This window comes from uncultured Amnibacterium sp. (genome assembly GCF_964250715.1).
In the GTDB taxonomy this organism is placed as follows: domain Bacteria; phylum Actinomycetota; class Actinomycetes; order Actinomycetales; family Microbacteriaceae; genus Amnibacterium.
Map to the genome: position 1 here is coordinate 397,457 of NZ_CAXUGX010000001.1, position 225,327 is coordinate 622,783.

211 protein-coding genes and 2 pseudogenes (1 of these 213 running past the window's edge) are annotated in these 225,327 nt (G+C 71.4%); 151 read left to right on the forward strand and 62 right to left on the reverse strand.

All coding sequences use genetic code 11. The annotated features are described in order from the left end of the window. Positions 1–24 carry the final stretch of a hypothetical protein gene (locus ACFE7H_RS01830; protein ID WP_375399483.1) on the forward strand. Its footprint begins 345 nt before the window's first position, so 24 of the gene's 369 nt are visible here — the last part of the coding sequence; the start codon falls outside the window, past its left edge; the stop codon is at positions 22–24. A 40-nt stretch (positions 25–64) separates the two neighbouring features. On the opposite strand, the gene ACFE7H_RS01835 is transcribed toward ACFE7H_RS01830, so the two are convergent. Next, positions 65–394, reverse strand: coding sequence for an ATP-dependent DNA ligase (locus ACFE7H_RS01835; RefSeq protein WP_375399484.1), 330 nt, complete (start codon positions 392–394; stop codon positions 65–67). A 237-nt stretch (positions 395–631) separates the two neighbouring features. On the opposite strand from ACFE7H_RS01835, the gene ACFE7H_RS01840 reads away from it, so the two are divergent. Beyond that, positions 632–2,005 carry an NtaA/DmoA family FMN-dependent monooxygenase gene (locus tag ACFE7H_RS01840; protein WP_375399485.1) on the forward strand — a complete coding sequence of 458 codons (1,374 nt, stop codon included), beginning with the start codon at positions 632–634 and terminating at the stop codon, positions 2,003–2,005. Between the two features lie 143 nt (positions 2,006–2,148). Here ACFE7H_RS01840 and cofD read toward each other — a convergent pair whose 3' ends face one another. Continuing rightward, positions 2,149–3,180, reverse strand: a complete 1,032-nt coding sequence (gene cofD / locus ACFE7H_RS01845) for a 2-phospho-L-lactate transferase (protein WP_375399486.1) — start codon at positions 3,178–3,180, stop codon at positions 2,149–2,151. Positions 3,181–3,440: 260 nt separating this feature from the next. Between cofD and ACFE7H_RS01850 the strand changes: the two genes are divergently transcribed. The 12 genes and pseudogenes from ACFE7H_RS01850 (at position 3,441) to ACFE7H_RS01905 (ending at position 16,489) form a co-directional block, all read left to right on the forward strand. Further along, positions 3,441–4,376 (forward strand): zinc-binding dehydrogenase, encoded by a 936-nt coding sequence (locus tag ACFE7H_RS01850; RefSeq protein WP_375399487.1) that lies wholly within the window; start codon positions 3,441–3,443, stop codon positions 4,374–4,376. A 163-nt stretch (positions 4,377–4,539) separates the two neighbouring features. Then, a pseudogene (locus ACFE7H_RS01855) lies at positions 4,540–4,746 on the forward strand (LysR family transcriptional regulator); the annotation flags it as partial. Positions 4,747–4,984: 238 nt separating this feature from the next. Then, entirely contained in the window at positions 4,985–5,836 is an 852-nt protein-coding gene (locus ACFE7H_RS01860; RefSeq protein ID WP_375399488.1) for a sulfurtransferase, read from the forward strand. Positions 5,837–5,917: 81 nt separating this feature from the next. Continuing rightward, complete coding sequence (locus ACFE7H_RS01865; protein ID WP_375399489.1) at positions 5,918–7,744, forward strand: glycoside hydrolase family 15 protein; 1,827 nt, start codon at positions 5,918–5,920, stop codon at positions 7,742–7,744. A 91-nt stretch (positions 7,745–7,835) separates the two neighbouring features. Beyond that, complete coding sequence (locus ACFE7H_RS01870; RefSeq protein ID WP_375399490.1) at positions 7,836–8,684, forward strand: nitrilase-related carbon-nitrogen hydrolase; 849 nt, start codon at positions 7,836–7,838, stop codon at positions 8,682–8,684. 25 nt (positions 8,685–8,709) lie between these two features. Further along, the gene (hydA, locus tag ACFE7H_RS01875) at positions 8,710–10,173 is read left to right on the forward strand and encodes a dihydropyrimidinase (RefSeq protein WP_375399491.1); all 1,464 of its coding nucleotides are present in this window, start codon (positions 8,710–8,712) and stop codon (positions 10,171–10,173) included. A gap of 186 nt (positions 10,174–10,359) precedes the next feature. Continuing rightward, complete coding sequence (locus tag ACFE7H_RS01880; protein ID WP_375399492.1) at positions 10,360–11,403, forward strand: TIGR03842 family LLM class F420-dependent oxidoreductase; 1,044 nt, start codon at positions 10,360–10,362, stop codon at positions 11,401–11,403. After that, positions 11,400–12,284, forward strand: a complete 885-nt coding sequence (locus tag ACFE7H_RS01885) for an ABC transporter permease (protein WP_375399493.1) — start codon at positions 11,400–11,402, stop codon at positions 12,282–12,284. The genes ACFE7H_RS01880 and ACFE7H_RS01885 overlap by 4 nt, the downstream gene beginning before the upstream one ends. Next, positions 12,281–13,096, forward strand: coding sequence for an ABC transporter ATP-binding protein (locus ACFE7H_RS01890; protein ID WP_375399494.1), 816 nt, complete (start codon positions 12,281–12,283; stop codon positions 13,094–13,096). Before ACFE7H_RS01885 ends, ACFE7H_RS01890 begins: the two co-directional genes overlap by 4 nt. Next, a complete protein-coding gene (locus ACFE7H_RS01895; protein WP_375399495.1) occupies positions 13,093–13,857 on the forward strand; it encodes an ABC transporter permease in 765 nt (254 codons plus the stop codon). Before ACFE7H_RS01890 ends, ACFE7H_RS01895 begins: the two co-directional genes overlap by 4 nt. A 71-nt stretch (positions 13,858–13,928) precedes the next feature. Beyond that, on the forward strand, positions 13,929–15,092 hold the full coding sequence (locus ACFE7H_RS01900; RefSeq protein WP_375399496.1) for an ABC transporter substrate-binding protein: 1,164 nt from the start codon (positions 13,929–13,931) through the stop codon (positions 15,090–15,092). Positions 15,093–15,175: 83 nt separating this feature from the next. Continuing rightward, on the forward strand, positions 15,176–16,489 hold the full coding sequence (locus ACFE7H_RS01905; RefSeq protein ID WP_375399497.1) for an aspartate aminotransferase family protein: 1,314 nt from the start codon (positions 15,176–15,178) through the stop codon (positions 16,487–16,489). Positions 16,490–16,547: 58 nt separating this feature from the next. Here the strand turns inward: ACFE7H_RS01905 and ACFE7H_RS01910 are convergent, their stop codons facing one another. After that, positions 16,548–17,069 carry an AAA family ATPase gene (locus ACFE7H_RS01910; RefSeq protein WP_375399498.1) on the reverse strand — a complete coding sequence of 174 codons (522 nt, stop codon included), beginning with the start codon at positions 17,067–17,069 and terminating at the stop codon, positions 16,548–16,550. A 9-nt stretch (positions 17,070–17,078) separates the two neighbouring features. Between ACFE7H_RS01910 and ACFE7H_RS01915 the strand changes: the two genes are divergently transcribed. The 6 genes from ACFE7H_RS01915 to smc all read left to right on the forward strand — a co-directional run bounded on the left by ACFE7H_RS01915 (position 17,079) and on the right by smc (position 24,429). Next, positions 17,079–17,729, forward strand: a complete 651-nt coding sequence (locus ACFE7H_RS01915) for a DUF177 domain-containing protein (protein WP_375399499.1) — start codon at positions 17,079–17,081, stop codon at positions 17,727–17,729. A gap of 40 nt (positions 17,730–17,769) precedes the next feature. Continuing rightward, positions 17,770–17,973, forward strand: coding sequence for a 50S ribosomal protein L32 (gene rpmF, locus ACFE7H_RS01920; protein ID WP_375399500.1), 204 nt, complete (start codon positions 17,770–17,772; stop codon positions 17,971–17,973). Positions 17,974–17,995: 22 nt separating this feature from the next. Next, positions 17,996–18,709 (forward strand): ribonuclease III, encoded by a 714-nt coding sequence (gene rnc / locus ACFE7H_RS01925; protein WP_375399501.1) that lies wholly within the window; start codon positions 17,996–17,998, stop codon positions 18,707–18,709. A 12-nt stretch (positions 18,710–18,721) separates the two neighbouring features. Next, positions 18,722–19,657 (forward strand): bifunctional DNA-formamidopyrimidine glycosylase/DNA-(apurinic or apyrimidinic site) lyase, encoded by a 936-nt coding sequence (gene mutM, locus ACFE7H_RS01930; RefSeq protein ID WP_375399502.1) that lies wholly within the window; start codon positions 18,722–18,724, stop codon positions 19,655–19,657. 136 nt (positions 19,658–19,793) lie between these two features. Then, positions 19,794–20,873, forward strand: coding sequence for an acyl-CoA dehydrogenase family protein (locus ACFE7H_RS01935; RefSeq protein WP_375399503.1), 1,080 nt, complete (start codon positions 19,794–19,796; stop codon positions 20,871–20,873). Between the two features lie 106 nt (positions 20,874–20,979). After that, a complete protein-coding gene (smc, locus tag ACFE7H_RS01940; RefSeq protein ID WP_375399504.1) occupies positions 20,980–24,429 on the forward strand; it encodes a chromosome segregation protein SMC in 3,450 nt (1,149 codons plus the stop codon). A 237-nt stretch (positions 24,430–24,666) separates the two neighbouring features. Here smc and ACFE7H_RS01945 read toward each other — a convergent pair whose 3' ends face one another. Next, on the reverse strand, positions 24,667–25,548 hold the full coding sequence (locus ACFE7H_RS01945; protein ID WP_375399505.1) for an NAD(P)-dependent oxidoreductase: 882 nt from the start codon (positions 25,546–25,548) through the stop codon (positions 24,667–24,669). Between the two features lie 124 nt (positions 25,549–25,672). On the opposite strand from ACFE7H_RS01945, the gene ftsY reads away from it, so the two are divergent. After that, positions 25,673–26,551, forward strand: a complete 879-nt coding sequence (gene ftsY, locus ACFE7H_RS01950) for a signal recognition particle-docking protein FtsY (protein WP_375399506.1) — start codon at positions 25,673–25,675, stop codon at positions 26,549–26,551. 119 nt (positions 26,552–26,670) lie between these two features. Here ftsY and ACFE7H_RS01955 read toward each other — a convergent pair whose 3' ends face one another. The 4 genes from ACFE7H_RS01955 to ACFE7H_RS01970 form a co-directional block, all read right to left on the reverse strand. After that, positions 26,671–27,186, reverse strand: coding sequence for a gamma carbonic anhydrase family protein (locus ACFE7H_RS01955; protein ID WP_375399507.1), 516 nt, complete (start codon positions 27,184–27,186; stop codon positions 26,671–26,673). 2 nt (positions 27,187–27,188) lie between these two features. After that, the gene (gene lipA, locus ACFE7H_RS01960; protein WP_375399691.1) at positions 27,189–28,199 is read right to left on the reverse strand and encodes a lipoyl synthase; all 1,011 of its coding nucleotides are present in this window, start codon (positions 28,197–28,199) and stop codon (positions 27,189–27,191) included. Positions 28,200–28,225: 26 nt separating this feature from the next. Further along, a complete protein-coding gene (gene lipB / locus ACFE7H_RS01965; protein WP_375399508.1) occupies positions 28,226–28,879 on the reverse strand; it encodes a lipoyl(octanoyl) transferase LipB in 654 nt (217 codons plus the stop codon). Between the two features lie 208 nt (positions 28,880–29,087). Further along, entirely contained in the window at positions 29,088–30,005 is a 918-nt protein-coding gene (locus tag ACFE7H_RS01970) for an aldo/keto reductase (protein ID WP_375399509.1), read from the reverse strand. Positions 30,006–30,079: 74 nt separating this feature from the next. Between ACFE7H_RS01970 and ffh the strand changes: the two genes are divergently transcribed. From ffh to ACFE7H_RS02035, 13 genes are all read left to right on the forward strand, one after another. Next, complete coding sequence (ffh, locus tag ACFE7H_RS01975; RefSeq protein ID WP_375399510.1) at positions 30,080–31,633, forward strand: signal recognition particle protein; 1,554 nt, start codon at positions 30,080–30,082, stop codon at positions 31,631–31,633. 88 nt (positions 31,634–31,721) lie between these two features. Beyond that, on the forward strand, positions 31,722–32,525 hold the full coding sequence (locus tag ACFE7H_RS01980) for an L-threonylcarbamoyladenylate synthase (RefSeq protein WP_375399511.1): 804 nt from the start codon (positions 31,722–31,724) through the stop codon (positions 32,523–32,525). Next, complete coding sequence (locus ACFE7H_RS01985) at positions 32,522–33,832, forward strand: MraY family glycosyltransferase (protein ID WP_375399512.1); 1,311 nt, start codon at positions 32,522–32,524, stop codon at positions 33,830–33,832. Before ACFE7H_RS01980 ends, ACFE7H_RS01985 begins: the two co-directional genes overlap by 4 nt. Continuing rightward, positions 33,829–34,254 carry a hypothetical protein gene (locus ACFE7H_RS01990; protein WP_375399513.1) on the forward strand — a complete coding sequence of 142 codons (426 nt, stop codon included), beginning with the start codon at positions 33,829–33,831 and terminating at the stop codon, positions 34,252–34,254. The genes ACFE7H_RS01985 and ACFE7H_RS01990 overlap by 4 nt, the downstream gene beginning before the upstream one ends. Before the next feature lie 166 nt (positions 34,255–34,420). Continuing rightward, on the forward strand, positions 34,421–35,218 hold the full coding sequence (gene atpB / locus ACFE7H_RS01995) for a F0F1 ATP synthase subunit A (RefSeq protein WP_375399514.1): 798 nt from the start codon (positions 34,421–34,423) through the stop codon (positions 35,216–35,218). Positions 35,219–35,259: 41 nt separating this feature from the next. Further along, complete coding sequence (atpE, locus tag ACFE7H_RS02000; protein WP_375399515.1) at positions 35,260–35,484, forward strand: F0F1 ATP synthase subunit C; 225 nt, start codon at positions 35,260–35,262, stop codon at positions 35,482–35,484. A gap of 46 nt (positions 35,485–35,530) precedes the next feature. Further along, positions 35,531–36,070 (forward strand): F0F1 ATP synthase subunit B, encoded by a 540-nt coding sequence (locus tag ACFE7H_RS02005; RefSeq protein WP_375399516.1) that lies wholly within the window; start codon positions 35,531–35,533, stop codon positions 36,068–36,070. Beyond that, the gene (locus tag ACFE7H_RS02010; protein ID WP_375399517.1) at positions 36,070–36,855 is read left to right on the forward strand and encodes a F0F1 ATP synthase subunit delta; all 786 of its coding nucleotides are present in this window, start codon (positions 36,070–36,072) and stop codon (positions 36,853–36,855) included. The genes ACFE7H_RS02005 and ACFE7H_RS02010 overlap by 1 nt, the downstream gene beginning before the upstream one ends. A gap of 49 nt (positions 36,856–36,904) precedes the next feature. Next, a complete protein-coding gene (atpA, locus tag ACFE7H_RS02015; RefSeq protein WP_375399518.1) occupies positions 36,905–38,539 on the forward strand; it encodes a F0F1 ATP synthase subunit alpha in 1,635 nt (544 codons plus the stop codon). A gap of 3 nt (positions 38,540–38,542) precedes the next feature. Then, positions 38,543–39,436, forward strand: coding sequence for a F0F1 ATP synthase subunit gamma (locus tag ACFE7H_RS02020; protein ID WP_375399519.1), 894 nt, complete (start codon positions 38,543–38,545; stop codon positions 39,434–39,436). A gap of 97 nt (positions 39,437–39,533) precedes the next feature. Beyond that, on the forward strand, positions 39,534–40,997 hold the full coding sequence (gene atpD / locus ACFE7H_RS02025; RefSeq protein WP_375399520.1) for a F0F1 ATP synthase subunit beta: 1,464 nt from the start codon (positions 39,534–39,536) through the stop codon (positions 40,995–40,997). Position 40,998: 1 nt separating this feature from the next. Then, a complete protein-coding gene (locus ACFE7H_RS02030; protein ID WP_375399521.1) occupies positions 40,999–41,262 on the forward strand; it encodes a F0F1 ATP synthase subunit epsilon in 264 nt (87 codons plus the stop codon). Between the two features lie 163 nt (positions 41,263–41,425). Next, the gene (locus ACFE7H_RS02035) at positions 41,426–42,160 is read left to right on the forward strand and encodes a YaaA family protein (protein ID WP_375399692.1); all 735 of its coding nucleotides are present in this window, start codon (positions 41,426–41,428) and stop codon (positions 42,158–42,160) included. 99 nt (positions 42,161–42,259) lie between these two features. Here ACFE7H_RS02035 and ACFE7H_RS02040 read toward each other — a convergent pair whose 3' ends face one another. The 4 genes from ACFE7H_RS02040 to ACFE7H_RS02055 form a co-directional block, all read right to left on the reverse strand. Then, complete coding sequence (locus ACFE7H_RS02040; protein ID WP_375399693.1) at positions 42,260–42,895, reverse strand: DNA-3-methyladenine glycosylase I; 636 nt, start codon at positions 42,893–42,895, stop codon at positions 42,260–42,262. A 196-nt stretch (positions 42,896–43,091) separates the two neighbouring features. Beyond that, the gene (locus tag ACFE7H_RS02045) at positions 43,092–43,652 is read right to left on the reverse strand and encodes a TspO/MBR family protein (protein ID WP_375399522.1); all 561 of its coding nucleotides are present in this window, start codon (positions 43,650–43,652) and stop codon (positions 43,092–43,094) included. Positions 43,653–43,765: 113 nt separating this feature from the next. Beyond that, complete coding sequence (locus tag ACFE7H_RS02050; protein ID WP_375399523.1) at positions 43,766–45,184, reverse strand: aspartate aminotransferase family protein; 1,419 nt, start codon at positions 45,182–45,184, stop codon at positions 43,766–43,768. A 25-nt stretch (positions 45,185–45,209) separates the two neighbouring features. After that, on the reverse strand, positions 45,210–45,701 hold the full coding sequence (locus tag ACFE7H_RS02055; protein WP_375399524.1) for an Lrp/AsnC family transcriptional regulator: 492 nt from the start codon (positions 45,699–45,701) through the stop codon (positions 45,210–45,212). Between the two features lie 135 nt (positions 45,702–45,836). Between ACFE7H_RS02055 and ACFE7H_RS02060 the strand changes: the two genes are divergently transcribed. Next, complete coding sequence (locus ACFE7H_RS02060; RefSeq protein ID WP_375399525.1) at positions 45,837–47,297, forward strand: gamma-aminobutyraldehyde dehydrogenase; 1,461 nt, start codon at positions 45,837–45,839, stop codon at positions 47,295–47,297. A 132-nt stretch (positions 47,298–47,429) separates the two neighbouring features. On the opposite strand, the gene ACFE7H_RS02065 is transcribed toward ACFE7H_RS02060, so the two are convergent. Further along, the gene (locus ACFE7H_RS02065; RefSeq protein WP_375399694.1) at positions 47,430–49,127 is read right to left on the reverse strand and encodes an ABC1 kinase family protein; all 1,698 of its coding nucleotides are present in this window, start codon (positions 49,125–49,127) and stop codon (positions 47,430–47,432) included. Positions 49,128–49,207: 80 nt separating this feature from the next. Beyond that, positions 49,208–49,786 carry a PadR family transcriptional regulator gene (locus ACFE7H_RS02070; protein ID WP_375399526.1) on the reverse strand — a complete coding sequence of 193 codons (579 nt, stop codon included), beginning with the start codon at positions 49,784–49,786 and terminating at the stop codon, positions 49,208–49,210. Positions 49,787–50,006: 220 nt separating this feature from the next. On the opposite strand from ACFE7H_RS02070, the gene ACFE7H_RS02075 reads away from it, so the two are divergent. The 4 genes from ACFE7H_RS02075 to ACFE7H_RS02090 all read left to right on the forward strand — a co-directional run bounded on the left by ACFE7H_RS02075 (position 50,007) and on the right by ACFE7H_RS02090 (position 54,154). Then, entirely contained in the window at positions 50,007–50,795 is a 789-nt protein-coding gene (locus ACFE7H_RS02075; protein ID WP_375399527.1) for a PP2C family protein-serine/threonine phosphatase, read from the forward strand. A gap of 115 nt (positions 50,796–50,910) precedes the next feature. Next, a complete protein-coding gene (locus ACFE7H_RS02080) occupies positions 50,911–53,565 on the forward strand; it encodes an FtsK/SpoIIIE domain-containing protein (protein WP_375399528.1) in 2,655 nt (884 codons plus the stop codon). A gap of 74 nt (positions 53,566–53,639) precedes the next feature. After that, positions 53,640–53,843: a hypothetical protein gene (locus tag ACFE7H_RS02085; RefSeq protein WP_375399529.1), complete on the forward strand. Its 204-nt coding sequence runs from the start codon at positions 53,640–53,642 to the stop codon at positions 53,841–53,843. Then, positions 53,840–54,154, forward strand: a complete 315-nt coding sequence (locus ACFE7H_RS02090; RefSeq protein ID WP_375399530.1) for an SDR family oxidoreductase — start codon at positions 53,840–53,842, stop codon at positions 54,152–54,154. The genes ACFE7H_RS02085 and ACFE7H_RS02090 overlap by 4 nt, the downstream gene beginning before the upstream one ends. Before the next feature lie 33 nt (positions 54,155–54,187). Here ACFE7H_RS02090 and ACFE7H_RS02095 read toward each other — a convergent pair whose 3' ends face one another. The 4 genes from ACFE7H_RS02095 to ACFE7H_RS02110 form a co-directional block, all read right to left on the reverse strand. After that, on the reverse strand, positions 54,188–55,162 hold the full coding sequence (locus ACFE7H_RS02095; RefSeq protein WP_375399531.1) for an asparaginase: 975 nt from the start codon (positions 55,160–55,162) through the stop codon (positions 54,188–54,190). 30 nt (positions 55,163–55,192) lie between these two features. Beyond that, positions 55,193–56,635, reverse strand: a complete 1,443-nt coding sequence (gene gabT / locus ACFE7H_RS02100) for a 4-aminobutyrate--2-oxoglutarate transaminase (RefSeq protein ID WP_375399532.1) — start codon at positions 56,633–56,635, stop codon at positions 55,193–55,195. A 75-nt stretch (positions 56,636–56,710) separates the two neighbouring features. Further along, positions 56,711–58,063 (reverse strand): aminotransferase class III-fold pyridoxal phosphate-dependent enzyme, encoded by a 1,353-nt coding sequence (locus tag ACFE7H_RS02105; protein ID WP_375399533.1) that lies wholly within the window; start codon positions 58,061–58,063, stop codon positions 56,711–56,713. Positions 58,064–58,133: 70 nt separating this feature from the next. Next, complete coding sequence (locus tag ACFE7H_RS02110) at positions 58,134–58,454, reverse strand: hypothetical protein (RefSeq protein ID WP_375399534.1); 321 nt, start codon at positions 58,452–58,454, stop codon at positions 58,134–58,136. On the opposite strand from ACFE7H_RS02110, the gene ACFE7H_RS02115 reads away from it, so the two are divergent. The 4 genes from ACFE7H_RS02115 (at position 58,420) to ACFE7H_RS02130 (ending at position 62,371) form a co-directional block, all read left to right on the forward strand. Beyond that, positions 58,420–59,223 carry an FKBP-type peptidyl-prolyl cis-trans isomerase gene (locus ACFE7H_RS02115; protein ID WP_375399535.1) on the forward strand — a complete coding sequence of 268 codons (804 nt, stop codon included), beginning with the start codon at positions 58,420–58,422 and terminating at the stop codon, positions 59,221–59,223. The two genes, ACFE7H_RS02110 and ACFE7H_RS02115, sit on opposite strands and share 35 nt — an antisense overlap. Then, positions 59,213–59,698 (forward strand): OsmC family protein, encoded by a 486-nt coding sequence (locus tag ACFE7H_RS02120; protein WP_375399536.1) that lies wholly within the window; start codon positions 59,213–59,215, stop codon positions 59,696–59,698. The genes ACFE7H_RS02115 and ACFE7H_RS02120 overlap by 11 nt, the downstream gene beginning before the upstream one ends. A 9-nt stretch (positions 59,699–59,707) precedes the next feature. Then, positions 59,708–60,823, forward strand: a complete 1,116-nt coding sequence (locus ACFE7H_RS02125) for a 1-deoxy-D-xylulose-5-phosphate reductoisomerase (RefSeq protein WP_375399537.1) — start codon at positions 59,708–59,710, stop codon at positions 60,821–60,823. 108 nt (positions 60,824–60,931) lie between these two features. Further along, positions 60,932–62,371, forward strand: a complete 1,440-nt coding sequence (locus ACFE7H_RS02130; RefSeq protein ID WP_375399538.1) for an RIP metalloprotease — start codon at positions 60,932–60,934, stop codon at positions 62,369–62,371. Positions 62,372–62,392: 21 nt separating this feature from the next. Here ACFE7H_RS02130 and ACFE7H_RS02135 read toward each other — a convergent pair whose 3' ends face one another. Then, a complete protein-coding gene (locus ACFE7H_RS02135) occupies positions 62,393–63,340 on the reverse strand; it encodes a DMT family transporter (RefSeq protein WP_375399539.1) in 948 nt (315 codons plus the stop codon). A 100-nt stretch (positions 63,341–63,440) separates the two neighbouring features. Between ACFE7H_RS02135 and ACFE7H_RS02140 the strand changes: the two genes are divergently transcribed. From ACFE7H_RS02140 to ACFE7H_RS02150, 3 genes are all read left to right on the forward strand, one after another. Beyond that, the gene (locus tag ACFE7H_RS02140) at positions 63,441–64,010 is read left to right on the forward strand and encodes a CGNR zinc finger domain-containing protein (protein ID WP_375399540.1); all 570 of its coding nucleotides are present in this window, start codon (positions 63,441–63,443) and stop codon (positions 64,008–64,010) included. Between the two features lie 136 nt (positions 64,011–64,146). Next, the gene (ispG, locus tag ACFE7H_RS02145) at positions 64,147–65,298 is read left to right on the forward strand and encodes a flavodoxin-dependent (E)-4-hydroxy-3-methylbut-2-enyl-diphosphate synthase (RefSeq protein ID WP_375399541.1); all 1,152 of its coding nucleotides are present in this window, start codon (positions 64,147–64,149) and stop codon (positions 65,296–65,298) included. Positions 65,299–65,509: 211 nt separating this feature from the next. Continuing rightward, entirely contained in the window at positions 65,510–67,288 is a 1,779-nt protein-coding gene (locus ACFE7H_RS02150; protein WP_375399542.1) for a proline--tRNA ligase, read from the forward strand. A 39-nt stretch (positions 67,289–67,327) separates the two neighbouring features. Here ACFE7H_RS02150 and ACFE7H_RS02155 read toward each other — a convergent pair whose 3' ends face one another. From ACFE7H_RS02155 to ACFE7H_RS02165, 3 genes are all read right to left on the reverse strand, one after another. Continuing rightward, on the reverse strand, positions 67,328–67,636 hold the full coding sequence (locus ACFE7H_RS02155; protein WP_375399543.1) for a hypothetical protein: 309 nt from the start codon (positions 67,634–67,636) through the stop codon (positions 67,328–67,330). 68 nt (positions 67,637–67,704) lie between these two features. Then, the gene (locus tag ACFE7H_RS02160; protein ID WP_375399544.1) at positions 67,705–70,866 is read right to left on the reverse strand and encodes an AAA family ATPase; all 3,162 of its coding nucleotides are present in this window, start codon (positions 70,864–70,866) and stop codon (positions 67,705–67,707) included. After that, positions 70,863–72,008 carry an exonuclease SbcCD subunit D gene (locus tag ACFE7H_RS02165; RefSeq protein WP_375399545.1) on the reverse strand — a complete coding sequence of 382 codons (1,146 nt, stop codon included), beginning with the start codon at positions 72,006–72,008 and terminating at the stop codon, positions 70,863–70,865. The genes ACFE7H_RS02160 and ACFE7H_RS02165 overlap by 4 nt, the downstream gene beginning before the upstream one ends. A gap of 166 nt (positions 72,009–72,174) precedes the next feature. On the opposite strand from ACFE7H_RS02165, the gene nusA reads away from it, so the two are divergent. From nusA to ACFE7H_RS02195, 6 genes are all read left to right on the forward strand, one after another. Next, positions 72,175–73,173, forward strand: a complete 999-nt coding sequence (gene nusA / locus ACFE7H_RS02170) for a transcription termination factor NusA (protein ID WP_375399546.1) — start codon at positions 72,175–72,177, stop codon at positions 73,171–73,173. Between the two features lie 112 nt (positions 73,174–73,285). After that, positions 73,286–73,477, forward strand: a complete 192-nt coding sequence (locus ACFE7H_RS02175) for a hypothetical protein (RefSeq protein ID WP_375399547.1) — start codon at positions 73,286–73,288, stop codon at positions 73,475–73,477. Then, the gene (locus ACFE7H_RS02180) at positions 73,470–74,366 is read left to right on the forward strand and encodes a PfkB family carbohydrate kinase (protein ID WP_375399548.1); all 897 of its coding nucleotides are present in this window, start codon (positions 73,470–73,472) and stop codon (positions 74,364–74,366) included. Before ACFE7H_RS02175 ends, ACFE7H_RS02180 begins: the two co-directional genes overlap by 8 nt. A gap of 253 nt (positions 74,367–74,619) precedes the next feature. Next, positions 74,620–77,499 (forward strand): translation initiation factor IF-2, encoded by a 2,880-nt coding sequence (infB, locus tag ACFE7H_RS02185; RefSeq protein WP_375399549.1) that lies wholly within the window; start codon positions 74,620–74,622, stop codon positions 77,497–77,499. A gap of 103 nt (positions 77,500–77,602) precedes the next feature. Then, positions 77,603–78,055, forward strand: coding sequence for a 30S ribosome-binding factor RbfA (rbfA, locus tag ACFE7H_RS02190; protein WP_375399550.1), 453 nt, complete (start codon positions 77,603–77,605; stop codon positions 78,053–78,055). 197 nt (positions 78,056–78,252) lie between these two features. Further along, positions 78,253–78,528, forward strand: a complete 276-nt coding sequence (locus ACFE7H_RS02195; RefSeq protein WP_375399551.1) for a DUF6804 family protein — start codon at positions 78,253–78,255, stop codon at positions 78,526–78,528. 180 nt (positions 78,529–78,708) lie between these two features. Here ACFE7H_RS02195 and ACFE7H_RS02200 read toward each other — a convergent pair whose 3' ends face one another. Further along, the gene (locus tag ACFE7H_RS02200) at positions 78,709–79,572 is read right to left on the reverse strand and encodes an A/G-specific adenine glycosylase (protein ID WP_375399552.1); all 864 of its coding nucleotides are present in this window, start codon (positions 79,570–79,572) and stop codon (positions 78,709–78,711) included. Positions 79,573–79,615: 43 nt separating this feature from the next. Continuing rightward, positions 79,616–80,098 carry a GNAT family N-acetyltransferase gene (locus tag ACFE7H_RS02205; protein WP_375399553.1) on the reverse strand — a complete coding sequence of 161 codons (483 nt, stop codon included), beginning with the start codon at positions 80,096–80,098 and terminating at the stop codon, positions 79,616–79,618. A gap of 43 nt (positions 80,099–80,141) precedes the next feature. Between ACFE7H_RS02205 and ACFE7H_RS02210 the strand changes: the two genes are divergently transcribed. Beyond that, the gene (locus ACFE7H_RS02210) at positions 80,142–80,810 is read left to right on the forward strand and encodes a uridine kinase (protein ID WP_375399554.1); all 669 of its coding nucleotides are present in this window, start codon (positions 80,142–80,144) and stop codon (positions 80,808–80,810) included. A gap of 5 nt (positions 80,811–80,815) precedes the next feature. Here ACFE7H_RS02210 and ACFE7H_RS02215 read toward each other — a convergent pair whose 3' ends face one another. Then, complete coding sequence (locus ACFE7H_RS02215; protein ID WP_375399555.1) at positions 80,816–81,811, reverse strand: ketopantoate reductase family protein; 996 nt, start codon at positions 81,809–81,811, stop codon at positions 80,816–80,818. Positions 81,812–81,898: 87 nt separating this feature from the next. Here ACFE7H_RS02215 and truB point away from each other — a divergent pair, with 87 nt between their 5' ends. Genes truB through ACFE7H_RS02235 form a run of 4 tightly spaced genes read left to right on the forward strand, consistent with a single transcriptional unit; the run spans position 81,899 to position 84,636 of the window. Continuing rightward, entirely contained in the window at positions 81,899–82,786 is an 888-nt protein-coding gene (gene truB, locus ACFE7H_RS02220; RefSeq protein ID WP_375399556.1) for a tRNA pseudouridine(55) synthase TruB, read from the forward strand. Further along, positions 82,783–83,151 carry a hypothetical protein gene (locus ACFE7H_RS02225; protein WP_375399557.1) on the forward strand — a complete coding sequence of 123 codons (369 nt, stop codon included), beginning with the start codon at positions 82,783–82,785 and terminating at the stop codon, positions 83,149–83,151. Before truB ends, ACFE7H_RS02225 begins: the two co-directional genes overlap by 4 nt. A 37-nt stretch (positions 83,152–83,188) precedes the next feature. Continuing rightward, positions 83,189–83,626 (forward strand): hypothetical protein, encoded by a 438-nt coding sequence (locus tag ACFE7H_RS02230; RefSeq protein WP_375399558.1) that lies wholly within the window; start codon positions 83,189–83,191, stop codon positions 83,624–83,626. A gap of 35 nt (positions 83,627–83,661) precedes the next feature. Continuing rightward, the gene (locus tag ACFE7H_RS02235; RefSeq protein WP_375399695.1) at positions 83,662–84,636 is read left to right on the forward strand and encodes a bifunctional riboflavin kinase/FAD synthetase; all 975 of its coding nucleotides are present in this window, start codon (positions 83,662–83,664) and stop codon (positions 84,634–84,636) included. Positions 84,637–84,726: 90 nt separating this feature from the next. Here the strand turns inward: ACFE7H_RS02235 and deoC are convergent, their stop codons facing one another. Further along, positions 84,727–85,452: a deoxyribose-phosphate aldolase gene (gene deoC / locus ACFE7H_RS02240; protein WP_375399559.1), complete on the reverse strand. Its 726-nt coding sequence runs from the start codon at positions 85,450–85,452 to the stop codon at positions 84,727–84,729. Positions 85,453–85,545: 93 nt separating this feature from the next. Between deoC and ACFE7H_RS02245 the strand changes: the two genes are divergently transcribed. The 3 genes from ACFE7H_RS02245 to ACFE7H_RS02255 all read left to right on the forward strand — a co-directional run bounded on the left by ACFE7H_RS02245 (position 85,546) and on the right by ACFE7H_RS02255 (position 88,683). Next, the gene (locus ACFE7H_RS02245) at positions 85,546–86,130 is read left to right on the forward strand and encodes a GDSL-type esterase/lipase family protein (RefSeq protein ID WP_375399560.1); all 585 of its coding nucleotides are present in this window, start codon (positions 85,546–85,548) and stop codon (positions 86,128–86,130) included. A gap of 149 nt (positions 86,131–86,279) precedes the next feature. Next, a complete protein-coding gene (locus tag ACFE7H_RS02250) occupies positions 86,280–87,869 on the forward strand; it encodes a stealth family protein (RefSeq protein ID WP_375399561.1) in 1,590 nt (529 codons plus the stop codon). 58 nt (positions 87,870–87,927) lie between these two features. After that, positions 87,928–88,683 (forward strand): hypothetical protein, encoded by a 756-nt coding sequence (locus ACFE7H_RS02255; RefSeq protein ID WP_375399562.1) that lies wholly within the window; start codon positions 87,928–87,930, stop codon positions 88,681–88,683. Between the two features lie 23 nt (positions 88,684–88,706). On the opposite strand, the gene nagA is transcribed toward ACFE7H_RS02255, so the two are convergent. Further along, positions 88,707–89,837: an N-acetylglucosamine-6-phosphate deacetylase gene (nagA, locus tag ACFE7H_RS02260; RefSeq protein WP_375399563.1), complete on the reverse strand. Its 1,131-nt coding sequence runs from the start codon at positions 89,835–89,837 to the stop codon at positions 88,707–88,709. Positions 89,838–89,930: 93 nt separating this feature from the next. Between nagA and ACFE7H_RS02265 the strand changes: the two are divergent. The 10 genes and pseudogenes from ACFE7H_RS02265 to nagB all read left to right on the forward strand — a co-directional run. Further along, positions 89,931–90,140: pseudogene (locus ACFE7H_RS02265) on the forward strand (helix-turn-helix domain-containing protein); the annotation flags it as partial. Between the two features lie 18 nt (positions 90,141–90,158). Then, the gene (locus ACFE7H_RS02270; RefSeq protein ID WP_375399696.1) at positions 90,159–91,223 is read left to right on the forward strand and encodes an ROK family protein; all 1,065 of its coding nucleotides are present in this window, start codon (positions 90,159–90,161) and stop codon (positions 91,221–91,223) included. Between the two features lie 30 nt (positions 91,224–91,253). Further along, positions 91,254–92,531 (forward strand): ABC transporter substrate-binding protein, encoded by a 1,278-nt coding sequence (locus ACFE7H_RS02275; protein ID WP_375399564.1) that lies wholly within the window; start codon positions 91,254–91,256, stop codon positions 92,529–92,531. A 101-nt stretch (positions 92,532–92,632) separates the two neighbouring features. Next, positions 92,633–93,481 carry a carbohydrate ABC transporter permease gene (locus ACFE7H_RS02280; protein WP_375399565.1) on the forward strand — a complete coding sequence of 283 codons (849 nt, stop codon included), beginning with the start codon at positions 92,633–92,635 and terminating at the stop codon, positions 93,479–93,481. Continuing rightward, entirely contained in the window at positions 93,474–94,325 is an 852-nt protein-coding gene (locus ACFE7H_RS02285) for a carbohydrate ABC transporter permease (RefSeq protein WP_375399566.1), read from the forward strand. The genes ACFE7H_RS02280 and ACFE7H_RS02285 overlap by 8 nt, the downstream gene beginning before the upstream one ends. A 25-nt stretch (positions 94,326–94,350) precedes the next feature. Next, the gene (locus ACFE7H_RS02290) at positions 94,351–95,361 is read left to right on the forward strand and encodes a Gfo/Idh/MocA family protein (protein ID WP_375399567.1); all 1,011 of its coding nucleotides are present in this window, start codon (positions 94,351–94,353) and stop codon (positions 95,359–95,361) included. Between the two features lie 17 nt (positions 95,362–95,378). Further along, entirely contained in the window at positions 95,379–96,392 is a 1,014-nt protein-coding gene (locus ACFE7H_RS02295; protein ID WP_375399568.1) for a Gfo/Idh/MocA family protein, read from the forward strand. Next, positions 96,389–97,399 carry an ROK family protein gene (locus tag ACFE7H_RS02300; RefSeq protein ID WP_375399569.1) on the forward strand — a complete coding sequence of 337 codons (1,011 nt, stop codon included), beginning with the start codon at positions 96,389–96,391 and terminating at the stop codon, positions 97,397–97,399. Before ACFE7H_RS02295 ends, ACFE7H_RS02300 begins: the two co-directional genes overlap by 4 nt. Beyond that, the gene (locus ACFE7H_RS02305) at positions 97,396–99,639 is read left to right on the forward strand and encodes an alpha-N-acetylglucosaminidase TIM-barrel domain-containing protein (RefSeq protein ID WP_375399570.1); all 2,244 of its coding nucleotides are present in this window, start codon (positions 97,396–97,398) and stop codon (positions 99,637–99,639) included. The genes ACFE7H_RS02300 and ACFE7H_RS02305 overlap by 4 nt, the downstream gene beginning before the upstream one ends. Positions 99,640–99,650: 11 nt before the next feature. Next, entirely contained in the window at positions 99,651–100,427 is a 777-nt protein-coding gene (gene nagB / locus ACFE7H_RS02310) for a glucosamine-6-phosphate deaminase (protein ID WP_375399571.1), read from the forward strand. A 15-nt stretch (positions 100,428–100,442) separates the two neighbouring features. Here nagB and ACFE7H_RS02315 read toward each other — a convergent pair whose 3' ends face one another. The 3 genes from ACFE7H_RS02315 to ACFE7H_RS02325 form a co-directional block, all read right to left on the reverse strand. Then, positions 100,443–101,414 carry a phosphodiesterase gene (locus tag ACFE7H_RS02315; RefSeq protein WP_375399697.1) on the reverse strand — a complete coding sequence of 324 codons (972 nt, stop codon included), beginning with the start codon at positions 101,412–101,414 and terminating at the stop codon, positions 100,443–100,445. 207 nt (positions 101,415–101,621) lie between these two features. After that, positions 101,622–102,593: a carbohydrate kinase family protein gene (locus tag ACFE7H_RS02320; RefSeq protein WP_375399572.1), complete on the reverse strand. Its 972-nt coding sequence runs from the start codon at positions 102,591–102,593 to the stop codon at positions 101,622–101,624. A 7-nt stretch (positions 102,594–102,600) separates the two neighbouring features. Further along, positions 102,601–103,554, reverse strand: coding sequence for a pseudouridine-5'-phosphate glycosidase (locus ACFE7H_RS02325; RefSeq protein WP_375399573.1), 954 nt, complete (start codon positions 103,552–103,554; stop codon positions 102,601–102,603). Positions 103,555–103,811: 257 nt separating this feature from the next. Between ACFE7H_RS02325 and ACFE7H_RS02330 the strand changes: the two genes are divergently transcribed. The 3 genes from ACFE7H_RS02330 to ACFE7H_RS02340 all read left to right on the forward strand — a co-directional run bounded on the left by ACFE7H_RS02330 (position 103,812) and on the right by ACFE7H_RS02340 (position 109,240). Further along, complete coding sequence (locus tag ACFE7H_RS02330) at positions 103,812–105,161, forward strand: S1C family serine protease (RefSeq protein WP_375399574.1); 1,350 nt, start codon at positions 103,812–103,814, stop codon at positions 105,159–105,161. 242 nt (positions 105,162–105,403) lie between these two features. Further along, the gene (locus ACFE7H_RS02335; protein ID WP_375399575.1) at positions 105,404–106,858 is read left to right on the forward strand and encodes an FAD-dependent oxidoreductase; all 1,455 of its coding nucleotides are present in this window, start codon (positions 105,404–105,406) and stop codon (positions 106,856–106,858) included. Between the two features lie 294 nt (positions 106,859–107,152). Beyond that, positions 107,153–109,240, forward strand: a complete 2,088-nt coding sequence (locus ACFE7H_RS02340) for a DEAD/DEAH box helicase (protein ID WP_375399576.1) — start codon at positions 107,153–107,155, stop codon at positions 109,238–109,240. A gap of 121 nt (positions 109,241–109,361) precedes the next feature. Here the strand turns inward: ACFE7H_RS02340 and ACFE7H_RS02345 are convergent, their stop codons facing one another. Beyond that, positions 109,362–110,882, reverse strand: coding sequence for a S8 family serine peptidase (locus tag ACFE7H_RS02345; protein ID WP_375399577.1), 1,521 nt, complete (start codon positions 110,880–110,882; stop codon positions 109,362–109,364). 242 nt (positions 110,883–111,124) lie between these two features. On the opposite strand from ACFE7H_RS02345, the gene ACFE7H_RS02350 reads away from it, so the two are divergent. After that, a complete protein-coding gene (locus ACFE7H_RS02350) occupies positions 111,125–111,805 on the forward strand; it encodes a DUF6518 family protein (protein ID WP_375399578.1) in 681 nt (226 codons plus the stop codon). A 40-nt stretch (positions 111,806–111,845) separates the two neighbouring features. On the opposite strand, the gene ACFE7H_RS02355 is transcribed toward ACFE7H_RS02350, so the two are convergent. The 6 genes from ACFE7H_RS02355 to ACFE7H_RS02380 form a co-directional block, all read right to left on the reverse strand. Continuing rightward, positions 111,846–112,619: a C40 family peptidase gene (locus ACFE7H_RS02355; RefSeq protein WP_375399579.1), complete on the reverse strand. Its 774-nt coding sequence runs from the start codon at positions 112,617–112,619 to the stop codon at positions 111,846–111,848. Positions 112,620–112,923: 304 nt separating this feature from the next. Beyond that, on the reverse strand, positions 112,924–115,122 hold the full coding sequence (locus ACFE7H_RS02360; protein WP_375399580.1) for a S9 family peptidase: 2,199 nt from the start codon (positions 115,120–115,122) through the stop codon (positions 112,924–112,926). Beyond that, positions 115,119–116,648, reverse strand: a complete 1,530-nt coding sequence (locus ACFE7H_RS02365; RefSeq protein ID WP_375399581.1) for a phosphotransferase — start codon at positions 116,646–116,648, stop codon at positions 115,119–115,121. Before ACFE7H_RS02365 ends, ACFE7H_RS02360 begins: the two co-directional genes overlap by 4 nt. A gap of 194 nt (positions 116,649–116,842) precedes the next feature. Beyond that, positions 116,843–117,136 (reverse strand): hypothetical protein, encoded by a 294-nt coding sequence (locus tag ACFE7H_RS02370; protein ID WP_375399582.1) that lies wholly within the window; start codon positions 117,134–117,136, stop codon positions 116,843–116,845. Continuing rightward, a complete protein-coding gene (locus ACFE7H_RS02375) occupies positions 117,133–117,261 on the reverse strand; it encodes a hypothetical protein (protein ID WP_375399583.1) in 129 nt (42 codons plus the stop codon). Before ACFE7H_RS02375 ends, ACFE7H_RS02370 begins: the two co-directional genes overlap by 4 nt. A gap of 64 nt (positions 117,262–117,325) precedes the next feature. Continuing rightward, positions 117,326–119,923 carry an ATP-dependent DNA ligase gene (locus ACFE7H_RS02380; protein ID WP_375399584.1) on the reverse strand — a complete coding sequence of 866 codons (2,598 nt, stop codon included), beginning with the start codon at positions 119,921–119,923 and terminating at the stop codon, positions 117,326–117,328. Positions 119,924–120,318: 395 nt separating this feature from the next. Between ACFE7H_RS02380 and ACFE7H_RS02385 the strand changes: the two genes are divergently transcribed. Continuing rightward, a complete protein-coding gene (locus ACFE7H_RS02385) occupies positions 120,319–121,227 on the forward strand; it encodes a Ku protein (protein WP_375399585.1) in 909 nt (302 codons plus the stop codon). 62 nt (positions 121,228–121,289) lie between these two features. Next, positions 121,290–121,829, forward strand: a complete 540-nt coding sequence (locus ACFE7H_RS02390; RefSeq protein ID WP_375399586.1) for a hypothetical protein — start codon at positions 121,290–121,292, stop codon at positions 121,827–121,829. A gap of 137 nt (positions 121,830–121,966) precedes the next feature. Here ACFE7H_RS02390 and ACFE7H_RS02395 read toward each other — a convergent pair whose 3' ends face one another. After that, positions 121,967–122,482, reverse strand: coding sequence for a DUF6328 family protein (locus tag ACFE7H_RS02395; RefSeq protein WP_375399587.1), 516 nt, complete (start codon positions 122,480–122,482; stop codon positions 121,967–121,969). A 28-nt stretch (positions 122,483–122,510) separates the two neighbouring features. Here ACFE7H_RS02395 and ACFE7H_RS02400 point away from each other — a divergent pair, with 28 nt between their 5' ends. Next, on the forward strand, positions 122,511–123,893 hold the full coding sequence (locus ACFE7H_RS02400) for an FAD-binding oxidoreductase (RefSeq protein ID WP_375399588.1): 1,383 nt from the start codon (positions 122,511–122,513) through the stop codon (positions 123,891–123,893). A gap of 262 nt (positions 123,894–124,155) precedes the next feature. Here the strand turns inward: ACFE7H_RS02400 and ACFE7H_RS02405 are convergent, their stop codons facing one another. Next, positions 124,156–124,956: an SDR family NAD(P)-dependent oxidoreductase gene (locus tag ACFE7H_RS02405; protein WP_375399589.1), complete on the reverse strand. Its 801-nt coding sequence runs from the start codon at positions 124,954–124,956 to the stop codon at positions 124,156–124,158. Between the two features lie 92 nt (positions 124,957–125,048). Between ACFE7H_RS02405 and ACFE7H_RS02410 the strand changes: the two genes are divergently transcribed. After that, positions 125,049–126,203 carry a PrsW family intramembrane metalloprotease gene (locus ACFE7H_RS02410; protein WP_375399590.1) on the forward strand — a complete coding sequence of 385 codons (1,155 nt, stop codon included), beginning with the start codon at positions 125,049–125,051 and terminating at the stop codon, positions 126,201–126,203. Between the two features lie 88 nt (positions 126,204–126,291). Here ACFE7H_RS02410 and ACFE7H_RS02415 read toward each other — a convergent pair whose 3' ends face one another. Together ACFE7H_RS02415 and ACFE7H_RS02420 are read right to left on the reverse strand one after the other, a co-directional pair. Next, positions 126,292–127,047 carry a M50 family metallopeptidase gene (locus ACFE7H_RS02415; protein WP_375399591.1) on the reverse strand — a complete coding sequence of 252 codons (756 nt, stop codon included), beginning with the start codon at positions 127,045–127,047 and terminating at the stop codon, positions 126,292–126,294. Next, positions 127,044–128,381 (reverse strand): MFS transporter, encoded by a 1,338-nt coding sequence (locus tag ACFE7H_RS02420; RefSeq protein ID WP_375399592.1) that lies wholly within the window; start codon positions 128,379–128,381, stop codon positions 127,044–127,046. Before ACFE7H_RS02420 ends, ACFE7H_RS02415 begins: the two co-directional genes overlap by 4 nt. Positions 128,382–128,492: 111 nt before the next feature. Between ACFE7H_RS02420 and ACFE7H_RS02425 the strand changes: the two genes are divergently transcribed. The 5 genes from ACFE7H_RS02425 to ACFE7H_RS02445 all read left to right on the forward strand — a co-directional run bounded on the left by ACFE7H_RS02425 (position 128,493) and on the right by ACFE7H_RS02445 (position 135,003). Continuing rightward, a complete protein-coding gene (locus ACFE7H_RS02425) occupies positions 128,493–128,861 on the forward strand; it encodes an FKBP-type peptidyl-prolyl cis-trans isomerase (RefSeq protein WP_375399593.1) in 369 nt (122 codons plus the stop codon). A 243-nt stretch (positions 128,862–129,104) separates the two neighbouring features. Continuing rightward, the gene (locus ACFE7H_RS02430; RefSeq protein WP_375399698.1) at positions 129,105–129,668 is read left to right on the forward strand and encodes an adenine phosphoribosyltransferase; all 564 of its coding nucleotides are present in this window, start codon (positions 129,105–129,107) and stop codon (positions 129,666–129,668) included. A 183-nt stretch (positions 129,669–129,851) separates the two neighbouring features. After that, on the forward strand, positions 129,852–131,003 hold the full coding sequence (locus tag ACFE7H_RS02435; RefSeq protein WP_375399594.1) for a DUF4192 family protein: 1,152 nt from the start codon (positions 129,852–129,854) through the stop codon (positions 131,001–131,003). A 103-nt stretch (positions 131,004–131,106) separates the two neighbouring features. Then, the gene (locus tag ACFE7H_RS02440) at positions 131,107–133,296 is read left to right on the forward strand and encodes a HelD family protein (RefSeq protein WP_375399595.1); all 2,190 of its coding nucleotides are present in this window, start codon (positions 131,107–131,109) and stop codon (positions 133,294–133,296) included. 432 nt (positions 133,297–133,728) lie between these two features. Beyond that, on the forward strand, positions 133,729–135,003 hold the full coding sequence (locus tag ACFE7H_RS02445) for a hypothetical protein (RefSeq protein ID WP_375399596.1): 1,275 nt from the start codon (positions 133,729–133,731) through the stop codon (positions 135,001–135,003). 304 nt (positions 135,004–135,307) lie between these two features. On the opposite strand, the gene ACFE7H_RS02450 is transcribed toward ACFE7H_RS02445, so the two are convergent. After that, positions 135,308–136,489: a MarP family serine protease gene (locus tag ACFE7H_RS02450; protein WP_375399597.1), complete on the reverse strand. Its 1,182-nt coding sequence runs from the start codon at positions 136,487–136,489 to the stop codon at positions 135,308–135,310. A 198-nt stretch (positions 136,490–136,687) separates the two neighbouring features. On the opposite strand from ACFE7H_RS02450, the gene rpsO reads away from it, so the two are divergent. Then, positions 136,688–136,957: a 30S ribosomal protein S15 gene (gene rpsO, locus ACFE7H_RS02455; protein ID WP_375399598.1), complete on the forward strand. Its 270-nt coding sequence runs from the start codon at positions 136,688–136,690 to the stop codon at positions 136,955–136,957. 41 nt (positions 136,958–136,998) lie between these two features. Next, the gene (locus ACFE7H_RS02460; RefSeq protein WP_375399599.1) at positions 136,999–137,376 is read left to right on the forward strand and encodes a nuclear transport factor 2 family protein; all 378 of its coding nucleotides are present in this window, start codon (positions 136,999–137,001) and stop codon (positions 137,374–137,376) included. A 39-nt stretch (positions 137,377–137,415) separates the two neighbouring features. Here ACFE7H_RS02460 and ACFE7H_RS02465 read toward each other — a convergent pair whose 3' ends face one another. Next, positions 137,416–137,832: a transferase gene (locus ACFE7H_RS02465; RefSeq protein ID WP_375399600.1), complete on the reverse strand. Its 417-nt coding sequence runs from the start codon at positions 137,830–137,832 to the stop codon at positions 137,416–137,418. Between the two features lie 87 nt (positions 137,833–137,919). Between ACFE7H_RS02465 and ACFE7H_RS02470 the strand changes: the two genes are divergently transcribed. From ACFE7H_RS02470 to ACFE7H_RS02490, 5 genes are all read left to right on the forward strand, one after another. Continuing rightward, positions 137,920–139,053 (forward strand): anion permease, encoded by a 1,134-nt coding sequence (locus ACFE7H_RS02470; RefSeq protein ID WP_375399601.1) that lies wholly within the window; start codon positions 137,920–137,922, stop codon positions 139,051–139,053. Continuing rightward, positions 139,053–139,343 carry a hypothetical protein gene (locus tag ACFE7H_RS02475; RefSeq protein WP_375399602.1) on the forward strand — a complete coding sequence of 97 codons (291 nt, stop codon included), beginning with the start codon at positions 139,053–139,055 and terminating at the stop codon, positions 139,341–139,343. The genes ACFE7H_RS02470 and ACFE7H_RS02475 overlap by 1 nt, the downstream gene beginning before the upstream one ends. 53 nt (positions 139,344–139,396) lie before the next feature. Then, positions 139,397–139,813, forward strand: a complete 417-nt coding sequence (locus ACFE7H_RS02480; protein WP_375399603.1) for a hypothetical protein — start codon at positions 139,397–139,399, stop codon at positions 139,811–139,813. Positions 139,814–139,884: 71 nt separating this feature from the next. Next, a complete protein-coding gene (locus ACFE7H_RS02485; protein ID WP_375399604.1) occupies positions 139,885–140,862 on the forward strand; it encodes an aldo/keto reductase in 978 nt (325 codons plus the stop codon). Between the two features lie 22 nt (positions 140,863–140,884). Beyond that, positions 140,885–141,121 (forward strand): hypothetical protein, encoded by a 237-nt coding sequence (locus tag ACFE7H_RS02490; RefSeq protein ID WP_375399605.1) that lies wholly within the window; start codon positions 140,885–140,887, stop codon positions 141,119–141,121. A 135-nt stretch (positions 141,122–141,256) separates the two neighbouring features. Here ACFE7H_RS02490 and ACFE7H_RS02495 read toward each other — a convergent pair whose 3' ends face one another. Continuing rightward, the gene (locus tag ACFE7H_RS02495; RefSeq protein WP_375399606.1) at positions 141,257–142,045 is read right to left on the reverse strand and encodes a siderophore-interacting protein; all 789 of its coding nucleotides are present in this window, start codon (positions 142,043–142,045) and stop codon (positions 141,257–141,259) included. Positions 142,046–142,181: 136 nt separating this feature from the next. On the opposite strand from ACFE7H_RS02495, the gene ACFE7H_RS02500 reads away from it, so the two are divergent. The 14 genes from ACFE7H_RS02500 to ACFE7H_RS02565 all read left to right on the forward strand — a co-directional run bounded on the left by ACFE7H_RS02500 (position 142,182) and on the right by ACFE7H_RS02565 (position 157,773). Continuing rightward, the gene (locus ACFE7H_RS02500; RefSeq protein WP_375399607.1) at positions 142,182–143,246 is read left to right on the forward strand and encodes an LLM class flavin-dependent oxidoreductase; all 1,065 of its coding nucleotides are present in this window, start codon (positions 142,182–142,184) and stop codon (positions 143,244–143,246) included. A 119-nt stretch (positions 143,247–143,365) separates the two neighbouring features. Beyond that, positions 143,366–144,775 (forward strand): DUF222 domain-containing protein, encoded by a 1,410-nt coding sequence (locus tag ACFE7H_RS02505; RefSeq protein WP_375399608.1) that lies wholly within the window; start codon positions 143,366–143,368, stop codon positions 144,773–144,775. 56 nt (positions 144,776–144,831) lie between these two features. After that, positions 144,832–145,656 carry an amidohydrolase family protein gene (locus ACFE7H_RS02510; RefSeq protein WP_375399609.1) on the forward strand — a complete coding sequence of 275 codons (825 nt, stop codon included), beginning with the start codon at positions 144,832–144,834 and terminating at the stop codon, positions 145,654–145,656. Between the two features lie 92 nt (positions 145,657–145,748). After that, complete coding sequence (locus tag ACFE7H_RS02515) at positions 145,749–146,273, forward strand: MSMEG_0572/Sll0783 family nitrogen starvation response protein (RefSeq protein ID WP_375399610.1); 525 nt, start codon at positions 145,749–145,751, stop codon at positions 146,271–146,273. Between the two features lie 2 nt (positions 146,274–146,275). Then, positions 146,276–147,433, forward strand: a complete 1,158-nt coding sequence (locus ACFE7H_RS02520) for an MSMEG_0568 family radical SAM protein (RefSeq protein WP_375399611.1) — start codon at positions 146,276–146,278, stop codon at positions 147,431–147,433. Further along, entirely contained in the window at positions 147,403–148,860 is a 1,458-nt protein-coding gene (locus tag ACFE7H_RS02525; protein WP_375399612.1) for an MSMEG_0567/sll0787 family protein, read from the forward strand. Before ACFE7H_RS02520 ends, ACFE7H_RS02525 begins: the two co-directional genes overlap by 31 nt. A 34-nt stretch (positions 148,861–148,894) precedes the next feature. After that, entirely contained in the window at positions 148,895–149,779 is an 885-nt protein-coding gene (locus ACFE7H_RS02530; RefSeq protein WP_375399613.1) for a carbon-nitrogen hydrolase family protein, read from the forward strand. Then, a complete protein-coding gene (locus ACFE7H_RS02535; RefSeq protein ID WP_375399614.1) occupies positions 149,772–151,019 on the forward strand; it encodes an MSMEG_0569 family flavin-dependent oxidoreductase in 1,248 nt (415 codons plus the stop codon). The genes ACFE7H_RS02530 and ACFE7H_RS02535 overlap by 8 nt, the downstream gene beginning before the upstream one ends. Positions 151,020–151,024: 5 nt before the next feature. Beyond that, complete coding sequence (locus ACFE7H_RS02540; RefSeq protein WP_375399615.1) at positions 151,025–151,864, forward strand: carbon-nitrogen hydrolase family protein; 840 nt, start codon at positions 151,025–151,027, stop codon at positions 151,862–151,864. Further along, complete coding sequence (locus tag ACFE7H_RS02545; protein WP_375399616.1) at positions 151,864–152,982, forward strand: MSMEG_0565 family glycosyltransferase; 1,119 nt, start codon at positions 151,864–151,866, stop codon at positions 152,980–152,982. Before ACFE7H_RS02540 ends, ACFE7H_RS02545 begins: the two co-directional genes overlap by 1 nt. Further along, positions 152,979–154,430 carry an AMP-binding protein gene (locus tag ACFE7H_RS02550; protein WP_375399617.1) on the forward strand — a complete coding sequence of 484 codons (1,452 nt, stop codon included), beginning with the start codon at positions 152,979–152,981 and terminating at the stop codon, positions 154,428–154,430. Before ACFE7H_RS02545 ends, ACFE7H_RS02550 begins: the two co-directional genes overlap by 4 nt. Before the next feature lie 151 nt (positions 154,431–154,581). After that, complete coding sequence (locus ACFE7H_RS02555; protein WP_375399618.1) at positions 154,582–155,484, forward strand: hypothetical protein; 903 nt, start codon at positions 154,582–154,584, stop codon at positions 155,482–155,484. Between the two features lie 9 nt (positions 155,485–155,493). Beyond that, positions 155,494–156,294 (forward strand): ferritin-like domain-containing protein, encoded by an 801-nt coding sequence (locus tag ACFE7H_RS02560; protein ID WP_375399619.1) that lies wholly within the window; start codon positions 155,494–155,496, stop codon positions 156,292–156,294. A 216-nt stretch (positions 156,295–156,510) separates the two neighbouring features. Beyond that, positions 156,511–157,773, forward strand: a complete 1,263-nt coding sequence (locus ACFE7H_RS02565; RefSeq protein WP_375399620.1) for a GNAT family N-acetyltransferase — start codon at positions 156,511–156,513, stop codon at positions 157,771–157,773. A gap of 6 nt (positions 157,774–157,779) precedes the next feature. On the opposite strand, the gene ACFE7H_RS02570 is transcribed toward ACFE7H_RS02565, so the two are convergent. The 3 genes from ACFE7H_RS02570 to ACFE7H_RS02580 all read right to left on the reverse strand — a co-directional run bounded on the left by ACFE7H_RS02570 (position 157,780) and on the right by ACFE7H_RS02580 (position 161,440). Continuing rightward, the gene (locus ACFE7H_RS02570; protein WP_375399621.1) at positions 157,780–158,217 is read right to left on the reverse strand and encodes a DUF779 domain-containing protein; all 438 of its coding nucleotides are present in this window, start codon (positions 158,215–158,217) and stop codon (positions 157,780–157,782) included. A gap of 238 nt (positions 158,218–158,455) precedes the next feature. Further along, the gene (locus ACFE7H_RS02575) at positions 158,456–159,940 is read right to left on the reverse strand and encodes an aldehyde dehydrogenase family protein (protein WP_375399699.1); all 1,485 of its coding nucleotides are present in this window, start codon (positions 159,938–159,940) and stop codon (positions 158,456–158,458) included. A gap of 267 nt (positions 159,941–160,207) precedes the next feature. After that, a complete protein-coding gene (locus tag ACFE7H_RS02580) occupies positions 160,208–161,440 on the reverse strand; it encodes a GAF domain-containing protein (RefSeq protein WP_375399622.1) in 1,233 nt (410 codons plus the stop codon). 101 nt (positions 161,441–161,541) lie between these two features. On the opposite strand from ACFE7H_RS02580, the gene ACFE7H_RS02585 reads away from it, so the two are divergent. Next, entirely contained in the window at positions 161,542–161,796 is a 255-nt protein-coding gene (locus tag ACFE7H_RS02585) for a glutaredoxin family protein (RefSeq protein WP_375399623.1), read from the forward strand. 6 nt (positions 161,797–161,802) lie between these two features. Here ACFE7H_RS02585 and ACFE7H_RS02590 read toward each other — a convergent pair whose 3' ends face one another. Continuing rightward, on the reverse strand, positions 161,803–162,759 hold the full coding sequence (locus ACFE7H_RS02590) for a nucleoside hydrolase (protein WP_375399624.1): 957 nt from the start codon (positions 162,757–162,759) through the stop codon (positions 161,803–161,805). Between the two features lie 144 nt (positions 162,760–162,903). Here ACFE7H_RS02590 and ACFE7H_RS02595 point away from each other — a divergent pair, with 144 nt between their 5' ends. Continuing rightward, positions 162,904–163,539, forward strand: a complete 636-nt coding sequence (locus tag ACFE7H_RS02595; RefSeq protein ID WP_375399625.1) for a nucleoside deaminase — start codon at positions 162,904–162,906, stop codon at positions 163,537–163,539. A 71-nt stretch (positions 163,540–163,610) separates the two neighbouring features. On the opposite strand, the gene ACFE7H_RS02600 is transcribed toward ACFE7H_RS02595, so the two are convergent. Beyond that, positions 163,611–165,899, reverse strand: coding sequence for an SDR family oxidoreductase (locus tag ACFE7H_RS02600; protein ID WP_375399626.1), 2,289 nt, complete (start codon positions 165,897–165,899; stop codon positions 163,611–163,613). Between the two features lie 159 nt (positions 165,900–166,058). Between ACFE7H_RS02600 and ACFE7H_RS02605 the strand changes: the two genes are divergently transcribed. From ACFE7H_RS02605 to ACFE7H_RS02625, 5 genes are all read left to right on the forward strand, one after another. Further along, complete coding sequence (locus ACFE7H_RS02605) at positions 166,059–166,826, forward strand: SDR family NAD(P)-dependent oxidoreductase (protein ID WP_375399627.1); 768 nt, start codon at positions 166,059–166,061, stop codon at positions 166,824–166,826. A gap of 9 nt (positions 166,827–166,835) precedes the next feature. Further along, complete coding sequence (locus ACFE7H_RS02610; RefSeq protein ID WP_375399628.1) at positions 166,836–167,642, forward strand: lysophospholipid acyltransferase family protein; 807 nt, start codon at positions 166,836–166,838, stop codon at positions 167,640–167,642. Next, on the forward strand, positions 167,639–169,408 hold the full coding sequence (locus ACFE7H_RS02615) for an FAD-binding oxidoreductase (RefSeq protein WP_375399629.1): 1,770 nt from the start codon (positions 167,639–167,641) through the stop codon (positions 169,406–169,408). The genes ACFE7H_RS02610 and ACFE7H_RS02615 overlap by 4 nt, the downstream gene beginning before the upstream one ends. Before the next feature lie 130 nt (positions 169,409–169,538). Next, complete coding sequence (locus ACFE7H_RS02620; protein WP_375399630.1) at positions 169,539–169,775, forward strand: AbrB/MazE/SpoVT family DNA-binding domain-containing protein; 237 nt, start codon at positions 169,539–169,541, stop codon at positions 169,773–169,775. After that, on the forward strand, positions 169,772–170,182 hold the full coding sequence (locus ACFE7H_RS02625; protein ID WP_375399631.1) for a PIN domain-containing protein: 411 nt from the start codon (positions 169,772–169,774) through the stop codon (positions 170,180–170,182). Before ACFE7H_RS02620 ends, ACFE7H_RS02625 begins: the two co-directional genes overlap by 4 nt. Before the next feature lie 15 nt (positions 170,183–170,197). Here ACFE7H_RS02625 and ACFE7H_RS02630 read toward each other — a convergent pair whose 3' ends face one another. Next, positions 170,198–171,091: a L,D-transpeptidase gene (locus ACFE7H_RS02630; RefSeq protein ID WP_375399632.1), complete on the reverse strand. Its 894-nt coding sequence runs from the start codon at positions 171,089–171,091 to the stop codon at positions 170,198–170,200. Continuing rightward, entirely contained in the window at positions 171,088–173,256 is a 2,169-nt protein-coding gene (locus tag ACFE7H_RS02635) for a putative Ig domain-containing protein (protein ID WP_375399633.1), read from the reverse strand. Before ACFE7H_RS02635 ends, ACFE7H_RS02630 begins: the two co-directional genes overlap by 4 nt. Before the next feature lie 401 nt (positions 173,257–173,657). Here ACFE7H_RS02635 and ACFE7H_RS02640 point away from each other — a divergent pair, with 401 nt between their 5' ends. The 3 genes from ACFE7H_RS02640 to ACFE7H_RS02650 all read left to right on the forward strand — a co-directional run bounded on the left by ACFE7H_RS02640 (position 173,658) and on the right by ACFE7H_RS02650 (position 178,574). After that, positions 173,658–175,913 carry a polyribonucleotide nucleotidyltransferase gene (locus ACFE7H_RS02640; RefSeq protein WP_375399634.1) on the forward strand — a complete coding sequence of 752 codons (2,256 nt, stop codon included), beginning with the start codon at positions 173,658–173,660 and terminating at the stop codon, positions 175,911–175,913. A gap of 153 nt (positions 175,914–176,066) precedes the next feature. Then, positions 176,067–176,993 carry an aldo/keto reductase gene (locus ACFE7H_RS02645; protein WP_375399635.1) on the forward strand — a complete coding sequence of 309 codons (927 nt, stop codon included), beginning with the start codon at positions 176,067–176,069 and terminating at the stop codon, positions 176,991–176,993. A 492-nt stretch (positions 176,994–177,485) separates the two neighbouring features. Continuing rightward, positions 177,486–178,574: an aldo/keto reductase gene (locus ACFE7H_RS02650; RefSeq protein ID WP_375399636.1), complete on the forward strand. Its 1,089-nt coding sequence runs from the start codon at positions 177,486–177,488 to the stop codon at positions 178,572–178,574. A gap of 39 nt (positions 178,575–178,613) precedes the next feature. Here ACFE7H_RS02650 and ACFE7H_RS02655 read toward each other — a convergent pair whose 3' ends face one another. Then, complete coding sequence (locus ACFE7H_RS02655) at positions 178,614–179,246, reverse strand: TetR/AcrR family transcriptional regulator (RefSeq protein WP_375399637.1); 633 nt, start codon at positions 179,244–179,246, stop codon at positions 178,614–178,616. 199 nt (positions 179,247–179,445) lie between these two features. Here ACFE7H_RS02655 and ACFE7H_RS02660 point away from each other — a divergent pair, with 199 nt between their 5' ends. Beyond that, positions 179,446–180,048: a histidine phosphatase family protein gene (locus ACFE7H_RS02660; RefSeq protein ID WP_375399638.1), complete on the forward strand. Its 603-nt coding sequence runs from the start codon at positions 179,446–179,448 to the stop codon at positions 180,046–180,048. A 58-nt stretch (positions 180,049–180,106) separates the two neighbouring features. On the opposite strand, the gene ACFE7H_RS02665 is transcribed toward ACFE7H_RS02660, so the two are convergent. Then, complete coding sequence (locus ACFE7H_RS02665; RefSeq protein ID WP_375399639.1) at positions 180,107–180,574, reverse strand: GNAT family N-acetyltransferase; 468 nt, start codon at positions 180,572–180,574, stop codon at positions 180,107–180,109. A gap of 40 nt (positions 180,575–180,614) precedes the next feature. Here ACFE7H_RS02665 and dapB point away from each other — a divergent pair, with 40 nt between their 5' ends. Continuing rightward, complete coding sequence (dapB, locus tag ACFE7H_RS02670; protein ID WP_375399640.1) at positions 180,615–181,439, forward strand: 4-hydroxy-tetrahydrodipicolinate reductase; 825 nt, start codon at positions 180,615–180,617, stop codon at positions 181,437–181,439. Then, on the forward strand, positions 181,439–181,882 hold the full coding sequence (locus ACFE7H_RS02675) for a hypothetical protein (protein WP_375399641.1): 444 nt from the start codon (positions 181,439–181,441) through the stop codon (positions 181,880–181,882). The genes dapB and ACFE7H_RS02675 overlap by 1 nt, the downstream gene beginning before the upstream one ends. A gap of 161 nt (positions 181,883–182,043) precedes the next feature. Here ACFE7H_RS02675 and ACFE7H_RS02680 read toward each other — a convergent pair whose 3' ends face one another. Then, a complete protein-coding gene (locus ACFE7H_RS02680; protein ID WP_375399642.1) occupies positions 182,044–183,063 on the reverse strand; it encodes a TIGR01777 family oxidoreductase in 1,020 nt (339 codons plus the stop codon). A gap of 170 nt (positions 183,064–183,233) precedes the next feature. On the opposite strand from ACFE7H_RS02680, the gene thyX reads away from it, so the two are divergent. The 14 genes from thyX to dapF all read left to right on the forward strand — a co-directional run bounded on the left by thyX (position 183,234) and on the right by dapF (position 197,858). Beyond that, positions 183,234–183,938 (forward strand): FAD-dependent thymidylate synthase, encoded by a 705-nt coding sequence (gene thyX, locus ACFE7H_RS02685; protein ID WP_375399700.1) that lies wholly within the window; start codon positions 183,234–183,236, stop codon positions 183,936–183,938. 65 nt (positions 183,939–184,003) lie between these two features. Then, positions 184,004–184,975, forward strand: a complete 972-nt coding sequence (gene dapA / locus ACFE7H_RS02690; RefSeq protein WP_375399643.1) for a 4-hydroxy-tetrahydrodipicolinate synthase — start codon at positions 184,004–184,006, stop codon at positions 184,973–184,975. Further along, positions 184,975–186,651: a ribonuclease J gene (locus ACFE7H_RS02695; protein WP_375399644.1), complete on the forward strand. Its 1,677-nt coding sequence runs from the start codon at positions 184,975–184,977 to the stop codon at positions 186,649–186,651. The genes dapA and ACFE7H_RS02695 overlap by 1 nt, the downstream gene beginning before the upstream one ends. A gap of 53 nt (positions 186,652–186,704) precedes the next feature. Beyond that, a complete protein-coding gene (locus tag ACFE7H_RS02700; RefSeq protein ID WP_375399701.1) occupies positions 186,705–186,992 on the forward strand; it encodes a GNAT family N-acetyltransferase in 288 nt (95 codons plus the stop codon). A gap of 212 nt (positions 186,993–187,204) precedes the next feature. Then, on the forward strand, positions 187,205–190,120 hold the full coding sequence (locus ACFE7H_RS02705) for a DNA translocase FtsK (RefSeq protein ID WP_375399645.1): 2,916 nt from the start codon (positions 187,205–187,207) through the stop codon (positions 190,118–190,120). A 186-nt stretch (positions 190,121–190,306) separates the two neighbouring features. Beyond that, positions 190,307–190,909, forward strand: coding sequence for a CDP-diacylglycerol--glycerol-3-phosphate 3-phosphatidyltransferase (pgsA, locus tag ACFE7H_RS02710; protein WP_375399646.1), 603 nt, complete (start codon positions 190,307–190,309; stop codon positions 190,907–190,909). Beyond that, positions 190,906–191,433: a CinA family protein gene (locus ACFE7H_RS02715; protein WP_375399647.1), complete on the forward strand. Its 528-nt coding sequence runs from the start codon at positions 190,906–190,908 to the stop codon at positions 191,431–191,433. Before pgsA ends, ACFE7H_RS02715 begins: the two co-directional genes overlap by 4 nt. A 309-nt stretch (positions 191,434–191,742) precedes the next feature. Further along, entirely contained in the window at positions 191,743–192,072 is a 330-nt protein-coding gene (locus tag ACFE7H_RS02720; protein WP_375399648.1) for a helix-turn-helix domain-containing protein, read from the forward strand. Positions 192,073–192,118: 46 nt separating this feature from the next. After that, positions 192,119–192,346, forward strand: a complete 228-nt coding sequence (locus ACFE7H_RS02725; protein ID WP_375399649.1) for a DUF3046 domain-containing protein — start codon at positions 192,119–192,121, stop codon at positions 192,344–192,346. A 231-nt stretch (positions 192,347–192,577) separates the two neighbouring features. After that, complete coding sequence (recA, locus tag ACFE7H_RS02730) at positions 192,578–193,669, forward strand: recombinase RecA (RefSeq protein WP_375399650.1); 1,092 nt, start codon at positions 192,578–192,580, stop codon at positions 193,667–193,669. A gap of 11 nt (positions 193,670–193,680) precedes the next feature. After that, complete coding sequence (locus tag ACFE7H_RS02735; RefSeq protein WP_375399651.1) at positions 193,681–194,418, forward strand: regulatory protein RecX; 738 nt, start codon at positions 193,681–193,683, stop codon at positions 194,416–194,418. Between the two features lie 34 nt (positions 194,419–194,452). Next, on the forward strand, positions 194,453–195,964 hold the full coding sequence (miaB, locus tag ACFE7H_RS02740) for a tRNA (N6-isopentenyl adenosine(37)-C2)-methylthiotransferase MiaB (protein WP_375399652.1): 1,512 nt from the start codon (positions 194,453–194,455) through the stop codon (positions 195,962–195,964). Positions 195,965–195,985: 21 nt separating this feature from the next. Further along, positions 195,986–196,918: a tRNA (adenosine(37)-N6)-dimethylallyltransferase MiaA gene (gene miaA, locus ACFE7H_RS02745; RefSeq protein WP_375399653.1), complete on the forward strand. Its 933-nt coding sequence runs from the start codon at positions 195,986–195,988 to the stop codon at positions 196,916–196,918. Between the two features lie 10 nt (positions 196,919–196,928). Further along, positions 196,929–197,858 carry a diaminopimelate epimerase gene (dapF, locus tag ACFE7H_RS02750; RefSeq protein ID WP_375399654.1) on the forward strand — a complete coding sequence of 310 codons (930 nt, stop codon included), beginning with the start codon at positions 196,929–196,931 and terminating at the stop codon, positions 197,856–197,858. Here the strand turns inward: dapF and ACFE7H_RS02755 are convergent. Beyond that, complete coding sequence (locus ACFE7H_RS02755; RefSeq protein ID WP_375399655.1) at positions 197,839–198,441, reverse strand: class I SAM-dependent methyltransferase; 603 nt, start codon at positions 198,439–198,441, stop codon at positions 197,839–197,841. The genes dapF and ACFE7H_RS02755 overlap by 20 nt on opposite strands. Before the next feature lie 32 nt (positions 198,442–198,473). On the opposite strand from ACFE7H_RS02755, the gene hflX reads away from it, so the two are divergent. Further along, positions 198,474–199,898, forward strand: coding sequence for a GTPase HflX (gene hflX / locus ACFE7H_RS02760; RefSeq protein ID WP_375399656.1), 1,425 nt, complete (start codon positions 198,474–198,476; stop codon positions 199,896–199,898). Further along, complete coding sequence (locus ACFE7H_RS02765) at positions 199,895–200,839, forward strand: DNA-3-methyladenine glycosylase family protein (RefSeq protein WP_375399657.1); 945 nt, start codon at positions 199,895–199,897, stop codon at positions 200,837–200,839. The genes hflX and ACFE7H_RS02765 overlap by 4 nt, the downstream gene beginning before the upstream one ends. A gap of 36 nt (positions 200,840–200,875) precedes the next feature. Here ACFE7H_RS02765 and lexA read toward each other — a convergent pair whose 3' ends face one another. Continuing rightward, a complete protein-coding gene (lexA, locus tag ACFE7H_RS02770) occupies positions 200,876–201,640 on the reverse strand; it encodes a transcriptional repressor LexA (protein ID WP_375399658.1) in 765 nt (254 codons plus the stop codon). 197 nt (positions 201,641–201,837) lie between these two features. On the opposite strand from lexA, the gene ACFE7H_RS02775 reads away from it, so the two are divergent. The 6 genes from ACFE7H_RS02775 (at position 201,838) to ACFE7H_RS02800 (ending at position 206,364) form a co-directional block, all read left to right on the forward strand. Then, positions 201,838–202,356, forward strand: a complete 519-nt coding sequence (locus ACFE7H_RS02775; RefSeq protein ID WP_375399659.1) for a LysM peptidoglycan-binding domain-containing protein — start codon at positions 201,838–201,840, stop codon at positions 202,354–202,356. A 40-nt stretch (positions 202,357–202,396) separates the two neighbouring features. Continuing rightward, positions 202,397–203,509: a histidinol-phosphate transaminase gene (locus ACFE7H_RS02780; RefSeq protein ID WP_375399660.1), complete on the forward strand. Its 1,113-nt coding sequence runs from the start codon at positions 202,397–202,399 to the stop codon at positions 203,507–203,509. Then, on the forward strand, positions 203,506–204,111 hold the full coding sequence (gene hisB, locus ACFE7H_RS02785; protein WP_375399661.1) for an imidazoleglycerol-phosphate dehydratase HisB: 606 nt from the start codon (positions 203,506–203,508) through the stop codon (positions 204,109–204,111). Before ACFE7H_RS02780 ends, hisB begins: the two co-directional genes overlap by 4 nt. Beyond that, complete coding sequence (hisH, locus tag ACFE7H_RS02790; RefSeq protein ID WP_375399662.1) at positions 204,108–204,743, forward strand: imidazole glycerol phosphate synthase subunit HisH; 636 nt, start codon at positions 204,108–204,110, stop codon at positions 204,741–204,743. The genes hisB and hisH overlap by 4 nt, the downstream gene beginning before the upstream one ends. 50 nt (positions 204,744–204,793) lie before the next feature. After that, positions 204,794–205,546, forward strand: coding sequence for a bifunctional 1-(5-phosphoribosyl)-5-((5-phosphoribosylamino)methylideneamino)imidazole-4-carboxamide isomerase/phosphoribosylanthranilate isomerase PriA (priA, locus tag ACFE7H_RS02795; protein ID WP_375399663.1), 753 nt, complete (start codon positions 204,794–204,796; stop codon positions 205,544–205,546). 62 nt (positions 205,547–205,608) lie between these two features. Further along, positions 205,609–206,364: an SseB family protein gene (locus tag ACFE7H_RS02800; RefSeq protein ID WP_375399702.1), complete on the forward strand. Its 756-nt coding sequence runs from the start codon at positions 205,609–205,611 to the stop codon at positions 206,362–206,364. 18 nt (positions 206,365–206,382) lie between these two features. Here ACFE7H_RS02800 and ACFE7H_RS02805 read toward each other — a convergent pair whose 3' ends face one another. The 3 genes from ACFE7H_RS02805 to ACFE7H_RS02815 all read right to left on the reverse strand — a co-directional run bounded on the left by ACFE7H_RS02805 (position 206,383) and on the right by ACFE7H_RS02815 (position 209,549). Beyond that, entirely contained in the window at positions 206,383–206,910 is a 528-nt protein-coding gene (locus tag ACFE7H_RS02805; RefSeq protein ID WP_375399664.1) for a MarR family winged helix-turn-helix transcriptional regulator, read from the reverse strand. Positions 206,911–206,927: 17 nt separating this feature from the next. Continuing rightward, positions 206,928–208,781, reverse strand: coding sequence for an MFS transporter (locus ACFE7H_RS02810; RefSeq protein ID WP_375399665.1), 1,854 nt, complete (start codon positions 208,779–208,781; stop codon positions 206,928–206,930). A gap of 84 nt (positions 208,782–208,865) precedes the next feature. Beyond that, positions 208,866–209,549, reverse strand: a complete 684-nt coding sequence (locus ACFE7H_RS02815) for a pentapeptide repeat-containing protein (RefSeq protein ID WP_375399666.1) — start codon at positions 209,547–209,549, stop codon at positions 208,866–208,868. A 242-nt stretch (positions 209,550–209,791) separates the two neighbouring features. Here ACFE7H_RS02815 and ACFE7H_RS02820 point away from each other — a divergent pair, with 242 nt between their 5' ends. Further along, positions 209,792–210,835, forward strand: a complete 1,044-nt coding sequence (locus ACFE7H_RS02820) for an LLM class flavin-dependent oxidoreductase (RefSeq protein WP_375399703.1) — start codon at positions 209,792–209,794, stop codon at positions 210,833–210,835. 67 nt (positions 210,836–210,902) lie between these two features. On the opposite strand, the gene ACFE7H_RS02825 is transcribed toward ACFE7H_RS02820, so the two are convergent. Further along, positions 210,903–211,295: a DUF1844 domain-containing protein gene (locus ACFE7H_RS02825; RefSeq protein WP_375399667.1), complete on the reverse strand. Its 393-nt coding sequence runs from the start codon at positions 211,293–211,295 to the stop codon at positions 210,903–210,905. Positions 211,296–211,731: 436 nt separating this feature from the next. Between ACFE7H_RS02825 and infC the strand changes: the two genes are divergently transcribed. The 4 genes from infC to ACFE7H_RS02845 all read left to right on the forward strand — a co-directional run bounded on the left by infC (position 211,732) and on the right by ACFE7H_RS02845 (position 213,888). Next, positions 211,732–212,352 (forward strand): translation initiation factor IF-3, encoded by a 621-nt coding sequence (gene infC / locus ACFE7H_RS02830; protein ID WP_375399704.1) that lies wholly within the window; start codon positions 211,732–211,734, stop codon positions 212,350–212,352. Next, on the forward strand, positions 212,352–212,546 hold the full coding sequence (gene rpmI / locus ACFE7H_RS02835; RefSeq protein WP_375399668.1) for a 50S ribosomal protein L35: 195 nt from the start codon (positions 212,352–212,354) through the stop codon (positions 212,544–212,546). Before infC ends, rpmI begins: the two co-directional genes overlap by 1 nt. Before the next feature lie 67 nt (positions 212,547–212,613). Beyond that, the gene (rplT, locus tag ACFE7H_RS02840) at positions 212,614–213,000 is read left to right on the forward strand and encodes a 50S ribosomal protein L20 (RefSeq protein WP_375399669.1); all 387 of its coding nucleotides are present in this window, start codon (positions 212,614–212,616) and stop codon (positions 212,998–213,000) included. A gap of 93 nt (positions 213,001–213,093) precedes the next feature. After that, the gene (locus ACFE7H_RS02845; RefSeq protein ID WP_375399670.1) at positions 213,094–213,888 is read left to right on the forward strand and encodes a TrmH family RNA methyltransferase; all 795 of its coding nucleotides are present in this window, start codon (positions 213,094–213,096) and stop codon (positions 213,886–213,888) included. A 67-nt stretch (positions 213,889–213,955) separates the two neighbouring features. Here ACFE7H_RS02845 and ACFE7H_RS02850 read toward each other — a convergent pair whose 3' ends face one another. Both ACFE7H_RS02850 and ACFE7H_RS02855 read right to left on the reverse strand, forming a co-directional pair. Further along, complete coding sequence (locus tag ACFE7H_RS02850) at positions 213,956–215,950, reverse strand: protease pro-enzyme activation domain-containing protein (RefSeq protein ID WP_375399671.1); 1,995 nt, start codon at positions 215,948–215,950, stop codon at positions 213,956–213,958. A 180-nt stretch (positions 215,951–216,130) separates the two neighbouring features. After that, a complete protein-coding gene (locus ACFE7H_RS02855) occupies positions 216,131–216,562 on the reverse strand; it encodes an organic hydroperoxide resistance protein (RefSeq protein ID WP_375399672.1) in 432 nt (143 codons plus the stop codon). Between the two features lie 136 nt (positions 216,563–216,698). On the opposite strand from ACFE7H_RS02855, the gene ACFE7H_RS02860 reads away from it, so the two are divergent. The 7 genes from ACFE7H_RS02860 to ACFE7H_RS02890 are packed head-to-tail and all read left to right on the forward strand — an operon-like array spanning position 216,699 to position 225,230. After that, positions 216,699–217,169 (forward strand): hypothetical protein, encoded by a 471-nt coding sequence (locus ACFE7H_RS02860; RefSeq protein ID WP_375399673.1) that lies wholly within the window; start codon positions 216,699–216,701, stop codon positions 217,167–217,169. Positions 217,170–217,229: 60 nt separating this feature from the next. Then, positions 217,230–218,267 (forward strand): phenylalanine--tRNA ligase subunit alpha, encoded by a 1,038-nt coding sequence (gene pheS / locus ACFE7H_RS02865; RefSeq protein ID WP_375399674.1) that lies wholly within the window; start codon positions 217,230–217,232, stop codon positions 218,265–218,267. Between the two features lie 4 nt (positions 218,268–218,271). Then, complete coding sequence (pheT, locus tag ACFE7H_RS02870) at positions 218,272–220,824, forward strand: phenylalanine--tRNA ligase subunit beta (RefSeq protein WP_375399675.1); 2,553 nt, start codon at positions 218,272–218,274, stop codon at positions 220,822–220,824. 56 nt (positions 220,825–220,880) lie between these two features. Next, on the forward strand, positions 220,881–221,924 hold the full coding sequence (gene argC / locus ACFE7H_RS02875; RefSeq protein WP_375399676.1) for an N-acetyl-gamma-glutamyl-phosphate reductase: 1,044 nt from the start codon (positions 220,881–220,883) through the stop codon (positions 221,922–221,924). Continuing rightward, complete coding sequence (gene argJ, locus ACFE7H_RS02880; protein WP_375399677.1) at positions 221,921–223,072, forward strand: bifunctional glutamate N-acetyltransferase/amino-acid acetyltransferase ArgJ; 1,152 nt, start codon at positions 221,921–221,923, stop codon at positions 223,070–223,072. The genes argC and argJ overlap by 4 nt, the downstream gene beginning before the upstream one ends. 26 nt (positions 223,073–223,098) lie before the next feature. Next, positions 223,099–223,995, forward strand: coding sequence for an acetylglutamate kinase (argB, locus tag ACFE7H_RS02885; protein ID WP_375399705.1), 897 nt, complete (start codon positions 223,099–223,101; stop codon positions 223,993–223,995). After that, entirely contained in the window at positions 223,992–225,230 is a 1,239-nt protein-coding gene (locus tag ACFE7H_RS02890) for an acetylornithine transaminase (RefSeq protein WP_375399678.1), read from the forward strand. The genes argB and ACFE7H_RS02890 overlap by 4 nt, the downstream gene beginning before the upstream one ends. Positions 225,231–225,327 lie beyond the last annotated feature (97 nt).

Consider the following 225,327-nt stretch of genomic DNA (forward strand, 5'->3'; position numbering starts at 1 on the left):
AGCAGCGACGGCGCGGCGCGGTGACGACGGCGAGCGGCGCGGTGACCTCACCGCGCTCCTCCTGTCACGGCTTGCGGTGGGCTCCTTCGGCCCGCGCCGGCCGGCCGTGCTCGTCGACGACCACCAGGCCGCGTGAACTGTTCGCCGACTCGCCGAGCACGCCGAGCCACGTCGCATCGATCGCCGGCGTACGTGAGCCCGCGAACTTGAAGTAGAGCGGCGTGGTCGGGGTCAGCCAGATCGAGCTGCGCCCGTCGCCGATCGCGAGGGCGTCGAGCCATGACATGGCGAAGCTCTCCTGACGGCGGAACTTTTGCATGATAACGATCTGCAGGTGCGTCAGCAGGCGGTCGTCGAACTCGATCATCGCCCCGTCGTAAATGAACGTGCCCACTGATGGTGCTCCCGACTGACCATCCGGGAGAAGAAAGTGGGAGAGAGCAGCGTGCATCACGCTCGAACGAGGGACCCCGGTTGGGGCAACCGTACGCCTGATCCGGTTGCCTCGAGCGTTCTCTTCCGATCTGCGCCGAGAATGGGCCGTGGACCCGCCGAGAATCAGGCGCGGTCCCGGGGAATGAGCCGCGCCCGCTGAGACCGACACGTGCGTCCGACGAACGGAGGGAACCGAGTGCCGGAGCACGCCGTCCGTCCGCTGCGGTTCGCCGCGTTCGTGATGAACACCGTCTCGCACATCCAGCACGGCCTGTGGCGGCATCCGCAGGCGCGACAGCACGAGTACGGCGACGTGCGCCTGTGGATCGAGACGGCCCGCACGCTGGAGCGCGGCGGGTTCGACGCGATGTTCTTCGCCGACGTCGTCGGTACCTACGGCCCGCCTCGCGCCGACCTGGTCCCGCTCGCGCGGGAGGGCCTGCAGTTGCCGAGCAACGATCCGATGGTGCTGATTGCGGCGCTCGCCACCCACACCGAGCAGCTCGGCTTCGCCTTCACCTCCTCCGTCATCCAGGCTCACCCGTTCGACTTCGCGCGCAAGGTCTCCACCCTCGACGCACTCTCCGGCGGCCGGATCGGCTGGAACATCGTGACCAGCGCGCTGGAGTCGGCTGCCCGCAACTTCGGCTTCGACGCGCTGGAGGAGCACGACGAGCGCTACGAGCGCGCCGAGGAGTACCTGCAGGTCGTCACGAAGCTGTGGGAGGGATCGTGGGACGACGGCGCGATCGTCGCCGACAAGGCCGGCGGCGTCTATGCCGACGGCACCCGCATCCACCGCATCGACCACGAGGGCCCGCGGTACCGGGTCGCGGGCCCGCACCTGACCGCGCCGACGCCGCAGCGCACGCCGGTGCTCTTCCAGGCCGGCTCGTCGCCCGCCGGCCGAGCGTTCGCCGCCCGGAACGCGGAGGCGCAGTTCCTGTTCTCGGGCAACGCCGACGCGACCGAGGCGCTGATCGCCGACACCCGCCGACTGGTTGCGGCGACCGGGCGGTCGCCGACGGACGTGCTGTTCTTCCTCGGCACCGCCTTCGTGGTCGGGTCCACGGAGGCGGAGGCGAAGCGGCGGGAGGCGGAGCTGGACGAGTACCTCGCAGCCGACGCGTTCCTGCTGCACACGAACCTCGGCTCCGACCCGGTGACCGGCGATGCGCTCGATCCCGACCTGCCGCTGTCGCAGCTGTCCGGCAGCCACGGCTGGAGCCACCTGCGCTGGCTGCAGGAGGCGAGCGACGACCCCGACCCGACGATCGCCGACCTGGCCCGGCTGCAGGCCAAGCTGCGCGGCCGCATCGTGGGCACGCCCGACCAGATCGCCGACGCGCTGCTGGCGTGGCAGCGCCGCGGCGTCGACGGCATCAACGTCGTCAACTGGACGCTGCCGGGCTCCTACGAGTCCTTCGCGGACGAGCTGGCCCCCACCCTGCGGGAGCGAGGGCTGCTGGCTGTGCCGCAGGGACCGTCGACGCTGCGCCACCGGCTGACCGGCCGCGACCGCCTCCCGGACACCCACCCGGCCGCTCGCTGGCGCGGCGCCTTCGCCTGAGCCGCAGGCCGTCGCAGCGCACGTCTGCACCCCTTTCAGGGTTCACTTCTCGACGCTGCTGCGGCCGGACAGCGTCGCGAACTGAACCTCGGACCAACGAGGGCCCGCAGAGCGCCGTCGAGCGCCGTCCGAAGAGCAACTATCTAGGGAACCGTCTCCGGGCCCTTCTCCCGAGCGATCGCGGTCGCGATGCCCAGCGCTCCCGCGACGATGATTGCCGAGGCTCCGTCGTCGGTCATCCAGAGCGGGGTGACCAGGCTGCGGACGCCCGCCCCGTTCAGCGCCCCGGTCGCGTCGGTGTCCACCTCGTCCACGAGCCAGCCGTCGAGCAGGCCGCCGGAGCCGCGGGCGCCGTAGTGCAGGGCGATCGCGGCCGCGTCCGTCGCCACGCCGATCGCGGTCAGGCAGGCGTCGGCCATACCGCGCACCACCGCGCCGCCGATGACGGGGGAGACGCCGACGACTGGCGCGCGGGCGCTCCGCAGCGCCTCGCGGATGCCGGGTATCCCGAGGATCGTCCCGATCGAGACTACCGGATTGGAGGGGGCGAGCAGGATCACGTCGGCCGCCCCGGTCGCCTCCACCACGCCGGGCGCCGGCGTCGCCTGGGCCACCCCGTGCTGCACGAACCGCTTCGCCGTCAGCGCGGCTCGGGTTCGCACCCACCACTCCTCGAAGTGCAGTTCGCGCTCCTCGCCGTCCTCGTCGACCACGACATGGGTCTCGACCTCGGCGTCGGTCATCGGCAGCAGCCGCACGCCGAGGGGCCAGCGAGCGGTGAGCCGCTCGGTGACGGCGGACAGCGGCAGGCCGTCGCGCAGCATCGCGGAGCGGGCGATGTGAGTGCCGAGGTCCAGGTCGCCCAGCGTGAACCAGGGCCAGCCGACCCCGTACGCGGTCAGCTCGGCGCTGACCCGCTCGGTCTCGCCGGCGCGGCCCCAGCCCCGCACGTCGTCGTTCACGCCGGCGAGCGCGTACATGACGGAGTCCAGGTCGGGGGTGACCCGCAGGCCGGCCAGCCACAGGTCGTCGCCCGTGTTCACGACCACCGTGATCGACGCGGCGGTCCCTGCCGGGCCGTCCGGCCAGCGCTCGCGGCAGAGCGCCCGGACGCCGCGCACGAACTTGGCCCCGCCCACTCCGCCCGCGAGCACGACGATCCGTGGCGCGGTCACCGGTCGAGCCTAGGCAGTCGGGCCGGAGCGGATATGTGTTGAGGTAGCGTGCGGGCTGCTGCGGCTCACCCACTCCGCGGCCCCGCGGCCCCTGCCGCAGACCGCGAGCGCAGACCGCATCCGGCAGGCGTGGCACCAGGTGGAGCGCTGATCCACTGGACGACCGCCCGCGTCGGCCCCGCCCCTGCCTTGCAGTTCGGCCGCTTACGATCGGAGGCGGTTGGAGGCGACCCGGCCCGATCGTCACGAGGGAGTGGATCATGAAGGCATGGCAGTTCGAGGCTGACGGTAAGCCGATCGCACTCAACGAGATACCCGAGCCGCAGCCCGGCTCCGGCGAGGTCGTCGTCGACGTCAGGGCCGCCGGCTTGTGCCACAGCGACCTCCTCTACATGCAGCTCGGGCAGAACGTGATGTCCTTCGTCCCGATGACGCAGGGGCACGAGAACGCCGGCGTGATCAGTGCGCTCGGTGACGGAGTCACGGGATGGGCGGTCGGCGACGCGGTGGGCGTCTGCTCGTCCGGTGTGCGCCCGCCGTTGGGCATCTTCACGCCAGGCGGCTTCGCCGACAAGCTCGTCGCCGACGCGTCCGACCTGGCTCGGGTTCCCGAGGGGCTCGACCTGCGGCTGGCGGCTCTGGCGACGGATGCGGGCATGACCTCGTACCACGCGATGATCAAGGCGGGCGGCGCATCGGCGGGCATGAAGGTCGGAGTCATCGGCTACGGCGGACTCGGACAGATCGGCACCCGCGCCGCGGTCCTCGTCGGCGCCGAGGTGCACGTCGCCGAGACCAAGGAAGCCGTGTGGGACCTCGCGAGGGCCGCCGGCGCGACCGACGTGGTGCGGGACGCCGATGCGTGGGCCGGGCAGGACTTCGACCTGGTGGTCGACTACGCCGGTTTCGATACGACGCAGAAGGCTGTGAACGCCGTACGACGGGGTGGTACGGCCGTGCAGGTGGGCCTCGGCGCGCAGACGTTCACCATCGACACCGCCTCGATCCTCGGCAAGAGCATCGTCGGATCGCTCGGGGGCACCGTCCAGGACATCGAGGAGGTCTTCGCCTTGCTGCTGAAGAAGGAGATCGAGCCGACGTTCACCACCATCGCGTTCGATGAGATCGGAGCGGGGCTGGAACGGCTGAGGAACAACGAGGTCACCGGTCGCCTCGTGGCCCGCTTCGGCGACTGACCGAAGAACTCCCTCGTTCGCGCGGTGATCGTGGGCGGGCCCGCGGCACCTGCGGCTGCAGCTGCGGCGCGTCACACGGCGCAACGGGAATCGCCCTCGCCGCCACGAGTCGTGAGGCTTTCGGTAGACGCGGAGCACGCTCGACCCCAGGGCCCGCAGCCGTATGCGATCCGAGGGGAGGGCGGCCGTGAGCGAGATCCTGGGCATCGTCCCCCCGCGCACCTTCGTCGCGATCTCGGACTGCGGCGGCTTCGGGCGGGCGGCGGCCGCGCTGCACCTCAGCCAGCCGACCGTCAGCCAGCACGTGCGGCTGCTCGTGAAGCGGCTCGGACAGACCCTGGTGGAGAAGTCCGGGCGCCGCGCCCGCCTCACACAGGCCGGCGCTGCCGAGCGCCGGGCGCACACCGGCCGGACTCGTGGTGCAGCGCGGACTGCCGGACCTCGGCCACATCAGCGTGCGACTCGTCACCGCAGGGGACTCGACGCGGACATCGAACGGACCGCACTCGTCGCGCTCGAAGACGTCGTCACCGCCAAGCCCTACATCCTCGCCGTCCTCGCATACCACCCACCCGACTCGCCGTGTCGGCGCCGATCGAAGGTCCTTCATGCCCTCACCCCTCATCTCGCCCGACGAGCTCGCCGGCATCATCGGCCGCGACGACGTCCGCGTGCTCGACGTGCGCTGGCGGCTCGACCGGCCGGACGGCCGGCCCGAGTACCTGCTCGGCCACCTGCCCGGCGCGGTCTACGTCGACCTCGACACCGAGCTCGCCCAGCACGGCGCCCCGACCGACGGACGCCACCCGCTGCCACCGCTTGCCGCGCTGCAGGCCTCGGCCAGGCGGTGGGGCATCGACGACGGCGACACCGTCGTGGTCTACGACGACCTGAAGAACCTCTCCTCCTCCCGGGCATGGTGGGTGCTTCGCGCCGCCGGCATCGACGACGTCCGGGTGCTGGACGGGTCCCTGCGCGGCTGGACCGCGAGCGGTCGGACGCTCGAGACCGGCGACGTGGTCGCGGAGCCCGGCGGCGTGACCCTGCGCGGCGGGCGGCAGCCGACGCTCTCGATCGAGGAGGCTGCGGCGCTGCCGTCGGCCGGCGTGCTGCTCGACGCCCGCGCGGCCGAGCGGTACCGCGGCGAGGTGGAGCCGATCGACCCGCGGGCCGGCCACATCCCCGGCGCGATCAGTGCGCCGACGACCGAAAACGTGGACGCCGCGGGCCGCTTCCTCGAACCCGCAGTGCTCCGCGAGCGGTTCACGACCCTCGGCGTGGCGGACGACGACCCGATCGGCGTGTACTGCGGCTCGGGAGTGACCGCCGCGCACGCCGCCCTCGCCCTCACTGTCGCCGGCTTCACGCCAGCGCTCTACCCGGGCTCGTGGTCCCAGTGGTCGAACATCCCCGATCGGCCCATCGCTACCGGCCCGCGGCCGGATGGAGCGGCGGCATGACCGTGCACCACCACCATCTGGACTCGGGTGCGCACGAGCCCAGACGCTGCCTCGCGGTTGGCGGTGACAGGATCGGCGGCGATGACGATCCAGTTGACGGCCGAGGGTGCGCGGACCGACGGGTATGCCCCGCTGCGCGAGTACGCCGCGATCGGGGACGGCCGCACCGTCGCACTGATCGCGCGGGACGGCCGGATCGACTGGTTCCCGCTGCCGTCCCTCGACACCCCGCCGATGTTCGCGGCCATCATCGACGAGCGGCGCGGCGGCCGCATCGAGCTGTGCCCGACCGCGCCGTTCAGCAGCACGCGGCACTACGTGGACGGTACGAACGTGCTGATCACGCGGTTCACGACCGACGCCGGGGTGGTCGATGTCACCGACGCGCTGGTGACCGGCGTCGCGGGCCGGCTGCCGTGGACCGAGCTGGCCCGCCGCATCGAGGGCGTCGAAGGCACCGTCGAGATGCGCTGGTCGGTGCGCCCCGGCAACGCGTTGGACGACGAGACGGTGCAGCGGTTCGACACCGGCCACGGTCCGCTGATCCGCTCCGGCTCGGTCAACATCGTGCTGGTCGGCTTCGATCACGGTCGCACGGACCCCGTGCACCCCGGCAACGGTCCGGCGAACGCGCCGCCGGAGTTCCGCGGCGCCTTCACGACGAGCGCCGGTTCGCGGCACCTGATCTGCCTCTGCGGCACCGATGACGAGCCGGTGCGGCTGCCTGATCCGCACGTCGTGGACCAGGGCATCGACCGCACGATCGCCGGCTGGCAGCGCTGGTCGAACGAGTTCACCTGGGATGGTCCGTGGCCGGAGGTTGTCGCGCGCAGCGCGCTGGCGCTGAAGCTGCTGATCCACAGCCCGACCGGGGCGATCGCCGCGGCGGCCACCACCTCGCTGCCCGAGAGCCTGACCGCCGGCAAGAACTACGACTACCGCTTCGCCTGGATCCGTGACGCGGCCTACACGGTCGACGCGCTGATCCGCTTCGGGCTGCGCGAGGAGCCGCACGGCGCGGTGTCCTGGATGCTGAAGGCACTGAAGGCGGTCGACGGCGACATGGCCGTCTTCCTGACGCTCACCGGCGAACGCCAAGACGACCTGGTGCGATCGAGCGCGCCCGGCTGGCGGGGCATTGGGCCGGTCGTGGTCGGCAACAGCGCCAGCCGGCAACTGCAGCTCGGCACCTACGCCGACCTGCTCTCGATCGTCGCCGGCTACGCCTCCGGCGGCAACGTGGTGGACGGGACCACGAGCGACCTGCTGATCAAGCTGGCCAACGACACCTGCGTGCAATGGCCCAAGAAGGACGCCGGGATGTGGGAGCTGCCGGTGAAGCGGCACTACGTCTCCAGCAAGATGGGCTGCTGGCAGGCACTCGACGCGATCCTGCGGCTGCACGACATGGGCCTGGTGCTGCCGAAGCCCGGCGACCGGCGGCGCTGGGAGAAGAACCGCGACCTGATCCGCCGGTGGATCGACCGGCACGGCTGGTCGGAGCGCCGCGGCGCCTATCTGATGGCCAAGGGCAGCCGTGACCTGGACGTCTCGGTCCTGCTGCACACGGTCAGCGGGTTCGACCGCGGCGAGCGGATGTCGCGCACCATCGACGTGCTGCGGCGCGAGTTGGGCGCCGGCGACCTGATGTATCGCTACAGCGGCATGCAGTCCGAGGAGGGCACGTTCACCGCCTGCGCGTTCTGGACCGCCTCCGCCCTGGCCTGCGTGGGGCGGATGACCGAGGCGACCGAGCTGATGGACCGCCTGGTCGACCAGGTGAACGACGTGGGCCTGCTCACCGAGATGATCGACGCGGACTCGGGCGCGTTCCTCGGCAACATGCCGCAGGCACTCAGCCACCTCGCTTTGGTGAACGCCGCCAGCGTCATCCGAACACTCGGATGAGCGCGCTCAGCGGTGAGCACGTGCTCCGCTGAGTACCGTCCGAAACACACAGGAAACCCAGGGGAAACCTGGACGCGGCAGAGTGAACCCAATGAGCACTGTCGTCGCCGCCATCACGCAGACCACCTGGACCGGCGACACAGCCTCGATGCTCGACAAGCACGAGGGCTTCGCCCGGGACGCGAAAGCCCGGGGCGCCCAGGTGATCTGCTTTCAGGAGCTGTTCTACGGCCCGTACTTCGGCATCACCGAGGATCCGAAGTACTACGACTTCGCCGAATCAGCGGACGGGCCGATCGTGCAGCGGTTCGCCGCGCTGGCCAAGGAGTTGGGCCTCGTCATGGTGCTGCCCATCTACGAGGAGGCGCAGACCGGCGTCTACTACAACACCGCCGTCGTCGTCGACGCGGACGGCACCGTCCTCGGCAAGTACCGCAAGCACCACATCCCGAACCTCGACAAGTTCTGGGAGAAGTTCTACTTCCGCCCCGGCAACCTGGGCTACCCGGTGTTCCAGACGGCGGTCGGCCGAGTGGGCGTCTACATCTGCTACGACCGGCACTTCCCGGAGGGCTGGCGCGAGCTGGGCTTGAACGGCGCCGAGATCGTCTTCAACCCGAACGCCACCAAGCCGGGGCTCTCCAATCGGCTGTGGGAGATCGAGCAGGCCGCCGCCGCTGCCGCGAACGGCTACTTCGTGGCCGCGCCGAACCGGGTGGGCACCGAGGACAACGAGTACGGCGACCTGGCGGTCAGCTTCTACGGCTCCAGCCAGTTCCTCGACCCGCGCGGCAACTGGGTGGGCGACCTGGGAAGCGCGACCGACGAGGAGGTGCTGGTCCGCGAGCTGGACCTGGACCTGATCCGCCAGGTGCGCAACGACTGGCAGTTCTACCGCGACCGCCGGCCCGACTCCTACACCGCGATCACCGCACCCTGATCCACGGCGACCTGAGGCGAGCACCATGACGAAGACCCTGATCGTGAACGGCACGGTCGTGAACGCCACCGGCACGGCCGAGGCCGATGTGCTGATCGACGGCGAGACGATCGCCGCGGTCCTCGCACCCGGCTCGCAGCTGCTCGGGTTCGACCTGGCGGCCAACGTCGACACCGTGATCGACGCGGCGGGCAAGTACGTGATCCCCGGCGGCATCGACGCGCACACGCACATGCAGATGCCGTTCGGCGGCACCTTCGCCTCCGACACCTTCGAGACCGGCACCCGCGCCGCGGCGTGGGGCGGCACGACCTCGATCGTCGACTTCGTCGTGCAGTACGCGGGCGAGAACCCGCTCACGCAGTACGCGCTCTGGCACGAGAAGGCCGCCGGCAACTGCGCGATCGACTACGGCTTCCACCAGATCCTGTCCGACGTGCAGGACTCGTCGCTCACCGCGATGGACGAACTGGTCGAGGAGGGCGTGACCAGCTTCAAACTGTTCATGGCCTACAAGGGCGTGTTCCTGTCCGATGACGGTCAGATCCTGAAGGCCATGCAGCGGGCTGCGCAGAACGGCTCGACGATCATGATGCACGCCGAGAACGGCGGCATCATCGACGTGCTCGTGCAGCAGGAGCTGGCCCGGGGCAACACCTCGCCCTACTTCCACGGCATCACCCGGCCGTGGCAGGCGGAGGAGGAGGCCACGCACCGCGCGATCATGATCGCCGACATCACCGGCGCTCCCCTCTACGTGGTGCACGTCTCGGCCAAGCAGGCGGTGGAGCAGATCGCTGCCGCCCGCGACCGCGGAATGAACGTGTTCGGCGAGACGTGCCCCCAGTACCTCTACCTGTCGCTGGAGCAGCAGCTGGGCGCGACGAGTGCGCAGTGGGGCGACTTCGAGGGCGCCAAATGGGTCTGCTCCACGCCGTTGCGCTCCGCGCAGCAGGGCCATCAGCACCATATGTGGCAGGCGCTGCGGACCAACGACGTGCAGATGGTCTCCACCGACCACTGCCCGTTCTGCATGAAGGGACAGAAGGACATGGGTGTGGGCGATTTCAGCAAGATCCCGAACGGCATCGGGTCGGTGGAGCACCGGATGGACCTGCTCTACCAGGGCGTGGTCGACGGCAACATCTCGCTCGCCCGCTGGGTGGAGGTCACCTCCACGACCCCGGCGCGCATGTTCGGCATGTACGGCAGGAAGGGGGTCATCCAGCCCGGCGCCGACGGCGACGTCGTGATCTACGACCCCCAGGGCCACACTTCGATCGGCCTGCCGACCGATGCCGACGGCAACCCGACCGGCCGCAGTCACCACATGAACATGGACTACTCCGCGTGGGAGGGCTTCGAGATCGACGGGCACGTCGACACGGTGCTCTCCCGGGGCCGCGTGATCGTGGACGACGGCGAGTACCGCGGAGCGAAGGGCGACGGCCGCTTCATCAAGCGCGGCCTCTCGCAGTACCTCTTATGAGCGACTTCGTCGCGGAGCGATCCGGCTGCGACCGGCTTCGCCGGCCCCGCCCGGACGCGCTGCTGCGCCGCTCCCGCGGCTCCGCGGCAGGCGCTGGCGCGCCTGCAAGGGCGCGGCCGCATGAGCGGCCGGGGTGCTTCGCACCCATCCGGTCGACGTCGAATCACTTCGGAAGCGAGTAAGAAGATGGATTTCGGGGTAGTTCTGCAGACCAATCCGCCCGCATCGCGGACGGTGCACCTGGCGACGCTCGCCGAGCAGTTCGGCTTCAGCCACGTCTGGACCTTCGACTCCCACCTGCTGTGGCAGGAGCCGTACGTCATCCACTCAGCGATCCTGAACGCGACCAAGCGGGTGAAGGTCGGCCCCTTCGTCACGAATCCGGCGACCCGCGACTGGACCGTGACCGCCTCGGTGTTCGCGACGTTGAACGAGATGTACGGCAACCGCACCGTCTGCGGCATCGGCCGTGGCGATTCGTCGGTGCGGGTGACGAACGGCGAGCCGACCACGCTGAAGATCTTGCGCGAGTCGATCCAGGTCATCCGCGAGCTGGCGAACTCCCGCTCGGTGGAGTACAACGGTGCGACGCTGCGGTTCCCGTGGAGCGTCGGCAGCTCACTGGAGATGTGGGTGGCGGCGTACGGACCGCTCGCCCTGAAGCTGACCGGCGAGGTGGCGGACGGCTTCATCCTGCAGTTGGCCGACCCCGACATCACCGAGTGGATGATCGCGACCGTCCGCAGCGCCGCTGCGAATGTCGGCCGCAACCCCGACGACATCACCATCTGCGTCGCCGCGCCCGCCTATGTGACCGACGGGTCGGATGCCGGGCTGGCCCATGCGCGGGAGCAGTCGCGCTGGTTCGGCGGCATGGTCGGCAACCACGTCGCCGACATCGTCGCGAAATATGGAACGGGCTCGGCCGGCTCGAACCGCGCGGTGCCGCGGGCGCTGACCGACTACATCGCCGGCCGGGAGTCGTACGACTACAACGAGCACGGGCGCGCGGGCAACACGCATGCCGCGTTCGTTCCCGACGAGATCGTCGACCGCTTCTGCGTGCTCGGCTCACCCGCGGACCATGCCGACAAGCTGCAGCGCCTGCAGGCGCTGGGCGTCGACCAGTTCGCGATCTACCTGCAGCACGACAACAAGGAGGAGACCCTCCGCGCGTACGGCGAGACCATCATCCCCTTCCTCCGTGAGACGGTGACGGCCAAGTCGTGAACCGGTCGGGGGTGACCCGCTGGCGCCCCGTCGCGTTTGGCTTGGCGGGCGTCGTGCTGCTCGGCCTGCTGTGGGAGGCGTACAAGGCGATCGGTCCGGCGACCGGCGTGCTCGTCGGCGGCGTCCGCGTCCTGCCGCGCACCAACGACCTGGCGATGCCACATCTGGCGACGATCGCGTCACGGCTGCTGCAGCCGTCGCTCTCCGATCCGTCGTCGGCGCCCCTCTGGCTCGCCGTGGCGCGGGCGGCGGGATTCACGCTGGCGATCGCGGGCGTCAGCTGGGTAATCGGCGTGGTCGTCGGCCTGCTGCTGGCGATGCTGATGCAGCGGTTCCGCACCGCCGAGTCGGCGCTCTACCCCTGGGTGATCCTCAGCCAGACCGTGCCGCTGATCGCGCTCGCACCGCTGGTCAGCGGGCTGGGGGCGCAGGTGCGGTTCGGTCAGGTGGCGTGGCAGGACTGGATGTCGGTGGCCGTGATCGCCTCGTACCTGGCGTTCTTCCCGGTGGCGGTGGGGGCGCTCCGCGGACTCGCGTCGCCGGAGCGCGCGCACGTCGAACTGCTGCGAACCTATGCCGTCGGCTGGTGGGCCACGCTGATCCGGCTGCGCCTGCCCGCCAGCGTGCCCTACCTGCTGCCGGCTCTGCGGCTGGCAGCAGCGAACGCGGTCATCGGCACCGTGGTGGCGGAGGTCTCCATCGGCCTGCGCGGCGGTGTCGGCCGCATGATGCTGGAGTTCGCCACGGCCTCCAACGGCGATCCGGGCAAGCCGTGGGCGCCGATCCTCGCCGCGATCGTGATCGGTCTGCTCGCGGCGGGCCTCGTCGCCCTGCTCGGCCGGGCGCTGGCGAAGTACCGGCGCAGCGAGGTGCGCGCGTGAGCGCCGCCGTCACGGTGCAGGGGGTCGACAAGGTGTTCCCCGGCCGCTGCGCCGCGACCGGAACCGCGGCGCTGTCGGAGATCGACCTGACCGTGGATGCCGGCGAGTTCGTCTCACTGATCGGGCCGAGCGGCTGCGGCAAGAGCACGCTGCTGCGGCTGATCGCCGACCTCGACCAGCCCACGAGCGGCTCCGTGACCGTGGCGGGCAAGACAGCGCGCCAGGCGCGGATCGATCAGGAGTACGGCATCGCGTTCCAGCAGGCCGGCCTGCTGCCGTGGCGCACGGTCGCGCAGAACGTGGAGCTGCCCCTGCAGCTGCATCGCGCCGCGACCGCCGCGCGTCGCGCCCGGGTCGCGGAGCTGCTCGACCTGGTCGGCCTGAGCGAGTTCGCCGACCGGTACCCCGATCAGCTCTCCGGCGGCATGCAGCAGCGCGTCGCGATCGCCCGGTCGCTCGCGGAGCGGCCCGGCCTGCTGCTGATGGACGAGCCGTTCGGCGCCCTCGACGAGATGACGCGGGAGCGGATGCAGACCGAGCTCGTGCGCATCGCCGCCGAGACCGGGGCGGCGGTCGTCTTCGTGACGCACTCGATCCCCGAGGCGGTGTTCCTCTCCGACCGCGTGGTCGTGATGTCGCCGCGACCCGGCCGCATCCGTCGCATCGTGCCCGTCCGGCTGGGCGGGGAAGCACGGCGCAGCGACGATCTGCGCGAGGATGCTGCGTTCTTCGCCGCGGTCAGCGAGGTGCGGGAGGCGCTGCACGGCGTGCCGGTCGCAGCCGAGGCCGTTCGCGGAGTGGACGCCCGGTGAGAACCCTCCGCGCCACGGTGCTCGCGCCCGTGTTGTTCGGGATCGCGGTCCTCGTGCTGTGGCAGCTCGCGGTCGTCGTGTTCGACATCAAGCCGTTCGTGCTGCCGAGCCCCCTGCGCATCGGCGGGCTGTTCGTGCAGGATGCGGGCGTCGTCGCCGCCGGCATGCTCGTCACGGGGACCAACGCGCTCATCGGATTCGTCGTGGGTTCGATCGTGGGCGTGGTCGCCGCGGTCGTGTCCGCGCTGCTGCGGGTGCTCGACCAGCTGTCGCAGCCGATCGTCACGGCCGCCTCCGTCGTGCCGCTCGTGGCGCTCGGGCCGGTGCTCTACACGATGTACGGCGCGGGAGCCGAGACCGCCCGACAGCTGATCGCCGCGCTGGCGGTATTCGTGCCCGTGTACCTGAACACGCTGCGCGGCCTGCGGCAGGTGCGGCCTGTGCATCGCGACCTGATGCGGGCGTACAACGCGACCGGCTGGCAGGCGACGCGTGCGGTGACGCTCCCCGGCGCGCTGCCGTACCTGTTCACCGGACTGCGGATCGGCTCCTCGCTGGCCGTCATCTCGGCGCTGGTCGCGGAGTACTTCGGTGGCCCCGTCGACGGGCTCGCCACCGCGATCACCTCGGCCGCCGCCTACAGCAACTTCACCCTCGCCTACGCCTTCGTCCTCGGCGCGATCCTGCTCGGCCTGATCTTCTACGGCTGCACGCTCGCCGCCGAGAAGGCGGCCTCCCGGCACACGCCCGCACCCTCCTGACCCGCCCTGCGGATCCGCCGCCCCGTTCCACCGACACACGCACCACCCGTCCACCACGAGAGGCAGCACTCATGAAGCATCGCTCCACCCGGTCCATCGTCCTCGGGGTGGCGGCATCCGCCGCCGTCCTCGTGCTCACTGCCTGTAGCAGCGGCAGCACGCCCGCGCCCGGGAGCAGCGCATCCGGAGGCGGCGCATCCGCCGCCCCCGCCAAGGTCACCCTGCAGTTGCAGTGGGTGCCGCAGGCGCAGTTCGCCGGCTACTACGCCGCGCTCTCGCAGGGCTACTACAAGAAGGAGGGCCTGGATGTCACGATCAAGCCCGCCGGTACCGACACCGTGCCGATCCAGTCGGTCGCCAAGGGGCAGGCGGACTACGCCATCTCGTGGGTGCCCAAGGTGCTGGGCTCCATCGAGCAGGGCGTGAACGTGACCGACGTCGCGCAGATCTACGAGCGCTCCGGCACGACGCAGATCTCGATGAAGGACAAGGGCATCACCTCCGTCGCGGACCTGGCCGGCAAGAAGGTCGGCAGCTGGGGCTTCGGCAACCAGTGGGAGCTGTTCGCCGGCATGCAGAAGGCCGGCATCAACACGACCAGCGGCATCAAGCTGGTGCAGCAGGCGTTCGACATGAAGGGGTTCCTGGCCGGCGACATCGACGCGGCGCAGGCGATGACCTACAACGAGTACGCGCAGGTGCTGGAGTCGACGAACCCGAAGACCGGCAAGCTGTTCCAGCCGAGCGACTTGAACGTCATCAACTGGAACCAGGACGGCACCGCGATGCTGCAGGACGCGATCTGGGCGGATGCGACCAAGCTGCAGGACACGGCGTACCAGCAGCAGACGATCAAGTTCATCAAGGCCTCCATCGAGGGCTGGGTGTACGCCCGGGACAACCCCGAGAAGGCGGCGGCGATCGTCACCGCAGCCGGCTCGACCCTGGGCGCCAGCCACCAGCTGTGGCAGACCAATGAGGTGAACAAGCTCATCTGGCCGTCCACCGACGGCGTTGGCGTGATCCGCAAGTCGCAGTGGGACCAGACGGTGAAGATCGCCGAGGCGACGAAGGACAACACGGGCGCCACGATCATCACCAAGGCGCCGCCGGCGACCGCATACTCGAACACGTATGTGGACGAGGCGCTTAAGCAGCTGAAGGCCGAGGGCGTGGACGTGATGGGTGCGAGCTTCAAGCCCATAACGGTGACGCTGAAGGCGGGCGGCAAGTAGCACGGGCGGGCGGGGCGCGGGCCTATCGGTCCGTCGCCCCGCCCCTCCGCCTGCCTCGCCTCGAATTTGGAAGGATCGAGCCCATGACGATGCTGGATGCGGATCAGGCGAGCACGCTCGACCTCGACCGCCAGGTGTTCCATTCCTGGAGCGCGCAGGGGACGCCGACCGCCTTCGCCGTCGAGCGCGCCAGCGGCTGCGACGTCTGGGACGAGGACGGCACCCACTACCTGGATTTCTCCAGCCAGCTGGTCAACACGAACATCGGCCACACGCATCCCCGGGTCGTCGAGGCGATCCAGCGGCAGGCCGCCGTGCTGCCCACCGTGGCGCCCAGCACCGCCAACCGCACCCGCGGACTGGCGGCCGAGCGCGTCCTGGCCGTGGCGGGAGAGCCGTTCAGCAAGGTCTTCTTCACCAACGGCGGCGCGGACGCGAACGAGAACGCGATCCGCCTGGCCCGCCTGACCACCGGCCGCACCAAGGTGCTGTCGACATACCGCTCGTACCACGGCAACACCGGTGCGGCGATCGCGGCGACCGGCGACTGGCGACGCGTCCCGAACGAATACGCGTCTGGGCATGTGCACTTCTTCGGGCCGTTCGCCTACCGCAGCGAGTTCTGGTCCGACAGCGCCAAGCAGGAGTCGGAGCGGGCGCTGCAGCACCTGGAGCGCGTCGTGCAGGCGGAGGGGCCGGCCTCGATCGCGGCACTGCTGCTCGAGACCGTGCCCGGTACCGCGGGCGTGCTGGTGCCGCCGCCCGGCTACCTGGCGGGCGTGCGGGCGATCTGTGACCGGTGGGGCATCCTGCTGATCCTCGACGAGGTGATGAGCGGCTTCGGCCGCACCGGCGACTGGTTCGCCTTCCAGAACGAGCAGATCAACCCGACGGGCGTCGTGCCGGACCTCGTCACCTTCGCCAAGGGCGTCAACTCCGGCTACGTGCCCGCGGGCGGCGTGCTGATCCCGCCCGCGATCGCCGGCGAGTTCGACACCCGTGTCTTCCCCGGCGGCCTCACCTACTCCGGCCATCCCCTCGCCATGGCCGCGATCGTCGCGACGATCGACGCGATGCAGGACGAGGGCATCGTCGAGAACGCGGCGCACATCGGCCGCGACGTGCTCGGTCCCGCCCTGCACGCCCTCGCCGAGCGCCATCCCGTGATCGGCGAGGTGCGCGGCCTCGGCGTCTTCTGGGCCCTCGACCTGGTGACCGATCGCGCCACCCGCCAGCCGGTGCCGGTCGCCGACATCGTCGCGCTGAAATCACGCCTGCTCGCCTCCGGCCTGCTGCCCTTCTCCGCGGACAACCGCATCCACGTCGTGCCGCCCTGCATCGTCACCGAGCAGCAGGTGGCCCACGCGATCGACCTCTACGACGCCGCCCTGCCCTGACGTTCTCGCTCTGACCGCCGTTCCGGTCCGGCCACAGTCGGGTTCGGCTCGGCTGGCTCTACCAGCTGGCTGCTGAGCGCACGCGCTGCGCGAGCACGACGGGGGACTCGTCGGAGGCGTCCAGCACTACGTCGTCGAGGTCCGCCTGGTCGAGTATCGCCGCGAGTTCGAGCGTGCGGGCGAGGTGCCGGCGCCGCCCCTCCGGGTCGTCGGCGTGCCGGGCGGCCAGGCGTGCGGCGGCCACCTCCGGCCGAACGGTGAGCCGGCAGACGAGCAGACCGTCGGTACCGAGCGCCGCGCGGTATCGGGGCAACTCCACCGCGGACTCGATCACGCCCGCGAGGACGAGGCGAGTCGCGCCCGCGTGCCGGTAGTTGCGGGCCAGGTCGCGCAGGTTCTCCAGTTCGAGTTCATGCTGGAAGGGATCGCCGACGGGGGAGGGGCGCAGGCCCCGCGCGCCGTCGATGTCGACGATCGCATGCGTGCCGCTCGTGGAGGTGGTCAACAGTGCACTGACCGCCTCCGCGACCGTCGTCTTCCCGGCGCCGACCGTGCCGTTCAGGAACACCGCGTCGATCACCGCTTCAGCGTGGCAGAGCGGCAGGTGCTCGAGGTGTCGTCGTGGCGGAAGCACGCGCAGGAGAAGGTGCACAGCCGCGTAAAATCGTCCGCCGTGACGAAGAGCCACCCGTACATCGTGAACGTCCGCGATCTGGTGCACCGACCCGGTGAGCTGCGGGACCGGCGCATCGACCTGGACGCACCCGAGCATCTGGGCGAGGGCATGGTCGCGGTGCGGGAGCTCGAGCCCCTGCGCATCGACCTGCGCCTGGAGTCGCTGCACGAGGGCATCCTCGCCACGGGGGACATCGTGACGGAGGCGCATGGCGAGTGCGCGCGGTGCCTGAAGCCGGTCACGGTGCCGGTCGAAGTCGAGTTCGCCGAGCTTTTCGCGTATCCTGCCGACGAACCGTTCGACTACGAGTTGCACGGCGACCAGCTCGATCTCGAGCCGGTCGTGCGCGACGCGGTCGTCCTCTCGCTCCCGTTCCAGCCGGAATGCGCCGACGGATGCGACGAGGTCGAGTTGCGGCCCGGCATCACACTGGTCACCGACGAGGCGCCCGCCGAACCCGATGCGCGCTGGGCCGCCCTACAGAGCCTCCGGTTCGACGAGGCCGCACGAGTCGAGGCCGCACGAGTCGAGTCGGACGCGTCGGCCCCGGGCCGCACCGCCTAGAACCTGTAAGACGCAGCGAACCGTAGAAAGAGAGACCACCATGGCCGTTCCGAAGCGCAGGCAGTCGCGCGCCAACACGCACGCCCGCCGTTCGCAGTGGAAGGCGCAGTTGCCGACGCTCGTCAAGACGATCGAGGGCGGCAAGGTCGTCTACTCCCTGCCGCACCGTGCCAAGGTCGTCGAGGGATCCGACGGCACCCCCCTCTACCTGGAGTACAAGGGTCGCCGCGTCGCCGACGTCTGATCCGCAGGTCGGACGCGAGCCGGTGTCGGAGGACGGGGCGCCGCCCGCCGACCTCGACGCGCTGCTCTCCGCATTCGCGATCGACATCCGACGCGACCTGCTGGAACTCGCCCTGACGCATCGCTCGTACGCCTACGAGCACGAGGTCGCCGACAACGAGCGTCTCGAGTTCCTCGGCGACTCCGTGCTCGGCCGTGCAGCAACGGCCATGCTCTACGCGCGGTACCCGGACGAGGACGAGGGGTCGCTCGCCAAGCGGCGCTCGTCGCTGGTCTCCACGGTCGCCCTGGCGCAGATCGCCCGCGCCGCCGGGCTGGGCGCGTATGTGCGCCTGGGCCGCGGCGAGGAGCGCACCGGCGGACGCGACAAGTCCTCCATCCTCGCCGACACGGTGGAAGCCCTGATCGGCGCCGCCTTCCTCTCGGTCGGCAGCGAGCAGGCGGAGGCACTGGTGCTGCGGCTGATCGCGCCCCTCGCCGACGATCCCTCGCGGTTCGGCGCGGCCAGCGATCCGAAGACCGCCCTGCAGGAACTCGCTGCGCACCGTGGCGCACCCGCGCCGGTCTACACGATCGAGGCCAGCGGACCCGATCACGCCCGTACCTTCCGCGCCACGGTCGCCGTCGGCGACCTGGTCAGCGCCGAGGGCGAGGGCACCGCGAAGAAGCAGGCCGAGCTGGCCGCGGCACTGGCGGCGGTCCGGCAGCTGACGGCGCCCGCCGCCACCCGCGCCTGAGACCGGCCGCGCGTGCCCGAACTACCCGAGGTCGAGGTGGTCCGCGCCGGCCTGGAGCCGGTCGTCACCGGCGCCGCCATCACCGGCGTCGAGGTGATCGAGCCGCGCTCCCTGCGCCGACACGACGGGGACGTGGCCGACTTCGAGTCGCGGCTGATCGGCCGACGCATCCGCGCCGCGGTCCGGCGCGGCAAGTTCCTGTGGCTGCCGCTGGAGCCCCAGCACGGCCTGCCGCCGGTCGCGGTGCTGGCCCACCTGGGCATGAGCGGGCAGCTGCTGCTGCGGGATCAGGAGGCGCCCGCCGACCGGCTGCTCCGGGTACGGATGACGCTGGACAGCCCGGCACACGGTGCGCTCGCCGTCGCCTTCGTCGACCAGCGCATCTTCGGCTCGCTCGCGATCGATCCGCTGCTGCCGACGCGCGACGGCGCGCCCGGGGGTCGCGGCGACCCCGCACCGCTCGTACCGGCCCAGGTCGCGCACATCGCGCGTGATCCGCTGGACCCTGCCTTCGAGGACGAGCGGTTCCGGCGAGCACTCATCGCCAAGCGCACAGGCATCAAGCGGGCCCTGCTCGACCAGACCCTGATCAGCGGCATCGGCAACATCTACGCCGACGAGGCGCTCTGGGCGGCGCAACTGCATTACGACCGGCCGACCGCCCGCCTGACGAAGCCCGTGGTCGTCCGGCTGCTGGCGGAGCTGCGGCACGTGCTGGAGCGCGCCCTGGCCGACGGCGGCACCAGCTTCGACGCCCAGTACGTGAACGTGAACGGCGCCTCCGGCTACTTCTCCCAGCGCCTGAACGCCTACGGGCGGCAGGGCGAGCCGTGCCCCCGCTGCGGCACTCCGATCGTGCGCGAGTCCTTCATGAACCGCTCCAGCCACTTCTGCCCGGTCTGCCAGCGCCGCGCCCGCCGTGCCCGCTCGGCCGGCCCTGCCGCCTGACCCGCGTGAGACGCCGTCTGCCCTGATTCGAGTCATTCGCCCCTGCGCGCGCACGGGCAGGCGACGCGGATCTCGGCAGACGCGGGCGTACCGCGACGTGGAGCGCGGGCGGGCGCACGGCTGGCAGCATGGGGGTGTGGTGCAGGAGGTCGTGGTGCTGGAGGGCGTCGGGCAGAGGAGCGTGGGGCAGGATCGGGCGGGGGTGCCGCTGATCCTCGACCGGGCCCGCCGCTTCGCCGACGCGTACCTGTTCCCCGCGGCGTCGGCGATCGACGCGATGGAGACGGCGCCGGAGCAGCAATTGCGGGCGATGGCCGACCAGGGGTTCTTCGGCCTCGGGGCGGCCGGGGTGAGCGCCGCCGCGATGCGCGAGGTGGTCGCAGCCTTCGCCGGGGGCAGCTTGGGTGTCGCCTTCCTGTGGCTGCAGCACCAGGGCGCGCTGGCCGCCGTCGCCCGCAGCACCGAGCCGGGGATCGCCGCCCGGTTCACCGCCGCCCTCGCCGCTCGGACTCTGCGAGCCGGTGTCGCCGTGACCGGGCTGCGGGGCCGGGACCCCCTCACCGCGCGCACCGCAGCCGGCGGCTGGACGCTGACCGGCACGCAGCCGTGGCTGAGCGGATGGGGCGGCGTCGACGTGGTGCTCGTGAATGCGCTCGCCGCGGACGATCGGGTGCTGAGCCTGCTGGTCGACGTGCCGTCGGCCGGCGAACCGCTCCCGGACAGCATTACTGCCACGTCGTTCGACCTCGTGGCCGCGCGCGCCAGCACGACCTCGACCGTGCGGTTCACCGACCACCCCGTTCCCACCGACCGCCTCGTCGCGACCACGACCCTGGCCGAGCTGCAGAGCCGGGACGGGCTCGGCCTCGCGCAGAACGGCGCACTCGCGCTCGGCGTCGCCGCGCGAGCGATCGCCCTGGCCGGCGCGCCGGCCGGCAGCGGAGCAGTGCAGGCGGAGCACGCGGCCGAGTTCGCGTCCGCGACATCGGCCCTCGGAACCGCCGACCCCGCGCTGCTGCCGGCGGCCCGGGCGACCGCCTCCGCCCTCGCAGTGCGTGCCGCAGCGACGCTCGCGGTCCGTGCCGGGGCGAGCGCGGCCGTCCGCGGCGGCGACGCCGAGCGCCTCAGCCGTGAGGCGCTCTTCCTGCTCGTGTTCGGCAGCCGTCCCGCGATCCGCGACGAGCTGCTCGTCCAGTTGGGCGCGCCACCCGCCTGAGCGGAGTATCCGGGCCGCCGCCGTGTCGGGCACGGGCGCGTCGGGCCCGCGCGGGAGGATCGCGTCAGTCGGCACCGCCCCCGGGCCGGGGAGGGTCCGCGCCCACGTGCATCTCAAGCGCCTGACGATGAAGGGCTTCAAGTCCTTCGCTCAGGCGACCTCGTTCGTCTTCGAGCCGGGGATCACCGCGATCGTCGGGCCGAACGGCTCGGGCAAGTCGAACGTCGTCGACGCGCTCGCGTGGGTCATGGGCGAGCAGGGCGCAAAGTCGCTGCGCGGCGGCACGATGGCCGACGTCATCTTCGCCGGCACCGCCACCAAGAGTCCGCTGGGCCGCGCCGAAGTAGCCCTGACCATCGACAACGCCGACGGCGCGCTGCCCATCGAGTACGCCGAGGTGACCGTCAGTCGCACCCTGTTCCGGTCCGGCGCCAGCGAGTACGCCATCAACGGCGAATCGTGCCGGCTGCTCGACGTGCAGGAGCTGCTCTCCGACTCCGGGCTCGGCCGCGAGATGCACGTGATCGTCGGGCAGGGCCGGCTGGATGCGGTGCTGCGGGCGACCCCGGAGGAGCGGCGCGGCTTCGTGGAGGAGGCCGCCGGCATCCTGAAGCACCGCCGCCGCAAGGAGCGCACCGAGCGCAAGCTGGAGTCGATGCAGGCCAACCTGACCCGCCTGTCCGACCTGGCCGGCGAGGTGCGGCGGCAGCTGAAACCGCTCGGCGCGCAGGCCGAGGTCGCCCGCGAGGCGGTCGGCATCCAGGCCGAGGTCCGTCACGTCCGGGCGTCGCTGGCCGCCGGCGACCTGATCCGCCTGCGGCGTGAGACTCGCGTGTTCGAGCACGAGCGGGCCACCGTCACCGGTGAGCGGCACGCCGAGGACGACGCAGTGCGCGGTGCCGCCCGTCGTGCGGCGCAGCTGGAGGCAGCCGAATCCACCGGCCGGCTGGATGCCGCGCGGCGGGCGGTGGTGGAGTTGGAGGGCGTCCGCGAACGGGTCCGTGGGCTGGCGCAGCTCGCCGCCAGCCGCCTCGCGCTGCTGGGCGGGGAGGAGGCGCGGCCCGCGCCCGCGGACGATGCTGCCGCCCGCGATCGCGAGGCGGCGATCGCGCTCGTGGCCGACTTGCAGCGGTCGGTCGGGCAGGCGGAGGCCGAGTCCTCCGACGCGCAGCAGGCGCTCGATCAGGCCCGCTCCCGGCTCGATCAGGTCGACGCGGCGCGCGCGGCTGCGGCTGCTGCCGGCGCCGCCGAGGACCGACGGCTCGCCGACCTGGCGATACGGGTGCGCAGCGCCGACGCGCGCGCGCTGGCGGCGGATTCGGAGGCCGAGCGCCGAGCCTCGGCGGCCCGAAGCGCCGAGGAGCGTGCTCGCACGGCACGCGCCCGGTTGGTCGCCCTGCCGCCGCCCGGGACCTCGGACGCCGAGGGCATCGACCTCGTCCGGCTGGAGGCGGCGGTGACCGCGGCGCTGACTGAGGCGGATCGGGCCCGTGACGAGGCGCACACGCTGCAGCGGGAGCACGACGCGCTGGTCGCCCGCGCCGGGGCACTCGAGTTGGCCGTCCGCCGGCCGAACGCCACCGCCGCGCTGCAGGCCGCGGGTACCGGCACTCGGCTCGACGAGTCCCTGACCGTCCGGCCGGGCTGGGAGGCGGCGGTCGCGGTCGCGCTCGGCCCGCTCACCGACGCCGCGCTCGTTTCCGACCGTGCGGCCGCGGTGGCGGTGGTCGACGCCGGCAGCGACCGCGCGATCGACCTGGTGATCGATGCCGCGGTCGCCGGGTCCGTCCCGTCCGGGCCGCCGGCCGCGGGCGTCCTGCCGGCGACCGCGGTGCTCGACGCGCCGCCCGGGGTGCTGGCCGTTCTGGCGCATGTCGGCTTCGTCCCCGACCGCGCCGCCGCGCTTGCGGCGCTGGACGACGCCCTCGCCGTCGACGCCCGCGCGGTGATCGTCACCCGGGCGGGCGAGGCGTTCTCGGCGACCGTCGTGCGTGCCACCGGCCGCGAGCGCAGCCGCATCGAGCTGGTCGCGCAGTACGAGCAGGCGCGCTCGGGCGCCGAGCAGGCGGCCGCCGGAGTGGCCGCCGCCGCCGCCCGCTCCGCCGCCGCGACGGCCGACCTGCAGACGGCGCGGCAGGCGATGGAGGCGGCGCGTACGGCCGTCCGATCGGCCGAGCAGACGGCGCGGCGCGCCGAGCAGGAGCGGGCCGGCGTGACCGCGCGCGCCGAGGCCGCCGAGGCCGAAGTCGAGCGCCTGCGGCAGCAGGCCGACGTCGCCTGCGCGACTGCAGCACGCGAGCGGGCCGCAGCGGAGCAGGTGACCGCGTTGCTGCGGGCAGCCCGAGCAGAACCGCGGCCGATGGTGCCGCAGCAGCAGCGCGAGCCGGCCGCCGCAGCGCTCGATGCGGCGCGGGAGCAGACCGTCCGCATGCGACTCGAGCTGGAGACGCTGCGGGAGCGCATCCGCGGCGAGCGCCGCCGCATCGACGACCTCGACGCGCGCATCGCCGCCGCCCGCCTGGCGGCCGAGGCGGCGGCCCGGCGCGCAGCGACCCGTCGCCTCCATCACCAGGCCGCGACCGCCGTGCTGCAGGAGATCCCCGAGCTGCAGGCCTCGGTGGACCGCTCCGTCGATGAGGCGCACCGTCAGTTGGACGAGTTGGAGCGCCGCCGGCAGCAGGAGTCCGTGGCCCTCACGGAGGCGCGCCGCGATGAGGCGATGCATCGGGGCCGGCTCGCCGCGCTGACCGAGCGGGAGCGCACGCTCGACATGCGCATCCACGAGCACCAGGTCGCCCGCGGCGGTCTGCTCGAGCGCGCGAGCGTCGAGCTGGCCCTCGGCGAGGCCGAACTGCTGGCCGAGTGCGGCGCCACCACCGACTCGGGCGACTGGGCGATCGAGCGCCCGCGCATGGAGCAGCGGCTGCGCGCCGCCGAGCGCCGCCTCGCGCAACTCGGTCGCATCAACCCCCTCGCGCTGGAGGAGTTCGCCGCGCTGGAGCAGCGTCACGCGTTCCTCACCGATCAGCTCGCCGACGCGGAGCGCACGCGACAGGATCTGCGCCGCATCATCGGCGACCTCGACGGCCGTATGGAGACGATCTTCGCGACGGCGTTCCAGGACGTGCAGGACGCCTTCGAGCGCGTCTTCCCGGTGCTCTTCCCCGGCGGCACCGGTCGGCTGACCCTGGAGGACGCCGCCGACTCGATCGCCCCGGGCATCGAGGTCGCCGTCCGGCCGGCCGGCAAGAAGATCGAGCGGATGTCGCTGCTCTCCGGCGGCGAGCGCTCGCTGGCGGCGGTCGCCTTCCTGATCGCGATCTTCACCGCGCGGCCCAGCCCGTTCTACATCCTGGACGAGGTGGAGGCGGCGCTCGACGACGCCAACCTGGGCCGGCTGCTCGACGTGGTGGGGTCGCTCCGCTCGGCCTCGCAGCTGATCCTGATCACCCACCAGAAGCGCACGATGGAGATCGCGGACGCCCTCTACGGCATCTCCATGCGGCAGGACGGCGTCTCGGCCGTGATCGGCCAGCGCCTGGCCGTCGCCGGCTGAGGCAGCCGCACGTCCCGGCGCGGGTGGCCGGGACGTGCGTGGGCTGTCGCTGGTTCTCGATCCCGTGATGTCACCGGGTGAGCGGGCTACCAGCAGTCAGGTAGCGGACGTACCCCGACCGTATAGGTGGGGTACGGGCGGCTGACAGCCCGCATTCGGGGATCACTCGTCAGGGGCCCCCGGGGCGACACCGGGGGCATCAAGTACCCCGAGAGATGGGCGCAGGGGCCGCGCGAATCAGGCGGGCTGGAAACTCGCGGCGACGGAGGCGATGTCCTCGCCGCCGTGCCCGGCCTGGCTCGCGGTGTCGAACGAGGCGAGCAGCGCATCGATCAGCGTGGTCGGCACGCCGACGCCGGCCGCGGCGTCGTGGATCAGCCGCAGGTCCTTCAGCAGGCCGTCCAGGGCGAACTGCGGCTCGAACGAGCCGGCGATGATCGCCTTCCCCTTCGCCTGCAGGTAGGGGGAGTCGGCGGCACCGCCCGAGATCGTCTGCAGGATCCGCTCCGGCGGCAGGCCGAGGGCCCGGGTCAGTTCGATCGCCTGCGCGGCGCCCGCGGTCAGTGTCGCGATCCACGAGTTGGCGACCAGCTTCAGGGCGCTCGCGCTGCCCGGTTCGGTCCCGAGGTCGACGGTCTTCGCGCCGATCGCGTCGAGCACCGGCGCGGCGGTGTGCTTCGCCGCCTCCGCACCCGAGACGAGCACGGTCAGCGAGCCGGCCTCCGCGGGCTGCTTCGTGCCGACGACCGGAGCGTCGACCAGCGTGATCCGGTGCTCGTGGGCGAACGCCGCGACGCGCGCCGTGCCGTCGGGTCCGATGGTGCTGGTCTGCAGCACGACCGCGTCGGCCGGCAGCGCATCGGCGACGTCCTGCAGCACCGCGAGCACCGCATCGACGTCGAACAGCATCAGCACCACGACGGCCGCCTCGCGCACGGCGTCGGCGGCGCTGTCGGCGACGGTCGCGCCGTCGTCCGCGAGCGGCTGCGCCTTGGCCGCCGACCGGTTCCAGACCGTCAGCGGCAGGCCGGCGCGCAGGATCGAATGCGCCATCCCGACCCCCATGGTGCCGGTGCCGAGCAGTGCGACGCGGACGGGTTCGGGATCGCTGTCGGCCATCGGGCTGTCCTTCCGTCGGCGGGGTCTGCGCCCAGCAGGCTAGGTCCGCGCGGCTGGGCGGCTGCTTACGGTTCCGTGGTCTTCGAAGCGGGGACCGTCCGCGCCGGCCGGTACCCTGAGGCCCGTGGCGGAACGGGCATCCTGGTCTCTCGGCGCGCGCCTGCGCGGGCTGTTCCAGGCGGCGCGCGAGATCGACGAGACCACCTGGGACGACCTGGAGGCGGCCCTGATCGGCGCCGACTTCGGGCCGGACGTCACCGAGACGGTCATCGACGATCTGCGCGCCAAGGTCGACCGCTACCGCACGACCGACCCGAAGGATCTGCAGCGCATGCTGCGGGAGTCCATCGAGGAGCGCCTGGCCGACTTCGATCCCACTCTGAAGCTGACCGAGCGGCCGGCCGTCGTGCTGATGGTGGGCGTGAACGGCGTCGGCAAGACGACGACCATCGGCAAGTTCGCCAAGTTCCTGCGCAACTACGACCGCACCGTCGTCGTCGGTGCCGCGGACACCTTCCGTGCCGCGGCGGTCGAGCAGGTCGCGACCTGGGCCGAGCGCGCCGGCGCCGACGTGGTTCGGCCGCAGCACCCGGGCCAGGACCCCGCCTCCGTCGCCTACCAGACGGTGGAGCAGGCCAAGCGGCTCGGCACCGAGATCGTGCTCATCGACACGGCCGGCCGCCTGCACACCAGGGGCGGCCTGATGGACGAGCTGGGCAAGATCAAGCGGGTCGTCGAGAAGCAGGCGCCGATCTCGGAGGTGCTGCTGGTACTCGACGCGACCACCGGCCAGAACGGCCTCGCGCAGGCGCAGGCGTTCATCGAGCACGCCGGAGTCACGGGGCTCGTCATCACCAAGCTCGACGGCTCCGCTCGCGGCGGCTTCGTGCTGCGGGTGCAGGACGAGACGGGCATCCCCATCAAGCTGATCGGCCAGGGCGAGCGCATCGGCGACCTGACGGGCTTCACCCCCCACGTCTTCGCCCAGGGCCTGGTGGCCTGAGCGCTGAAGCTGACCTCGCGCGTGCGTTCGGGACTCGCACATCGCGGCGCCGACAGGTGCGAGTCCCGATCCGGTGTGTGAGGGCGGTCGCCTACCGCGCCGGCTAGTACCCGCCGAGGTCAGTACTCGCCGAGGTAGGCGGCGGCCAGTTCGCGGTAGGCGACCGCGTTGCGGCGGATGCGCGTGAGGTCGCTCTCGCCGATCTCGCGCCGCACCTTCGCCGGCACGCCCGCCACGAGCGATCGGGGCGGGATCACCGTGCCCTCCAGCACCACCGCCCCGGCCGCGATGAGCGAGCCGGTGCCGATCGTGCTGCTCGAGAGCACCGTCGAGCCCATGCTGACCAGGCACTCGTCCTCCACCGTGCAGGCGTGCACCGTCGCGTTGTGTCCGACGCTCACGTCCGCCCCGATCAGGGCGGGCAAACCGGTATCGGTATGGACGACGACGTTGTCCTGCAGGTTGCTGCCGGCGCCCAGCACGATGCGGTCCATGTCGGCCCGCAGCACGGCTCCGAACATGATCACCGCGTTCTCGTGCACCGTCACGTCGCCGATCAGCACGGCCGTCTCGGCAAGGTAGGCGCTCGGATGCACCTGCGGCAGCCGGCCCTGGAAGGGCAGCAGTCGCGCCACGGCTAGACCGCCTGGGCGAAGCCGAGCGCGGAGTCGGCCAGGTGCTGCAGGGCCGGCGGTACCGTGCGGCCCTTCGCGGCCATCGACTGCGCCCAGAGGCGGCCGGCGCGGTACGACGAGCGCACCAGCGGGCCGGCCAGCACGCCGAGGAACCCGATCTCCTCCGCCGCGGTCTTCAGGTCCACGAACTCCGTGGGCGTCACCCAGCGGGCGACCGGCAGGTGCCGGGGCGTGGGCCGTAGGTACTGGGTCAGCGTGATGATCTCGCAGCCGGCGTCGTGCAGGTGTCCGAGCGCCTCCAGGATCTCGTTCGGCTCCTCGCCCATGCCGAGGATCAGGTTCGACTTGGTCACGAGTCCTGCGTCGCGGGCCTGCGTCAGCACGTTCAGCGAGCGGTCGTAGGCGAATGCGGGCCGGATGCGCTTGAAGAGCCGGGGGACCGTCTCCACGTTGTGGGCGAACACCTCGGGGCGGGAGGAGAACACCTCGCCCAGCAGGTCGGGGTTGCCGGAGAAGTCCGTCGCCAGGATCTCGACGCCGGTGCCCGGGTTCTGCCGGTGGATCTCGCGCACCGTCTCGGCGTGCAGCCAGGCGCCCTCGTCGGGCAGGTCGTCGCGGGCCACTCCGGTGACGGTCGCGTACCGCAACTGCATCGCGGCGACCGACTCCGCGACCCGGCGCGGTTCGTCGCGGTCGTAGTCGGCGGGCTTGCCGGTGTCGATCTGGCAGAAGTCGCAGCGGCGGGTGCACTGCGCCCCGCCGATCAGGAAGGTGGCCTCGCGGTCCTCCCAGCACTCGTAGATGTTGGGGCAGCCCGCCTCCTGGCACACCGTGTGCAGGCCCTCGCTCTTCACGAGCGACTGCAGCTCGGTGTACTCGGGACCCATGCTCGCCCGGGTGCGGATCCACTCCGGCTTGCGTTCGATGGGCACCGCCGAGTTGCGCTGCTCCAGGCGCAGCAGCTTGCGGCCCTGGACGTCGTGGGCCCGTTCCGCCTGCTGCTCCGGGGTCAGGCCGATCGAGGGCAGCGCGACGGCGCTCACGCCCGTACTCCCGCCGTCTGCGCGGTCCGAACGATCGCGTCGAAGCGGGCGGCGACGACATCCGCGGCCTGCTCGACCGTCGCGCGCCGGCCGGCGACCGCGGTCATGGTGGTCACGCCCGCGTCGCGGATGCCGCAGGCGACGATGTCGGCGTACGGCGCCAGATCGTTGTCGCAGTTCAACGCGAACCCGTGCATGGTCACACCCTCCTTGACGCGCAGTCCGATCGCGCCGATCTTCTCCCACGTCGCACCACTGCGCACCCACACTCCGGAGCGGCCCGCAACGCGCTCGCCGGCAACCCCGAAGGTCGCCGCGACCTCGATCATCAGCGCCTCCAGATCGCGAACGAACGCCAGCACGTCGTGGGGCTCGACAAGTCGCACGATCGGATAGCCCGTCAGCTGGCCAGGACCGTGCCAGGTGATCTTGCCGCCGCGGTCGGTATCGATCACGGGCGCACCGGTCGTCGGTCGCTCCGCCGGCAGCGTGCGCTTGCCGGCCGTGAACACCGGGTCGTGCTCGCAGAGCACCAGGGTGTCGCGCCGGACGCCGGTCACCACCTCGCGGTGGATGCGGCGTTGCAACTCCCAGCCGGCCAGGTAGTCCAGGGTGTTCGGCGCCAGGTGGTCCCGCAGCACGTCCGTCATCGCGCCGCCAGCCTATGCGCGCGCTCCGCCCGGCCCGTGCGTGGCGGCAGCAGTTCCACCCCGACTACGGAGTTCCACCCAACTACGGAGAATCCGGGCGACACGCCGAGTTCGAGTCCGGATCCTCCGTACTTGTGCGGGTCGCTCCGTAGTTGGAGTGGAGGAGGGACGGCAGTTGGAGTGGAGGAGGGTGGCGCCGCACGCGGAGTCAGCTGCGGGCGCCGAGCAGGTCGTCCAGGCGCTCCCGCTCGTCGGCTGCAAGATCGATGCCGACCGCCTCGTGCATCGCGTCCCATTCCGCCGCCGCGCGCGGCGCGACGATCGGCGCGGTCACCGCCGGATGCCCGGCCAGCCAGGCGAGCGCCAGGCCCTCGACCGAGACGTCGCGTTCCCGCGCCAGGTCGCGCAGCACCAGCAGCCGAGGCAGCGCCGGATCCGCATCGTCGCCGCGCGGCTCCCCGGCGGCGGCCGCCTCCTCGGCTGCGACCTCCGCCTCGACGTGCCGCCCCGTCAGCCGGCCGCCGGCGAACGGCGCGTGTGCCAGCACCCCCAGCCCTTCGCCGGTCGCCAGGGGCAGCAGGTCGCGCTCGTCCCGCAGCTCCAGCGCGTTCATCCGGTTCCGCACGAATCGCGGACCGGGCAGGCCGGCGCGCTCGGCGGCCACGAGCAGCGCCTCCAGCTGCCGCACGTCGACGCCCGCGGCTCCCCAGCCGAGCAGTGCGCCCCGCTCCACCGCGTCGGCGAGCGGAGTCAGCGACGCCTCCAGCGGCGTCTCGTCGTCGGCGCCGCGCAGCCAGGCCAGGTCGACTCGACCGAGACGGCGGATCGCAGCGGCCAGATCGTGCTCCAGCCGCTGCGGCGACAGATCGGATTCGCGAGCCGGTCCGGCCGCAGCGCCCACACCGGCGATCACGAGCGCGCCCTCCGGCTGGCGTTCGGCCAGCCACGTCGCTGCGGCGGTGTCGGCCTCGGCGGTCGCGTCGCGCACGTCGAGCGCGCGCACGCCCGCTTCCCATGCCTCGTTCAGCAGGTCCACGCCGGTCGCCACCGTCACTGGCGCGATCGCCGCCCCCGCGACGAAGCGGGTCACGGACAGTCCTGACGCGCCCAACTGCACCTGTTCCACGCCGCCACGCTACGCACACGACGGGGCTCGTGCCGCCGCGACGCCACTGTCCCGCCGGTAGAATCCTTGCCGTTATGGCGACCTTCGGCACGCTCTCCGACCGGCTCACCCAGGCGCTCGCGAACCTGCGCGGCAAGGGACGGCTCTCCGCCGCGGACGTCGACGGCACCGTGCGCGAGATCCGGCGCGCCCTGCTCGACGCCGACGTGAACCTGGAGGTGGTCAAGCGCTTCACCGGCACCGTGCGCGAGCGCGCCCTGGACGCCGACGTGAACAAGGCGCTGAATCCCGCCCAGCAGGTCGTGCAGATCGTCAACGAGGAACTGGTCGGCATCCTCGGCGGCCAGCAGCGCCGGCTCGAGTTCGCCAAGCAGCCGCCGACCGTCATCATGCTCGCCGGCCTGCAGGGCGCCGGCAAGACGACGCTCGCCGGCAAGCTGGCCCTCTGGCTCGAGAACGACGGCCACACCCCGCTGCTCGTCGCGTGCGACCTGCAGCGCCCGAACGCGGTGCAGCAGCTGCAGATCGTCGGCGAGCAGGCCGGCGCCGCCGTCTTCGCCCCCGAGCCGGGGAACGGAGTGGGCAACCCGGTGAGGGTCGCCAAGGACGCCATCAAGTACGCCCGCGACAAGCAGCACGACGTCGTGATCGTCGACACCGCCGGCCGTCTCGGCGTCGACACCGACCTGATGAAGCAGGCCGCCGACATCCGCAGGGCCGTCGATCCCGACGAGGTGCTCTTCGTCCTCGACGCGATGATCGGCCAGGATGCCGTCGCCACGGCCAAGGCGTTCCAGGAGGGCGTCGACTTCACGGGCGTCGTGCTCACCAAGCTGGACGGCGACGCCCGCGGTGGTGCGGCCCTCTCGGTGGCCGGCATGACCGGGCGTCCCATCATCTTCGCGTCCACCGGCGAGAAGCTGTCCGACTTCGAGCCCTTCCACCCGGATCGCATGGCCAGCCGGATCCTCGACCTCGGCGACATCCTGACCCTGATCGAGCAGGCCCAGCAGGCCTTCGACGAGGACGAGGCGGTCGAACTCGCGCAGAAGTTGGCGACCGCCACCTTCACGCTCGAGGACTTCCTGAAGCAGATGCAGCAGCTGCGCAACATGGGGTCGCTGAAGAAGATGATCGGCATGCTGCCCGGCGCCCGAGGCATGCGCGAGCAGCTGGAGAACTTCGACGAGCGCGAGATCGTGCGCACCGAGGCGATCATCCAGTCGATGACCAAGGGCGAGCGGCAGAACCCAAAGCTGTTGAACGGTTCCCGGCGCCTGCGCATCGCCCGCGGCTCCGGCATGACGGTCACGGACGTGAACCAGCTCGTCAGCCGGTTCGAGCAGGCCGCCAAGATGATGAAGACCGTCGCCCGCGGCGGCGTGCCCCAGGTGCCCGGAATGGGCCCGATCCCCGGCGGAGGGGGACGCGCGCGGCCGCAGCAGAAGAAGAAGGCCGGCTCCCGATCGGGCAACCCCGCCAAGCGCGCCGCCGAGAATGCGGCGCTGGCCGAGGGCCGCGCAGCCGGCCCGCAGACCGCCGGCGGCGCCGGCTTCGGGCTGACCGGGGGGCGCGGCGCCCCCAGCCAGGACGACCTGGCGGCCATGCAGAAGCTGCTCGGCCGCTGATCGCGCCGCACATCCGCCCGTCGACCGCGCAAGCCGACCCGGAGCGGTGGGTCCGGTCCGTGGACGGCGACCAGCCATGATGGACGACATGGCAACGGTGGTGGACTGCGCCGACCCGGTCGCCCTGCTACCGGGCATGCGCGCCGCGCGCACCGCGCTCGCGCATGGCGAGCTGGTGGTCGTCCCCACCGACACGGTCTACGGGATCGCCGCCGACGCGTTCGATGCGGGTGCCGTGCAGCGGCTGCTCGACGCGAAGGGCCGCGGCCGTCAAGCGCCGCCTCCGGTGCTCGTGCCCACCAGGGCGACCCTGGATGCGCTGGCCGAGGTCGTCCCGCCCTCGATCACCGTGCTCGCCGACGCCTTCTGGCCTGGCCCGCTGACCATCGTGCTGCCGGCCCGAAGCTCGCTCGCCTGGGACCTCGGCGAGACCGGCGGCACCGTCGCCCTGCGCATGCCCAACCAGCGGATCGTGCTGGAGCTGCTGGCCGAGACGGGACCGCTGGCGGTCTCGTCCGCGAATCTGACCGGGCAGCCTGCCGCCACGAACGTCGAGGAGGCACACGCCCAGCTGGGCGAGTCGGTGAAGGTGTATCTGGACGGCGGAGCCACGCCCGGGCCGGAACCGTCGACCATCGTCGACGCCACGGCGCTCGCGGACGGCACCGGGCCCCTGCGCATCCTGCGGGTGGGCGTGATCAGCGAGGCGCAGTTGCGCGACGCGTCGCCGGAGGCGTTCCAAGCGCTGGTCGTCGAGCCCGCCGTCGAGGACGTCGCCGACGAGCCCGAGCCGTCGACCGAGGAGCCCGTTACCGACGAGCCTCCCGCCGCCCGGCCCGCGCCCGCACCCACCGACTCCGCGCCCCCCGAATCCGCGGAGCCGCGCCCGTGATCGTCACCCTGCTGATAGCGGCCGTCGCAGCCGCCGTCACGTTCGTCCTCTCCGTCGTGCTGCGCCGCGTCGGGGTGCGCTACCGGCTGTACCCGGCGGCCATCCGCAGTCGGGACGTGCACACGACGCCCACGCCGCGGCTCGGCGGGATCGCGATGTTCGCCGGGATACTCGCGGCGATCGGCGTCGCCAGCCTGCTCCCGTACTTCTCGCGCGTCTTCGCCGCGAACGGCGGCAGGCAGATCCTGGCGGTGCTGCTGGCGGCCCTGCTGATCGTGGTGATCGGCGTGCTCGACGACTTTTTCGATCTGGACTGGTCCACCAAGCTGATCGGCCAGGTGCTCGCCGCGGGCCTGCTCGCCTGGCTCGGCGGCCTGCAGATCGTGTCGCTGCCGATCGGGGGCGGCGCCGGATCCACGATCGCCGTCGGGTCCACCTGGACGTCGCTCGCGATCACGCTCATCGCCACCGTCGCGGTGATGAACGCGATGAACTTCATCGACGGCCTGGACGGCCTGGTCGCCGGGATCGCCGTCATCGCGAACGGCGCGTTCTTCCTGTACAGCTACCTGCTGATCCGCGAGGTGTCGCCGACCAATTACTTCAACCTGGCGTCGCTGCTGTCGGCGATCGTCTTCGGCGCGTGCCTCGGCTTCCTGCCGCTCAACTGGCATCCCGCCAAGCTGTTCATGGGCGACGCCGGAGCGCTGCTGGTCGGCCTGCTGATGGCCGTGTCCGCGATCAGCGTCACCGGGCAGATCGATCCGGCCGAGTTCGAGCACGCCCATGGACAGGCTCAGCTCGCGCCGGCGTTCCTGCCGATCCTGCTGCCGTTCGCCGTGTTCATCGTGCCCATGCTCGACTTCAGCCTGGCGGTCATCCGGCGGCTGGCGGCCGGCAAGAGCCCGTTCAGCGCAGACCGCAAGCACCTGCACCACCGACTGCTCGACATGGGTCATACCCGCTTCCACGCCGTGCTGATCTTCTATGCGTGGAGCGCGACCATCTCGGTCGGCTCGCTGCTGTTCTTCGTCGCCAAGCCCTACTGGTGGGCGTGGGTGTTCATCGGCGCGGGACTGATCGTCTGCACGATCGCGACCCTGGCACCGCTCAGCCACCGCAAGCGGGGCGAATACCACTCCCAGTCCCGGCCGGTCACCAACACGACCGTCGAGATCGCCGTGCTCGATCCGCTCGACCGGGCCGGCAGGCACGCGGCGACGGGAGAGACGCCCACGGTTCCGACGATGGGCGAGTCGAGCCCGGCCCCCGCGGCCTTCGTGCCACGTCGGGAGCGCACCCCGTGAGCGACGGCTTCGACACGGCGAACAGCGTGTTGCGGCGGGCGCTCATCGGCGGGGGCATTGTGACGCTCGCCATCGGGATCGTTGCGGGCGGCATCGGGCTCGCCGTCGCCGGCGTGGGCGGGCTCGTGTCCGGGCTCGTCGGCGCGGTCTTCGCGCTGGTCTTCCTCGGCGTCACCGCGGTCGGCCTGCTGTTCACCGGGCCGCTGCTCGGGGGCTCCAACCCCGTCGCCGGCATGGTCGTGCTGCTCGGCGGATTCGTGATCAAGGTGGCCCTCTTCATCGCCGCGGTGCTGCTGCTGCGCGACCAGCCGTGGGTGCAGCCGACGGTGCTCTTCCTCTCCCTGGTCGTCGCCGTGCTCGCCTTCCTGATCCTCGACGCCGTCGTCGTCGCGCGGGCCCGCATCCCGGTCGGCGCGCGGTAGTCGCCCGGAGTGCGCCCAGTCGAGCGATAACCGATAGCCGTGGGACGGGTCCGGCGTCAAGCGCTGAAACGGCGTGCGCACCGGCTTGCTAGGGTGGGGACGACATCTGCCCGCCACCGTGCACCGCAGCACCTTCGGTTCGGAGACCGCCCTGAATTCCGCCCTCATGCCCTCGATATTCGCCGAATCCGGCGGATTCGAGCCGCCGAAGATCGACGACTTCTTCCCGGCGGCGTTGCTCTTCAAGGGCACTCCGTTCGAGTTGAACCGGATCATGCTGATCCGCCTGCTGGTCGTCGTGCTGCTGGTGCTGTGGCTCTGGCTCGGTACCCGGCGAATGAAGGTGATCCCGGGCCGCGGTCAGGTGCTGACGGAATTCCTGCTCGGCTTCGTCCGCAAGAACATCGCGATCGATACGCTCGGCGAGCGCGACGGCAAGCGATTCATGCCGGTGATCATGACGATGTTCTTCCTGGTGCTCGGCATGAACATCACGAGCATCATCCCGGGCCTGCAGATGGCCGGAACCGCGGTGATCGGCTTGCCGATCGTGCTCGCCCTCATCGCCTGGGTGCTGTTCATCTACGCCGGATTCCGCAAGTTGGGCTGGACCTACCTGAAGAACGCGCTGTTCCTGCCCGGCGTGCCGTGGTTCCTGTACTTTCTGCTCACGCCGCTCGAGATCCTCTCCACCTTCATCGTCCGGCCGATCACGCTGACGCTGCGGCTGCTCATGAACATGGTGTCCGGGCACCTGCTGCTCACCCTGGTCTTCTCCGCCACGCAGTTCTTCCTGTTCACGCTGCTCGCCAGCGGCAACCTGTTCGGGCTGATCGGCGTCGGTACGGTTGCATTCGGCATCGTGTACCTGGCGTTCGAGATCTTCATCGCGGCACTGCAGGCATACGTGTTCGCGTTCCTCACGGCGATCTACATCCAGCTCGCCGTCGCGGAAGAGCACTGACCGGCTGACGCCGGCCCATACCCCTCCTGAAAGGAACCACCATGCACATCGTCGGCTATCTCGCCGCTCTCGGCTTCGGCCTGGCCGCCATCGGCTCCGGTATCGGGGTGGGGGTGATCGTCGGCAAGACGATCGAGTCCGTCGCACGGCAGCCCGAACTGCAGGGCCGCCTCACCTCGCTGATGTTCCTCGGTATCGCACTGACCGAGGCGCTCTGCTTCATCGCCATCGCCATCGGCTTCATCCCGTTCCCCTCGCCGAGCTGATCAGTCACCCCGATCAGTTCCCGAGCCGATTCGAGAAGGAGTCGAAGTGCACAGCGCATCTCTGGCAGCGGGCGCGAGCCTGCTGGTCCCCGCGCCCGCCGACCTGTTGTGGGGCACGGTGTCGTTCGTCGTCATCCTGGTGCTCTTCATCCGGCTGGTGCTGCCTCGCCTGAACGCGTTGCTCGATGCGCGGAGCGCCGCCATCGAGGGGCGCATCGACGAGGCGAGCGCCACGCAGCGCGCCGCCGAAGAGGCCCTGGAGCGGTACAACGCCCAGCTCGCGGAGGCACGTGCGGAGGCGGGTCGCATCCGCGACCAGGCTCGTGAGGACGGCAAGCGCATTCTCGCCGAGCTCCGAGAGCAGGCGCAGGCCGAGGCCGCCCGCATCACCGCACAGGCCCAGGCGCAGATCCAGTCCGAACGCGACTCCGCACTGCAGTCCCTGCGGACGGAGGTCGGCTCACTCGCGCTCGATCTCGCCTCCGGGGTGATCGGGGAGCACCTGAACGACGACGCGAACGCTGCCGCGCTGGTGGATCGGTTCCTCGCCGACCTCGAAGCGGCGCCCGAGTCGACCGGCCGCTGATGGGTGCCTCCACCACGGCGTCGATCGCGCAGGCGCGGCGTGCGCTCGACGCTGTCGCGAAGCCCGACCGGGCGCTCGGCGACGAGCTGCTCTCCGGGGCCACCGCCATCGCCGGCTCGCACCAGCTGATGCAGACCGTGACCGACGTCGGCATCGACGCCGATGTGCGCGCCGGGCTGGTGCGGCGCGTGTTCAGCGCCACGTTCGGCAAAGGCGCCCTTGGCCTGCTCGCGGGGATGGCGGGGGCGCGCTGGTCGACCGGCGAGGATCTGGTCGGCGCCATCGAGGAGATCGCCTTCCGGGCCTACGCCCGCACCGCCAGCGGCACGGCGATCGAGTCCGAGCTGTTCGCCGTGCAGCGCGCGATCGCCAGCGACTCACGCCTGGAACTGGCCCTCAGTAACACCGCGTCACCGCTGTCCGCTCGCCTCGGCGCCGTGGACCGCCTCGTCGTCAACGCGACCCCCGAGACGCAGGGGATCGTGCGCCATGTCGTCAGCTTTCCGCGCGGCCGCCGCATCGTCGAAGGCCTCGAGCGGGCCGAGCGCATCGTCGCCGACGCCAAGGGCGGTCTGGTCGCGACCGTGCAGGTCGCGCGTCCGCTCGGTATCAAGCAGCTGCAGCGCCTGGAGAGCGGGCTGCAGAGCCGGTACGGGCGTACCGTGGTACTCGACCAGGTCGTCGATCCGACCGTGGTCGGGGGCGTGCGTATCGCCATCGGCAACGACGTGATCGACGGCACCGTCCGCTCCCGACTGGACGGGCTCCGGGTGCAGCTCGCCTAGCTGCGCCACCGACGACCTCCCCGCTGTACATGCCTCAGAAGGAATGAAGATGACCGACCTCTCGATCAGCCCCGACGACATCCGCGCAGCGCTGCAGGAGTTCGCCGACGCCTACGACCCGGGCGCCGCCTCGACCACCGAGGTCGGTACCGTCATCGACGGCGCAGACGGCATCGCGCACGTCGAGGGACTGCCGAACGTGATGGCGAACGAGTTGGTCCGGTTCGCCGACGGCACGCTCGGCCTGGCGCAGAACCTCGACGAGAACGAGATCGGCGTCATCGTGCTCGGCGAGTTCTCCGGCATCGAAGAGGGCGCGGAGGTCACCCGTACCGGCGAGGTGCTCTCGGTGCCGGTCGGCGACGCCTACCTCGGCCGGGTCGTGGACCCGCTCGGCCAGCCGATCGACGGCCGCGGGCCGGTCGAGACCACCGAGCGCCGCGCGCTCGAGGTGCAGGCGCCCGGGGTCATGTTCCGCAAGAGCGTGCACGAGCCCCTGCAGACCGGGATCAAGGCGATCGACGCCATGATCCCCATCGGGCGCGGCCAGCGTCAGCTGATCATCGGCGACCGGCAGACCGGCAAGACGGCGATCGCCATCGACGCGATCATCAACCAGAAGGCCAACTGGGACTCCGGCGACCCGGTCAAGCAGGTGCGCTGCATCTATGTGGCGATCGGGCAGAAGGGTTCCACCATCGCCGCGGTTCGCGGATCGCTCGAAGACGCCGGCGCGATGGAGTACACGACCATCGTCGCGGCGCCCGCCTCCGACCCGGCCGGCTTCAAGTACCTCGCCCCGTACACCGGCAGCGCCATCGGCCAGCACTGGATGTACGACGGCAAGCACGTGCTGATCATCTTCGACGACCTGTCCAAGCAGGCCGAGGCCTACCGCGCAGTCTCGCTGCTGCTGCGCCGGCCGCCGGGGCGCGAGGCCTACCCGGGCGACGTCTTCTACCTGCACTCCCGGCTGCTGGAGCGCTGCGCCAAGCTGTCCGACGACCTCGGCGCCGGGTCGATGACCGGGCTGCCGATCATCGAGACCAAGGCGAACGACGTCTCCGCCTACATCCCGACCAACGTGATCTCCATCACCGACGGGCAGATCTTCCTGCAGTCCGACCTGTTCAACGCCAACCAGCGGCCCGCGGTCGACGTCGGCATCTCGGTGTCGCGCGTCGGCGGCGACGCCCAGGTGAAGAGCATCAAGAAGGTGTCCGGCACCCTGAAGCTCGACCTGGCGCAGTACCGGTCCCTGCAGGCGTTCTCGATGTTCGCCTCCGACCTCGACGCCACCAGCCGGCGCCAACTGGCGCGCGGCGCGCGGCTCACCGAGCTGTTGCGCCAGCCGCAGTACTCGCCGTACCCGGTCGAGGACCAGGTGGTGTCCATCTGGGCCGGGACGAACGGCAAGCTCGACGAGGTGCCGGTGGTCGACGTGCTGCGGTTCGAGAGCGAGCTGCTCGACTACCTGAAGCACAACGGCGACATCCTCACCACCCTGCGCGAGACGAACGTGCTGGACGACGACACGATCGCGGCGCTCGACGCCGCGGTCGAGCAGTTCAAGCAGCAGTTCCAGACCGGCGAGGGCAAGCCGCTCGACTCCGTCGGCAAGGAGTCGAGCGAGGCCGCCGACCGTGAGGACGTGCAGCAGGCCCAGATCCAGAGACGGCGGTAGGCGATGCCCGCTCAGGTCCGTGAATACCGCGCACGCATCCGGTCGGCACAGACGACCAAGAAGATCACCCGCGCGATGGAGTTGATCTCCGCCTCGCGGATCGCCAAGGCGCAGCAGAAGGTCGCCGCGAGCCTGCCGTACTCCCGGGCGATCACCCGCGCGGTGTCGGCGGTCGCCACCTACACGGACATCGACCACATCCTGACCACCGAGCGCGAGAACCCGACCAGGGCCGCCGTGATCGTGCTCACCTCCGACCGGGGACTGGCCGGCGCCTTCAACACGAACGCGCTGAAGAAGAGCGAGGAGCTGGCCGAGCTGCTGCGCAGCGAGGGCAAGGAGGTCGTCTACTTCCTGGTGGGACGCAAGTCGGTCGGCTACTTCCGGTTCCGGCGGCGCGACTTCGTGCGGGACTGGGTCGGCGGGACCGACGCGCCCGACCCGGAGACCGCGCACGAGATCGCGGACGCCGTCGTCGAACAGTTCGTGCGGCCCACCGATGAGGGCGGCGTGGACGAGATCCATCTCGTCTACAACCGCTTCGTCTCGATGCTCGTGCAGGCCCCCGAGATGCTGCGCTTGCTGCCGCTCGAGATCGTCGAGGGTGTCGAGCCGCCGGCCGACAGCGAGGTCCCGGCGCTCTACGAGTTCGAGCCCGAGGGCACCGCGGTGCTCGACGCGCTCCTCCCGACCTACATCGAGTCGCGCATCTACTCGGCGATGCTCGAGTCGGCGGCCAGCAAGCATGCCGCCACCCAGCGCGCGATGAAGTCTGCCAGCGACAACGCCGACACCCTCATCCGCGACTACACGCGGCTCGCGAACAACGCGCGCCAGCAGGAGATCACCCAGCAGATCTCCGAGATCGTCGGCGGCGCCGACGCGCTCGCCAGCTGAGGGCCGCTCCGCCGGACCGTTCAGCGCACGATCAACCAAGCAGTATCCGATCAGCCCAGCAGTACCGATCAGCCCGAGCAGTGGAGAAGCGCACACGATGAGCTCAGCAACAGCAGTCCGAGTCCAGCAGGAGAACACCGAGGCTCCGACGGGCCGCGTCGCGCGGGTGACCGGTCCGGTCGTCGACATCGAGTTCCCGCACGAGTCGATCCCCGAGGTCTACAACGCGCTGAAGACCACGATCCGCATCGGCGACGACGAGAGCGAATTGACGCTGGAGGTCGCCCAGCACCTGGGCGACGACCTGGTGCGCGCGATCGCCCTGAAGCCGACCGACGGACTGGTCCGCGGTCAGCAGGTGCGCGACACCGGCGCGCCCATCTCGGTCCCCGTCGGCGATGTCACCAAGGGGCACGTCTTCAACGTGATCGGCGAGGTGCTCAACCAGAAGCCCGACGAGGTCATCGAGATCACCGAGCGCTGGCCGATCCACCGCAAGCCGCCGGCGTTCGACCAGTTGGAGAGCCGCACGCAGCTCTTCGAGACCGGCATCAAGGTCATCGACCTGCTGACCCCCTACGTGCAGGGCGGCAAGATCGGGCTGTTCGGTGGTGCCGGCGTCGGCAAGACCGTGTTGATCCAGGAGATGATCTACCGCGTCGCGGCCAACCACGGCGGTGTCTCCGTGTTCGCCGGGGTGGGCGAGCGCACCCGTGAGGGCAACGACCTGATCGGCGAGATGGAGGAGGCGGGCGTCTTCGACAAGACGGCGCTCGTGTTCGGTCAGATGGACGAGCCGCCGGGCACGCGCCTCCGGGTCGCCCTGTCGGCGCTGACGATGGCGGAGTACTTCCGCGACGTGCAGAACCAGGACGTGCTGCTCTTCATCGACAACATCTTCCGATTCACCCAGGCCGGCTCCGAGGTGTCCACCCTGCTCGGGCGCATGCCGTCGGCGGTCGGCTACCAGCCGAACCTCGCCGACGAGATGGGCACGCTGCAGGAGCGCATCACCTCCACGCGCGGCCACTCGATCACCTCACTGCAGGCCATCTACGTGCCCGCCGACGACTACACCGACCCGGCGCCCGCGACGACGTTCGCGCACCTGGACGCGACGACGGAGCTGTCCCGCGAGATCGCCTCCCGCGGCCTGTACCCGGCGGTCGATCCGCTGACCTCGACCAGCCGCATCCTCGACCCCCGCTACCTGGGCGAGGACCACTACCGGGTCGCGACGAACGTCAAGTCGATCCTGCAGAAGAACAAGGAACTGCAGGAGATCATCGCCATCCTCGGTGTAGACGAGCTGTCCGAAGAGGACAAGATCACCGTCAACCGGGCCCGGCGCATCCAGCAGTTCCTCTCCCAGAACACGTACATGGCGACGAAGTTCACGAGCGTCCCCGGGTCGACCGTGCCGCTGAAGGACACCATCGAGTCCTTCGACGCGATCACCAAGGGCGACTTCGACGACGTCGCCGAGCAGGCGTTCTTCAACGTCGGCAGCATCTCGGACGTGGAAGAGAAGTGGTCGACGATTCAGAAGGAGAACGGCTGACATGGCGACGCTGCAGGTCGTCGTCGTCTCCGCCGAGGAGCAGGTGTGGGCCGGCGAGGCGCAGATGGTCGTCGCTCGCACCGCCGTCGGCGAGATCGGCCTGCTGGCCGGCCACCAGCCGCTGCTCGCGATCCTCGCCGCCGGCGAGGTACGGGTGACCGCGGTCGACGGCGGGCGCATCGTCGCCAACGCGGAGGACGGCTTCATCTCCATGGAGAACGACACGGTGACGATCGCGGCCCGCTCCGCGCACCTCGTCCACTGACGCCGCGTCCACTGACGCCTCGTCCACTGACGCCGCGTCCCCATCCGGCTCGAGACCCAGCACTGCAGCAGGACCAGGTCCCGACAGCAGGCTGCTGGTCGACCCACGACCTGCTGTCGGGACCCTGTCCTGCTGACGTGCTGACCGGGAAGCGACCGTGCTGATGCTGCTGCCGCCGTCGGAGACGAAGGCCGAGGGCGGCGAGGGGCGATTCGCGGCACGAGCGCTGTCGTATCCGGCCCTGATCCGGCCGCGCGCGATCGTGCTCGACGTCCTGGTCGAACTCGCCCGCGATCCCGCGGCGGCTGCGGCGGTCCTGCATCTGGGGCCGAAGGGTGCGCCGCTCGCCGAACGGAATCGGTCCCTCCGACGCGCGCCGGTGCGGCCGTCCATCGAGCGCTACACCGGAGTGGTCTACGACGGCCTGGACATCGCCACGCTGAGCCCGGCCGGGCGGGCCTGGGTCGACGACCACGTCGCGATCGGATCCGCCCTGTTCGGTCTCGTCCGATCGGCGGATCCGATCCCCGCGTACCGGCTCTCCGCGAGCGTCACGCTGCCCGGCCTGCCGCTGCGCGCGCACTGGGCGCCGGCCGTCTCCCGGGTGCTGCAGCGCACGGGGGAGTGGGTCCTCGACGCCCGCTCCGCGGCATACGCGGCACTCGGCCCCGCGCCGGCGGGCTCCGCGACCCTCGCCGTCGAGTCCGAGGGCGCCGACGGCCGGCGGACCGCACTGAACCACTGGAACAAGCTGCACAAGGGCCGGCTGGTCCGGGCCCTTGCGGAGTCGGCGGCGCAGGTCTCCTCGCGCGACGACCTGCTCGCCTGGGCCGCGTCGACGGGCGTGCGCCTGGAGCCGCGAGGAGCGACGGACGTGACGCTGGTCATCCCGGCCTGACCCTGGTCACTCCCGGACTCCACGATTCCACGACTCCGTCGCCCGTCGACCCGTACACCCGCCGACTGCTGGCGGCGATCCCCGTCGCGGACGGGCTGGTCACCTGCCCGCGGAGTGACGGAAGCAGCCGGTCAGGTGGTCGTCGATCAGGCCGCCGGACTGCATCAGCGCGTACATGGTGACCGGGCCGACGAAGCGCAGACCCACGTCCTTCAACGCCGCGGCCAGGTCGGCCGATACCGCGGTCTGCGCCGGCACCTCGGCCGGCTCGTGCGCGGGGACGTGTTCCTCGCGGGCGGCTGCGGCGAACGACCACACCAGCCGGTCGAGCGCGCCGTCGCCCTCCCGGTCGAGCAGTGCCGCCAGCGCCCGCGCGTTCGCCAGCATGGTGATGATCTTCAGCCGATTGCGGATGATGCCCGGATCCGCGACCAGGCGCTCCACGTCCTCGTCCCCGTAGCCGGCGAGCACGCGCGGGTCGAATCCCGCGAACGCGGAGCGGAACCCCTCGCGCTTGCGCAGCACGACGAGCCACGACAGACCGGACTGGAAGCCCTCCAGGCTCAACTTCTCGAACAGCGCGGCATCGCCGTGCAGCGGCACGCCCCACTCGGCGTCGTGGTACGCGGTGAGCTGCGAATCGTGACGCACCCAGCCGCAGCGGGCCAGACCGTCGTCGCCGTGCACGAGCGGGGGAGGCGGTGGGGGAGCGGATGGGGATTCGGGAGGAGTCATCAGGACTGCCAGGGGCGGCGGCTTGGGCAACATGCCCGGCACGGTAGGGCCGGGCGGGACCCGAGGGTGGGCCCGATCCGCCGAGCGGGTGCGAGTGCGGCGCGAACGCCCCCTGTGGAGGAGCGGGTGGGGGTGGAGGAGCGGGTAGGGGTGGAGGGGGTGGAGGGGGTGGAGGAGTGGATGGAGGAGGGGACGATCAGAGGATCGTGTAGAGCGCCGCGTCGCCCCAGTTGAGGGTGGAGGCGAAGAGAATCCACCCGAGGTAGGGCACGAGCAGCAGCGCGGCGGGCCTGGACAGCGGCCAGAAGCCGGCGATGGTCGCCGTGACGGCCAGGTCGAGCAGCAGGATGATCGCGAGGCCTATCCACAGGGCGCTCAGCCCCAAAAAGGCGAAGCCCCCGAAGAAGACCGGCGCCCACAGGGAGTTCAGCACCAGCTGCAGCACATAGGCGGCCAGGGCCGGTCCGACGATCCGGGAGCGGCGCTGCCGCCACACCAGCCAGCCGGACACGCCGATCATCGCGTACAGCACCGTCCAGACCACGCCGAACGTCCAGTTGGGCGGCGTCCACGGCACATGCGGGGAGTGGGCGTACCAGCCGTCGACGCTGGTGATCGTCGTGATCGTGCCGAGTGCTGCGACCGCGAAGGCGATCCCGACGAACACGACGAGCATCCCGAACTCGCGCCACGGGTCCGCCGCCGATCCACGGCCCGCTCGCCGACGCCGCGATGGTGCGGTGAGCGTTGTGGTCAAGGAGCCTCCGGTCGGCGGATCTGAAGACGACCTGACTGTATCGAGTTCAGAGCGGCTTCGCGGTTGCTTCTGGCTGGGATGCCGAGCGGTTCCGGTGTCGGTCGCGGCCACGCTCAGAGCCGGGCCCAGGCTTCGGTCAGGACGCTGCGCAGAATCCCCTCGATCTCGTCGAACTCGGGCTCGCCGATCGTCAGCGGAGGCGCCAGTTGGATCACGGGGTCGCCCCGGTCGTCCGCGCGGCAGTACAGCCCCGCCTCGAACAGTGCGCCGGAGAGGAACCCGCGCAGCAGCCGCTCCGACTCGGCGTCGGTGAACGTCTCCTTCGTCGCCTTGTCCTTGACCAGCTCGATGCCGAAGAAGTAGCCGTCACCACGCACGTCGCCGACGATCGGCAGGTCCGTCAACCGCTCGAGCGCCGCGCGGAACAGCGGCGACTTGGTGCGCACGCGCTCGTTCAGGCCCTCCTCCGTAAAGATGTCGAGGTTCTCCAGCGCGACCGCCGCGGAGACGGGGTGCCCGGCGAAGGTGTAGCCGTGCGGGAAGTAGTCGGTGCCGTGGCGGAACGGCTCGTAGATGCGATCCGAGATCACCGTCGCGCCGATGGGGGAGTAGCCCGACGTCATCGCCTTGGCGCAGGTGATCATGTCGGGCACGTACCCGTACGTGTCGCAGGCGAACGTGTTGCCGACCCGGCCGAACGCGCAGATCACCTCGTCCGAGACCAGCAGCACGTCGTGGCGGTCGCAGATCTCGCGCACCCGCTGGAAGTAGCCGGGGGGCGGAGGGAAGCAGCCGCCGGAGTTCTGCACCGGCTCCAGGAACACCGCGGCGACCGTGTCGGGCCCCTCGAACAGGATCTGCTCCTCGATGCGGTCCGCCGCCCAACGGCCGAACGCTTCCAGGTCGTCGGCGGGTCCGCCCGCCTCCGCCGCCCGGTAGAAGTTCGTGTTCGGCACCCGGAAGCCGCCGGGCGTGACCGGCTCGAACATCTGCTTCATGCCGGGGATGCCCGTGATCGCCAGCGCCCCCTGCGGAGTGCCGTGATAGGCGACCGCGCGCGAGATCACCTTCGTCTTCATGGGCTTGCCGGTCATCTTGAAGAAGTGCTTGGCCAGCTTGAAGGCGGTCTCGACCGCCTCGCCACCGCCGGTGGAGAAGAACACGCGGTTCAGGTCGCCGGGAGCGGCGAGTGCCAGCCGCTCGGCCAGTTCGATCGCGCTCGGGTGGGCGTACGACCAGATCGGGAAGAAGGCCAGCTCCTCCGCCTGCTTGGCCGCCGCCTGCGCCAGACGGCGCCGCCCATGGCCCGCGTTGACCACGAAGAGCCCCGACAGTCCGTCGAAGTAGCGCTTGCCGTGGGAGTCCCAGATGTGATGGCCTTCACCCTTGACGATGATCGGCACCCCGTCGCGTTCCAGCACCGACTGGCGGGTGAAGTGCATCCACAGGTGGTCCGCCGCCTTCTTCGTCAGCGCCGCGGTGCGGTCGTCGGCCGGACCGGAGTCGGGGACGAGCTGCTCGGTGAGGGTCATGGTCTCTCCCTAACGGGCGCGCACGTCAGCGCACGCCCCAGTTGTACTGCTGCTTGCGGAGCTTCAGGTAGACGAACGTCTCCGTGGAGGCGACGCCCGGGATCCCGCGGATACGGGTGTTCAGCAGGTCGAGCAGGTCGTCGTCGTTCTCGCAGATCACCTCGGCCAGCACGTCGAACGTGCCGGCCGTCAGTACGACGTAGTCGACCTCGTCCAGCCCGGCGAGCACGTCAGCGACCTCGCGGGTGTCACCGGCGACCCGGATGCCGAGCATCGCCTGCCGGGTGAAGCCGAGTTGCATCGGGTCGGTCACCGCGACGATCTGCATCACGCCCGACTCGGTGAGCTTCTGCACCCGCTGCCGCACCGCCGCCTCGCTGAGACCGACGGTCTTGCCGATGTCCGCATAGGAGCGTCGGCCGTCGGCCTGCAACTCGGTCACGATCGCCTTCGACACGGCGTCGAGTTGCAGCGGCCGCGTGCGGGACTCGGTACCCGGTGCTGACCGATCGACCATGTCGACAGTCTCCCAGGTGGCGAGGGCCTGCGGCAACCGATCTCGCGGTGAACACCGCCTGTTCGCTTCGGATTCAGTCGTCGGTCGCCCTGTCGAGTCGGTCGCCTGTCCGGGCTGTGGACTACCCTGACGGCCATGACGACGACTGCACCGATGGAGTCGCGGCCCGGCGCCGTGCATCTCGGCAACTTCATCGACGGCGAGCAGGTCGAGCCGGCCGCGTCGACGCTCGACCTGATCTCGCCGGTCGACGAGCAGGTCTACGGCACCTCGGCCGACTCCTCGCCCGAGGAGGTGGACGCCGCCTTCCGCGCGGCCGCGACCGCGTTCACGACGTGGGGCGAGACCACCCCGTCCGAACGGCAGCTGGCGCTCTTCCGCATCGCCGATGCGATGGAGGCGCGGGCGGACGAGTTCGCCGCGCTGGAGTCGCTGGACACCGGTAAGCCGCTCGGCAGCCTCGTCGCCGACGAGATCCTGGTCTCGGTCGATCAGATCCGGTTCTTCGCCGGGGCGGCCCGCGTACTCGATGGCCGCGCCGCCGGCGAGTACCTGGCGGAGCACACCTCCTTCATCCGGCGGGAGCCGATCGGAGTCATCGGGCAGGTGACGCCCTGGAACTATCCGTTGAACATGGCGACCTGGAAGTTCGCGCCGGCACTCGCCGCGGGGAACACGGTCGTGCTGAAGCCGAGCGAGACCACACCGTCGTCCACGCTGCTGCTGGCCGAGGTCGCCGCCGAGTTCCTGCCGCCGGGCGTGCTGAACGTGATCACCGGCGGCCGCGAGACCGGCGCCCGCATGGTGGAGCATCCGATCCCGGCGATGATCTCCATCACCGGGTCGGTGCGTGCGGGCATGGCGGTGGCGAACGCGGCGTCCAGCGACCTGAAGCGGGTGCACCTGGAGCTCGGCGGCAAGGCGCCGGTGATCGTCTACGACGACGCGGACATCGAACTGGCGGTGGCCGGCATCGTCACGGCCGGCTACTTCAACGCCGGTCAGGACTGCACGGCCGCCACTCGGCTGCTGGTGCAGGACGGCATCCACGACGAGTTCGTCGCGGCGCTCGCCGAGTACGCCAAGGCGAACGCGCTCACCGGCCGGCCGGACGAGGACGTGCTGTTCGGTCCGGTGAACAACAGCGACCAGTTCGCGCGCATCGGCGGGTTCCTCGATCGGCTGCCGGACCACGCGACGGTCGAGACCGGCGGACACCGACACGGCGACTCCGGCTACTTCTACGACGCCACCATCGTGTCCGGTCTGCGGCAGGACGACGAGGCGGTGCAGACCGAGATCTTCGGCCCGGTGCAGACGGTGCAGCGCTTCTCGGACGAGGAGCAGGCCCTGTCGTGGGCCAACGATGTGCAGTACGGGCTCTCGTCGTCGGTCTGGACCAAGGACCACGGCCGGGCCATGCGCGCCGCGAAGCGACTGGACTTCGGCTGCGTCTGGATCAACACCCACATCCCGCTGGTCGCCGAGATGCCGCACGGCGGGTTCAAGCACTCCGGGTACGGCAAGGACCTCTCGATGTACGGCTTCGAGGACTACACCCGCATCAAGCATGTGATGTCGTACATCGGCGGCTGAGTCCCAGCGCCGAAGGGATGGGCAGCGGAGGGATGGGCACAGTCACCGACGTGGGTCTGCTCAGATCCGGGACACCTGTCCGCGCCAGCGCCTGGACGGGTGTCGCCTTCCGGACAGAACGAAGCGGGCGGATCAGCGTCGGCGGCGGCCGCCGATCATGCCGGCGAGCACCGCGTGCAGCAGGGGCAGTGCGGAGGCGGCCATCAGCAGGCCGCCCGTCGGCGGATCCGTGGGGCGCAGGAGCACTCCGCCGATGAGCAGGCCGAAGAAGAGGACCGCCGAGACCATCCGACCGACGGCGCGTTCCAGCTGACCGATCTGCCGATCGAGTCGCGGCGTCTCGACCGCGATTTCGCCGTTCTCGAGCCGCCCGGCGAGATCGTCGAGTCGGCGTGGCAGACGCGCGGCGATCGCGACGGTCGACGCCGCCTCGCGGGCGAAGGAACCGATCACGCCGCCCCGCTCGTCGCGGAGCAACCCCTCCGCGTACGGCTCCACCGCGTTCCAGATGTTGAACTCCGGATCGAGCGTGCTGCAGAGGCCGGAGATCAACGAGACCGCGCGGATGACGAGCAGGAAGTTCTCCGGCAGCTGGAACGGCAGCACCCGGATGGTCTCGCCGAACTCGTCGGCGAACGCCCGCAGCTCACGCGGGTCGACCTCCTGCAGGGCGGTGAAGGCGACCCCGCCGAACCGCGCGAACAGCGCCGACATCGTGCGCTCCAGCTCGCGGGTGTCGGCCGACGGGAGCAGCACGCCCAGCTCGCGCATGCTCGCGACGAGCCGGCGACCGTCCCGGGAGGCCACCGCGATCAGGAACCGCTGCAGATTGCGACGGAGGCTGTCGGGGATCTCGCCCATCATGCCGAAGTCCACGAAGGTCAGCACCCAGGGTCGGCCGTCGTCGGAACCGATGGTGGTGTCCCGGAGGCCGTCCGGGGCGCCTTGGGCCAGGTCGTTCGACACCGGCGTGACGAAGATGTTGCCCGGATGCGCGTCGCCGTGGAAGAAGCCGTCGACGAACAGCTGATCGAACATGACGTTCGCGAACTCCGCCGCGACCTCGGACGGGTCGATTCCGGCCTCGCGCAGCGCAGCGAGGTCGTTGATCTTGATCGCGCTCACGTCCTGCAGGGTCAGCACCCGCCGGGTGGTGCGTTCCCACGCGATGCCGGGGACGCGCACCCGGGCGTCGTCCTCGAACTGCCGGGCGAACCGCTCCGCGCTACCCGCCTCGTGCAGGTAGTCGACCTCTTCCAGGCTGGTCCGGGCGAACTCCTCCGCGAGCGCCGGCAGGTCGACGCGGCGAGACACGAGCTTCACCCGGTTCAACCGGCGGGCCACCTGCCGCAGAGCCGCGAGGTCGATGTCGACGATCCGATCGATCCCGGGACGTTGGATCTTCACGACGAGGTCGGTGAAGCCGGTGTCGTTCGCCGCCTGCGGTGCCAGGCGTGCGCGATGCGCCTGGCCCAGCGACGCCGCGGCCAGGGGTGTCGCGTCGAAGCTCGCGTACGCCCGCTCCAGCGGCATGCCCAGCTCGCGCTCGGCGAGCGCGCGGATCTCGGCGAAGTCCTCCGGGCGCACCGAGTCCTGCAGTCCCTCCAACTCCCGGGTGACCTCGGGCGGCAGCACGTCGAGCCGCGAGGACAGGAACTGGCCCACCTTGATCATCAGGCCGCCGAGTTCGGTCGCGAGGCCGTAGAAGTTGCGGGACATGCGCTGCCACCGGCGCGTGCGCCCGCGGGCGCCGAGGGCGGTCAGGCCGAGCCGCGGGAGCAGGAGCTCGAACCACCAGTTCTCGACCATGTACCGCGTCGCGAACCGCATGATTCGGCGGTACCGGGCCCGTCCACGCCGGTCGACGGTCACCGAACGGGCTCGCTGCAGCTGCCGCTGCGCCACGGCGGTCAGTGTCGGGCCAGGATCGAGTGGATGTTTCGGCGGGCCTCGTCGAGCACGGCGGCCGTGTCGGCGACCTGCTGCGCGGTGCCGCTCTGCGCCACGAGCGCCACCGCCTGCGCGAGCTGTGCGCCGGAGCGGGCGATCGCTCCGCGGCGCTCGGGCATGCGGCCCGCGACCTCGGACGGGGCGCGATTCTGCGCTGCCTGGGCCGCGACGCGACCGGACGCTGTGAGGGTGTAGATCTTCTTGCCGTCCTCCTCGGCTGCGGTGGCGAGTCCTTCGTCGGCGAGCAGCTGCAGCGTCGGGTAGACCGCGCCGGCGCTCGGCCGGACCCCATCCGCGACCTGTGCGCCGCGGCCGCGTTCCTCGAGCGTGCGGACGATCTGGTAGCCGTTCATCGGCTGCTCGGCCAGGACCGTCAGCACCGCCGCACGAACGTCGCCCCGCTCGGGGCGGGCGCCGCCGGGCTGCTCGGCGGGATTGCGCAGCAGATCGATCGCCTGCCGGACACGGGACAGGCCCTGTGCGACGCCGGGCAGCGGCCGGGGTGCGACGGGACTACTGCTTGTGGACGACCTGGTCATGACCCGCTCTCGTGATTCGCTGCGCGCGACGCGCGAGGACGTCTCGACGATACCTCGCACGTATTACCGACCTGCGTGTGTCCCGTGTCTGGACATGGAGGGAGCGGGCAGGGTGGGATCGGGCAGGGAGGCAGTCTCTCCCGGCCGTCCCAGCACCCGGCGGGTACGCTCCTGATCGAGACGCGCCGGTGCCCGCCCGCGCGGAAGGGCCCCGGGACACGTGACGGAGATCGGTCGCAGCGTGCCGCGCCGGCGGGTGGAGTTGCCGGGCGCCGGAGCGGTCGTGCTCGCGTGGGGCACGGCGACCGACATCGGGCGACGTCGAGCGGTGAACGAGGACAGCTTCATCGCGGAGCCGCCCGTGTTCGCCGTCGCGGACGGCATGGGCGGCCACTCCGCCGGCGACCGCGCCAGCAAGGCGGTCGTCGAGCGTCTGGCGAGCGCGCTGACCGATCCGACGGTGACGACCGGGCAGATCGGAATCGCCCTCGCGCAGGCATCGCGGGACATCGGGACGATCGCGGAGGTGAGCGCGCTCGGCGCCGGCACGACCGTGACCGGTGTGGCGCTCGCCCGGAACGGATCGTCGGCGTGCTTCGCGGCGTTCAACGTGGGGGACTCCCGGCTCTACCGGTTCGAGGACGACCGGCTCACCCAGGTCTCCGTGGACCACTCGGTGGTGCAGGAGCTGGTCGACGCGGGCGCACTGCAGCCCGACGAGGCCGCCCACCACCCGGACAGCAATGTGATCACCCGCGCGATCGGCTTCAACGAGCCGCCGGATCCGGACTTCTGGCTGCTGCCGATCTATCCCGGGATGCGGCTGCTCGCCTGCTCGGACGGACTGACCAAAGAGGTCTCCGACCGGGCGATCGAGGACGTGCTGGCCGCCGGCGCCCCCGCCCGCACCACCGCCCTCGCGCTGGTGGAGGCGGCCCTGTCCGGCGGCGGGCGCGACAACGTGACCGTGGTCGTCGTGGACGTCATCGAGGTGGAGCCCGCCTCCTGACCCGCGGGTGTCAGTTCACCTGTCGCCTCCTCCACAGGCCAGGAGCGACGCGCAGTTTTCGGTGCGGAGGCGGCCGGACCGTCCGCGCGGGATCTCGCCTCTGCACACTGCCGCCGTGACCGATCCGCTCACCCTGCCGGTGCGACCCGCAGCGGCCGACCCGCCCCCGTTTCCCCTGCTCGCCGCGGTCGCTCCGTTGCTCGTCGCCGGAGCGCTGTTCGCGGCGACCCGGGCGCCGGAGGTGCTGCTGTTCGCCGTGTTCAGTCCGGTCCTCGCGGTCGCCGGAGTCGTCGACGGCCGGCTGGGTGCACGCCGTCGACTGCGCCGCGAGCAGCAGCGACACCGCGTCGCCCTCGAGGCGCTGCAGCGGGAGCTCGCCGTGCGGATCGCCACCCGCGCCACCGCGGTCCGGCGCCGGCAGCCCTCCTCCGCCGTACTCGCGGTCGAGCCGGCCACCTGGCGGGCGCGGCCTCCGACCGGCTCCGTGGTGATCGGGACGGGGGATGAGCCGATTGAGCCGCTGCTGCGAGGAACCGCGGCCGACGCGATCGAAGCGGCGCTGATCACTGAATCCGCACTGCTGCCCGACGTGCCGGTGACGGTGCCTGCGGACACCACGCTCGCGGTCGTGGGACCGCCGCAGCTGACCGCGCCCGCCGCTCGGGCGATCTCGGTGCAGCGTGCGCGAGGAGGGGGACGGCTCGAGCTGCCGGCCGTCGCCGCGGGTCCCGACGGTCAGGACGCGGACGTGGTCCTGGCGCTCGAGTCCTGCACCACGGCTCGAATCGTCCACGCGGTGGGGCCGCACGCACACCTGAGCGGACGCGTGCTGACCCCGTGCTTCGTCACCGCCGTCGCGCACGAGCAGGTGCGGGCGGCGCTCAGCGGCGCCGCACCCACCACCCTGGCCGACGTGATGACGGTCGGCGAGGGCGGACCGGGCCTCGCCGCACGGTTCGTCGTGGACGGTACCGACCCGGTCGAGGTGGACCTGGTGCGGGACGGTCCCCACGCCGTGGTCGGGGGCACCACCGGCAGCGGCAAGAGCGGGCTGCTGACGGCGTGGGTGCTGGCGCTCGCAACGTCGCATCCAGCATCGCGCCTGCAGTTGCTGCTGGTCGACTGCAAGGGCGGCGCCGCCTTCGACGCAGTGCGCGATCTGCCGCAGGTCGCCGGCGTCGTCACCGACCTCGATCCGGCCGGCGCCCTGCGCGCGATCGCGGGACTCACCGCCGAACTGGTGCGTCGGGAGCGGGCCCTGCGCGCCGCCGCCGTCCCCGATGTCGCGGCAACCGACCTACCCCGCCTCGTGATCGTCGTCGACGAGTTCCGCACTTTGCTGGAGCGGGCGCCCCAGCTGGCCGACGTCTTCGTCGACATCGGTGCGCGCGGCCGGTCCCTCGGCGTGCACCTGCTCCTCTGCACGCAGCGGCCGACCGGGCTCGGCTCGGAGCTGCTGGCGAACTGCGGGCTTCGGATCGCGCTGCGCATGCAGGACGGAGCCGACAGCGTCGCGCTCATCGGGACCCCTGCTGCGGCGTCGCTCCCGCGCAATCCGGGAGCGGCGCTGATCGCAATCCCGGGGGAGCGGCCCCGCCGAGTGCAGGTGGCGGATGTGAGCGACGGGGCGGTCGCGGTGGCCGTGGCACGCGTGCGTGAACGGGCACCGGCCGGCCCGCTGCCGCCCCGACCGTGGCTGGACCCGCTGCCGGCGGTGCTGCCGCTCGAGCAGCTGCTGGCCGACCACGCCGCGGAATCCGGATCGCCGACCGGATCGAGTGGTGACATCGTGCTCGGCCGGCTGGATCTACCCGCCGAGCAGCGCCAGCCGGTGCTCACCTGGAACCCGGTGGTGCATCCGCGACTGCTGGTGCTGGGCGAGTCCGGTTCGGGCCGCAGCACCGTCCTCGCCGTGATCGCCGCGCAGTCCGGTGCCGTGCTGCTGTCCCGCGATCCGGCCAGCGCATGGGACCAGGTGCACGACGACCACGTGCCGCTGCTGATCGACGGGCTTGAGCGACTGCTCGACGTGCTCGGCCCCACAACGGCCGCCGCGCTGCTGGACCGGCTCATCGTGCGACTGCGTCGACCGGACGCCGAGCCGACCGTACTCGCGCTGCACGGTCCCTCGGCCTGGGCAGGAGCACCGTTGCGCCCGCTGCTCGGGCTGGTCGACCGAACGCTGCTGCTGCGGCTCGGTGGGGACGATCACCTCGCGATCACCGGCGACCGGCGCACGGCCGGCGAGACGCTGCCGCCCGGGGGCGGCTGGTGGTCGGGCGCCCGAGTGCAGGTCGCCCTGCCCACGACCTCGCCGGCCGAGACGCGGGCCGTCGTCGCCGCGCCGCTCGAGGCCTGCGATGTGCTGGTGGTCTCGGCTGCACCGCGACGTCGCGCCGAGCAGTTGCGGCTCGCCGGGTTCCGGGTGATCGGCGCCGGGGAGCTGGATCCGCTCGCAGCGCCGATCGGAGCGCCTCGCGGCACTCCTGCCGACCCGGACGACCGCCCCTCCGCGATTGTGGGCGGGGTCGATGATTGGCAGGCCCGGTGGTCGGCGCTCACCCGACTGCGCGCCACTGGCACGCTGCTGACCGACGGGCTCAGCCCCGCCGAGTTCCGGGTCGTCACCGGTCGAGCGCAGGTCCCACCGCCGGTCTCGCACCCCGCCGACGTCCTGCTCGTCCCGCAGGAGGGCCCGGTCGTGCGCCGGCGCCTGCAGGGCTGCGGCCACGACCGGCCGATCGACGATGCACGCGGCGGATTACTGTGACCTCGAATCGATGAACAGAAAGAGCTTGCGATGAGGACCGGGCCGACTCCTCCGACTGTGAACGCCGACCCGCGATGAGGGTGGCGATGATCGGCGGCACGGGACTGGCCGACTGGGCAGTCGTCCGATCGCTCGGTCGGCATGGTCACGAGGCCGTGGCCGTCTCGCGCAGCTCGGGCGTCGACGTGCTGACCGGCGACGGCCTGGCAGCGGCGCTCGCTGACGTCGATACGGTGATCGACCTCGGAACAGGGCCGCCGCCGAGACGGCCGCGATGATCGGGTTCCTCGTCACCTCGTCCGCGAACATCCTTGCCGCGGAGCAGCAGGCGGGCGTGGGTCACCACGTGCTGCTGTCGATCATCGGCGTCGACCGCACCCGCGACTACCCGCACTTCACGGGCAGGTTGGCGCAGGAGACCACGGTCGAACACGGCGGCATCCCCGGCACGATCGTTCGCGCGACGGAGTGCTTCGAGTTCGCGGAAAGCACCGTGCAGTGGGGAACCGAGGGCGACTTCTCGGACGTGCCGCCGCTGCTCATGCAACCGGTCGCGGTCGACGACGTCGCCCACAGGGCGGGGTCGTAGCGCGGGGGTCGGAGGGCGCCGTCCGAGCTCGGGTCAGATCAGCGGATGGAGCGCACCGACGGTTCGGCCACCGCCCAACACTCGGAAGTGAGCGGAGTCGAGGAGTGACGCCGCCGAGTCGGGGTCGACAGCACCGGCGCGGGCCAGCAGGGTCGCAGCGATGACGGCGCCGGGGCGTCGTCCGCCGTCCAGCGCCTTCACCGCCACGGCGGTCCCGTCCTGCGCGACCGCCGTGAATACGCCCTCCGCGCCCGGCTTGGCTGCGACACCCAGCGCGGCGATCATCGCGCTCGTGGCCGTACCGGGGCCTTCGACCAGCTCGGGGTGGGCGCGCATGGCCACGAGCAGATCGGGCTCCTGGGTGGCGAGTGCCTGCAGACCGCGGGCCAGGGCGACGAGCGGCAGCGCCCAGACGGGCCCGCCGCAGCCGTCGACGCCCTGATGCTGCGGCCGGACGCCGCAATACTCCGTCAGCACCGCGGTGGCAGCGGCATGGATCGGGTGGTCGGGCGCCAGGTAGCTGCCGGTGGGCCAGCCGCTCGCGACACTGCCGGCCAGCATGCCGGCGTGGTTACCGGAGCAGTTCATCGTGATCGGGCCCGCCGATCCGCCGCGCGCGGCCAGGTCCCGAGCCGCCCGCGCGTCACTCGGCCACGCCGCCGGAGTCTGCAGGGCCGACTCACCCAGTCGCGCGGCGGCGAGCACGCCGAGCACGGCGGCGACGTGCTCGGGCCGGCCGGTGTGACTCGCGCTCACGATGGCCAGATCCGCAGGGGTCAGACGGGCGCCCGCACGCAGGGCCGCGACGGTCTGGAACGGCTTCAGGGCCGAGCGCGGATAGATCGGCGCATCGGCGTTCCCATACGCCGTCACGGTGCCGTCGCGATCGACCACCACGGCGAACCCGGTGTGCACCGACTCGGTGAACCCGCTGCGGGTGACGGCGACGAGCGGGATCGCTCCTGCGGCGGGCGTCCCCATCGAGAATGCGGCCCCCGCCGGGATCACGGTCCTACCGACAGCACAGCGGCTGCCGGGTCACGCCAGCGACTGCAGCGCCTCGCGCAGGACGCCGAGCGCATCGTGCACCTGCTCGTCCGTGATGGCGAGGCTGGGCAGGAACCGCAGCACGTTGCCATAGGTGCCGGCCGTCAGGATCAGCACGCCGTGCTGCGCCGCGAACGCGGAGATCGCGGTGACCGCGCTCGGGTCCGGCGTCTTGACCGTGCCGGCCGTGCCCGACCGCACGAGCTCGATCGCGATCATCGCGCCGATGCCGCGTACCTCGCCGATCACGTCGAAGTCTCGTTGCAGCGCCAGCAGGCCGTCGCGCAGCAGCTCGCCGATCTGCGTGCCGCGGGCCAGCAGTCCCTGCTGCTCGATCTGCTCGATCACCGCGACGGCCGCCGCCGCCGCCACGGGATTGCCGCCGAACGTGCCGCCGAGGCCGCCGGGCTGAGCCGCGTCCATGATCGGCGCGCGGCCGGTGACGCCTGCGAGCGGCAGGCCGCCGGCGATCCCCTTGGCGAAGAACACGAGGTCGGGCTCGAAGCCGAAGTGCGAGCTGGCGAACCAGGCGCCGGTGCGCGCCATGCCGCTCTGGATCTCGTCCGCCGCGATCACCACGCCGTTCGCGTTCGCCCAGCGCTGCAGCGCCGGCAGATACCCGGGCGCCGGTACCTGGAAGCCGCCCTCGCCCTGGATGGGCTCCACCACCAGGATCGCCAGATCCTCGGCGCCGACATGCTTCTCCAGGTATGCGATGGTGCGCGCGGCGGCGTCCTCGCCCGACAGGCCGTCGCGGAACGGGTAGGAGGAGGGCGCGTGGTAGACGTCGCCGGCGAACGGCCCGAATCCGGTGGCGTAGGGCATCGCCTTGAAGTTCATCGCCATCGTCAGGTTGGTGCGGCCGTGATAGCCGTGTTCGAGCACGGCGACGGCGCGCCGGCGGGTGAAGCGCCGGGCGATCTTGACCCCGTTCTCCACCGCCTCGGCCCCGGAGTTGACCAGCACCGTCTTCTTGGGGAAGTCGCCCGGGGTGCGCTCCGCGACCAGCTCGGCGACCCGCACGTACGACTCGTACGGCGTGATCGTGAACAGGGTGTGCAGGAAGTCGCCCAGCTGAGCCCGGGCCGCATCCACGACCGCGTCGTTCGTGTGGCCGATCGTGGTCACGCCGATTCCGGCGCCCAGGTCGAGGAACCGGTTGCCGTCCACGTCTTCCACGACGGCGCCGTGCGCGCGGGCGATGTACACCGGCAGCATCGAACTGACGCCGACGGGAACGGCCGCGAGGCGCCGCTCGTGGATGGCGAGCGACTTGGGACCCGGGACCGCGGTGACGATGCGGCGCTCCGGCCCGATCGACTCCGCTGACGAGGTGCTCGCTGACGGGGTGCTCGCGGAGGCGGTGGCAGCAGAGGCGGTGCTCGCGGAGGGGCTCTCGTCCGTCACGGTCGGGTTCGGGAGCGTGTCCGTCATGGACCGGGAGTCTACGGTCGCGACCGGCGGGCGCCCGGCGGCGACCGGGCGCGCTCGTGCCGACGGGTCGTCGCGTCAGAGCCGCTCCAGCGCCTCCTCCAGCACGCCCATCGCGTCGTCGAGCAGCGCCTCGCTGATGACGACCGAGGGCAGCAGTCGCAGCACGCTGTCCCAGGTGCCGGCGTCCAGCGCGATCACGCCGTTGCTCACCGCGTGCCGCAGCACGGCGGTGAGTGCCGCGGGATCGGGCTTCTTCGTGCCCGGCTGCACCAGCTCGACGCCGAACATCGCCCCCTTGCCGCGCACCTCGCCGACGACGCCGAAGCGGTCCGGCCAGTCGCCGATGCGGGCGGTGATCGCCGCCTCGACCCGGCGCGCCTCGCCCAGCAGGTCCTCGCGCTCGATCACGTCGAATACGGCGAGCGCCGCGGCCGCCGACACCGGGTTGCCACCGAACGTGCCGCCGACTCCGCCGGGTTGCACGGCGTCCATCACGTCGGCGCGACCGGTGACCGCGGCCAGTGGCATGCCGCCGGCGATGCCCTTCGCGCTCGTGACGATGTCGGGGACCACGCCGTGGTGCTCGATGGCGTACCAGGCGCCGGTGCGGGCGAGCCCGGACTGGATCTCGTCCGCGACGAACAGGATGCCGTTGTCCCGGCAGTAGTCCGCGATCGCCGCGAAGTAGCCGGGCGCGGGGATGATGATGCCGCCGTCGCCCTGGATCGGCTCGGCGAAGAAGGCGGCGACGTCGCTCGCGCCGATGTGCGTCTCGATCACGTCGATCGTGCGCTCCGCCGCCTCCGGCCCGCTCAGGCCGTCGCGGAACGGGTAGCTGATCGGCACGGAGTGGATGTCGCCGGGGAACGGTCCCATCCCGGCGCGCTCCGGCCACGGCCGGTAGGTCATCGCCATCGTCAGGTTGGTGCGGCCGTGGAAGGCGTGGTCGAGCACCACGATCGCGTTCCGTCCCGTGAACCGGCGGGCGACCTTGACGGCGTTCTCCACCGCCTCCGCCCCGGAGTTGACGAGGATCGAGTGCTTCTCGTGGGCGCCCGGCGTCACCTGTGCCAGCTTCTCGGCGACCGCGACGTAGTGCTCGTAGGGCGTCACCGTGAACAGGGTGTGGGTCAGCTTGGCGACCTGGCGTGCGACGGCCTCGGCGACAGCCGGATGCGCATGGCCGACGGTGGTGACGCCGATCCCGCAGCCCAGATCGATCAGGCTGTTGCCGTCGACATCGACCAGGATGGCGCCCGACCCGTGGTCCATGTAGATGTTCGCGAGGGTGCCGGCTCCCCGCGAGACGCTCGCCACGCGACGCTCCTGCAGGGCGATCGAGTTCGGCCCGGGCAGCGGCGTGACCAGACGGCGCTCCTGCGGCACGCTGAACGAGCGCCGGGCGATGGATGTGTCCGATGCGGTCATCGGTCCACGCTAGGCACCCCGGCTGGGTGCGGCGCCGCCGCCGCGCGGTCGGTCGACGTCTCCGCAGCCCTCAGGATGGACCGATGCGTTTCTTCATGCGTGCCAGCCGGACAGCGCCGGGCCGGTCAGTGTTCGCTCGGGGACTGCCGGTGGCCGCCGTGCTGACCGCAGCGGCGCTGCTGGCGGGATGCTCGTCGCCGGCGGCCGCTCCGTCCACGGCACCGTCGAGCGGCGCGGCATCGAGTGCGCCCTCGGCCGCTGTGCCGTCTGCCGCGGCGCCGTCGACCGCCTGCGCATCCGCCGGCAGCGTCTCCCAGGCCGTGAAAGCGAGCGGGGCGTTCGGGAAGGAGCCGAAGGTGACGCTCCCGACCGTCACCACCGTGCCGGCCACGCAGCGTTCCGTGCTGAAGGCGGGCTCGGGGCCGCGCATCGGCCAGGGCGACTCGGTGCGCGTGGCGCTCGCCGTCTACGACCTGAAGAGCCGCAAGAAGGTCACCTCCACCGGGTACGGCGGCACGAACCCGCAGGTGCTGACCGTCGATGCCACCCAGTACCTGCCGGCGCTTGTGCAGTCGATCAACTGCGGCCAGGCCGGCTCTCGGGTCGCCGTCGCCGCGCCCGCCGCCGACGCGTTCGGTGCGTCGGGCAACGCGCAGCTGGGCATCGGCGCGGGCGACGCAGTGCTGTTCGTCGTCGACATCGACGCCGTGCTGGCGACCGCCAAGGACAAGGCGACCGGCACGCCGAAGAAGCTGCCCGCCGGGTTCCCGACCGTGACCCTGGCCGCCACCGGCCAACCGACCATCCGCATCCCCGCCGCCACGCAGCCGACGACGCTGAAGATCGCCGAGAGCAAGTCCGGCTCCGGCGACACCGTCAAGGCGGGCGACAACGTCACGGCCCAGTACCAGGGCGTCATCTGGCGTACCGGAGCCGTGTTCGACCAGTCCTGGGGCAGGGCGCCCGCCAACTTCACGACCGACGGCGTCGTGAAGGGCTTCGGCACCGCGCTGATCGGCCGCAAGGTGGGCTCGCAGGTGGTGGCGATCATCCCGCCCGCGCAGGGCTATGGCACGGCCGGCAACGCGCAGGCGGGGATCAAGGGCACCGACGACCTCGTGTTCGTGATCGACATCCTCGCCACCACCCATGCCGGCTGATCGCGCGCATCCCGAGCACGCCTACGCCGTCGCGGTGCAGTGGACGGGCGATCGCGGAACCGGTACCAGCGCCTACCGCTCCTACGATCGCACGACCGTGGTGCGTGCCCCGGGCAAGCCCGACGTGCCCGGCAGCGCGGACCGGGCCTTCCACGGCGAGCCCGACCGCTGGAACCCCGAGGAGCTGCTGATCGCGGCGCTCAGCCAGTGCCACCTGCTGTCCTACCTGCACGTGGCGGTCCGGCACGGCGTGGTCGTGACCGGCTACACCGACGACGCCACCGGCGTGCTCACGACCGACCCGGACGGCGGCGGCCGGATGACCCGGGTCGACCTCTATCCGCGGGTCGCGCTCGCCGACGAGCGTCAGCGGGCGCTCGCCGACACCCTGCACGACGAGGCGCACCGCCTGTGCTTCATCGCGAACTCGGTCTCGGTCCCGGTGCGCCACCACCCCGTGCCGGCCCACACCTAGGCTCGGCGAGTGCCCGAAGAGCCGAGGTCCGACCGGCGTCGCCGGGTGGTGCTGCTCGGGTCGACCGGGTCGATCGGCACGCAGACGCTCGACGTGGTCGCCGCTAATCCCGACCGATTCCAGATGGTCGGGCTCGCCGCCGGCCGGAACGCCGCACTGCTGCAGGAGCAGGCCGAGCGCTTCGGAGTGACCCGCACGGCGCTCGGCGCGGCGGATGCGGAGGCGCTGGCCGGCGATGTCGAAGCCGACGTGGTCGTGAACGGGATCACCGGGGCGGCGGGACTCGGACCGACGCTCGCCGCGCTCGGCACCGGTGCCTCCCTCGCCCTGGCGAACAAGGAGTCGCTCATCATCGGCGGGCGCCTGGTGAAGGACGCCGCGGCTCCCGGGCAGATCGTGCCGGTCGACAGCGAGCACTCCGCCATCGCCCAGTCCCTCGCCTCGGGCACGCACAGCGAGGTGCGGCGGCTGGTGCTCACCGCGTCCGGGGGCGCGTTCCGAGGCCGCTCGCGCGAGGAGTTGCGCGACGTCACCCCGGCCGAGGCGCTGCAGCATCCGACCTGGGACATGGGCCTCGTCATCACGACCAACACCGCGACCCTCGTGAACAAGGGGCTCGAGGTGATCGAGGCGAACCTGCTGTTCGACGTGCCGTTCAGCGCCATCGACGTGGTCGTGCACCCGCAATCGATCATCCACTCGATGGTGGAGTTCGTCGACGGGGCCACGATCGCGCAGGCGTCGCCACCCGACATGCGGCTGCCGATCTCCCTCGGACTCGACTGGCCGCACCGGGTGCCCGAAGTCGGGGTGCCGCTCGACTGGACCACGGCGCAGACCTGGACCTTCGAGCCGCTGGACGAGGCCGCGTTCCCGGCGGTGGCGCTCGCCAAGCGGGTGGGGGAGGCGGCGGGCACCTGGCCGGCGGTCTTCAACGCCGCGAACGAGCAGGCGGTGACGGCATTCCACGCGGGGCGGATCGGCTTCCTCGACATCGTCGCGGTCATCGAGTCGGTGCTCGACGGGTATGCGCCGGACGGCGGTGTGCTCGACCGGGCTGCGGTGCTCGCCGCCGACCGCCTGGGCCGGCAGCGTGCCGACGCCGTCATCGCGGCGCACCGGTAGCGGTTCCCCTCCCGCGCGACACGTGTTCATCGGCGATCCATCGGAGGCTCCCCGGCGACCCCATGGCTGGGGGCCGGCCCGATGCGGGTGCGCGGCTACCCTGGCCCGGTGACCGTGCTGCTCTACCTCGTCGGCATCCTCGTGGTGGCCGCCGGTGTGGTGCTGTCCATCGGGCTGCACGAGGTGGGGCACCTGGTACCCGCCAAGCTGTTCGGCGTCCGCGTGACGCAGTACATGATCGGCTTCGGCCGCACGATCTTCTCCCGTCGCCGTGGCGAGACCGAGTACGGCCTGAAGATGATCCCGCTCGGCGGCTACATCTCGATGGTGGGGATGTTTCCACCGGCGAAGCGGGCGGAAACCAATGGGCACAGCTCCGCCCCGGGCACGCCTCGGCGTGACCGGCTCTTCGCGCCGACGGTGGGCGAGAGCGTGGAAGGCGCGCTCCACCCGTCCGCGGCGGCCGACCCTTCCCGCGCGCGAACGGCGACGACCGGATTCTTCAACACACTGGTGCAGGACGCACGGGACTCCAGCCAGGACCAGATCCAGCCCGGCGAGGATCACCGCGCGTTCTACCGGCTCGCGGTGTGGAAGCGCGTCGTGATCATGCTCGGCGGCCCGACGGTGAACCTGATCCTCGGCATCCTGCTCACCGGCATCGTGCTGATGGGTTTCGGGATCGCCCAGCCGACCACCACCGTCGCCTCGATCGCGCAGTGCGTGCTGCCCCAGACCGCGACGCGCCAGACCTGCGCGGCCACCGACCCGGCGTCGCCCGCGGCCGCCGCGGGGCTGCTGCCCGCCGACCGGGTGACCGCGGTGAACGGCCGGGCCGTCAGCAGCTGGACCGAGGTCACCGCCGTCATCCGCCGGTCCGCCGGGGTGCCGATCACTCTCTCCGTGGTCCGCGACGGCAGCGCACGCACCCTCGCCGTCACCCCGCAGCCCAACACGGTCGCGGTGCTCGACGCGAACGGGCTGCCGGTGAAGAACGGTGACGGCGTCGTGCAGACCACCACCGTCGGATTCATCGGAGTCGTGGCGCGCGAGGCGATCGTCAAGCAGCCCGTGACCGCGGTCCTGCCGGCGGTCTGGAACAACGTGACCGCGGTCGGCGCGGTCATCATCAACTTGCCGCAGCGGCTGGTCGGCGTCGCCCAGGCGGCGTTCGGCACCGGGCAGCGCGACCCGAACGGCCCGATCAGCGTCGTCGGCGTCGGCCGATTCGCCGGCCAGATCGCGAGCGACACCGACCTGACCCTGACATCCAAGATCGCCAGTCTGATCGGCATCCTCGGCAGCCTGAACATCGCCCTGTTCGTGTTCAACCTGGTGCCGCTGCTGCCGCTCGACGGCGGCCATGTGATCGGAGCGCTGTGGGAGGGGCTGCGGCGCTCGGTCGCCCGCATCTTCCGCCGCCGCGACCCGGGCCCCGTCGACACCGCCAAGCTGATGCCGCTTACCTTCGCCGTCTCGATCCTGCTGGGCGGGATGAGCCTGCTGCTGATCTACGCGGACATCATCCGTCCGGTCAGCCTCTTCTGATCGCGCCGGTCTGACCGCGGCTCAGCGCCGCGATGCCGCATCGACCGCGTGAGGGACGGAGGGATCCGGCAGCGGTCCATCCGCCGGGCGCTCTCGGTCGGACCGCACCGAGATGACGAGCACGACGCCCGCGACGAGCGCCAGGCCGCCGACGATCTGCAGCGGGCCGGGAACCTGGCCGAGCACGAGCACGGCTGCGACGGTGGCGAAGAGCACCTCGGTCAGCGCCAGGAAGGACATGGCCCGCGCCCCGATCCGGCTCGCTGCGGCGACCGCCACCGAGTAGCCGGCCACGCCCGCGATCAGCGCCACCACGGCGAGCGGAACGAGCGCCGAGACGGTGGAGCCCGCCAGGTCGACGCTCCACGAGCCGATCACGATCGGCACGAGTCCGACCGCGCCGAGCAGCCCGGACACGACGGTCGCGATCGCGAACCCGAGGCCGGTCAACGCGATGGGCGGCAGTGGCAGGGTCGCCGAGAGCTGGAAGTAGGAGGCGCACCCGACCGTCGCGATGAGTGCGGCGCAGAGGCCGATCGGATCGACGGCGATTCCGGCGCCGACGTCGAGCACGAGCGCGAGGCCGACCACCGCGGCGACCGTGCCGCCCACGACCCGGAGCGGGGGGAAGCGGCGAAGCCAGATGCTGGTGGCGGTCACGAGCAGCACGGGCGCCAGGTACTCGATCATCAGCGCCGTGCTGACCGGGATGTGGCCGACGGCGAGGAAGTAGGCGGACTGCGTCACCGCGATCCCGACGGCACCGAACAGGAGCAGTCCCAGCCAGTGGCGGCGGACGAGGTGCCAGCGGCCCCGGAGCGCGCGCCACGTGGGTACGGCGAGGATCAGCGCGCTGACCGCGGTGCGGATGAGGCTGCCCGCGCCGGGGCTCCACCCGGCGTCGAGCAGGGGCTTCACGAAGGTGCCGGAGGTGCCGAAGAAGAGGGCGGACAGCACGGCAGCGCTCATCCAGCGGAGACGCATCATGCCCGCCTCCCGGCCGTTCCTGTCAGGAGTGAAACGGTCTACACTCCTGACACTAGGCCGCCCCGGATTCAGGAGTCAAATGATGTTCGGTCATGACACCGAGTCGGTGCTGCGCGCCGCCGCCGCGCTCGTCAATACGGAGCCGCAGGCGTCGCACTCGGGTGCTGACGAGCTCACGCGGGTCGACGATGTCGCGGCCTTCTTCGACGGCTGGGCGTACACGGGTCTGCTGGAGCGGTCAGCCGAGGAGCTGGAGCGGCTCCGCGACCTGCGCAGCGAACTGCGCGCCTTCTTCCTGGAGTCTCGGGACGAGGCGGCGGCGCACGTCAACCGCGTGCTCGCCGAGGCGACGGCGACGCCGCGGCTGGTGCGCCACGACGGCATCGACTGGCATCTGCACGCCGTCCCCGGCAATGCTCCCTTCGACGTCCGCATCCGGGTCGAGACGGCAATGACGGTGTCGGACCTGATCCGCAGCGACGAGCTGGGTCGGCTCACGGTGTGTGCCGCGGACGACTGCTCCGCGGTGCTGGTCGACCTGTCCCGCAACCGGTCGAAGCGCTTCTGCGACGTCGGCAACTGCGGCAACCGGGCGAACGTGACGGCGTATCGCGCCCGACGGGCGGCCGTCGCGGACCCCGTCACCGTCTGACCAGGCCCGCGACTCCTGTCTTCGGCGCGCGCAGGGGCAGAAGTCGCGGATCTGGGCAGACGGGCGAGCGCCCCCCCCGACGCCGACGATTCATCCCGCAGGCACGTACCCTGGGATGTCGGAAGGACGTACCGCTGTGCCAGCTGTGAACATCGGAATGCCGAAGGTCGTGCCGACCCTCGCGCCCCGCCGCAAGTCCCGCCAGATCAAGGTCGGCAAGGTGCTGGTCGGTGGCGATGCTCCCGTCAGCGTGCAGTCGATGTGCACCACGCCGACGCCGAACATCAACGCGACGCTGCAGCAGATCGCCGAGCTGACCGCATCCGGCTGCGACATCGTCCGCGTCGCCGTGCCCAGCCGCGACGACGCCGAGGCCCTGCCGATCATCGCCAAGAAGAGCCAGATCCCGGTCATCGCCGATATCCACTTCCAGCCGAACTACGTGTTCGCCGCGATCGACGCCGGCTGCGCGGCGGTGCGGGTGAACCCCGGCAACATCCGCAAGTTCGACGACCAGGTCGGCAAGATCGCCGCCGCGGCCAAAGCTGCCGAGGTGTCCATCCGCATCGGCGTGAATGCCGGCTCGTTGGAGCCGAGCATCATGCAGAAGTACGGCAAGGCGACTCCGGAGGCGCTCGTGGAGAGCGCCGTGTGGGAGGCCAGCCTGTTCGAGGAGCACGACTTCCACGACTTCAAGATCTCGGTCAAGCACAACGACCCGGTGATCATGGTGCAGGCGTACCGGCTGCTGGCCGAGCGCGGCGACTGGCCCCTGCACCTCGGGGTGACGGAAGCGGGCCCGGCGTTCCAAGGCACTATCAAGAGCGCGACGGCCTTCGGCATCCTGCTCGCGGAGGGCATCGGGGACACGATCCGCGTCTCCCTCTCCGCCCCGCCGGTGGAAGAGGTGAAGGTCGGGCTGCAGATCCTGCAGTCGCTGAACCTGCGCGAGCGCAAGCTGGAGATCGTGTCCTGCCCGTCCTGCGGTCGCGCGCAGGTGGACGTCTACTCGTTGGCCGACAGCGTGACGGAGGGCCTGCAGGGCATGAGCGTGCCGCTGCGCGTCGCCGTGATGGGCTGCGTCGTCAACGGTCCCGGTGAGGCCCGCGAGGCCGATCTGGGAGTCGCCTCCGGCAACGGCAAGGGCCAGATCTTCGTGAAGGGCCAGGTCATCAAGACCGTGCCGGAGTCCGAGATCGTCGCCACCCTGATCGAGGAGGCCAACCGCCTGGCCGACGAGATGGGCCCGGCCGCCGCGACCGGCGCGCCCCTGGTCACCACCTCCTGACCCGCCGGCGCCCCACCCGCTGACCCCTTCCCCTCCTCCCGCTCCAGAGCGCGATAGCAGGACAGGGTCCCGTCAACAGGTCGCAGGTCGACCAGGAACCTGCTGACGGGACGGGGTCCTGCTGTCGGGACGGGGTGGGAGTGGGGGCGGGGCCGGTCGGAGGGGCAGGGCGGGAGGAGCGGCGGGCGGAGCGTCGATAGGCTCGATCGTCATGGTCGCCCGCTTGTCCCGCCTGTTCGTTCGCACCTTGCGGGAGGATCCGGCGGAGGCCGAGGTGGCCAGCCACCGGCTGCTCGTCCGCGGGGGGTATATCCGGCGACAGGCGCCCGGCGTCTTCGCATGGCTGCCGCTCGGGCTGAAGGTCAAGGCGCGCATCGAGGCGATCGTCCGCGACGAGATGGAGGCCGCCGGCGCGCAGGAGGTGCATTTTCCGGCTCTGCTGCCGGCCGAGCCCTACCGAGAGACCGGCCGCTACGAGGAGTACGGCGACGGCATCTTCACCCTGCAGGACCGCAAGGGCGCCGACTACCTGCTCGCGCCCACCCACGAGGAGGTCTTCACCCTGCTGGTGAAGGACCTGTACTCCTCGTACAAAGATCTGCCGCTGACCCTCTTCCAGATCCAGGACAAGTACCGGGACGAGGCGCGCCCGCGGGCCGGGCTGCTGCGCGGGCGCGAGTTCACGATGAAGGACGCCTACTCCTTCGACGTGGACGACGCCGGGCTCGACGCCAGCTACGACGCGCAGCGAGCCGCCTACGAGCGCATCTTCACCCGGCTCGGCCTGGAGTACGCCGTCGTGTTCGCGCACGCCGGCGCGATGGGCGGGTCGCGCAGCGAGGAGTTCCTGCACCCCACGCCCGTCGGCGAGGACACCTTCGTGCGCAGCGCCGGCGGCTACGCGGCCAACGTGGAGGCGTTCCGCACGCTGGAACCCGAGCCGCGGCCCACCGACGGCCTGCCGCCGGCCACCGTGTTCGACTCCCCGGACACGCCCACGATCGCCACCCTGGTCGACCTGGTGCAGCAGCGGCATCCGCGCGACGACGGCCGCGCCTGGACTGCGGGCGACACCCTGAAGAACGTCGTCCTCGCCCTCGGTCACGTGGACGGCACCCGCGAGATCGTCGTCGTCGGGCTGCCGGGGGACCGCGACGCCGACTTGAAGCGGGCCGAGGCCGTCTTCTACCCCGCCGAGGTCGAGACCGCGACGGAGGCCGACTTCGCTGCGCATCCCGCGCTGGTCAAGGGCTACATCGGGCCGTGGACCGCCGCCGGTCCCGTGCTCGGCGCGCATGCCCCCTCCGGCATCCGCTATCTGGTCGACCCGCGCGTCGTGACCGGCACCTCGTGGGTCACCGGAGCGAACGAGCCGGAGCGGCACGTGCTCGGCCTGGTGGCCGGGCGCGACTTCGTGCCGGACGGCGTCGCCGACATCGCGACTGTTCGGGAGGGGGACCCGGCGCCGGACGGCAGTGGGCCGGTCACGCTCGACCGGGGTACCGAGATCGGTCATGTCTTCGCGCTCGGCCGCAAGTTCGCCCACGCGCTCGGCCTGCAGGTGCTCGACCCGAACGGCAAGCTCGTGACGGTCACGATGGGCTCCTACGGGATCGGCGTCACCCGGGTGCTGGCCCTGATCGCCGAGGCGGGCGCCGACGACCGCGGGCTGGTCTGGCCGCGCGCGGTCGCCCCGTTCGACGTGCACCTGGTCGCCACCGGCAAGGACGATGCCGTGTACACCGCCGCGGAGCAGTTGGCGGTCGAGCTGGAAGCGGCCGGCCTGTCGGTGCTGGTCGACGACCGACCCAGGGTCTCGCCGGGCGTGAAGTTCGGCGACGCGGAACTGCTCGGCGTGCCCACGATCGTGATCATCGGGCGAGGGCTCGTCGACGGCACCGTCGAGCTGTGGGACCGCGCCACCGGCGAACGGACGCAGCTGCCCGTCGCCCGGGCGGGCGAGCGCGTCCTGGCGGCGGTCCGATCCTGATCGCGCAGCCGGCGTCGGGCCTCCGCGCCGCGTCAGCCGTCAGCCGACCGGTTGCACCAGCGTGATCGCCATGGAGTCGACCCGCTTCGGGATGCCGTCGAAGGCGGCCGCCCGCTCCGGCGAGGCGGTGTAGCGCTCGTCCACCGCACGGAATTCGTCCGCGTCGCCGGCAACCGAGACAGCCCAGACGAACTCGTCCGACTCGGGCAGGGCGTACGCGAATTCGACGGTGAAGCCGTGTGCGACGCGGGCAGGCACCAGCTGCTCGGTGAACCAAGTGGTGAAGTCCGGCAGCTGCCCCGGCACGATCTGGTAGCGGCGGAGTTGCACGGTGCGATCAGAGCTCATGCTGCGATCCTGCCAGCCAGCTACGCCCTCGAGGGCACCGCCCGGCGGACCGTTCATGAGGGGCCGACTTACGACGCCGCGCGCTCGAGCCGGTCGTCGTCGAGGTGGTCCTGTCCGTGCCGATCCTGGTCGCCCGGGCTGTGCTCGCCGCGGCTGTGCTCGTCCCGGCCCTGCGCCTCGGGGCTGTGCTCCTTCGGGCTCTGCTCATTCGGGCCCTGCGCATCCGGGCTCTGCTCACGAAGGCCCTGCTCGCCACGGAGGTGGATGACGCTGGAGCCGTCGGCGGTGCGTTCCACGTGCAGTCCCGCCGGGACGTCCTCCTGCATCGTGCCGACGTGACTGATCAGACCGACGAGACGCCCACCCGCCCGCAGTTCGTCGAGCGTGCTGAGGGCGACGTGCAGGGTCTCGTCGTCGAGGGAGCCGAAGCCCTCGTCCACGAAGAGCGTGTCGAGCCGCACGCCGCCGGCCTGCTCGCTGACGACCGCCGCCAGGCCGAGCGCCAGGGCGAGCGCCGCGAGAAACGTCTCGCCGCCGGAGAGGGACGCGGTCGGCCGGGACCGACCGGTGTGCTCGTCCACCACGACGAGGCCGAGGCCCGCCCGGGTGTTGCGCCAGCCGGCGCCGTCGTCGTGCGCCAGCGCGTAGTGGCCGCCGGTCATGGTGCGCAGGCGGGTGTTCGCGGCGGCGATGATCTGCTCCAACTGGGCGGCGAGCACATAGCTCTCCAGCCGCATGCGGCGGCTGTTCGGCTCCTCGCCCCGCACTGTCCGGGCGAGCGACCGGACGACGTCAGCCGCGCGACGCTCCGTCTCGAGCGCCTCGCTCGCGTCGTGCACCGCCGGCACGAGCGCAGCCGCATCGCGAGCGGCCCGCTCCGCCGCGTCGGCCGTGCGGGCGGCGACATCCCGTTCGCCGAGCGCAGCCAGGCGACGGCCGCGCGCCGAATCGACCTGGGCCGGCACCTCGGCGGCGGCGGCCACCTCGGGCTCGGCCAGCACGGCCGCCGCCACGACGACGGCCTGCTGCCAATCCGCGAGCTGGGTCAGGGCTGCCTCGCGCCACTGCTCGGACCGCTCGGCATGTCGCGCGGCGTCGGCGTCGGCGAAGCCCTGCAGCCCCAGGACCTGCTGCAGCCGCCGCTGCTCACGATCACGATCGACGGTCGCCTCGGCCATGCCGCGCCGCGCGGCCACGAGCGCGGCGACGCGGGCGCGCTCCTCGCGGAGCGTCGCAACGCGCTGCGCGACGCTCGGCGCACCTGAGCCGCCTCCCTCGACTTCTTCACTTTCGACACCGCCGAGACCACGGGCACCGCGTGCCCGCATCACCCGTGCGGTGTCCGTGTCCAGGGTGGTGCGCGCCGCGGTGAGCGCCTGTGCCGTCCGCTCGAGCGCGAGGCGCGCGGTGTCCTGCTGGGTCCGCAGTCCGGCCAGTTCGTCGTCGAGCGACAGCAGCTGGGCCTGCAACCGGTCGACTTCCCGGTGGGCGTCGTCGGCGGCGCTGAACCGGTCGCGAATCTCCTCCAGGGCGACAGCCGCATCGGCGGCACTCAGTCCGCCGGCCGCCGCGATCGCCTCGGCCGAAGCGGCGCTCGCTGCTCGGGACGCCTCCCCGGCCGCGACCAGGCGTCGACGCGCCGTATCGTCCCGGGCGCGGGCCCGCTCCAACTCGTCCTCGTTCACCGGTGCCGCGCCGGTGGCCGGCGCCGGATGCTCGACGGAGCCGCACACCGGACAGGGGGTCTCGGGCAGCAGCGAGGCGGCGAGGATCGCGGCCGCACCGTCCATCCGTCGCCGCAGCAGGTCCGCGAGCTCGGCGGTCGCGGCGGCCGACGCGGCGGCGGCCCGCCGCTCGTCGTCGAGCCGGAACCGGAGCGCGACCTGCACCTGCTCGGCGTCGCCGGCTGCGTCCGCCACGGCGGTCGCCCGCTCGATCTGGGTCGCCAGCTCGGGGAGGCGTGACGCGGTCGCCGCGAGCCGCGCGAGCCGCTCGATCAGGGACTGCCGCTCCGCCGGTATCTGTCGGCCACGGTCGTCCAGCCGGTGCGCCGTCTGCTGCTCGGCATCATGCGCCTGCTGCGCCTGCCGGACCGCCGCCGTCGTGGCAGGCAGCGACCGTTCGACCGCCAGCACCTCGTCGAGTCCGCCCAGCAGCAGATCGAGCGCAGACACCCGCGCGGCGGCGTCGGGGATGTCGGCGCCGCCGGCCGCCGCCTCCGCGTCGAGCAGCACGGTCACGGCGGCGGCGTGGTCGTGCGCGGCGCGGTCGCGGTCCAGCAGCGCCGGGCGCACGCGAGCCGCCCGCTCGGCGTCGTCGGCTTCGACCGCGAGGGCCGCGCGGAGCTCGCGCTGCTGCTGCGCCAGCTGGAGCACGGATCGCGCCTGCTCCCGACGGCGCTGCAGGCCGGCCAGCACCTCGGCGTCGCGTAGGGCCGCATCCGCCGCGCGGAACCGAGCGTCGGCGGCGGCGAGCGCACCGGCCGCGGTCGCCTGCGCCAGCGCCGCGGCCGTCGCCACCTGCTCCGCCCAGGCGGGCCCGGCGTCCGACGGCATCTCGGCGCCCGCGACCCGACAGAGCTCGGCGAGCAGGGCGTCGAGCTCTGCGGTGCGCTCTTGCACCGCGGCTGCCGCGGCGCGGTCCCGCTCGTGCAGCAGCTCCTGTACCTGTTCGAACCGCTCGGTGCCGAACAGGGCGCGCAGCACGGTCTGCCGATCCTCGGAGCGCGCCCGCAGGAACTCCTGGAACCGGTTCTGCGCCAGCAGCACCACCTGCAGGAACTGCTGCTCCGTCAACTGCAGGATCGGCGCCAGGGCCTGCGCGACATCGACCGGACGAGCGGCGAGCCCAACCCACGAGTCGTTCTGCCACCGCTCGAGCACCGCCTCGTGCGGCTGCCGGGTGAGACCGCCGCCGCGCCGTCTGCTCGGCCGTTCGTACTCCGGCCGCCGAGTGACCCGGTACCGCTCGCCGCGCACCTGCAGTTGCAGCACCACCTCGCTCGGCTCGTCCGGAGCGGAGTAGTCGCTGCGCAGGCGGGTGTCGCCGGGCCCGGAGCGCGGAATGCCGCCGTAGAGGGCGAAGCAGACCGCGTCGAGGATGCTGGACTTGCCCGCCCCGGTGCGCCCGGTGATGAGGAAGATGCCGTCCTCGGCGAGCCGGTCGAAGTCGACCACCTGCCGAGCGCGGAACGGCCCGAAGCCCGCGATCTCGAGCCGGTGCAGCCTCATGCGGCGCTCTCGCGGGCAGCGACGGTGGCCAGCACATCGCCGAGCAGCGCGCTCTCCTCGGCATCCGGCCGCGCTCCCCGCACGTGCTGCAGAAAGTCGCCCACGACGTCGACGTCGCTGCGGCCGCGCATGCGCTCGGTGTACGTGCGGTGCTCGCCCGCGACGGCCGGCGGCCGGTGCTCCAGCTGCACGGCGAACGGGAAGCGCGCCTGCAGTCGTGCCATCGCGTCCTGCTGCCGCACGGCGTCGGTGAGCACGGCCGCGATCCAGTGCTGCTCCCGATCGGCGAGCGCCGGATCGGTGAGCAGCACCTGCAGCTCGCCCTGCAACTGCGTCAGCGGACGTGGCACCGGCAGGTCGCGCCACTCGACTCCGGCGAGCCCCGCGGCGTCGAGCTGCACGAGCCAGGCTCCCCTCGGTCCGCGCCGCTCGCCGAACGAGTAGTGCAGCGGCGCGCCGGAGTAGCGCACCCGCTCTGTCAGCCGGGCGCGTCCGTGGATGTGCCCGAGCGCCACATAGTCCGGCCCGTCGAAGACGCCCGCCGGAACCAGGTCGACGCCGCCGGCGGAGATGTCACGCTCCACGTCCGTCGCGCGGACGCCGGCCGCGAAGCAGTGCGAGAGGACGACCGAGCGGTTGCCGCGGGCGGCGGCGGTCGACCGCACGCGGTCCATCGCGTGCGTCAGGACCTGGTGGTGCGTCTTCAGCACCGCGTCGGGGTAGGCGGCGCGGACGAGCACCGGCTCCAGGTAGGGGATGCCGTACACGTCGACCACCCCGTGTGCGTCGCGCAGAACCACGGGGTCGTCGAGCCGCTCGTGGCGCGTGCGCACATGCACGCCGCCCGCGGCCGCGAACCGCGCCTGATGGCCGAGCCGGGCGACGGAGTCGTGGTTGCCGCTGGTCATCACGACGACCGCGCCGGCCTCGCGCAGGGCGCCCACCGCCTGCTCGAACAGCAGGAACGCCTCCGCGGACGGAGCGGCGGAGTCGAACACGTCGCCCGCGACGAGCACCGCGTCGACGTGTTCGCGCGCGGTGAGCTCGGCGAGGCCTGCGAGCACGCCGCGCAGGTGCGGCAGCGTGGAGTGACCGTGGAAGGTGCGTCCGATGTGCCAGTCGGAGGTGTGCAGCAGGCGCATGCGGCCGACGGTAGCCGGGCCCTCCGACATCGTGCGCTCGCCGGTCCGCTGGTAGCGTTACGGCGCCGGATCGGCGGGTCGTGAGCCCGCCCGCGGAAGCCCAGCCATCGAGCAGCCCAGCGATCGAGCAGCCCAGCCATATAAGCGAATAGAAGAGGAGGCCGCGGTGGAGATCGACCTCACCGTCCTCCGCCTCATGGAGCGGGAGCGCGAGATCCCCTTCGAGGAGCTCGTCGCCATCATCGAGTCGGCGGTGCTCACGGCGTACCTGAAGCACACCGGCGCGAGCGAGCATCCCAGCCCGGACGAGCCCATGCCCCGGGTGCACATCGACCGCAAGTCCGGCGCGGTCGCGGTGCTGCTGCCCGAGCTGGACGACGACGGCCGGCAGATCGGCGAGACGACGGACGAGCCGAGCGACTTCGGCCGCATCGCCGCGTTCGCCGCCAAGCAGGTGATCAACCAGCGGCTGCGCGACATCGGCGACGAGAAGGTGCTGGGCGAGTTCAAGGGCCGTGAGGGCGACATCGTCGCCGGGGTGATCCAGCAGGGTCCGAATCCGCGCATGGTCCACGTGGACCTGGGCGCGGTGGAGGCGATCCTGCCGCCGGAGGAGCAGGTCGCCGGTGAGACGTATCCGCACGGCGAGCGCATCCGGGTCTACGTGACCAGCGTCTCCAAGGGCCTGAAGGGCCCCTCGATCACGGTCTCGCGCACGCATCCGTCGCTGGTGCGGCGCCTGTTCGCGCTGGAGGTGCCCGAGATCGCGTCGGGCCTCGTCGAGATCACCGCGATGGCGCGGGAGGCGGGTCATCGCTCCAAGGTGGCGGTGCGCGCGACGCAGCCCGGCATCAACGCCAAGGGCGCCGCGATCGGCGAGCTCGGCCAGCGCGTCCGTGCCGTCAGCGCCGAATTGAACGGCGAGAAGATCGACATCGTGGACCACTCCGACGACCTGGCGCGCTTCGTCGCCAACGCCCTGTCGCCGGCGCGGGTGTCGAGCGCGTTCGTGATCGACCGGGGCACCAAGGCGGTCCGGGCCCTGGTGCCGGACTATCAGCTCTCCCTCGCCATTGGCAAGGAGGGGCAGAACGCCCGCCTGGCTGCCAAGCTGACCGGCGCGAAGATCGACATACAGCCAGACTCAATTCTGGAACAGGATTGAGTCCCATGGGCGCAGCCGATCCTGGAACAGGATTGAGTCCCATGGGCGCAGCCGATATTGGAACAGGATTGAGTCCCATGGGAGCAGCCGATATTGGAACAGGACTGATTTGGTGAGTGCGGAGCGCGAAGGATTCGTCGACGAGTCCGATCTGGTCGGTGGTTTCAGCGGTGGCGACACCCTGACCGTCGGCCCTGGAGACCATTTCCTCGACTCCGATGAACTCGCGCATCCGATGATGCGATCGGCGTGCGGGTACGTGTCGTGGCTCGACGTTCCGGTCGACGACGGCGACGATGCCTGAATCGCGTGACGGGCGGGTCGTCGTTGTGGGCGATGCCCTGATCGACGAGCTGCAGACCGAGAGCGGGTCGGTCGACTACGTCGGCGGCGCCGCGCTGAACGTCGCGGTCGGTCTGGCGGTACTCGGCGTGCCGTCGACGCTGATCGCGATGGTCGGCGACGACGCCGACGGGGCGGCCATCCGCGCGTTCCTGCGTGAGCGCGGCGTGCACCTGGTCGCCACGGCGGCGCCGAACGGGTCGTCGCGCGCGGTCAGCGACCGGACCGACGGCGAGCCCCGCTACGTGTTCAATCACGCCGCGGTGCATCGCGCGATCGACTTCGACGCCGCGGCACGCGCCGCGCTCGATGCCGCCCCGCTCGTGGTCGTCAGCTGCTATCCGTTCGACCGCGACGATCAGACCGACGCGCTGCTGGCCGCTGTCGACGACCCCGGACACCGGTTGGTCGTCGATCCGAACCCGCGGCCCGACCTGCTGAGCGACCGCGACGCCTTCGTGCGCAACCTCGACCGCGTTGCCGCTGCCGCCCGACTGCTCAAGCTGGGCGACGAGGATGCCGAACTGCTGTTCGGCACCGACCTGCAGACCGCCGCGCACCGGCTGCTGGACGACGGAGCCACATTCGTGCTCGCCACCGCCGGGCGGCGCGGTGCGAGCCTGCTCACCTCCGACGGGCGGGTCGACGCGCCGATCGCCGACCTGCCGGGACCGATCGTGGACACCATGGGCGCCGGCGACGCCACCCTGGCCGCGGTGACGGACTCGCTGCTGCGCTCCGATGTGCAGGGCGCCGACGACGCGCTCTACTGGAGCGGCGCGCTGCAGAACGCGATGATCATCGCCGCCGCGACCTGCCGCGCGGAGGGTGCGACGCTGCGGCTGCCCTGACGGGGCGGAATGGTGCGGCGGGCGGTCCGGTCGCCCTCCGGTGAGTGGTCCGGCGCCCCGCATCGATCGCCGCGTGTCACCCGGAGGGGCGGGTATGCTGGGGGCGCCGGCCTTCGTCGGCATCGCTGTGCCCGGATCCCGGGCGCATCCCACTCGAAGTGGAACAGGCACATGGACAAGCGATGAGCGGCTCCGAATGAGAACCGTCCGACCATAACGGCCTGCCTGTCTGGCGGGTCCAGACAGGAGAACTGTGGCAAAACCACGCGTCCACGAAATCGCGTCGGATCTCGGCATCGACACCAAGCTCGCCCTCGCGAAGCTCAAGGAGATGGGCGAGTTCGTCAAGGGACCGTCTTCGAGCGTCGAGCCGCCCGTCGTCCGCAAGCTGCGCGCCAAGCTGGCTGCCGACGGCATCGCCGCCGGTGGAAGCACGAGCAACGCGGGAACGGGTGGCGGAGCGACCGCTACGGCGACCGCGGCTCCCAGCCGGCCGTCTTCCGCGCCGCGGCCCGGGTCGGTACCGCGCCAGGTGCCGAGCCCGGCTGCCGCGGCCCCGCAGCAGGCGGCGCCCGCCCGTCCGGCCGAGGTGCGAGCCGAAGCGCCCGCGCCGGCCCCGGCCGTGCAGCAGCCGGTCAGCCGCGCAGAGGCGCCGTCGCGACCCGCGCCGACGACCGAATCCGCGGCTCCGGCCGCGCCGCGCTCCGCTGTCGCAGCGCCGGCCGAGACAGCCGCGCCCGCGTCGGGTGCCGCCGCCGCGCCGGCATCCGGCTCCTCCATCCCGCGGCCGCAGGGCCGCCCGGGAGCGCCGCGTCCCGGCAACAACCCCTTCGCCTCCTCGCAGGGCATGGGCCGTCCCGGTACCCCGCGTCCCGGCAACAATCCCTTCGCCGCGAACCAGGGCATGCGCCCCGGCGGCAGCGGCGGCGGCGCGACGGGGGGTATCCCGCGTCCCGGAGCTCCTCGTCCGGGTGGTCCGGGCGCTGCTCGGCCGGGTGCGCCGCGTCCGGGCGGCCCGGGTCAGGGCCTTCGGCCGACCGGCTTCGGCCAGCGTCCCGGCGGCTTCCAGCGTCCCGGCGGTGCCGGTGGCGGAACCGGAGCGGGTGCACGCCCGGGCGGCGCGCCCGGCGGTTTCCAGCGTCCCGGGGGCGGCTTCGGCGGCCCGCGTCCGGGCGGTGGTGGCGGTCGCGGCCGGGGTCCCGGTGGCGGCACCGCCGGCGCCTTCGGCAAGGGCGGCGGTCGCTCCAAGCAGCGCAAGTCGAAGCGCACGAAGCGCGCCGAGTTCGAGATGCGCAGTGCCCCGACGCTCGGTGGCGTCAGCGTCCCGCGCGGCGACGGCACCACGACCGTCCGGCTGCGCCGCGGCGCATCGATCACGGACTTCGCCGACAAGATCGACGCCAGCCCCGGCAACCTCGTGACCGTGCTGTTCCACCTCGGTGAGATGGCGACCGCCACGGAGAGCCTGGACGAGGCGACCTTCCAGGTGCTGGGCGAGGAGCTCGGCTACCGCATCGAGATGGTCTCGCCCGAGGACGAGGACCGCGAGCTGCTGGAGGGCTTCGACATCGACCTGGACGAGGTCGACGACGAGGAGGATCTGGTCATCCGGCCGCCGGTCGTCACCGTCATGGGTCACGTCGACCACGGCAAGACGAAGCTGCTCGACGCCATCCGCCACGCGAACGTGGTGGCGGGCGAGGCGGGCGGCATCACCCAGCACATCGGCGCGTACCAGGTGTGGACGGAGCACGAGGGCATCGAGCGGGCCATCACCTTCATCGACACCCCGGGCCACGAGGCGTTCACCGCCATGCGCGCCCGCGGTGCGCAGGTGACCGACCTCGCCATCCTGGTGGTCGCCGCCGACGACGGCGTGATGCCGCAGACGGTGGAGGCGCTGAACCACGCCCAGGCGGCGGGCGTGCCGATCGTCGTCGCGGTGAACAAGGTCGACAAGCCGGATGCGAACCCGGCCAAGATCCGGCAGCAGCTGACCGAGTTCGGCCTGGTCGCCGAGGAGTACGGCGGCGACGTGATCTTCGTCGACGTCTCCGCCCGCGACAACACGGGCATCGACCAGCTGCTCGACTCCGTGCTGCTGACCGCCGACGCGGGGCTCGACCTGCGCGCCAACCCCGACCGGGATGCCCGCGGCGTCGCGATCGAGGCGCGGCTCGACAAGGGTCGCGGCGCTGTGGCGACCGTGCTCATCCAGTCCGGCACGCTGCGGGTCGGCGACGCCATCGTGGCGGGCACCGCCTACGGCCGCGTGCGGGCGATGACGGACGAGAACGGCGACGCGGTGGCCGAGGCCTACCCGGCCCGTCCGGTGCAGGTGCAGGGTCTGTCGACCGTGCCCCGGGCCGGCGACACGTTCCTCGTCACCGAGCAGGACCGCAAGGCCCGGCAGATCGCCGAGCAGCGCGAGGCCGTCGAGCGTAACGCCCAGCTGGCCAAGGCCCGCAAGCGCATCTCGCTCGAGGACTTCATGGGCCAGATCGAGGCCGGCAAGGTCGACTCGCTCAACCTCATCATCAAGGGCGACGTGTCCGGTGCCGTCGAGGCGCTGGAGGAGTCGCTGCTGAAGATCGAGGTGGACGACAGCGTGCAGCTGCGCATCATCCACCGCGGCGTCGGTGCGGTCACCGAGTCGGACGTCAACCTGGCGACCGTGGACAACGCGATCATCGTGGGGTTCAACGTGCGGCCCGACTCCAAGGCCCGCGAGCGCGCCGCCCGCGAGGGCGTCGACATCCGGTTCTACTCCGTCATCTACTCCGCACTGGAGGAGATCGAGCAGTCGCTGCGCGGCATGCTCAAGCCGGAGTTCGAGGAGGTGCAGTCGGGCCTCGCCGAGATCCGCGAGATCTTCCGCTCGTCGAAGGTCGGCAACATCGCCGGGGTCATCGTGCGCAGCGGGACGATCACCCGCAACGCCAAGGCACGGGTCATCCGCAACGGAGTCGTGGTGGGCGACAAGCTCGCCATCGAGTCGCTGCGCCGGTTCAAGGACGACGTCACCGAGGTCCGCACGGACTTCGAGTGCGGTATCGGACTCGGCCGGTTCAACGACATCCAGATCGGCGACGAGATCGAGACGATCGAGACGATCGAGAAGGTCCGCGCCTGACCGGTCCGCGTCGCGCCGTCTCCGGCATCCGGGGGCGGCGCGACGCCTGCCTGGGCGGTGGACCGGACTGGCTGGGGACTGGAAGACAGAGGGAGAGTGTCGGATGGTCGACCACGGACGAGCGCTGAAGCTGGCGGACCAGGTCAAGGAGATCGTCGCCAAGCGCATCGACAAGGGGCTGCGCGACGACCGCCTCGGCTTCGTCACGATCACCGACGTGCGGATGACGAGCGACCTGCAGCACGCGTCGATCTTCTTCACCGTGTATGGCTCGGAGCAGGAGCGCGCCGACAGCGCACTCGCCCTGGAGGCCGCTACCGGCCTGCTGCGCCGCGAGGTGGGCCGCAACATCACCGCCCGCCTGACGCCGACGTTGGAGTTCATCCCCGACGCGATCCCCGAGAACGCGGCCCATATCGCCGAGTTGCTGGCGGCGGCGGAGGAGCGGGACGCCGCCGCGAAGGCCCTGGCGGCGTCGGCGCAGTACGCCGGCGACCCCGACCCGTACGTCAAGCCGCGTGAGGCGGACGACGGAGCGCAGCCGGCGTCGGCGTGAGCAACCGGCGCGAGCGGCGATCGAGCCCGCCTGTCGGCGGGCCCGGTCGAGCTGCCGGCTCACCTTCTGGTCGGCAGCCCGGTTCACCTCCCGGACGGCCGGCCGGCTCGTCTTCTGGCCGGCCCGGCCGTGACGCAGCCCGGTACGGCACGGCGGTTCGCCGCAACGCGCTCGCGCCCGGACTGCTCGGCGCGATCGTGCTGGTCGCCGGCCTGGCGCTGCTGGGTGCGCCCGGGTTCGTGCTGATCCGGTACGCCGCCGCGATCCTGGCCGCGATCATCGCCGTCTTCGCGTTCCAGGCACGCCAGTGGTGGTGGTTGCCCGTGCTGGCGGCGATCGTGGTGCTCTGGAATCCGGTCGTCCCATTCGACTTCGCAGGCCGGTGGTGGCAGATCGCCCAACTGGCCGGAGCCGCCGCGTTCGCCCTGGCCGCCGTGCTGATCCGCCAGCCCGATCCGGACGCCCAGGGCTGACCGTCTCCGAACCACCTCCCAACTACGGAACCCCTGCGCAACTACGGAAGTGCTGCGCAACGACGGAGCCACCTGCGCAACGACGGAGAATCCGCACTCGAACACGGCGTGTCACGGAGTTCATCCGTACTTGGGATGGATCTCCGTACTTGGGATGCGGACTCCCGTACTTGGGGTGGCTCAGGCGCCCGGAAGGCGCCAGCCGTCCGCGCCGAGTTCCGCGAGCCCGTCGGACGTGAGTCCGGTCAGGATGCGCCCGCGGAGCGCCTCGTCCGGCACGGTCCGCGCCAGCTCATCGTCCGTGACCGGCACGTCGCTCGCCCGCAACTCCGCCATGACCCGCCCGCGCCACTGGCGGTCGGAGCCGGCGAAGGCCGCCTGGCGTCGGGCGGAGGCAGGACCCGGCGGACGCCCCGCCGCCCGCCACCGGCAGGAGCGTTCCAGCGGGCACGCCTCACAGCGGGGCGCGGCTGCGACGCACACCACTGCACCGATCTCCATCAGCGCGGCGTTGAACATCGCCGCCTCGTCCCGGCCCGCCGGCAGCAGGGCCGCCATCGCGGGCAGGTCGCGCCGGGCGTTCGGCGCCCCCGGCTGCGCCGTGCCGAGCTCGGCGCGGGCGATCACCCGCCGTACGTTCGTGTCCACCACCGGATGCCGGTGCCCGTAGGCGAAGACCGCGATCGCCCGGGCCGTATAGTCGCCGATGCCGGGCAGGGCGAGCAGCTCGTCCACGTCCTCCGGCACACGGTTGCCGTGCTGCTCCGCGATCGCCGTGGCGCAGCGGTGCAGCGCGAGCGCCCGGCGCGGGTAGCCCAGCCTGCCCCACGCGCGCAGCACCTCCGCGGGCGGCACCGCGGCCAGGTCGGCGGGCGTCGGCCAGCGCTGCAGCCAGTCGAGCAGGATCGGCACGACCCGCGTCACCTGGGTCTGCTGCAGCATGAACTCCGACACGAGGGTGCCCCAGGCGCTGAATCCCGCCCGACGCCACGGCAGGTCGCGCGCGTTCGCCCGATACCACTGCAGCACCGCCGGCGAGTCCATGCCGCTCAGCGTATGGAGTGCCGAAGCGAACGCTGCGATCCGGTCACAGCGGGCGCTCGATCGGCGAAGCCAGCAGCTTCTCGAACCGCACACGGCGGTACGGGCCGTCCTGGCGCCGCCCCGTCTCGGAGTAGCCGCGAGACGGGTACCACGCCAGGTTCTCCGTCATCAGCTCGTTCGTGTACAGCCGCACCGACGGCAGGCCGAGCGCGACGGCCTCCCGTTCGGCGTAGGCGAGCAGCAGCGCACCGATACCGCGGCCCTGCTGCACCGGATGCACGGCGACGTTCTCGACGAGCAGGTGGTCGGGGTGCGGCCACATGACGAGCACGCCGACGATCGCGTCGCCGCGGTCACCGTCGATGGCGACCATGCAGGCCATCGCTGAGATGATCGCCTCGTCGTCGGCGAGCAGGGGCGCCGGGGCGACGGCCAGGCGGCGGCGGTAGGGCTCGTAGGCGGCGTGCACGATGTCGCGGACGGCGGGCACCTCGACCGCCCGCGCCGGTCGGACCCGGATCGTCATCGCTCTGACGCTACCCGCGGAGCGAACGGCTACCGTGACGGCCGTGGCACGGTGGGCCCCCGCGCGGGCGGATGTTCTGGACGAGTACGCGCACGAGGTACTCGGGCTGTTCCCGGCCGGTCGAATTCTGGTCGGTATCGACGGGCTGGACGGCGCCGGCACGACCCCGTTCGCTCGCGACCTGGCGGGCGCCATCGATCGGTCCGGTGTGTCATCCGCGGCGGTGTCGATGGACGGCTTCCATCACGCCCGGGCTGTGCGCCACGCCGGCGCCGCGGACGCCCGCACCTGGTACGACCGCGCCTATGACTACGACGCGTTCCGGCAGCGGGTGATCGTGCCCTTCCGCCGCGGCGAGGCCGTCGTTCTGGACCACAGATCGCGGACGGACGACGCGCTGCTCGCAGACCCGCCGACCTGGGTTCCGGGGGACCGGGCGGTACTCGTCGTCGAGGGCGTCTTCCTGCACCGCAGCGCGCTCGTCGGCCTCTGGCACACCAGCGCGTGGCTGGATGTGCCGCCGGAGACGGCGTTCGCGCCATGCGAGCAGCGCGACGGCTCCGATCCGGGCGACGACGGCGTGCTGCGCCGCGTCTTCTTCGGCGCGGAGGAGCTGTACCTGCGGGAGGCCGACCCGCGGCGCCGGGCGAATGCCCTGTTCGACCTCTCCGACCCCGAGCATCCGCGCCGGATCTTCGCCGACAGCTGCTGAGCGCGCTACCGCAGCAGCAGCGCCGCCGCGTCGTCGGGGGAGAGGAAGCGGCCGGTGTCGGCGACCTCGTGCACCAGGTCGACGATGCGGTGGTTCACCGGCGTCGGCACGCCCAGGCGATCACCCTCCCTCGCCACCGCCCCCGACAGGTGGTCGATCTCGGTCGGCACGCCCCGCCGGATGCTCTGCAGGGTGCTGCCGAGGTTGAGCACCGGGCCCATCCCGGCCACCAGGCGGGCTGCCACGATACGGCCGCTCAGTTCCGGCGGCAGCACCGTCAGCATCCGCAGGACGCTCGGAGTCACTCCGGGCAGCCCCGAGAAGTGCACGCCGGCCGCCCGCCCCACGCGCACGGTCTCGCGCATCGCGCTCGCGATCGCGGTACGCAGCCGCGGCGACGCCAGCGCCTGTTGGCCCGCGAGCCCGGTCAGGGCCGGAGCGGCGTTCAACTGGTTCACCACCAGCTTCGACCACTGCGCACCCACCAGGTCGGGGGCGGTGGTGATCGGAACCGCGCGGCGCAGCACCCCCGCGGCGGCCCGCAGCTCGGTCTCTCCGGCGGTGTCCGCGGCGAGCACCGTCGTCTTCGCCGCGGTGACGGTGACGACGCCCGGTTCCAGGAAGGCGGCGGCGATCATCGACAGGCCGCCGATCAGGGGCGAGTCCGGCAGGATCGACCGGAGCGCCTGCGGGCCGGCCAGCCCGTTCTGCACGACGACCACCGGCACTCCGGCCAGGAGCGTCACGTGGGCGGCCGCGGCTGCGGCGGCGTCCTGCGCCTTGACCGTCAGCACCGCCAGGTCCGGGGGCTCGGGCAGCACCTGGGCCGCGCCGATGCGGGCGACGTGATCGCCCCACGCGCCGGTGAGGGTCAGGCCCCGCTCGCGGATCGCGTCCAGCTGAGCGCCCCGCGCGGTGACGACCACCTGCTCGCCTGCCCGGTCGAGCAGTGCGGCGAGCGTGCCCCCGATCGCCCCCGCGCCGATGACCCCGATGCGCATGCCCCGATCGTAGGAGGGACCGGATGAGAGCATGGGCCTCAGATAATCACGGGCCTCCGAACATCACGGGCCTGAGAACATGGGTCCGTGGATGATGTGCGGCCGGGTGTGCTGCTGGTGGACAAGCCCCCGGGTCCCACTTCGCACGACCTGGTGCAGCGCGTCCGCCGGCTGGCGGGAACGCGCCGGGTGGGGCACGCCGGCACCCTGGATCCCCAGGCGAGCGGCCTGCTGCTGCTGGGGATCGGCGCCGCGACCCGGCTGCTCACCTACCTGGTCGGGCTGGACAAGACCTACCTGACGACCGTGCGCCTCGGCCGGTCGACGACCACCGACGACGCCTGGGGTGACCCGCTCGGCGACGAGGCCGACGTGACCGACGCCGTGCTGGAGCGGCTGCCGCAGGCGCTGAAAGCACTGACCGGTGAGATCGACCAGGTGCCCTCCAGCGTCAGCGCGGTGCACGTCGACGGGCGGCGGGCCCACGAGCTGGTGCGGGCGGGGGAGCGGGTGCAGCTGCCGTCGCGCCGGGTGCGGGTGGCGATCGAGGTCACGGCGCGGCGCGGCGGGGACCTGGACCTGACGGTCGACTGCTCCTCCGGCACCTACGTACGAGCCATCGCCCGCGACCTGGGTGCCGCGCTCGGCGTGGGCGGGCACATCACCGCGCTCCGCCGCACCCGGATCGGGCCCTTCCGAGTCGAGGACGCCCCGCCGCTGACCGCGCCGCTGGCCCTCGCCTCCCCGGCGACGATCGCGACCATCCTGTTCCCGGCGATCGTGCTGCAGCCCGAGCAGGCCACGGAGCTGCGGCAGGGCAAGCGTCCGGTCCTTGCCGGTCTGGACGATGCCGACCGCCTCGCCGCATTGGACACCGCCGGCGACCTGATCGGCCTCGCGCGCGCCCAGGGCGGCGTGCTCACGACGCTCGTGAACCTGCCCGTCCCGGCCTCCGACCCGTTGGCAGTGCCGTGATCGCGGGGTACACCGGCGCCCTGGTCGCGGTCGCCCTGGCCGCCGGGGTGCTGGCGGCCGTTCTGGGCCTGGCCGGGCGGCGACCCTCCGACGCCTCGCTCGCCGGAGCGGCGATCACGGAGTTGCTGCTCATCGCCCAGCTGGTGATCGCGATCATCGCTCCGGCCGCCGGCAATCGGCCATCCGGCAGCATCGTGGAGTTCTACGCCTACCTGATCAGCGCCCTGATCATCCCGCCGGCGGCGATCGCCTGGGCGCTCGTGGAGCGCACCCGCTGGGCCACGGTCGTGGTCGGTGTCGCGTGCCTGGCCATCGCCGTGATGGCGGTGCGGATGCAGATCATCTGGACCGTGCAGCACGCGTGAGGGCGGCAGGCGTGAGCGCGGGATAATCGACTCCGAGATGAGTGATCCCCGCCCGGCGCGCCCGAAGACCTCCGGCCCGGGGCGGACCCTGGTGGTCTTCTACGGCATCCTGACGATCGCGGCCCTGGCCCGGTCGGTCTTCGAGATCGTCGTGCACTTCGACGTCGCGCCGCTCGCATACCTGCTCTCGCTGTTCGCGGGCATCGTCTACCTGGTCGCCACCATCGGCCTCGTCACCCCCGGGCGCGCGGCGTTCCGCCTGGCCACCACCGCGATCTCGATCGAGCTGCTCGGCGTGCTCGTGGTCGGCACCCTCTCGGTCACCGACTTCTCGCTGTTCCCGTTCTCCGGCGACCGCAGCACGGTCTGGGCCTACTACGGCCTGGAGTACCTGCTCATCCCACTCGTGCTGCCGGTGCTCGGCCTGCTGTTCCTGCGCAGCCAGCGCAGTACCTTCGCCCGGTCCGCCGCGTGACGGATGAGCGGAGCGCGGTCCGCCGCGTGATGGGTATGCAGGTCTTCCGCGGCGTCGGCGAGGTGCCGCCCGGATTCGGCCCGTCGGCGGTGACGGTGGGCAAGTTCGACGGCCTGCACACGGGTCATCGGGCGATCGTCGCCGACCTGCTGGCCGCGGCCGACGCGGCCGGCGACCTGACCCCGACCGTGGTCACCTTCGATCGCAATCCCCTGGCCGTGCTCGCCCCCGAGCGGTGCCCGCCCGCCCTGGTCGGGCTGGACCAGCAGCTGGAGTTGTTCGCCGGCGCGGGCGTCGCGGCGACACTGGTGCTCCACTTCGATCAGGCGCTCGCCTCGATCGAGCCGGAGGACTTCGTGCGCGACATCCTGGCCGGGCCGCTCGGCACTCGACTGCTGCTCGTCGGCGACGACTTCCGCTACGGTCGGCGCGGCCGGGGCGACGTCGCCCTGCTGCGCGCGATGTCGGCCGAGTGCGGCTTCGAGGTGCGCACGCACGAGCGCGTGGTGAACGGCGACCGCCGCATCTCCTCCACCTGGATCCGCGAGCTGTTGGACGCCGGCGCGATCGAGGAGGCGGCGCAGCTGCTCGGTCGGGCACCGTCGGTCCGCGGCCTGGTCGTGCACGGCGCCCACCGCGGGCGCGAGCTCGGCTACCCCACCGCCAACCTGGCGCAGGAGTCGGACGGGCTGATCCCTGCTGACGGTGTCTACGCGGGCCGGCTGGTCGACCACACGCCCACCGGTCGAATCCCCTACCCGGCGGCGATCTCGGTGGGCAGCAACCCCACCTTCACCGGCGTCCCGCCCCGGCAGGTGGAGGCGTACGTGCTCGACACCACCCTGGACCTGTACGGGCACACGATCGACATCGAGTTCACCCACCGTATCCGCGGCCAGGTGGCCTACACGGGCGTCGACCCCCTGATCGCGCAGATGGGCCTCGACGTGCAGCGCGTCCGCGCGCTGGCGGCGCAGCAGGAGGCCCCGCCCGCGCCGCGCGCACGGTAGCTCGCGCCCGCTCCGCTCGCACAGCTTCTCGGGACTCACACACCGTGGCGCCCGGCTGTCAGTTCCGAACGGGCGCGTGAGGCGCGGCGGTCAGTAGGAGGAGGCGTCCACCGTGCCGGCGACGGCGCCCGTGGCGACCAGGCGTTCCACGTCGGTGAGGATCGTCTGCGTCGCGGAGGTGCCGAACCGGTCGACGCCCGCCGCGCGCATCGCGAGCAGCGTGTCGAGACCGCGCACGCCGCCGGACGCCTTGATACGCATCCCCGGCCCGACCGCGTCACGCATCAGGGCCAGGTCGTGCAGCGTTGCGCCGCCGCCGGCGAACCCGGTGGAGGTCTTCACGAACGCCGCGCCGGCCCGCTCCGCTGCTCGCGCACCCGCGACGATCTGCTCGTCGGTCAGGAACACCGTCTCCAGGATCACCTTGACGAGGGTGTCGCCGGCTGCCGCGACGACCGCCGCGATGTCGGCCTCGACCAGGTCGGTCCGTCCGCTGCGCAGCGCCCCGATCCGCAGCACCATGTCCAGTTCGGCCGCCCCGTCGTCGATCGCCTGACGGCTCTCCGCCACCTTCGCCGCCGTGCTGGTGGTGCCGTGGGGGAACCCGATCACCGTCCCCGTCAACACGCCGGTGCGCGCGAGCGTCGCGACCGACTCCGCGATGTCCGAAGGCCGCACGCAGACGCTGAACACTCGCCAACGCGCCGCGATCGCCAGCTCCGCCGCCAGCGTCTCGGCCGTCGTCTCGGGCTTCAGGATCGCGTGGTCGATCAGGGCGGCGATCGTCTCGACCGTCGGCGCAGCGGAGGTGCTCATCGCCCCGAGCTTAGGTCGGCCGATCCCGGATGAGTCGCCGCACTGACGGTCGGCCGTTTGGCAGTCTGCGCCGCCGCCCGTACCGTGGGGTCAATGACCGACGCCGCGACCACAGACGCGACCACCGCCGCGACCACAGACCAGGGCGAACCCCGGGAACTGGCGGGCGTGCTCTTCCTCGGCGACAGCCTCACCGAGCACGGCAGCTGGGCGGAGGCGTTCCCCGACCTGCAGGTCGTGAACTCCGGCCGCAGCGGCGACACCACCACCGACGTGCTCGAGCGGCTGGACGAGGTCGTGCAGGCGGCCCCCGCGGCGGTCGTGCTGATGGCCGGTACCAACGATCTGCACCGTCGGGCGACGGTGGAGCAGGTGGTGCGAGGACTGGAGAACATCCTGGCAACGCTGCACCGCGAGCTGCCGGCCACCCGGCTGATCGTGCAGTCCGTGCTGCCCCGCGAGCCCGAGCGGGCCGAGTTCGTGCACCAGACCAACATCCACCTCAGGCAGTTCGCGCCGACCGTCAAAGCCGAGTACCTCGACCTGTGGCCCGAATTCGCCGACGACGATGGCGCACTGAAGACCGAGTACACCGACGACCGCCTGCACCTGAACGCCGCCGGCTACTCCGCGTGGGCGGATCAGCTGCGCCCGCTGCTGCTCGATCCCACCGAGTAAGCGACCCTGCCGACCGGGCCGTCGCACCCGTAGAATCCGCACAGAGGGCCGCGCCGTGCCTCCCTCCGCTCGCCCCCAGTCTCAAGCCCGCCGACGAACACGTCCGGAGCAGATCCGCAGCTGGCCCCCACCGCGAAGGAGTTCGACCCGTGCCGAACGATCGTCTCCGCCTGATCCCGCTGCCGACTCCAGCCGCCCGCATCCGCAATCGTGACGACGTGGTGACCACCGGCGGCCTGCTGGCCCTGCGCGCCGACTCCGCCACCCCGCTCACCGCGATGCGGGAGGACCTCGATCTGGTCGCGGACGCCCTGGCCGACGCGGGTATCGACGTGCTGCTCGTCCGCGGCGAGGACGACCGTCCCGTGCTCGCGGTCGACGAGGAGCGCCGCCTGGACGTGCAGCAGGCACTGGTCGCCGCGGCCGTAGCCGAACCCCTCTATGCGGTCCCGGTCCGCCGCAACCACAGCCGCCGGGGCGAGCCGCTGCTGCTCGCCGACGGCGACCTCAGCGAGCGCCGTGACACCCGGCTGCTGCACCTGTTCCGCCCCCGCGTCGACGCGGCCGGGCGTCTGGACGGCGGGGAGGCGACCGCGGTGCAGCTGGAGTTCTGGCAGCGCAGCGGCGCCGAGATCCGCGTCCCCGTGCCGAACGCGCTCACCCGTCGCCGCTTCGTCGCCGACGAGATGCGCCTGACCCACGTGGAGCGCTACGGCCGCGAGTGGTCGACCATCGAGGACATGTTCGCGGACCACGTCTCGGACATCGACTTCCCCATCGACATGGTCTTCTCGTGGGTCGACGGCACGGACAAGGAGTGGCAGCGCGCGCGGGCACGCCGCATGGCCAGCTACGTGGTGGGCGAGGGCGACGAGGCGGAGGCCCGGTTCCGGCAGATCGACGAGCTGCGATATGCGCTGCGCTCGGTGAACACCTACCTGCCGTGGGTGCGCACCATCTACATCGCGACCGACTCGCCTGCGCCCGCGTGGCTGGCGGACCACCCTCGGGTGCGCATCGTGCCGAGCGAGCAGTTCTTCGCCGACCCCTCCGTGCTGCCCACCCACAATTCCATGGCGGTGGAGAGCCAGCTGCATCACATCGCCGGACTCTCGGAGCATTTCATCTACTCCAACGACGACATGTTCGTCGGCCGCCCCCTGATGCCGGACACGTTCTTCTCGCCGGGCGGGATCAGCAAATTCATCGAGGCCGGCACCCGCATCGGGCTGGGGGAGAACCATCAGCGCCGCAGCGGATTCGAGAATGCGGCCCGGGTGAACCGAGCGCTCCTGCGCCGGCGTTTCGGCCGCGTGATCACCCGCCACCTGGAGCACGCGCCCACGCCGCTGCGCCGCAGCATCATGGCCACCATGGAGCGCGAATTCGCCGACGACTTCGCCGCGACCGCCGCCAGCACGTTCCGTGCCGCCACGAACATCTCCGTGACCAACTCGCTCTACCACTACTACGGCCTGCTCACCGGGCGTGCCGTGCAGAACACGAGTGCCACCGTGCTGTACGTCGACACGACCACCCGCAAGGGCCTCGGCCTGATGAAGGGGCTGCTCAGCCGTCCCGTGTGGGACTTCTTCTGCCTGAACGACGGCAGCTTTCCGGAGGTCGGCCCGGAGGAGCGCGCGCACAAGGTGCGCTCGTTCCTGGAGCGCTACTTCCCGGTCGCCGCCCCCTGGGAGAGGCCGGACGAGCACCACCTGCACGCCGCTTCCGCCGGCTGACCAGGGCCTCATGGCCGGTCGAGTGATGCGCTGGGCGATCGGGGCGACGTGCGGTGCGGTGGCATTCCCGCTCGCTGGGGCCGCTCCCGTCAGCGGCGCACCGCTGGCGAGCGGGGCAACCCCAGCGCTCGCCGCGACGAACACGCTCGCAGAGGGAACGCATGAGCCACACATTCGGGCGCCTCACCCGGCGGCCGGTCACAGCGCATCAACCCGCGACGCGAAGCCCCGCCCGAGTTCGGATCCCGATGGTGCTCTTGAGCAATGGGAGCAGCAGATCGGGAAGAACTATGTTCACGACGAGCAAAAGCTCGATGCGATCGATACGTGGAACAACGATCAGCCCTCATTCGAGAGCAGTGGCTACCTCGGCGCCATTGAAGACGCCAGCACCTTCAGCATCACCCTCCTCTGGCACGGATCAGATGCAGTACTCGCTTCCGCCCAGGCGTATGCCAAGGGTACGGGCGCCCGTGTCACAGTCGAGCAGCGGCCATACTCGCAATCCGAGTTGGCTGCCGCAGGCGCGACACTGTGGGCGTCACGGCCCGCTCTAGCGGCAGAGGGCTTCGAGTTGACCGAGATCGTGCAGGTGTCAGGCGACGTGAAGTTGCCGGTCGTTCACGGGGTGCTGAATTCATCCGCTACTGCTCCAACGGTTCTCGATTCCATCGAGAAGCTCACGGGCGTCCGATACATCCTCGGCGACGCCCGCTCCGGAGCACTCACCACCGGTCGAGGTGACGACGCTCGCCCATTCCCGGAGGGTCCCTTGCGGCCAGCGCGAACGTCCCCGTGGCCGGAGTCCAGGTGAAGGATCTCACCCGCGCCATGGGCTCACGGGGTCGATAGCGACCCGGCGGCCCACGCGCGCTCGAGTCGAAGATCGTCTCCGAGGAGGACGGCGTCGGCGGGGCCGCCGGGGGAGAGACGGCCGAGGTCGGTGCGGCCCAGCATCGCGGCGGGGGTGCGTGTGGCTGCGCGCACTGCCTCGGCCAGCGGCACGCCGGCGTCGACTGCACCCTTCACTGCCCGGTCCATCGTGAGCGTCGAACCGGCAAGGGTGCTGTCTGCAAGTCGTGCTGCTCCGTCGCGCACAACCACCGCGCGTTCGCCGAGCCGGTAGTCACCGTCTGCTCCCCCGGCCGCTGCCATGGCGTCCGTGATGAGTGCGACGCGGCCGGGCGCGAGCCTGAACAATCCTGCGACGAGGATCGGATGCACGTGCAGCCCGTCGGCGATCAGCTCGAGGGTCACTCCCGTGTCCATGATCGCGACACCCACGGGTCCGGGCGCTCGGTGGAGCAGGGGCGGCATGGCGTTGTAGGTGTGAGTGAGGATCGACGCTCCTGCACCGAACGCTGCACGGGCCGTTTCCGCGTCGGCCGTCGTATGGCCGACCGCGACCCGCACCCCGCCGGCGACGAACCGTCGGATGGCGTCGATGGCGCCCGGAAGCTCGGGTGCGACCGTGACTTGGACGACCGTGCCCTCCCCGGCCTCGAGCAGCGCGTCGACGGCCCCTGCAGTCGGGAGGGCCAACGCGCCAGGGTCATGTGCTCCGCGCGCTGCCGGCGAGAGGAAGGGTCCTTCGAGGTGGACGCCGAGCAGTCCGGAATCGGCACGGACGAGCGGCGCGAGCATGCTCAGCGATTCGACGAGTCGAGGCAGGGGAGCGCTGACCAGGGAGGCAACCGATCGAGTGGTCCCGTGCTCACGATGTGCGCGGACCGTCGCCGCGACTCCGCCGGCGTCCACGCTGCCGCCGCCACCCCCGTGGACATGGGCGTCGATGAAGCCCGGCACGAGCAGGCCGCCCCGTCCATCGAGCAGGGTGCCCGAGGAGTGAGGGGGAGCCCCGACGCCCCGCGAGACGATGACGCCGTTGTCGAACACGATCCACGCGTTCTTCTCGGTCGTCACGTCGACGATCTGCACGTTGGTCAGCGTCAGCGATCCGGCCGTCACCGCTGCGGCCCCGTCGGGAGAAGTTCCATCGGTGTCGACTCCACCTCTCGGCTGTCCCGTCCGGCGCGATTATTGCAGTCAGGTTACATATTCATGTGTCGATCAACCTATCTGTTGCGCGGTTCTGGTCGGGATGCTTCACTGCAACCGTCCCCATTACGAAGGCTGGTTTCGTTGAAAAGAGTCGACGTGGCATGTGCTGTCGCGCTCCGCGATGCAGGTCCGCAGACGATCGCGCAGATCGCCCGTCGGACCGGTTTGTCGCGTCCCACGGTCGATGGCAGCCTCGGCGCACTGACAGCGCGAGGTCTCGTCGCGATTGTGGAGGACGGCGTCGGCGGCGGGAGGGACGCGGGCCGACCCGCCAAGCTGTTCGGTTTCCTGGGGCGGTCGGGACTGGTGGCGGGCGTCGATGTCGGCGGCCACCTCATCCGCGTGGCCGTGTCCGACCTCGCAGGAACCGTGGTCGCCTCGGAGGAGATGCCGCTCGACCCGGCCCGCGGTGGCTCGACCGCATTCGACACCATCTGCGGGCTCCTCGACGCCCTCCTGGAGAGCCTCGAGGACAGCGGCCCTCTGCTCAGCATTGCAGTGGGCGTGACCGGCCTCGTCGGGCCGGATGGCCGCGTTGCCATGTCATACGCTCTGCCGGCCTGGAATGCGGCAGACGTCGCCGGGCGCCTCACCACCAAGTACTCCTGCGGAGTCGTGCTCGAGAACGACGCCCGGCTCGCCTCCATCGCAGAGCACTATCTCGGCGCCTCGGTGCTGGCGGACGACGTCGTGTACATCCAGGTCGGCCACCGCATCTCGGTCTCGCTCCTCATCGAAGGCAAGGTCCACCGAGGTCGGCACCACGCCTCCGGAGAGGCGGGCTACCTGCTGTTCGACGGGGTGGCCACGGACGCCGCCAGCAACATCCGTTGGCGCTCCGCCGAGACGGCCGAGGAGGTCGTCGCCCGATCCCTCCGCGGCGACGCCAAAGCCACCGACGAATTGACGGCGTTCCTGAACGCGCTCGCGCCCGGTATCGCCGCGCTCGCCCTGGTCACCGACCCCGACCTGGTCGTGCTCGGGGGCGGGCTCTCCATGGCCGGGGAGGTCGTGCTCGGTGTGCTGCGAGAAGCGGTCAGGAGCCACATCCGGATTCCCGCCGTTCCGACGCTCGTCCGCTCCGACCTCGGGGCCGACGCCGTCGTCATCGGGGCGGTACTCCGGGCCCACGAGCTGTCCGCGATGTCGGTGTACGGCGCCGAGGGCATCGTCCCTGCCCCCGCCGGCCTCAAGTCGATGCGGCGCGCAGATCGCGCCCGAGCGGCGTTCGAGCCCGCTGCGCCTCAGAAGGCCGGCGACTCAACGATCTCCTCCCCCTCCTCGCACCACTGACCCCCACTACCGACCGATGAAGGAAGACAGATGAGAACTCCGAAGCTCTTCGCGGGAGTCGCTGCAGCGGCGGCTCTCGTTCTCGCCCTCGCCGGCTGTTCGGCGAGCAGTACCGGGACGAAGGCGGCCGACCCGTCCGAGGTGTCCGGCAAGATCACCTACGCCTTCTGGGATCCGAACCAGAAGGCGGCCATGGACAAGATCGTCGCGGCCTTCGAGAAGAAGTACCCCAAGGTGACGGTCACCGACTCCGTGGTGCCGTACGCCCAGTACTGGACGACTTTGCAGACGGAGGCGTCGTCCAACACGCTGCCGGACGTGTTCTGGATGAACATGCCGTACTTCCAGCTGTACGCGGCCAACGGCCAGCTCGCGCCGATCGACGACCTCGTCAAGGGGAAGCAGATCGACGTCTCCGCCTACCCGGCGAACCTGACGAAGTTCTACACCTACGGCGGAAAGCGGTACGCGGTGCCGAAGGACGTGGATACGAACGCGATGTGGGTGAACAAGGCACTGTTCAAGCAGGCCGGGGTCTCGATCCCCGTCGCAGGTTGGACCTACGACGACTACCGCGCGCTGGCCAAGCAGATCCGGCAGAAGCTCGGATCGAAGGGTATCTATGGCACTTCGTTCTACCTGTTCGGGCAGACGACCTACTACAGCTCCGTGTTCGCATACGGAGGCCAGGTGATCGATGGCACGAAGTCCGGGTGGGACACTCCGGCGAGTGAGAAGGGCCTGCAGATCTGGCGGGACCTCGTCAGCGACGGGTCGTCTCCCACCATCCAGCAGCTGTCCGAGACGACCGCCGACCAGTGGTTCGTCAACGGCAAGGCCGCCATGTACCCGAGCATCGCCGGCGCGAGTGTGGCAGAGATGGCCGGCGCGAAGAGCGCTGCGGACTTCGTCGCCATCCCGCTTCCGCAGGGTACGAAGCAGGCGACGGTCGGACACGCTCTCTCGAACGTGGTGAGCGCCAAGTCGAAGAACCTCGCCGCGGCGCAGGCGTTCCAGGCATTCACCGCATCGAAGCAGGCGCAGGTCATCCAGGCCGGCAGCGGCGTCGCGATCTCCGCCTACACCGGCACCGCGGACGGGTTCGTGAAGAGCCATCCCGGCCTCGGTCTGCAGACCTTCGTCGACGCGATCAAATACTCCGTGCCGTACCCGGCATCGAAGAACACCGACGCCTGGGCCGCGAAGGAGCCCGCTCTCGCCGCCCAGGCGTTCTCGGGGCAGCTGAGCGTCGACGCGGCCGAGAAGCAGCTCGCGACGGTGATGAACACCGCCTTGGCGAAGGAATGAGCACGTCCACCATCGACCGTCCGGCCACGACACCCGTGGCCGGACGGCGGACGGCGGTTTCCCGGCGGCGTCGGAGCACCACCAGGTCCGGCTGGTGGCCAGTGCTCTTCGTCGGGCCGTTCTTCCTCGGAATCGTCGTCTTCTACCTGTTCCCGATCCTGCAGACGGCGTACTTCAGCTTCACCACCTGGGGGCCGTTCGGCGGATCCACCTTCTCGGGTCTGACCAACTGGATCGCACTCGTTCGGGATCCGCAGATCCCCTCAGCCCTGCTGAACACGGTGGTCTACATCGCGATCGTCCTGCTCGGAGTCCCCATCTCCGTGGTGCTGGCCAGCCTGCTCAACCGGCCCGGACTGCGCTTCACGACGGTCTACCGGACGATGTTCTTCTTGCCGTATCTGGCGATGCCGGTCGCGGTCGCGCTGGTCTGGAGACTGATGTTCAACGGTGACTTCGGCATCATCAACACCGTCCTGCATCTGTTCGGCGGGCTGTCGCCGCGATGGCTGTCCACACCCGGCCTCGCGATCGTTGCCGTTTCGATCGTGGGGCTGTGGATGGCGGTCGGCTTCGACATCATCATCCTGTCCGCCGGACTGCGCGGGATTCCACCCGAATTGTACGAGGCGGCCGCGTTGGACGGCGCATCACGGTTCGTGCAGTTCAGGAGCATCACGGTTCCCCTCCTCACGCCGTCGATCTTCTTCGTCACCGTGATCAACGTGATCGCAGGATTTCAACTCTTCGATCTGCTCTACGCGATCATCGGGCAGATGAATCCGGTCATCAACTCCACGCAGTCGCTCGTCTACCTCTTCTACAACGAGTCCTTCGTCTCGAACAACCGGGGCTACGGGGCGGCGATCGCGCTCGTGATCCTGGTCCTCGTCGCACTCGTGACGGCGCTCCAATTCCGACTGCAGCGCCGATGGGTCAACTATGTCTGAAGCGATCGCGAGTCGTGCTCGCAGCAGGCGCACCGGCCCGCCGAGCATCGACGCCCACGCGGTACTCGTCATCGGCAGCTTGGTGATGCTCTTCCCATTCGCCTGGCAGCTCATCGCCTCGTTCTCCACGCAGGGCGACGTCACCGCCATCCCGCCCCACCTGCTGCCGTCCGAGCCGCATCCGGAGACCTATCCCGCCGTATTCGCCCAGTTGCCGTTCGTGTCGCAGGCGGCCGTGTCCGTCACGATCACCGTGCTGCGGGTACTCGGACAGGTGATCTTCGGGTCGATGGCCGGCTACGCGTTCGCGCGGATGCCCTTCCCGGGCCGGAACATCATCTTCGGCTTCGTGCTCGCGATACTGATGGTCCCGCCTCAGGTGTTTCTGATCTCGCAATACCAGATCATCCAGGCCCTCGGATGGTTGAACAGCATACCCGGTATCGTCGCGCCCGGGTTGTTCAGCGCATTCGCTGCCTTCCTGATGCGGCAGTTCTTCCTCGGCCTGCCCGAGGATCTGGAAGAGGCCGCCCGACTCGACGGGGCGAACGCGTTCCAGGTCTTCTGGCGGGTCATGCTTCCGCTCGCTGTTCCCGGCCTGTCGGCGCTTGTCGTCATCGGCGTACTGGCTTCATGGAATGACCTGCTCTGGCCGCTCGTGGTCGCCACGCAGCCCGGCAGCCAGCCACTCTCGGTGGGGTTGGCGACCCTGCAGGGGCAGTTCACGACCAACTATCCGGTACTCATGGCCGCCGCCCTTCTCGCCGCCGCGCCCATCCTCGTCATCTTCCTCATCATGCAGCGCAGGGTGATCGACGGCCTTGCTTTCTCTGGAATCAAGTGATTCCAGACTCTCGGATCAGGTGAATATGAATCAGCTCAGGGTCGGTCTCGTCGGAGCGGGCGTCATCAGCACGGTCCACGCAGCCGCGTGGAGGGACCTCGACGCGGAGGTGCTCGTCTTCTCCGAGACCGGAGCCGTCTCGTTGGCGGAGCGCTTCGGCTTCCGTACGGTGCCGTCGCTGCAGGAGCTGTTCGACTCGGTCGAGATCGTCGACGTCTGCACACCGACGCCGACGCACGAGGAGATCGCGCGGCGTGCGCTCCAGTCGGGTGCCGATGTGGTGTGCGAGAAACCGCTCGCGCGAACCGCAGCCGCCGCCGCGCGGCTGATCGACGACGCACGGCGACTCGGGAGGAAGATCTACCCGGGTCACGTCGTGCGCTACTTCCCCGAGTACGTCGCGCTTCGCGACGCCGTCGCCGCCGGCCGTCTCGGTGAACTCGCCGTTCTGCGATTCACTCGCGGCGGCCCGGCGCCCGCCGGTTCGTGGTTCTTCGACGAAACAGACTCCGGCGGCCTGCTGCTCGACCAGATGATCCACGACCTCGACCAGGCCCGGTGGATCGCCGGTCCGGTGGTGCAGGTGTTCGCCAGCCAGAACCCCACGACGCTCGACAGTCGCGTGAGGGCTCCCGTCGTCTGCCATGCGGTGCTCACGCACGCGTCGGGCGCACTCTCCTTCATTCAGGGCGTCTGGGGGGCACCCGGCATGCGGTTCACCACGTCGTTCGACGTCGCCGGCTCGGCGGGCCGGCTCCAGTACGACTCGGCGACGACAGCGGAGATTCAGGCCAACCTGTCGACCGATGCATCCGGCAACTCATCCCTTCCCGGACTCGTCGGCGAGAGCCCCTACACGGCCGAGATCCGCGAGTTCGTCTCGGCGTTCGCAGGAGGCGCGGATCCGCGTGTCACGGGGAACGACGCCGTGATTGCGATCGGACTCGCTGAAGCGGCGCTGGAATCGGTGCGACTCGGTGCACCCGTGCCGTTCGACGAAACCACGCTGAGCGAGCTCTCGGTGGTGAACGCCTGATGAGTGAGGAGAAGCGGATGCGCGTCGCAGTCATGTCGTTCGCGCACGTGCACGCGGCCTCCTACATCGGACACCTGCTGGGCGCCTGCGATATCGAGGTGCTGACCTGCGACCCGGGCGGGATCGCAGCAGAGGGCGAGCTGCCCCGCGGGGTCGAGTTCGCGAAGCAGCTGGGCGCCGCGTACGTCGACTCGTACGAGGAGTTGTTCGCCTGGCGACCTCATGCGGTCGTCATCTGCACCGAGAACAGCCGGCACGTCGATGCGGTCCGGCTCGCCGTGCGCGCCGGCGCCCATGTGCTCTGCGAGAAGCCGCTCGCCACGAGTACCGCCGACGCGGAGGAGATCGTACGGCTGTGCGACGACGCCGGCGTCCTGCTCATGACCGCGTTCCCGATCCGCTTCACCCAGGCGTTCGCCGAGCTCACGGCGCGAATCGCCGCCGGCGAGGTCGGAGACGTACTGGGCGTGCTCGGTACCAACAACGGCAAGATCCCGACCGGCGATCGCCGCTGGTTCACCCAGTCCATCTGGTCCGGCGGCGGTGCACTCGTCGACCATGTGGTGCACTGCGCGGACCTGCTCGACGTCCTGCTGGGCGAGGCGCCGGTGAGCGTGCGCGCGGTCAGCAACGGCGTGCTCCACGGCGACCTCGACCTCGAAGTCGAGACGGGCGGTCTCGTCACCCTGCGCTACCCGTCCGGAGTGTTCGCGACGATCGACTGCTCGTGGAGCCAGCCGCTGAACGCAGCGGTCTGGGGTGACGTCGAGCTGCAGGTCACCGGCACGCGAGGATCGTTGAGCATGCGAGCCATGAGTCGGTACGTCGGTGGCACGCTCGCGGACGGCCCCGCGTGGGTACCGTTCGGGCTGGACTTCGACGGCGCGATGATCGATCACTTCCTGCATTCGGTCCGCACCGGCTCTCGGCCGGCACCGGACGGCGCCGTCGGCCTGCGGACGACGCAGATCGTGGAAGCCGCGCGCCTGTCCGCGGGCACCGGTGCCGTCGTCGAACTGCGGCAGGGATGACCCACACGGCGCCCCCGCAGGATCGAGGACTGGTCGCGATCGACATCGGCGGCACCACCATCAAGGGCATCGCGATCACCGCCGACAGCACGGTCGTGCGGCAATCGGTCATCGCGACGGGCGGCGGCGGCACCGCCGCTCTCGACGCGCTCACCGGCCTCGTCGACACCCTCGCTGATTCCCTGACGGAAGCGGGCGTGGCCCTCGGTGGGATCGGGCTCGTGAGTCCCGGCATCGTCGATCGCGCGTCGGGCGTCATCGGTCGCGCAGTGAACCTCGGATGGGAAGACGTCCCCCTTGCCGGGATGCTCCGGAACCACTTCCGAGTACCGGTCGCGGTGGAACACGACGCCCGGGCAGGCGCACTCGCCGAGCAGCATCTGAACCCCCGCACCCGTGATGCGGACTTCGCATTCATCCCGATCGGCACCGGTATCGCCGCTGCGTTGGTCGCCAACGGCGTTGTCGTCCGCGGGGCATCGGGCGCGGCGAGCGAGTTCGGACACGTCGTCGCCGTACGTGGCGGGGAACGCTGCACCTGCGGGCAGCTGGGCTGCGTGGAGGCCTACGCGTCCGCGGCCGCGATCGTTCGGCGGTACCGCCGAACCGGTCACGAGGCCTCGTCGGCGGAGGAGATTGTCCGGCGCCTCGACGACGACGATGTCGCGGCCCGGATCTGGGACGAAGCCGTGTCGACGCTCGCGATCGGGCTCGCGTCGCTCGTGACCATGTTCGACCCGGCGGTCATCGTTCTCGGCGGTGGCCTCGCACTCGCCGGGAACGTCCTGCAGGATCCGCTGGCCGAATACCTCGGACACGAGCTCGGCTGGCGAGCGGCGCCGCCGATCTTCCTGTCCGAGTTCGGTGCCCACTCCGCACTGCTCGGGGCTGTGCTCGTCGCGGAAGGCGATGGCAGCGTCTGGCCGACGCTCGCACCGGTTCGGATCGTCGACCAGCTCGACCGCACACGTCCCTCCGTCGAAATCCCCTTGGAGACCGCACGATGACCTCGATCGATACCGCCGTCGCCGGAGTGCACCGCCTGAGCGGCCTTCCGGTCGAGCAGATCCGCGTCGAGCTCGTCGAATCCGACAAGGGCACGGATTCATTCGCGGTGACCGTCGACGCCGGGGTCCTCGCGATCAGCGCGACGACACCGGCGACCGCGCTGGCCGGGTACGCACAATTCGCTCGACGCACGGGGATCGGCAGCGTCTCCCGCTCAGGGGTGCGGCTCGCCTCGGCGCTGCCCGCCGACGGCTCGCTCGCGAGCGAGACGAGGTTTCCGTGGCGGGTCGCTTACAACATCACCGTCGCCGGCTACACGACCCCGTTCTTCGACTGGTCCGCCTGGGAGCGCGAACTCGACCTGCTCGCAGCCAGCGGAATCAACGCAGCGCACCTCACGCTCGGCCAAGAGGTCGTGTGGTTGCAGGCCTTCCAGAACTTCGGTTACCGAGAGGACGAGCTGCTCGCCTGGATCGTTCCGCCGTCGCACCAGGCGTGGCAGTGGCTGAACAACATCCAGTACTTCGGGCGCGGCACGACGGTCGGCCTGATCGATCGCCGCGTCGATCTCGCCCGCCGCGTCCTCGATCGCATGGCGGAGCTCCAGATCCGGCCGATCCTCCCGGGTTTCAGCGGGACCGTGCCTGCCGGTTTCGCCGACCGCAATCTCAATGCGACAGTCGTTCCGCAGGGCCGTTGGTTCATGGATGTCGCGGGCCCGGTCCGACCCGACTGGCTCAGCTCGGCGAGCAGCCTGTACGCCGACGTCGCCGCCAGGTTCTACCGAGCGCAGTACGACGCTTTCGGAGTCACCGGCACCTGGGCCGTCGACCTTCTGCACGAGGGCGGCACGTTGGGCGACGTTCCCTTGGCCGACGCGGCCCGCGGCGTCGAAACGGCGATGCGTGCCGCCGCTGACTCGTACACGTGGGTGATCCAAGCGTGGGGGGGAAACCCGCGACAGGACCTGCTCGACGCACTGGACCCGGCACGCCTGCTCGTGCTGGATCTGACGGGAGAGGACTGGACGCGTCCCGGCGTCTACGGCGACGCCCCATGGGTCTGCGGGATCCTGCCGAACTACGGCGGCCGCCTCAGCCTCTACGGCGACCTCGAGGCGATCGCCCGCACACCCGCGTCGCTCGCTGCAGCGCCCTCGAACCGACTCGCCGGCCTGACCGACACGGCAGAGGGAGTAGCGAACAACCCTGTGGTCTGGGACCTGTTCCACGACCTCACCTGGACGACCCGACCGATCGATCTAGACGACTGGCTTCCGAAGTGGGTGATCGCGCGCTACGGCGCACACGACGAGGACGCGATCGCCGCCTGGCAGGTCCTGCGACAGACCGCCTACGGACCGTGGCGCACCGCAGAATCGGCCCCGCCGCCGCCCGAATCGACACTCGCCCTCGCCGGCGAGGAAGTCGATGCGGGTTCTCGTGACCGAGCGCCGTCGTCAGCGCTGCTCCCGATGACGACGATCGGGGCTGAGGACGCCGACGAGCAACTCGGTGCGTTCAGCTTCTACGCCGGCACCGACTCGGTCATCGCCGCGATTCCCAGTCTCGACGCGAACCAGGCCAGCCTCGTCGGTCCCCGGACGTTGCCCTACCCTCCCGGCGCCCTCCTGCCCGCCATGCAGTTCCTCCGGAGCGCTGCCGGCCGACTCCCGTCGTCGCCGTCGTTGACCTACGACCTCGTCGACATCTCGAGGCAAGCCACCGCGGACGCCGCTCGCACCATGCTCGGCACCGTCCGCGCCGCCCACGCGAACCACGACATCGGCGCGTTCGACGACGCGGTCGGCGCCTTTCTCGACCTCATCGGCCACCAGGACACGATCCTGGCCGCGCATCCGGACTTCCGTCTCGACACCTGGCTCGACGCGGCGAGGGCCTGGGGTGTCTCCTCGGACGAGCGTGACGAGCTGGTCGAGTGGGCGGCGCGGCTCCTCACCTCCTGGGGCACCCGCGACGACTTCGTCCTCACCGAGTATGCGAACCGAGACTGGAACGGCGTCGTCGGCACCTATTACGGGCAACGGTGGTCGCTCTGGTTCACCGAACTGCGCAAGGTGCTCCTCGGCGAACCGACGACGCCGGTCGACTGGTACGCCGTCGCCGAGCAGTGGATCCACTCGGTCACGCACGAACGCGACTCCGACGAGGGCGCCGCGCCACCCCTGTTGCACTCCGTCGACCGAGCGCTCGTGCTCCTCCAGAAGATCCACGGCTGATCGTGCAGGTCATGATCGTGCCCGACCGGGAATCGGTCGGGCAGGCAGCCGCCGCGCGGATCCGGCGGGTGATCCGTGGCGACCCGGCGGCCTCCCTCGGACTCGCAACCGGCTCTTCTCCCCTCACCGCCTACGCAGCACTCGCGTCGCTCGTGGAGACCGGTGATCTCGACCTCACCGAGGCGACGGCGTTCGCGCTCGACGAGTACGTCGGCTTACTCCCGCACTCCGAGCACAGCTATGCGGCGACCTTGCTTCGCGAGGTGATTCGCCCGCTGCGGATGGATCCGGAACGCATCCACGTACCCGATGGGTCGGCGACGGATCTGCAGGCTGCGTGCGCGAGGTTCGAGGAAGCGATCCGGCGCGCAGGAGGAATCGACCTGCAGATCCTCGGTATCGGCGCCAATGGTCACATCGGCTTCAACGAACCGACCTCCTCGCTGTCCTCGCGGACCCGCATCAAGACGCTCGCACCGCGGACCCGCGCCGACAATGCCCGATTCTTCGACGGCGACCTCGGCCGCGTACCCACGCACTGCCTCACGCAAGGACTGGGCACCATCCGAGAGGCCACAGAGATCGTGCTGGTGGCGCACGGGGCCGAGAAGGCGGCCGCCGTCGCAGCCGCTGTCGAGGGGCCGTTGACGGCGATGGTTCCAGCGTCCGCGCTGCAACTGCACGCGCAGACGACCGTCATCCTCGACCGCGCCGCCGCGTCACGGTTGTCACTCGTGGAGTACTACGACCACACCCTCGCCAATCTCCCCGACTGGCAGCGCGTGTGACCACCGTGCGGAGTGTCAGTCGGGGAGTCGGGGCAGGGTGATCGGCGAGGTCATGGCCTGCAGTTCGGTATCGACTGCGTCCGGGCGGGTGGGCTCGGCTGCGGAGCCGGCGGCGGGGACCACGACGCCGTGCTCGGCAAGGATCTCTTCGCTCTCCTCTGCGGACGTCCAGGACAGGGCCGGCGCGCCGGTGACCGGGACCACCGAGTTCAGCACCACGTCGCCCCACACGTGCACGAGGTTGTACGACTGGGCGGCGTCCTGCGGTCGGGTGGATCGGGGAGCGGCGGTCAGGTCCTGCGTGTAGCAGGTGGCGGAGGCGACCGAGACGGGGATGCCGGCGAAGGTGCCGGCGGTGGAGAAGTGCAGGTGCCCGGCCAGAATCTGCCGCACGTCGCTGCCCTCCAGCACCTCCGCCAGTCCGGCCTGCTCGCGCAATTCGACCAGGGTCGCCAGGTCTTGGATCGTCGGCAGCGGCGGGTGGTGCATCGCGAGCAGGGTGCCGTGCGGGGCGTCGACCGCCAACTCCTCCGCCAGCCAGTCCAGCTGGTCGCCGGTGACGTGGCCCCAGTGCTCGCCGGGCACGGTGGTGTCGAGGGTGATCACGCGCAGGCCGTTCACGTCGTCCACGCGGTCGACGGGACGGGCGTTGCCGACCTGGCCGAGCAGCTCCTGGCGGAACACCTCGCGCCGGTCGTGGTTGCCCATGCACCAGATCACCTGGGCACCCATTCGGTCGGCGACTGGTTCGACGATCGCGCGCAGCGTTCGGTAGGCGGCGGCGTCGCCGTGGTCGGCCAGGTCGCCGGTGAAGATCAGGGCCTCGGGCCGGGTGCCGGTCGCGTCCAGCTCGGCCAGGATGCGGCGGACGGTGATGGAGGGGTCGACCCGCCCGTAGAGACGTCCGTAGCGCGGCAGCAGATGCGTGTCGCTCAGGTGCAACACGAAGTGGTCCGGGCGGCCATACTCGGCCCGACGGGTCGGCATGGGCTCGTCGGCCGTGCGGGCGGGCACGGGGTTCCGTTCGGGCGCGCCGGAGGGATGCTGAGCGCTGTCGCTCGTCATGGAATGCCTCTCGCTTCGCCCGGATCGAAGGATCACTCGGCCGCTACGCCCCACCATGCAGGTGTTCGTCGACGTGGCGGTTGCGGTTCGGTGAACGGCAATCTTCCGTTTCGGCGTCGACGGGTCGGCTCAGGCGGGCCGCGCGCCGATGATTCCGATCGCTCGACGGGCGAGCGCGTTGCCCGCGTCGACGGCATCGACCGGGTCCGATCCGGCCAGCCAGGCGGCCAGGAACCCGGCGTCGAAGGCGTCTCCGGCACCGGTCGGATCCACGACGGGCCCGGGGGACACCGTCCGCCGGTGCAGAGCGCCGTTCGCGGCGACCACCGCACCTCGGTCGCCGAGCTTGACCGCGACCACGTCGTGATCGCGAGCCAGCCGGGTCGCCGCCAGCTCGGGCCCGCCGTCATCGTCTTCGTCATCGTCATCGTCATCGTCTTCGTCATCGTCATCGTCGCCGCCGTCCCCTCCGCCGTCTCCGCTCCCGCCACCGAGCAGGGCCGCCTCGTCGGCGCTCGGCAGCAGCACCTCGATCCCGGCGACGGTGCGCAGCAGACGTTCGACGCCGTGGGTCGCGAGGAACGAGCGCGAGGAGGGATCCAGGGAGCGCGTCAGGCCGAGGCCGTGCGCCCGGGTCGACAGGGCCGACCAGGCGGCGTCGTCGCCGGCGGACCGCGCATCGAACAGGCTGTAGCCGGTCAGGTGCAGGTGCGTCGCCCCCGCGAGCAGGTCGTCGGTGATCTGCCCGGGGTGGGTGGCGGCGTTCGCTCCGCGGCTCGTCAGCATGCTGCGGTGCTGGCCCTGCACCAGGACGACGATCGTCCCGGTGGGCAGGTCCGATCCGGTGAGCCGCGCGTCGACTCCGGCGGCGGCGAACACCGCGGCGTGCCGGGCGACGTCCAGGTGGTGGACGGTGCCCACGAACGTCGTCGGCACGCCCGCCGCCGCCAGCCAGCACGCCGTGTTCGCGGCAGAGCCGCCGGGCCGCGGATCGATCCGGCTCGGAGTATCGGTGTCGGCCTGCAGGGCGCCGTCGGGCCGCACCACGATGTCGTCGATGACGTCGCCGACCACGAGCACCTTGGGCCGGCGCGCCGCCACGGCGGTCTCAGCCTGCGGCGCCGGACGCGGCGAGCGCGACGGCGATGTCGGCGGCCACCCGGACGTTGTTCCTGGCCAGCGCCAGGTTCACCTCCAGTGAGACGCCGCCGGAGGCCTGCACGATGAAGGAGAGCAGGAACGGAGTCACCTGCTTGCCACGCACGCCGGCTTCATCAGCGGCGGCGAGGGCCTGGGCCAGCACGCGGTCGTGCTCCACGGGATCCCACTGCTCGGCGATCGGCACCGGATTGGCGACGACCAGACCGGGCCGCGGCAGACCGGGGACGGCCGCGGCGGCCTGCGCCCGCAAGATGTCGGCGACCTCCTGCGGCGAGTCCACCCGCCAATCCAGCCGGAACGGCGACTCCGCCAGCCAGAAGCTGGGGAACACGTCGGTGCGATAGCCGACGACGGGCACGCTGAGCGTCTCGAGCCGTTCCAGGGTGCCGGCGATGTCGAGCACGCTCTTGACGCCGGCGGATACGACGGCGACGGGCGCCGCGGCCAGGGTGGAGAGGTCCGCCGACTCGTCGAAGGTACCGGAGGCGCCGCGGTGCACGCCGCCGAGGCCGCCCGTGGCGAAGACGCGGATGCCGGCGCGGGCGGCCAGGTACGCGGTGGCGGCGACCGTCGTCGCTCCGCTCGCGCGGCGGGCGGCCAGGACCGCCAGGTCGCGGACGCTCGCCTTGACCAGGTCCTCCTCGGCGATCCGGCGCACCTCGCCACCGGTCAGGCCGATGCGGGGCACCCCGTCCAGCACGGCGATCGTCGCCGGCGTGACGCTACGGTCGCGCAGCAGCCCCTCGAAGTCGCGGGCTGCCTGCAGGTTGCGCGGGCGCGGAAGCCCGTGCGAGATGATCGTCGACTCCAGGGCGACGACGGGCCGGCCGTCGGCCAGCGCGGCGGCGACCTCGTCGGAGGCGATCAGACCCGGCGGGAGCGGCACGGCGGCGGTCGACACCGCTCCAGCGTACGGGGGCGCTCTCCGCGCACATCGACCGGACCACCTCCGATCCTCCCTCCGGACTCCCTTGCGGAGAGCTCATAGGAAGCGCATCGACAGCACTTGTGGCGCACCCTGCTTCGGGGCGTGCACTCAGTGCCATGAACGAGCAGTCGCCTCTCTCCGCTTCCTCCTCCTCCGCTTCTTCCTCTTCCTCTTCCTCCTCCCCGTCGTCGTCTCCCTCCGACGCGCACATTCCTGCTGACGAACGCCCGGTGGTCGGAGCCCCGGACGCCGCGCACATCGACGGCAGCCACTTCGCCGCCGACGGGGCTGCCGGTACCGAGGGTGCCGCTAGCGAGGCTGCCGGTACCGATGCCGGTCGCGTCCGTCGCCCATGGTCGCGTGGTCGCCGTGCGGTGGCCCTCGGCAGCGCGGCGGCGCTGATCCTGGGCGTCGGCACCGGGATCGGTGCCCTGTCCGGCGCCGCCCTCAGCCGCACGGATACCGCCACCGGCGCCTTCGGTCAGGGCACTGCAGGCGGCACGACCGGCGGGCAGACCTTCTCCGGCGGCGGCACCTCGGGCGGCCAGGGCTTCTCGGGGAGCCAGGGCTTCTCCGGCGGACAAGGCTTTTCGGGCGGGCAGGGCTTCTCCGGCGGACAGGGCTCCTCCAGCGGCGACGGCTCCTCCGGAGCCTCGGCCTCGACCGGCACCACGGCGACCGCCGCCCAGCAGCGGGGCGTCGTCACGATCGTGTCGCAGCTGCAGTACGAGCGGGCGTCCTCCGCGGGCACGGGAATCGTGCTGAGCGCCGACGGCGAGATCCTCACCAACAACCACGTCGTCGCCGGCGCCACGAGCATCGCCGTGACCGTCGAATCGACCGGCCGCACCTACACCGCGAAGGTCGTCGGCACCGACGCGACGCACGACATCGCCGTGCTGCAACTGCAGGGCGCCTCGGGGCTGACGACCGCGTCGATCTCCTCGGACACCGCCTCCGTCGGGGACGACGTGACGGCCGTGGGCAACGCGGAGGGCGGCGGCACACTGATCGCCGCGAAGGGCCAGGTGACCGCGCTGAAGCAGGCGATCACCACCGCCGGCGAGGGCAGTGCGGATTCGGAGTCGCTGACCGGGCTGATCGAGACCGACGCCGACGTCGTCTCCGGCGACTCGGGCGGACCGCTGCTGGACACGGACGGCCAGGTGGTCGGCATCGACACGGCAGCCAGCTCGGGCACCCGCGACGTGACCGGGTACGCCATCGCCATCACGAAGGCGCTGTCGATCGCGGGGGACATCGAAGCGGGTAAGGCCTCCGACACCATCACGATCGGCACGCCCGGGTTCCTCGGGGTCGAGGTCGCCTCGGACGGGTCGAGCGCCGGGACCGGCGCGACCGTCGGCGGCGTCATCGACGGCACGCCGGCGGACACCGCGGGCCTGGAGGCGGGCGACGTGGTGACCGCCGTGGACGGCACCTCCCTGCCCGACGCCTCGTCGCTGTCGGCGGCACTCCGCACGCTGAAACCGGGTACGAGCGTGAGCATCACGTACACCGACACCGCGGGTGCATCGCACACGGCGACCGTCACCCTGGCCACCGGCCCCGCCGCCTGACTCCGGCGCCGAACCATCACCCGCGCCCGCCGCGCTCCGGCCCTCTGCCACGCCCTCGACACGTCGATCGCCAGAGCACGACAACAGGTCAGGGTCCGGTCAGCAGGCTGCTGGTCAACCACGAACCTGCTGTCGGGACCTGGTCCTGCTGAAGTGCTCGGGGGTGCGGCGGAGGGTGCGGGCCGCGATTGCGGGTACCGCCTGCGCGAGAAGGCTCAGCTTGCGCCGCTAGCGTGCGGAAGGTGGCGGGCGCGGGGGAGCAGCGGGACCTGATCGTCGTCGGCGCCGGCATCGTCGGGCTGTCGACGGCACTCATGGCGGCCGAAGCCGGCCAGTCCGTCACCGTGCTGACTGCGGAGCCGGTCGGCGGAGGTACCAGCGGCCGGTCCGCGGGCATCGTCAGCCAGTTGCACGGCACCGCCTACAGCCGGATGCGCTCGGAGACGGCCGCCAAGAACGCCGCGGCCTACCGTCACGCGAACGCGGACGGCTTCGCCTGGCTGCGGGACACGGCGCAGCGGCTCGGCGTCCCGGTCGAGTATCGGGACGCGCTGCTGGTCGCCGAGACCGCGAGCGGCGCACGCCGCGTCGACGACGAGCACCTCGCGGCCGCCCGCGCCGGCCTGCCGGTGGAGAAGTTGCGCGGTCTCGACCTGCCGTTCCCCACCCACGGCGCACTGCGCCTCCGCGATCAGCTGCTGCTGGACCCCAAGCGGCTGCTCGTCGCCCTGGCGGCGGCCGTCCGGGACGCCGGAAGCGAGGTGCTGGAAGGCGAGCGCGTCACCGACATCCGGGTCGGCGTGCGCGGCGGCTCGCTCGTGGAGACCGGGAGCGGCACTCGCGAGGCCGAGAAGGTGGTGCTGGCGACCGGTACGCCGATCCTCGATCGCGGGCTCTACCTGCTGAAGACGCAGGCCATCCGCACGCTGTCGATGTGCGGCACCGGGGTCGACGACGCGCTTCCCCTGATCACTGCCCTCGGTGCGCAGGGCAGCCACACCGTCGCCGTCACCGCGTCCGGCGCCGTCGTGACCGGCGGCGCCCACCCGACCGGCGTCGGCGGACCGGAGTCGGCGCGCGCGGACGCGCTGGAGCGCTGGTCGACCGCCCACCTGGAGGGGTTCGCGCGGGCTGCGACCTGGTCGGGGCAGGACTACCGGCCGTTCAATCCGATCGCGTTCGTCGGCCGCCTGCCCCGCGCGTTCGGCCGGGTGCTGTTCGCGACCGGCTTCGACGGGTGGGGTCTGACCCACGGCGCCGCCGCCGGGCTCCGCATCGCCGCCGAACTGACCGGCAGCACCAAGCCCGGATGGGCGGCGACCATCGGCCGGCGCGTCACGCGTCCAGCCAGCCAGCGCATCGGCATCAGCACCGACGCGGCCGCGGCGCGCCGCCTGCTCGGCGGCGTGGTCCGTGCCGTGCCCGCGGATCGCCGCCTGCTGCGCGACGGTGCCGGCATCGTGCACCGCACCTCCGACGGCCTGGTCGCCACCAGCCGCGTCGGCGGTGTGGTGCGCAGCGTGTCCGGCGTCTGCAACCGGCTGGGCGGCACGCTCTCGTGGAACGACCTGGAGCACAGCTGGGACTGCCCGGTGTGCGGCAGCCGGTTCGCGCCGGACGGAGGGGTGCTGGAGGGGGGCGCACGCGGCGGGCTGACGCCGGCGCATGACCCCGCGGACTGGGGCACCGCGTCCTAACGGACGGACCCGCCGGTGGGCGATACACTCATCCCGCCGCACCAATCCCAGGCGCGAACCCCTTGACGACTGCTTGCACCGCCCGCAGCCGGCCGCCGCTCGCATGACACGCGAGCCGCATCCGGATGCACTGGACGGTCGCGGCCAGTCCTGATCGGTCCGCGAGCAGTTCCGGTGCGGCGGACGCCGCATCCTCTGCAGTCGGTGCGGGTCCCCGTTCATGTGCGTCGAGCCGGTCATGGCCGGGCCAGCCCGCCGACCGCGAGGCGCACCGGATCCTATGGAGAACATCGGTTGTCCCGTACCTTCGCTCCGTCCCGCTCGCGCGCCCGCAAGGGCGGCACGATCGACAACACCGGGCTGATCCCCGTGCTCGCCCGTGCTGTGCGCGAGGTGGAGACCGCCGCCGGGCGAGGCCACGTCAGCCCGGCCGGCCGCACCAAGTTCCAGGTGATCGCCCTGCTGGTGCGCGAGGAGCGGGCGCGCGCGAAGACCGACGAGGACATGTCCGAGGCGGACCGCGCCGAGACGCTGAAACGCCTCGACGGGGTCGCCACGATCCTCGCGAAGACCGCGGCGCGCGACACGTCGCTGATCGCGCTGCTTGAGACGAGCGTGCCCACCTCCGATGCCGCCCGCTCGCTGCGCCGCCGCATGCTGGAGGAGGCCGGATACGAGGTGGGGCAGGAGCAGGCTCCCGCCCCGGTCGCCACCGATCCGCTCGCCGGCCGCCAGGTGATGCCCGTCTCCGTGCGCGCTCGGCAGTTGGCCAATCCGTTCCTCGCCCCGGATCTGCGGCCCGCACCGTCGCTCACGTCGCGCCGGCTCGCCAACTGGGAACTGCTCGGCCCGCTGTTCCGCAGCTTCGAGCAGGGCGGTTCCGTCACCTCCATGCCGCTGCCGGAGGCGCCGGCCCGCCCCCGCTGGGCGCCCGCCGGTCAGACGCTGATGCATCACCAGGCGCAGCTGATCGAATCCGTCGTCCGCGGCCACCGCACGTTCCTGCTGGCCGACGAGCCGGGCCTCGGCAAGACCGCCCAGAGCCTGATCGCCGCGTCCGTGGCAGACGCCTACCCGCTGCTCGCCGTCGTGCCGAACGTCGTCAAGATGAACTGGGCGCGCGAGGTGGAGCAGTGGACGCCGCACCGCCGCGCCACGGTCATCCACGGCGACGGCGCCGACCTCGACGCGTTCGCCGACATCGTGATCGTCAACTACGAGGTGCTCGACAGGCACTCCGGCTGGCTGCGCACCCTGGGGTTCCGCGGCATGGTCGTGGACGAGGCGCACTTCATCAAGAACCTCACCTCGCAGCGCTCCAAGCTGGTGCTGCAGCTGGCCGCGTCGCTCCGCGAGCGCACGACGGATCCGCTGCTGCTGGCGTTGACCGGTACTCCGGTGATCAACAGCACCGAGGACTTCAAGGCGATCTGGCAGTTCCTCGGCTGGATCGACGACAGCCGGCCGCGGCCCGCGCTGATGAACGAGCTGGAGGAGATCGGGCTCACCCCCGCCGATCCCGGCTTCGGGCGCGCGGCCCGCGAAGCGGTCATCGACTTAGGGATCGTGCGGCGCCGCAAGATCGATGTCGCCGCCGACCTGCCCGCCAAGCGGGTCGTCGACCTGCCGGTCGAGCTGGACGATGACCTGGGCCGCTCCATCAAGCAGGCCGAACGCGAACTCGCCCAGCGCCTCGTTTCGCGCTATCGCGCCCTGGTCGCGGCCCGCAAGCCGGTGTCCGACATCGACCGGCCGGCCCTGATCCGCATGGTGGCGGAGCAGGAGCTGGAGGAGTCGCGCGCCGCCAAGACCGGCGAGAACATCTTCACCATGGTGCGCAAGATCGGGCAGGCCAAGGCGGCGCTCGCGGCCGACTACGCCACCCAGCTGGCCCGCTCCGTGGGCAAGGTGGTGCTGTTCGCCAAGCACATCGACGTGATGGACCAGGCGGAGGCGATCTTCGCCCGTCGAGATATCCGCAGCATCTCCATCCGCGGCGACCAGACCGCGATCGCCCGGCAGCGCGAGGTGGACGCGTTCATGACTGACCCGAACGTCAAGGCCGCCGTCTGCTCGCTGACCGCCGCGGGCGTGGGACTGAATCTGCAGGTCGCCTCCAACGTGGTGCTCGCGGAGCTGTCGTGGACCGCCGCGGAACAGCAGCAGGCGATCGACCGCACCCACCGAATCGGGCAGGGCGAGCCGGTGACCGCGTGGCGCATCATCGCGGCGCACACCATCGACGCGAAGATCGCGGAGCTGGTCGACGCCAAGGCGTCGCTCGCGGCGCGGGCGCTGGACGGCGACGACAGCGAGGTGGCCGCCGAGGGTTCCGTGCAGCTCGACGCGCTGATCCACCTGCTGACCGAGGCGCTGCGCTGACCCGCTGAGCGCCTCCGTCTCTCCGTCGTGCGCCGAGTGATTCAGGAGATCGCGAGCAACGCAGGCCGGATCGGCCCCCTTCGTCCTTCGTTTCTCGATTCGTCCTGAATTCCTGAAGGACTCAGGCAGCGGCGGAGGAGCGGAGCGCGGCGAGCAGCGCCTCGCCGTTCGGGGTGCCGAGCCCGGTGCAGGCGTCCCAGCCGGCGCCGGCGCTGAAGTCGCCGTTGTCGCCCTCGCGGATGTCACGAAATGTCTGCGGTGCGGCGTAGAGCGCGGGCTGCAGCAGCCCGAGCGGGGTGCCGAGGGCCTGCACCAGGCGGGCGACGAGCGCCGCCCAGAGCGGAGCGACCGCGCTCGTGCCGCCGTACACGGCGCGCGTGCCGTCCACCAGCACCTGATACCCGGTGACGGGGTCGGCGTTCGCGGCCACATCGGGCACCCCGCGGCCGCCGCCGCTCGCCGGTGCGGCCGGCACACCCGCGGCGGCCTGCCACGACGGCAGCGGGAAGGTGCGGCTGACCCCGCCGCCGGTCGCTCCTGCGCCTGCACCGTCGTTCCAGACCGTCTCGGCGGTGACCGTGCCGCCGCCCGCCCGCAGGCTGGTGCCGCCGCAGGCCAGGGCGTGGGGGCTGGAGGCGGGGAAGTCCACGTGGGCGCCGCCGTCGCTCTGTCCGTCACCGCTGCCGTTGTCGCCGGCAGCGGCCGTGACCGTAGCGCCGAGTGCGGTCGCATCCTGCAGCGCTTCGTCGAACGCGCGGCGGGCCTGCGCGGTCCACTGGTCCTCGCTCTGGCCCCAGCTGATGCTGATCGCCGCCGGAGTCGGGGTGGCGTGGGCGGCCTGCGCTATCGCGTCCAGAAAGCCGGCGTCGGTGTTCGGTGCGAAGTAGACGACGATCGTCGCCCTCGGCGCCAGCCCCCCGACGACCTCGATGTCGAGCAGCACCTCGCCGTCGGCGCCCTGCGGATCGACGCCGGGTGCGTTCTGCGCCCCATCCACGCCGATCGCGGTCACGTCCACCGGCCCGACGCCGAGGCCGGAGAAATAGGTGTGCAGGTCATCCGGGCCGAATCCGCCGCCCAGTTCGATGACGGCGATCGTCTGCCCGGCGCCGTCGGTGTCGGCGGGGAACTCGTAGAGTGCGCCCAGTTCCACGGGGGTGAATCCGTGCGAAGCGGCCCGCGGCGCCGCGACCCGGAACTGGGCCCGCGCCTGCGGCCGGTCGTCCAGGCCGAGCACCGCGGTCACCACGCCGTCGAGCGCCGCCGGGATGCTGAGCCCGCCGGTGCGGTGCCGGTGCAGGACCTCGCCGTCCGGTCCGGCGCTGCGGGCGAGGCCGAGGCGCGTGCCGAACACGGTCTCGGCGGTCTGCACGGAGGCGCGGATGCGCAGGCGGCGTGACGCGGCGTGCGTCTCGATCACCTCGACCCCCAGCCCGGTCAAGGTGCGCACCACCAGGTCCAGGTCCGCCGGGTCCGCACCAGCGGGGGCAGCGGCGCTCGCGGGCACGCCGGCCCGCCGCAGGACCACTGTTGCCTCAACCGGTCCCTCGGCGGGCTCGTTGGCCGCAACCGCCCGCGGCGCGGGTCCGCGGTCGCTTCCGGGCAGTGGGACGAGGCGCGGACCACGGTCGGAGTCGCTCATCGCTCCTGTCTAGTGCACGCGCTGCACGTGCACCGTCGTACTGTGACCCGTCGCAGTGCGACCCGTCTGGCCTGCACCGCCCGCGCACACCCCTCCGGCGCTTTCACAACGATCCGCGCACGGTGCACACCGGCCCGGGTCGGCCAGCCCGCAGCGGCAGCAACCCCTGTGTACCGTGACCGGTGCGGCGGACGACGCCTGCGAAACCAGCACGGTAGAAGCGGAAGCGGGGTGGGGCGCCGGTGACCGCTCAGCCCATCCCGCGATCGCGTGCCGCCATCGACCGGCGGTACGCCCAGCCCGCGGCGGCCGCCGTGCTGCTGTGTGCGGCGATCGGGCTCGGGTGGGGAGTGCTCGCGCGGGTGCTGACCGACTCGCCGACGGCGGCCCTGCACGACCTGGTCGTCTATGCGGCGGTCTGGATCGCCGGCATCGCGACGATCGGCAGGACGGCGCGGTCCCCGCAGCTCGCCGCTTGGTCGGGCGCCGCGGCCTACGGGGCGGCGGTGATCGGCTACTACGGCTGGTCGACGCTGGTGCTCGGCCGGCCCGCGGATCTGCCGGCGCTCGGCTGGGCTGCGGTGGCCGTGACGGTCTGCCCGGCGCTCGCCGCGCTGACCTCCTGGTCCCTGTCGGCTCGGGGCGTGCTGGGCGGGATCGTGCTGGCGGTGCTGGCCGGCGCGATCCTGGTCGACGGGACCACCCAGCAGCTGCTGCTGCGCGCGACCGGTCAGCTGCCCGCGACCATCGCACTGCACCCCGTGCAGGCGGTGCTCGACTTCGCCCTCGTGCTGCTCACGGTGCTCGTCCTGCCGAGGTCGGGGCGGACCCGGTTCGCCGCGGTCGTGGCGGCGGTGCCGTGCATCGCGTTCCTGCCGGGCACCCTGGCCGTGCTGGCTTACAGCACCGGACTGCTCGACTGAGCTGGTCGAAGGGCCGTGTTGAACAGAACCGCCGGTCGACTCAGCGCAGACCGAACCGCACGAAGTGGACCGCGTTGCTCCAGATGGCGCGCTCCTGGATGTTGCGGCCCGCGGAAGGCGCGTCCAGGATGCGGCCGTTCCCGGCGTAGAACCCGATGTGGGACATGTCGTTGAAGACCACCAGGTCGCCCGGCTGGGCGTCGGCTTCCGAGATGCGCACCCCTGCCGCGTCCTCCATGTGCACCGAGTGCGCGACGCTGATGCCGTACCGGGCATAGACGAACATGACGAAGCCAGAGCAGTCCATGCCGCTCGGGTCCGCTCCGCCGAAGACGTACGGCACGCCCAGGTACGACTCCGCGGTCGCGAAGACGGCCTTCAGGCTGAAGGGCAGGTGGTCGGGGTCGGCGGCGTAGTCGGCGGCCGTCTTGCCCGAGTACCGAGCGAATTTGGCAGCGAACGCGCGCCGCTTCTGGACCGGGGTCGGCACGGTGGACGTCAGCTTGTCCCTGGGTGCCACGGCCTGCTGCGCGCCACCATCCACGGCCAGTGCCTGGGTGGGGCCCGCCGTCACGACGACCGCTGCGGCGCCTTGGGCGCCCACCGAGCCGGAGTCGAGCGACGCGCTGCCGCCGGTCGCGACGGGGTCGAAGGCGTACGAGGGCAGCGCCACCGTGGCGACGATGCCGACGGTCAGCCCGGAGACCAGGACCGACAACGTCAGCCGAGCCCAGACCGGCCGGCGACCGGAGCGATCGGATCCGGAGCGACCGGGCCGCGGGGGCACCCGGGCGGCTTCGGCTCGGCGTGCCATACGGCGGGTCGGTAGGACCTCGGTCGTCTGACGTCGTACGGCATCGGTCACGTAGGCCCACCTCCACGCGTGCGCACTCGGATGGACCGGGCCGCCGCTCGTGTGTGAACGTCAAGATTCCGCTGGGGATGCGGTGCGGGCGGGTACCCGCGCCTGACGAACGTCGCCGCCAGGGTCGGCGCGACCTGCGAAACAGTAGCCACCGGATGACGGTTCTGTCACATCGCGTAGCCGCCCGAGCGTGTCGCGCTGACGGATCCGGTCCCGAGGGCTACTGTTCCGCGCGCACGGCCGGACCCCTCGATCAGGCCGTGATCCCCAGCACGTCGAGGATCCAGGCCAGCTCGAACGCTCGCTCCTGCCACGCCGCGTACCGGCCGCTGACGCCGCCGTGGCCCGCGCTCATCTCGGTCTTCAGCAGCACATCGGCGTGCACCTCGCGCAGCTTCGCCGTCCACTTGGCGGGCTCGACGTACAGCACGCGGGTGTCGTTCAGGCTCGTGGTGGCGAGGATGCGCGGGTACGGGTGATCGGCGACGTTCTCCACCGGCGAGTACGCCTTCATGTAGGCGTACACCTGCGGGTCGTGCAGCGGATCGCCCCACTCGTCCCACTCGATCACGGTCAGCGGCAGGGAGGGATCGAGGATCGAGGTGAGCGGATCCACGAACGGCACCCCGGCGTGGATGCCGGCGAACAGCTCCGGCGCGATGTTGGCGACGGCTCCCATCAGCAGGCCGCCGGCGCTCGCCCCCTCGGCGACGAGCTGCGCCGGCGTCGTGAAGCCGGCGTCGATCAGGTGCCGCGCGGCGGCGACGAAGTCGGTGAAGGTGTTGGTCTTCGCCAGCAGCTTGCCCTGGTCGTACCAGTGCCGGCCCATCTCGCCGCCGCCCCGCACGTGCGCGATCGCGAAGACGACGCCGCGGTCCAGCAGCGACAGCCGGGCGATCGAGAACGAGGGGTCCATGCTCGCCTCATACGAGCCGTACCCGTACAGCAGCAGCGGCGCCGGCCGGCGCGGCGCCCCGTCCGGCGCGTCGGTGCCCTGCACGTCGGCGCGGAGCACGTCGGCGCGGCCGACCAGCGAGATCGGCACCTTCGTGCCGTCGTCGGCCACGGCCCACTCGCGGCGCGACACGTAGTGCGTGGGATCGAAGTCGCCGAGCACCGGCTGCTGCTTCAGCCGCCGGCGCTGCCCGGTCGCGACCGTGTAGTCGTACACGGTGGATGGCGTGACCATGGAGGTGTAGCCGAGTCGCAGCGTCGGTTGGTGCCACTCCGGGTTACCGCCGAGACCCGCGGAGAAGATCGGCTCGTCGAACGCGATCTCCTCGATGGAGTCTCCCGTGCCCCCGGAGCCGGTGGTGCGGTGCGGGTCGTAGAGCCCGACCCGCGCCAGACCCTCGCGGCGGTAGGAGACCGCCACGAACTGCGCGAACGCATCCACGTCCTCCAGGCGGGTGGCGTCGCTGTGCGGGATCAGCACGCGCCGCGCGGACTCGTCGCCGGCCGCGTCCACCGGCACCGAGACGAGCTCGAAGTTTGCCGCACGGTCGTTGTGCAGGATCAGCAGGCGGTCCTCGCCGTCCAGCACCGCGTGCTCGACGGAGTACTCCACGCCCTCGTGGCGCGGCCAGACGACCTCGAAGGCCGCATCCGGCTTCGTCGTGTCGAGCAGCCACGACTCGCTGGTCACCTTGGAGCCGAGCCCGATCTCCAGGAACCGGCGACTGCGGGTCATGCCGATGCCCACCCAGAACCGGTCGTCGGGCTCGGTGAAGACCTGCTCGTCGGCCTGACCTGTAGGCCGGCCGAGCGGATGGCGCCACACGGTGTCGGGTCGCCAGGCGTCGTCGCAGGTCGTGTAGTAGATCGACTGGGCGTCCGGCGAGAACTGGGCGCCGGGCATCGTGCCCTCGATCACATCCGGTAACACCTCGCCGGTGTCGATGCGCTTCGCCTTCAGCGTGTACCGCTCGTCGCCGACCGTGTCGACGGCCCAGAGCAGCGTGCCGCCGTCCAGGGACACGTCGAAGCTGCCCAGCGAGTAGAACTCGGTGCCGGCCGCCTCCTCGTTGTCGTCGAGCAGCACCTGCTCGCCGGGCACGTCGTCGGCGAGCTGCGGTGGCGTCCAGTCGTCGGGGGAGGCGATCGGCGCTCGGCAGTGGCGGGCGTACTGCAGGCCCTCCTGCGAGCGGGAGTAGTACCACCAGTCACCCTCGCGGGTGGGCACGGAGAGGTCGGTCTCTTTCGTGCGCGACTTGATCTCGCCGAACAGCGTGGTGCGCAGCGTCGTCAGGTGCGCCAGGCGGGAGTCGGTCCAGGCGTTCTCGGCGGTCAGGTACGCGCGCACCTGCGGGTCGTCCTTGTCGCGGAACCACTCGTAGTCGTCCACGACGGTGTCGCCGTGGTGGGTGCGCGGCTGCGGGTGCTTCGCCGCGACCGGCGGGACGGTGGGGGCGGAGCCGGGATAGGCGCCGTCGGCGGGCTGGATGGTGGTCATGCTGCCTCCAGCAGTCGGTGGACGGCGTGCAGGGGGATGGGGAGCCAGTCGGGGCGGTTGCGCACCTCGTACACGCACTCGTAGAGGGCCTTGTCGAGTTCGAGCGCCGCGAGCAGTGGGGCGACGACGGTCAGGTCGACGCCGGACTCGGCGGCGTATCCGGCCAGGAACGCGTCGCGCGCGGCGTCCGCCCAGGTGCGGGCGTGATCCGCGTCGCCGCCCTCCTGCGCGATCGAGCCGGCCACGTAGTCGAACGACCGCAGGACCCCGGCCACGTCGCGCAGCGCAAGATCGGGCTCGGTGCGCTCCGCCATGGGACGAAGCGGCTCGCCCTCGAAGTCGAGCAGGATCCAGCCGCGCTCCGGCGCGAGCAGCACCTGGCCCAGGTGCAGGTCGCCGTGCACCCGCTGCAGGCTGGGCAGCGGCCCGGTCGTGGCCGCGGCCAGCGCGGCGTCGATGGCTGCGGCGCGCTCACGGACCTGCGGCACCAGCGCCTCCGCCTGCTCGGCGCGGGCAGTCATGCTGCGCCGCAGTGCGGCTCGTGCGCCGTCGTCGGCGTCGCGGATGGGCAGGGCGCGGGCGAGCACGCCGTGCACTTCGGCGGTGGCGGCGCCGAGCGCCCGGGCCTCGTGGGTGAAGTCGGTCCCGGTCCGCGCCGCCCGCAGGGCGACCCGCCAGGCGTCCTCGGTGCCGGCCAGGAACTCCTGGACCACGGCCAGATGGCCGCGCTCGGAGGCGCCGTCCGACCCCCGCCAGGTACCCGCGATCGCGGCGTGAGTCGTCGGGACCCGGTGCGACCCGGCACCGGCGATGACCGACTGCAGGACGACGTCGGGGTTCTCCCCGTGCTGCAGCGTGCGGAACACCTTGACGATCGCGGGCGGCAGCGGGTGGCCGTGCTCGTCGGCCAGCTCGAGGATGATGGAGGTGTTCGACTGCTCGCCGGCGAGCAGCCGCGCGCTCACCACCACCGGCGGCGCCGAGCGCCACCCGAGCGGCACGCCCATCGCGCTGAAACCGTCGCCCCCGGCCTGCCCGGTCAGCGCGAACGCCATGAGCGCGGCACCGAACGCGGCGTCCCGCGGCGCGTCCACGAGCACGCGATCGTCCGTCTGGCCGGCGTCGTCGACCTGCCCCGTGCCGCCGACCTGCCCCGTGCCGCCGACCTGCCCTGTACCGCCGACCTGCCCTGTACCGCCGGCCTGCCCTGTACCTCCGACCGGCCCGATGCGTCCCTCGCTCGGGATCCCCGGATCGCCGGACGCGCGGGTGACCAGGGGAACCTGGTAGAGCGTGCCGCTGCCGGTATCGAACACGAAGTGCACGGCGATGTCCGCGGCGGGATCGGGCGAGGGCAGGCCCACGCGGCCCAGTTCCCGCAGCCGGACGTCGCCACCCTTGCCGAACCACCGCTGGCGGGGCATCCACTCGACCAGGGCGGCGGGCAGCCGCCCCTCGTCCCTCGCAGCCGATTCGAACGCGGTCGAGGTGGACGGAGACGTGGACGCGGCCCCGGTTTCTGCCATGGCCCGACAGTATCGAGCGCTCCTGTCCATTCGGTCCGCCGCCGAGCCGCCGCCTCCGCGCCGCCGCACGCACGAGCGCGATAGCAGGACAGGGTCCCTACCGCAGGTCCCCTGTCGACGGTGGACCTGCTGTCGGCACGTTGTCCTGCTGACGTGCTCCGACCGCGGGCGGAGGGGCGGGGCTGGGCGGAGAGTCAGGGGCGGGAGTCGTCCTCGTCGTCCAGCGGGTCCAGGGCGTCGTCGCGGGCCTCGGCGGCCTGCAGCAGCGCCGTCGACCAGCGCTCGGCGTTCCGCTCGCGCACCCCGCCGGCGGTCTCGGCCACGCGATCCCGCACCTCCGTCGCCCGCTCCGCGACGGACGTCTGCACCGACCGCGCCTGCACTGCGACCCGCCTGCGCACCTCCCGGTCGGCCGCGGCGATCCCCGCCGCGACCCCGGCGACCAGCCCCGCGGCGATGCCGGCGACCGCCCATCCGCGTGCGCTCACTCGCCGCCGGCCTCGCTCTCCTCGCCCGCGTTGAAGTCCGCGTCCTCCGGGATCGAGAAGTCGTGCTCCACGGCGTCTTCCGTCGGTGTGCCCTCGGGGTGGTGGTGCCGATCCGCTGTCGTCATGCCGCCACGGTAGACCGCCGCACCGGCCCGAAGGCGCATCGGCGAGCGGGCCGGGCGGGCCGAGTCAGGATTCCCGGCGCACTTCGGCGGCGTCCTTGTCGGGGCGCCAGCCGCGCCAGCTGGCCTGCCGCAGGCGGCCCGTGTCGGTCCACTCGGCGAACCGCACCTCGCCGACCAGGGACGGGCTGACCCAGGAGGCGTCGCGCGAGTCGGCGGACGGCACATCGAGGAAGGGGCTCGTCGTGCGAGCGAGCGGCCGCAGGCGGGAGGCGACCTCGTCCAGTTCGCGGTCCGAGAACCCCGTGCCGACCCGCCCGATGTAGGTCAAGCCGTCGGTGCCCGGCAGTCCGAGCAGCAGCGACCCGACCCCATCCGCGCGCCGGCCGCTGCCCGGCCGCCACCCGCCGATCACCACCTCCTGCGCCCGCTCGTGCTTCAGCTTCTGCCAGTCCGAACTGCGCCGACCGGCTGCGTACGGCGCCTCGCAGCGCTTGGCCACCACGCCCTCCAGACCCAGGTCGCGGCTGACCCGCATCGCCGCCTCGAGCGCGCCGGCCAGGGCGTCGCCCGTGCCTTCACCGACGGCAGGGGGCACGTCGATCGGGCCGGTGGGCCGCACCAGGCGCGCCAGCACCGCCCGCCGCTCCTCGTACGGCGCGTCCACGAGCGATCCGCCCTCCGCCTCCAGCACGTCGAACAGCAGCAGGCGTACTGCCTGCCGGCGGCGGGCCGCCGCGACGTCCTCGGGCCGGGTCAGGCCCATGCGCTGCTGCAGCCGCGAGAAGCTGGGGCGGCCGCGCTCGTCGGGCGCCACGATCTCGCCGTCCAGCACCGTGCGACCCGGGCCGACCGCCGCCGCCAGGGCGTCCAGCTCCGGATAGGTCGCGGTCAGATCGTTGTCGTTGCGGCTGGTCAGACGCACAGCGCCGTCCTCGACGACGACGATCGCGCGGATCCCGTCCCACTTCATCTCCATCGACCAGCGCCCTGCTGGATCGGGGCCGGAGGCGGGTGCTGCGGAGGCGAGCATCGGGCGCGGCGTGTGCACGGCTGCGTCCTTCGGCTCTTCGACCGCGTGCTCGGGCCGGTGCCGATGGGAGCCGTGACCGCCCGCGTCATCTCCGTCGCGGAGCAGGGCCATCCGATGGATCAGCCACTGCTCGCCGCTCTTCGAATCCCCGCTCGGCGAACCTCCGCCCGTCGAAACTCCAACAGTCGAGCCCGCGCCCGTTGTATCCGCACCCGACTTCGCCCGCCCTCGCCCGGTGCGGATCAGGGCGACCCGGATCGGCTCGCCGGCGAGGCCGCCGCCCTGCCGGCCCTGCAGGGTCGCGATGACCTCGTCGTCGCGCCACTTCTCCGCGGAGTAGGTGCCCGCATCCCAGATGCTGACGGCCCCGCCGCCGTACTCGCCCGCGGGGATCTCGCCCTCGAACGAGCCGTAGTCCAGCGGGTGGTCCTCGGTGTGGACCGCCAGGTGGTTCTTGCCGCCGAGCTGCGGCACACCCTTCGGCAGTGCCCAGGACACGAGCACCCCGTCGCGCTCCAGCCGGAAGTCCCAGTGCAGCCGCCGAGCGTGGTGCTCCTGGATGACGAAGCTGTCGCCCGTGGGCCGCGACCGCGTCTCTCCCGGTTCGACTCCCGGCTCCGGCGTGCGGTCCGCGCTGCGCATGCCGCGATATGCGGCCAGCCGCTGCTCGGCACCCGCCGCGGAATCGGCACCCTCGGCACCCTCGGCGCCCTCGGCGGCGGCGTGCAGCGGCGCGAGCAGGTCGCCTTTTGCATCAAGCCGGTCGAGCACCTCGTGCGGCTCCAGCTGCCGCAGATCGGGCGCTGCCAACTCTCGCCAGGTGCGCGGCCCGGCCGCCGCGGGCCGCACGGTCCCGCGCAGCGAATACGGCACGATCGTGGTCTTCGAGCCGTTGTTCTGGCTCCAGTCCACCAAGACCTTGCCGGCCCGCAGCGACTTCTTCATGTCGCTGACGATCAGGTCGGGGTGGTCGGCTTCCAGTGCGCGGGCCAGCTCGTGGGCGACCGCGCTGATCTCGTCGGCGGTGCGGTTGCCGTCGAGCGGCGAGTACAGGTGGATGCCCTTGGAGCCGCTGGTGACCGGCAGGGCGTCGAGCCCCATCCCGGTCAGGATCGTGCGCGCCGCCCGCGCGACCTCGGCGCACTCGGCCAAGCCGACGCCCTCGCCCGGGTCGAGGTCCAGCACCAGGCGGTCCGGGTTCGCCCGGGTGCCGTCGGAGTGGAAGCGCCACTGCGGCGCGTGCAGCTCCAGCGTCGACATCTGGCCCAGCCACATCAGGGTGGGCAGGTCGTTGACGAGCGGATACAGGGTCGTCCGGCTGGAGTGCTCGATCTCGCGCCGGGCGATCCATGCGGGCGCACCCTGCTCCATATTCTTCGCGAAGAACATCGTGCCGGGGTCGCGCGCCGTGCCGACTCCGTCCACCCAGCGCTTGCGCGTCGCAGCCCGATCCGCGATCAGGGGGATGAGCGCGTCCGCGACCCGGGAGTAGTAATCGAGCACGTCGGCCTTGGTCCAGCCGGTCTCGGGATAGAGCACCTTGTCCAGGTGGGTGACGGCCAGTCGTCGACCGCCGACCAGCACGGTCTGCCGGGACCGCGTGGGGTCCTGGCCGCCCGCAGCGTCGCTCATTCCTCCAGAATGCCCTGGGAGTCTGCTGAATCGCTGAGCGCGGACACGCGAATTCCCTGGCCGCGCCGCAGATTGGCTCGGCCCAGGAGGGGCTGCCGTCCGGCGCGGGTCGGCGCAGCTCGGTGGCGTTGCCGAGGATCGCGACGCGGCCTCGAACGCCTCGATCGTCGGCTGCATGCGGACGCGGTCGCAGTGGTCATCGATCGCGGCGATCGCCTGCTCCACCTCGGACGTGCTGCGCCCGACCATCCGGTCGACCTGCCATACCGGCGGCGGCATCCGCCCGGTATCGGCGGCAGCGACACACCCTGCTGCGAAGCACAGTGCCTGATGAACGGCTGGTGAAACGTGGATTGGGGGCTGACAGGGTCCCGTGGGTGCGCCACGCTTCTCTGATGCGGAGCATCTGGCGTGGCGCCATCACCTTCGGCCTGGTCAACGTGCCCGTGAAGCTCTATGCGGCCACCGAGGACCACGACGTGCCCCTCCACCAGGTGCACGACCAGGACGGCGGCCGCATCCGGTACCAGCGTCGCTGCGAGGTCTGCGGCGCGATCGTGGAGTACGACCACATCGACAAGGCGTACGACGACGGGGAGCGCACGGTCGTGCTGACCGGCGAGGACCTGAAGTCGCTGCCGGTCGAGAAGAGCCGCGAGATCGACGTGGTCGAGTTCGTGCCGAGCAACCAGGTCGACGCCGTCCGTCTGGACAAGAGCTACTTCCTGGAGCCCGACTCCAAGAGCCCGCGCAGCTACCTGCTGCTGCGCACGGTGCTGCAGCAGACCGAGCGCACCGCGATCGTGCAGTACACGCTGCGGCAGAAGACCCGGCTGGGCGCGCTTCGCGTGCACGGCGATGTGCTGCTGCTGCAGTCCCTGCTGTGGGACGACGAGGTGCGGCAGCCCGACTTCCCGGCACTGCAGAGCGACCTGACCATCCAGGATCGCGAACTGAAGATGGCGAAGTCGCTCGTGAAGGAGTTCGAGAGCGACTTCACTCCGGCCCAGTACACCGACGACTACCAGGCACAGCTGCACCGCCTGATCGAGGCGAAGCTGGAGCAGGGCGAGGCGCTCTACACGCAGGCGACCTTCGGCGAGGAGGGCGAGCCGGAGTCGAAGGGCGAGGGCGAGGTCATCGACCTGATGGAGGCGCTCCGGCGCAGCGTGGAGTCCAATCGCACCGCGAAGGGCCGATCGGGCGGGAAGCGGGTCGACGCCACGCATGCCGAGGACGACGAGGACGAGGACGAGACGCCGAAGAAGGCGCCGAAGCGCACCCGCGAGAAGCAGGGCGCCTGACGGGCTCGCCGCGCTGGCGCCGATGGACAGGCAGCCGGTGATCGCCCGATGGTGAGTTGTCGGTGGTGAGTGGTCGGCTGGTCGGAAGCGAGCAGCAGTCGTATCAGGTGCGGTTCGACTGGGGCGTCGCCGGCGCGCACGCCGTGGCGGCCGATGCCGACGTGCTGGTGTGGATCGATGCGCTCGACCCGGCGCCGGCCCCGCTGACGCTGCTGCCCGGGCGGCCCGCCGTGGTCGAGGCCGCGTTGCCCGACGCCGTCGCGATTGCGGCGTGGATCCTGGCGCTGCAGGAGCAGCGCCAGCGCCGCACCGTGGTCGCGCTGATCGCGGCCGGTGCAGCCCGCGGTGACGGGCTGCGCTTCGCGGTGGAGGACCTGCTGACGGCCGGCGCCGTCGTGGACGCCCTGGAGTCGCGGGGGATCGACGCGTTCTCGCCGGAGGCCGCGGCCGCCGACGCCGCCTACCGCACCCTGAAGGGCGCGGTCGGGCACCTCTTCCGGTCCGCGGCCGGCGGCGCCTCGGTGCCGGACTCGGCGCTCCGGATCGACCCGGTCCGCACCCCGGCCGACGTGGTGGTGCGCCGCCCCTCACGCGCCCCATGACGACCCGGCCGACGCCCTCCGGCGTCGAGGAATTCAGGAAGATTCAAGGAATGAAGGATGGACCGGGCGGATCCGGCCTGCATGACTCGGGATCGCCTGAATTCTGCGCGGCAGTCCTTGTCCGGAGTCCCCGCGGCTCAGACCGGGGTTCCCCGCCTCGACTCACCGGCGACCGTGCGCGCCGGCAGTACTAGCCACAGCCCCACCAGCCCGAGCACGGCGAGCGCAGCACCTGCGACGCCGGCCGCCGGGCCGATCGCGACGTCGAGCACCAGTAGCACCACGCCCACCGTGGTGACCGCGGTCACGCCGAGCGACACCCGCACCAGGCGGTGACTGATGCGGACCAGGTCGGCCATGGCTCGGCGCCGGAACAGCGCACGGTGCAGGGCGACCGGCGCCAGGGCGATGATCGTGCTGGCGGCCGCGAGTACGACGAGCACGCCGTACAGCGTTTTCGGGAACGCGTCGAGCTGCGGGAAGCGCTGCTGGAACGCCACCGTCAGCAGGAAGCCGGTCAGGATCTGCGTGCCCGTCTGCAGGATGCGCAACTCCTGCAGCAGCCCGTTCCAGTTGCGGTCGAGCCGCTCGGTCTCGGTCTCGTCGCGGCCGTCGCCCGGCACCGCGTCGTGCTCGCCGTCCCGGACCGCCATACCTGCGCACTGTACTTAAGCTGAGCCGATGCGCATCGTCGAGGACCTGCGCGCCGAGCTCGGCGACCGGATCGTCACCGAGCCGCAGGTGCTGCAGGCGATGCGCACCGACCGCAGCGGCTGGGTCGGACCGGGGACGCCCGCCGTTCTCGTCCGGGCGGCGAGCGTCGCGGACGTGCAGGCGGTCATGCGTCTCGCCTCCGTCCACCGCGTCCCGGTCGTGCCGCGTGGCGCGGGGACGGGCCTCGCCGGAGGAGCGATCGGTACCGAGGGCGCGATCGTCCTGGACCTGTCGGGAATGCGCCGCGTGCTCGAGGTCGACGTGCAGAACGAGGTCGCCGTGGTCGAGCCGGGCATCGTCACCGACGACCTGGCCGCGGTGCTCGCGGAGCACGAGCTGTGGTGGCCGCCCGATCCGGCCAGCCGGGCGATCTCGACGGTCGGCGGCAACATCGCCACCAATGCCGGCGGCCTGCTCTGCGCCAAGTACGGCGTGACACGGGAGTCGGTGCTCGGCCTGCGCGTGGTGCTCGCCGACGGCACGCTGATCGGCGTCGGACGCCGCACCGTCAAGGGCGTCGCCGGCTACGACCTGACGGCGCTGATGGTGGGCTCGGAGGGCACGCTCGGCGTGGTGGTCGAGGCGACGCTGAAGCTGCGCCGCATCAGCCGCGACCCGGTCGTCACGATCGGCGCGACGTTCCCGGACGTGATCGCCGCCGCGGCCGCTGCGGCCGCGATCACCGCATCCGGACTGCGGCCTGCGGCGCTGGAGCTGATGGACGCCGCCACCTGCACCGCGATCGACGACCTGCTGCAGCCCTCCGCGGAGTACCCCGTGCTCGCCGGCCGGGGCGCATTCCTGCTGGTGCGCACCGACTCCGCCGCAGCCGCGGACGAGGCGGCCCTCGCCGCCCGCCTGATCCGGCATGCGGGCGGCGAGCCGGAGGTGAGTACCGACGCGCTCACGGGGGAGCGGCTGATGCAGGTGCGGCGCAGCGCCCATCCGGCCTACGCGCGCCTCGGCGAGGTGCTGATCGAGGATGTGGCCGTGCCCCGCTCGGCACTGCCGGCGATGTTCGCGGCCACGGAACGGATCGGGGCGTCGCACGGCATCCCCATCCCCACGATCGCGCACGCCGGCGACGGCAACCTGCATCCGAATCTGGTCGTGCCGCCGCACCTCGCCGGTGAGCCCGGCCACATCCCGGACGTGGTGTGGTCGGCGGCCGACGAGCTCTTCCACGAGGCCATCGCCCTCGGTGGCACGCTGACCGGCGAGCACGGGGTCGGGATCCTGAAGCGTCGCTGGCTGGCCGACGAACTGGGCGGCGACGTCTTCGCCCTCTCGGAGCGCCTGAAGGCGGCCTTCGACCCCCTGAACATCCTGAACCCGGGCAAGGTGCTCTGAGCCCATTGTCCCGCCGCCGCTACGGCGGCGGGAGTCGTGGGCAGTCCGCTGTGTTTACTGGTGCGCCGCCGCTACTGCGGCGCACGTCGTTTGCAGTCCGCTGCGGCGGCTAAGCCGCCTTCGCTACCGACCCAGCGCGGGGCGGCACTACACGAAACGAACTCCCGCCGCCGATGCTGGTTCGGGAGCGGAGGGCCGCCACGTCGGCCCGCAGCGGACTGCCCACGACTCCGGCCGCAGCAGCGGCGGCCGGACAATGAACTCAGATGCTGGCGACCGCTCCGGCGTCCACTCGGTAGTTGGCGCCGTTGACGAATGATGCACGGTCGCTGACCAGGTAGGCGATGACGCTGGCGACCTCGTCGGGTTCGCCGCGACGCTTGATGGCCATGTAGGGCCGCTTGTCGGAGAGGAAGGTCTCGACGGCCTGGTCGAACGACAGGTCCTCCTGCGCGGAGCGCTTCACCATCATCGCGTCGGTCATCGGCGTGTGGATGAATGCGGGGGACACGCAGTTGGTCAGCAGGCCCTCCTTGGCGTAGGTGCGCGAGAGGCCCTTCATGAGCGCGAGCACGCCCGCCTTGGCGGAGCAGTAGGGGATCTCGTCGTCGTAGGGCTGCACGCCGTCCTCGCTGGCGAGCAGCACGATGCGGCCCCAGCCGCCGTTCCGCAGATGCGGCAGGAACGTACTGACCACCCGGACGGGACCCATCAGGTCGACCTCCAGGGTGTGGGTCCAGCCCTCGTCGTCGATCTCGTGGAAGAACCCCTGCGCTCCGGTGATGCCCGCCGACTGCACCAGGATGTCGATCTCGCCGACCGACTGCTCCACATTGCTGCGGAGCGCCGCCAGCGATTCGAGCGATGTGACGTCGGCCGCGAAGGCGAACAGCCGCCCCTCCGGCGCCTGCAGTCGCGCGGCGGATTCCTCGAGCGTGCCCTGGTCCAGGTCGCTCAGCACGACCGTGGCGCCCTCGTCCAGCAGCAGCCGCGCCGTGTGCCAGCCGATGCCGGAGTCGCCGCCCGTGATGAGTGCCCGCTTGCCCGTGATGCCGAGGTCCATACGGGCACTCTACGAAGGCGTTCTCGTGCACTCAGAACCCGTCCGGTTCTTTCCCAGCGGTCGATCGGGTTCGGACCCGTTGCATTGGAGGGGTGACCCGCATCGATCCCGCGCCCACCCTGCAGGCACCGATCTGGAGCGAGCCGCAGCGGCCCGGACACGTCGGCACGGTGCTCGCGGCGATCGTCGGCATCGCGATCGGTGTGCTGGCGGTGTTCGCGGTCGGGTTGTATCTGCTGGCAGGCCTGGGGCCCGCCGCGGTCGTGATCGCGGGGATCCTGGCGCTCATCCCGTTCCTGATCGTGCTGCTGGTCATCCGCTGGATCGACCGGTGGGAGCCGGAGCCGCGTCCCGCCCTGGTGTTCGCCGTGCTGTGGGGGGCGGGGGTCGCCGTCGCGGTCGCGCTGCTGTTCGACCTGGGCGTCAGCCTGACGCTCGCCGCCGTGGGGGGGAAGGCGAACTCGCTGCTGCAGGCGGTCGTGCAGGCGCCGCTCGTGGAGGAGGGCGCCAAGGGCTTCGGCGTGTTGCTGCTGTTCTGGTTCAACCGCCGCTCGTTCGACGGCCCGGTCGACGGCGTCGTGTACGCGGCCAGCGTCGCGGCGGGCTTCGCCTTCAGCGAGAACATCCTGTACTTCGGGCGCACCCTGGTCAGCGACGGGATCAGCCCGCAGCTCGCGGTCATCTTCGTCGCCCGGGGCGTCTTCTCGCCCTTCGCCCACGCCCTGTTCACCTCCTGCACCGGGTATCTGCTGGGCCGGGCGGCGGAGGCGGGTCGCAGTCGATTCGCGGCGATCGGCTTCTATCTGCTCGGCCTGATCCCGGCGGCGATCCTGCACGCCCTCTGGAACGGCGGCTTGGCCCTGTCGCGGGACGTGATCGGCTACTACTTCACGGTGGAGGTACCGCTGTTCCTGCTCGCCCTGGCGTTCGTGCTGGTCCTGCGTCGGCGGGAGCGCCGCATCACCCGCGAGCGGCTGACCGAGTACGCCCAGGCGGGCTGGTTCACCGGCGATGAGGTCGCGCTCTTGTCCACCTGGACCGGCCGTCGGCATGCCCTTCAGTGGGCGGACCGGCAACCCGACCGGGCGCGCAAGCGGGTCGCGATGCGGCGGTTCGTCCGCGACGCCACCCGGCTGGGCCACGCGCGGCAGCGATTGCTGCGGCAGCGCACCGGTGTCGGTCGCACCCCGGACGAGCAGGCGCTGCTGCAGGCGATCGCCGGCGACCGTCGCCTGCTCGTCAGCTGAGCAGCGAGGTCCGAGCACGCCTGTTCGGAACTCGCACTCCGCGGCGCCGGCGAGTGCCAGTCCCGAAGGAGTGTGGAAGCGGATCCGCTCAGGGCAGTGGAACCAGGCCGAGCAGCAACCCCGCCCCGGCGAGGGCCGCGAGCGCGAGCAGCACGAACACCCCGACCCAGATCAGGGCCGGCAGGTGGGTGAGGGCGGCCAGCTGGTCGGCGTCGGAGGTGCGCGAGCGGTCGCGAGCGCGGGACGCCGGCAGTTCCGCTGCAGCGCGCAGCCCGCCGAGCAGCAGCAGCGCGGCCAGCGCCGTGGCCGCGACCGATCGCCAGCCGGCGTCGAGCAGCCAGGTCGCCGCACCGACCGCCACGCCGGCGACGAGCACGCTCCACAGGCCGAACCAGTTGCGGATCTGCAGCAGCACGAGCACGAGCAGCGCGACCGCACCGCACAGCGCGGCGGCCGCGTGGCCCGCACCGACCGCCCACGCCATCAGCACTCCGGCGACGGACGGCGCCGGGTAGCCCGCCAGCACCGTCGCGATCATTCCCATCCCGCGCCGCCGCCCGACGCTGACGGTCACTCCGGAGGTGTCGGAGTGCAGCCGGATGCCCGCCAGCCGTCGACCGGTCAGCGTCGCGGCCGCGCCGTGGCCCGCCTCGTGCACGATGGTGATCCCGTGACGCAGCAGCCGCCAGACCCGTGGCACCGCGACCGCGAGCACCACGGCACCCGCGGTCAGCAGCAGATGCAGCCGGTCCGGCGGCGCCGAGACGGCGATGATCCGGTCCACGACCTCTGCCAGCAGGTTCCGCCAGAACGGGACTCCAGCCGCAGCTGCAGCCGCGGTCACGGCGTCGGCGCGGCGCCGTCGTAGTGGCGGAAGCCGCGGGACCGTGACACGAGCACGGTGACGAGCGCGATCACCAGCAGGCCCCCGAGCAGCGGTGGCAGCCAGAGCGCGCTCCCGGTCGCCAGCAGTCCCACGTACAGGCCGCCGATGCGCGGTCCGCCGGTCACGACCACGGTGAACACGCCCTGCAGCCGGCCCCGGACGCCGTCGGGCGCGGCGGCCTGCAGCATCGTGGACCGGAAGATGGCGCTCACGTTGTCCGCGGCGCCCGCGCCCGCCAGCAGCACCGCCGCCGCTGCGACGGCCACGACGTCGGCCCGCAAACCGGACACCGCGGGCAGCCAGCCGCCCGCTTCGCCGAGCGCGGTGACGGCCAGCACCCCTCCGAACGCCGCGATGCAAGCGCCGTACGCCTGGATGCTGCGCTCGATGGCGACGCCGTGGCGCCGCACGCCTCCCAGCCGGCCGGAGACCACGCTGCTGCCGAGCGCGCCGAGTGCGAAGGCGGTCGTCAGCACGCCGACCGTGACGGCACCGCCGCCGAGCAGCATCACTCCGACGGCGGGCAGCAGCACCTGCGGCTGGCCGAATGTCATCGCCACGATGTCCACCAGAAAGCTCATCCGGATGTTCGGGGCGGTCCGAAGAAAGTCGATGCCGCTTTTCAGGGACTTGAGGCCCGGCCGCTGCACGTCGTGTTCGGGCGGCATCGCCGGCAGCGCGATCAGGCTGACCAGTCCCGCGAGCGACAGCACCGCGTCGATCGTGTAGCACCACGGGAACCCGACACCCGCGACCAGCACGCCCCCGACAGCGGGTCCGACGGTCACCGCGAGCCCGGTCGCGATGCCCGACAGCGCCGCCGCCGCGGGCAGCAGCGCGATCGGCAGCAGTCGCGGCTGGATCGCCGACTGCGTCGCCATCAGCACCGTCGCCCCGACCGCCGACAGCACGGTCAGGGCGTACAGCGACAGCACCGTCTGGGTGCCGGTCCAGGAGAGCACGGCCAGCAGCACCGACGCCAGCTCGGCCAGCAGCGCCGACACGAACGCCACCCGCCGACGGTCGAACGCGTCCGCGATCATGCCCCCGTACAGGCCCGCGAGCACGATCGGCAGCAGCACGATCACCCCGACCAGCGACACCGCGAACGTCGACCGGGTCAGGCCGTAGACGTCGAGCGCCACCGCGAAGATCGTCAACTGCGACCCGATGCCGGCTAGGGCGCGACCCGCGAACAGCCGCGCGAAGGCGGGGGAGTGCCGAAGCGGAGCCACGTCGACCAGGTGTCCCCGCCGGGTCGCCGGAGGCGAGGGAGTGGGATCGGCCGACATGCTGCCGTAATTCTCCGCGATCCGGCCTCAGCCTTGCTCCGTCCCGCCCGCCCGAGGTCCCGTCCGCCCTGTGCAGCTTCCTGTCCGGACGCCGGTGCTTGACTGACTGTCATGACCGACCTCAGCAGCAAGCCCGAGCTCGACGCCCCCGACGGCCCCGCCCCAGACGACCTCGTGATCGAGGACATCGTCGTCGGCGACGGTGCAGAAGCGGTCGACGGCGGCACCGTCACCGTGCACTACCTCGGCGTCGACTACGACTCCGGCGACGAGTTCGACTCCTCCTGGAGCCGCGGCCAGTCGATCTCGTTCCCGCTCGGCAACCTGATCCAGGGCTGGAAGCTGGGCATCCCCGGCATGAAGGTGGGCGGGCGCCGCAAGTTGATCGTGCCCCCGCACCTCGCCTACGGGGCGGCCGGCGCCGGGCACCGCCTCTCCGGACACACCCTGATCTTCGTGATCGACCTGCTGAAGGCTTGATCCGGCGAGCGCTCGGCGCCCCAGCACGACACGCCGCCCGAATCGTTCTCCCAGGAACAGGTTCTTGCGGAACGGCACCGGACGGGAGCACTCTGAATCCGTTGATTCATCGCCCGGGCGAGTTGCAGGCAGCGCCGCACCACCGGGCGATGAGTCTGTCCGGGCCCGGATCGTTCTCGGCCCGCGGCCCCAGCTAGTCTCCGCCGTGTGGACAGCGGTGGCAGTGACATCGGTAGCAGGGACATCGGTAGCAGGGGAAGGGGCAGGCGGGACAGCGGCACCGAGACCGCAGCGCAACTCGTCGACCGGCTCACCGCGGTGGTACCCGACTTCCCCCACGCCGGGGTGCTGTTCCGCGACTTGACGCCCACCCTCGCCGACGCCACGGCGCTCCGCGCCATCACCGACGAGTTGGTGGCGACCTTCGCGGGATCCTTCGACGTGGTCGCGGGGATCGAGGCCCGCGGGTTCCTGCTGGCCGCGGCCGCCGCCTACGCCGCCGGCACCGGGGTGCTCGCGGTCCGCAAGGGCGGCAAGCTGCCGCCGCAGACGCTCACCGAGCACTACGACCTGGAGTACGGCAGCGCGGCGCTCGAGGTGCGGCCCGAGGAGTTCCCCGTCGGCGCCCGGGTGCTGGTGCTCGACGACGTGCTCGCGACCGGCGGCACCGTCGCCGCCACCTGCACGCTGCTGGAGCGCGCCGGCGGCTCCGTGGCCGGCGTCGGAGTCGTCATGGAGCTGGCGGGACTCGGCGGCCGGAAACGCCTCGCGGGGCGATCCGTCCACGCGATCCGGCTGATCGACTGACCTGCTGCCCCGACTGCCCACATCGGCGTCACCTGCGCCGGCGCGCGCAGCAGCAGACGACGCGAATCCGCGCAGACCGAGTGGGGCGCATCCGCTCCTCCACAGCTGCGTCGAGCGGCCGCTCGTGCCCGTCCGGCAACCCCGGCCGCCCGCGCGGGCAGCCGGGGCGGCACGCTCGCCGCCATGACCACACCCACCGTCGTGAAGGCGGACAGCGCCGCCGACTTCCTGCGTCTCGTACCCCGTCTCGTCGGCATGCGTCCCGCGCGCAGCCTGGTACTGGCTGCGTTCAGCGGCTCCCGCACCGGCAGCGCCCTCCGGGTCGACCTCCCGGCAGCAGGCGCGGATCTGTCCGCGTTCGCGGACCTCTACATCGGTCTCATCTGCCGCATCGACCAGGTCGACGGCATCGCGGCCGTCGCCTACACCGACGCCACCCATCGCGAGGCGATCCGCGGTCCGGAAGCGGCACTGCTGCATCAGGTCGCGACCTGCGCCGACCGTGCCGGCCTCACGGTGAAGAGCGTGTTCATGGTCGCCGCCGACGGCTGGAGTTCGGCAGGGCACGGGAGCGGCCGGGCTGCGCAGCCGCTGGCAACGATCCAGGACGATCCGGTCGGCGACGGCCTTCTCGACAGCGGCCTGCTCGGCCGCGATCTGCTCGACATCGACGCAGCCGTACGGCTGTCCGAGCGGCCGCCCGCGATGCAGCACCGGTTCGAGCGCGCGGTCGCCGCCCGCCTGGCGAACGGCGCCGACGACCTGCTGCAGCTGGACCCGAGCGACCGCATCGAGGGCGCCCTGACGGCGACGGGGTCGGGCTTCGGCCTCCCCGACGATGCGACCGTGCTGCTGGCCGCAGCCCTCCGCATTCCCGCGCTCCGCGACATCGTGCTGCTGCAGATCGGCTGGGGCGCCGAGTTCGGCAGCCACGCCTGGCGCCGCGGCGGCGAAGACCGGCCCGTGACGATCGACGAGCCGACGGCCATGGCCTTCACCGGTGGGGACATGGCACGGCCGGATCCCGCCCGCATCGAGCGGGCGATCGTGCGGCTGAAGGACGTCGCGGCCCTCACACCACAGGATCGCCGTGCGCCGGTGCTCACCTCGATCGCGTGGCTGCACTGGGCGCTCGGCCGCGGGACCCTCGCCGGCCGGTTCGTCGACCTGGCCCAGTCGGCGGACCCGGGATATTCGTTGACGAGACTGATCGCCGCGCTGCTCGCGAATAGCGTGCTGCCCGAGTGGGCCTACCGCGACACGCCCTTCTCGGCACAGGCGTCCCGGTGGCGCACGACCAGGGCGAGGCCGCCGACCCGGCGGGGCCGTCGATGAATGAGCCCGATGGGTGGGCCCGTAGAATGGCTCGCCCATTCCGTGGCCGTCCGCATCCGTGCAGGACCGTCGCACGCGCGGATTCGGCTGGAAGGAAGCGCGAGTGGCCGAGACCGGCGAGAGCGAGCTCACGCGCGAGCAGCACTACGTCGCTCGGCTCTACGCCCGGCTGGACGCCCTGCGCCGCGAGAGCGGCGACCAGCTGGAGCGCATCCGCGCCGGCGGTGCGACCGGCACGCATCAGGCCCGGTCGGAGCGCGACGCGATGGCGGCGCTGTTCGAGGAGCGACTGCGGCAGCTGCGAGACGTCGACGATCGGCTCGCCTTCGGCCGGCTGACGACCGAGGGCGGCGATCAGCGCTACATCGGCCGCATCGGGCTGCGCGACGACGACCAGCACCCCCTGTTGCTCGACTGGCGGGCGCCGCAGTCCAGCGCGTTCTACCAGGCGACGCCGGCGACGCCCCTCGGTGTGCGCATCCGCCGCCACCTGACCACCCGCGGTCGCGCCGTCACCGCCGTCGAGGACGAGGTGTTCGACCCCGGCAACGTGCCCGAGAACGTCACGCTCACGGGCGAGTCGGCGCTGCTGGCCGCCCTCTCCGCGCAGCGCACCGGGCGGATGCACGACATCGTCGGCACGATCCAGGCCGAGCAGGACCGCATCATCCGCTCGGAGCTGCGCGGCGTCCTCGTGGTGCAGGGCGGACCGGGCACGGGCAAGACCGCGGTCGCACTGCACCGGGCCGCCTACCTGCTGTACGCGCACAAGGAGCGGCTGGCGCGCAGCGGCGTGCTGATCGTGGGCCCGTCGCGCAGCTTCCTGCAGTACATCGAGCAGGTGCTCCCCTCCCTGGGCGAATCCGGCGTGGTGCTGCGCACCGTCGGCCAGCTCTATCCGGGAGCCGAGGCCACCGCCGTCGAGCATCCCGAGGCGGCCGCCCTGAAGGGGCGCCCGCAGATGGTGGAGGTGCTGCGGCGAGCCGTGCACGCCCGTCAGGTCGCGCCGGAGCAGGCGACGAGCGTGCGCATCGGCAACGAGGTACTGACGGTGCCACCGGAGCTGCTGCAGCGCGCGCTGCGCCGGGCGCAGCAGAGCCGTCGCCCACACAATGTCGCCCGCGTGACCTTCGTCCGCGAGGCCCTCGGCGCCTTGACCGCCGCGCTCGCCGACCAGGTGAGCTCCCGCGGCGGCACCATCGACGACGACGACCGGCGCATGCTGCGGGAGGATCTGCGCACTGCGCAGGACGTGAAGGTGCTGCTGAACTCCGCGTGGCTCCCGCTGACGCCGCAGAAGCTGCTCGGCGATCTCTACAGCCGCCCCGCCTACCTGGCGGCCGTCACTCCGGGGTGGAGCGAGACGGACCGAGCGCTGCTCGGCCGCGAACGCACGGCGCCGTTCACGGTGTCGGACGTGCCGCTGCTGGACGAGGCGGCCGAACTGCTGGGCGAGGCCGACGTCGCCGCCGACGCGCACCGCCAGGCGCGCGAGGCGCAGCGCGAACGCGACCTCGAGAACGCCCGCCAGGCGATCACGAACATGGGTGTCGAGGGGCAGGTCAGCGCCGAGTCCATCGCCGACTCCTTCGCGGACGAGGCCGCCACCCTGACCACCGCCGAGCGGGCGGCGAGCGACCGAACCTGGACGTACGGGCACATCGTCGTCGATGAGGCGCAGGAGCTGACGCCGATGCAGTGGCGCCTGCTGCGCCGGCGCGGACCGCTGCGATCCTTCACCGTGGTCGGCGATCTCGCCCAGACCGCCATGGTGCGGCCGCCCGAGTCCTGGCAGCAGGCGCTCGGCGCGCTCACCGAGGACTTCCGGCTGGAGCGGCTCAGCGTCAACTACCGCACGCCCCGCCAGATCGCACAGCTCGCCGAGGCGACCGCCCGCCGCCTGGCCCTGCCCATCACGCCGTCACGGTCGGTCCGCGAGGCCGGCTGGCCCATCGACGTCCGCACGACCGACGACCTGCCCGGCGGGGTGCGGTCGGTGGTGCTCGGCGACCGCTCGATCGATGCGACGGGCACCATCGCCGTGATCGCGCCGCAGGCCCGGCTGGCGGCGATCCGGGCGGCCCTCGACGGCATCGGCGAGCGGATCGGCGCCGGCGAGACCGGGCTGAGCGCCCGCGTGACGGTCCTGACGGCGCGCACGGCGAAGGGGCTCGAGTTCGACGCCGCCGTCGTGGTCGACCAGCAGGCGATCGCGGAAACCGACGGGGCGGGCTCCCTCTACGTCGCCCTCACGCGACCCACGCAGCGGCTGTACATCGTCGACCCCGCTTAGTTCGACGCGAGCGCACCGCCTGCGTAATCAGCGGAGGAGATTCTGCAGGCCTAGACCGGCCCTGCGATACTGTCTACGGCCACGCCAGGTGGCGCCGGAAGGCGAGCGGCACTGGCACAAGATCGCCTCTGTCTGCGCGATCGTGCTGGATTGACAACTCTCGGTCCGCGGCTCTACCATCCAATGCACCCTGTAGGGCACATGGTTCGCGGATCACAGTTGCTTCGCCATCTTGAGTCGAGGGTTGCACGTGGGTTTGATCTAAATCCGCTGCCGCGTCGCTAGTACCTTCCGCTTCAAAGACGATGGGGAGAATCAGTCTTGACTCGTCCGAAAACTCGCGGAGCAGGTCTCAAGATACTGCTCATGGCCTTGTCTTGCGCTGTCGCATCTGTACTAGCGACCCAACCCGCGAACGCGGATTCACCTCGAGTGCAGGTCGCCATCCCTCCGGCGCGCGAGATACAGCTCCGCGAGCAGTCTGGACTGCGATACGACACCGCTTGGATCGAGCAGGTCGACGCAGCCTCAACTTCAACCTCGACTGAGCTTGGCATTCCGCTCACCCCTAGTGAGTCAGCGGTAATCAAGGGAAGAGATCGGTTGAACTCGGTTCTCGGTGCGATTGAATCGCTCGGTGGTAAGTCGACACTGTTCGGCGGCGTTGCTATCGACCTGTCCAAACCGAGCGGTATATCGATCGCCCTGACTTCCGATCCCTTAGAATCAGCCGCCGCGAGCACGCTTCTTGACAGCCTCAAGATACTCGTGCCGCAAGGGACCGAGGTTGCGGTCACAGTTCAGGACACGCCTCTCGCTCAACTCAGGAGCACCTATGAAGCCCTCAGTAGGGACTGGGCGGATAAGAAGCTTGAGGGTCTACACGTCACGACCATCGGCCAGTTTCCTACCCACATCATGATCACAACTTCTGGCGACTCTCCAGCTACCGTCCAGGAAGAACTTCGCGCGCGTTATAACGCTCCCTTCATATCAGTCACTCAAGGGAGTGGCCCTGAGTTTCAGGCGAGTCGCAACCAGGCGTCGGGTCCACTTTATGGTGGAATCGCGATCAGTACTGATGAGAACCAGAACCTCTGTACATCGGGCTTCTCGCGTGCCAGGGGCGGCGCGAGTGGAACTTCCTACTATGAAATCACAGCCGGTCATTGCAACCCGCCTGGATATCACTGGCACGAGGGCGATTACAGCACGAATGGAGACCATTTCGGAACCGGAACGAACAACAACGGAGCATATGGAGGTGGGACGTCGAAATGCGACTGTCAGTCCATTGGACCAGTTCCGGCGAGTGCGGCAACAAAGAACTTTCTTTCCAGCAACAACGTCGTGTCGTCACAAATGACCGGCCTCCCCTCGAACACAGATGACAGTGCGGGCTATGGAATCAACCGCAAGGTTTGCGTTTCGGGCGCGGTTTACGGGCAAACCCACGGCGGTGATTTGACTTGCGGCTATATTGGCGCGCAGAACTACTCCGACCAGCCTGTTACTACGACGGTGACGAACCTGATCCTCACCAACGCATTCGGCACGGTAAATGGCGATAGTGGGGGCACAGTGATCGCGGGATCTGATTTCATGGGAATCCACCAGGGCACCGTCAACGTTCAGGGAACAGCTTACGAGTTGTTCTCGCGCTCGGTCTACATGGCGTCTGTGACTGGTGCGACGCCAACGTTCTGAGACGACGTCTATCTGCGTCCAGAACAACACAACGCAGGTCGGTCTTTTCGGGGCGCGTATGGCGGTTCATGACATCGTGTCCCTCCGGGTATGCGATAGGCTCCGCGAAATCGTTTCGAGTGGAATAGGCTAGTTCTTTTGCGTGATTGTAGGCTGGACTCGAGTTAGCAATCGTGAGCGGGGATTGAGTGTCGGCCCGACTTCGTATGCAAGACCTCAGGATTCTAGTGGCGCGACTGCCTATTCCTGTCCCGGGGGTTTCGGCCTGTACGGGGAGTACCGGTGCGCTGAGCGCTCGGAGAACTCAGTCCCTGCGGCAGGCGCCGGTCGAGACCGCTCGCTGCAGCGTCGGTGCGTCCTCGACCACCGGGCGGAAGTCCTGCGGTGCCATCGCGTAGCCGACGCCGTCGGTCGTTGCACTCCTGGCGAACACGATGCCCGCCACCGTCCCGGCCGGGGTCAGCAGCGGACCGCCGCTGTTGCCCTGCTCCACGTCGGCGGCAAGGGTGACCACCTGGCGGATCGTCGTCCCGCTGCCGACGATGTCCCGCACGGGCGTCGGCGCGCTCGAGACGACGCCGGCCGAGCCGGTGTGGAACGGCCCGCCGAACGGGTAGCCGTCGACCACTCCGGAGTCGCCCGGTGCGGGATCGGACGCGACGGTCAGCGCCGGCGCGTCGAGCGACGGCACCGCGACGACGGCCAGGTCGTGCCGTCCGTCGAACCAGACGACCGTTCCCAGGTGCACGTCACCGTCGCGGTCGAGCACGACCGGCCTCGAGACTCCGGTCAGCACGTGGGCGTTCGTCAGCACGCGGTGCGCGGCGATCACGAAACCGCTGCCGGACTGATCCTGACCGCAGGCGTATGCGGTGCCGGTCACCTTCACCACCGACGAGGCGGCCGTCCGAAGCGACGCCGTCCCGGTCTGCACGGACGGCGGGCTCGGCGATGTGGTCGGACCGCCGAGCGTCTGGTTCAGCACCGGCAGGCCGCCCGGCAGCATGGTCGTGCGCAGCTGTGCCAGGGCGGTGGCAACCTGTGGCGGGGTCACCGCCTCGATCGTGCCGAGCACCCGGGAGGAGGCGATGGGCTGCGCCAGGAACGGCACGCCCAGGGCAGCGATGCCCGTGGCGACGACCGAGACGACGAATGCCGCGACGACCAGGTTGATCGCTCCGCCGAGGATCCGGTCGGCCAGCCCGAGCGGTCCGCGCTGCACGCGGCGCCCGATCGCGGCACCGATTGCCGCGCCGATGCCGTGCCCCAGCAGGATCAGCACGCAGGAGACCACGATCGTCGCGATCACGCGGACGGTCGCATCCTTGGACAGGGCACCGATCGGCGGCCCCAGGAGTGCTGCGGCGACGGCGCCGAGGGCGATCCCGACGAGTGCACCCAGGCTGCGGATCAGCCCCAGCCGGTACCCGTAGACCAGGTAGGCCAGCAGCAGCACGATCAGCGCGACGTCGAGCAGGCCGGACACGTCGTCCCCTCCGTCCGCGGCTCGAGACGAACGCGCGGGTCAACTCTCTCGCAGCGGCACCTGATCGGCGGCAGGATCGCGCGAAATGGGGGCAGGCCGGTGCGGTAACGTTGTCGACCGCCGTGAAACGGCCGCGGGCCCAGAGCGCACGACGCACCAGGCGACGTGCACCGCGCAGCGAGTGAGAGGACGACCCACATGGCATTGGATGCCGACGTCAAGAAAGCCATCATCGACGAGTACGCCACTCACCCGGGCGACACCGGCTCGCCGGAGGTGCAGGTCGCGATGCTCACGACCCGCATCAAGGATCTGACGGAGCACCTCAAGCTGCACAAGCACGACCACCACTCGCGTCGTGGGCTGCTGCTGCTCGTGGGCCAGCGCCGCCGTCTGCTCGGCTATCTGCAGGACATCGACATCGCCCGCTACCGCTCACTCATCGAGCGGCTCGGCCTGCGTCGATAACCGCTCGGCCGAGGGCCGATCGTCGGCGGAAGGATCGTGCCGTGAGTTCCAGGGACGCCGTCGACGACTGGATCCATCGCTACCTCGTCGCCTGGGACTCCAACGATCCCGACGACGTGCGCGCCATCTTCACGCCCGATGCCGCGTATCGGTTCCATCCCTGGGACGAGCCGCTGCGCGGCGTCGACGCGATCATCGCCCAGTGGACGGGCGAGGCGCGGGACGAGGCGGGCGACCACGCCTTCACCTGGTCGGTGATCGCGGTCGACGGTCCCACAGCGGTGGTGCAGGGCCGCACCCGATACGACGACGGCGACGTCTACGACAATCTGTGGGTCATCGAACTGACCGACGACGGCCTCGCCCGGGCGTTCACCGAGTGGTACATGGAGCCCCCCAAGGACCAGCCTCAGGGCTGATCGCGCCGGATCATCGACGCCGGTGTCACTCCCGCGGCTTCATGCCGCTGAGGTGACCTCGCCGGTCGCGGGGACCACGGCGCCCTGGGGCACCTGGCGGTCGGGGGAGACGCGGGCGCGGCTCTCGATACGAGCGCCCGGCCCGATCTTGCAGTGGCTGCCCACATGCGCTCCGGCACCGATCACGGCCTGGGGCCCCACGTGCACCGCGGCACCGAGGTGCGCGCCGGGGCCGACGACCGCCTCGCGGTCCACCCAGCTGCCGGTCGCGATCGTCGCGGCGCGGCCCACCTGGGCGCCGGGCTCGACGTAGACGCTGGGCGCCAGGAACGCCGTCGGGTCGACGGTCGCGGTCGTGGCCACCAAGCCGCGCCCGTTCGGGTGTCGGCGATACCGGGTGACGTTGCCGAACTCGTCCTCGATCTCTTCTGCGATCCGCGGGGTCCTTCGCTGCATGTACGGCACAACCGACGAGATCCTCCGGATGTTCCCGCCTAACTGTGCGTTTCCCCCCCGTTCACCACTGCTACCTACCGTCCTCGCATGGACGTGCTGGTGACCGTGCTGCTCGTGATCGTCTTCGCTCTGGTCTTCGATTTCACCAACGGCTTCCACGACACGGCCAACGCCATGGCGACCTCGGTCGCCACCGGGGCGTTGAAGCCGCGCACCGCCGTGCTCATCTCCGGCGTCCTGAACCTGGTCGGCGCATTCCTCAACACGGCGGTCGCCAGCACGGTGTCGCAGGGCATCGTCCGTGAGGGTGAGAACGGAGTCGAGATCACCCCCGCGCTCATCTTCGCGGGCCTGGTCGGCGCGATCCTCTGGAACCTGATCACCTGGTACCTCGGCCTGCCGTCCAGCTCGACGCACGCGCTGTTCGGCGGCCTGATCGGTGCCGCGATCATCGGTGCCGGGTTCGGTGCCATCGACTTCGGCACCGTGCTGACCAAGATCGTCATTCCGGCGCTGCTCGCCCCGTTCACCGCGGGCCTCGTCGCACTGGTCGCCACGTACCTCGTCTACCGGATCAGCCGCGGGGGCCTGAAGAACTCCGCCCGCGGGTTCCGCACCGCGCAGACCGTCTCGGCCTCGCTCGTCTCGCTGGCCCACGGCACCTCCGACGCCCAGAAGACGATGGGCGTCATCACGCTGACCCTGATCGCGGCGAAGTACCAGGATTCGGGTACCGGGCCGCAGTTCTGGGTGATCCTGGCGTGCGGGCTCGCCATCGCCCTCGGCACCTACCTCGGCGGCTGGCGCATCATGCGCACTGTCGGCAAGCGCATCACCGACGTCGAGCCGCCCCAGGGCTTCGCGGCCGAGACGGCCGGCGCGGCGACCATCCTCGCCTCCTCCAGCCTGGGCTTCGCGCTGTCGACGACCCAGGTGGTCACCGGCTCGGTCATCGGCTCCGGCGTCGGCAAGCGGCTCTCCTCGGTGCACTGGGGCACGGCCGGGCGGATGGCGCTGGCCTGGATCGTCACCCTGCCGTCGGCCGCGGTCATCGGTGCGGTGGCGGCGCTCGTCGCGGCCAGCAGCACGCTCGGCCTGATCGCGATCGCGGTGCTGGCGGTGGTCGGCATCGGCACGATCTACCTGCTGTCGCGTCGCAACCCCGTCACCGCGAAGAACGTGAACGAAGCCCCGGAGCGCGAGAAGGTCGGAACAGTCTGATGTCGGTGATCGTCTTTGCCGCAGCCGCGGCGCCGATCGAGATCAAGTGGAATCTCTTCGTCCTGGTCGCGGTATCGGCCCTGGTCGTGACCGTGCTGATCGCGGTCTCGTACGCCGTCGGCCTTCGGCTGCTGGAAGCGGCACACGGCGGCGCGGACGCGCACATCGCGGCCCCCCGGCCGGCGGCCATGGCCGGCGCGGTGGTCTGCTTCGCGATCGGCATCGCGGCCGTGCTGTTCGGCCTGGTTCTCGTCATCCCTCCGCTCCACTCGGCCATCTTCCCCAGCTGAGCCGCTTCCGGTGAGAGCGGCCGCCGACTTCGGCGGTCGGCCAGAATGGTCCGGTGAGGTTCAGGCGCCGAGTGCTCGACCCCCGCTGGGGTCCCCGTGACCAGGGCTCGGGTTCGCTCGACGACTACAAGTTCGACCTGCTGCCCGGCAGCAGCCGGGTCACCATCCGCCTCGCCGGCAGCGACGACCATCAGGATCTGATCGCCGGCATCGAGGCCGCCGAGATCCAGACCGCCATCGCCCGGCGGACCGCGGAGGAGGAGCGCACCGACGCGCCGATCGCCGTACGCCTGTTCGCCGACGGCCGCGTGATCGGTCCGGTGGGCGAGGTGCCCCGCGGGCTGGAGGGGCCTGTCAGCGAGGCGATCACCCGGCTCGAACTCGCGGGCCGCACGCCGCGCATTCCGGCCGCCGTCGTCAGTACGCGGGACGGCCTGCGGGTCGACCTGCTGATCGGCCGAACCCGCTGATCGCATGGCCCGTCGAGGGTACGGCGCGCTGACCGCACCGGTCGCCCAGCCGACGGCGTCATCATGGCGACATGGACACGATTCGACTCGGCGCCTCCGGCCTCGACGTCAGCCGCGTGATTCTCGGCTGCATGAGCTTCGGCGAACCCGGCCGCGGCGGCCACGCCTGGTCGCTGCCACTCGATCAGGCGCGGCCGATCATCCGGCAGGCGCTCGAGGCCGGTATCACGACCTTCGATACCGCCAACGTCTACTCCGACGGCAGCAGCGAAGAGATCACGGGCACCGTGCTGAACGAATCGGCCAAGCGCGACGAGGTCGTGATCGCCACCAAGGTGCACGGCCGGATGGGTCCCGGCACGAACGGCGCCGGCCTCAGCCGCGGCGCGATCATGACGCAGATCGACGCGAGCCTTCGCCGGCTCGGCACCGACTATGTGGACCTCTACCAGATCCACCGCTTCGACCCCACGGTGCCGATCGCCGAAACGATGGCGGCGCTGCACGACGTGGTGAAGGCGGGCAAGGCGCGCTACATCGGCGCGTCCTCGATGTGGGCGTGGCAGTTCGCCGAGATGCAGCACACCGCCGACATCGAGGGGCTCACTCGCTTCGTATCGATGCAGGATCAGTACTCGCTGCTGATGCGCGAGGAGGAGCGCGAGATGCTGCCGTACTGCCTCGACTCCGGCGTGGGCGTCATCCCGTGGTCGCCGCTGGCGCGCGGCAAGCTGACGCGCGACTGGGACGCCACGACGAACCGGACCGAGAGCGACGAGTTCGCCCGGTCGCTCTTCGTGGCGACCGCCGACACGGACCGCCGCATCGTCGAGGCGGTCGCGCAGGTCGCCGCGGGCAGCGGGGTTCCGCGGGCGCAGATCGCGCTGGCCTGGGTGCTGGCCCAGGAGGCGGTGACTGCGCCGATCGTCGGGGTCACCACGCCGCAGCAGCTGGACGACGCGATCGCCGCGGAGCAGCTGGAGCTGGACGACGACGAACTGGCGCTGCTCGCCGAGCACTACGTCCCGCACGCGCCGACCGGGTTCTGATGATCAGACGGCGAGCGTGCGGATGGCGAGCGTGACGCCGAGCAGCCGGCTGCTGTTCTGGCTGCGCATCTCGTTCGTCGGCGACGCCGCCCTGGCCGCGATCGGCGGGGTGCTCATCGCGCAGGGCGAGCGGGTCGGCTACGCCGTGCTGGTCTTCGTCGCGCTGCGGGCGGCCCTCGGCGTGGTGGCGCTGCTGATCGCGGCGCGCGCGATCGCGGACACGGGCCCCCACGACGACCGGCCCTCCGTCATCCGCTGACCTGCCACGCCCGCTTGCCGTGCCGCACCCGCCGAGGAATTCAGGAGAAATCGAGTTCCGAAGCCGGATCCGGCCGGTTGGCGCTTGCATTTCTCGAAATCGCCTGAGTTCCTCAGGCGGTCAAGCAGCGCGGCACTAGTCCGGATCGGCGGGGTCGAGCGGCGCGTGGTGGTCGAGGCCCGCTGTGCCGCGCTTCCAGTAACCGTGCAGGGACAGGTTGCCTGCGGGCAGTCCCGCCTCGCCCTTCAGCCAGCGGCGCACCGGGATCAGGTCGCCGGCCTCGCCGGCGGCCCAGACGAAGGTGTCGGCGGTGATGTCCTGCGCACGGACGACCTCGAGCAGGTCGAAGCGGCCGGTCAGGGCCACCTGCGGAGTCGCCGCCAGCGCCTCCGCCTCATCCAGGTGGTCGAGCAGGGTGGCGTCGTCGCCGAAGAGCACCGCGTGCACCGGAGTCACGCCCGCATAGGCACGGACCCAGCGGCGCAGCGCCGGCATCCCCGACGCGTCCGCGAGCAGGATCACGTTCCGGAAGCCGGCCGGCGCCAACCGCGAGCCCCGCGGCCCGCCCACCTGCAGCGTCGCGCCGGGCTGCGCCGCGGTCGCCCACGCCGTCGCCGAACCAGCCGTGCCGTGCACGACGAAGTCCAGATCCAGCTCCGGCCCCGACGAGCGGCCCAGCGGCCGGAACTCGCTCGGCGTGTAGTCCCGGCCGACCGGGCCGTCGGCGCTGTCGAAGACCACCTTCACGTGATCCTCGGGGCCGAAGCTCGTGAACCCGGCCAGGTCGTCGCCGACGAGCGTGAAGCGCACCAGCGAGTCGGTCAGCCGCGTGCGCGACTGCACTGTCAGTGAGCGGCGCCGTACCTCGTGCCGGACCGTGTCCCGCGTGCGCGGTTCGCCGGTGGAGATGGGGAAGGTGCTCATCCGCTCATTCTGGACCGCACGCCTTCTGCCCAGGTCTGCGTCATCTGCCCATGCGCGCGCATGAGCACGTGACTCGGATCGGGGTAGACGCGGGCCGGGGTGGAAGTCGAGCGCGGCCGGCAGCGTTACATCCTGCATGTCCGATCTCGCGCTGTCCGTGCTCGACCTCGTCCCCGTGCGTCGGGGCCAGCACTCCGCCGATGCCATCGCCGCGACGGTCGCGCTCGCCGAGCACGCCGACGAGCTCGGGTACCGCCGCTACTGGCTGGCCGAGCACCACAACATGCCCTCGGTCGCCTCGACCAACCCGCCCGTGCTGCTCGGCGTGCTCGCCGGCCGTACCCGCCGCATCCGCCTCGGCTCCGGCGGCGTCATGCTGCCGAATCATGCCCCGTTCGTCGTCGCGGAGCAGTTCGCGGTGCTGGAGGCGGCGGCCCCCGGTCGCATCGACCTGGGCCTCGGCCGCGCGCCCGGCAGCGACCCCGTCATCTCGGCGCTGCTGCGCTCCAGCGGGCACACGAGCGAGGTTGACGCCTTCCCCAACCACATCCGCGACATCGAGGCGCTGCTCGATGCCGACGGCGCGGCGCTGCGCCTCGGCACGGGCGAGCAGTACGTCGTGCGGGCGACCCCCGCCGCTGCCGGCCGGCCGGAGGTCTGGCTGCTCGGCTCCAGCGACTACTCAGCGCAACTGGCCGCCGAGTTGAGCCTGCCCTACGTCTTCGCCCACCACTTCTCCGGTGAGGGCACCGAGCGGATGCTCGACCTCTACCGCTCCCGCTTCGTCCCGAGCGTGTCGCAGGCGGTGCCGCGCACCTTCCTGACCGCGAACGTCGTCACCGCCGACACGGATGCGGAGGCGCGAGCGCTCGCGCTGCCGCAGCTGCAGCACATGGCGCGACTGCGCACCGGCACGCCGCTGACGGCCTTGGACACCGTGGAGCAGGCCGCCGCGGCGACGCTGACGCAGCCGCAGCAGGACCTGGTCGACACGATGCTGGGGCGCTGGTTCGTGGGTGCCGCCGACGACGTCGCGGAGCGACTTGCCGCCTTCGCCGCCCGCTTCGAGGTGGACGAGGTGATGGTCACCGTCGGCGCCGGCGCGCACGAGGGCGACCCGATCGACCGCACGCCGGCCCGCGAGCGCACCCTCGACCTGCTCGCCGCGCACCTGCCCCAACGAATGCTCGTCGCCGCCTGAGCCGCGGACGGCCTGTCTGTCGGCACGCGAAGCCCGTCGCAGGTAGTACCTGTTGAGGAGTCGATCTCGGGTCGGATCCACTGTCGGTGGGTGGTGACAGTGTTCGGGGTGTGGAAGCGGTGGCGGTGTCGACGCGGGAGGCCCTCGCGGTCGTGCTCGCCGCGCCCCGCGTGCGTCGCACCTTCGCCGATGATGAGCTGCTGGCTGAGGCGGAGGCGTGGGAGGCGATCGGTCGGGTGGCCGATGCGCGGCGTCTCGCCGTGGCGGCCGAGATCGACCAGCGCTCCCTGCCCGGTACGGGCCTGGACGGGCTGGCACAGCGGGCAGGTGACCGGACCGGGGTGGAGCACCTCGCCCGTCGCCTGCGGATCGACCCGCGGGAGGCGACGCGTCGGGTGAAGCTCGGGAAGGTCCTCGCGCCGGGGTTGACCCTCACCGGTGAGGAGTTGCCTGCCCGGTTCCCGGCACTCGCCGAGGCCGTCCAGCGGGGCGAGATCGGGATCGACTCCGCCCGCGAGGCGACCGAGGTACTGACGCGCACCTCCCGGCGGGCGAAAGCGACCGACATCGGTCGGGCCGATCGGGTCCTCGCGGAGCGGGCGGCGGTGCTCCCACCAGAGGAGTTGCGGAAGACCGTGCAGCGGGTGGAGGCGTGGATCGACCCCGACGGGCCGGTGCCCACCGAGGTGGAGCAGCGGCGGGCGCGGGCGTTCCGGCAGGGGCGCCTGCGGGAGGACGGGACGACCCGGTGGACGCTGGACACCATCGGTGAGGACACCGCCCTGATCCGCTCCGCGCTGACCGCGCATCGCCGACAGTCCACCTGGCAGCACGGAACCACCGAGGCGGCAGATGACGGGGTGACCGGCACCCCGGATGAGCCGTGCTGGCATGAGGCCGCCGAGGAGCCGCGCACGAAGCCGCAGTTCGACCACGACATCGTGATCGGCATCCTCCGTGCCGGCATCCGCGCCGAACAGGACGGCAGCGGCGACTCCGGTAGCACACCCCACGAGGTCGTCGTGCATGCCACCGTGTCCGACCTGACCCGGCACGCCGGGTCCGGGTGGGCGGAGGAAGTCCTCGGACGGTTCTCCATCCCCACCATCGAACGGCTCACCTGCAGCGGCACCACACGACTGCTGGTCACCGACGACCACGGCGAGGCACTCACCCTCGGCCGGCGGACTCGACTGTTCACTCCGGCACAGAAACGCGCGATCGCCGCACGCGACGGTGGATGCGCGTGGCCGGGGTGCACGGCACCGGTGTCGTGGACCGACGCCCACCACGTCGAATGGTGGCATCGGGATACCGGACCGACCGACATCACCAACGGGGTACTGCTGTGCTCCTTCCACCACCACCTCGCCCATACGACCACCCGGTGGAAGATCCGGATGCACCAGGGCTTCCCCCACCTCGTGCCATCCCACTGGACCGGACCACCCGAACCACGACAACAGATGGGACGACGACGCACAGCACCCTCAACCGATCCACCCGTGCCCGATACGCCGGGCCGGTAACTGGAACGTATTCCTCCGGAAACCATGCCGAAACGGTGCGCGCGGAGGGTTGAGGCATGGCCTCCGGGGTGCACGACGCACACCGGCACATCGGCGTCCTGCCGCCCTACCCGTTCTACGGCGGTCCGCCCGTGCAGGCCGATCGCACCGCGCGAGCGACCGTCCGCGAGTTGATCGCCGACCTCGACGCCGAGGGGACCGAACGCACGCTGGTGCTGCCGAACTACGGCGTCCCCATCCCCGAGGTGGCGTTCGGACTGAACGAACTCGCCCTCGAGGCCGCCGACGCGGATGACCGCATCCGCTGCGGACTCTGGATCTCACCCAAACCCTCCGACGCCGACGCCAACACCGCCGCCCTCGCGCTCGCCGGCGAACGTGGCGTCAAGGCGCTGAAGACCAGTTTCCTGCTCGGCGGCAGCGCGACCGATCCGGACTGCCTCGTGCAACTCACGCGCCTGTTCCAGACCGCGAAGCGACACGACCTGACCGTGCACATCCACACCTCGCCCGGCGGGGCCAGCGACATCGACCAGATCGGCACGCTGGTGGAACGCTTCGGCGACGACGTGCGCATCCACCTGGTGCACCTGGGCGGCGGGATGAGCGGGCACATGAAGCTGCTCGGTGGCCGGTTCTTCGACTGGATCGCCGCCGGCAAGCGGGTCTACTCCGACACCAGCTGGGCGATCGGCTTCGCCGCGACGTGGCTGGTCGCCGAGATCGAGCAGCGCGGTCTGGGGGAGGACCGCATCCTCTTCGCCAGCGACACCCCGTGGGGCGACCACGCCGGCGAGCTCGCCCGCATGAGCGCGGCTGTCGGCGACGGGGTGCTGCGCCGGCTGTTCCTGCGCCAGAACTTCGAAGCGCTCTACGGCTGAGCGCACGCTCACGACCCCACAGTCCGTAACCGACAGCCCCACCCGCACACCAGACCGCCAGTACCACCGACGCAATCAAGGAGTACCCGACCATGCCCCTGTTCGACGACGACGTCCTCGCCAAGATCGAGACCTCGAAGAACGAGATCGCTCACCCCTCGCTGCCGAAGGGCAGCTCCATCTACGGGTCGACCAAGATCTTCCCGGACATCCAGGCCGAGCCCGGGCAGTCGTACCTGACGCTCGTGCACGGCATCGCGCACGAGTCGAGCGTCAGCTTCGTCGCCTGCCTGCAGGCGCTGCGGGCGCTCCGCAAGGGCTTCGACTCCGTTCTCTACTTCTACGGCCCCGGCGCGATGAACGCGATCTCGACCCGCGGCTTCCCGACCGCCGGCGACTCCGCGTTCCCGGGCGAGCAGAACATCAACAACACCATCGCGACCTTCCTCGAGGAGGGCGGCACCGTGTTCGTGTGCCGCTTCGGCCTGTCGCTGCACGGCCTGCGCGAGGAGGACCTGATCGAGGGCACGATCCCCTGCCACCCGCTCGACGTGCAGGACGCGCTGATCTACTTCGCGAACAAGGGCGCGATCATCAACTCCACCTACATGGTCTGACCGTGACGATCTCCCTGGGGCTCCCCGCCGTGCGGAGCGACGAGCCGCTCGGCGGGGCGCACGTGATCAGCGCGCCGCCGGGCGCCATGGACCCGGTCGCGCGCCGCGTCGACGTGGCACTGCGGGGTCTGCGGGTCGCCGCGCCCGTGCACCGGGAGGCCGGAGCCGGGCCGAGCGACGACGGGCATGTGCTGTTCGACGGGGTGGCTGCGGCCATCCCCGTGAACAGCACGAGTCCGTACCTCGTCACCGGCGGCCGGCTGGTGATGGAGACGGCCGAGGCGGGTCCGATCGACGTCGGCATCGACGTCGCGCCGGTCGCCCGGCCGCGCTTCTACGACCTGACCACCGCCGACGGGATCGCCTATGAGCAGATCGCCCGCCTGCACGGGTCCAAGGTGCTGGCCACCACCGTCGTGCAGACGTGCATCCGATACGGGGAGTCGGACCGCTGCCGGTTCTGCGCGATCGAGGCCTCACTGGACGCGGGTGCGACCATCGCGGTCAAGACGCCGGCGATGCTGGCCGAGGTCGCCCGCGCGGCCCGCGACCTGGACGGTGTGGAGCAGGCGGTCATGACCACCGGCACCTCCAACGGCTGGGACCGCGGCGCGAAGCACCTGGCCCGCTGCGTGCAGGCGGTCAAGGACGCGGTGCCGGAGCTGGAGATCCAGGTGCAGATCGAGCCGCCCCGGCACCTGCGGGCCATCCAGGACCTCTACGACGCGGGGGCTCGCTCCATCGGCATCCACGTGGAGTCGATGGACGACGCCGTGCGGGCGCATTGGATGCCGGGCAAGAGCACGGTCTCCCTCGACGAATACCGCGCCGCCTGGCGCGAGGCCGTGCGGGTCTTCGGCCGTAACCAGGTGTCCACCTACCTGCTGGTCGGCCTGGGGGAGCAGCCGGATGCCATGGTCGGCTGGGCGCAGGAGCTGATCGAGCTCGGCGTCTACCCGTTCGTGGTGCCGTTCCGGCCACTGCGAGGCACCCTTGCCACCGACGTCGACCACGTGCCCGCCCCCTCGCGGTCGCTGCTCGAGTCCGTGTCGCGGCAGGTCGCCGCGCTGCTGATCGCGGCCGGGATGCTCGGCTCGGAGCAGAAGGCCGGGTGCGCGGCGTGCGGCGCGTGCGGCGTGCTGAAGTCGGCGGGCGCCTGACCGTGCCGCTCGACGTACCGATCCTCGCCGGCGTGCGGCCGGCGCCGCAGCACGCCGGAACGCACGCCCGTCCCGTCGAGGTGGCGGACACGCAGGCGCTGGCGGTCTATCGGCGCCTGCGAAGCGAGTCCTTCGTCGCCGAGCAGGGGCTGTTCGAGGCGTCCGACGCCGACGACCTGGACGACGACCCGCGCACGATCGTCCTGGTCGCGCGCGATGCCGACGGCGTGGTGCAGGGCGGTGTGCGGCTCGCGCCGGTCGGGGCGCGCGACATCGGCTGGTGGACCGGGAGCCGGCTGGTCGTCGCCCCCGGCGTTCGCGGGGGCGCCGGCATCGGCTCCGCGCTCATCACGGAGGCGTGCCGCACCGCCGTCGCGCGCGGCGTGCTGCGGTTCGACGCCGCCGTGCAGCAGCGGTACCGGCCGATGTTCGTCCGGCTGGGCTGGGAGCAGTGGGGCACCGACGTGATCGGCGGCGTGCCGCACGTGTCGATGCGGTTTCCGATCGACCGCATCCGCTCTCTCGTCAGCGCGACGAAGGCGGCGCTCGCCGAGGTGCTGGACCCCTTCGGCGCCTCGTGGGGCGACGCGCCCGCCGGGTCGCTCGGCGGTCAGGGCTACGTGGGCGACGACGGCGCCCCCGTGCCCGGCACCGACGTGATCGCCGCGTGCGACGCGATCCTGCCCGCCATGATCGAGCGCGATCCGGAGTGGGCGGGCTGGTGCGGCGTGCTCGTGAACCTGAACGACCTGGCGGCGATGGGGGCGGCGCCCGCAGGACTGATGAACGCCGTCGCCGGCCGTGACGCGTCGTTCGTGCGGCGCGTCATGGGCGGCCTGCGCAGCGGCGCCGACGCCTGGGGCGTCCCGCTGCTCGGCGGCCACACGCAGATCGGTGTGGCGCCCGCCCTGGCCGTGACCGCCCTCGGCCGCACCGACCGCCCCGTCCGCGGCGGCGGTGGCGGCTACGGCGACGCCCTGACTCTGACCGTCGACACGGCGGGCGGCTGGCGGCGGGGCGCAGGGCACACCCAGTGGGACTCCTCCTCGGCACGCACCGGTGCGGAGCTGCGTGCGCTCGGCCGCCTGGTCACCGACGCGGCGCCGAAGGCGGCGAAGGACGTCAGCATGGCGGGCATCGTCGGCACGGCCGGCATGCTCGCGGAGGCATGCGGCCGCGGTGCGATCGTCGACGTCGACCGCGTCCCCACGCCCGACGACGCCGCGATGGGCGACTGGCTCACCTGCTTCCCCGGTTTCGGCATGCTCACCGCCGACCGGCCGGGCGCCTCCCGAATGGGGTCGCCCCTGACCGTCACCGCGGGTATCGGCACCCTGACCGCGGGCAGCGGCGTGCAGCTGCGCTGGCCCGACGGCGAGACCACCACGGCACTGCCCGACGCCGCGACCGGCCTCGGGCCCGCCTGAACCGCGCACATCTGAACCAGAAGGGAGTGCCGGCATGACTGTCACACTCGCGGCGGCCGCCGCATCGTTCGGCCGCGACCTCGACGACAACTACCGCACCATCGAAGCGCTGGTCGCCGAGGCCACCGCGCAGGGCGCCGACCTGCTCGCCCTGCCCGAAGCGGCCATCGGCGGCTACCTCTCCAGCCTGGGCGGTCCGGAGGACACGAGCCGGCCGGAGTCGCTGCCTCCGGCGATCCGTGTGGACGGGCCGGAGCTCGCCCGCGTGCGGTCGCTGGCCGGCGATCTGGTCGTCGTGCTCGGCATCTGCGAGGCGGCCGGCCCGGTCGACGACCCGGTCCGCTACAACACCGTCGTCGCGCTGACCCGCGACCGCATCCTGGGCGTGCATCGCAAGGTGCATCAGCCGCTCGGCGAGAACATGAGCTACGCGGCGGGGGAGACCTTCGCCGCCTTCGACTCGCCCGTCGGCCGGCTCGGTCTGATGATCTGCTATGACAAGGCGTTCCCGGAGGGTGCCCGCACGCTGGCGCTCGACGGCGCCGAGGTCATCGTCTGCGTCAGCGCGTGGCCCGCCGCCCGCACGGCGGGGGCGACCGACCTGGCCGAGGACCGCTGGACCCGACGGTTCCGACTGTTCGACCAGGCGCGGGCGCTCGAGAACCAGGTCATCTGGGTCGCCTCCAACCAGGCCGGCACCTTCCACTCGCTGCGTTTCGTCTCGAGCGCCGCGGTGATCGGGCCCGGCGGCGACGTGCTCGCCGACACCGGCGTGCAGGCCGGGCTCGCGGTCGCGACCGTGGACGTCCAGCAGGCGCTCGCGACCGCGCGGCGGGCGATGTTCCACCTGCGGGACCGCCGGCCCGACGCCTACGACCTCTCCGCGGTCGTGGCCCAGGAGGAGTTGACCGATGCGTGAGGTGGACGTCGTCGTGGTCGGCGGGGGTCAGGCCGGCATGGCCGTCAGCTGGCACCTGAAGCGGGAGGACATCGACCACGTGGTGCTCGAGCGGGCGACACCTGGCCACGAGTGGCTCGACGGTCGCTGGGACGCTTTCACCCTGGTCACTCCGAATTTCCAGTGCCGGCTGCCGGGCTTCGCCTACGACGGCGACCAGCCCGACGGGTTCATGACCAAGGACGAGACGCACGCATTCCTGCAGCGGTATGCAGCGAGCTTCGAGCCGCCGATCGAGCAGGGGGTGGAGGTCACCGGCCTCACCCGCACGGCGGAGGGATTCCGGGTGCGCTCCTCCGCCGGCGAACTCGACGCCCGGGCCGTCGTCATCGCCACCGGCGGCTACCACCGGCCGATCGTGCCCGCGTTCGCCGCTCAGCTTCCCGCCGACGTGCACCAGCTGCACTCGTCGCAGTACAAGAACGCGGAGGCGCTGCCCCCGGGCGGGGTGCTGGTGGTCGGCAGCGGGCAGTCCGGCGCGCAGATCGCCGAGGACCTGCACCTGGCCGGCCGGCCGGTGCACCTGGCCCTCGGTCGTGCCCCGCGCAGCGCCCGCTTCTACCGTGGCCGCGACTGCATCGCGTGGCTGGAGCAGATGGGCGTTTACGACATCGGCGTGGAGCAGCACGCGTCGGGCCTCACCAAGCGGGAGTCGACGAACCACTACATGACCGGCCGCGCGGGCGGCCACGACATCGACCTGCGGCTGTTCGCGAGTCAGGGCATGCAGCTGTCCGGGCGGCTGGTCGGGGCCGACGGTGCACACCTGCGGTTCGACGCGACCATGGAGCGCGACCTGGACCATGCCGATTCAGTGATGGAGTCGATCAAGAACGACATCGACGCCTACATCGAGCGAGCGGGCATCGCCGCGCCGACCGAGGACCGCTACCGGCCGGTCTGGCGGCCCGCGACCGAGCCGACCGAACTCGACCTGCACGCCGCCGGCATCACGAACATCGTCTGGGCGATCGGCTACCGCGCCGACTACTCCTGGGTCGAGGTGGGGGTCTTCGACGGGCGCGGGCACCCGACCCACCAGCGTGGCGTCACAGGGGTGCCGGGCCTCTACTTCCTCGGCCTTCCGTGGCTGTACACGTGGGGGAGCGGGCGGTTCGCCGGTATCGCGCGCGACGCCGAGTACCTCGGCGAGCGGATCGCCGAGCAGGTGGGCGCCCGGGCACCCGCCCACGCTGCCTGACCGCGATGGCGGTGGTCGGCCTGGGCGCGGTCGCCGCGCACTTCGGACGGGAGGTGGATCGGGCGCTGCCCAAGATCGAGGGGATCGTGACGGACGCCCGGGCGGCGGGCGTGCAACTGCTGGTGCTGCCGGATGCGACCCTCGGCGGCTACCTCTCCGACCTGGCCGAGCCGGCGACGGACGACGTGCCGGTGCCGATCGCGCTGGACGGTCCCGAGCTCGCCCGAGTGATGCATGCCGCCGGCGACATGGTGGTCTGCGTGGGACTCGCCGAGCCCGTGCCCGGCGCACCCGACCTGCGCTGGAACACCGCCGTCTGCTGCTCCGGAACCGGGGTGTGGGGCGTGCACCGCAAGGTGCACCGGCCCCTGCACGAATCGCGTGTGTACGCCGCGGGCGATCGGTTCGCGGCCTTCGACACCCCCGTCGGCCGGATCGGCATGCTGATCGACTACGACAAGACGTTCCCCGAGGCCGCCCGGGCGCTCGCCGACGACGGCGCGACGACGCTCGCCTGCCTGTCGGCATGGCCCGCCTCGACCACCGACCGCGCCGCCAAGCTGCCGCAGGACCGGCAGTCCCGGCTCTTCGACCTGTACGACGGCGCCCGTGCCGCGGAGAACCAGGTCGTGGTCGTGTCCTCGAACCAGACCGGCGTGACCGGTCGGCTGCGCTTTCTGGGGCAGGCGAAGGTCGTCGGTCCCGGCGGCGAGATCCTGGCGCGCACCGGGTCGAAGGGCGGACTGGCTGTCGCCCGCATCGACATCGCCGTCGAGGTGGCCCGGGCGCGGCGTCGGCTGCACCATCTCGCGGAGCGCGCGCCGCAGGCGTACGGGGCCCGCTGATGCGCATCGCGCTCCTGACGTACTCCACCAAGCCGCGCGGCGGCGTGGTGCACACCCTGGCCCTCGCGGAGGCGCTGGCCGCCCGCGGCCAGCAGGTGACCGTCTGGACGCTCGGCCGGGGCGGCGACTCCGCCTTCTTCCGCACGGTCGATCCCGCGGTGCGGGTCGAGGTGGTCCCGTTCGCACCCGACCCCGCCGAGGCGGTCGGCGCGCGCATCATGCGGTCGATCCGGACGCTGTCGGCGGCGTTCGATCCGGCGGACGCCGATGTGGTCCATGCCGAGGACTGCATCACCGCGAACGCGGTGCCGGGCTGCATCCGCACCGTGCACCACCTGGACACCTTCACGACTCCGGAACTCGTGCGCTGCCACGACCGCGCGATCGCCGACCCGATCGCCCTGGTGACGGTGTCTCGCGCGGTGGCAGCCGAGGTGCAGGCGGGCTGGGGCCGCACGGCCACGGTCATCCCGAACGGTGTCGACTCGGCCCGGTTCGGCGCGGCCGCCGGCATCGGCGCGGCAGCCGACCGGGCGCAGTGGCGCGACCGGTTCGGCGACTACCTGCTCGCTGTCGGCGGGATCGAGCCGCGCAAGGGGACCATCGACGCCCTGGAGGGCGCGGCGATCGCGCACGACCGGCATCCGGAGCTGCGGCTCGTGATCGCCGGCGGCGAGACCCTGTTCGATTACGCCGACTACCGGCGGCGCTTCGATGCCCGCCGCCAGGCGCTCGGGGTCCCCGTCGACGTGCTCGGCCCCGTCGACCACGCCGTGCTCCCGTCCCTCGTCGCGGCGGCCCGGGTGGTGCCGTTCCTCTCCACGAAGGAGGGCTTCGGGCTGTCGGCCATGGAGGCGCTGGCGGCGGGGGTCCCGGTCGTCGCACGGGACCTGCCGGTGATCCGGGAGGTGTTCGGGCGGGCGGTCGCGCGCGTCCCGGACGACGCGCGGGCGCCCCGCGCCTTCGCCGGAGTCGTGGACCGCGTGCTGACGGGCGACGTGGTCGATCCGGAGCTCGGTCGGACGCTCGCGGCCGGCTACGACTGGGCCGCCGCCGCCGACGAGCACCTGGCGCTGTACGCGCGCGTGCTGGAGCAGACCCACCCGGCTCGACCGTGAGCGACGGCGCTCCCACGGTCAGCCTCGCGCCGACGATCGGTGAGGCGCTGGACCTGCTCGCGGAGCGGGACCCGGCGGCGCCGGCGGTCGACGACGGCGCGGTCCGCCTGACCCGGGGCGAGCTGCGGGACGCATCCCGGCGGCTCGCGCGCCTGCTGATCGGCCGCGGGGTGCGGCAGGGCGACCTGGTGTGCCTGCGGGGCGCGAACACCGCCGCCTTCGTCGTCGCCGCGTGCGCGATCTGGCGGGCGGGCGGTACGCCCCAGCCGCTCTCGCCGCGGCTGCCGCTCGACGAGCAGCACGCGGTGGTCGCGCTGGCCGACCCGCGCCTCGTGCTCGGCGCCGACCCGGCCGAGTTTCCGGGAAGGACCGTGCTGCCGATCGACCCGGCTGCCGAGAGCTACAGCGACGGTCCGCTGCCGCCGCTGGCCGCCCCGAGCTGGAAGGCGCCCACCTCCTCCGGCAGCACGGGGCGGCCGAAGCTGGTGCTCGCCTCCGCGCCCGCCCGGGTGGACCCCGATCGGCAGGTCGCCCCGTTCCTGCCGCTCGCCGCCCGTCAGCTGGTGGTCGGGCCGCTGACGCACTCCGCGCCGTTCACCTATGCGATGCGCGGCCTGACGACCGGGCACGCGCTCGTGCTGCTGCCGCGGTTCGAGGCGCAGGCGGTGCTGGACGCGATCGGGGCGCACCGCATCACCTGGGTGCTGCTGGTTCCGACGATGCTGCACCGGATCCTTCGGCTGCCGCCCGAGCAGATCGCGGAGGCGGACCTGTCCTCCCTGCAGCACGTCGTCCATATCGGCGCCCCGATCGATCCCGCACTGAAACGTCGCTGGCTCGACCTGCTCGGAGCCGAGCGGTTGACCGAGGTGTACGCCGGCAGCGAATCGAACGGGCTGACCGTGATCCGCGGCGACGAGTGGCTGCAGCATCCGGGCAGCGTCGGGCGGCCGGCGAGCGGAACGGAGGTGCGGGTCGTCCGGCCGGACGGCTCGCTCGCGGACGTGGGCGAGATCGGCCGCGTCCAGTTGCGGCGCACCGCGGGCGCCGCCTACCGCTACCTCGGTGCGCCGACGCCGGCGGCGGGCGAGTGGGACTCCCTCGGCGACGACGGCAGCCTGGACGCCGAGGGCTACCTGTACCTGACGGACCGGGGCGGCGACCGCATCACTCGGGCCGGCACCAGCCTCTATCCGGTCGAGGTGGAGCGGGTGCTGGAGGCCCACCCCGCCGTCCGCTCGGCCGTGGCGGTCGGCGTGCCGGACGACGACCTGGGTACCCGCATCCATGCCGTCGCGGACATCGACGACGCCGAGATCGATTCCGACCGGCTGCTGGCCTGGGCACACGCGCGCCTGCACCCGGAGAAGCGCCCGGACACGCTGCAACTGGTCCGCGAGCCCCTGCGCGACGACGCCGGCAAGGTGCGGCGCAGTGCCTGGCGGTAGGTGCACTCCCACTGGGGTGGCGCGCGCCCGCGGCCCCGCGGAGCCCGAGCGATAGTCTCGCCCTGTGTCCGACAACCGAATGTCCGACCGTGCCTCCGCTGGCCGCGAGTCCGATATCCGCGAGTCCGATGACCGCGTGCCCTCTGTTCGCGTGGCCGACACTGTGGCCGACAACGAGACCGACAGCAGCATCGCCGATCGGCCCTTCGATGTGAAGCACTACACCGCGACCGCGCAGGGTTCCCTCGCCGGCGACCTGCACGTCGATACGTACGGGCCGCTCGATCCCGCGCTCGTCGAGGCGCTGGCCTACCTGCGCCGGCGGGAGTCGGAGTCGGCCGGCTGGCTGAGCCGAGTGCTCGTCACTGCCACCCACAAGGAGGCCCGGGTCACTGCCTTCCTCTCGAGTTGGGCCTACGAGCGGCACTGGATCGCGCAGGCGCTCGCGCAGATGTCCGGGCGGCAGTACTCCGGCGCGCCGGCGCTCACGCGGCTCCGCACCATCGGGGACCGCGGAGCACCGCTCATCGAGTCGGTCGTCGGCAACGTGCACGGGCGGGCGATCATCGCGGTCCACATGGCGGAGCGACTGATCGACACGTGGCTGATCGACCGGATGCTGCAGCGCGTGTCGACGATCGGCGGCGACCCCGCGCTCGCCGAGGACATTCGCGTGCTGCGTGCTGTGCTCGGGCGGCAGCAGGACTATCTGGCCGAGAGTGCGCGGCACTATCTGTCGGAGGGGCCGCGGTCGCGGCGTCTCGCGCGGGTTCGGCTGGCCGCCGTGGCCTGGCCGCTCGGTGCCGATCGCGAGCCTGCCCGGGCCATTGCCGACGTCATCGCCACCCTGTTCGCCGGCGATCCCGGCTGGGCCGTGGCGCTCGATGCACGGGTCGACGCGCTGCCCGGCCTGGCCGGCCTGAATCTGATGACCCGCACTGCCGCCAAACCGGGGCGACCGCCGCTCCGAAGAGTTCAGAGGCCGGCCGCCGCACTCGGCCGAGGCGTTGCAGGCCTGATCACTCTGGGAAAGGGGACGTCAGCACACCGCTGACCCGACCGCATGGCATTCGATATCGACCAGTTCGCGAAGACGTCCGAGCGAGTCGCCTGGGGCGACCTCGATCTCGAGTCGTTCCGCACCGACCCCCTGCCCGCCGACACGCTGGCAGTGGTCAAGTACATGTGCGAAGTGGAATATCACACGGTCTGCTACCTGCGGGACATGCTCGTCACTCCGTCCCACAATGACGGCGAGGTGTCCACGTTCATGACGATGTGGAATCGCGAGGAGTACTGGCACGGTGAGGCGCTCGCCGCGGTGCTCGGCGCGCACGGCATCTCCGTGGAGTTCGATCAGCTGAAGGCCAACCGCATGCGGCTCGGTTGGAAGGACCGCCTCGATCCGGTCAAGCAGTCGGTGCTGGGCAACATCGTGGGCAAGGACTTCGTCGCCGTCCACATGACCTGGGGCATGTGCAACGAGCGCTCCGCCGCGTCGGGGTACCGGCGGCTGGCCGCGATGGAGCCCCATCCCGCGCTCGCGCCGCTGCTGAAGCGCATCGCGGCCCAGGAGACGCGGCACATCGCGTTCTACACGACGCAGGCGACGAAGCGGCTGGAGGAGAGCCCCAAGGCGCGCAAGCTGACCCGCTTCCTGCTGAGCAAGTTCTGGGGCCCGGTCGGTTCCGGAGCGATGCCGGAGCACGAGGTGGCGCATGTGATGCGCTACATCTTCAGCGGCGAGGACGGCCTGCACGAGGTGCGCAAGATGGACGACCAGATCGCCAACCTGCCGGGCCTCGACGGCCTGCGCCTGCTGGAGACCCAGTTCCGTCGCCGCGGCATCTACGACGACCTGTAGGTCGTCGTAGATAATAAGCACAGCCGACGACTTGTCGGCGTAGGCAATAAGCACAGCCGACGACTTGTGGTTGTAGCCAGAGCACGATGGCAGGACAATGTCCCATGAGCAGGCTGCTGGTCGACCGAGGACCTGCTGTCGGGACGTGGTCCTGCTGAAGCGACTGGCCCGGGCGGCACCCATGGGGCTGTTGCGCCGGTCTCGGTAGGGTCACGGGTGGCTGAGACCCGTCGCCTCATCGGCCGTGTGGCGGTGCTGTCGGATGTGCACGGCGTGCTGCCGGCATTGGAAGCAGTGCTCGCCGAGCCGGATGTGCGGTCCGCGGATCGCATCGTGGTCACGGGCGACCTGGCGGCCGGTCCGCAGCCGAGCGAGGTGCTGGACGCGCTGACGGCCCTGGGCGAGCGCGTCGTACTCGTACGGGGGAATGCGGACCGCGAGCTGGTGCAGGTCGCGCGGGGCGGTACGACGGATGTGCCCGATCCGATCTCGGAGTGGGCGGCGGCGCAGTTGGGGCCTCGGCACGTTGCACTGCTGGCCGGCCTTCCCCACCCCGTCACGCTCGACATCGTCGGCTTCGGACCCGTCCTCTTCTGTCATGGAAGCCCGCGTGCGGACGACGAAGTCGTGCTGGTCGATACTCGGCCAGCACAGTGGGCCGATGTGCTGGCCGACGTGCCGGAGCAGGTGCGGACGGTCGTCGGCGGACATACCCATATGCCGTTCGTACGACTGGTCGACCGTCGACTTGTCGTCGTCTCGGGCAGCGTCGGTATGCCCTATGGGCGCAGTGGTGCGCACTGGGCACTGCTCGCGGACGGCGCCGTCACGCTGCGCCGCACCGCATTCGACCTCGACGCCGCAATCGAGCAGGTCGCGGCTGCTTCGGGGTATCCCGATGTCCGCGCGTGGGCCGAGTACTTCCTTCGCGCGACCGCGAGCGACGTTGAGGTGGTGCAGGAGTTCGGCTCGCGCGACGGAAGGAATGAGCACCCCGGCGACCTCATCACCGCACGCCTCGTGCTCCACCCGATCACGCCCCCAGAGGCGGAGCGCATCGTCGCCCGGTCGCCCCGACCCGACGATCACTGGCATCCCGAGTATCCGTTCGCGGACGAGCTCGAGCCGCTCGGTTCCCTGGCCGCCGAGCAGGAATCTGATGCGATCTTCACGCTGTTCCAGGTGCGGGACCGGGCCAGCGGGCTCGCAGTCGGCGGGATCGGCTTCTTCGGGCCGCCCGACGCCGAGGGCGTGGTCGAGGTGGGGTACGGATTCGTCGCCGCCGCGCGGGGCCGCGGTTTCGCGGTGGAGGCGCTGGTCGAGCTTGTCCGTCACGGGTTCGCCCATGGGGCAAGGGTCGTACGGGCGGATACCGACATCGCGAACGGGGCGTCGCAGCGGGTGCTGCTACGGGCGGGCTTCGCCGAGATGAGGCGGGAGCGCGGCCTCGCGTTCTTCGAGGTGCGCGCTCCCGCCTGAACCGACTCAGACGGACGCGGTGGCGGGCAGCGGATTCAGCCCTGCTCCGACCTGCACCCGCGGCGCCAAACCGAACTCGGCGCATTCCGCGTCGGTCAGCATGCGGGAGCGGATCAGGAACCGCTTGCCTTCGGGCGCCTCCAGGGAGAACCCGCTGCCCCGCCCGGAGACGATGTCGATGGTCAGGTGCGTGTACTTCCAGTACTCGAACTGCGACTTCGACATGAAGACCGGCACGGGTTCGATGCCGTCGACCTGCAGGTCGCCCAAGTGCTCGTCGGATGCGCCGGTGCGGAACATCCCGACGGGGAAGCACATGGGACTCGACCCGTCGCAGCATCCGCCGGACTGGTGGAACATCAGCGCCCCGTTGTCCGCCGCCAACTCCCGCAGCATGTCCGCCGCAGCATCCGTCACATCCACGCGTTGCTCGCTCATGGTCATTCCCTCTCTCCTCGCCCGCCCCACACCGCCTCCGCGCGATACGTGCGCCTTCACGCGGTACGCACACCCACCGCCGAGTCATACCTACCGCACGACGGACATGGCTGGTCACCATCTGATCCGGGACCGCAAGCGACCCTCCGCTCGCCGACCTCAAGGCCGGGAGCGAAGGGCCGTTCCGGCCCGCAGCGGACTGCCCACGACGTCTTTGATGCGCTCGCGCATCAAAGACCATTGGCTAAAAGAAGCCCATCGGCCCGTCGGCGTAGGACACGAGCAGGTTCTTGGTCTGCTGGTAGTGGTCGAGCATCACCTTGTGGTTCTCGCGGCCGATCCCGGACTGCTTGTAGCCGCCGAACGCGGCGTGCGCCGGGTACTGGTGGTAGGTATTCGACCAGACGCGGCCCGCTTCGATGGCCCGTCCGGCGCGGTAGAGCTGCGCGCCGTTGCGGCTCCAGACGCCGGCGCCGAGCCCGTACAGGGTGTCGTTGGCGATGGAGATGGCGTCGTCGAACCCGTCGAAGCTGGTCAGTGCGAGTACGGGCCCGAAGATCTCCTCCTGGAAGATCCGCATCGAGTTCTGGCCCTCGAAGATCGTGGGCTGCACGTAGTAGCCCTCGGCCAGGTCGCCGCCGAGGTCGGCCCGTTCGCCGCCGATCAGCAGTCTGGCGCCCTCCTGCTTGCCGATGTCCATGTACGACAGGATCTTCTCCAGCTGGTCGTTGGACGCCTGTGCGCCGATCATCGTGGAGACGTCGAGCGGGTTGCCCTGCTTGATCTTCTTCACGCGCTCGATGCCGTCGCCGACGAACCCGTCGTAGATCGATTTGGCGACGAGCGCCCGGGACGGGCAGGTGCACACTTCGCCCTGGTTCAGCGCGAAGAACGAGAAGCCCTCCTGCGCCTTCTCGTAGAAGGAGTCCTTCTGATCGGCGACGTCCTCGAAGAAGACGTTGGGGCTCTTGCCGCCGAGCTCCAGCGTGACCGGGATCAGGTTCTCGCTGGCGTACTGCATGATCAGCCGGCCCGTGGTGGTCTCGCCGGTGAAGGCGACCTTGCGGATGCGCGGGTGCGACGCGAGCGGAGCGCCGGCCTCGATGCCGAACCCGTTGACGATGTTCAGCACCCCCGCGGGAATCAGGTCGCGGATCAGGTCCATCAGCACGTGGATGGAGGCGGGGGTCTGCTCGGCCGGCTTCAGCACGACGCAGTTGCCGGCGGCGAGGGCCGGGGCGAGCTTCCAGGTGGCCATCAGGATCGGGAAGTTCCACGGGATGATCTGGGCGACCACGCCGAGCGGCTCGTGGAAGTGGTAGGCGATCGTGTCGTGGTCGATCTCGGACACGCCACCTTCCTGCGCGCGGATGGCGCCCGCGAAGTAGCGGAAGTGGTCGATCGCGAGCGGCAGGTCGGCGGCCAGGGTCTCGCGCACCGGCTTGCCGTTCTCCCACGTCTCGGCCACCGCGAGCAGTTCCAGGTTCGCCTCCATGCGGTCGGCGATGCGGGTCAGCATCAGCGCGCGTTCGGCGGGGGAGGTCTTGGACCAGGCCGGGAACGCCTTCCAGCCGGCCTCGACGGCGCGGTCCACATCGGCCTTCGTGCCGCGGGCCATCTCGCAGAAGGGCCTGCCGGTGACCGGCGTGATGTTCTCGAAGTACTTGCCCGAGGCCGGAGCGACGTACTCGCCGCCGATGAAGTGGTCGTAGCGGCCGCGATAGCTCATCACGGCGCCCTCGGTACCCGGGTTCGCGTAGACCTGTGGCGCGCTGCCCTGGTCGGCCGTTCCCTGGTCGGCACTGATCGGCGGGGTCTCGACCGATGCCTCGGTCCCTGCGTCGGCGAATAGGGTCATGGCCGTCCTCCTGGTTCGACTTCGTCGTCGGCGCACCGGTGGGGCGCGCTCGTGCCGGACGGTACGCCGCCGCGGGTTGCATCCGGTTGCATGCGCCTGCACGGTCCCGCAGCCGAGAATCCGCCCCGGCGAGCGAGGTCAGCCGAGCGACTCCAGGTGCGCCACGACGCCCGCCCGCCGCGGTGAGCGCGCCGGCAGCAGGTGCAGCAGCGTCTCCCACACGGGTCGGTCCGCGGCGCCGGCGTCGGTCTGCGCGTACTGCAGCAGCACGTCGGCGGAGGCGGATTCCAGCATCGACTCGCGCAGGCGCCCCGCCACCTCCGCGCGGATCGCCTCGATCCCCGGAGCAGCGGAGGCGGGCAGCACCGGCCCCGGATAGGCGGCCAGGGCCGCGGCGTGCGCACCGCGGTCCAGCAGGCCGAGCACGATCCGCGCGTCCAGATCGACGGGCGCGGGCAGGCGGTACGGGCGGGCGAGCGGCGTGAGGGCCGGGACGGTCGACTCCAGCAGGTGGCGCAGACGCACCATCTCGGCCCGCACGGTGCCGACGGCGCCGGCCCGGCCGAACACCAGCTCGGCCAGGTGGTCGGCGGCCAGACCGGCGCGATGCCAGGCGAGCAGCGTCAGCAGCTCGGCGTGCCGCGCGGTCAGCGGCACCGTCGTCGAGCCGGTCGTCAGGCTGCCGGTGTCGGTGCCCAGCACGCCGAGGTGCGGCGCGCGGGCGGCCCGGGCGACCGGTTGCCGGCGGCGGCGGCGCGTCAACCGCTGCACGAGCAGCTCGCGCTCCACGGCCGCGGCGGTCGCCTCCAGCAGCGGCAGCACGTGCGGGGCGACCACCTCGTCGCCGCCGGTGACGTCGAGCACGCCGAGCACCTGGTGCGTCCGCAGGTCGTGGAGCGGCACCGCGGTGCAGCTCCAGCGCTGCACCGGCGTCGCGAAGTGCTCCCGCCCGGTCACCTGGATGCCGTGGTCGAGCGTCAGGGCCGTGCCCGGCGCGGAGGTGCCGACGTCCTGCTCGCCCCAACCGGCGCCCTCCATGAAGCGCATGTCCTCCGCGCGGCGCTTCAGGGCGGCGTCGCCCTCCACCCAGAGCAGGCGGCCGGCCGCGTCGCCCACCGCGACGACCACCCCGCTGCCCTCATCCGCGTCCCGCACCAGTAGTCTGCGGATCACCGGCAGGGCCAGTGCGAGCGGATGCCCCAGGCGGTATTCCTCCAGCGCATCGCCGGCCAGCTCCAGCGACGCCTCGGCGTGATCGGGGTCCAGGCGCCGGCGTCGGGCCCGCTCCCACGATTCCAGGATCGGTCGCCGGGGCGCGCCCTGGCCGGGCACGGCGAGCCAAGGATTCACGGGCGCTCCCGGAAACGTCATCGATACCGAGCGTCGTCAGGCTACGCGGCGCCCGGCCGACGGGCCAGAGCCTGTTCGAGCGCGAGCGCGGTAGCGCACGCTCCCGCGCGTAGCCTGGCTGGATGACCGACGCCACTTCCGCCCGCATCACCTTCTACGGCGCGGGCTGGTGCGGCGACTGTCGCCGCTCCAAGGCGTTGCTCGACGGCGAGGGCGTCGACTACGACTACGTCGACGTGGAGGCGTCCGAGCAGGCCGCGGATGCGGCGGTCGCGGTCAGCGGGCGCACGAACATCCCGGTGATCGTCTTCCCGGACGGCTCGCATGTGGTCGAGCCGTCGGACGCCGAACTGCGGGCCAAGCTGCAGCTCGCCTGACCGGGTTCAGTGCCGCTGCAGCACCGTGTCGAAGAACAGCTGCAGCACCTCGTCGGTCCGCACGCCGAGCGCAACCTCCGCCCTGGGCCAGTCACGCGGACCGTCGTCCAGGCTCCCGGAGCCGCGTCCGCGCCGGTCGACGACGGTCTGACCGCGGCCGATGCCGGGCGCGAGGGCGACCTGCAGCGGCCGCCGCTCGAACGTGAACAACTCGGGACGTACCGCCGCGCACACGGCGCCGGCGTCGCCGATGCCCTGCACCACAGTGGTGGTACCGCGCTCCGGGTCGACGATCTCGTGGCCGAGCAGGCTGCCGAGGGCACGAGATACTCGGTCGCCGGAGCGGTGCAGCTCGGCGATCGTCTCGCGCGAAGCGAGTACTTCGTTGAACACGTCCAGTCCGTACATCACCAGCGGAATGCCGCTGTTGATGACGATGTGGGCGGCTTCGGGATCGTGCCAGACGTTGAACTCGGCCACCGCGCTGGCGTTCCCGACGGACGCGGACCCGCCCATGAAGACGATCCTCGCGATCCTGTCGACGACCTCGGGATGGACCCTGAGCAGCAGCGCCACGTTCGTCAGCGGCGCCAGCGCGACGATCGTGACCGGCGTCTCGGCGTCGAGCAGCGTGCGCCGCAGCAGTTCGACGCTGCGCACCTCCGCGATGCTGCGACGGCTGGGCGGCAGTTCGAGACCCCCGAGACCGGACGGACCGTGGACCGCGGCAGCGTCTCGCACCGGCTCGACGAGGGGTCGTGTCGCACCGGCCGCGACCGGGATCGGGGGCGCGTCGATCAGGTCGAGGATCTTCAGGGTGTTGACGACCACCTGATCCAGGTTCACATTCCCGGCGACGCATGAGATCGCGCGCACGTCGATGTCGGGATGGCGGACCGCGAACATGATGGCCATCGCATCGTCGAGCCCCGTGTCGACATCCAGGATCACCGGCTGGTTCATGTGCCGCCCCTCTCCGTTCGCCCGCCCGATGCGCACCGAGGCGTCGGACCGAAACGTCACTCGCCCGAAACGGCTGCGAAACACGCGCAGCCGACGCTCGACACTGCCACACGGCGGGTCCGAGCGGCTCGGAAGGACTTCACCATGCGCCTCGACAGTGCCGGCTTCACCCTGACCCTTCCCGACTGGATCGGCGACGAGCTCGCCGGCGTCCCGGACCGTCTGCCCGACCCGGTCGACCGCATGCGCCTGGTCCACCGCCTCGCCGACCGCAACTGGCGCGAGGGCGACGGCGGGCCGTTCGCCGCGCTCGTGGCCGAGACCGCGACGGGCCGCATCGTCTCCGTCGGCGTGAACGTCGTGCTCGCCTCCGGGATCTCGTCAGGGCACGCGGAGGTGATGGCGCTCGGGACCGCGCAAAAAGCGGTCGGCGGGTGGGACCTCGGCGGGGTCGGGCTGCCCGATCACGAGCTGGTCGTCAACTGGCGTCCGTGCGTGCAGTGTTACGGCGCCACCATGTGGTCCGGGGTGCGCACCATGATCGTCGCCGGGTCCGGTCCGGAGATCGAGACCATCACCACCTTCGACGAGGGGCCGATGCGCGACGACTGGTCCGCGCAGTTCGAGTCGCGGGGCATCCACGTGGTCGACGGCGTGCTGCGCGACGAAGCGCTCGCGGTGTTCACCGCCTACCGCGCGGCCGTCGACTCGGCGGCGGCCCTGGTCTACAACGCTCGCGCCGCGTCCTCCGCGCCGAACAATTCAGGCGATCCCGAGTAACGAAGGCGATCCGGGCCGGTTTGCGCCTGCATTTCTCGAATTCTCCTGAATTCCTCGGCGTTCAGGAGGGGTCAGGAGGCGGGAATCCGCGGGCCGACGCCCTCGACGGCGGCTCGGGCGACGCCGCGCTCGCGCCACGCGGCGATCGCCCAGCGGCGCCGCTGCGCCTCCTTGGCCAGCCGGGCATCCGGATTGACCGCCGTCGGCCGGCCCAGCAGGCCGAGCCACGGCAGGTCGGCATGACTGTCGCCGTAGCCGTAGGAGGCGGCCAGGTCGAAGCCGTTGCGTGCCGCGTACTGCGTCAGCCACGCGGCACGCGCCTCGTCGACGAGCGGCGGCCGCGCCAGGTACCCGGTCAGCACGCCGTCGGCCTCGTGCATGGCGCTGGCCACGACCTCGTCGAACAGGCCGGCGATGGGTTCGGTCAGCGTGCCGATCGATCCCGTCACGAGCACCGTGCGGTGCCCTGCCGCGCGATGCGCCTGGATGCGGGCGACCGCCTCCGGCCGCGTCGCGCCCAGCAGGCGATCGGCGTATCCGCCGCGGACGATGCGCTGCAGCCGATCCGCGGGCAGTCCTGCGTACCGCCGCAGGAATGCACGCACGAACTCGCCGCGATCGCGCCGCTCGGCCGCCAGGTACCGGGGGAGCGCCGCCGTGATCGCGGCGACCTCGCCGAGCACGGTCCAGCCGCCGAAGCCGGCGCCGCGCACCCACAGGTACTGCTCCACCACGTTGGAGTCGACGACCGTGCCCTCCAGGTCGAACACGGCCAGCACGTCCGACCGCTCCGGCAGCGGTGCCTGGGGGGCGGGCGGCGCTGCCTCGGTGCCGCCGCGCGAGAACACGCGCATCAGCGAGGTGACCGCCGGAAAGTGCACCCGCTGCAGGTAGTCCTCCCAGCCGATGCGGGTGACGTCGAACCCCTCCGACTCCTGTCGCTGCAGCGGCAGGGCCGCGTGCAGCGAGCGGGCGACGGTGTCGTCGAAGATCAACTCCGTGCCCACGTAGGCGCGGTAGAGCTCCGAGAGGCTGCGCATCACGGCCAGATCGCCGCGGCGACGATCGAGCCGTCGCTGCCACTCCCGCGAGCGGGACGTGGAGGGAAGTCGATCCAGCACCCGGTCGCCCAGGTCGGCCCGCACCTCGGCGCCCTTCAGCGCCCGCTCCACCCGGCGGTCGCCCGGGAACTGCCACGTCGGCACCCGGACGGCGCCCCGGCCGGTGTCCGGGATGGGGTTCGCGGTGAAGTAGTCGCGCACGTTCTGATACATGCGGTGGAACGGCAGCGGGTTGGTGGCTCCGGAGGCGACGTGTACGTACCGGGGCTCGGCCGGCGCCGGGGGCGCGGCCGCCGCCGCAAGGATCGCGTTGACCACGTAATCGACCGGCACGACATCGAGCACCGAGTCGGGTACGCCCGGGAAGTCCGGCAGCTGACCGCGCCCGAAGGCGATGATCAGCGGATCGGCGACCTTGAACCCGTCGATCCAGCCCGGGAACGGATGCGCGAGGGCGCTCTCGATCACGGACGGCCGCACGATCGACAGGCGATGGCCGGCGCCCGCCCACAGGTCCTCCGCCGCCCGCTCGGCGAACGCCTTGGTCAGGGTGTAGACGTCGGTCCACCCGAGGCTCTCGGCGCGGCTGCGTCCGGCCTGCACGAGCCGCCGCTTGACCCACTCGACGCGGGCCTCCTCTGTCGCGCGCGCCACGGCCTGGGGGCCCTCCTTGCCGACCCGGGTGCGTGCGTCCGCCATCAGGGTGCGCAGCACGGCGGGCTCGCGGCTGCGCAGCTCCACGCGCTCTCGGGCCCGGGCGGCCGCCAGCGCCTCCGCCCGCCAGTCGACCTCGTGCGCCAGGCGCGCCTCGGGCAGCACGCCCTTGCGGATGCCGCCGACGTAGCAGGTGGACACGTGGACGACGTGCGGATCGGCGCCCGCGGCCAGCAGCGCCTCGTACACCGAGGTCGCGCCGCCCACGTTCGTGGCGAACGCCTCGTCGATCGGCGGATCGAACGAGACGGTGGAGGCGCTGTGGATGACCACGTCGATGTCCGCCGGCAGCGGCGGCACCGCACCGAGCGCCCCCTCCACGGCGTGCACCCGTGCGGCGTAGATTCGCGCCGCCTCGTCCGCGCCCACGCGATCGCGCCACGGCTTGAAGACCGGCTTGCGCAGCAGTTTCGCCAGGCGGTCCGCGCCGGACTGCGTCCCCCTCGCCCTGACGAGCACCGAGACCGTGGTGTCCGGATGAGAGACCAGCAGGCGCTCCAGCACGGCCTGACCGACGAACCCGGTGCCGCCGGTGAGCAGGACGTGCCCGGTCAGCCGACCGTCTGTGAACGGGCCGCCGACCATCTCGTCTGCCGGCGAGCGTGCAGGTGGTTCAGGCGAACGCACAGATTCAGGCGGGCGCTGCGATTCGGGCGGGCGCTGCTCGGGCGGAAGGGGCGGTTCCGGCGCGGCTGGCTGATCGGGCACGGCGGCGGGCGTCATCGTCCTCGTATCGTAGGCGGCATGGCCGTCGCCCTCATCACCGGCGGGACCTCGGGGATCGGCGCGGCCTTCGCGCGTGCGCTGGCGGCCCGCGGCTTCGACCTGGTACTCGTCGCTCGCGACGAGCAGCGGCTGGCGGCGGAGGCGGCCCGGTACCGGGCGGGCGGGCGCCGCGTCGAGACGCTGTCGGCCGACCTGTCCGTGCGCGCCGATGTGGCCCGGGTGGCGGCGCGGCTCGCGGACTCCGCCGATCCCGTCGTGCTGCTGGTCAACAACGCGGGCTTCTCGGTCGGTGCCCGGCTGCTCGACGCCGACACCGCCCCGCACGACCGCGCGATGGAGGTGATGATCCGGGCGGTGCTGGTGCTCTCCGGTGCCGCCGCCCGCGCGATGCGCACCCGCGGGCGCGGCGACATCATCAACGTCTCATCCACCGCCGGCTTCATCACGATGGGCGCCTACTCGGCGATCAAGGCGTGGGTGACGACCTACACCGAGTCGTTGGCGGTCGAGCTGCACGGCTCGGCCGTGCGGGTGCTGGCCCTCTGCCCGGGCTGGGTCCACACCGAGTTCCATGTACGGGGCGGAGTGTCGGTCTCCGGCATCCCCCGGGCCCTCTGGGTGGATGCGGACACCCTGGTTGCCGATGCGCTCCGCGATCTGACCCGCGGGCGGGTGATCTCCGTGCCGACCCTGCGCTACAAGGCGCTCATATTCCTGGCCCGGCATGGACCGCGCGCAGGGATCCGTTCGGTTTCACGCAGGATCTCCGGCGGCCGCGAGCGGTAACGTGGCCCCGTGACGTTGCGGCTGCAATCCAAAGGGGGCAACGAGTACGAAGAACCTCCTATGCGGCTGGACCGGTTCACCTCTCGGACCAACGCCGCTGCGCGGTACGTCGCGCAGCGCATCCTGCTGCAGGGCGTGGTCCGTGGCATCGCCCGCGTGCGCATCGTCGGGCGCAACGAACTGCGCAACCTGAGCGGTGCCTTCGTCGTGGTCGCCAATCACTCCAGCCACCTGGACGCACCGCTGGTCTTCACCACCCTGCCCCGCCGGCTGGCCCGCTACCTGGCCGCCGGCGCCGCGGCCGACTACTTCTTCGACGTGCGGTGGCGGCGCGGCTTCACGTCCCTGTTCTTCAATGCGTTCCCCATCCAGCGGGGCGCGATCGACCAGCGGGGCGCGGTGGAGAAGCACCGCTCGGCCGCCGGCGAACTGCTCGGGCATGGCGTGCCGCTGCTGGTCTTCCCGGAGGGCACGCGCAGCGCCACCGGCGACATCGGGCAGTTCAAGTCCGGCGCCGCGGCGCTGGCAGCACGCGCCTCGGTGCCCTGTGTCCCCGTTGCGATCATCGGCGCGGATTACGTGCATCCGCGAGGATCCAAATGGCCGCGAGTCGGCCGACCGCCCGTCGGAGTCGTCTTCGGGGCGCCGGTGTTCGCCTCCGTCGGCGAGAGCCCCGCGGAGTACATGGCGCGTGTCCGCCACGAGGTGCTGCGCCTGCACGACGAGCACAGCGGCCTCGGCCGCCCGCGGGACGGCGTTCGCACGAAGGCCCGGACCGCCTCAGCCCGGACGGGCTCTGGGGACGACCGGGAATGACGGACCTGGCTGAGTCCGACCTCGACGACGCCGATCAGGTGCCGCCGCCCGTGCGCAGCACCACCGCGGACGCCCAGGTGACCACGCCGCCGGTACCGACGCCGGCGCAGGTGCCCCACATGAAGTGGTGGGGCTGGGGTGTCGACGGCGTCGGTTTCCACTGGCAGGACAAGCCGGCCTTCGCCGCCTTCGTTCAGAAGGCGGTCGGGCTCGACCTGCACACCGCCCAGGCGCTCGAGCAGCCCTCCTTCGACCGCATCACCGTGCCGCCATCGGTCGCACCGCAGGGGTTGCTCCGGGACCTTCGCGATGCGGTGGGCGAAGACGCGGTCAGCCTCGACGACGAGTCCCGCGTCGTCCACACCTACGGCAAGAGCCTGCGCGACCTGGTCCGTGTCCGCGCCGGCGACCTGCCCCGTGTCCCCGACGTCGTCGTCTTCCCCGCCGACGAGGCCGCCGTGCAGGCCGTGGTCGCCGCCGTGATCGCGGCCGACGCCGTACTCATCCCGTTCGGCGGCGGCAGCAACATCGCCGGCAGTCTGGAGCCCCAGCCCGCCGAGACCCGCCCGGTCGTGTCGGTCGACCTCGGCCGGCTGCGCCGCGTGCTCGACGTGGACGCCGACTCCGGCCTCGCCCGCATCCAGGCCGGCGCGCTCGGGCCCGACCTGGAGAGCCAGCTGCAGGAGCGGGGCTGGACGATCGGCCACTTCCCCGACTCCTTCACCCACTCCAGCCTCGGCGGCTGGGTCGCTACGCGGTCGTCGGGCATGCAGTCGGACAAGTACGGCGACATCGCCGACATCGCCCGCGGCATGCGAGTCGTTCGGCCCGACGGCGTGCTCGTTATTCGAGGGATCCCGAGCGCTTCGACGGGGCCGAGCGTGCGCGAGATGGTGCTCGGCAGCGAGGGCCGGCTGGGCGTCATCACCGAGGTGACGGTGCAGGTGCATCGCATCCCCGCCAAGCGCGTCATCCACGCCTACTTCTACCCGACCTGGACCGCCGGCCTGGCGGCGATGCAGGCGATCGCCGCCAGCGACGCGCACCCCACCGTCACCCGCGTCTCCGATGCCCGGGAGACCGGATTCTCGCTGGCCACCTCGAAGGAGTCCAAGGGCGTCCAGAAGCTGCTGACGCGGGGCGTGATGCTGTACCTGAAGCGCCGCGGCTGGAACCTGGACGACGTCTGCCTGTCCTTCGTCGGCTACGAGGGCGAGGCCGACCACGTCGCACGCCAGCGCAAGGCGACGGAGCGGGTGATCAAGCGGCACGGCGGGTTCTCCCTGGGCACCGGCCCGGGCGTGCTGTACGACCAGAAGAAGTTCGACACGCCCTATCTGCGCGACTTCCTACTCGACCGCGGTACCGCCGGCGACGTCTCCGAGACCGCGGCGCCCTGGTCCCGGTTGAACAGCGTGCACGATGCGGTGATCGCGGCGGCGGAGGGTGTCTTCCGCGATATGGACCGCACCGGCTGGGTGATGTGCCACCTCTCCCACTCGTACCACTCCGGCGCGTGCCTGTACTTCACGTTCGCGTTCGTCTTCGGCGACGACCCCATCGGTGAGTACGACCGGGTCAAATCCGCGATCCAGCAGGCATTCATCGACAACGGCGGCACTCTCTCCCACCACCACGGCGTCGGCCTGGAGCACGCCCCGTGGCTCGAGCAGGACATCTCCGGCGAGGGCGTCGCGGTGATGCGAGGCCTGTTCACGGCCGCCGACCCGGGCGCCCACTTCAACCCGGCCAAGATCACCCGCTGATCCGAGCCGCCGTCTGCCTCGATCTGCGACTCCTGCCCACGCGCGCGCTTCAACACGGGTCTCGGATCGATGCGATCGGGTGAGACATATCGCCTGTTCATGGATGGCAGCAGATTGGTAGACTGCTGACATGCGAGCGACCATCGACACCATGGGTCGGGTCGTCATCCCGAAGGCTTTTCGCGACGAACTGGGGCTGAAGCCCGGCGCTGAAATCGACATCTCACGATTCGGTGGGGGCGTGCACATCGAGCCGGGGAGTCGCACCGCGCGGCTCGAGCGGGAAGGCGACCGGCTCGTGATCGCGAGTGACACGGTGATCGACGACGACATCGTGTTCGCCCTGATCGACGCCGGGCGGCGGTGATCCCACTCGCGCTCGACACGAGCGTCGCGGTGCCGCTCATGCTCCTGTCCCATCCGATGCACCATGCGGTGGTTGCTCGGGTGGGTGGGCGCCCGATCGCGCTGTCCGGGCACGCCGAGGTCGAGACGCTCTCCGTGCTGACGAGGCTGCCGAACGATGCCCGCGTCGATGCCGCGGCGGCGAAGCAGGTGCTCACGGACGGGATGAGGCACGCATTCAGCCCCGATCTGGACCATCCCGTCACGCCCGCGCTCAGAATCGCCGACCTCGGTATCACGGGTGGTGCCGTGTACGACGCACTCGTCGCGCTCGCCGCACTCGATTCAGGCGCGACGCTGCTCACGCGCGACGCCCGGGCGCTTCCGACCTACGCACGGGTCGGCGTCGCCATCGAACTCGTCGCCTGAACGGCCGCTCGAAGTTCAGCTGGTCATGAGGACCGGAGTCCCGAGGGGAAGCTTCGCGATCGTGTCGAGCGCTGCGCCGGGAAGGCGGAGGCAGCCGCGGGACACCGCGCCGTGTGTGTCCGAGTGGTGGTGCATGCCGATCAATCCGCCATCGTGTCCCTCATAGGGTTCGTCCGACGCGGTCGCATGGAGCGAGGTCAACTCGATCGGATAGTCGGCCTGGCCCTGCGACGGATCGAGGTAGCGGGATTGCAGGTAACCGACCACCCCGGTCGGTGTCGGCGTCCGCGCCGCACCCACCCCGATCGCATAGTGCGCGGCGATGGTGCCGCTCGAGCCGACGACGGAGAGCTGTTGCTTCGACACCGAGATCACGATCCGATCGCGCAGCACCGTGCGCGGGATCAGGTCGGAACGAGCGATCCACGCGGCGGTCTGCGCTGGTGCGGACCCCTCGGTGTCGGACGGCAGGGAGTTCCGGCTCGGTGTCAGCACCAGGGCCCACCGCCCGTCGAATTCGACCGGCACCACGACGGTCGGTTCTCCGAGGAAGTTGCGCGCGGCGAACCGGGCCACCGGTCGGCCGTTCACCGCGTCGTACAGGGCGGCGTCCGCGCGCAGACTGTAGGCGCGTGTCGCCGCCGCCGGGACACGAGACGCTCGATAGGCGACCAGCCCGGGAATGACGGCGTCGTACTTCGCCTCGGACAGTGCACGGATGCGTGCAGCCGAGAGCGGTTGGATCGGCTTCGCGGCCAGCGCCTCGGCGCGCGCACCGACGGCGGACGGCACAGCCGCCGTGCCCGCACCGTTCACCAGCATCGTCAGGACGATCGCCACTGCGGCGATCATGACGACCGCAGTCCCGACGAACACCGCCGCCCGTCGCCGCGCGACGCCAGGGCTCATCCGCTGACCATCGGAAGTCGGTCGGCCTCCTCGACGACCCGAAGGCTGAACGCCTGATCGTCGTGGCCGATCGAGTTGGAGGCGCGGATGGTGAAGTGGAACGTTCCGGCCGTCGTCGGCGTTCCCGTGACCCGCCCCGACGTGGGATCGAGCTTCAGGCCCTCGGGCAGGTGGCCGGAGCGGACCGCGAAGCGAGTGGGTGCACCCGTTACACGGACTCGGGACGAGTAGGCCGTTCCGACTTCGAGGGACGTCGACAGGCTGTGCGCTGCGATCTTCGGGGCGGCACTCGACGTGACGGCAGCGACTCTGAAGACGTACTCCGTCGATGCGGATGCCGTCGCGCTCCGCACGGTCACCGTGACGGTGGAGTCACCGGAGACGGTCGGTGTGCCGGAGATGATTCCGGTCGTGGAGTCGAGCGCGAGTCCGGCCGGGAGGGTTCCGGCGGTGATGGTCCAGGTCGTGGGGCCGCTGCCCACTCCAGGCACCGACAGCGCGAACGGCGAACCCTGGCTGGGGTGGCTGATGACCGGTCGGCCTGGCCCGGGCGCCGAGGACGGGGGCGCCGCGGATGGGAGCGGGGTGCTGATGGGAGAAGGGCCGCCCGAGGCGACCGGCGGGTTCGAGACGACCGGCGTCGCGGAGACGACCTGCGTGTAGGTTGCGGAGTCGCTGCCGGCGGTGCTGGTCGCGGTGACCGCGTAGGTGAAGGTTCCGGCAGTCGTCGGGGTGCCGGAGATGATCCCGGTCGCCGGGTCGAGCACGAGCCCGGTGGGCAGGGCGCCGCTGGAGACGGAGTAGGTCCGCGTACCCGTGCCTCGGCTCGTGACGGTGTGCGCGAAGGGTGCCCCCGCCGTGATCGAAGCCGTCGGTGCGGGCGAGGTGATGGTCGGCGCCGTCGCGGTGACGGTCTGGCTGTAGGAGGCGGAGTCGCTGCCGACGGCGTTGGTCACGGTGACGGCGTAGTTGTAGGCGCCTGCAGTGGTGGGGCTGCCCGAGATGATTCCGGTGGATGGGTCGAGTGCGAGTCCGGGGGGCAGGCTGCCGCCCGAGATCGACCAGGTGGTCGGGCCGACGCTCGTCGCGGTGTTGGTGTGTGAGAAGCCCGTGGCGCCCGCAATGGTCCCGCTCGGCGCGGGTGAAGTGATGGACGGCGGGGTCACGACCGCGAGGGATGCGGTCGGTCCCCAGAGCTGGTAGGTCGCACTCTCCGGCCCCGGAGTGAAGGTGCCGGGGAAGCCTCCGAGGGATCCGGATTGCCAGTCCGCTGCCGAGATGGTGTCCCACGTCGACAGCACGAGTGTGTGAATGCCGGGCTGCAGCGTCGAAGTGAACGCGGGGAAGTGGCCCTCCACGACCGTGCCGTCAGCGAGTCGGGCCGAGTTGGTGACCTGGTTCACATTGTCGTAGTCGTCGTTGCAGCCCACGACGTTCTGGTCGGGCTGCGCCGGGTCGTAGGTGCCGTACACCGCGAGGAACGGGTCGGCGATCGGAGTGATGGGCAGGGACAGATCGAGATTGGGTGATGTCGGCGAGGTCGAGATCGTCCGGAACGTGAAGTTCCCCGGTTGAGAGATGTACACGGTCAGCGCCGTGTACACGTGGTCACCGGGAATGATCCCGCAGTTCGGGTTTTCGTTCAGGAAGTGCTCGCCGAACGTGCTCCCGCTTGAGGCGGCTCCTGCCGTGAAGACGTCGGGTGCGGCGCCGATGGTGACGGTGTTCGTCGACAGCAGCGAGCCGCTCGGGTCGGCGAGCGGCGGCACGATGGTGACCTGAAAGCGGCTCGAGCTCACCACGTTGCCGCCGATCAGGCGATAGACGGTGAAGTCCGCGTCCGCTGAAGCGACGATGTTGGTCCAGTTCCCCACCGCGTCCGGAGTGCCATTCGGGGTGATGACGGCGCCGTTGGCGTTGATCGCGCCGCTGTCGATGTGGATCCGGTTGCAGCCCGACCCGGCGACGGTGAATTGCTGCCCTGGAGACAGCGGTACCTTCGCGTCCCACGACACGCTCGCATCGCGGCAGTTCAGCGGAAGTGGATTGGGGCTCGGCGGCGTGGCCGAGGCGGGCAGGACCGGCAGCAGTGCGAGCAGCAGCCCGATGACGAGCGCGGCAGCGAGACGCCTTCGACGCGACAGGGACTTCAGGGGAGTGGACACGCGGGATCCTTCGCTCGGCCGGGCACGCCAAGGTAAGGAGGATCGAGCGCGAATTCGGGGACGCAAACCTTCAACGGCGTGTCGAAGGTTGGGTGCTTCCTTGCGTGCGCGACCGTGGGCGCGTCGTCCCGGACGAGGGACTCGGCTCCTGACAGGGGTGCACTGGTAGGCTGCGGAGGTCATGGGCGCGACGCGCACGTGAACATGGAGCAGACCGGCGGGAAGCTGGTCGTTAGTGGTGGACTTCGGAGCCGGGCAGAACCGGATCCCGCGCTCTTCTACTGATGGCCAGAAGCCGCCCCGGCGCCGCCACGCACACGTGCCGGCCGCCAGCGGCTTGCCACGCTCCTTCCTGCAGCACCGTCTGCTTCTTCGCACATCAGTGAAGGAGACAGCACCTCTTGGAAGGTCCTGAAATCAAGTCCGCCGAGGCCGTTCTCGACAACGGTCGATACGGCACGCGCACCATCCGATTCGAAGCCGGCCGCCTCGCCCAGCAGGCGCAGGGCAGTGTCGCCGCCTACCTCGACGAGGAGACGATGCTGCTGTCCGCAACCAGCATCGGCAAGCACCCGAAGGAGCAGTTCGACTTCTTCCCGCTGACCGTCGACGTGGAGGAGCGCTCGTACGCCGCCGGCAAGATCCCCGGCTCGTTCTTCCGCCGCGAGGGCCGCCCCTCCACCGAGGCGATCCTGGTCTGCCGCCTGATCGACCGCCCCCTGCGCCCGTCGTTCGTCGAGGGCCTGCGCAACGAGGTCCAGATCGTCATCACGGTGCTCTCGATCGCGCCCGGCGAGTTCTACGACGCCCTCGCGATCAACGCCGCCAGCGCCTCCAGCCAGCTCTCCGGCGTGCCGTTCTCCGGTCCCATCGCCGGCGTGCGCCTCGCGCTCGTCGGCAGCCAGTGGATCGCGTTCCCGAACGTCGACCAGCTCGCCGAGGCCGTCTTCGACCTGACCGTCGCTGGCCGCGTCGTCACGGACTCCACAGGGGCCGAGGACGTCGCGATCATGATGGTCGAGGCCGAGGCCACCGAGCACGCGTTCGACCTGATCCGCGCCGGCGGCACCAAGCCGTCCGAGGACGTCGTCGCCCAAGGCCTCGAGGCTTCCAAGCCGTTCCTGCGGCAGCTGGTGGAGGCCCAGGCGAAGCTCGCGGCGCAGGCCGCGAAGGAGACCCGGGAGTACCCGGTGTTCCCGCCCTACAGCCCCGAGGTCTACGCCGCCGTCGAGGCCGTGTCGCTGACCGAGCTGCAGAGCGTCTACCGGATCGCGGACAAGGTCGAGCGGCAGAACGCCGACGACGCCGTGCGCGCGAAGGCCAAGGAGGCCGTCGCGGCCAAGGTCGCCGCGGGCGAGCTGCCGGAGTCAGCGCTCGGCCAGGTATCCGGCGCGCTGAAGTCCGTCACCAAGAAGGTCGTCCGCGGACGCGTCCTGGCCGACGGGGTGCGCATCGACGGCCGCGGGCTGACGGACATCCGCCCGCTCGACGCCGAGGTCGCGGTCATCCCGCGCGTGCACGGCTCCGCCGTCTTCCAGCGTGGCGAAACCCAGATCCTGGGCGTCACCACGCTGAACATGCTGAAGATGGAGCAGCAGATCGACTCGCTGTCGCCGGTCAAGAAGAAGCGCTACCTGCACCACTACAACTTCCCGCCCTACTCCACCGGCGAGACCGGTCGGGTGGGGTCGCCGAAGCGGCGCGAGATCGGGCACGGCTTCCTGGCCGAGCGCGCGCTCGTGCCGGTGCTGCCGTCGCGTGAGGAGTTCCCCTACGCGATCCGACAGGTCTCCGAGGCCCTCAGCTCCAACGGCTCCACCTCGATGGGCTCGGTCTGCGCCTCCACGCTGTCGCTGCTGAACGCCGGCGTGCCGCTGAAGGCGCCCGTCGCCGGCATCGCGATGGGCCTCGTCTCCGACACCGTCGACGGTGAGACCCGGTACGCGACCCTGACGGACATCCTGGGCGCCGAGGACGCGCTCGGCGACATGGACTTCAAGGTCGCCGGCACCGCCGATTTCGTCACGGCGATCCAGCTCGACACCAAGCTGGACGGCATCCCGTCGTCCGTGCTCGACGCCGCGCTGAAGCAGGCCCGCGACGCACGCCTCACCATCCTGGACGTGCTCACCCAGGCCATCGGCGGACCCGACGAGATGGCGCCCACCGCGCCGCGCGTCATCAGCGTGCAGATCCCCGTCGACAAGATCGGCGAGCTGATCGGCCCCAAGGGCAAGACGATCAACTCGATCCAGGACGACACGGGCGCCGATATCTCCATCGAGGAGGACGGCACCGTCTACATCGGCGCCGTCGACGGCCCGAGCGCGGAGGCGGCGCGCAGCGCGGTCAACGCGATCGCGAACCCGCACAACCCCGAGATCGGCGAGCGGTTCCTCGGCACCGTCGTCAAGATCGCGGCGTTCGGCGCGTTCGTCTCCCTGCTGCCCGGCCGGGACGGCCTGCTGCACATCAGTGAGGTGCGCAAGCTCGCCGGCGGCAAGCGGGTCGAGAACGTCGACGACGTGCTCGTCGTCGGCCAGAAGATCCAGGTCGAGATCACCAAGGTCGATGACCGGGGCAAGCTCTCGCTCGCGCCCGTCGTCGACGAGTCGGCGGTCGGTACATCGAGCACCGTGGAGCCCGTCGCGGTCTGAGCGGTCCACACGGAAACAGCCATGCGGCGGCGGCCTTCGGGTCGCCGCCGCACTGCTGTGTATGGGACTGCGGGGCACCGGGCACAACCCATCCAGGGGTGTCCTGCCGCCATGGCATACTGCTGATTCTCAGGAAGAGGTGGAAGGACGTCCATGACCGATCTGGCCCACAACCCCGTCTCACGACGGGTCGGGAACACCGGCATGGCCGTGTACCCGGTGGCCATCAACGGCAGCCTGTTCGGGCGGACGGCCGACGCGTCCGCTGCGGCGCAGGTGCTCGACGCCTTCGTCGATGCGGGCGGCAACCTGATCAGTACCGCCGACCACTACGCCGGCGGCCGCAGCGAGGCGATGATCGGCTCGTGGTTGCAGCGCCACGACGCCCGCGACACCCTCGTCATCGCCACCAAGGTGGGCCGACACCCCGACGCCCCCGGCCTCTCCGCCACCGCCTTGCGCCGGTCCGTCGCCGCCTCCCGCTCACGGCTGCGGGTCGACACCATCGACCTGCTCAGCTTCGAAGGCGACGACCCCAGCGTGCCGCTCGAGGAGAGCATCACCGCCGTCGCCGAACTCATCGCCGAAGGGGCTGTCGGCCACCTGGCCGTCTGCGGCTTCACCGCCGTCCGGCTGCGCGAGGCCATCCGCATCGCACGCCGCCTCGACCTGCCGAGCGTCTCCACCGTGCTCACCGAGTTCAACCTGCTCGACCGTGAACCCTACGAGACGGACATCGCACCGGTCGCCCTCGCGAACGACCTGGGCGCCCTCATCATGCTGCCCCTCGCGGGCGGCTACCTGCGCGGCGACGGCACCACCGCATCCACCGCGCAGCCCGGCGAACAGGTGCACCGCTACGGCCGGCGCGGCGAACGGGTGCTCTCCGCCCTGCGCGACACAGCCTGGGACCTCGGCACCACCCCGGCCCGCGTCGCCCTCGCCTGGATCCTCGCCAAGCCGATGGTCGCCGCACCCATCGTCGACGCGCGCGACGGCGCCGAACTGCTCGACCTGCTCCCCGCCGCCGACCTCGTCCTCAGCGAGCAGCAGCTCCGATTCCTCGACGAAGCCCACTGAGCCCACGCCGCCCGCGAACAGCCGACCGGGACGCGCGAATCACCTGGTGCAGCCCCCGAAATGGTGCTGTCTCGGCCGCTGACTCATGGCATATTCTCAGAACACGTCGACCGAGGGGGACGAGTGCTCTGCACCCGTCACGGTCTGTGGGAGGACCCGGTCGACATGAGTCACCCGCTGGGGGGCGAGTGACATCTCTTCGGGGATAGCAGGGCGGCTGCTGCGCATTTCACGGGTTCTTCGCAGCAGCCGTCTCTGCTTATTGTCGTGCCGCCGCTTCGGCGGCACGAGTCGTGGGTAGTCCACCGGCGCGAACAAGTCGCACCGGCTCCCGCTTCGTAGGTCGGCTTGCGGGGCGCCGCGTGTTCTTGCACTTTCTATTGGCGTTCTGGCCCGTCGCTCTCCGACCGTCCTTCGGGGGTTGTGCGCGGGTCGGGGCGGAGGGGAGGGGGCGGCTCGGTACGCTTCGGGTTCCGTAGGGGCGGAGGGGCCGTGCAGTACGCCGATGAGCCCGAATCCCTGCCGCCCGACGCGCTCCGGCCGCGGCGGAGCCGGGCGTCCGTCATCGATGCGGCCCTCGCTGTGGTCCGGAACGCCGAACAGGCCCTCGCCGACCAGGACACCCGCGAACTGCTCGACGAGGCCGCACCGCCGTTCCGGTACCGCCGTATCGGCGACACCGCCCTCGCCGTCCACCCCGTCATCCTCGGCACCGGTGCCTTCGCCGCTCAGGACTCCGACCGGGACGTGCGGAGCCTGCTCGACCAGTACGCCGCCGCCGGCGGCAACGCCGTCGACGTCAGCAGCAGCGACCCCCGAGCGCCCGAACTCGTCGGCCGATGGCTCCGCGAACGGAAGCTGCGCGACCGGACCGTACTGCTGGCGCGTGTCGGTGCTCACGCCGAAGGAGGGCTCTCCGCCGCGGCGCTGCGGTCCGCAGTCGACGGCATGCGCACCCGCATGGGCGTCGACACCATCGACCTGCTCACCCTGCACCATGACGACCGCACCACACCGCTCGAGGAGACCCTGACCGCCGCCGATGCGCTGGTCGTCTCCGGTGCCGTCCGCTACCTGGCCGCCGGCGACTACGCCCTCGACCGGCTCATCGAAGCCCGTATCACCGCCGCCCAGCACGGGCTCACCGTGTTCGTCGCCGCCGAACCCCGCTACAACCTGCTGCGGCGGGTCGATTACGAACGGCGGGTCGCGCCGATGCTGCTCGCCCAGCACCTGTCCGCCCTGCCCAGATCGCCGCTCGCGGGGGGACTGCTCGCCGACCTGGTCGTCACCCGCGCGCAGATGCGCCGGCTGCGAGACCTCGACCCGGCGCGAGCCGAGCGGATCGCCGCGGGCGGCGGCCGGCGAGGCGCTCGCGTGCTCGCCGCCGTGCGGACCATCGCCCGCCGGCGCCGCGAAGCTTCCGCGACCATCGCGCTCGCCTGGCTGGCCACTCGGCCCGGCGTCATCGCACCCATCACCTCTGTCACGAGCCAGACCGATGTCGCACAGGTCCTCGCGGCGGCAGGCGTCCACCTGACCCGCGCGGAGGTGCAGGCGCTCGACCGCGCCTCGACCTGATCAGCTGGACCTGACCGGCCCGACCGGGACAGCCCGGGCTCAGTCGAACGGCGCCTCATCGGCGTCCGCGGATCGCGATTCGACGCCCGCCTCGCTCAGGATGCGGCTGGCACCGCGCACGAATGCGCTGGTCGCCGCGATCACATCGCCCGAATACGCCCCCGCCATCGCGCCGTCTCGCAGGACGTAGAACTCGTCGGCGGCCGCGCCCGGTTGCGGGTGGCCGCTGCGGCGCAACTGGTCCTCCAGAAACCCCGTGAACCAATCCCGATGCTCGGCGACCGCCTGCCGCACCGGGTGGTCCGGCCGTGCGAACTCGGCCGACGCGTTGATGAAGGGGTCCCCGCGGAAGTTGGTGCGTGCGGTATCGGCCACGACCGCGTCCACGAGCGCGGCGAGCACGTCCTGCGGCCGCGGTGCCGACGCCGTCAGGTCGACGAGGGCAGACCGGATCTGCTGATCGCGACCCGCGATGTACTCCAGGATCAGGGTGTCCTTGGAGCCGTACTGCTTGTAGAAGGTGGCCTTGGTGACGCCGGCCTCGGCGATGATGCGATCGATGCCGACGGAGTTGATGCCATCCGAGTAGAACAGCTCGTCCGCGACCTGCAGCAACCGCACCTTGGCGTTCGAGGGTCGCCGTGGCGGTGCCTGGGGAGTGTCGATCGCCACGGCCCGAGCCTATCGGCCCCGAGGACAGACAGGTCTGTGTGTCCTCGCCGCGAGTCGACCCCCAGTCCGGGTGTCGCCCTCCGCGACCCGCGTCGATCGCTGCGAGCCTCCCGCTCCGACTCTCGCCCCTGACTCCGGCCCCGACTCCGGCCGCAACCCCTCGGCCCCGCCGATCGCCACCGGGTAGGGTTCGGCTGCCATGTCGCAGTACCTCTATCTCGTGCGTCACGGCGAGCACCAGGATGCGCAGCACGGGGTCGCCGACGGCCCCCTCTCGCCGCGAGGCATCCGCCAGGCGGAGCTGCTCGCCGAGCGGATCGGCGGCGTCCCCTTCACCGCCGCCTGGCACGCGCCGAGCACCAGCGCCACCCAGACCGCCGCGCTCCTGCACCGCAAGCTGCCAGCCGTGCAGCCTCGCGCCTCCGCACTCCTGTTCGACTGCGTCCCCTCGGGACCGAGCAGCGACCTGCCGCCCGCGTTCGCCACCTGGTTCCACTCCGTCAGCGCGGCCGAGATCGATGCCGGTCGTGCACAGATGGCCGATGCGGTCGCCGAGTTCTTCTCACCCGGCGGCGGCGAACGCCACGATCTGATCGTCACGCACAACTTCGTGATCGCCTGGTTCGTCCGTCAGGTGTTCGATGCCCCCGACTGGCGGTGGCTCGGGCTCAACCAGGCGCACTGCGGGCTGACGATCCTGCGGGTGCGCTCCGCCAAGCCGCCGGTGCTGCTCGTGCACAACGACCTGGCGCATCTGCCGTTCGAACTTCGCACCGGCCTGCCCGAGACGCTGCCGGTCTGAGCGATCGGGTGGGGCGGATCCGGGCGGCAGGTGGGCCGGCGGCAGGCAGAGCAACCGTTCACACGCGCTTGGCGTACCAATCGGTGGCGTTCGGGTTGTCGTTGTACGGCGCGACGTGTTCGTAGCCGCGACTGCGGTAGAGCCCGCCTGCCGCGGTCAGCGCCGAGTTCGTGTCCAGGACCACGGTGCGGGCGCCCAGCTCGATCGCCCGCCGCTCCAGCTCGTCGAGCAGTGCGCCGCCGAGGCCCGCACCGCGCGCTGGCGGTATCAGGTACAGGTGCTTGACCTCCAGACGCTCGCCGATACCGTCGGGGTCGATCCGCCGCACCCCGCCGCACCCGATCGGCGCGCCGTGGTCGTCGTCCAGGCGCAGGAAGACCCCGGCGGGCGGCTCGAACAGCGCGGGATCCGGAAGGGCGGCGTGATAGCCGCCGACGACCGGGAAGCCGGCGCTGCGCTCCGCGAAGTACTGCTCCACCAGGGCGGCCGTGGCCGGGTCCGCCGGGGAGACTGCCGCGAAGCGCACGCCGAAGAGCGTACGGGTCGCGCCGGATAGGCTCCCCACCATGTCCAGGATTGTCGCCGTCGTCGGCGCGACCGGACGCATGGGGCGGCTGATCAGCGGCATCGTGCAGGCCGACCCGGCGCTCCAGCTCGGTCCGACGCTGCACCGCGGCGATGATCTGGCCGCGCTGGCTGAGGCGGATCTGGTGGTCGACGTGACCGCGCCGCAGCACTCGCCCACGGTCGTCACGGCCGCCATGGCGGTCGGCCGCCCGATACTCGTCGGCACCAGCGGATGGTCGGAGGAGCGGCTGCGCACGCTGCGGGCGGGACGGACCGATCGGTCGCCGGCCGTGCTGGTGGTCCCGAATTTCGCACTCGGCGCGGTGCTGTCGGGTATTTTCGCGGAGCAGGCCGCCCGCTGGTTCGACTCCGTCGAGATCGTCGAGGCACATCACCCCGGCAAGACCGATTCGCCGTCGGGAACGGCCGTCGCCACGGCCGAGCGCATCGCCACGGCCCGCGGCGAGCTGGGACCGGTCGTTGCACCCCACACGGATCAGCGTGCGCGCGGGCAGCAGGTCGGCAGCATCCCGGTCCACTCCGTGCGGCTCGCCGGTCTGCTGGCCCGGCAGGAGGTGCTGTTCGGCGGTCGGGGCGAGGTGCTGACGATCCGGCATGAGACCTCGTCGCCCGACGCTTACACCGCCGGCATCCGGCTCGCCCTGGCCGCGCTGCCCACGCTGACCGGGGTGACCGTCGGCCTGGAATCGCTGCTGGTCCCACGCGCCGGATCCACCACTGGGTCTGCTGCTGGGCCTGCCACTGAGCCCGCCGCCGAACCCGCAGCTCAGCCGGCCGCGGGGCCCGCCGGCCCCGTCGGCTGATGCGGGCTGCGAGCGGCGCGCTGCTGATGGCCGCGCTCCTCGCCCTCTACCTGGTGCTCGTCGGCGTGCGCGCCGTGCAGTTCCTCGGCACCGGTACCGCGATCGGAGTGGCGATCGGCATCGCCCTGCTGGTGCTGCCGCTGATCGGCGCCTACCTGCTGGTGCAGGAGCTGCTCTTCGGCGTCCGGTCCCAGGCCCTCATTCGGCGCCTCTCGGCCGAGCACGGGCTGCCCGACGACGACCTGCCCAGGCGGCCGAGCGGCCGCGTCGACCGCAGTGCCGCGGATGCGGTCTTCGAGCGCTACCGGGTTGCGGCCACCGCGGCGCCCGAGGACTGGCGGGTCTGGCTGCGGCTCGGCATCGCCTACGACGGAAGCGGCGACCGCCGCCGCGCCCGCCAGGCCGTGCGCCAGGCCATCCGCACCGCCCGCCAGCCCACCTGACCCTGCGCCCACCTGACCCTGCGCCCACCTGCCAGAACCCCAGCACGACAGCAGGTCAGGGTCCCGAAAGCAGGCTGCTGGTCGACCACCGACCTGTCGTCGGGACGTGGTCCTGCTGACGGGACCGGAGGAGGCGTCGATCGGGCCGGCCTCCGCGTGTCTCAGTGGGCCTGGGCCAGGTCGATGGCGTCGTCGGAGGTCTGCTCGCGGAACTCGAAGCCGTCGGCCAGCAGCTTCTCGGGCACCACCTTCTGGCTCGGCAGCAGCAGCTCCCGCCCCAGGTCGCCCGCCGCGAGTTCGATGACGCGTTCCGGGATGCGGAACACGTGCGGCCGATGCATGTCGGTCGCGATGCGGGTCGTGATGCGCAGTGCCGTCGCCGGAGTCGGGCCGACCAGGTTGACCGGGCCCTCGACGGAACTGGTGAGCAGGTGCACGATGGCCGCCGCCTCGTCGTGCAGGCTGATCCACGGCCAGTGCTGCCCGCCGGATCCGATGCGGGCACCGAGGCCCAGGGCGGTGCTGAGGCGCAGGGGTCGAAGCGCACCACCCGCGCCGATGACGACCCCGGTGCGCAGCAGCACGGTGCGCGTGCGGGGCGGGGCGAGCGTGGCCGCATACTCCCACGCCTCCACGACATCGGCCAGGAAACCGGCACCGCGGTCGGCCTGCTCCGTCAGCCGCACGCCCGGCCGATCGCCGTAGAAGCCGACCGCCGACCCGGACAGGAAGACCGGGGGCGGCGACGCGGCCATGGCCATCGCCTCGACCAGTGCCTGCGTGGCCTTGACCCGGGATCGCAGGATCTGCGCCTTGTACCCGGTCGTCCACGGCACGTGGTTCAGGGTGGCGCCGGAGAGGTTGACGACCGCGTCCACGCTCTCCATCAGCCGGAAGTCCAGGATCTTGGCGTCCGGCGCCCAGCTGAACTCGTTCTCCGCGCGGGGCGGGCGGCGCACCAGCAGCTGCACGGTGTGGCCGGCGGCCCGCAGCTGGGCCTGCAACTCGGTGCCGATCATGCCCGAGCCGCCCGCAAGCAGCACCCGCAGGTGGCTACCCGGATGGATCGGCTGCCGGACGATCGGCTTCGGGACCGGCGCCGGCGTGACGGCCGGGGCGCTGCGGGAGGAGCGGGGCGCGGCACCGGCGGAGGGGACCGGGACCCGCTTCGGCTGCGCCACGGATCGAGCGTAGCCGGGTGGCCCCGCACCGTCGGCGGGGACGTGCCGCCCGCCGCATCCAGACCAGCCCGGGTGTCCGCCCGGCCGTCCGCCCGGGTGACCGGCCGAGGTCCGACCCGGTGGGTAGGGTCGTCGCCGTGCCGTCCGAGGAACCCGTCTTCGTCTCCGAGATGACCGTCGAGCTGGTGCGTGCCAGCGCCTCCGACAGCGACGTCCTGTTCGCCGCGCGGGTCTCCACGCAGGGCGAGCAGACCCTGCAGGCGGCGCAGGCGGGCGACGAAGCCGTCGCCGAGAAGCGCGACGCCGGCCTCATCAACTACCTGATGCGGGACCGGCACGGGTCGCCGTTCGAGCACACCGCCATGACCTTCTACGTGGCCGCGCCCATCTTCGTGTTCCGCGAGTTCATGCGGCACCGGGTCGCTTCCTACAACGAGGAGTCGGGCCGGTATCGCGAGCTGCGGCCCGTGTTCTACCTCCCCGGTCCCGAGCGGGCGCTGGTGCAGCAGGGCAAGCCCGGCGCCTACCACTTCCTGCCAGGCACCGCCGAGCAGCACGAGCTGGTCGACTCCGCGGTGCGACAGCAGAGCGTCGCCGCGTACGCGGCCTACCGCACTCTGCTCGACGCCGGCGTGGCCCGCGAGGTGGCCCGCATCGTGCTGCCGCTCAACCTCTACTCGTCGATGTACGTGACCATGAACGCCCGCGCCCTGATGAACTTCCTCTCCCTGCGCACCACGCACGAGGACTCCGCCTTCCCCTCCTTCCCCCAGCGCGAGATCGAGCTGTGCGCGCAGGCGATGGAGCAGCACTGGCAGCGGTTGATGCCCCTGACGGCGGCCGCGTTCACCAAGAACGGGCGCGTCGCGCCCTAAGTCCGGCCGCGCCGCGGGCGGGGGCGGGCGGGAGCGCGCTCCCGACCGCCCCGTAGGCTTGCGCGGTGCTGCAGAACCCCTTCGGCCAGGTGCTCGTCGCTCTGGTCACCCCCATGACCGCCGACGGCGAGGTGGACTGGAGCGGCGTCGAGCGACACATCGACGCCGTCGTCAGCGCGGGTGCCGACGGCGTGGTCGTGTCCGGCACCACGGGGGAGACCAGCACACTGACCGACCCCGAGAAGGTGCGCCTGGTGCAGGTGGCCCGCGAGGTGGCGGCCGGTCGGGCACGGGTGGTGCAGGGGGGCGGCTCCAACGAGACCGCTCACGCGATCGAGCTGTACAAGAAGTCCGCGGCCGTCGGTGCCGACGGCGTGATGATCGTCACTCCGTACTACAACAAGCCCACCCAGGCCGGCATCCTGACCCACTTCCGCATGGTCGCCGACGCCACCGACCTGCCCGTGATCCTGTACGACATCCCCGGCCGGACCGGCGTCCCCATCCGGTACGAGACCCTGCTGCGGGCCGCCCAGCACCCCAACATCGTCGCTGTGAAGGACGCCAAAGGCGACTTCAGCGAGGTCAGCCGCGTGCTGAACGCCACCGACCTGCTCTACTTCTCCGGCGACGACGCCAACGTGCTGCCCCACCTGGCGATCGGCGCCTCCGGCCTGATCGGGGTCACCGCGAACATCGCCGCGGCGCCGTACCGCATCATCGTCGATGCGGTGAACCGGGGCGACCTGGCCGCTGCCACCGACCAACATCGGCTGCTGGAGCCCCTCGTGCGCGCCGTGATGACGCACGTGCCGGGTACGGTCGCCACCAAGTACGTGCTGCACGGCCTCGGCCGCATCGGCAGTCCCCGGGTGCGTCTGCCGCTCGTGGGACCTGAGGAGGCGGAGGCCGCCGTGATCGAAGACGAGTTGACGAAGGTGCGCGGTGTGGCCGGGTTGGATCTGAAGAACTTCCGGCCCGACCGCAACGCGGCCGCGGGCGGCGCGCTGCCCAAGGTCGCCGGGACCACCCGCTGATGCGCACCGAACTCCGTGAGCCCGTGGCGCTCCGACCCGGCGTACTCCGCATCGTGCCGCTCGGCGGCCTGGGCGAGATCGGCCGCAACATGACCGTCTTCGAGATCGACGGCAAGCTGCTGATCGTCGATGCGGGGGTGCTCTTCCCCGAGACGGAGCAGCCCGGCGTCGACCTGATCCTGCCCGACTTCGCGCCGATCCGAGACCGGCTCGACGACGTGCTGGGCGTCGTGCTGACCCACGGACACGAGGATCACATCGGCGCCGTGCCCTACCTGCTGCGCCTGCGGCGCGACATCCCACTGCTCGGCTCGGGCCTGACCCTCGCGCTGGTCGAGGCCAAGCTGCAGGAGCATCGCATCAAGCCGTACACCTTGACGGTGAAGGAGGGACAGAAGGAGCACCTCGGTCCCTTCGACCTGGAGTTCGTGGCGGTCAACCACTCCATCCCCGACGCGCTGGCGGTCGCCATCCGAACGAGCGCCGGCACCGTGCTGCACACCGGCGACTTCAAGATGGACCAGCTGCCGCTCGACGGCCGGCTGACCGACCTCAGGGCCTTCGCGCGGTTGGGGGAGGAGGGTGTCGACCTGTTCCTCTGCGACTCCACCAACGCCGACGTGCCCGGCTTCACCGCGCTGGAGCGCTCGATCGGGCCGGTGCTCGACGACGTGATCGCCCGCGCCCCGCGTCGGGTCATCGTCGCCAGCTTCTCCAGCCATGTGCACCGGGTGCAGCAGGTGCTCGACGCCGCAGCGGCCCACGGCCGCAAGGTGGCGTTCATCGGCCGCAGCATGGTGCGCAACATGGGCATCGCCGCCGACCTCGGCTACCTCAGGGTGCCGGACGGCGTCGTCGTCGACGCGAAGAAGGCGGCCAACCTGCCCGACCGCGACGTGCTCTACATGTCCACAGGGTCGCAGGGCGAGCCGATGGCCGTGCTGTCGCGAATGGCCAACCTGGAGCACTCCATCGAGGTCGGCCAGGGCGACACCGTGATCCTGGCCTCCAGCCTGATCCCCGGCAACGAGAACGCGGTGTACCGCGTGATCAACGGGCTGACCAAGCTCGGCGCGACCGTGGTGCACAAGGGCAATGCCAAGGTGCACGTCTCCGGCCACGCCGCCGCCGGCGAGCTCATGTACTGCTACAACATCCTGAAGCCGCGCGGCGCGATGCCGGTGCACGGCGAGGTGCGGCACCTGGTCGCCAACGCCAAGATCGCCACGGACACCGGTGTGCCCGCCGACCGTGTGGTGATCGCCGACAACGGCACGGTGATCGACCTGGTCGAGGGCGAGGCCCGGGTCGTCGGCCAGCTCGACCTCGGCTTCGTCTATGTGGACGGATCGAGCGTCGGCGAGATCACGGACGCCGACCTCAAGGACCGTCGCACGATGGCCGAGGAGGGCTTCATCTCCATCTTCGTCGCCCTCGACGTGCAGACCGGCCGCGTGATCGTGGGGCCCGAGATCCAGGCCCGCGGCTTCGCCGAGGACCAGCGCGTCTTCGACACCGTCCGACCTCAGATCATCGCCGCGCTGTCCGAGGCGTCGCGCGGCGGCACCGCCGACCTGCACGGGTACAGCCAGGTCGTCCGGCGCACCGTCGGCCGCTGGGTCAATACGCAGCACCGTCGCCGTCCGATGATCGTCCCGGTCGTCGTCAGCGCCTGACCGGATGCACAGCGGCCCGGGCGGGCCCGGTCCGAGGAGGGCAGGGCGAGCCGATCGGCGCCTGCTGGTTCCGGGTGCTGCCGGAGCACGAAGCGGGCTACGGCTGGGTGGACAACGGTGTCCCGGAGTTGACGCTCGGGGTCAAGCCGATCTGGCGTGCCCAGGGCGTCGGCCGCGCCCTGCTGCGCGCGGCGTGCGCGCTCGCGGCGCAGCGCGGGTACCAGCGCATCAGCCTCTCGGTCGAGCGCGCCAACTTCGCGCAGCGGCTCTACATCACCGAGGGCTTCACGACCGTCGACTCCGGGAAGGACTCCGACACGATGGTCAAGACGCTGCGCTGACGCCGCGCGCGCCCTGCCTTCCTCGGTCTGCCTGCGCCATCCCTCCGCCGAAGAATTCAGGCGATTTCGAGTAACGAAGGTGCAGATCGGCGGATTCTGCCTGCGTTTCTCGCGATCGCCTGAATTCTTCGCGGGGAGTCACGACGGGCCACCCCCGGATGCGGGGTGCGGTGGTCGCGGGCGCTTCCGCGCCCGGCACCTAGCCTGACCGCATGGCTGGGAGCACCAGGGGGAACAGCCGTGCCCGCACGGGCGCGTCCGCGATGCGGAGCGCCGGAACGGCGACGCGCGCCAAGGCCGCGCCGGCACGCGGCAAGCCACCCGCCACGCGCGGCGCCGGCCGGCCCCCGTCGCGCACCCGCGCCTACCCGGTCCGCCCGGAGCGGCCGCCGCTCATCGCCCGCGTGTGGCTCGCCCTCGCGCATGTCGCCGGCGGCGCGTTCCGTGCCTTCGGCCCCGAGACGCTGGAGCGGGACCAGCGACGCGACGGCGTCCCGTTCATGCTGCTGCTGCTGGCGGTCGCCGGCAGCGTCTTCGAGTGGTTCCTGCGCACCGAGCCGACCGCGCACATCGTCGAGCAGCTCACGGTCGGCGCCCTGGTCGGCCGGATCGCCCTCGGCCTGCCGGTCTTCCTGGTACTGCTGGCGTTCTGGCTGTTCCGGCACCCCGCGTCGGTGCACGACAACGGCCGCATCCTGGTCGGCAGCACGATGCTCGTCGTCTCGTGCGCCGCGATCGCCCAGGTGCTCGCGCGCAGTCCGCAGCCGGACTCCGGCGTCGCGGCGCTGGCCGCCGGCGGCGGGATTCTCGGCTGGCTGCTGGCGGAACCGCTGACCGCCATCGGCACCACCACGCTCGCCGTGTCGGTATCGGTCGTCTTGCTGGTGCTCAGTCTCTTCATCCTGACCCGCACACCGCCGAACCGGCTGCCCGCCCGGCTCGCGCAGCTGTACCGCTACCTGTTCGGCGCCGAAGCCCCCGACCGGAGCGACCCTCCGGAGGCCGCCGGCGCGAAGGCCGGCACCGGCGCGAAGCCCGGCACCGATGAGAAGACCGGCACCACGAAGACCGGGGCCGACACGACCGTGGTGGACGCGGTCGGCGACGACCTGCACACCGCCGCCCTGCAAGGCACGGGGCTCGCGAGCGCGGTCACCGATCCGGTGACGGGCGAGCACGTACCGTGGTGGCGGTTCGGCAAGGCCAAGCGGGTCGACCCCGCCTACGACAGTCCGATCCTGAACGCGGGCGACGATGCCGCGAGCGACGCAGCGGGCCACGGCGCCGACGGCGACGAGGGTCACGGCGACGGTCTGCTCGTCGCGCGCGCCGACTCCGAGGAGTTCGGCATCGACCTGCTGCAGGATCTGCTGCGCGAGCCGGATCCGCAGGCCGCCGACGCGACGGTCTCCCTGGCCATCCCGGCTGGCTCGCCGGCCGCCGCCGAGCTCCCACCGGAGACCGAGCCCGAGCCCGACCCCGACCCCAACCCCGTCCCGGCGCCCGCCCCGGGCAGCGCCGGCCACGTATACCGGCTACCGCCCGCCTCCGCCCTCGCCGCGGGCAGCCCGCCGAAGGCGAAGACCGAGGCGAACGCGGCGATCGTCGCCGCGATCACCAGCGTGCTGGCCCAGTTCAAGGTGGACGCCCGGGTCGTCGACTTCTCCCGCGGCCCGACCGTCACCCGCTACGAGGTGGAGCTGGGGCCGGGCGTCAAGGTGGAGAAGGTCACGGCGCTCGCGAAGAACCTCTCCTACGCCGTCGCCTCGAACGAGGTGCGCATCCTCTCGCCCATCCCCGGCAAGAGCGCGATCGGAGTCGAGATCCCGAACGCCGACCGTGAGATCGTCTCCCTCGGCGACGTGCTGCGCTCCCAGGCGGCGACGAAGAGCCTGCACCCGATGACGATCGGCGTCGGCAAGGACGTCGAGGGCGGCCACGTCGTGGCGAACCTGGCCAAGATGCCCCACCTGCTCGTCGCCGGGTCGACCGGTTCCGGCAAGTCCAGCTTCGTCAACTCCATGGTCACGAGCCTCTTGATGCGCGCCAAGCCGAGCGAGGTGCGCATGGTGCTGATCGACCCCAAGCGGGTCGAGTTGACCGCCTACCAGGGCGTGCCGCACCTGATCACGCCCATCATCACGAACCCCAAGAAGGCGGCGGAGGCGCTGCAGTGGGTCGTCAAAGAGATGGACATGCGGTACGACGACCTGGAGTCGTTCGGCTTCCGTCACGTGGACGACTTCAACCGGGCCGTGGTCAACAACGAGATCGTGCTGCCCGCCGGCTCCTCCCGGCGCCTGGCGCCGTACCCCTACCTGCTGATCGTCGTCGACGAGTTGGCGGACCTGATGATGGTCGCCCCGCGCGACGTCGAGGACTCGATCGTGCGCATCACCCAGCTGGCGCGCGCCTCCGGCATCCACCTGGTACTCGCCACGCAGCGGCCGAGCGTCGATGTGGTCACCGGCCTCATCAAGGCGAACGTGCCCAGCCGCCTGGCGTTCGCGGTGACGAGCGTCACCGACAGCCGCGTGATCCTGGACCAGCCGGGCGCCGACAAGCTGATCGGGCAGGGCGACGGCCTCTTCCTGCCGATGGGCACCTCCAAGCCGGTGCGGGTGCAGGGCGCCTGGGTCAGCGAGGCCGAGATCGCCCGCGTCGTGGAGCACGTGACCAAGCAGGCGCGTCCCGACTACCGCGAGGACGTGGCCGAGGTCGCGCCGAAGAAGGAGATCGACGGCGACATCGGCGATGACCTGGAGCTGCTGCTCGCCGCGGTGGAGCAGGTGGTGACGACCCAGTTCGGATCCACGTCGATGCTGCAGCGCAAGCTGCGGGTGGGCTTCGCCAAGGCCGGCCGGTTGATGGATCTGATGGAGTCGCGCGACATCGTGGGCCCGTCGGAGGGATCGAAGGCGCGCGACGTGCTGGTGCCGGCCGACCGCCTCGCCGAGACGCTGGCCGCAATCCGCGGCATGCCGGCGAACGGCGCTGCCGGCCCTGGGGCGTCGGCGGGCCTCGGTGGCCCCACGTCAGCCACCGCTCCGACGCGCAACTACCACGACGACCTCGACGATCCGGACGCGGACTCCGAGGACGCCTGGGCCCTGACCGGCCGCGACTGACCCCGTCTGCCTCGATCCGCGACGATCGACCTCGCGCGCGAGTGGCCGCTCAGGGCGGGGGCCATTTCTGGCCCCCGCGCGGCCAGCTCACCGAGGGCCGTCTCGGCGCTCGGGTCTCAGATGTCGCGGATCCGGTCAGAAGCGCGGCCTGCGTCGCGGCGGCGTGCGCGGTCGTACCCTGCAGGCATGAGCACTTCGGGGGCGACCAGAGCGCGGATGCTCCGCGCCGGCGACGGACCGGTGAGCACGTGGAGCGTGCCGAACCTGATCTCGCTGGCACGGATCGTGCTCGTGCCGGTCTTCGTGCTGGTACTGCTCGCCGGGGCGGACGGAGGGGGGCTGCGCTGGCTCGCGACGGCGCTGTTCGTCGTCGCGATCTCCACCGACAGCCTGGACGGTCATCTGGCCCGCAGCCGCAACCTGGTCACCGATCTCGGCAAGATCCTCGATCCGGTCGCCGACAAGGCGCTCACCGGCGCAGCGCTCGTCGTGCTCTCGGTGCTCGTGGAGCTGCCGTGGTGGGTGACGGGCCTGATCCTGGTGCGCGAGATCGGGATCACCGTGTACCGGTTCGCCGTGCTCTCGAAGCGCGTCATCCCCGCCTCGCGCGGCGGCAAGCTGAAGACGGTGCTGCAGTCGGTCGCGATCGCGCTCGCCCTCGCGCCGTTCCCGCACCTGCTCGGACTGTGGATGAACTGGGTCAACACCGTATTCATGGCCGCGGCCTTCGCAGTCACCCTGGTCACCGGCGTGCAGTACCTGGTCGACGACCGCCGGCAGAACCGATGACGCCGGAGGGTTGGGCGGCGTCGACAGATGGGGCGTCGGTCGATCGCGCGGCGGCGCTGCTGGAGCGGCTGGCGGCCGACGGGCGGACCCTGGCGGTGGCGGAGTCGCTGACCGGCGGGCTGCTGGCGGACGCGTTCGTCTCGGTGCCCGGTGCCTCCCGCGTCCTGCTCGGTGCGGTGGTCGCCTATGCCACACCGGTCAAGCACAGCCTGCTGGGTGTCGACGCCCGGCTGCTGGCCCGGGAGGGCGCCGTGCATCCGCAGGTCGCCGAGCAGATGGCCGAGGGGGTGCGGGCCGCGGTCGCGGTCGACGGCCGCTCCGCCGACGTGGGCCTCGCCACCACCGGTGTCGCCGGGCCCGACCCCCAGGACGGGCAGCCGCCCGGCACCGTGTTCGTCGCTGCGGCGGTGGCCGGGACGGTCCTGGTCCTCTCGAGCCGGTTCGAGGGCGACCGCGACCGGGTGCGGCACGATGCCGTGGCCCTGGCCCTGGACGCCCTGACCCAGGCGCTCGATCGGCCATGATCCGGGTGCTCGACCCGGCCGGACGGGCCAACGCTCCGGTCCGACGCGTGCGGATCCCGGAATATGCGACGTTTCGGTTCCGTTACACCTGGTGGTCCTCGGACGGGATGTCGCATGGCACACGTACCGTTGATCTCGGCACCGCACTGTAGGGTGTCGATCCCGCACATCCGGCCAAGCCGCCGGTCGCGTGGCGACGAATACCGCCTGACGAACCGATCGACCGGCGAGTAAGTGACAGACGAATACCCGATAGGCCAATACCTGTAGGCGAACGCGTTGGACGACGAGTGACTCGAAGGAGGGGACATGGTTCTGGTTCGGCAAGAGCTCGGTGATGTGCTTCGGGATTTCCGCCTGCAGAAGGGCCGTACCCTGCGTCAGGTCGCCAGCCGCGCTAGCGTCGCGCTCGGGTATCTCAGCGAGGTCGAGCGTGGTCAGAAAGAGGCGTCCAGCGAGATCCTCGCGTCGGTCGCCGACGCGCTCGAGACGCCCGTCTCGGTGATCATGCGCGAGGTGGGCGACCGGCTCGCGGTCCTCGAGTCCATCGAGGTCCCCGACACGCTGCCCGCCGACTTCGGCGAGCGGTTCGGCAGTCGCGGATCCGACGATCGTCGCATCGACCTGGTGGCGCACTGAGCTCGTTCGCATTCATCCGATGCGAATCGATTGCTGGCGGTAGCCGGTGAAGATCAGTGAGTTCCGACGCGCTGTCGACGACGAGTTCGGACCTGTTCAGGGGCGGGTGCTCGTGAACGAGTTGGTCGTCGACGAACTCGACGGCCGCACCGCCACCGCCGCTCTGGCGCAGGGTGTGTCGACGAGCGACGTGTGGATAGCGCTGTGCCGGGCCAACGATGTGCCGCGTGAGCGCTGGCATGGCCGGGGCAGACCCGCGGCGTCGCGCGGATGAACTCGAAAGCACCTCGCAGCCCGCCGAAGTCGGTCGGCGTGTCACTCGAAGTCCTGTTCTAGGCGGCGTAGCCTCCTCCCCAGGTGCTCTTGGTTTCGAGTTCTGCTCGGACTGCCGCGACGGCCATGGACTGTCGGAGGCGGTTCGTACAGTTCTCCTGACGGGGATACCGCCGGACGAACACGCGGGCAGCTGCACCGCCAGCCCTGTCGAGAACATGAGGAGAGACCGATGCCATCCACCACCGATCGCGAGAAGGCCCTCGAGACCGCTCTTGCCCAGATCGACCGCCAGTTCGGCAAGGGGTCGGTGATGCGGCTCGGCAGCGACGAGCGCGCTCCCGTCGAGGTCATCCCCACGGGTTCCATCGCGCTCGACGTCGCGCTCGGCATCGGCGGTCTACCGCGTGGCCGCATCGTCGAGATCTACGGCCCGGAATCCTCCGGCAAGACCACCCTCACGCTGCATGCGATCGCGAACGCGCAGCGGGCCGGCGGTATCGCCGCCTTTATCGACGCGGAGCACGCGCTCGACCCCGAGTACGCCAGAAAGCTCGGCGTCGATATCGATGCCCTGCTCGTCTCGCAGCCCGACACGGGGGAGCAGGCGCTCGAGATCGCGGACATGCTGATCCGCTCCGGCTCCATCGACCTGCTCGTCATTGACTCGGTCGCAGCGCTCGTGCCCCGTGCCGAGATCGAGGGCGAGATGGGTGACAGCCACGTCGGGCTGCAGGCTCGGCTCATGTCGCAGGCGCTCAGAAAGCTGACGGGTGGCCTCAACCAGACCCACACGACCATGATCTTCATCAACCAGCTCCGCGAGAAGATCGGCGTGTTCTTCGGCAGCCCCGAGACGACCGCGGGTGGCAAGGCCCTCAAGTTCTACGCGTCGGTCCGGCTCGACATCCGGCGCATCGAGACCCTGAAGGACGGCACCGAGGCGGTGGGCAACCGCACGCGGGTCAAGGTGGTCAAGAACAAGATGGCGCCGCCGTTCAAGCAGGCCGAGTTCGACATCCTCTACGGGGTCGGTATCTCGCGCGAGGGCAGCCTGATCGATTTCGGTGTCGAGCACGGCATCGTCAAGAAGTCCGGGGCCTGGTACACCTACGACGGCGACCAGCTGGGTCAGGGCAAAGAGAAGGCCCGCGACTTCCTGCTGAAGAACCCCGACATCGCCGGTGACATCGAGCGCAAGATCCTCGACAAGCTCGGTATCGGTGCGGCAGGCAAGGCTGCGGTCGCGGCCGAAGCGGCTGCCGCGGCCCCCGTCGACTCCATCCAGGACAAGCTGCAGGCGCGCCGCACCATCGGCGCCTGAGCGGGATCGGCATGGGCGAGCTGCGGTACTTCCCCGGGTCTGAGCCCCGGTCCGCTCCTCCGGGCGACGGTCACGGGCCATCGTTCGGCGCGGTCGGCTCGCCGCGGCAGACCGGCGCCGGCGGCCCGACCCACGAGGAGACGACGCCCGAGGACACTGCGCTCGACGGCGCCGGGCTCGACGCCACCGGGCCCGGCTGGGCGGTACCCGGTCTCGACCTCGGCGGACCCCGTTCCATCGATGATGACCCCGCCGCAAGTCACCCCAGCCGGGGCAGCCGACGCGCGGAGCACGTCAGCATGTCCGCCATCAGTACCCGCGACGTGTCGGAGGCAGAACTGCGCACCCGGCTCGCTGCGCGCGGCCTCGACCAGGCCGACATCGACGCCGAGCTCCAGCGCGTGACCGCGGTGGGTCTGGTCGACGACGCCGCCCTGGCCGCACGGCTGGTGCAGACCCTGCGCGAGCGGAAGGGCCTGGGCGACGCCGCCATCCGGCCCGCCCTGCGTGCGAGACGCATCCCGCAGGCGATGATCGACGCGGTCCTGCTGCAGCACGCCGACGATGAGTCCACGGTGCAGGACCGCCTGCAGGACGTGGCCGACGACCGGGCCAGGCGGCTCGTCAGCCTGCAGCCCGAGGTCGCCGAACGGCGCCTGGCTGCGTTCCTGGCGCGCAAGGGGTACGGCGGGTCGACCGTGCGTGCCGCCGCCCGGTTGGCCCTGGAGCGGGCCCGCGGGTCGGTCTGATCGCGCTCGCCCAGCCGCTTCCTACACTGCTGTCATGACGCTGACGGCACCCGCGACGATCGAAGCCGGAGCGACGGGCCGCACCTACGAAGTGCGCACCTACGGCTGCCAGATGAACGTGCACGATTCGGAGCGGCTGGCGGGTTCGCTTGAAGCCGCCGGTTACGTGAGGGTCGGTGTGGGCGAGCACGCGGATGTCGTCGTGATCAACACCTGTGCCGTCCGCGAGAACGCCGACAACCGGCTCTACGGCAACCTCGGACATTTGGCCTCGATCAAACGTGAGCACGCGGGCATGCAGATCGCGGTTGGCGGCTGCCTGGCGCAGAAGGACCGGCACGTCATCCTGCAGAAGGCGCCCTGGGTCGACGTCGTCTTCGGTACCCACAACATGGGGTCGCTGCCGGCGCTGCTCGACCGCGCTCGACACAACGGGCGTGCCGAGCTGGAGATCCTGGAGTCCCTCGACGTCTTCCCGTCGACCCTGCCCGCCCGGCGGGACTCTACCGCCAGCGGTTGGGTGTCGGTGTCGGTCGGCTGCAACAACACCTGCACGTTCTGCATCGTGCCCGCGCTCCGCGGCAAGGAGCAGGACCGCCGCCCGGGCGACGTACTGGCCGAGGTGCAGGCGCTCGTCGCCGACGGCGTCATCGAGGTCACGCTGCTCGGCCAGAACGTCAACTCCTACGGGGTCGGCTTCGGCGACCGGTACGCGTTCGGCTCGCTGCTGCGGGCCACCGGGGGAGTCACAGGCATCCGCCGGGTGCGCTTCACCAGCCCGCACCCCGCCGCCTTCACCGACGACGTCGTCGATGCCATGGCCGAGACGCCCACGGTGATGCCGCAGTTGCACATGCCGCTGCAGTCGGGTTCCGACCGCGTGCTCGCGGCGATGCGTCGTTCCTACCGGTCGTCCAGGTTCCTCCGGATCCTCGACCGCGTGCGCGATCGGCTGCCGGACGCGGCGATCACGACCGACCTGATCGTCGGCTTCCCCGGGGAGACCGATGCCGACTTCGAGGACACCCTGCGGGTCGTCGAGCAGGCGGGCTTCGCCTCCGCGTTCACCTTCCAGTACTCGCCGCGCCCCGGCACGCCGGCCGCGACGATGGGCGCGCAGGTGCCGAAGACGGTCGTGCAGGAGCGGTACGAGCGGCTGACCACGCTGCAGGACGGGCTGTCGTGGGCCGGTAACCGGGCGCTCGTCGGGTCGGAGGTCGAGGTGCTCGTCGGCGCGGGCGACGGACGCAAGGACGGAGCGACCAGCCGCATCACGGGTCGCGCTCGCGACAATCGGCTGGTGCACGTCGGCCTGCCTGCCGGGTCGGCGCGGCCGAGGCCCGGCGACCTCGTGACGGCGACGGTCACCGCCGCGGCGCCCGCCTACCTCACGGCCGACGTCCCATCGGAGACTCCCGTCGAGATCGAGCGGACGCGCTCCGGCGACGCGTGGGATGCGCGCGAGGCGGCGTCTTGCGCGGTACCGGCGGCGCCCGGCCGCAGCCGGGTCGCGATCTCCCTCGGTCTGCCCGCGCGTCGTCCCTAGGTCGATCGCGAGCCGCCCGCGGTGATCATCGTCCTCACCGGCGCCACCGGTACCGGTAAGACCGCCCTGTCGCTCGACGTCGCCGACGCGATCGTCGCGAGTGGCGGCCGCGCCGAGATCGTCAACGCGGACGCGATGCAGCTGTACCGGGGCATGGACGTCGGCACGGCCAAGCTGCCGCGCGAAGAGCGACGCGGTATCCCGCACCACTGCTTCGACCTGTGGGACGTCACGCGGACCGCCTCGGTCGCGGTCTATCGGGAGGCGGCCCGTGCCACGATCGCGGCCGTCGAGGCGCGGGGTGCGGTGCCGATCCTGGTCGGCGGCTCCGGGCTGTACGTCGAGTCGGTGCTGCGCGAACTCGATTTTCCCGCTACCGATCCCGACCTGCGCGCCGAACTCGAGTTGCAGGGCGAGGCCCTCGGCTCCGATGCGCTCTGGCGGCGCCTCGCGGAGGAGGATCCGGTCGCCGCGAGCCGCATCCACTCGGGCAACCTGCGCCGCGTCGTCCGGGCCCTGGAGGTCGTGACGCTGACCGGCAAGCCTTACGCTGCCGCACTGCCGGACCCGGCGCCGCTCTGGCGGCCCGCCCTGCGGTTCACCGTGGAGGTGCCGAAGGAGCCGCTCGCGGACCGGCTCGCCGGCCGGGCGCGCGGCATGTGGTCGGGCGGGCTGCTCGACGAGGTCCGCGGGCTGCTGCCTCGCGGGCTGGCCGATGGGCCGACCGCCTCTCGGGCGATCGGCTACGCCCAGGCGATCGCCGTGCTCGGCGGCAGGATGCCGGCGGAGGAGGGGCTCGCCGAGACCGTGCGCCTGACCTGGCGGGTGGTGCGGCGCCAGCGCTCCTGGTTCGCCCGCGACGACGGCGCCACCCGCCTCGCCGGCGGCGATCCCGCCTCGGTCGGCGACGTGCTCGCCGCCCTCGACCGGTCGGGCCGACCGGTCGCGCCGTAGGCTGACAGCGATGGCCGAGGTCCGATTCACCAAGGGACACGGAACCGGTAACGACTTCGTGCTCGTGGCGGATCCGGCCGGAGCGCTCGACGTGTCCCCGGCGACGGTCGCCCGGCTGTGCGACCGGCACGTCGGCATCGGGGCGGACGGCCTGCTCCGCGCCGTGCGCGTCGGCGCCGATGTCGAGGCAACCGCACTCGCAGCAGCGTTCGAGACGACGGCACTCGCGTCCACCGAGCAGGCGTTCTGGTTCATGGATTACTGGAACGCCGACGGCTCGACCGCCGAGATGTGCGGCAACGGCATCCGTGTCTTCGTCGCGTTCCTGGTGCGGGAAGGGCTCGTCGAACTGCCGGCGGGCGGCACGCTGCCGATCCTGACTCGGGGTGGTGTGGTGCCGGTGCAGCGCACAGCGACCGGCTTCGAGGCCGACTTGGGGCGCTGGCGGATGGATGCCGACGAGGTCGCCGTGCGGATCGACGGGGTCGATGTCGTGCGACCGGGGCTGTCCATCCGGGTGCCGAATCCCCACGTCGTGGTCGCCCTGGCCGAGGACGCAGAGCTGGACGGCGCGGACCTGACTGCCCCGCCCGTGCTCGATCCGGTGCCGGTCGCCGGTGCCAACGTCGAGTTGGTCCGCCCCGCCGACCCGCTGGTCGAGGACGGCGTCGGCCGCATTCGCATGCGGGTGCACGAGCGTGGCAGCGGCGAGACGCGGTCGTGCGGCACTGGCGCGGTGGCCGCGGCCCTCGCCACGCGGTATTGGGCCGGGCCGGAGGCGCCGCAGGACTGGCGCGTGACCGTGCCCGGCGGCGTGCTCGGGGTGCGCATCGTCGCGGCGGAGGACGGCGAGCACGTCGCGCTCTCCGGTCCGGCGGAACTGGTCTACTCCGGTACCGTCCACATCAGTGTCGGCGACGTCAGCGGCGGCGACAGGTGAGCACGCGATAACCCCGATCGGTGGCGGCGCGCCGCACCTCGAACTCGGGGAAGCGCTCCTGCAACCACGACTGCAGCGAGTCGCCGCCCAGGTGCTTCGCTATGACGAGCCACGCCGAGCCGCCGGGCGCGAGCCGCGGCAGCCACGCCTCCAGCAGCTCGTGCAATGCGGCCTTGCCGATGCGGACCGGGGGATTGGACCAGATGGTGGCGAAACGCAGGGTGGCTGGAATATCCTCGGGCGATGAGGTCCTGATCTGAACGCCGGCTATTCGGGCATTCTCGGCGGCGAGCGTGCGGGCGCGCTCGTTCACATCCACCGCCCAGACCTCGGCTTCCGGCGATCGTCGGGCCATCGCGATCGCGATCGGTCCCCAGCCGCAGCCCAGATCCAGCAGCGCTCCGCTCGACGCGGGCGGCGGCACCCGGTTCAGCAGCACCGCCGTTCCGGCGTCCAGCCGTTCCGGGCTGAAGGTGCCGGCGGCCGTCTGCAACTCGAACGGCTCGCCCTGCAGCACGACGTGCAGGGACCTCCTCCGCTCGTCGCTCACCGGCCGGGCGCTGAAGTAGTGCTCGCCATCCACGACATCGATCGAACCATCTCCTCGGAGGCACCATGACCGACATCTCCCACCCCATCGCCGACCCCATCACCGACCCCGAGGCCGACGGCGACTTCGACGGCGAGCAGCTCGACCTCGCTGAACGTCAGGCCCTCCGGCGGGTCACCGGGCTCTCCACCGAGCTGGAGGACGTCACCGAGGTCGAGTACCGGCAGCTGCGGCTGGAGCGCGTCGTGTTGATCGGCGTCTACAGCCGGGGGGCGGCGGAGGCGGAGAACTCGCTGCGCGAGCTGGCGGCGCTTGCCGAGACCGCCGGCGCCGTCGTGCTCGACGGCCTGCTGCAGCGTCGTCCCAATCCCAACCCGTCCACCTACTTCGGCAAGGGCAAGGCCGAGGAGCTGCGCGACGTGGTGCGTCTGGTCGGCGCCGACACCGTGATCGCCGACACCGAACTCGCACCCAGCCAGCGTCGGGCGCTGGAGGACGTGGTGAAGGTGAAGGTGATCGACCGCACCGCGGTGATCCTCGACATCTTCAGCCAGCACGCCAAGAGCCGCGAGGGCAAGGCACAGGTGGAGTTGGCGCAGCTGCAGTACCTGCTGCCGCGGCTGCGCGGCTGGGGCGACTCCATGTCTCGCCAGGCAGGCGGGCAGGTCGGTGGCGCGGGCGCCGGGATGGGCTCCCGTGGACCCGGCGAGACGAAGATCGAACTGGACCGCCGGCGCATCCACTCCCGCATGGCCAAGCTCCGCCGCGAGATCGCCGCGATGGCGCCCGCCCGGCAGGTGGGACGGCAGGGCCGGGTGCGGAACGCGGTGCCGTCGGTCGCCATCGCGGGCTACACCAACGCGGGCAAGTCGAGCCTGCTGAACCGCATCACCCGCACCGGAGCGCTCGTGGAGAACGCGCTCTTCGCCACGCTCGACACCACGGTGCGGCGCACGGAGACCGTCGACGGGCGCCCCTACACGCTCACCGACACCGTCGGCTTCGTCCGCAACTTGCCGCATCAGCTGGTGGAGGCGTTCCGGTCGACCCTGGAGGAGGTCGGTGCCGCCGATTTGATCCTGCACGTCGTCGACGCCGCGAACCCCGACCCGGCCGGCCAGCTGGCCACGGTCCGGCAGGTGATCGCCGACGTCGATGCGCGTTCGGTGCCGGAGCTCGTGGTGTTCAACAAGGCCGACCTGGCGGACGACGCCACGCGGATGGTGCTGCGCGGCCTGGAGCCGACCTCGGTCTTCGTCTCCGCCCGCACCGGGGAGGGCATCGACGCGCTGCTGCAGACCGTCAGCGCCCTGCTGCCGCTGCCGCAGCACGAGGTGACGGCGGTCGTCCCGTTCGAGCACGGCGAGCTGGTGTCGCTGGTGCACGAACGCGGCCGCGTGATCGCGACCGTCTACGAGGAGGGGGGGACGCGGATCCACGCCCTGGTCGGCGACGCCGAGCGAGCGGCACTGCAGCCGTACCTCGTGTGAGTCGCAGCGGGGGCGCATCCGCCGTCGAGCCCGGCGCCTGGACGCGCATCGAGGTGGGGCTGCCGTTCATTCCGCCGCTGGAGCCGTCCAACCTGTTCGGGCACCTGGCCGCGACGGCCGTGCCGGGCGTGGAGGAGTACCGCGACGGCACCTACCGTGCAGCGGTCCGGCTGCGGCACGCGCCGGCGGTCGTCGCCGTGCACCTGCCGGTCGAGGCGGCGGTGCCGGCCGTCCTTCATCTGGGGGACCCGCGGGACGCCGATGAGGCTGTGGTCCTGGCCCGTCGACTGCTCGACCTCGACGCGGATCCGTCCGCTGCGGCGGGGGTGCTGAGGCAGGATCCGGTGCTCGCTCCGCTGATCCGCGCGGTTCCCGGCCGTCGGGTTCCGGGCGCCCTCGACCCGCAGGCGATGATCCTGAAGGCGGTACTCGGCCAGCAGGTGTCGACCGCGGCGGCGCGTACCCACGCCGCCCGCCTGGTGTCGGCGTTCGGAGAGCCCGTCGCCGACCCCGAGGGCGGTCTGACTCATCTGTTTCCGTCAGCGGCGATGCTGGTCGCCGCCTCGGATGCGGTCGGTTCGGTCGCCCGCATGCCCTCGACGCGTCGCGACGCGCTGCTCGCGGTCGCGAGGGCGGTGGCGGCCGGTGCGGTGCCCATCGGCTGGCGGTCGGACCTGCCGGCGGCGCGCGGCGCGCTGCTCGCCCTGCGCGGCATCGGCCCATGGACGGTGGAGACGATCGCGATGCGCGCCTTGGGCGACCCCGACGCGTTCCTGCCCGGCGATCTCGGCATACAGGTGGCCGCTGCACGACTCGGCCTGCCGGAGCGCCCGCGAGAGCTGGAACGGCGCTCCCGCGCGTGGTCGCCGTTCCGGGCGACCGCCGTGCAATACCTGTGGGCGACCGGCGTCCACGCCGTGAACACGCTGCCCACGCCCTGAGCTCGGTCGCCGTGATCCCTGTCGGCGCGAGTCCCGTCAGACCGCGCGCAGGATGGCGACGACCTTGCCGAGCACCTGGGCGTGGTCGCCGACGATCGGCTCGAATGCGGAGTTGCGCGGCAGCAGCCAGGTGTGTCCGTCGCGCTGGCGGAACACCTTGACCGTGGCCTCGTCGTCGAGCAGCGCGGCGACGATGTCGCCGTTGTTGGCCGTCTGCTGCGACCGGACCACGACCCAGTCGCCGTCGCAGATAGCCGCATCGATCATCGATTCGCCGACGACCTTCAGCATGAACAGCTCGCCGCGGCCGACCAGCTGTCGGGGCAAGGGGAACACCTCTTCGATCTGCTGATCCGCGGTGATCGGGACGCCCGCCGCGATACGGCCGACAAGCGGCACCATGGCCGCATCCCCGACGGGCGGACTGAACTCGGTGCGCTCGGTGGTTTCGCTCATCGGCACGCCGATGATCACTTCGAGCGCGCGTGGCCGCTTGGGGTCCCGGCGCAGATAGCCGGACAACTCCAACTGCTTCAACTGATGCGTGACGCTGGACAGCGACGCCAGACCGACCGCGTCACCGATCTCACGCATGCTCGGCGGATAGCCGCGAGCGGCGACCGAGCGCTGGATCGCCTCCAGGATCTGATGCTGCTTCTCGCTGAGGCTGCGTCGCCGCCGTGTAGTGGCCGCTTTGGTCGTCTCCGTGGAGGAACCGTCCGTTGCAGGAGTCGTGGCCGGCGCCGCAGCGGTGGGCGCAGCCGTGGTCGTGTCGGTCGTGTGTGTGTCGGTCGCAGCCATGCGGGAATCCTCTCGGCCGGTATCACGGTCGTCCCCGAGCCTAGCTGCGCGCCGTAGATCGGTCAAACGGGTGTTCGAGTTCGCCCGGCGCTGTCGGACCGTGCTTCGAAGATGTACTTGACCTCGGGGGTCGTCGAACATAGGTTCTACGGGCCCGGGTACCGAGCAGATCAGAAGGCCGAACGAGGGGGAAGCGCATGACGAGCAACCGGACCATGGGCGATAGGTGGACGAACAGCCAGTGGGCGAGCAACCAGGCGGGCACGGTCGATCGACCGACCCGTCGCGCGAACGACCAGGGCGTGAGGGCGATGCCGGCCCGTCGACGGCTGGTGCACGACGGAGCACGATGCGCCGCTGTGCGCGGCGGCCGGGGGAGGCCGGTGCGCCGACCCGGTGACCTGCGCCTCACGCGTCGCGGCCGGGTCGTCCTGATCCTGCTCCCCCTGGCCGCGCTGCTCGTGGCTGCGCTGCTGGCGATCGCGCCGGCGAACGCCGACGCGTCGGGGCACACGGCCGCCGGCAACGTGGCGGCTCTGCGGACGGTGACCGTGCGCCCAGGCGACACCCTGTGGGCGATCGCCCGGTACGCCGCGCCGGGCGTGGACCCCCGCGACGGCGTGTTCGAGCTGGAGCAGGTGAACCGGCTTCGGGATGCCGCGATCCGTCCCGGTCAGGTGCTGCGCCTGCCGTCGACGTTCCCGGCGCAGCCGTAGTGCGGCCGGGGCGATGGGCGGCGCCTGCGAGAATCGTGCGGTGACTTCGCTGGCCGACCTGCCGCTGCGACCCGATCTGATGGGCCGCAGCCCGTACGGCGCCCCGCAGCTGCATGTGCCGGTGGCGCTCAACGTCAACGAGAACGCGCATGCGGTCCCGGAGGAGGTCGCCGTCGACATCGTGCAGCGCATCGCCGTGGCGCTGACGACCGTGAACCGGTATCCCGACCGTGAGTTCACCGAGCTGCGGCAGGCGCTTGCGGCCTACCTGGGCCACGGGCTCGACGCCGACCGGATCTGGGCGGCGAACGGCTCCAACGAGGTCATTCAGCATGTGCTGCAAGCGTTCGGCGGTCCCGGCCGGTCGGCGCTCGGCTTCCCTCCGACCTACTCGATGCACGCGAACATCGCGCTCTCCACCGCCACTCGCTGGGTGACGGCGAAGCGCGACCCGGAGTTCCGGATCACGGCCGAGACCGCGGTCGCGGCGATCGAGCGCGAGCAGCCCGACGTGCTCTTCTTCTGCACGCCGAACAACCCGACCGGCACGCCCGTGCCGCTTCAGACGATCGAGGCGGCCTACGACGCCGCGCCGGGCATCGTGTTCGTCGACGAGGCGTACGCCGAGTTCATGCCGGCCGGCGCACCCTCGGCGCTCACCCTGCTGCCCGGGCGGGAGCGGCTGATCGTCTCCCGCACGATGAGCAAGGCGTTCGCCTTCGCCGGCGCCCGCGTCGGCTACCTGGCGGCGGATCCGGCGGTGGTCGACGCGCTGCGGCTCGTCCGGCTGCCATACCACCTCTCCGCGCTGACCCAGGCGGCCGCCCTCGGCGCCCTCGCGCACGCCCCGGTCATGCTGCGAATGGTGCGCGACCTGTGCGAGCAGCGTGACCGGATGGCCGAGGGTCTGACCGGACTCGGCTTCCACGTGTGGCAGAGCTGGGGCAACTTCCTGCTCTTCGACGGTGTGGCGCAGCCGAGCACCACCTGGCAGGGCCTGCTCGACCGGGGCGTCCTGATCCGCGACCTGGACATCCCGGGCAGCCTTCGCGTGAGCGCCGGTACGAGCGAGGAGACCGACGCCTTCCTGGCCGCGCTCGCGCAGGTGGGCCGACCGGTGCCGTCGACCGCTTCGGTAGGCTCCCCGGCATGAGCGCGCCCCGCACAGCGAACGTGCACCGGGCGACGAGCGAGTCCACCGTCGATCTGCACCTCGACCTGGACGGCAGCGGCGCGTCGACCATCGACACCAGCGTGCCGTTCCTCGATCACCTGCTGACCGCCTTCGCCAAGCACTCGCTCACCGACCTGACCGTCACCGCTTCCGGTGATACCGCCATCGACGTGCACCACACCGCCGAGGACGTGGGCATCGTGCTCGGCCGGGCGATCGGCCAGGCGCTCGGCGACAAGGCCGGCATCGCCCGCTTCGGCGATGCGACCGTGCCGCTCGACGAGGCCCTGACCCGAGCCGTGGTCGACATCTCCGGCAGGCCGTATCTGGTGCACGGCGGTGAGCCGGACGGCTTCCCGCTGCATCTGATCGGCGGCCACTTCACCGGGTCGATGGTGCGGCACGTGTTCGAGGCGATCACGGTGCATGCGGGACTGACCGTGCACGTGCAGGTGCTCGCCGGTCGCGACCCGCACCACATCGCCGAGAGCGAGTTCAAGGCGTTCGCTCGCGCGTTCCGTGCTGCGAAGGCGAACGACCCCGAGATCCGCGGCGTCCCCTCCACCAAGGGGGCGCTGTGAGATCGCCCTCGGTGACAGTGCTCGACTACGGCAGCGGCAATGTGCACTCCGCCGTCAAGGCGCTCGAACGGGCGGGCGCGCAGGTGACCCTGACGGCCGACCGGCGCACGGTGCTCGACGCCGACGGGTTGCTGGTACCCGGGGTCGGCGCATTCGGCACGGTGATGGCCGGCCTGCACGGCGTGCGCGGCGCCGAGTTGATCGACCGCCGGCTCGCGGGCGGGCGTGCGGTACTCGGCATCTGTGTGGGCCTGCAGGTGCTGTTCGAACACGGCGTCGAGAGCGGCGACGAGATGGCGGGACTCGGTGAGTGGCCGGGCACCGTCGAGCGGCTGCGTGCCGAGGTCCTGCCCCACATGGGCTGGAACACCGTCGAGCCGCCCGCGGACTCGGTGCTCTTCGACGGACTCGCCGACGAGCGGTTCTACTTCGTCCACTCCTACGGGGTGCGGGACTTCCCCCTGGCGACGGATTCCGGCCCGTTCCGGCCGCCGTCCGTCACCTGGGCGACGCACGGCGAGCCGTTCGTCGCCGCAGTCGAGAACGGGCCGCTGTCGGCGACCCAGTTCCATCCGGAGAAGTCCGGTGAGGCCGGCGTCGCACTGCTGCGCAACTGGCTCGACACGCTCTGACCTGCTCTGCGCTGACCTGCCCCGCGCTGACCTGACCTGAGGAACCGCCCATGACCGAGTCCGTCGTCGCGCCGCCGCGAGCCCTGCAACTGCTCCCGGCGGTCGACGTCGCCGGCGGTCGCGCGGTCCGGCTCGTGCAGGGCGAGGCCGGCAGCGAGACCGCGTACGGCGATCCGCTCGACGCGGCGGTGGACTGGGCTCGGCAGGGCGCGGAATGGATCCACCTGGTGGACCTCGACGCCGCCTTCGACCGGGGGGAGAACATCGCGGTGCTGCGCGCCGTGATCGAGCAGGTGCCGGGCGTGCGGATCGAGTTGTCCGGCGGTATCCGCGACGACGCGTCCCTGCAGCGCGCGTTGGACAGCGGAGCGACGCGGGTCAACCTGGGCACCGCTGCGCTGGAGCAGCCCGACTGGACTGCGCGGGCGATCGCCCGCCACGGCGACCGCATCGCGGTGGGGCTGGACGTGCGGGGCACGACGCTCGCCGCCCGCGGCTGGACCCGGTCGGGGGGCGACCTGTGGGAGGTCCTTGCCAGGCTCGACGACGCCGGCTGCGCCCGCTATGTGGTCACGGACGTCACGAAGGACGGCACGCTGCGCGGGCCGAACCTCGACCTGCTGCAGCAGGTGCTGCAGCGCACCGACCGCCCGGTGGTCGCCTCAGGCGGCGTCGCGACGCTCGCCGACCTGCGCGCCCTGGCCGGCCTCACCGGTGCCGGGCTGGAGGGCGCGATCGTCGGCAAGGCGCTGTACGCCGGGGCGTTCACCCTCGTCGAGGCGCTCGCGTCCGTCGCGGCCTGAGCGCCCGGCGTGCCCGAGCTGCCCGAGCTGCCCGAGCTGCCCGAGCTGATAGTGACGTGCCGATGGTGACGGGCGCCGACTCCGCTGGCCGCGCCTGGGCCGGTCGCTCGTTCGAGTCGAACCCGTGGGCGGGCGACGACGGATCGGCGCCTGCCGGGTTCGAGGCGGCCGTGCGCGCGCTTCGCGAGGGGAGGTTGCAGGCGCCGGCGGTGCTCGACGTGCTGCGGGACGCCCGGCTGCTGGTCCCGCTCGTCGCGGACCTGGCGGAGGCGGACCACGGCGTGCACGGCACGGCGGACAAGCGCGCGGAGCTCGCGCTGCCTACCGTCGCCGGACCCGACGGCCGTCGCGTGCTGCCCGCGTTCTCCTCTGCCGCGGCGATGGCCGCCTGGAACCCGGCGGCGCGCCCGGTCCCCGCTCCCGCCCGGCAGGTGGCGCTCGGCGCTGCAGGCGACGGGGTGGAACTCGTCGTCATCGACCCCGGGTCGACGACGCAGTTCGGGCTGCGGAGGGGCGCTCTGGAGTCGCTCGCGCGGGACACGGCGTGGACGCCGTCCTGGTTGGACGCCGAAGTGCTGGCCGCGTTCCGGTCGGCGGCCGAGGGCGAGCCGCTGCGCGCCGCCGTCACTGTGGAGCCGGGGGATCCGCTCTGCACCCTGGACGGCGCCGAGGTGCGGGTGGTCCTGACCCCGGTGGGCGTCGACGCATTCCCGGACGCCGGCGTCGTCGACCGACTGCGTGAGCGATGGTCGTCGGCTCCCGCCATCCTGCGCGCCGTCGACTCGATCACGATCGTGATCGGGCGCGGGCGGCCCTAGGCACTCGTGGCGGCCGCTTCAGTTCGCGGCGAACTCCTTGATGCGGACGCGACCGTCCGGCAGGGATGCCCCGAGCAGTGCTGATTGCAGCACCTGGACCGCATGCCCGATTACGGCCAGATCCGGATCAGCGATGCCGACGAGCAGACTCTCGACCGTCTCGGTACGGGCCTTGCGCGCCTCGACGATGGCGGCTGAACCCGCGGGAGTCGTCGCGATCAGAATGGAGCGGCCGTCGGCCGGATCCGGTTCGCGGTGGACCAGGCGACGGTGCTCCAACTCGGTCAGGATGCGGGTCGCGCCGGGCGCCGCCATGCCCTCCAGGCGCGCGACGTCGCCGGGCCGGATCGAACCCGCCCGCGCGACGGTCGCGAGCACCGACAATTCGACGTGCGTCAACAGAGCGGTACCGGCGCCGGGCCGCAGGCGGCGGCTCAGTGCCCCGGCCACGATCGCCAACCGCTCGGCGATCTCGCTCCGCTCGGTGATCTCGCTCCGCTCCACCATCCTGTCCGCTCCTGCCATCGTGTTCAGTCCGGCCGTCATGTCCCGTGCGCCCGCGCTCAGCGCGCCCGCTGACCGATCGCGGGCTCGCGGTCGCCCGACAGCCGTTCGTCCGATCCCTCCGCGGCATCCATCACCTGGCCGGATGCGGCCGCATCGAGCGCAGCGCCCGCGGGGACCTCGTCCTGTGCCTGGGCGGGCAGGTCGTCGGCGTTCATGAACTTCTTGCCGCCGAAGAACGATGCGACGGCGCCGATCACCGACATGACCGCCGCGGCCAGGAACACGATCACCAGTCCGTCGTGGAACGGGTTCGAGATCAGGTTCGGGAAGAACGTCGTGCCGGTCAGCGCCGCGGCGTCGGCCTTGGGGAGCGAGGCGAGCACGCCGGAGGGTCCGAGCAGCGTCGCGATCGGGTTGTAGCCGAGGAAGGCGGCGAAGAGGCTGCCGACCGGGGGCAGATTGCCGATCTGCGTCGCCGCCGCGGTCGGCACGCCGTGCGCGGTCAGCCCGTCGGTGAGGGTCTTCGGCAGCGAACCCGCCAGTCCGGCGATCATCAGCGAGAAGAAGATGCCGATCGACAGGCTGGAACCCGCGTTCAGCACGGTGCCGGCCATACCCGACGCGCTGCCGCGCTGGTTCGCCGGCACGCTGTTCATGATCGTGGCCCGGTTGGGGGAGCTGAACATGCCGGATCCGATCCCGTTCAGGAACGTGATCACGGCGAAGGCGAGATACGGGAAGTTCACGGGGATCAGCAGCAGTGCCACGAAGGTCGCCGCGGTCAGCAGCAGTCCCCAGGTCGCGAGCCCACGCGCGCCCCAGCGGTCGCTGAGGATGCCCGAGATCGGCCCCGAGATCAGGAATCCGACGGTGATCGGCAGCATGTAGATGCCCGCCCAGAGCGGCGTGTCCTCGTACGAGTAGCCGTGCAGCGGCAGCCAGATGCCCTGCAGCCAGATGATCAGCATGAACTGCAGGCCGCCGCGGCCGATCGCGGCGAGCAGGCCGGCCAGGTTCGCCATCGCGAACGCCCGGATCTTGAACAGCCGCAGTTGGAACATCGGTGCGGCACTCCGCAACTCGATCGCCACGAACACGCCGAGCAGCGCCAGGCCGCCGACGATCGCGCCGAGCACCCAGGGGTTGGTCCAGCCGGTCGGCTGGCCCCCGTAAGGCTGGATGCCGTAGGTGATCCCGGTGAGCAGCGAGGTCAGGCCCAGCAGAAAGCTGGCATTGCCCGGCAGGTCGAGCGAGCCCGGATTACGGGTGCCGACCTCGTGCAGCGACTTGTACGACCAGATGGTGCCGATGATGCCGATCGGGACGCTGACGATGAAGACCGCGCGCCAGTCGATCACGGCGAGCAGTCCACCGAGGATCAGGCCGATGAACGATCCGGCGATGGCGGCGATCTGGTTGATGCCGAGCGCCATGCCGCGCCGGTGGGCGGGGAACGCGTCCGTCAGGATCGCCGTGGAGTTGGCGAAGAGCATCGCAGCGCCGACGCCCTGCACGACGCGCCAGACGATCAGGTAGAGGGCGCCCGGACCCGCCGTGAAGGGATCGAGGCAGAGCGCGATCGCCGCGATCGTGAAGACGACGAACCCGAGGTTGTAGATGCGCACCCGGCCGACCATGTCGCCCAGCCGGCCGAAGCCGATCACGAGGACCGCCGTGACGAGCATGAAGCCCATCAGCATCCAGAGCAGGTAGCTGGTGTTGCCGGCGTCGAGCGGATTCAGCTTGATGCCCTTGAAGATCGCCGGCAGGGAGATGAGGACGATCGAGGAGTTCACCGTCGCCATCAGCATGCCGAGGGTGGTGTTGCTGAGTGCCACCCACTTGTAGCGGGGGTGGTCCTTGTCGAACATGCCCGTGCGCGGCGGGCGACTGCTGGTTACCGAGGTCACGATGCTCCGAAGGTCGAGGTGAGCCGCATCGGACGCCCTCGGCCGATCGTTACTTGTCGGTAAGCAACTATAGCGGAGTCGTCGTCATTCCGGCCGGTCGACGCTCGGGAGGACGGTGATGCCGGCCGCCTCCGCCAGCAGCGGGGCCAAGTCGCCCAGTTGGTCTCCGTCGACGATGGCACCGCGCAGCGCCGCGGCCGAGTCGACCACGCGGAGACTGCTGCCGCGCAGATCCAGGTCAACGAACCGGGCACCTGCCACATCGAGGGTGCCGATCCGGCACCGCACCAGTGCGACGCGGGTGCAGGTGGTGTCCCGCAGGTCGAGCCCTTCCAGCACGCAGTCGCGCAGCACGACGTCGCGCAGGGTGGCGCCCTGCAGATTCAGGTAGTCGAACTTGGAGTCGCCGACCGCGGTGCCGATCCACTCCGAGTCCCAGAGCTCGGCGGCTCCGATGCGCCAGGCCGATGCCTGCACATCGCGCCAGGTGGATCCCGCCGCCCGCAGCGTGGTGGCCCGCACGCCGGTGATCGACGACTCCAGGAACCGGGCGGTGCGCAGGTCTGCGTCCTCGAACGACACGTCGGTGAGCGCGCAGCCGTCGAGCACGAGCCCGCGCAGATCGCGACCCGCCAGCGGCGGCGCGTCGAAGCGTTCGCCGTCACGACCCGCGTCGGCCCGCAGGTCGTCCGGGTCGCCGGTGATCAGTCCGCGCAGTCGCGGGGGATCGATCCGGGGTGTCGTCTCGTCCTGTCGCCTGCCGGCCATGCGCTCGACGGTAACGCGCGCCGCCGACCGTGCCCGCTCCTCGGCGCCCCTCTCACCCCCTCCCACCTGGCCCGACAGCAGGCCAGCGTTCCGACAGCAGGTCGCTGGTCGACCACGAACCTGCTGTCAGGACCTGGTCCTGCTCTTGTGCTGGGGCTGAGGGCTCGTGCCCGGGCTGAGGCTCGCGCTCGGGCGAGGGTCGACACCGGAAGAATCGAGCAGGCACGGTGGTTGACACGTCCATGAAGCGCATCGGATTCCTGTCCTTCGGCAACTGGTCGGCAGCGCGCGGGTCGCAGTCCAGAACGGCCGCCGACACCCTGCTGCAGACGATCGAGCTGGCGGTCGCTGCGGAGGAGATCGGCATCGACAACGCCTCCGTGCGCGTGCACCACTTCGCGCCGCAGCTGTCCAGCCCCTTCCCGCTGCTGTCGGCGATGGGCGCCCGCACCAGCCGCATCGAGCTCGGCACCGGCGTGATCGACATGCGGTACGAGAACCCGTTGTACATGGCGGAGGAGGCGGCTGTCGTCGACCTGATCAGCGGTGGCCGGCTGCAGCTCGGTGTCAGCCGGGGGTCGCCCGAGCCCGCGCTGAACGGCGCGCACGCCTTCGGCTACCGGCCGGCGGACGGATCCGACGACGCGGATCTCGCCCGCGAGAAGGCCGCGATCTTCCGGGCCGCGATCGACGGCGCCGCTGTGGTGCGGTCCGATCCGCGGACGACCGGGGTGTCCCAGCCGCTCGCGGTGCAGCCGCAGTCGCCGGGGCTGGCTCACCGCATCTGGTGGGGATCCGGCACCCGGGCGAGCGCCAAGTGGGTGGGGGAGCAGGGGATGAACCTGCAGTCCTCGACCCTGCTCACCGAGGACAGCGGCGTGCCGTTCGACCAGTTGCAGGCCGAGCAGATCCAGATCTTCCGGCAGGCGTGGGCCGACGCCGGCCATGACTGGGAGCCACGGGTCTCGGTGAGTCGGAGCGTCCTTCCCATCACCTCGGACATCGACCGGCTGTACTTCGGACGCGAGGGCGACGCCGATCAGGTCGGGTACCTCGACGGCGGGATGGCGCGATTCGGCCGCACCTACTCCGGCGAGCCGGATGTGATCGCCGCCGCGCTGGCCGCCGATGCGGCCGTGCAGGCGGCAGACACCGTGCTGCTCACCGTGCCGAACCAGTTGGGCGTGGACTACAACGCCCGCCTGCTGCAGACCATCGCCAGCCACATCGCACCGGCGTTCGGCTGGGTCCCGCCCGCCGAGCGCGCGCTGCAGCCCACCGTGTGACCAGATCCGCGACACCTGCCCGCGCGCGCCTGGGCAGGTGTCGCGAATCGAGGCAGACGGCCGATGCCTAGGTGACCGGCCCGGTCCACTTCTCGCCCGGGCCTTTGCCGATCGGGTCGGGGATGGTGGAGGCCTCCCGGAACGCCAACTGCAGGGAGCGCAGCCCGTCCCGCAGTGGTCGGGCGTGCGAGTCGCTGATCTCGGGAGCCGCCGCGGTCAGCAGCCCGGCGAGCGCGGTGATCAGCTTGCGCGCCTCGTCCAGGTCGGTCTGAGTGGCCGGGTCGTCGGCGAGTCCGCACTTGACCGCCGCGGCGCTCATCAGATGCACCGCCGTCGTGGTGATGACCTCGACGGCGGGCACGTCGGCGATGTCCCTGGCCGCGTCGGCCGCCGGGTCGTCGCGGTCGTACGGTGAGGGCACGTCGATCGGGGACGGCGTATCGATGGGTCCGGACGTCATGTGCGCACCTCGACACTCCTCGGACCTGCCGATCCGGTTCATCCCGTGCGGGCCCGCCATGGGGTCCATGCGGGCCGGGCCCGTCGGGCGCCCGCTCTGATAGGCTGTTGCGGTTCCGAACGCCAGTCGTTCGGTGAGCGAAGTGGAGCAATCCCACCCGAGCAACCGCCTCATCAGGTTACCGGGTCGAAGAAGCACTCCCTCCGAAAGGGGCGGGCGCCACCCGGCGTCCGCGATCCGAGGGGCGGCTGCGATTGCCCAGCAATGGGCGGTTGCGGCGCAGGGTGCAGGTTCCGGCGTGCCCACGAGCGCCCGGGACGGAATCGAACCACTCGCCCGCCGGTCGAATCGGAGTCGGACGTGGACGCGCACCGCGTCCGCGACCACAAGCGCGGGCTCATCCCGCGCTCGAGAGCTATCGAACAGGAGCAAGCGCATCAGCGATCCCCGCACCAACGACCGAATCCGAGTTCCGGAGGTCCGACTCGTCGGCCCCGGCGGCGAGCAGGTCGGTGTCGTCCCAATCGAAGCGGCCTTGAAATTGGCGCAGGAGGCCGAACTGGATCTCGTCGAGGTCGCGCCGAACTCGCGCCCGCCGGTGGTCAAGATCATGGACTACGGCAAGTTCAAGTACGAGACCGCGCAGAAGGCGAAAGAAGCCCGTCGCAATCAGGCGAACACGATCTTGAAAGAGGTCCGGTTCCGCCTGAAGATCGACAGCCACGACTACGAGACCAAGCGCAAGCGCGCCGAAGGGTTCTTGAAGGCGGGCGACAAGGTCAAGGCGATGATCCTGTTCCGCGGGCGCGAGCAGTCGCGGCCCGAGCAGGGTGTGCGGCTGCTGCAGCGATTCGCGGAGGACGTGCACGAGTACGGGTCGGTCGAGTCGACGCCGATGATCGACGGTCGCAACATGGTGATGATCATCGGGCCGCTGAAGAGCAAGGTCGACGCCAAGGCGGAGCAGAACGCCAAGCGCGTGCAACGCACCACGGACGCGTCCACCGACGCGGCCCCCACCCCCGCAGCCGCAGGTGCTGCGCCGAAGGAGCAGTAATGCCGAAGATGAAGAGCCACTCGGGCGCCAAGAAGCGGTTCAAGGTGACCGGCAGCGGCAAGATCATGAAGCAGCAGGCCGGCATGCGGCACAACCTGGAGGGCAAGTCCAGCGTGCGCACCCGTCGCCTCAACCAGGACGCGACGCTGTCGACTCCCGACGCGAAGAAGATCAAGAAGCTGCTCGGCAAGTAGCCCCACGGACCTACCAGGTCCACCGAATCCGTCGGGCTGCTCGCTCGAAAATCAAGGAGAAGAATTCATGGCCAGGGTCAAGCGCGCCGTTAACGCGCACAAGAAGCGCCGCGTCATCCTCGAGCGCGCCGAGGGCTATCGCGGCCAGCGCTCCCGCCTCTACCGCAAGGCGAAGGAGCAGGTCACCCACTCCCTCGTCTACGCCTACCGCGACCGTCGCCAGCGCAAGGGCGACTTCCGTCGGCTGTGGATCCAGCGCATCAATGCGGCCAGCCGTGCGAACGGCCTCACCTACAACCGCCTCATCCAGGGTCTGAACCTGGCCGGCGTCGAGGTGGACCGCCGCATCCTGGCCGAGCTGGCGGTCAACGAGCCCGCGACGTTCGCGGGCCTGGTCGCGACGGCCAAGGCCGCGCTGCCGGCGGACACATCGGCACCGAGCGCCGCCGCGTAGCACTCCTTCGGATTCGGGGCCCGGTCTGCGGACCGGGCCCTTCGTCGTGCGAGCGGCGATCGGTGGTGCTCCCGCCGTGACAGCATCGGCAGGGTGATCGAGTCTGCGCGTTCCGCGGTCGTCAAGCGTGTCCGTGCGCTGCGACAGAAGCAGACCCGATCCGAGACCGGGCTGATGCTGTGCGAGGGTCCGCAGGTGGTGCGGGAACTCATCCGGCACCGCGTCGAGCTGGCCGTCGAGTTGTACCTGACCACTGCGGCGCACGAGCGGTACCCGGAGTTGGCCGCGCAGGCGATCGGCGCCGGCGTGCAGGTGGAGCTGGCGTCGGAGGAGGCGCTGGCCGCGATGGCGGACACGCAGACGCCGCAGGGGATCGTCGCGGTCGCCCGGCAGTCGCCGGTCGCACTGCGCGATCTGGTCGACACCGACACCCGGCTGGTCGTGCTGCTGGACGAGGTCCGTGACCCTGGCAACGCCGGCACCGTCATCCGGGCCGCGGATTCGGCGGGCGCTGACGCGGCGGTGTTGACCGGCACCTCCGTCGACCCGTACAACCCCAAAGTGGTCCGGGCGACGACCGGGTCGCTGTTCCATCTGGGGGTGACCACTGGCGTGACGCTCGCGGCGGCGGTCGGCGCACTGCGCGATGCCGGCCTGCAGATCCTGGTCACCGACATGGCGGGCGAGCCGCTGCCGACGCTCGGCGAGGCACTCTCCCGGCCCACCGCGTGGCTGTTCGGCAACGAGGCGCACGGCGTCTCCGCCGAGGCCCGGGCGCTGGCGGACCGGGTTGTCTCCGTGCCGATCTACGGTGCCGCCGAGTCTCTGAATCTGGCGACCGCGGCGTCGGTCTGCCTCTACGCCTCCGCCTTCGCCCAGCGCGGCTGAGCGGCCTGCCGTGAAGAGAAAGGGGTACCGACAGACTGCGCCACCGGTACCCCTTCCGCCCGCCTCGCTATCGGCCGATGGACGCCGACTTCAGAAGCTGCTTGAAGGTCAGACTGCCGAGGCCGGTCACTTCGTCCCAGCCCCTGCGCGACAGCAGCGAGCTGTCGGTGTCGAGCGTGACCAGGAAGGTCGTCGGCGTGCCGTCGTCCGCCACCGATGTGTAGACGACCGCCTGGCGAGGTGACTGCGGCACCGGGTCCGTGAACGCGGCCGACAGCTTCTGCTTCGCCTTGTACAGGACGGGGTTGGCGAAGCCGAGCGTGGTGCGGGTCGACGCCTGCACGATTGCGACCTCGGCCGCGGTGATTGGCGACGCCAACGATGTTCCACCGATCGGGAACTGCTGGTAGTCGCCGGTTGCCAGCGTCGAGTCGTCCACGATCGGACGGATCCCGATCAGGAACCCGGTGAACGGGTCGGCGAGTGCGGCAATGTCCGGCACCGCGCGTCGCCCCTGAGCCACCGAGGACGGGACGACCCCTCGCTGCCAGGACGGCTCGTCGAAGATCGAGCTGCGGCCACCACCGGCACCGGCGTAGAACACGCCCGGCAGTGGTAGCCCGTAGCTCAGCGCGCCGGAGGCGTCGGCGACGATCGGATCGAGGTTGTTCCCCCAACCGGTCGTGAACTGCACCTTGTCGTCGGCGCCGACTGCAACCGACGTGCCGCCGACCGCGATCGCCCAGGGCGATGAGGCAGGCAGATCCACCGCGGTCCGGCCCAGGTTGACGCTCTCATCGCCGCTGTCGCCCGAGGAGAAGTACGTGCCGATGCCTTCACCCGCTGCCTGCAGCGTCTGCGTGATCTCGTAGACCGACTCCGCCATGCTCAGGTCCTCGCCGAGCTCGCCCCAGCTGTTGGTGATGATGGTGGCCCGGTTGTTGTCGATGATGTTCGACAGGGCGAGGTCCAACCCGCCGAGGCAGTTGAAGCCGCCGACGTACAGGATGTGCGCCTTCGGAGCCACCGCATGTACCGCCTCGACGTCCAGCGTCTGCTCCGCCTGCCAGCCGCTCGGCTGCTCGCAGATGTCCTGGTCGGTGAACGAACTCGGCGACGGCACGATCTGGGAGTAGGTGGAGGAGGTCAGCCGCGGCTCGCCCTGCCCGTCCGAGTACGTGTTCACGTCCTGCACGATCGTCGGCGACGCGTAGGCGTCTGTGATGGCGACGGTCTGACCCTTGCCGCGGTTATTGGACGAATTGAGCCCGTAGATGGCGCGGGTTTGCTTCGGCGTGTAACCGCAGTTGTCCGTGCTGTAGCTGTCCTTCCCCCAGCCCGGCGGGACCTGCACGGTGTGCTCACCGAAGTACTGCGAGCACACGTCCTCGGTCGGCAGGTCGGCCGCCCGAGCCGCCTTCGCGCTCACCGCAGCGTGGTGCACCGCCTTCGCCGTCGGACGGACGACGTTCGCCGGGCGGCGCAGACCTTTCGCACCACTCAGGCTCACACCTGCGACCTTGTCGCGCAGCGCCGTCGGCACCGACGGTACCGACGACGGCGCCGTGAGCGTGTGCCCCCGGTAGCTGAAGTGGTGCAGCGAGGTCGCGAATGCGGCGTCCGCCGCCGCGACGGGTCCGCGGAAGACCACGTACTCGCGGCTCTTCGGAACGCCCGTGATCGTGAAGCCGGCCGCCTGCAGGAAGCGTGTGACTTCTCGCAAGGTGGCCTTGGACGGGGCGTACGACGAGATCCATTGCGCGGCCGACGGGTAGTGGTGGAACTTCTTGGAGCCGGGCGTGCTCACGTCACGCGCGAGCTTCTCTGCGCCGGCCTGGTTCTTCAGCGGAACGAAGATCTCGCCTTCCACCGTCTGATCCGTGGGCGCGGCTCCGACATCGTTGCTGCGGACCGCCCAGGAGGGCACGGAGCCATGGAGTGACGCGCGACTGGCCGCGTCGGCGGCGGATGTTCCGGTCAAGCAGAGGGCGGCGGCCGCGACCACGGACAGCGCCGTCATCGAGATCGCGCGGGCAGAAGATCGCTTCGAGCGCAGGGGCATGCGTCATCTTTCGAGGGGGGAGGGAGCCGCGCGGGTACGCGGCCCGACGACCCTATGGGCAGCCCTCCGGAGCGACAAGAGTCTGTGATGAAAAATTCTCCGGCGGCGTCCGTCTTGCAGTGGAAGATGGCGAACCCAGTGGAAGACCGGATCCGCTGCCATCAATGAGCTGCGGGTGGCTCAGCTGGTTTCGACGACGAGCTGCACGTCGATGTTGCCGCGGGTGGCGTTCGAGTAGGGGCAGACCTGGTGGGCGGCGCGCACGAGCTCTTCGGCTGCCTGTTGGTCGAGGCCGGCGAGCTCGACGTGCAGCGTCGCGCCGATCGTGTAGCCGGGGCGGCCGCCGTCGAGGGGCAGCAGGGAGATGTCGGCGACGACGGCGGAATCAGTCAGGGTGATCTGCTGTGCCCTCGCTACGCCTTTGATCGCGGAGTGGAAGCACGCCGACCAGCCGGCGGCGAACAACTGCTCCGGGTTGGTGCCGCCACCGGGGCCGCCCATCTCGGTGGGTACGGCGAGGGTCAGGTCGAGCTGGCCGTCGCTGCTGACGACCTCGCCGCCGGCGCGGCCGTCGCCGGTCGAAGTGGCGGATGCGGTGTAGATGTCGGCCAAGGGATCCTCCTTCGTAGAGCGCCGGAACCGGCGTCGTGGGAGGCAAGCGGACCGGCGTTACCGCTATGCCCGCCGCGGACGACCGGCTTGTGGAGGGACCTGGGCCGGCGCGCGCATCCTGTCCTGCCGTACCCGGATGCGAAGGGGAATCACGCGCACGGCGATAGTCGGACTGTGCCTTGGCGTCGCGGCGGTGGCGGGGCGGGTGGTGACGGCGAACGACGTGGCACGGTTCCTGACCGCGCAGGGGGTGGTGCATTCCGAACCGCGCTGCTGGGCGGTGGTGGGCGTGCCGGCCAACTTCTGGGTGGAGGTCGCTCCGGTCACCGCGGAAGGTGAGTTGTTCGATAGAGCCGTGCAGGTGCGGTTCACGCCGTCCGGGCACCTGTGGGACTACTGCGACGGTGAGGTCCTGCACACCGATACTCGGAGTGCGTCGTGGGCGCAGCTCGGTCAGGGGGAGTTGACCGAGTCTCCGACCGGGACCGCCGAATACCGTGTCGGTCACGGCCAGTGGGTCGCGGTGCAGGGCGACGTGATCGCTCCCGCACCACCCGCGTCGATGGTCGTCGTCACCGAATCCACCGTGCTGACCGCGGCGCCCTGAGCGTCGCGGCCAGGGCGCCGGGGAGGCCTACGCGCATCCGCTTCCGTACACTGGCTACCCGTGTCCGACGCCCCGACTCCGCAGGTCGTGGACGCAGCAGTCAATGAGGCCCTCGCCGCTGTCGCCGGCGCATCGACCAGCGCCGAGCTGAAGTCGGCGCGGATCGCGCACACCGGTGAGACCTCGACGCTCGCCCGGCTGAACGCGACGATCCGCGACCTGCCGCCCGCCGACAAGCCCGCCGCGGGCAAGCTGATCGGGCAGGCCCGGGCGCGCGTGAATGCGGCGGTGGCCGCCCGCGAGGCCGACCTGGTCGAGGCCGAACGCGCCGCACAGCTGATGGCGGAGCGCGTCGACGTCACCGCTGCCGGGGTGCGCGTCATCCCCGGCGCCAGGCACCCGCTCAGCCTGCTGCGCGAGCAGGTGGAGGACGTGTTCGTCGGAATGGGCTGGGAGATCGCGGAGGGGCCGGAGCTCGAGAGCGAGTGGTTCAACTTCGACGCCCTGAACATCGATCCCGATCATCCCGCGCGCAGCCCGCAGGACACGTTCTTCGTCGAGCCGCTCGGCAGTCACCTGGTGCTGCGCACGCAGACCTCGCCCGTGCAGGTGCGCTCGCTGATCGAGCGCGGCGTGCCGCTCTACGTGCTCGGCCCCGGCCGCACCTTCCGCACCGATGAGCTGGACGCCACCCACACGCCCGTCTTCAGCCAGTTCGAGGGCCTCGCGATCGACCGTGGGCTCACTATGGCTCACCTGCGCGGCACCCTGGAGCACTTCGCCCGCAGCATGTTCGGCGAGGCCGCCCGCATCCGCCTGCGCCCCAACTTCTTCCCCTTCACCGAGCCGTCCGCCGAGATGGACGTCTGGCAGCCCGCGGCCAAGGGCGGTGCCCGCTGGGTGGAGTGGGGCGGCTGCGGCATGGTGCACCCGAACGTGCTGCGTGCCGCCGGCGTGGATCCGCAGGAGTACCAGGGCTTCGCGTTCGGCATGGGGATCGAGCGCACCCTGCAGTTCCGCAACGGCCTGAACGATATGCGCGACATGGTGGAGGGCGACGTGCGCTTCTCCCGCGCCTTCGGCTTGGTCGGTCGGTAGCCGCATGCGCATCCCCATCGGCTGGCTCCGCGAATGGGCCGACCTGCCCGCCGACGCCACGCCCGAGGCGCTGCATGCCGCACTCGTGCGGGTCGGCTTCGAGGAGGAGACGGTGCACGGCGGCGACGTCGCCGGTCCCGTCGTCGTCGGGCAGGTGCTGGAGTTCACGGCCGAACCGCAGAAGAACGGCAAGACGATCCGCTGGTGCTCCGTGCAGGTCGCGCCGGACGGCGAGCGCGCCGCGGACGGCGGCGGACCGGTACGCGGGATTGTCTGCGGCGCCGCCAACTTCCACGTCGGCGACAAGGTCGTCGTCACCCTGCCCGGTGCGATCCTGCCCGGGCCGTTCCCGATCGCCGCGCGAAAGACCTATGGACATGTCTCGGACGGCATGATCGCCTCCAGCCGCGAGCTCGGGGTCGGCGAGGAGCACGACGGCATCCTGCGGCTGGCCGAGATCGGCCTCGATCCCGAGGTCGGTACCGACGCGATCGTCCTGCTCGGCCTCGACGATGCCGCGGTCGAGATCAACGTCACGCCCGACCGTGGCTACGCCCTCTCCATCCGCGGCATCGCCCGCGAGTACGGCGCATCCACCGGAGCGGCGTTCCGAGACCCCGCACTCGCCGTCAGCCCGCCGACGTCGACCGGCGGCGGCTCGGTGTCCGTTCGGATCGACGATGCGACGCCCCTGCGCGGCCGGGCGGGGGCCGGGCTGTTCGTCACCCGGGTGGTCCGCGGCATCGACCCGGCGGCGACGACTCCGCGCTGGATGCAGGCCCGGCTGCGGCTCTCCGGCATCCGACCCATCTCGCTGCCGGTCGACATCACCAACTACGTGATGGTCGAGCTCGGTCAACCGCTGCACGGCTACGACCTCGACCGGTTGCAGGGCGGCCTCGGCGTACGGCGCGCGGAGCCCGGGGAGCGGCTGACCACGCTGGACGGCCAGGAGCGCGCCCTGCACCCCGAGGACCTCGTGATCACCGACGACTCCGGAGCGATCGGGCTCGCGGGCGTCATGGGCGGGGCGACGACGGAGCTGTCCGGCACCACGCGCAACGTGGTGATCGAGGCCGCGACTTTCGATCCCGTCTCCATCGGCCGCACCGCGCGGCGCCACCGCCTGCCCAGCGAGGCGAGCCGTCGGTTCGAGCGCGGCGTCGATCCGGCCGTCGCGGCGGCGGCCGCCGAGCGCGCCGCCGGCCTGCTCGTCGAGCTCGCCGGCGGGACGGCGGAGCCCGGTCAGACGGTGGTGGGGACCGTCCCCGAACCCGCGGCGATCCTGCTCGCGCACGACGCGGTGTCCGCTCGCGCCGGCGTGACGACGACGCCCCCTGAGACCGTCGCAGCGCTCGAGGCGATCGGCGCGAGCGTCGTGGAAGGCGCGGATGGTGCAGACGGTTCAGAGGGCCCGGATCGCGCGGCTGCCTGGACGGTCACCCCGCCGACCTGGCGTGGCGACCTGTCCGAGAGCGCCGATCTGGTCGAGGAGGTCGTGCGTATCGTCGGGTACGACCGCATCCCCTCCGTGCTGCCGGTCGCGCCGCCCGGCCGCGGACTCACCCGCGCCCAGCAGCTGCGGCGGTCGGTCGCCCGCACCCTGGCGGCGGTGGGCGCCGTGGAGGTGCAGACCTACCCCTTCGTCGTACCGGATGCGCAGGCGGCGTTCACCGGCGACGCCCCGGCCATGCGGATCGCGAACCCGATCGACCCCGCCGCGCCGCTGCTGCGCCGGTCGCTGCTGCCCGGCCTGCTCGACATCGTGCGCCGCAACCGGGGTCGCGGCCTGACCGACCTGGCCCTGTTCGAGACTGGGACCGTCTTCCTGCCCGAGGTCGGCGTCGAGTACGGCGTCGCCGAGCTGCCGCCGCTCGGTGCGCGCCCGGCACCGCAGCTGCTCGGCCGCCTGACCACGGCGCTGCCGCCGCAGCCGCAGTACGTCGCCGCGGTCTTCAGCGGCGCTCAGGTGCCGAAGCAGCCTGGCCGCTCTGCGGAGAGCGCCGACTGGCGCGACGCCATCGCCGCCGCCCACGAGGTCGCCGCGGCCGTCGGCCTGACCCTCACCATCCGAGCCACCCAACCGCCGGGGTTCCATCCCGGCCGCGCGGCGCAGCTGCTGGTCGGCGACGAGCCCGTGGGCAGCGCGGGGGAGCTGCTGCCCGCACTCACCGAGCAGGCGGGCATCGTCGGACGTGTCGCCGCCGCGGAGCTGGACCTGGACGCCCTCATCCGACTGGCCGACGCGCACGTGGACATCCCGCCGATCTCGCCGCAGCCCGCCGCGACCCAGGACCTCTCCCTGGTCGTCGACGTCGATGTGCCAGCCGGATCGGTGCTGGAGGCCGTGATCGACGGAGCCGGGGAGCTGCTGGAGCATGCCGCCCTGATCGACGACTATCGCGGAGGCGGAGTGCCGGACGGCGCCAAGTCGCTGACGTTCGCGCTGCGGTTCCGCGCGCCCGACCGCACCCTGACCGCCGCCGAGGCGACCGCCGCCAAGCAGGCGGGCGCCGCGACGGCGGCCGCGCGCACCGGCGCCACCCTCCGCGAGTAGGAGCGGGCGCGCACGAGCGCCGAGGGACGCACGACGCGCGCCGATAGGCTGGCTCGATGGGCTTGCGCGTCGCAGTGGCCGGCGCGAGCGGCTATGCCGGTGGTGAGATCCTGCGGCTCGCGGCCGCCCACCCCGACTTCGACGTGATCACCGTCACCGGTCACGCCAGTGTCGGTCGCTCCTTGTCCGAGGTGCAGCCCCACCTGCGCAGCATCGGTCATCTGAACCTGCAGGAGACATCAGCGGCGGTGCTGCGCGACCACGATGTCGTGTTCCTCGCGCTGCCGCACGGCCGCTCCGGGGCACTGAGCGACGAGTTGCCGGACGTACCGCTGATCGTGGATGCGGGAGCGGACCATCGCTTGACCGATACCGACGACTGGGCCGCCTACTACTCGGGCGACTGGCACGGCGCCTGGACGTGCGGCATCCCTGAGCTGCCGACCGCGCACGGCAGGCAGCGGGACGCCCTGGTCGGCGCACGGCGCATCGCCGCGCCGGGTTGCAACGCCTCGGCGGTCAGCCTGGCCCTCGCTCCGGCAATCGCGGCCGGCCTCGTGCACGCGGGCGACCTGGTCAGCGTGCTGGCCGTCGGTCCCTCCGGAGCCGGCCGAGTGCTGCGCGACGACCTGCTGGCCGCGGAGCTGCTCGGGTCCGCGCATGCATATGCCGTCGGCGGCATACACCGGCACACCCCGGAGATCCTGCAGAACCTCGCGCTCGTGACCGGCCGTCGCGGCACGCTCTCGTTCACGCCGGTGCTCGTCCCGATGGCGCGCGGTGTGCTGGCCACCAGCACCGCGCGGCTGACGGACGGGACCGACGAGCAGGCCGTGCGCGAGGCGTACCGGACCGCGTACGGGGACGAGCGGTTCGTGCACCTGACCGGGCCCGGCGTGTTCCCCGCCGTGCAGCACGTGCTCGGTTCGAACACCGTCGCCATCGGGCTCGCGATCGACCGGCGCGCCGGACGCCTGGTCACCGTCGCCGCACTGGACAACCTGGTCAAGGGCACCGCCGGTGCGGCCGTCCAGTCCGCCAACATCGCCCTGGGTCTCGACGAGGCGGCCGGGCTCGCCGTGGATGGAGTCGCACCGTGAGTGTCACCGCAGCAGCCGGATTCGAGGCCGCCGGGGTCGAGGCGGGCCTGCGAACCGGCTCCGGACCCGACTTCGCCCTGGTCGTCAACCGCGGGCCGAGCGCTGCCGCGGCGGCGGTGTTCACCCGCAACCGGTGCACCGCGAATCCGATCATCTGGAGCAAGCAGGTGATCCGCGACGGCGTGGTCTCGGCGATCGCGCTGAACTCCGGCGGCGCCAACTGCTACACGGGCATGCTCGGCTTCCAGGTGACGCACGCGACCGCCGAGGCGGTCGGCCGGGAGTTGGACATCTCCGCCGGCGACGTGCTGATCTGCTCCACCGGCCTGATCGGCGAGCAGCTGAACACGGCCAGACTCGTCGACGGCGCGACGAAGGCGGCGGCCGCGCTGACCGCCTCGGGCGGCACCGCCGCAGCCCGGGCGATCATGACCACCGACACGCACCCCAAGCAGGCCGAGCGCCGCGGGGACGGCTACACGATCGGCGGGATGGCGAAGGGCGCGGGCATGCTGGCGCCCGGACTCGCGACGATGCTCGTGGTGTTGACCACCGACGCCGACGTGGAAGCGCCCCAGCTCGACACCGCTCTGCGGGCCGCGACCCGTGTCACGTTCGACCGGCTCGACTCCGACGGCTGCATGAGCACCAACGACCAGGTCACCCTGCTCGCCAGTGGCGCGTCGGGCGTCACTCCGGATCCGGCCGATTTCACGCGGCTGCTGACGGAGGTGTGCCTCGACCTGGCCCTGCAGTTGCAGGGCGACGCGGAGGGGGCCGGCCATGACATCGCGATCGAGACCCGCGGTGCCCGCTCCGAGGAGGAGGCCGTCGCCGTCTCGCGGGCGGTGGCGCGCAGCAACCTGTTCAAGGCCGCGGTCTTCGGCAACGATCCCAACTGGGGCCGCGTGCTCGCCGCGGTCGGGACGACCGATGCGGCGTTCGATCCGTTCGGCATCGACGTGGCCATGAACGGGGTGCGCGTCTGCCAAGCCGGCCAGCCGGACCAGCCGCGCGACCTGGTCGACCTGACCGACCGGGCCGTGAGCGTGGTCATCGACCTGCACGCCGGAGGTGCCGCGGCGACCGTCTGGACGAACGACCTGACCCACGACTACGTGCACGAGAACAGCGCCTACTCCTCGTGACCGACGGCACGTCCGAGGCGCCCCGGCTGCCGACCCAGTCCACGACGCCGGCGCAGGCGGCGGCCAAGGCGGCGGTGCTGATCGAGTCGCTGCCCTGGATCACGCGATTCGCCGGCCGCATCGTCGTGGTGAAGTTCGGCGGCAATGCGATGGTCGACGCGGAGCTGACCGCCTCCTTCGCCGAGGACATGGTGTACCTGCGCACGGTCGGGCTGCAGCCGGTGGTGGTGCACGGCGGCGGTCCGCAGATCTCCGCGATGCTCGACCGGCTCGGTATCCCCAGCACCTTCCGGGGTGGCTATCGGGTGACCACGCCCGAGGTCATGGACGTGGTGCGGATGGTGCTGACCGGTCAGGTCAGTCGCGATCTGGTCGGTGCCATCAACCGGCACGGCCCGTTCGCCAGCGGCCTCTCCGGCGAGGACGCGGGCCTGTTCGGCGGCCGTCGTCGCACCGCGATCGTCGACGGCGAGCCGGTCGACCTCGGCCAGGTCGGCGACGTGGTGCAGGTCGACCCGGCCGCCGTGCTCGCCCAATTGGCGGCCGGCGGCATCCCGGTGGTGTCCACGATCGCTCCCGACTTGGACGCCCCGGGGCAGTCGCTCAATGTGAACGCCGACTCCGCTGCCGCAGCGCTCGCCGTGGCGCTCGGCGCCGAGAAGCTGATCGTGCTCACCGACGTCCCCGGGCTCTACGCGGACTGGCCCGATCGCCAGTCGCTGATCAGCGCCCTGACCGCCGACCAGCTGGCCGCACTGCTGCCCGGCCTGGAGACGGGCATGATCCCCAAAATGACCGCGTGCCTGGAGGCGGTCGTCGGGGGGGTGCCGAAGGCCGCGATCATCGATGGGCGCGTGGCACACTCGGTACTGCTCGAGATCTTCACGGGCAGCGGCATCGGCACGGAGGTGACCCGCGCATGACGATCGACATCGGCGAGCCACTCACGGCGCTCGGTGACGCGTCGCTCGGCGACGCTTCGGTCGATGACTGGGCGCGGCGGCGCGACTCCGCGCTCGTCGGCAGCTACGCCCCCGCCCTGCGCCTGCTCGTCCGCGGCGAGGGCTGCTGGGTGTTCGACGACGCGGGCAATCGCTACCTCGACTTCCTCGGCGGCATCGCCGTCAACTCCCTGGGGCACGCGCATCCGGTGATCGTCGCGGCCGCCAGCAGCCAGGCCGCGACCCTGGTGCACGTCTCGAACTACTTCGCGACGCCGTCGCAGATCCAGTTGGCGGAGCGGCTGAAGGCCATCACAGGCGCGGGCGAGGCCGGTCGGGTGTACTTCGGCAACTCCGGCGCGGAGGCGAACGAGGCGGCGTTCAAGCTCGCCCGGCGCCACGGCGGAGGCAGCCGGCCGCGCATCCTGACCCTGACGGGCGGGTTCCACGGGCGCACCATGGGGGCGCTCGCGCTCACCGGCAAGCCGGCGCTGCAGGCGGCGTTCGGGCCGATGGCGCCGGGCGTGACGCACATCGAGTCGACCGTCGAGGCGCTGGAGGCGGCGATCGGCGACGACGTCGCCGCGCTGATCCTGGAGCCGATCAAGGGCGAGACGGGCGTCGTCCCCCTGCCGGAGGGGTATCTGACCGCCGCGCGCGCGATCACCGAGCGCCACGGCGTGCTGCTGATCGTCGACGAGATCCAGACGGGCATCGGCCGCACCGGCGCCTGGTTCGCGTACCAGCACGAGGGGGTGGTGCCCGACGCCGTGACGATGGCGAAAGGCATCGCCGGCGGCGTGCCGCTCGGCGCGCTGGTCACCTTCGGCTGGGCGAGCGACCTCTTCCAGCGCGGCGACCACGGTAGCACCTTCGGCGGCAACCCGTTCGCGACCACGATCGCGAACGCGGTGCTCGACGAGATCGACCGCGCCGGCCTGGTGCAGAACGCCGCGACCCGGGGTCGGCAGATCGCGGACGCCATCCGCGCGATCGGCTCTCGGCACGTAGTGGAGGTGCGTGGTCGCGGCCTGCTCATCGGCGTCGGCGTGACCCCTGACACGGCACCCGCGATCGGTGCAGCCGCGCTGGAAGCCGGGCTGATCGTGAACGCGATCAACCCCACCTCCATCCGCCTCGCGCCGCCCCTGATCGTCGGCGACGCCGAGATCGAGGAGTTCGGCTCCCGCTTCGCCACCGCCCTCGCCGCGGTCTGACCCCGCACCCCCTCCCGCTCCGCCGGAATCGGCGCCCCTAGGTGTGCTGTCCAGGGAGGTTGGTCAATCTGCTGATGGGGGTGGCGCCGCCGATTCC

Excerpts from the sequence above, each read along its gene's own strand:
- ACFE7H_RS01850 (WP_375399487.1), top strand. The coding sequence starts at position 3,441 with ATGAAGGCATGGCAGTTCGAGGCTGACGGTAAGCCGATCGCACTCAAC.
- ACFE7H_RS01860 (WP_375399488.1), top strand. The coding sequence starts at position 4,985 with ATGCCCTCACCCCTCATCTCGCCCGACGAGCTCGCCGGCATCATCGGC.
- ACFE7H_RS01865 (WP_375399489.1), top strand. The coding sequence starts at position 5,918 with ATGACGATCCAGTTGACGGCCGAGGGTGCGCGGACCGACGGGTATGCC.
- ACFE7H_RS01870 (WP_375399490.1), top strand. The coding sequence starts at position 7,836 with ATGAGCACTGTCGTCGCCGCCATCACGCAGACCACCTGGACCGGCGAC.
- hydA (WP_375399491.1), top strand. The coding sequence starts at position 8,710 with ATGACGAAGACCCTGATCGTGAACGGCACGGTCGTGAACGCCACCGGC.
- ACFE7H_RS01880 (WP_375399492.1), top strand. The coding sequence starts at position 10,360 with ATGGATTTCGGGGTAGTTCTGCAGACCAATCCGCCCGCATCGCGGACG.
- ACFE7H_RS01900 (WP_375399496.1), top strand. The coding sequence starts at position 13,929 with ATGAAGCATCGCTCCACCCGGTCCATCGTCCTCGGGGTGGCGGCATCC.
- ACFE7H_RS01905 (WP_375399497.1), top strand. The coding sequence starts at position 15,176 with ATGACGATGCTGGATGCGGATCAGGCGAGCACGCTCGACCTCGACCGC.
- rpmF (WP_375399500.1), top strand. The coding sequence starts at position 17,770 with ATGGCCGTTCCGAAGCGCAGGCAGTCGCGCGCCAACACGCACGCCCGC.
- ACFE7H_RS01945 (WP_375399505.1), bottom strand. The coding sequence starts at position 25,548 with ATGGCCGACAGCGATCCCGAACCCGTCCGCGTCGCACTGCTCGGCACC.
- lipB (WP_375399508.1), bottom strand. The coding sequence starts at position 28,879 with ATGACGGACGTGCTGCGGGACCACCTGGCGCCGAACACCCTGGACTAC.
- ffh (WP_375399510.1), top strand. The coding sequence starts at position 30,080 with ATGGCGACCTTCGGCACGCTCTCCGACCGGCTCACCCAGGCGCTCGCG.
- ACFE7H_RS01980 (WP_375399511.1), top strand. The coding sequence starts at position 31,722 with ATGGCAACGGTGGTGGACTGCGCCGACCCGGTCGCCCTGCTACCGGGC.
- atpB (WP_375399514.1), top strand. The coding sequence starts at position 34,421 with ATGCCCTCGATATTCGCCGAATCCGGCGGATTCGAGCCGCCGAAGATC.
- atpE (WP_375399515.1), top strand. The coding sequence starts at position 35,260 with ATGCACATCGTCGGCTATCTCGCCGCTCTCGGCTTCGGCCTGGCCGCC.
- ACFE7H_RS02010 (WP_375399517.1), top strand. The coding sequence starts at position 36,070 with ATGGGTGCCTCCACCACGGCGTCGATCGCGCAGGCGCGGCGTGCGCTC.
- atpA (WP_375399518.1), top strand. The coding sequence starts at position 36,905 with ATGACCGACCTCTCGATCAGCCCCGACGACATCCGCGCAGCGCTGCAG.
- ACFE7H_RS02020 (WP_375399519.1), top strand. The coding sequence starts at position 38,543 with ATGCCCGCTCAGGTCCGTGAATACCGCGCACGCATCCGGTCGGCACAG.
- atpD (WP_375399520.1), top strand. The coding sequence starts at position 39,534 with ATGAGCTCAGCAACAGCAGTCCGAGTCCAGCAGGAGAACACCGAGGCT.
- ACFE7H_RS02030 (WP_375399521.1), top strand. The coding sequence starts at position 40,999 with ATGGCGACGCTGCAGGTCGTCGTCGTCTCCGCCGAGGAGCAGGTGTGG.
- ACFE7H_RS02035 (WP_375399692.1), top strand. The coding sequence starts at position 41,426 with ATGCTGCTGCCGCCGTCGGAGACGAAGGCCGAGGGCGGCGAGGGGCGA.
- ACFE7H_RS02040 (WP_375399693.1), bottom strand. The coding sequence starts at position 42,895 with ATGACTCCTCCCGAATCCCCATCCGCTCCCCCACCGCCTCCCCCGCTC.
- ACFE7H_RS02050 (WP_375399523.1), bottom strand. The coding sequence starts at position 45,184 with ATGACCCTCACCGAGCAGCTCGTCCCCGACTCCGGTCCGGCCGACGAC.
- ACFE7H_RS02055 (WP_375399524.1), bottom strand. The coding sequence starts at position 45,701 with ATGGTCGATCGGTCAGCACCGGGTACCGAGTCCCGCACGCGGCCGCTG.
- ACFE7H_RS02060 (WP_375399525.1), top strand. The coding sequence starts at position 45,837 with ATGACGACGACTGCACCGATGGAGTCGCGGCCCGGCGCCGTGCATCTC.
- ACFE7H_RS02065 (WP_375399694.1), bottom strand. The coding sequence starts at position 49,127 with ATGCGGTTCGCGACGCGGTACATGGTCGAGAACTGGTGGTTCGAGCTC.
- ACFE7H_RS02070 (WP_375399526.1), bottom strand. The coding sequence starts at position 49,786 with ATGACCAGGTCGTCCACAAGCAGTAGTCCCGTCGCACCCCGGCCGCTG.
- ACFE7H_RS02085 (WP_375399529.1), top strand. The coding sequence starts at position 53,640 with ATGAGGGTGGCGATGATCGGCGGCACGGGACTGGCCGACTGGGCAGTC.
- ACFE7H_RS02090 (WP_375399530.1), top strand. The coding sequence starts at position 53,840 with ATGATCGGGTTCCTCGTCACCTCGTCCGCGAACATCCTTGCCGCGGAG.
- gabT (WP_375399532.1), bottom strand. The coding sequence starts at position 56,635 with ATGACGGACACGCTCCCGAACCCGACCGTGACGGACGAGAGCCCCTCC.
- ACFE7H_RS02105 (WP_375399533.1), bottom strand. The coding sequence starts at position 58,063 with ATGACCGCATCGGACACATCCATCGCCCGGCGCTCGTTCAGCGTGCCG.
- ACFE7H_RS02120 (WP_375399536.1), top strand. The coding sequence starts at position 59,213 with ATGCCGGCTGATCGCGCGCATCCCGAGCACGCCTACGCCGTCGCGGTG.
- ACFE7H_RS02135 (WP_375399539.1), bottom strand. The coding sequence starts at position 63,340 with ATGAGCGCTGCCGTGCTGTCCGCCCTCTTCTTCGGCACCTCCGGCACC.
- ACFE7H_RS02140 (WP_375399540.1), top strand. The coding sequence starts at position 63,441 with ATGTTCGGTCATGACACCGAGTCGGTGCTGCGCGCCGCCGCCGCGCTC.
- ACFE7H_RS02150 (WP_375399542.1), top strand. The coding sequence starts at position 65,510 with ATGGTCGCCCGCTTGTCCCGCCTGTTCGTTCGCACCTTGCGGGAGGAT.
- ACFE7H_RS02155 (WP_375399543.1), bottom strand. The coding sequence starts at position 67,636 with ATGAGCTCTGATCGCACCGTGCAACTCCGCCGCTACCAGATCGTGCCG.
- ACFE7H_RS02160 (WP_375399544.1), bottom strand. The coding sequence starts at position 70,866 with ATGAGGCTGCACCGGCTCGAGATCGCGGGCTTCGGGCCGTTCCGCGCT.
- ACFE7H_RS02165 (WP_375399545.1), bottom strand. The coding sequence starts at position 72,008 with ATGCGCCTGCTGCACACCTCCGACTGGCACATCGGACGCACCTTCCAC.
- ACFE7H_RS02180 (WP_375399548.1), top strand. The coding sequence starts at position 73,470 with ATGCCTGAATCGCGTGACGGGCGGGTCGTCGTTGTGGGCGATGCCCTG.
- rbfA (WP_375399550.1), top strand. The coding sequence starts at position 77,603 with ATGGTCGACCACGGACGAGCGCTGAAGCTGGCGGACCAGGTCAAGGAG.
- ACFE7H_RS02200 (WP_375399552.1), bottom strand. The coding sequence starts at position 79,572 with ATGGACTCGCCGGCGGTGCTGCAGTGGTATCGGGCGAACGCGCGCGAC.
- ACFE7H_RS02205 (WP_375399553.1), bottom strand. The coding sequence starts at position 80,098 with ATGACGATCCGGGTCCGACCGGCGCGGGCGGTCGAGGTGCCCGCCGTC.
- ACFE7H_RS02215 (WP_375399555.1), bottom strand. The coding sequence starts at position 81,811 with ATGCGCATCGGGGTCATCGGCGCGGGGGCGATCGGGGGCACGCTCGCC.
- ACFE7H_RS02230 (WP_375399558.1), top strand. The coding sequence starts at position 83,189 with ATGAGTGATCCCCGCCCGGCGCGCCCGAAGACCTCCGGCCCGGGGCGG.
- ACFE7H_RS02235 (WP_375399695.1), top strand. The coding sequence starts at position 83,662 with ATGCAGGTCTTCCGCGGCGTCGGCGAGGTGCCGCCCGGATTCGGCCCG.
- deoC (WP_375399559.1), bottom strand. The coding sequence starts at position 85,452 with ATGAGCACCTCCGCTGCGCCGACGGTCGAGACGATCGCCGCCCTGATC.
- ACFE7H_RS02245 (WP_375399560.1), top strand. The coding sequence starts at position 85,546 with ATGACCGACGCCGCGACCACAGACGCGACCACCGCCGCGACCACAGAC.
- ACFE7H_RS02275 (WP_375399564.1), top strand. The coding sequence starts at position 91,254 with ATGAGAACTCCGAAGCTCTTCGCGGGAGTCGCTGCAGCGGCGGCTCTC.
- ACFE7H_RS02285 (WP_375399566.1), top strand. The coding sequence starts at position 93,474 with ATGTCTGAAGCGATCGCGAGTCGTGCTCGCAGCAGGCGCACCGGCCCG.
- ACFE7H_RS02290 (WP_375399567.1), top strand. The coding sequence starts at position 94,351 with ATGAATCAGCTCAGGGTCGGTCTCGTCGGAGCGGGCGTCATCAGCACG.
- ACFE7H_RS02295 (WP_375399568.1), top strand. The coding sequence starts at position 95,379 with ATGCGCGTCGCAGTCATGTCGTTCGCGCACGTGCACGCGGCCTCCTAC.
- ACFE7H_RS02300 (WP_375399569.1), top strand. The coding sequence starts at position 96,389 with ATGACCCACACGGCGCCCCCGCAGGATCGAGGACTGGTCGCGATCGAC.
- ACFE7H_RS02305 (WP_375399570.1), top strand. The coding sequence starts at position 97,396 with ATGACCTCGATCGATACCGCCGTCGCCGGAGTGCACCGCCTGAGCGGC.
- nagB (WP_375399571.1), top strand. The coding sequence starts at position 99,651 with ATGATCGTGCCCGACCGGGAATCGGTCGGGCAGGCAGCCGCCGCGCGG.
- ACFE7H_RS02315 (WP_375399697.1), bottom strand. The coding sequence starts at position 101,414 with ATGCCGACCCGTCGGGCCGAGTATGGCCGCCCGGACCACTTCGTGTTG.
- ACFE7H_RS02345 (WP_375399577.1), bottom strand. The coding sequence starts at position 110,882 with ATGAGCGACTCCGACCGTGGTCCGCGCCTCGTCCCACTGCCCGGAAGC.
- ACFE7H_RS02355 (WP_375399579.1), bottom strand. The coding sequence starts at position 112,619 with ATGGCACGCCGAGCCGAAGCCGCCCGGGTGCCCCCGCGGCCCGGTCGC.
- ACFE7H_RS02360 (WP_375399580.1), bottom strand. The coding sequence starts at position 115,122 with ATGACCACCATCCAGCCCGCCGACGGCGCCTATCCCGGCTCCGCCCCC.
- ACFE7H_RS02365 (WP_375399581.1), bottom strand. The coding sequence starts at position 116,648 with ATGGCAGAAACCGGGGCCGCGTCCACGTCTCCGTCCACCTCGACCGCG.
- ACFE7H_RS02375 (WP_375399583.1), bottom strand. The coding sequence starts at position 117,261 with ATGACGACAGCGGATCGGCACCACCACCCCGAGGGCACACCGACGGAA.
- ACFE7H_RS02380 (WP_375399584.1), bottom strand. The coding sequence starts at position 119,923 with ATGAGCGACGCTGCGGGCGGCCAGGACCCCACGCGGTCCCGGCAGACC.
- ACFE7H_RS02385 (WP_375399585.1), top strand. The coding sequence starts at position 120,319 with ATGCGGAGCATCTGGCGTGGCGCCATCACCTTCGGCCTGGTCAACGTG.
- ACFE7H_RS02395 (WP_375399587.1), bottom strand. The coding sequence starts at position 122,482 with ATGGCGGTCCGGGACGGCGAGCACGACGCGGTGCCGGGCGACGGCCGC.
- ACFE7H_RS02400 (WP_375399588.1), top strand. The coding sequence starts at position 122,511 with ATGCGCATCGTCGAGGACCTGCGCGCCGAGCTCGGCGACCGGATCGTC.
- ACFE7H_RS02405 (WP_375399589.1), bottom strand. The coding sequence starts at position 124,956 with ATGGACCTCGGCATCACGGGCAAGCGGGCACTCATCACGGGCGGCGAC.
- ACFE7H_RS02420 (WP_375399592.1), bottom strand. The coding sequence starts at position 128,381 with ATGTCGGCCGATCCCACTCCCTCGCCTCCGGCGACCCGGCGGGGACAC.
- ACFE7H_RS02425 (WP_375399593.1), top strand. The coding sequence starts at position 128,493 with ATGACCGACCTCAGCAGCAAGCCCGAGCTCGACGCCCCCGACGGCCCC.
- ACFE7H_RS02435 (WP_375399594.1), top strand. The coding sequence starts at position 129,852 with ATGACCACACCCACCGTCGTGAAGGCGGACAGCGCCGCCGACTTCCTG.
- rpsO (WP_375399598.1), top strand. The coding sequence starts at position 136,688 with ATGGCATTGGATGCCGACGTCAAGAAAGCCATCATCGACGAGTACGCC.
- ACFE7H_RS02465 (WP_375399600.1), bottom strand. The coding sequence starts at position 137,832 with ATGCAGCGAAGGACCCCGCGGATCGCAGAAGAGATCGAGGACGAGTTC.
- ACFE7H_RS02470 (WP_375399601.1), top strand. The coding sequence starts at position 137,920 with ATGGACGTGCTGGTGACCGTGCTGCTCGTGATCGTCTTCGCTCTGGTC.
- ACFE7H_RS02475 (WP_375399602.1), top strand. The coding sequence starts at position 139,053 with ATGTCGGTGATCGTCTTTGCCGCAGCCGCGGCGCCGATCGAGATCAAG.
- ACFE7H_RS02485 (WP_375399604.1), top strand. The coding sequence starts at position 139,885 with ATGGACACGATTCGACTCGGCGCCTCCGGCCTCGACGTCAGCCGCGTG.
- ACFE7H_RS02490 (WP_375399605.1), top strand. The coding sequence starts at position 140,885 with ATGGCGAGCGTGACGCCGAGCAGCCGGCTGCTGTTCTGGCTGCGCATC.
- ACFE7H_RS02495 (WP_375399606.1), bottom strand. The coding sequence starts at position 142,045 with ATGAGCACCTTCCCCATCTCCACCGGCGAACCGCGCACGCGGGACACG.
- ACFE7H_RS02500 (WP_375399607.1), top strand. The coding sequence starts at position 142,182 with ATGTCCGATCTCGCGCTGTCCGTGCTCGACCTCGTCCCCGTGCGTCGG.
- ACFE7H_RS02510 (WP_375399609.1), top strand. The coding sequence starts at position 144,832 with ATGGCCTCCGGGGTGCACGACGCACACCGGCACATCGGCGTCCTGCCG.
- ACFE7H_RS02515 (WP_375399610.1), top strand. The coding sequence starts at position 145,749 with ATGCCCCTGTTCGACGACGACGTCCTCGCCAAGATCGAGACCTCGAAG.
- ACFE7H_RS02530 (WP_375399613.1), top strand. The coding sequence starts at position 148,895 with ATGACTGTCACACTCGCGGCGGCCGCCGCATCGTTCGGCCGCGACCTC.
- ACFE7H_RS02535 (WP_375399614.1), top strand. The coding sequence starts at position 149,772 with ATGCGTGAGGTGGACGTCGTCGTGGTCGGCGGGGGTCAGGCCGGCATG.
- ACFE7H_RS02540 (WP_375399615.1), top strand. The coding sequence starts at position 151,025 with ATGGCGGTGGTCGGCCTGGGCGCGGTCGCCGCGCACTTCGGACGGGAG.
- ACFE7H_RS02545 (WP_375399616.1), top strand. The coding sequence starts at position 151,864 with ATGCGCATCGCGCTCCTGACGTACTCCACCAAGCCGCGCGGCGGCGTG.
- ACFE7H_RS02560 (WP_375399619.1), top strand. The coding sequence starts at position 155,494 with ATGGCATTCGATATCGACCAGTTCGCGAAGACGTCCGAGCGAGTCGCC.
- ACFE7H_RS02570 (WP_375399621.1), bottom strand. The coding sequence starts at position 158,217 with ATGACCATGAGCGAGCAACGCGTGGATGTGACGGATGCTGCGGCGGAC.
- ACFE7H_RS02575 (WP_375399699.1), bottom strand. The coding sequence starts at position 159,940 with ATGAGCTATCGCGGCCGCTACGACCACTTCATCGGCGGCGAGTACGTC.
- ACFE7H_RS02580 (WP_375399622.1), bottom strand. The coding sequence starts at position 161,440 with ATGACGTTTCCGGGAGCGCCCGTGAATCCTTGGCTCGCCGTGCCCGGC.
- ACFE7H_RS02585 (WP_375399623.1), top strand. The coding sequence starts at position 161,542 with ATGACCGACGCCACTTCCGCCCGCATCACCTTCTACGGCGCGGGCTGG.
- ACFE7H_RS02590 (WP_375399624.1), bottom strand. The coding sequence starts at position 162,759 with ATGAACCAGCCGGTGATCCTGGATGTCGACACGGGGCTCGACGATGCG.
- ACFE7H_RS02595 (WP_375399625.1), top strand. The coding sequence starts at position 162,904 with ATGCGCCTCGACAGTGCCGGCTTCACCCTGACCCTTCCCGACTGGATC.
- ACFE7H_RS02600 (WP_375399626.1), bottom strand. The coding sequence starts at position 165,899 with ATGGTCGGCGGCCCGTTCACAGACGGTCGGCTGACCGGGCACGTCCTG.
- ACFE7H_RS02605 (WP_375399627.1), top strand. The coding sequence starts at position 166,059 with ATGGCCGTCGCCCTCATCACCGGCGGGACCTCGGGGATCGGCGCGGCC.
- ACFE7H_RS02615 (WP_375399629.1), top strand. The coding sequence starts at position 167,639 with ATGACGGACCTGGCTGAGTCCGACCTCGACGACGCCGATCAGGTGCCG.
- ACFE7H_RS02620 (WP_375399630.1), top strand. The coding sequence starts at position 169,539 with ATGCGAGCGACCATCGACACCATGGGTCGGGTCGTCATCCCGAAGGCT.
- ACFE7H_RS02630 (WP_375399632.1), bottom strand. The coding sequence starts at position 171,091 with ATGAGCCCTGGCGTCGCGCGGCGACGGGCGGCGGTGTTCGTCGGGACT.
- ACFE7H_RS02645 (WP_375399635.1), top strand. The coding sequence starts at position 176,067 with ATGACCGATCTGGCCCACAACCCCGTCTCACGACGGGTCGGGAACACC.
- ACFE7H_RS02660 (WP_375399638.1), top strand. The coding sequence starts at position 179,446 with ATGTCGCAGTACCTCTATCTCGTGCGTCACGGCGAGCACCAGGATGCG.
- dapB (WP_375399640.1), top strand. The coding sequence starts at position 180,615 with ATGTCCAGGATTGTCGCCGTCGTCGGCGCGACCGGACGCATGGGGCGG.
- ACFE7H_RS02675 (WP_375399641.1), top strand. The coding sequence starts at position 181,439 with ATGCGGGCTGCGAGCGGCGCGCTGCTGATGGCCGCGCTCCTCGCCCTC.
- thyX (WP_375399700.1), top strand. The coding sequence starts at position 183,234 with ATGACCGTCGAGCTGGTGCGTGCCAGCGCCTCCGACAGCGACGTCCTG.
- ACFE7H_RS02695 (WP_375399644.1), top strand. The coding sequence starts at position 184,975 with ATGCGCACCGAACTCCGTGAGCCCGTGGCGCTCCGACCCGGCGTACTC.
- ACFE7H_RS02705 (WP_375399645.1), top strand. The coding sequence starts at position 187,205 with ATGGCTGGGAGCACCAGGGGGAACAGCCGTGCCCGCACGGGCGCGTCC.
- pgsA (WP_375399646.1), top strand. The coding sequence starts at position 190,307 with ATGAGCACTTCGGGGGCGACCAGAGCGCGGATGCTCCGCGCCGGCGAC.
- ACFE7H_RS02715 (WP_375399647.1), top strand. The coding sequence starts at position 190,906 with ATGACGCCGGAGGGTTGGGCGGCGTCGACAGATGGGGCGTCGGTCGAT.
- ACFE7H_RS02720 (WP_375399648.1), top strand. The coding sequence starts at position 191,743 with ATGGTTCTGGTTCGGCAAGAGCTCGGTGATGTGCTTCGGGATTTCCGC.
- recA (WP_375399650.1), top strand. The coding sequence starts at position 192,578 with ATGCCATCCACCACCGATCGCGAGAAGGCCCTCGAGACCGCTCTTGCC.
- ACFE7H_RS02735 (WP_375399651.1), top strand. The coding sequence starts at position 193,681 with ATGGGCGAGCTGCGGTACTTCCCCGGGTCTGAGCCCCGGTCCGCTCCT.
- miaB (WP_375399652.1), top strand. The coding sequence starts at position 194,453 with ATGACGCTGACGGCACCCGCGACGATCGAAGCCGGAGCGACGGGCCGC.
- dapF (WP_375399654.1), top strand. The coding sequence starts at position 196,929 with ATGGCCGAGGTCCGATTCACCAAGGGACACGGAACCGGTAACGACTTC.
- hflX (WP_375399656.1), top strand. The coding sequence starts at position 198,474 with ATGACCGACATCTCCCACCCCATCGCCGACCCCATCACCGACCCCGAG.
- lexA (WP_375399658.1), bottom strand. The coding sequence starts at position 201,640 with ATGGCTGCGACCGACACACACACGACCGACACGACCACGGCTGCGCCC.
- ACFE7H_RS02775 (WP_375399659.1), top strand. The coding sequence starts at position 201,838 with ATGACGAGCAACCGGACCATGGGCGATAGGTGGACGAACAGCCAGTGG.
- hisB (WP_375399661.1), top strand. The coding sequence starts at position 203,506 with ATGAGCGCGCCCCGCACAGCGAACGTGCACCGGGCGACGAGCGAGTCC.
- priA (WP_375399663.1), top strand. The coding sequence starts at position 204,794 with ATGACCGAGTCCGTCGTCGCGCCGCCGCGAGCCCTGCAACTGCTCCCG.
- ACFE7H_RS02800 (WP_375399702.1), top strand. The coding sequence starts at position 205,609 with ATGGTGACGGGCGCCGACTCCGCTGGCCGCGCCTGGGCCGGTCGCTCG.
- ACFE7H_RS02805 (WP_375399664.1), bottom strand. The coding sequence starts at position 206,910 with ATGACGGCCGGACTGAACACGATGGCAGGAGCGGACAGGATGGTGGAG.
- ACFE7H_RS02815 (WP_375399666.1), bottom strand. The coding sequence starts at position 209,549 with ATGGCCGGCAGGCGACAGGACGAGACGACACCCCGGATCGATCCCCCG.
- ACFE7H_RS02820 (WP_375399703.1), top strand. The coding sequence starts at position 209,792 with ATGAAGCGCATCGGATTCCTGTCCTTCGGCAACTGGTCGGCAGCGCGC.
- ACFE7H_RS02825 (WP_375399667.1), bottom strand. The coding sequence starts at position 211,295 with ATGACGTCCGGACCCATCGATACGCCGTCCCCGATCGACGTGCCCTCA.
- rpmI (WP_375399668.1), top strand. The coding sequence starts at position 212,352 with ATGCCGAAGATGAAGAGCCACTCGGGCGCCAAGAAGCGGTTCAAGGTG.
- rplT (WP_375399669.1), top strand. The coding sequence starts at position 212,614 with ATGGCCAGGGTCAAGCGCGCCGTTAACGCGCACAAGAAGCGCCGCGTC.
- ACFE7H_RS02850 (WP_375399671.1), bottom strand. The coding sequence starts at position 215,950 with ATGCCCCTGCGCTCGAAGCGATCTTCTGCCCGCGCGATCTCGATGACG.
- ACFE7H_RS02860 (WP_375399673.1), top strand. The coding sequence starts at position 216,699 with ATGCGAAGGGGAATCACGCGCACGGCGATAGTCGGACTGTGCCTTGGC.
- pheT (WP_375399675.1), top strand. The coding sequence starts at position 218,272 with ATGCGCATCCCCATCGGCTGGCTCCGCGAATGGGCCGACCTGCCCGCC.
- argC (WP_375399676.1), top strand. The coding sequence starts at position 220,881 with ATGGGCTTGCGCGTCGCAGTGGCCGGCGCGAGCGGCTATGCCGGTGGT.
- ACFE7H_RS02890 (WP_375399678.1), top strand. The coding sequence starts at position 223,992 with ATGACGATCGACATCGGCGAGCCACTCACGGCGCTCGGTGACGCGTCG.